The 226,800-nt window shown below is 64.8% G+C and carries 226 protein-coding genes, 2 tRNA genes, 1 other RNA gene, 1 pseudogene and 1 riboswitch (2 of these 231 only partly in view); of the genes and pseudogenes, 93 read left to right on the top strand and 137 right to left on the bottom strand.

Going from position 1 to position 226,800, the window contains the following annotated elements:
* Window positions 1-406: the 3' portion of a peptidylprolyl isomerase gene (locus M0209_RS15695; protein ID WP_258889212.1), read on the top strand. Its footprint begins 302 nt before the window's first position; the window shows 406 of its 708 coding nt (coding positions 303-708); its start codon lies beyond the left edge, outside the window; it ends in the stop codon at window positions 404-406.
* 60 nt (window positions 407-466) lie between these two features.
* Here M0209_RS15695 and M0209_RS15690 read toward each other — a convergent pair whose 3' ends face one another.
* Complete coding sequence (locus M0209_RS15690; protein WP_258889211.1) at window positions 467-730, bottom strand: hypothetical protein; 264 nt, start codon at window positions 728-730, stop codon at window positions 467-469.
* Window positions 731-871: 141 nt separating this feature from the next.
* Window positions 872-1,253, bottom strand: a transfer-messenger RNA (tmRNA) gene (gene ssrA, locus M0209_RS15685).
* A gap of 108 nt (window positions 1,254-1,361) precedes the next feature.
* Here ssrA and M0209_RS15680 point away from each other — a divergent pair.
* Window positions 1,362-1,793, top strand: coding sequence for an Rrf2 family transcriptional regulator (locus tag M0209_RS15680; protein WP_258889210.1), 432 nt, complete (start codon window positions 1,362-1,364; stop codon window positions 1,791-1,793).
* Between the two features lie 149 nt (window positions 1,794-1,942).
* Here the strand turns inward: M0209_RS15680 and mscL are convergent, their stop codons facing one another.
* Window positions 1,943-2,350 (bottom strand): large conductance mechanosensitive channel protein MscL, encoded by a 408-nt coding sequence (gene mscL / locus M0209_RS15675; protein ID WP_258889673.1) that lies wholly within the window; start codon window positions 2,348-2,350, stop codon window positions 1,943-1,945.
* A gap of 141 nt (window positions 2,351-2,491) precedes the next feature.
* Here mscL and M0209_RS15670 point away from each other — a divergent pair, with 141 nt between their 5' ends.
* The 4 genes from M0209_RS15670 (at window position 2,492) to M0209_RS15655 (ending at window position 5,190) form a co-directional block, all read left to right on the top strand.
* Window positions 2,492-3,076, top strand: a complete 585-nt coding sequence (locus M0209_RS15670; protein WP_258889209.1) for a LemA family protein — start codon at window positions 2,492-2,494, stop codon at window positions 3,074-3,076.
* Window positions 3,077-3,146: 70 nt separating this feature from the next.
* The gene (locus tag M0209_RS15665) at window positions 3,147-4,007 is read left to right on the top strand and encodes a TPM domain-containing protein (protein WP_309547073.1); all 861 of its coding nucleotides are present in this window, start codon (window positions 3,147-3,149) and stop codon (window positions 4,005-4,007) included.
* A complete protein-coding gene (locus M0209_RS15660) occupies window positions 4,007-4,678 on the top strand; it encodes a TPM domain-containing protein (RefSeq protein WP_258889208.1) in 672 nt (223 codons plus the stop codon). The genes M0209_RS15665 and M0209_RS15660 overlap by 1 nt, the downstream gene beginning before the upstream one ends.
* Window positions 4,675-5,190 carry an NUDIX hydrolase gene (locus M0209_RS15655; protein ID WP_258889207.1) on the top strand — a complete coding sequence of 172 codons (516 nt, stop codon included), beginning with the start codon at window positions 4,675-4,677 and terminating at the stop codon, window positions 5,188-5,190. Before M0209_RS15660 ends, M0209_RS15655 begins: the two co-directional genes overlap by 4 nt.
* A 62-nt stretch (window positions 5,191-5,252) precedes the next feature.
* Here the strand turns inward: M0209_RS15655 and M0209_RS15650 are convergent, their stop codons facing one another.
* A complete protein-coding gene (locus tag M0209_RS15650) occupies window positions 5,253-5,723 on the bottom strand; it encodes an ester cyclase (protein ID WP_258889206.1) in 471 nt (156 codons plus the stop codon).
* Between the two features lie 90 nt (window positions 5,724-5,813).
* Between M0209_RS15650 and M0209_RS15645 the strand changes: the two genes are divergently transcribed.
* Window positions 5,814-6,443, top strand: coding sequence for a TetR/AcrR family transcriptional regulator (locus tag M0209_RS15645; RefSeq protein WP_258889205.1), 630 nt, complete (start codon window positions 5,814-5,816; stop codon window positions 6,441-6,443).
* 131 nt (window positions 6,444-6,574) lie between these two features.
* Here M0209_RS15645 and M0209_RS15640 read toward each other — a convergent pair whose 3' ends face one another.
* Both M0209_RS15640 and M0209_RS15635 read right to left on the bottom strand, forming a co-directional pair.
* Entirely contained in the window at window positions 6,575-6,856 is a 282-nt protein-coding gene (locus tag M0209_RS15640) for an ETC complex I subunit (RefSeq protein WP_258889204.1), read from the bottom strand.
* 7 nt (window positions 6,857-6,863) lie between these two features.
* On the bottom strand, window positions 6,864-7,883 hold the full coding sequence (locus M0209_RS15635; protein ID WP_258889203.1) for a polyprenyl synthetase family protein: 1,020 nt from the start codon (window positions 7,881-7,883) through the stop codon (window positions 6,864-6,866).
* Window positions 7,884-7,942: 59 nt separating this feature from the next.
* On the opposite strand from M0209_RS15635, the gene M0209_RS15630 reads away from it, so the two are divergent.
* The gene (locus tag M0209_RS15630) at window positions 7,943-8,221 is read left to right on the top strand and encodes a chorismate mutase (protein ID WP_258889202.1); all 279 of its coding nucleotides are present in this window, start codon (window positions 7,943-7,945) and stop codon (window positions 8,219-8,221) included.
* Here M0209_RS15630 and M0209_RS15625 read toward each other — a convergent pair.
* From M0209_RS15625 to M0209_RS15600, 6 genes are all read right to left on the bottom strand, one after another.
* Complete coding sequence (locus M0209_RS15625) at window positions 8,218-8,607, bottom strand: type II toxin-antitoxin system VapC family toxin (protein ID WP_258889201.1); 390 nt, start codon at window positions 8,605-8,607, stop codon at window positions 8,218-8,220. The genes M0209_RS15630 and M0209_RS15625 overlap by 4 nt on opposite strands.
* Window positions 8,604-8,888, bottom strand: coding sequence for an AbrB/MazE/SpoVT family DNA-binding domain-containing protein (locus M0209_RS15620; protein WP_258889200.1), 285 nt, complete (start codon window positions 8,886-8,888; stop codon window positions 8,604-8,606). Before M0209_RS15620 ends, M0209_RS15625 begins: the two co-directional genes overlap by 4 nt.
* Window positions 8,889-8,925: 37 nt before the next feature.
* Window positions 8,926-10,992 carry a M13 family metallopeptidase gene (locus M0209_RS15615; protein ID WP_258889199.1) on the bottom strand — a complete coding sequence of 689 codons (2,067 nt, stop codon included), beginning with the start codon at window positions 10,990-10,992 and terminating at the stop codon, window positions 8,926-8,928.
* Between the two features lie 70 nt (window positions 10,993-11,062).
* A complete protein-coding gene (locus M0209_RS15610) occupies window positions 11,063-12,370 on the bottom strand; it encodes a sensor histidine kinase (RefSeq protein WP_258889671.1) in 1,308 nt (435 codons plus the stop codon).
* Between the two features lie 205 nt (window positions 12,371-12,575).
* The gene (locus M0209_RS15605) at window positions 12,576-13,253 is read right to left on the bottom strand and encodes a response regulator transcription factor (RefSeq protein ID WP_258889198.1); all 678 of its coding nucleotides are present in this window, start codon (window positions 13,251-13,253) and stop codon (window positions 12,576-12,578) included.
* Window positions 13,254-13,320: 67 nt separating this feature from the next.
* Window positions 13,321-13,644 (bottom strand): hypothetical protein, encoded by a 324-nt coding sequence (locus tag M0209_RS15600; protein WP_258889197.1) that lies wholly within the window; start codon window positions 13,642-13,644, stop codon window positions 13,321-13,323.
* 79 nt (window positions 13,645-13,723) lie between these two features.
* Between M0209_RS15600 and M0209_RS15595 the strand changes: the two genes are divergently transcribed.
* The gene (locus M0209_RS15595) at window positions 13,724-15,505 is read left to right on the top strand and encodes an ABC-F family ATP-binding cassette domain-containing protein (protein ID WP_258889196.1); all 1,782 of its coding nucleotides are present in this window, start codon (window positions 13,724-13,726) and stop codon (window positions 15,503-15,505) included.
* A gap of 54 nt (window positions 15,506-15,559) precedes the next feature.
* Window positions 15,560-16,159 carry a DUF1287 domain-containing protein gene (locus M0209_RS15590; RefSeq protein ID WP_258889195.1) on the top strand — a complete coding sequence of 200 codons (600 nt, stop codon included), beginning with the start codon at window positions 15,560-15,562 and terminating at the stop codon, window positions 16,157-16,159.
* Here the strand turns inward: M0209_RS15590 and M0209_RS15585 are convergent.
* From M0209_RS15585 to M0209_RS15555, 7 genes are all read right to left on the bottom strand, one after another.
* On the bottom strand, window positions 16,156-17,961 hold the full coding sequence (locus M0209_RS15585) for a DUF885 family protein (RefSeq protein ID WP_258889194.1): 1,806 nt from the start codon (window positions 17,959-17,961) through the stop codon (window positions 16,156-16,158). The genes M0209_RS15590 and M0209_RS15585 overlap by 4 nt on opposite strands.
* Window positions 17,962-17,994: 33 nt before the next feature.
* A complete protein-coding gene (locus M0209_RS15580) occupies window positions 17,995-18,858 on the bottom strand; it encodes an ATP-binding protein (protein ID WP_258889193.1) in 864 nt (287 codons plus the stop codon).
* 10 nt (window positions 18,859-18,868) lie between these two features.
* Complete coding sequence (locus M0209_RS15575; protein WP_258889192.1) at window positions 18,869-20,602, bottom strand: tetratricopeptide repeat protein; 1,734 nt, start codon at window positions 20,600-20,602, stop codon at window positions 18,869-18,871.
* A 159-nt stretch (window positions 20,603-20,761) separates the two neighbouring features.
* Window positions 20,762-22,120, bottom strand: a complete 1,359-nt coding sequence (gene prsR, locus M0209_RS15570) for a PEP-CTERM-box response regulator transcription factor (RefSeq protein WP_258889191.1) — start codon at window positions 22,118-22,120, stop codon at window positions 20,762-20,764.
* The gene (locus M0209_RS15565; RefSeq protein ID WP_258889190.1) at window positions 22,117-22,806 is read right to left on the bottom strand and encodes a hypothetical protein; all 690 of its coding nucleotides are present in this window, start codon (window positions 22,804-22,806) and stop codon (window positions 22,117-22,119) included. Before M0209_RS15565 ends, prsR begins: the two co-directional genes overlap by 4 nt.
* A 14-nt stretch (window positions 22,807-22,820) precedes the next feature.
* Complete coding sequence (gene prsK / locus M0209_RS15560; RefSeq protein WP_258889189.1) at window positions 22,821-24,875, bottom strand: XrtA/PEP-CTERM system histidine kinase PrsK; 2,055 nt, start codon at window positions 24,873-24,875, stop codon at window positions 22,821-22,823.
* Window positions 24,872-26,260 (bottom strand): TIGR03013 family XrtA/PEP-CTERM system glycosyltransferase, encoded by a 1,389-nt coding sequence (locus M0209_RS15555; protein WP_258889188.1) that lies wholly within the window; start codon window positions 26,258-26,260, stop codon window positions 24,872-24,874. The genes prsK and M0209_RS15555 overlap by 4 nt, the downstream gene beginning before the upstream one ends.
* A gap of 157 nt (window positions 26,261-26,417) precedes the next feature.
* On the opposite strand from M0209_RS15555, the gene M0209_RS15550 reads away from it, so the two are divergent.
* Window positions 26,418-27,485 carry a mannose-1-phosphate guanylyltransferase/mannose-6-phosphate isomerase gene (locus M0209_RS15550; protein WP_258889187.1) on the top strand — a complete coding sequence of 356 codons (1,068 nt, stop codon included), beginning with the start codon at window positions 26,418-26,420 and terminating at the stop codon, window positions 27,483-27,485.
* Window positions 27,482-28,222 (top strand): histidine phosphatase family protein, encoded by a 741-nt coding sequence (locus M0209_RS15545; RefSeq protein WP_258889186.1) that lies wholly within the window; start codon window positions 27,482-27,484, stop codon window positions 28,220-28,222. Before M0209_RS15550 ends, M0209_RS15545 begins: the two co-directional genes overlap by 4 nt.
* A 41-nt stretch (window positions 28,223-28,263) precedes the next feature.
* Here M0209_RS15545 and yghU read toward each other — a convergent pair whose 3' ends face one another.
* Window positions 28,264-29,139 (bottom strand): glutathione-dependent disulfide-bond oxidoreductase, encoded by an 876-nt coding sequence (yghU, locus tag M0209_RS15540; RefSeq protein ID WP_258889185.1) that lies wholly within the window; start codon window positions 29,137-29,139, stop codon window positions 28,264-28,266.
* A 128-nt stretch (window positions 29,140-29,267) separates the two neighbouring features.
* Between yghU and M0209_RS15535 the strand changes: the two genes are divergently transcribed.
* The 5 genes from M0209_RS15535 to M0209_RS15515 all read left to right on the top strand — a co-directional run bounded on the left by M0209_RS15535 (window position 29,268) and on the right by M0209_RS15515 (window position 33,325).
* Window positions 29,268-30,794, top strand: a complete 1,527-nt coding sequence (locus M0209_RS15535; RefSeq protein WP_258889184.1) for a hypothetical protein — start codon at window positions 29,268-29,270, stop codon at window positions 30,792-30,794.
* Between the two features lie 149 nt (window positions 30,795-30,943).
* On the top strand, window positions 30,944-31,237 hold the full coding sequence (locus tag M0209_RS15530; protein ID WP_258889183.1) for a hypothetical protein: 294 nt from the start codon (window positions 30,944-30,946) through the stop codon (window positions 31,235-31,237).
* 56 nt (window positions 31,238-31,293) lie between these two features.
* Window positions 31,294-31,551: a type II toxin-antitoxin system VapB family antitoxin gene (locus M0209_RS15525; RefSeq protein WP_258889182.1), complete on the top strand. Its 258-nt coding sequence runs from the start codon at window positions 31,294-31,296 to the stop codon at window positions 31,549-31,551.
* Entirely contained in the window at window positions 31,548-31,943 is a 396-nt protein-coding gene (locus tag M0209_RS15520) for a type II toxin-antitoxin system VapC family toxin (RefSeq protein ID WP_258889181.1), read from the top strand. Before M0209_RS15525 ends, M0209_RS15520 begins: the two co-directional genes overlap by 4 nt.
* A 38-nt stretch (window positions 31,944-31,981) precedes the next feature.
* Window positions 31,982-33,325: a phospholipase D family protein gene (locus tag M0209_RS15515; protein WP_258889180.1), complete on the top strand. Its 1,344-nt coding sequence runs from the start codon at window positions 31,982-31,984 to the stop codon at window positions 33,323-33,325.
* A gap of 20 nt (window positions 33,326-33,345) precedes the next feature.
* Here M0209_RS15515 and M0209_RS15510 read toward each other — a convergent pair whose 3' ends face one another.
* Complete coding sequence (locus M0209_RS15510; RefSeq protein WP_258889179.1) at window positions 33,346-34,737, bottom strand: short-chain fatty acyl-CoA regulator family protein; 1,392 nt, start codon at window positions 34,735-34,737, stop codon at window positions 33,346-33,348.
* 157 nt (window positions 34,738-34,894) lie between these two features.
* On the opposite strand from M0209_RS15510, the gene M0209_RS15505 reads away from it, so the two are divergent.
* The 3 genes from M0209_RS15505 (at window position 34,895) to M0209_RS15495 (ending at window position 39,163) form a co-directional block, all read left to right on the top strand.
* Window positions 34,895-36,472: an isocitrate lyase gene (locus M0209_RS15505; RefSeq protein WP_258889178.1), complete on the top strand. Its 1,578-nt coding sequence runs from the start codon at window positions 34,895-34,897 to the stop codon at window positions 36,470-36,472.
* Between the two features lie 349 nt (window positions 36,473-36,821).
* Window positions 36,822-38,759: a PAS domain-containing sensor histidine kinase gene (locus M0209_RS15500; RefSeq protein WP_258889177.1), complete on the top strand. Its 1,938-nt coding sequence runs from the start codon at window positions 36,822-36,824 to the stop codon at window positions 38,757-38,759.
* Window positions 38,756-39,163 (top strand): response regulator, encoded by a 408-nt coding sequence (locus M0209_RS15495; protein ID WP_258889176.1) that lies wholly within the window; start codon window positions 38,756-38,758, stop codon window positions 39,161-39,163. The genes M0209_RS15500 and M0209_RS15495 overlap by 4 nt, the downstream gene beginning before the upstream one ends.
* Here the strand turns inward: M0209_RS15495 and M0209_RS15490 are convergent.
* Genes M0209_RS15490 through M0209_RS15480 form a run of 3 tightly spaced genes read right to left on the bottom strand, consistent with a single transcriptional unit; the run spans window position 39,109 to window position 41,673 of the window.
* Complete coding sequence (locus M0209_RS15490) at window positions 39,109-39,732, bottom strand: DUF4893 domain-containing protein (RefSeq protein WP_258889175.1); 624 nt, start codon at window positions 39,730-39,732, stop codon at window positions 39,109-39,111. The genes M0209_RS15495 and M0209_RS15490 overlap by 55 nt on opposite strands.
* Entirely contained in the window at window positions 39,729-40,514 is a 786-nt protein-coding gene (locus M0209_RS15485) for a 3-hydroxybutyrate dehydrogenase (RefSeq protein ID WP_258889174.1), read from the bottom strand. The genes M0209_RS15490 and M0209_RS15485 overlap by 4 nt, the downstream gene beginning before the upstream one ends.
* Before the next feature lie 16 nt (window positions 40,515-40,530).
* Complete coding sequence (locus M0209_RS15480) at window positions 40,531-41,673, bottom strand: patatin-like phospholipase family protein (RefSeq protein ID WP_258889173.1); 1,143 nt, start codon at window positions 41,671-41,673, stop codon at window positions 40,531-40,533.
* 83 nt (window positions 41,674-41,756) lie between these two features.
* Here M0209_RS15480 and M0209_RS15475 point away from each other — a divergent pair, with 83 nt between their 5' ends.
* Entirely contained in the window at window positions 41,757-42,659 is a 903-nt protein-coding gene (locus M0209_RS15475) for a neutral zinc metallopeptidase (protein WP_258889172.1), read from the top strand.
* Window positions 42,660-42,830: 171 nt separating this feature from the next.
* On the opposite strand, the gene M0209_RS15470 is transcribed toward M0209_RS15475, so the two are convergent.
* Both M0209_RS15470 and M0209_RS15465 read right to left on the bottom strand, forming a co-directional pair.
* On the bottom strand, window positions 42,831-43,244 hold the full coding sequence (locus M0209_RS15470; protein WP_258889171.1) for a VOC family protein: 414 nt from the start codon (window positions 43,242-43,244) through the stop codon (window positions 42,831-42,833).
* Window positions 43,241-43,831, bottom strand: a complete 591-nt coding sequence (locus M0209_RS15465; protein ID WP_258889170.1) for a hypothetical protein — start codon at window positions 43,829-43,831, stop codon at window positions 43,241-43,243. The genes M0209_RS15470 and M0209_RS15465 overlap by 4 nt, the downstream gene beginning before the upstream one ends.
* A gap of 67 nt (window positions 43,832-43,898) precedes the next feature.
* Between M0209_RS15465 and clpB the strand changes: the two genes are divergently transcribed.
* Window positions 43,899-46,475, top strand: coding sequence for an ATP-dependent chaperone ClpB (gene clpB, locus M0209_RS15460; protein WP_258889169.1), 2,577 nt, complete (start codon window positions 43,899-43,901; stop codon window positions 46,473-46,475).
* Window positions 46,476-46,647: 172 nt separating this feature from the next.
* On the opposite strand, the gene M0209_RS15455 is transcribed toward clpB, so the two are convergent.
* The 6 genes from M0209_RS15455 to M0209_RS15430 form a co-directional block, all read right to left on the bottom strand.
* A complete protein-coding gene (locus tag M0209_RS15455) occupies window positions 46,648-47,271 on the bottom strand; it encodes a LolA family protein (protein WP_408988211.1) in 624 nt (207 codons plus the stop codon).
* Between the two features lie 63 nt (window positions 47,272-47,334).
* On the bottom strand, window positions 47,335-49,629 hold the full coding sequence (locus tag M0209_RS15450) for a DNA translocase FtsK 4TM domain-containing protein (protein ID WP_258889669.1): 2,295 nt from the start codon (window positions 49,627-49,629) through the stop codon (window positions 47,335-47,337).
* Between the two features lie 113 nt (window positions 49,630-49,742).
* Window positions 49,743-50,330: a hypothetical protein gene (locus M0209_RS15445; RefSeq protein WP_258889168.1), complete on the bottom strand. Its 588-nt coding sequence runs from the start codon at window positions 50,328-50,330 to the stop codon at window positions 49,743-49,745.
* A 120-nt stretch (window positions 50,331-50,450) separates the two neighbouring features.
* Complete coding sequence (locus M0209_RS15440) at window positions 50,451-51,047, bottom strand: SOS response-associated peptidase (RefSeq protein WP_258889167.1); 597 nt, start codon at window positions 51,045-51,047, stop codon at window positions 50,451-50,453.
* Between the two features lie 3 nt (window positions 51,048-51,050).
* Window positions 51,051-51,731, bottom strand: a complete 681-nt coding sequence (locus tag M0209_RS15435) for a phytanoyl-CoA dioxygenase family protein (RefSeq protein ID WP_258889166.1) — start codon at window positions 51,729-51,731, stop codon at window positions 51,051-51,053.
* A gap of 91 nt (window positions 51,732-51,822) precedes the next feature.
* Window positions 51,823-52,626, bottom strand: coding sequence for a hypothetical protein (locus M0209_RS15430; RefSeq protein WP_258889165.1), 804 nt, complete (start codon window positions 52,624-52,626; stop codon window positions 51,823-51,825).
* A gap of 139 nt (window positions 52,627-52,765) precedes the next feature.
* Here M0209_RS15430 and M0209_RS15425 point away from each other — a divergent pair, with 139 nt between their 5' ends.
* Window positions 52,766-53,020, top strand: a complete 255-nt coding sequence (locus M0209_RS15425) for a hypothetical protein (RefSeq protein WP_258889164.1) — start codon at window positions 52,766-52,768, stop codon at window positions 53,018-53,020.
* 41 nt (window positions 53,021-53,061) lie between these two features.
* Here M0209_RS15425 and M0209_RS15420 read toward each other — a convergent pair whose 3' ends face one another.
* The 10 genes from M0209_RS15420 to M0209_RS15375 all read right to left on the bottom strand — a co-directional run bounded on the left by M0209_RS15420 (window position 53,062) and on the right by M0209_RS15375 (window position 61,280).
* Window positions 53,062-53,592, bottom strand: a complete 531-nt coding sequence (locus M0209_RS15420) for a Swt1 family HEPN domain-containing protein (RefSeq protein ID WP_258889163.1) — start codon at window positions 53,590-53,592, stop codon at window positions 53,062-53,064.
* A gap of 43 nt (window positions 53,593-53,635) precedes the next feature.
* A complete protein-coding gene (locus M0209_RS15415) occupies window positions 53,636-54,277 on the bottom strand; it encodes a DUF5343 domain-containing protein (RefSeq protein WP_258889162.1) in 642 nt (213 codons plus the stop codon).
* A gap of 117 nt (window positions 54,278-54,394) precedes the next feature.
* A complete protein-coding gene (locus M0209_RS15410; RefSeq protein WP_258889161.1) occupies window positions 54,395-54,769 on the bottom strand; it encodes a DUF1801 domain-containing protein in 375 nt (124 codons plus the stop codon).
* A gap of 13 nt (window positions 54,770-54,782) precedes the next feature.
* Window positions 54,783-55,196, bottom strand: coding sequence for an NAD(+)--rifampin ADP-ribosyltransferase (gene arr, locus M0209_RS15405; protein ID WP_258889160.1), 414 nt, complete (start codon window positions 55,194-55,196; stop codon window positions 54,783-54,785).
* A gap of 22 nt (window positions 55,197-55,218) precedes the next feature.
* Window positions 55,219-55,767, bottom strand: coding sequence for a mannan-binding lectin (locus M0209_RS15400; RefSeq protein ID WP_258889159.1), 549 nt, complete (start codon window positions 55,765-55,767; stop codon window positions 55,219-55,221).
* A gap of 120 nt (window positions 55,768-55,887) precedes the next feature.
* On the bottom strand, window positions 55,888-56,484 hold the full coding sequence (locus tag M0209_RS15395; protein WP_258889158.1) for a hypothetical protein: 597 nt from the start codon (window positions 56,482-56,484) through the stop codon (window positions 55,888-55,890).
* On the bottom strand, window positions 56,481-57,416 hold the full coding sequence (locus M0209_RS15390; RefSeq protein ID WP_258889157.1) for a sterol desaturase family protein: 936 nt from the start codon (window positions 57,414-57,416) through the stop codon (window positions 56,481-56,483). Before M0209_RS15390 ends, M0209_RS15395 begins: the two co-directional genes overlap by 4 nt.
* 7 nt (window positions 57,417-57,423) lie before the next feature.
* Window positions 57,424-57,789 (bottom strand): hypothetical protein, encoded by a 366-nt coding sequence (locus M0209_RS15385; RefSeq protein ID WP_258889156.1) that lies wholly within the window; start codon window positions 57,787-57,789, stop codon window positions 57,424-57,426.
* Between the two features lie 322 nt (window positions 57,790-58,111).
* Window positions 58,112-59,968, bottom strand: a complete 1,857-nt coding sequence (gene thiC, locus M0209_RS15380) for a phosphomethylpyrimidine synthase ThiC (RefSeq protein WP_258889155.1) — start codon at window positions 59,966-59,968, stop codon at window positions 58,112-58,114.
* A 35-nt stretch (window positions 59,969-60,003) separates the two neighbouring features.
* A riboswitch (TPP riboswitch) is annotated at window positions 60,004-60,110 on the bottom strand.
* A gap of 51 nt (window positions 60,111-60,161) precedes the next feature.
* Window positions 60,162-61,280, bottom strand: a complete 1,119-nt coding sequence (locus M0209_RS15375) for a helix-turn-helix transcriptional regulator (RefSeq protein WP_258889154.1) — start codon at window positions 61,278-61,280, stop codon at window positions 60,162-60,164.
* 65 nt (window positions 61,281-61,345) lie between these two features.
* Here M0209_RS15375 and M0209_RS15370 point away from each other — a divergent pair, with 65 nt between their 5' ends.
* Entirely contained in the window at window positions 61,346-63,406 is a 2,061-nt protein-coding gene (locus M0209_RS15370; RefSeq protein ID WP_258889153.1) for a hypothetical protein, read from the top strand.
* Between the two features lie 62 nt (window positions 63,407-63,468).
* On the opposite strand, the gene M0209_RS15365 is transcribed toward M0209_RS15370, so the two are convergent.
* The 3 genes from M0209_RS15365 to M0209_RS15355 are packed head-to-tail and all read right to left on the bottom strand — an operon-like array spanning window position 63,469 to window position 65,573.
* On the bottom strand, window positions 63,469-63,888 hold the full coding sequence (locus M0209_RS15365) for a DUF2141 domain-containing protein (protein ID WP_258889152.1): 420 nt from the start codon (window positions 63,886-63,888) through the stop codon (window positions 63,469-63,471).
* Window positions 63,833-64,597 (bottom strand): sterol desaturase family protein, encoded by a 765-nt coding sequence (locus M0209_RS15360; RefSeq protein ID WP_258889151.1) that lies wholly within the window; start codon window positions 64,595-64,597, stop codon window positions 63,833-63,835. Before M0209_RS15360 ends, M0209_RS15365 begins: the two co-directional genes overlap by 56 nt.
* A 16-nt stretch (window positions 64,598-64,613) precedes the next feature.
* Complete coding sequence (locus tag M0209_RS15355; RefSeq protein WP_258889150.1) at window positions 64,614-65,573, bottom strand: LysR family transcriptional regulator; 960 nt, start codon at window positions 65,571-65,573, stop codon at window positions 64,614-64,616.
* 283 nt (window positions 65,574-65,856) lie between these two features.
* On the opposite strand from M0209_RS15355, the gene M0209_RS15350 reads away from it, so the two are divergent.
* On the top strand, window positions 65,857-67,005 hold the full coding sequence (locus M0209_RS15350; protein WP_258889149.1) for a GNAT family N-acetyltransferase: 1,149 nt from the start codon (window positions 65,857-65,859) through the stop codon (window positions 67,003-67,005).
* A gap of 91 nt (window positions 67,006-67,096) precedes the next feature.
* Here M0209_RS15350 and pgmG read toward each other — a convergent pair whose 3' ends face one another.
* Genes pgmG through M0209_RS15335 form a run of 3 tightly spaced genes read right to left on the bottom strand, consistent with a single transcriptional unit; the run spans window position 67,097 to window position 69,586 of the window.
* Window positions 67,097-68,488, bottom strand: a complete 1,392-nt coding sequence (pgmG, locus tag M0209_RS15345; RefSeq protein WP_258889148.1) for a phosphoglucomutase/phosphomannomutase PgmG — start codon at window positions 68,486-68,488, stop codon at window positions 67,097-67,099.
* 58 nt (window positions 68,489-68,546) lie between these two features.
* On the bottom strand, window positions 68,547-68,795 hold the full coding sequence (locus M0209_RS15340) for a J domain-containing protein (RefSeq protein ID WP_258889147.1): 249 nt from the start codon (window positions 68,793-68,795) through the stop codon (window positions 68,547-68,549).
* Window positions 68,792-69,586: a division plane positioning ATPase MipZ gene (locus tag M0209_RS15335; RefSeq protein WP_258889668.1), complete on the bottom strand. Its 795-nt coding sequence runs from the start codon at window positions 69,584-69,586 to the stop codon at window positions 68,792-68,794. Before M0209_RS15335 ends, M0209_RS15340 begins: the two co-directional genes overlap by 4 nt.
* A gap of 106 nt (window positions 69,587-69,692) precedes the next feature.
* Between M0209_RS15335 and panC the strand changes: the two genes are divergently transcribed.
* A complete protein-coding gene (gene panC / locus M0209_RS15330; RefSeq protein ID WP_258889146.1) occupies window positions 69,693-70,514 on the top strand; it encodes a pantoate--beta-alanine ligase in 822 nt (273 codons plus the stop codon).
* Between the two features lie 113 nt (window positions 70,515-70,627).
* Complete coding sequence (locus M0209_RS15325; protein WP_258889145.1) at window positions 70,628-70,924, top strand: hypothetical protein; 297 nt, start codon at window positions 70,628-70,630, stop codon at window positions 70,922-70,924.
* A 161-nt stretch (window positions 70,925-71,085) separates the two neighbouring features.
* On the opposite strand, the gene M0209_RS15320 is transcribed toward M0209_RS15325, so the two are convergent.
* Genes M0209_RS15320 through M0209_RS15305 form a run of 4 tightly spaced genes read right to left on the bottom strand, consistent with a single transcriptional unit; the run spans window position 71,086 to window position 73,675 of the window.
* A complete protein-coding gene (locus M0209_RS15320) occupies window positions 71,086-72,234 on the bottom strand; it encodes a GNAT family N-acetyltransferase (protein WP_258889144.1) in 1,149 nt (382 codons plus the stop codon).
* Between the two features lie 16 nt (window positions 72,235-72,250).
* Window positions 72,251-72,715: a RidA family protein gene (locus M0209_RS15315; protein ID WP_258889143.1), complete on the bottom strand. Its 465-nt coding sequence runs from the start codon at window positions 72,713-72,715 to the stop codon at window positions 72,251-72,253.
* A gap of 52 nt (window positions 72,716-72,767) precedes the next feature.
* Window positions 72,768-73,388, bottom strand: a complete 621-nt coding sequence (locus M0209_RS15310; protein WP_258889142.1) for an HAD family hydrolase — start codon at window positions 73,386-73,388, stop codon at window positions 72,768-72,770.
* Entirely contained in the window at window positions 73,385-73,675 is a 291-nt protein-coding gene (locus tag M0209_RS15305) for a DUF3572 domain-containing protein (protein WP_258889141.1), read from the bottom strand. The genes M0209_RS15310 and M0209_RS15305 overlap by 4 nt, the downstream gene beginning before the upstream one ends.
* 41 nt (window positions 73,676-73,716) lie before the next feature.
* Here M0209_RS15305 and M0209_RS15300 point away from each other — a divergent pair, with 41 nt between their 5' ends.
* The gene (locus M0209_RS15300) at window positions 73,717-74,115 is read left to right on the top strand and encodes a response regulator (RefSeq protein WP_258889140.1); all 399 of its coding nucleotides are present in this window, start codon (window positions 73,717-73,719) and stop codon (window positions 74,113-74,115) included.
* 89 nt (window positions 74,116-74,204) lie between these two features.
* On the opposite strand, the gene rpmG is transcribed toward M0209_RS15300, so the two are convergent.
* The gene (rpmG, locus tag M0209_RS15295) at window positions 74,205-74,372 is read right to left on the bottom strand and encodes a 50S ribosomal protein L33 (RefSeq protein ID WP_258889139.1); all 168 of its coding nucleotides are present in this window, start codon (window positions 74,370-74,372) and stop codon (window positions 74,205-74,207) included.
* Window positions 74,373-74,515: 143 nt separating this feature from the next.
* Here rpmG and M0209_RS15290 point away from each other — a divergent pair, with 143 nt between their 5' ends.
* The 4 genes from M0209_RS15290 (at window position 74,516) to M0209_RS15275 (ending at window position 76,092) form a co-directional block, all read left to right on the top strand.
* Complete coding sequence (locus M0209_RS15290; RefSeq protein WP_258889138.1) at window positions 74,516-74,839, top strand: hypothetical protein; 324 nt, start codon at window positions 74,516-74,518, stop codon at window positions 74,837-74,839.
* 19 nt (window positions 74,840-74,858) lie between these two features.
* Window positions 74,859-75,350 carry a hypothetical protein gene (locus M0209_RS15285; RefSeq protein ID WP_258889137.1) on the top strand — a complete coding sequence of 164 codons (492 nt, stop codon included), beginning with the start codon at window positions 74,859-74,861 and terminating at the stop codon, window positions 75,348-75,350.
* Between the two features lie 90 nt (window positions 75,351-75,440).
* The gene (locus tag M0209_RS15280) at window positions 75,441-75,941 is read left to right on the top strand and encodes a Dps family protein (protein WP_258889136.1); all 501 of its coding nucleotides are present in this window, start codon (window positions 75,441-75,443) and stop codon (window positions 75,939-75,941) included.
* A gap of 74 nt (window positions 75,942-76,015) precedes the next feature.
* Window positions 76,016-76,092: transfer RNA gene (locus M0209_RS15275), tRNA-Pro, on the top strand.
* 235 nt (window positions 76,093-76,327) lie between these two features.
* Here M0209_RS15275 and M0209_RS15270 read toward each other — a convergent pair.
* Both M0209_RS15270 and M0209_RS15265 read right to left on the bottom strand, forming a co-directional pair.
* Entirely contained in the window at window positions 76,328-77,884 is a 1,557-nt protein-coding gene (locus M0209_RS15270) for a lysine--tRNA ligase (protein WP_258889667.1), read from the bottom strand.
* Between the two features lie 50 nt (window positions 77,885-77,934).
* The gene (locus M0209_RS15265; RefSeq protein WP_258889135.1) at window positions 77,935-78,495 is read right to left on the bottom strand and encodes a TM2 domain-containing protein; all 561 of its coding nucleotides are present in this window, start codon (window positions 78,493-78,495) and stop codon (window positions 77,935-77,937) included.
* Between the two features lie 116 nt (window positions 78,496-78,611).
* On the opposite strand from M0209_RS15265, the gene M0209_RS15260 reads away from it, so the two are divergent.
* From M0209_RS15260 to M0209_RS15250, 3 genes are read left to right on the top strand one after another with little or no spacing between them, the layout of a single operon-like run.
* Window positions 78,612-81,311 carry an ATP-dependent DNA helicase gene (locus M0209_RS15260; protein WP_258889134.1) on the top strand — a complete coding sequence of 900 codons (2,700 nt, stop codon included), beginning with the start codon at window positions 78,612-78,614 and terminating at the stop codon, window positions 81,309-81,311.
* Complete coding sequence (locus tag M0209_RS15255) at window positions 81,308-81,847, top strand: histidine phosphatase family protein (protein WP_258889133.1); 540 nt, start codon at window positions 81,308-81,310, stop codon at window positions 81,845-81,847. Before M0209_RS15260 ends, M0209_RS15255 begins: the two co-directional genes overlap by 4 nt.
* Entirely contained in the window at window positions 81,847-82,353 is a 507-nt protein-coding gene (locus M0209_RS15250) for an N-acetyltransferase (protein WP_258889132.1), read from the top strand. Before M0209_RS15255 ends, M0209_RS15250 begins: the two co-directional genes overlap by 1 nt.
* On the opposite strand, the gene M0209_RS15245 is transcribed toward M0209_RS15250, so the two are convergent.
* From M0209_RS15245 to rpmF, 5 genes are all read right to left on the bottom strand, one after another.
* Entirely contained in the window at window positions 82,350-82,709 is a 360-nt protein-coding gene (locus M0209_RS15245; protein WP_258889131.1) for a MerR family transcriptional regulator, read from the bottom strand. The genes M0209_RS15250 and M0209_RS15245 overlap by 4 nt on opposite strands.
* A gap of 6 nt (window positions 82,710-82,715) precedes the next feature.
* Window positions 82,716-83,015 (bottom strand): integration host factor subunit alpha, encoded by a 300-nt coding sequence (locus M0209_RS15240; protein ID WP_408988240.1) that lies wholly within the window; start codon window positions 83,013-83,015, stop codon window positions 82,716-82,718.
* 67 nt (window positions 83,016-83,082) lie between these two features.
* The gene (locus M0209_RS15235) at window positions 83,083-84,039 is read right to left on the bottom strand and encodes a beta-ketoacyl-ACP synthase III (protein WP_258889129.1); all 957 of its coding nucleotides are present in this window, start codon (window positions 84,037-84,039) and stop codon (window positions 83,083-83,085) included.
* Window positions 84,036-85,109 carry a phosphate acyltransferase PlsX gene (gene plsX / locus M0209_RS15230; RefSeq protein ID WP_258889128.1) on the bottom strand — a complete coding sequence of 358 codons (1,074 nt, stop codon included), beginning with the start codon at window positions 85,107-85,109 and terminating at the stop codon, window positions 84,036-84,038. Before plsX ends, M0209_RS15235 begins: the two co-directional genes overlap by 4 nt.
* Before the next feature lie 22 nt (window positions 85,110-85,131).
* Window positions 85,132-85,311 (bottom strand): 50S ribosomal protein L32, encoded by a 180-nt coding sequence (gene rpmF / locus M0209_RS15225; RefSeq protein ID WP_258889127.1) that lies wholly within the window; start codon window positions 85,309-85,311, stop codon window positions 85,132-85,134.
* Window positions 85,312-85,485: 174 nt separating this feature from the next.
* Here rpmF and M0209_RS15220 point away from each other — a divergent pair, with 174 nt between their 5' ends.
* Window positions 85,486-85,911, top strand: coding sequence for an MAPEG family protein (locus M0209_RS15220; RefSeq protein WP_258889126.1), 426 nt, complete (start codon window positions 85,486-85,488; stop codon window positions 85,909-85,911).
* A gap of 19 nt (window positions 85,912-85,930) precedes the next feature.
* Here the strand turns inward: M0209_RS15220 and pepN are convergent, their stop codons facing one another.
* Window positions 85,931-88,528: an aminopeptidase N gene (gene pepN / locus M0209_RS15215; protein WP_258889125.1), complete on the bottom strand. Its 2,598-nt coding sequence runs from the start codon at window positions 88,526-88,528 to the stop codon at window positions 85,931-85,933.
* A 99-nt stretch (window positions 88,529-88,627) separates the two neighbouring features.
* On the opposite strand from pepN, the gene M0209_RS15210 reads away from it, so the two are divergent.
* From M0209_RS15210 to M0209_RS15190, 5 genes are read left to right on the top strand one after another with little or no spacing between them, the layout of a single operon-like run.
* A complete protein-coding gene (locus tag M0209_RS15210; protein WP_258889124.1) occupies window positions 88,628-90,259 on the top strand; it encodes a M28 family metallopeptidase in 1,632 nt (543 codons plus the stop codon).
* A gap of 57 nt (window positions 90,260-90,316) precedes the next feature.
* Complete coding sequence (locus M0209_RS15205) at window positions 90,317-91,552, top strand: M48 family metallopeptidase (protein WP_258889123.1); 1,236 nt, start codon at window positions 90,317-90,319, stop codon at window positions 91,550-91,552.
* Between the two features lie 56 nt (window positions 91,553-91,608).
* Entirely contained in the window at window positions 91,609-91,836 is a 228-nt protein-coding gene (locus M0209_RS15200; protein ID WP_258889122.1) for a DUF433 domain-containing protein, read from the top strand.
* On the top strand, window positions 91,833-92,204 hold the full coding sequence (locus M0209_RS15195; protein WP_258889121.1) for a DUF5615 family PIN-like protein: 372 nt from the start codon (window positions 91,833-91,835) through the stop codon (window positions 92,202-92,204). Before M0209_RS15200 ends, M0209_RS15195 begins: the two co-directional genes overlap by 4 nt.
* Before the next feature lie 4 nt (window positions 92,205-92,208).
* Window positions 92,209-93,021: an NAD(P)-dependent oxidoreductase gene (locus tag M0209_RS15190; protein ID WP_258889120.1), complete on the top strand. Its 813-nt coding sequence runs from the start codon at window positions 92,209-92,211 to the stop codon at window positions 93,019-93,021.
* Here M0209_RS15190 and M0209_RS15185 read toward each other — a convergent pair.
* The 5 genes from M0209_RS15185 to aqpZ are packed head-to-tail and all read right to left on the bottom strand — an operon-like array spanning window position 92,922 to window position 96,184.
* Window positions 92,922-93,872 (bottom strand): EamA family transporter, encoded by a 951-nt coding sequence (locus tag M0209_RS15185; RefSeq protein WP_309547072.1) that lies wholly within the window; start codon window positions 93,870-93,872, stop codon window positions 92,922-92,924. The genes M0209_RS15190 and M0209_RS15185 overlap by 100 nt on opposite strands.
* Window positions 93,845-94,156 (bottom strand): type II toxin-antitoxin system RelE/ParE family toxin, encoded by a 312-nt coding sequence (locus tag M0209_RS17420; RefSeq protein WP_408988210.1) that lies wholly within the window; start codon window positions 94,154-94,156, stop codon window positions 93,845-93,847. The genes M0209_RS15185 and M0209_RS17420 overlap by 28 nt, the downstream gene beginning before the upstream one ends.
* A gap of 9 nt (window positions 94,157-94,165) precedes the next feature.
* Window positions 94,166-94,387 carry an addiction module protein gene (locus M0209_RS15180; protein WP_258889119.1) on the bottom strand — a complete coding sequence of 74 codons (222 nt, stop codon included), beginning with the start codon at window positions 94,385-94,387 and terminating at the stop codon, window positions 94,166-94,168.
* Window positions 94,388-94,425: 38 nt separating this feature from the next.
* A complete protein-coding gene (locus tag M0209_RS15175; protein WP_258889118.1) occupies window positions 94,426-95,427 on the bottom strand; it encodes a low specificity L-threonine aldolase in 1,002 nt (333 codons plus the stop codon).
* A 46-nt stretch (window positions 95,428-95,473) separates the two neighbouring features.
* Window positions 95,474-96,184, bottom strand: a complete 711-nt coding sequence (gene aqpZ / locus M0209_RS15170) for an aquaporin Z (RefSeq protein WP_258889117.1) — start codon at window positions 96,182-96,184, stop codon at window positions 95,474-95,476.
* Between the two features lie 727 nt (window positions 96,185-96,911).
* Here aqpZ and M0209_RS15165 point away from each other — a divergent pair.
* Window positions 96,912-97,220, top strand: a complete 309-nt coding sequence (locus M0209_RS15165) for a glycine zipper 2TM domain-containing protein (protein WP_258889116.1) — start codon at window positions 96,912-96,914, stop codon at window positions 97,218-97,220.
* 3 nt (window positions 97,221-97,223) lie between these two features.
* Here M0209_RS15165 and M0209_RS15160 read toward each other — a convergent pair whose 3' ends face one another.
* The 6 genes from M0209_RS15160 to M0209_RS15130 form a co-directional block, all read right to left on the bottom strand.
* Window positions 97,224-97,628 carry a polymer-forming cytoskeletal protein gene (locus M0209_RS15160; RefSeq protein WP_258889115.1) on the bottom strand — a complete coding sequence of 135 codons (405 nt, stop codon included), beginning with the start codon at window positions 97,626-97,628 and terminating at the stop codon, window positions 97,224-97,226.
* Between the two features lie 30 nt (window positions 97,629-97,658).
* Window positions 97,659-99,758 (bottom strand): ROK family protein, encoded by a 2,100-nt coding sequence (locus tag M0209_RS17390; RefSeq protein ID WP_309547071.1) that lies wholly within the window; start codon window positions 99,756-99,758, stop codon window positions 97,659-97,661.
* 9 nt (window positions 99,759-99,767) lie between these two features.
* Window positions 99,768-100,307 carry a DUF2141 domain-containing protein gene (locus M0209_RS15145; RefSeq protein ID WP_258889114.1) on the bottom strand — a complete coding sequence of 180 codons (540 nt, stop codon included), beginning with the start codon at window positions 100,305-100,307 and terminating at the stop codon, window positions 99,768-99,770.
* Complete coding sequence (locus M0209_RS15140) at window positions 100,304-101,248, bottom strand: hypothetical protein (RefSeq protein WP_258889113.1); 945 nt, start codon at window positions 101,246-101,248, stop codon at window positions 100,304-100,306. Before M0209_RS15140 ends, M0209_RS15145 begins: the two co-directional genes overlap by 4 nt.
* A gap of 75 nt (window positions 101,249-101,323) precedes the next feature.
* Window positions 101,324-102,427, bottom strand: a complete 1,104-nt coding sequence (locus M0209_RS15135; RefSeq protein WP_258889112.1) for a glycosyltransferase — start codon at window positions 102,425-102,427, stop codon at window positions 101,324-101,326.
* 8 nt (window positions 102,428-102,435) lie between these two features.
* Window positions 102,436-103,194 carry a polysaccharide deacetylase family protein gene (locus M0209_RS15130; protein WP_258889111.1) on the bottom strand — a complete coding sequence of 253 codons (759 nt, stop codon included), beginning with the start codon at window positions 103,192-103,194 and terminating at the stop codon, window positions 102,436-102,438.
* A gap of 21 nt (window positions 103,195-103,215) precedes the next feature.
* Here M0209_RS15130 and M0209_RS15125 point away from each other — a divergent pair, with 21 nt between their 5' ends.
* Both M0209_RS15125 and M0209_RS15120 read left to right on the top strand, forming a co-directional pair.
* A complete protein-coding gene (locus M0209_RS15125; protein WP_258889110.1) occupies window positions 103,216-104,460 on the top strand; it encodes a molybdopterin-dependent oxidoreductase in 1,245 nt (414 codons plus the stop codon).
* Window positions 104,457-104,774: a cytochrome c gene (locus M0209_RS15120; RefSeq protein WP_258889109.1), complete on the top strand. Its 318-nt coding sequence runs from the start codon at window positions 104,457-104,459 to the stop codon at window positions 104,772-104,774. The genes M0209_RS15125 and M0209_RS15120 overlap by 4 nt, the downstream gene beginning before the upstream one ends.
* A 123-nt stretch (window positions 104,775-104,897) precedes the next feature.
* Here the strand turns inward: M0209_RS15120 and M0209_RS15115 are convergent, their stop codons facing one another.
* From M0209_RS15115 to M0209_RS15105, 3 genes are read right to left on the bottom strand one after another with little or no spacing between them, the layout of a single operon-like run.
* Window positions 104,898-105,284 carry a thioesterase family protein gene (locus M0209_RS15115; RefSeq protein WP_258889108.1) on the bottom strand — a complete coding sequence of 129 codons (387 nt, stop codon included), beginning with the start codon at window positions 105,282-105,284 and terminating at the stop codon, window positions 104,898-104,900.
* Window positions 105,281-107,329 carry a S9 family peptidase gene (locus M0209_RS15110; RefSeq protein WP_258889107.1) on the bottom strand — a complete coding sequence of 683 codons (2,049 nt, stop codon included), beginning with the start codon at window positions 107,327-107,329 and terminating at the stop codon, window positions 105,281-105,283. The genes M0209_RS15115 and M0209_RS15110 overlap by 4 nt, the downstream gene beginning before the upstream one ends.
* Window positions 107,330-107,355: 26 nt before the next feature.
* Complete coding sequence (locus M0209_RS15105; protein WP_258889106.1) at window positions 107,356-108,351, bottom strand: DUF2332 domain-containing protein; 996 nt, start codon at window positions 108,349-108,351, stop codon at window positions 107,356-107,358.
* A 37-nt stretch (window positions 108,352-108,388) separates the two neighbouring features.
* Between M0209_RS15105 and M0209_RS15100 the strand changes: the two genes are divergently transcribed.
* From M0209_RS15100 to nusB, 4 genes are read left to right on the top strand one after another with little or no spacing between them, the layout of a single operon-like run.
* Window positions 108,389-109,636, top strand: coding sequence for a low temperature requirement protein A (locus M0209_RS15100; protein ID WP_258889105.1), 1,248 nt, complete (start codon window positions 108,389-108,391; stop codon window positions 109,634-109,636).
* Window positions 109,637-109,649: 13 nt separating this feature from the next.
* A complete protein-coding gene (gene hisG / locus M0209_RS15095) occupies window positions 109,650-110,297 on the top strand; it encodes an ATP phosphoribosyltransferase (protein WP_258889104.1) in 648 nt (215 codons plus the stop codon).
* Window positions 110,294-111,577: a histidinol dehydrogenase gene (hisD, locus tag M0209_RS15090; protein ID WP_258889103.1), complete on the top strand. Its 1,284-nt coding sequence runs from the start codon at window positions 110,294-110,296 to the stop codon at window positions 111,575-111,577. The genes hisG and hisD overlap by 4 nt, the downstream gene beginning before the upstream one ends.
* A gap of 12 nt (window positions 111,578-111,589) precedes the next feature.
* Window positions 111,590-112,033, top strand: coding sequence for a transcription antitermination factor NusB (gene nusB, locus M0209_RS15085; RefSeq protein ID WP_258889102.1), 444 nt, complete (start codon window positions 111,590-111,592; stop codon window positions 112,031-112,033).
* On the opposite strand, the gene galU is transcribed toward nusB, so the two are convergent.
* Both galU and M0209_RS15075 read right to left on the bottom strand, forming a co-directional pair.
* Window positions 112,030-112,893: a UTP--glucose-1-phosphate uridylyltransferase GalU gene (gene galU, locus M0209_RS15080; protein ID WP_258889101.1), complete on the bottom strand. Its 864-nt coding sequence runs from the start codon at window positions 112,891-112,893 to the stop codon at window positions 112,030-112,032. The genes nusB and galU overlap by 4 nt on opposite strands.
* Window positions 112,890-113,093, bottom strand: a complete 204-nt coding sequence (locus M0209_RS15075) for a hypothetical protein (protein ID WP_258889100.1) — start codon at window positions 113,091-113,093, stop codon at window positions 112,890-112,892. Before M0209_RS15075 ends, galU begins: the two co-directional genes overlap by 4 nt.
* A gap of 73 nt (window positions 113,094-113,166) precedes the next feature.
* On the opposite strand from M0209_RS15075, the gene M0209_RS15070 reads away from it, so the two are divergent.
* Window positions 113,167-114,312 carry an aminotransferase gene (locus M0209_RS15070; RefSeq protein WP_258889099.1) on the top strand — a complete coding sequence of 382 codons (1,146 nt, stop codon included), beginning with the start codon at window positions 113,167-113,169 and terminating at the stop codon, window positions 114,310-114,312.
* A gap of 174 nt (window positions 114,313-114,486) precedes the next feature.
* On the opposite strand, the gene mtnA is transcribed toward M0209_RS15070, so the two are convergent.
* From mtnA to M0209_RS15040, 6 genes are read right to left on the bottom strand one after another with little or no spacing between them, the layout of a single operon-like run.
* Window positions 114,487-115,521, bottom strand: a complete 1,035-nt coding sequence (mtnA, locus tag M0209_RS15065; RefSeq protein WP_258889098.1) for an S-methyl-5-thioribose-1-phosphate isomerase — start codon at window positions 115,519-115,521, stop codon at window positions 114,487-114,489.
* Window positions 115,518-116,105 carry an acireductone synthase gene (mtnC, locus tag M0209_RS15060; RefSeq protein ID WP_258889097.1) on the bottom strand — a complete coding sequence of 196 codons (588 nt, stop codon included), beginning with the start codon at window positions 116,103-116,105 and terminating at the stop codon, window positions 115,518-115,520. Before mtnC ends, mtnA begins: the two co-directional genes overlap by 4 nt.
* A 7-nt stretch (window positions 116,106-116,112) precedes the next feature.
* Window positions 116,113-116,385 carry a hypothetical protein gene (locus M0209_RS15055; protein WP_258889096.1) on the bottom strand — a complete coding sequence of 91 codons (273 nt, stop codon included), beginning with the start codon at window positions 116,383-116,385 and terminating at the stop codon, window positions 116,113-116,115.
* Window positions 116,385-116,924, bottom strand: coding sequence for an acireductone dioxygenase (locus tag M0209_RS15050; protein WP_258889095.1), 540 nt, complete (start codon window positions 116,922-116,924; stop codon window positions 116,385-116,387). The genes M0209_RS15055 and M0209_RS15050 overlap by 1 nt, the downstream gene beginning before the upstream one ends.
* Window positions 116,921-117,538 (bottom strand): methylthioribulose 1-phosphate dehydratase, encoded by a 618-nt coding sequence (locus M0209_RS15045; protein ID WP_258889094.1) that lies wholly within the window; start codon window positions 117,536-117,538, stop codon window positions 116,921-116,923. Before M0209_RS15045 ends, M0209_RS15050 begins: the two co-directional genes overlap by 4 nt.
* Before the next feature lie 11 nt (window positions 117,539-117,549).
* Entirely contained in the window at window positions 117,550-118,143 is a 594-nt protein-coding gene (locus M0209_RS15040) for a DUF4126 domain-containing protein (protein WP_258889093.1), read from the bottom strand.
* A 58-nt stretch (window positions 118,144-118,201) separates the two neighbouring features.
* Between M0209_RS15040 and M0209_RS15035 the strand changes: the two genes are divergently transcribed.
* The 5 genes from M0209_RS15035 to M0209_RS15015 all read left to right on the top strand — a co-directional run bounded on the left by M0209_RS15035 (window position 118,202) and on the right by M0209_RS15015 (window position 123,261).
* On the top strand, window positions 118,202-118,936 hold the full coding sequence (locus tag M0209_RS15035; RefSeq protein ID WP_258889092.1) for an NUDIX domain-containing protein: 735 nt from the start codon (window positions 118,202-118,204) through the stop codon (window positions 118,934-118,936).
* Window positions 118,933-120,753 carry a cobaltochelatase subunit CobT gene (gene cobT / locus M0209_RS15030; RefSeq protein ID WP_258889091.1) on the top strand — a complete coding sequence of 607 codons (1,821 nt, stop codon included), beginning with the start codon at window positions 118,933-118,935 and terminating at the stop codon, window positions 120,751-120,753. The genes M0209_RS15035 and cobT overlap by 4 nt, the downstream gene beginning before the upstream one ends.
* Window positions 120,754-120,791: 38 nt before the next feature.
* A complete protein-coding gene (locus tag M0209_RS15025) occupies window positions 120,792-121,451 on the top strand; it encodes a hypothetical protein (RefSeq protein WP_258889090.1) in 660 nt (219 codons plus the stop codon).
* Window positions 121,452-121,561: 110 nt separating this feature from the next.
* Window positions 121,562-122,512: a hypothetical protein gene (locus M0209_RS15020; protein ID WP_258889702.1), complete on the top strand. Its 951-nt coding sequence runs from the start codon at window positions 121,562-121,564 to the stop codon at window positions 122,510-122,512.
* Complete coding sequence (locus M0209_RS15015; RefSeq protein WP_258889089.1) at window positions 122,509-123,261, top strand: hypothetical protein; 753 nt, start codon at window positions 122,509-122,511, stop codon at window positions 123,259-123,261. The genes M0209_RS15020 and M0209_RS15015 overlap by 4 nt, the downstream gene beginning before the upstream one ends.
* 112 nt (window positions 123,262-123,373) lie before the next feature.
* On the opposite strand, the gene M0209_RS15010 is transcribed toward M0209_RS15015, so the two are convergent.
* Window positions 123,374-123,805 (bottom strand): hypothetical protein, encoded by a 432-nt coding sequence (locus tag M0209_RS15010; RefSeq protein ID WP_258889088.1) that lies wholly within the window; start codon window positions 123,803-123,805, stop codon window positions 123,374-123,376.
* 133 nt (window positions 123,806-123,938) lie between these two features.
* On the opposite strand from M0209_RS15010, the gene M0209_RS15005 reads away from it, so the two are divergent.
* Window positions 123,939-124,928 (top strand): esterase-like activity of phytase family protein, encoded by a 990-nt coding sequence (locus M0209_RS15005; RefSeq protein WP_258889087.1) that lies wholly within the window; start codon window positions 123,939-123,941, stop codon window positions 124,926-124,928.
* Here M0209_RS15005 and rpmB read toward each other — a convergent pair.
* Window positions 124,925-125,218, bottom strand: a complete 294-nt coding sequence (gene rpmB, locus M0209_RS15000) for a 50S ribosomal protein L28 (protein ID WP_258889086.1) — start codon at window positions 125,216-125,218, stop codon at window positions 124,925-124,927. The two genes, M0209_RS15005 and rpmB, sit on opposite strands and share 4 nt — an antisense overlap.
* Window positions 125,219-125,307: 89 nt before the next feature.
* On the opposite strand from rpmB, the gene M0209_RS14995 reads away from it, so the two are divergent.
* Together M0209_RS14995 and M0209_RS14990 are read left to right on the top strand one after the other, a co-directional pair.
* Window positions 125,308-125,766, top strand: coding sequence for a nucleoside deaminase (locus M0209_RS14995; RefSeq protein ID WP_258889085.1), 459 nt, complete (start codon window positions 125,308-125,310; stop codon window positions 125,764-125,766).
* Window positions 125,767-125,809: 43 nt separating this feature from the next.
* Window positions 125,810-127,120: a hemolysin family protein gene (locus tag M0209_RS14990; protein WP_258889084.1), complete on the top strand. Its 1,311-nt coding sequence runs from the start codon at window positions 125,810-125,812 to the stop codon at window positions 127,118-127,120.
* On the opposite strand, the gene M0209_RS14985 is transcribed toward M0209_RS14990, so the two are convergent.
* The 3 genes from M0209_RS14985 to M0209_RS14975 all read right to left on the bottom strand — a co-directional run bounded on the left by M0209_RS14985 (window position 127,117) and on the right by M0209_RS14975 (window position 129,668).
* Complete coding sequence (locus M0209_RS14985; RefSeq protein WP_258889083.1) at window positions 127,117-127,440, bottom strand: JAB domain-containing protein; 324 nt, start codon at window positions 127,438-127,440, stop codon at window positions 127,117-127,119. The genes M0209_RS14990 and M0209_RS14985 overlap by 4 nt on opposite strands.
* Window positions 127,441-127,520: 80 nt before the next feature.
* Window positions 127,521-128,543: an inorganic phosphate transporter gene (locus tag M0209_RS14980; protein WP_258889082.1), complete on the bottom strand. Its 1,023-nt coding sequence runs from the start codon at window positions 128,541-128,543 to the stop codon at window positions 127,521-127,523.
* A 9-nt stretch (window positions 128,544-128,552) separates the two neighbouring features.
* Window positions 128,553-129,668 carry a DUF47 family protein gene (locus M0209_RS14975; protein WP_258889664.1) on the bottom strand — a complete coding sequence of 372 codons (1,116 nt, stop codon included), beginning with the start codon at window positions 129,666-129,668 and terminating at the stop codon, window positions 128,553-128,555.
* A 115-nt stretch (window positions 129,669-129,783) separates the two neighbouring features.
* Here M0209_RS14975 and M0209_RS14970 point away from each other — a divergent pair, with 115 nt between their 5' ends.
* Genes M0209_RS14970 through M0209_RS14950 form a run of 5 tightly spaced genes read left to right on the top strand, consistent with a single transcriptional unit; the run spans window position 129,784 to window position 137,711 of the window.
* Window positions 129,784-130,578, top strand: a complete 795-nt coding sequence (locus tag M0209_RS14970; RefSeq protein WP_258889081.1) for a thymidylate synthase — start codon at window positions 129,784-129,786, stop codon at window positions 130,576-130,578.
* Window positions 130,575-131,045 carry a dihydrofolate reductase gene (locus M0209_RS14965; RefSeq protein WP_258889080.1) on the top strand — a complete coding sequence of 157 codons (471 nt, stop codon included), beginning with the start codon at window positions 130,575-130,577 and terminating at the stop codon, window positions 131,043-131,045. Before M0209_RS14970 ends, M0209_RS14965 begins: the two co-directional genes overlap by 4 nt.
* Window positions 131,046-131,048: 3 nt before the next feature.
* A complete protein-coding gene (locus M0209_RS14960; RefSeq protein ID WP_258889079.1) occupies window positions 131,049-132,212 on the top strand; it encodes a dipeptidase in 1,164 nt (387 codons plus the stop codon).
* 56 nt (window positions 132,213-132,268) lie between these two features.
* A complete protein-coding gene (locus tag M0209_RS14955) occupies window positions 132,269-135,580 on the top strand; it encodes a polysaccharide deacetylase family protein (protein WP_258889078.1) in 3,312 nt (1,103 codons plus the stop codon).
* Between the two features lie 43 nt (window positions 135,581-135,623).
* Window positions 135,624-137,711 (top strand): bifunctional (p)ppGpp synthetase/guanosine-3',5'-bis(diphosphate) 3'-pyrophosphohydrolase, encoded by a 2,088-nt coding sequence (locus M0209_RS14950; RefSeq protein WP_258889663.1) that lies wholly within the window; start codon window positions 135,624-135,626, stop codon window positions 137,709-137,711.
* Window positions 137,712-137,756: 45 nt separating this feature from the next.
* Here the strand turns inward: M0209_RS14950 and M0209_RS14945 are convergent, their stop codons facing one another.
* From M0209_RS14945 to M0209_RS14925, 5 genes are all read right to left on the bottom strand, one after another.
* Window positions 137,757-139,004, bottom strand: coding sequence for a threonine synthase (locus M0209_RS14945; protein ID WP_258889077.1), 1,248 nt, complete (start codon window positions 139,002-139,004; stop codon window positions 137,757-137,759).
* A gap of 1 nt (window position 139,005) precedes the next feature.
* Complete coding sequence (locus M0209_RS14940) at window positions 139,006-139,428, bottom strand: 23S rRNA (pseudouridine(1915)-N(3))-methyltransferase RlmH (RefSeq protein WP_258889076.1); 423 nt, start codon at window positions 139,426-139,428, stop codon at window positions 139,006-139,008.
* A gap of 9 nt (window positions 139,429-139,437) precedes the next feature.
* The gene (rsfS, locus tag M0209_RS14935; RefSeq protein ID WP_258889662.1) at window positions 139,438-139,773 is read right to left on the bottom strand and encodes a ribosome silencing factor; all 336 of its coding nucleotides are present in this window, start codon (window positions 139,771-139,773) and stop codon (window positions 139,438-139,440) included.
* 61 nt (window positions 139,774-139,834) lie between these two features.
* Window positions 139,835-140,404, bottom strand: a complete 570-nt coding sequence (locus tag M0209_RS14930; RefSeq protein ID WP_408988239.1) for a nicotinic acid mononucleotide adenylyltransferase — start codon at window positions 140,402-140,404, stop codon at window positions 139,835-139,837.
* 73 nt (window positions 140,405-140,477) lie between these two features.
* Window positions 140,478-141,740, bottom strand: a complete 1,263-nt coding sequence (locus tag M0209_RS14925) for a glutamate-5-semialdehyde dehydrogenase (protein WP_258889075.1) — start codon at window positions 141,738-141,740, stop codon at window positions 140,478-140,480.
* A gap of 88 nt (window positions 141,741-141,828) precedes the next feature.
* Here M0209_RS14925 and M0209_RS14920 point away from each other — a divergent pair, with 88 nt between their 5' ends.
* Window positions 141,829-142,926, top strand: a complete 1,098-nt coding sequence (locus M0209_RS14920) for a DUF3667 domain-containing protein (RefSeq protein ID WP_258889074.1) — start codon at window positions 141,829-141,831, stop codon at window positions 142,924-142,926.
* 1 nt (window position 142,927) lies between these two features.
* On the opposite strand, the gene M0209_RS14915 is transcribed toward M0209_RS14920, so the two are convergent.
* The 9 genes from M0209_RS14915 to M0209_RS14875 all read right to left on the bottom strand — a co-directional run bounded on the left by M0209_RS14915 (window position 142,928) and on the right by M0209_RS14875 (window position 153,179).
* Window positions 142,928-143,296, bottom strand: coding sequence for a hypothetical protein (locus M0209_RS14915; protein WP_258889073.1), 369 nt, complete (start codon window positions 143,294-143,296; stop codon window positions 142,928-142,930).
* A 2-nt stretch (window positions 143,297-143,298) separates the two neighbouring features.
* Window positions 143,299-145,254: an ATP-dependent zinc metalloprotease FtsH gene (ftsH, locus tag M0209_RS14910; protein ID WP_258889072.1), complete on the bottom strand. Its 1,956-nt coding sequence runs from the start codon at window positions 145,252-145,254 to the stop codon at window positions 143,299-143,301.
* A gap of 61 nt (window positions 145,255-145,315) precedes the next feature.
* Window positions 145,316-146,284 (bottom strand): tRNA lysidine(34) synthetase TilS, encoded by a 969-nt coding sequence (gene tilS / locus M0209_RS14905; RefSeq protein ID WP_258889071.1) that lies wholly within the window; start codon window positions 146,282-146,284, stop codon window positions 145,316-145,318.
* Complete coding sequence (locus M0209_RS14900; RefSeq protein ID WP_258889070.1) at window positions 146,259-147,242, bottom strand: hypothetical protein; 984 nt, start codon at window positions 147,240-147,242, stop codon at window positions 146,259-146,261. Before M0209_RS14900 ends, tilS begins: the two co-directional genes overlap by 26 nt.
* Before the next feature lie 17 nt (window positions 147,243-147,259).
* Complete coding sequence (locus M0209_RS14895; protein WP_258889069.1) at window positions 147,260-148,105, bottom strand: helix-turn-helix domain-containing protein; 846 nt, start codon at window positions 148,103-148,105, stop codon at window positions 147,260-147,262.
* A gap of 112 nt (window positions 148,106-148,217) precedes the next feature.
* Window positions 148,218-150,491: a phosphoenolpyruvate--protein phosphotransferase gene (gene ptsP, locus M0209_RS14890; RefSeq protein ID WP_258889068.1), complete on the bottom strand. Its 2,274-nt coding sequence runs from the start codon at window positions 150,489-150,491 to the stop codon at window positions 148,218-148,220.
* A 41-nt stretch (window positions 150,492-150,532) separates the two neighbouring features.
* Window positions 150,533-151,540: an NAD(P)H-dependent flavin oxidoreductase gene (locus tag M0209_RS14885; protein ID WP_408988209.1), complete on the bottom strand. Its 1,008-nt coding sequence runs from the start codon at window positions 151,538-151,540 to the stop codon at window positions 150,533-150,535.
* Complete coding sequence (locus M0209_RS14880) at window positions 151,537-151,917, bottom strand: hypothetical protein (protein ID WP_258889066.1); 381 nt, start codon at window positions 151,915-151,917, stop codon at window positions 151,537-151,539. The genes M0209_RS14885 and M0209_RS14880 overlap by 4 nt, the downstream gene beginning before the upstream one ends.
* Window positions 151,914-153,179, bottom strand: a complete 1,266-nt coding sequence (locus M0209_RS14875) for an aspartate kinase (protein ID WP_258889065.1) — start codon at window positions 153,177-153,179, stop codon at window positions 151,914-151,916. Before M0209_RS14875 ends, M0209_RS14880 begins: the two co-directional genes overlap by 4 nt.
* A 55-nt stretch (window positions 153,180-153,234) precedes the next feature.
* On the opposite strand from M0209_RS14875, the gene ubiG reads away from it, so the two are divergent.
* A complete protein-coding gene (gene ubiG, locus M0209_RS14870; protein ID WP_258889064.1) occupies window positions 153,235-153,972 on the top strand; it encodes a bifunctional 2-polyprenyl-6-hydroxyphenol methylase/3-demethylubiquinol 3-O-methyltransferase UbiG in 738 nt (245 codons plus the stop codon).
* On the opposite strand, the gene M0209_RS14865 is transcribed toward ubiG, so the two are convergent.
* The 6 genes from M0209_RS14865 to M0209_RS14840 form a co-directional block, all read right to left on the bottom strand.
* Window positions 153,969-154,640, bottom strand: a complete 672-nt coding sequence (locus M0209_RS14865; protein ID WP_258889063.1) for a glutathione S-transferase family protein — start codon at window positions 154,638-154,640, stop codon at window positions 153,969-153,971. The genes ubiG and M0209_RS14865 overlap by 4 nt on opposite strands.
* Window positions 154,641-154,674: 34 nt before the next feature.
* Window positions 154,675-159,186: a glutamate synthase large subunit gene (gene gltB / locus M0209_RS14860; protein WP_258889062.1), complete on the bottom strand. Its 4,512-nt coding sequence runs from the start codon at window positions 159,184-159,186 to the stop codon at window positions 154,675-154,677.
* Complete coding sequence (locus M0209_RS14855; RefSeq protein WP_258889061.1) at window positions 159,183-159,896, bottom strand: DUF2059 domain-containing protein; 714 nt, start codon at window positions 159,894-159,896, stop codon at window positions 159,183-159,185. The genes gltB and M0209_RS14855 overlap by 4 nt, the downstream gene beginning before the upstream one ends.
* Window positions 159,893-161,335 carry an NAD(P)-dependent oxidoreductase gene (locus M0209_RS14850; protein ID WP_258889060.1) on the bottom strand — a complete coding sequence of 481 codons (1,443 nt, stop codon included), beginning with the start codon at window positions 161,333-161,335 and terminating at the stop codon, window positions 159,893-159,895. Before M0209_RS14850 ends, M0209_RS14855 begins: the two co-directional genes overlap by 4 nt.
* Window positions 161,336-161,477: 142 nt before the next feature.
* The gene (locus tag M0209_RS14845) at window positions 161,478-162,275 is read right to left on the bottom strand and encodes an undecaprenyl-diphosphate phosphatase (RefSeq protein WP_258889059.1); all 798 of its coding nucleotides are present in this window, start codon (window positions 162,273-162,275) and stop codon (window positions 161,478-161,480) included.
* Between the two features lie 4 nt (window positions 162,276-162,279).
* Window positions 162,280-163,224, bottom strand: a complete 945-nt coding sequence (locus M0209_RS14840; RefSeq protein ID WP_258889058.1) for a complex I NDUFA9 subunit family protein — start codon at window positions 163,222-163,224, stop codon at window positions 162,280-162,282.
* Between the two features lie 101 nt (window positions 163,225-163,325).
* Between M0209_RS14840 and M0209_RS14835 the strand changes: the two genes are divergently transcribed.
* A tRNA-Leu gene (locus tag M0209_RS14835) sits at window positions 163,326-163,412 on the top strand.
* Window positions 163,413-163,518: 106 nt separating this feature from the next.
* Here the strand turns inward: M0209_RS14835 and M0209_RS14830 are convergent.
* Window positions 163,519-163,986 (bottom strand): hypothetical protein, encoded by a 468-nt coding sequence (locus tag M0209_RS14830; RefSeq protein WP_258889057.1) that lies wholly within the window; start codon window positions 163,984-163,986, stop codon window positions 163,519-163,521.
* 219 nt (window positions 163,987-164,205) lie between these two features.
* Between M0209_RS14830 and M0209_RS14825 the strand changes: the two are divergent.
* Window positions 164,206-164,601 (top strand): annotated as a pseudogene (locus M0209_RS14825) (tyrosine-type recombinase/integrase); the annotation flags it as partial.
* Window positions 164,602-164,617: 16 nt separating this feature from the next.
* Here M0209_RS14825 and M0209_RS14820 read toward each other — a convergent pair.
* Genes M0209_RS14820 through M0209_RS14805 form a run of 4 tightly spaced genes read right to left on the bottom strand, consistent with a single transcriptional unit; the run spans window position 164,618 to window position 166,823 of the window.
* On the bottom strand, window positions 164,618-164,764 hold the full coding sequence (locus M0209_RS14820; protein WP_258889056.1) for a hypothetical protein: 147 nt from the start codon (window positions 164,762-164,764) through the stop codon (window positions 164,618-164,620).
* Window positions 164,765-164,766: 2 nt separating this feature from the next.
* The gene (locus M0209_RS14815; RefSeq protein ID WP_258889055.1) at window positions 164,767-165,603 is read right to left on the bottom strand and encodes a hypothetical protein; all 837 of its coding nucleotides are present in this window, start codon (window positions 165,601-165,603) and stop codon (window positions 164,767-164,769) included.
* 12 nt (window positions 165,604-165,615) lie between these two features.
* Window positions 165,616-166,302 (bottom strand): hypothetical protein, encoded by a 687-nt coding sequence (locus M0209_RS14810; protein WP_258889054.1) that lies wholly within the window; start codon window positions 166,300-166,302, stop codon window positions 165,616-165,618.
* Window positions 166,299-166,823 (bottom strand): DoxX family protein, encoded by a 525-nt coding sequence (locus tag M0209_RS14805; protein WP_258889053.1) that lies wholly within the window; start codon window positions 166,821-166,823, stop codon window positions 166,299-166,301. Before M0209_RS14805 ends, M0209_RS14810 begins: the two co-directional genes overlap by 4 nt.
* 10 nt (window positions 166,824-166,833) lie before the next feature.
* On the opposite strand from M0209_RS14805, the gene M0209_RS14800 reads away from it, so the two are divergent.
* Together M0209_RS14800 and M0209_RS14795 are read left to right on the top strand one after the other, a co-directional pair.
* Complete coding sequence (locus M0209_RS14800; RefSeq protein ID WP_258889052.1) at window positions 166,834-167,901, top strand: sensor histidine kinase; 1,068 nt, start codon at window positions 166,834-166,836, stop codon at window positions 167,899-167,901.
* Complete coding sequence (locus M0209_RS14795; protein ID WP_258889051.1) at window positions 167,898-168,602, top strand: LytTR family DNA-binding domain-containing protein; 705 nt, start codon at window positions 167,898-167,900, stop codon at window positions 168,600-168,602. The genes M0209_RS14800 and M0209_RS14795 overlap by 4 nt, the downstream gene beginning before the upstream one ends.
* An 80-nt stretch (window positions 168,603-168,682) precedes the next feature.
* On the opposite strand, the gene M0209_RS14790 is transcribed toward M0209_RS14795, so the two are convergent.
* Window positions 168,683-168,823, bottom strand: coding sequence for a hypothetical protein (locus M0209_RS14790; protein ID WP_258889050.1), 141 nt, complete (start codon window positions 168,821-168,823; stop codon window positions 168,683-168,685).
* A 289-nt stretch (window positions 168,824-169,112) separates the two neighbouring features.
* Between M0209_RS14790 and M0209_RS14785 the strand changes: the two genes are divergently transcribed.
* Window positions 169,113-169,769, top strand: a complete 657-nt coding sequence (locus M0209_RS14785) for a hypothetical protein (protein ID WP_258889049.1) — start codon at window positions 169,113-169,115, stop codon at window positions 169,767-169,769.
* Here the strand turns inward: M0209_RS14785 and M0209_RS14780 are convergent.
* Window positions 169,667-170,650: a hypothetical protein gene (locus M0209_RS14780; protein ID WP_258889048.1), complete on the bottom strand. Its 984-nt coding sequence runs from the start codon at window positions 170,648-170,650 to the stop codon at window positions 169,667-169,669. The two genes, M0209_RS14785 and M0209_RS14780, sit on opposite strands and share 103 nt — an antisense overlap.
* A gap of 514 nt (window positions 170,651-171,164) precedes the next feature.
* On the bottom strand, window positions 171,165-172,439 hold the full coding sequence (locus M0209_RS14775; RefSeq protein ID WP_258889047.1) for a hypothetical protein: 1,275 nt from the start codon (window positions 172,437-172,439) through the stop codon (window positions 171,165-171,167).
* Between M0209_RS14775 and M0209_RS14770 the strand changes: the two genes are divergently transcribed.
* From M0209_RS14770 to M0209_RS14760, 3 genes are read left to right on the top strand one after another with little or no spacing between them, the layout of a single operon-like run.
* On the top strand, window positions 172,399-174,843 hold the full coding sequence (locus M0209_RS14770) for a S8 family peptidase (protein ID WP_258889046.1): 2,445 nt from the start codon (window positions 172,399-172,401) through the stop codon (window positions 174,841-174,843). The two genes, M0209_RS14775 and M0209_RS14770, sit on opposite strands and share 41 nt — an antisense overlap.
* A gap of 1 nt (window position 174,844) precedes the next feature.
* Window positions 174,845-175,228 (top strand): hypothetical protein, encoded by a 384-nt coding sequence (locus M0209_RS14765; protein WP_258889045.1) that lies wholly within the window; start codon window positions 174,845-174,847, stop codon window positions 175,226-175,228.
* A gap of 6 nt (window positions 175,229-175,234) precedes the next feature.
* Window positions 175,235-176,866: a cupin-like domain-containing protein gene (locus M0209_RS14760; RefSeq protein ID WP_258889044.1), complete on the top strand. Its 1,632-nt coding sequence runs from the start codon at window positions 175,235-175,237 to the stop codon at window positions 176,864-176,866.
* Between the two features lie 399 nt (window positions 176,867-177,265).
* Here M0209_RS14760 and M0209_RS14755 read toward each other — a convergent pair whose 3' ends face one another.
* From M0209_RS14755 to M0209_RS14720, 8 genes are all read right to left on the bottom strand, one after another.
* Window positions 177,266-177,631 carry a hypothetical protein gene (locus M0209_RS14755; protein ID WP_258889043.1) on the bottom strand — a complete coding sequence of 122 codons (366 nt, stop codon included), beginning with the start codon at window positions 177,629-177,631 and terminating at the stop codon, window positions 177,266-177,268.
* A gap of 36 nt (window positions 177,632-177,667) precedes the next feature.
* A complete protein-coding gene (locus M0209_RS14750; RefSeq protein WP_258889042.1) occupies window positions 177,668-183,103 on the bottom strand; it encodes a cadherin domain-containing protein in 5,436 nt (1,811 codons plus the stop codon).
* A 671-nt stretch (window positions 183,104-183,774) separates the two neighbouring features.
* On the bottom strand, window positions 183,775-184,104 hold the full coding sequence (locus M0209_RS14745; protein WP_258889040.1) for a DUF2834 domain-containing protein: 330 nt from the start codon (window positions 184,102-184,104) through the stop codon (window positions 183,775-183,777).
* 45 nt (window positions 184,105-184,149) lie between these two features.
* Window positions 184,150-184,629, bottom strand: coding sequence for a DoxX family protein (locus tag M0209_RS14740; RefSeq protein ID WP_258889038.1), 480 nt, complete (start codon window positions 184,627-184,629; stop codon window positions 184,150-184,152).
* On the bottom strand, window positions 184,629-185,366 hold the full coding sequence (locus M0209_RS14735; protein ID WP_258889036.1) for a DNA-binding domain-containing protein: 738 nt from the start codon (window positions 185,364-185,366) through the stop codon (window positions 184,629-184,631). Before M0209_RS14735 ends, M0209_RS14740 begins: the two co-directional genes overlap by 1 nt.
* Window positions 185,359-186,192, bottom strand: a complete 834-nt coding sequence (locus tag M0209_RS14730; RefSeq protein WP_258889035.1) for a DUF692 domain-containing protein — start codon at window positions 186,190-186,192, stop codon at window positions 185,359-185,361. Before M0209_RS14730 ends, M0209_RS14735 begins: the two co-directional genes overlap by 8 nt.
* Window positions 186,193-186,196: 4 nt before the next feature.
* Complete coding sequence (locus tag M0209_RS14725; protein ID WP_258889034.1) at window positions 186,197-186,481, bottom strand: DUF2282 domain-containing protein; 285 nt, start codon at window positions 186,479-186,481, stop codon at window positions 186,197-186,199.
* A gap of 94 nt (window positions 186,482-186,575) precedes the next feature.
* Window positions 186,576-187,025, bottom strand: coding sequence for a cupin domain-containing protein (locus M0209_RS14720; RefSeq protein ID WP_258889033.1), 450 nt, complete (start codon window positions 187,023-187,025; stop codon window positions 186,576-186,578).
* A 203-nt stretch (window positions 187,026-187,228) separates the two neighbouring features.
* Between M0209_RS14720 and M0209_RS14715 the strand changes: the two genes are divergently transcribed.
* The 4 genes from M0209_RS14715 (at window position 187,229) to M0209_RS14700 (ending at window position 191,252) form a co-directional block, all read left to right on the top strand.
* On the top strand, window positions 187,229-188,041 hold the full coding sequence (locus tag M0209_RS14715; protein WP_258889660.1) for a 3-hydroxybutyrate dehydrogenase: 813 nt from the start codon (window positions 187,229-187,231) through the stop codon (window positions 188,039-188,041).
* On the top strand, window positions 188,038-189,327 hold the full coding sequence (locus M0209_RS14710; protein ID WP_258889032.1) for an NAD(P)/FAD-dependent oxidoreductase: 1,290 nt from the start codon (window positions 188,038-188,040) through the stop codon (window positions 189,325-189,327). The genes M0209_RS14715 and M0209_RS14710 overlap by 4 nt, the downstream gene beginning before the upstream one ends.
* Before the next feature lie 9 nt (window positions 189,328-189,336).
* Complete coding sequence (locus tag M0209_RS14705) at window positions 189,337-190,479, top strand: patatin-like phospholipase family protein (RefSeq protein WP_258889031.1); 1,143 nt, start codon at window positions 189,337-189,339, stop codon at window positions 190,477-190,479.
* A 62-nt stretch (window positions 190,480-190,541) separates the two neighbouring features.
* Window positions 190,542-191,252 (top strand): peroxiredoxin-like family protein, encoded by a 711-nt coding sequence (locus M0209_RS14700; RefSeq protein WP_258889029.1) that lies wholly within the window; start codon window positions 190,542-190,544, stop codon window positions 191,250-191,252.
* Here the strand turns inward: M0209_RS14700 and M0209_RS14695 are convergent.
* The 3 genes from M0209_RS14695 to M0209_RS14685 are packed head-to-tail and all read right to left on the bottom strand — an operon-like array spanning window position 191,214 to window position 193,637.
* A complete protein-coding gene (locus tag M0209_RS14695; RefSeq protein ID WP_258889028.1) occupies window positions 191,214-192,128 on the bottom strand; it encodes a LysR family transcriptional regulator in 915 nt (304 codons plus the stop codon). The genes M0209_RS14700 and M0209_RS14695 overlap by 39 nt on opposite strands.
* 59 nt (window positions 192,129-192,187) lie before the next feature.
* Window positions 192,188-193,138 carry a YeeE/YedE family protein gene (locus M0209_RS14690; RefSeq protein ID WP_258889027.1) on the bottom strand — a complete coding sequence of 317 codons (951 nt, stop codon included), beginning with the start codon at window positions 193,136-193,138 and terminating at the stop codon, window positions 192,188-192,190.
* Between the two features lie 7 nt (window positions 193,139-193,145).
* The gene (locus M0209_RS14685; protein WP_258889026.1) at window positions 193,146-193,637 is read right to left on the bottom strand and encodes a DUF302 domain-containing protein; all 492 of its coding nucleotides are present in this window, start codon (window positions 193,635-193,637) and stop codon (window positions 193,146-193,148) included.
* 257 nt (window positions 193,638-193,894) lie between these two features.
* On the opposite strand from M0209_RS14685, the gene M0209_RS14680 reads away from it, so the two are divergent.
* Complete coding sequence (locus tag M0209_RS14680) at window positions 193,895-194,653, top strand: SDR family NAD(P)-dependent oxidoreductase (RefSeq protein WP_258889025.1); 759 nt, start codon at window positions 193,895-193,897, stop codon at window positions 194,651-194,653.
* A 12-nt stretch (window positions 194,654-194,665) separates the two neighbouring features.
* Here M0209_RS14680 and M0209_RS14675 read toward each other — a convergent pair whose 3' ends face one another.
* Window positions 194,666-195,955: a dienelactone hydrolase gene (locus M0209_RS14675; RefSeq protein WP_258889024.1), complete on the bottom strand. Its 1,290-nt coding sequence runs from the start codon at window positions 195,953-195,955 to the stop codon at window positions 194,666-194,668.
* A gap of 284 nt (window positions 195,956-196,239) precedes the next feature.
* Here M0209_RS14675 and M0209_RS14670 point away from each other — a divergent pair, with 284 nt between their 5' ends.
* On the top strand, window positions 196,240-196,878 hold the full coding sequence (locus tag M0209_RS14670; RefSeq protein ID WP_258889023.1) for a TetR/AcrR family transcriptional regulator: 639 nt from the start codon (window positions 196,240-196,242) through the stop codon (window positions 196,876-196,878).
* A gap of 27 nt (window positions 196,879-196,905) precedes the next feature.
* On the opposite strand, the gene M0209_RS14665 is transcribed toward M0209_RS14670, so the two are convergent.
* The gene (locus M0209_RS14665) at window positions 196,906-197,685 is read right to left on the bottom strand and encodes an SDR family NAD(P)-dependent oxidoreductase (protein ID WP_258889022.1); all 780 of its coding nucleotides are present in this window, start codon (window positions 197,683-197,685) and stop codon (window positions 196,906-196,908) included.
* Window positions 197,686-197,916: 231 nt separating this feature from the next.
* Here M0209_RS14665 and M0209_RS14660 point away from each other — a divergent pair, with 231 nt between their 5' ends.
* The 7 genes from M0209_RS14660 (at window position 197,917) to M0209_RS14630 (ending at window position 206,724) form a co-directional block, all read left to right on the top strand.
* The gene (locus tag M0209_RS14660) at window positions 197,917-200,196 is read left to right on the top strand and encodes a TonB-dependent receptor (protein WP_258889021.1); all 2,280 of its coding nucleotides are present in this window, start codon (window positions 197,917-197,919) and stop codon (window positions 200,194-200,196) included.
* An 85-nt stretch (window positions 200,197-200,281) separates the two neighbouring features.
* On the top strand, window positions 200,282-201,217 hold the full coding sequence (locus tag M0209_RS14655) for a VOC family protein (protein WP_258889020.1): 936 nt from the start codon (window positions 200,282-200,284) through the stop codon (window positions 201,215-201,217).
* Window positions 201,218-201,362: 145 nt separating this feature from the next.
* Window positions 201,363-202,529 (top strand): amidohydrolase family protein, encoded by a 1,167-nt coding sequence (locus tag M0209_RS14650; protein ID WP_258889019.1) that lies wholly within the window; start codon window positions 201,363-201,365, stop codon window positions 202,527-202,529.
* Window positions 202,530-202,556: 27 nt separating this feature from the next.
* A complete protein-coding gene (locus tag M0209_RS14645; protein ID WP_258889018.1) occupies window positions 202,557-203,486 on the top strand; it encodes a phytanoyl-CoA dioxygenase family protein in 930 nt (309 codons plus the stop codon).
* Window positions 203,464-204,453, top strand: coding sequence for an aldo/keto reductase (locus M0209_RS14640; protein ID WP_258889017.1), 990 nt, complete (start codon window positions 203,464-203,466; stop codon window positions 204,451-204,453). Before M0209_RS14645 ends, M0209_RS14640 begins: the two co-directional genes overlap by 23 nt.
* Window positions 204,450-205,259 carry an alpha/beta fold hydrolase gene (locus M0209_RS14635; RefSeq protein ID WP_258889016.1) on the top strand — a complete coding sequence of 270 codons (810 nt, stop codon included), beginning with the start codon at window positions 204,450-204,452 and terminating at the stop codon, window positions 205,257-205,259. Before M0209_RS14640 ends, M0209_RS14635 begins: the two co-directional genes overlap by 4 nt.
* Window positions 205,260-205,290: 31 nt before the next feature.
* Entirely contained in the window at window positions 205,291-206,724 is a 1,434-nt protein-coding gene (locus M0209_RS14630) for an MFS transporter (protein ID WP_258889014.1), read from the top strand.
* A 298-nt stretch (window positions 206,725-207,022) separates the two neighbouring features.
* Here M0209_RS14630 and M0209_RS14625 read toward each other — a convergent pair whose 3' ends face one another.
* The 6 genes from M0209_RS14625 to M0209_RS14600 all read right to left on the bottom strand — a co-directional run bounded on the left by M0209_RS14625 (window position 207,023) and on the right by M0209_RS14600 (window position 216,125).
* A complete protein-coding gene (locus tag M0209_RS14625; protein WP_258889012.1) occupies window positions 207,023-210,199 on the bottom strand; it encodes a type ISP restriction/modification enzyme in 3,177 nt (1,058 codons plus the stop codon).
* A gap of 143 nt (window positions 210,200-210,342) precedes the next feature.
* On the bottom strand, window positions 210,343-210,981 hold the full coding sequence (locus M0209_RS14620) for a hypothetical protein (protein ID WP_258889010.1): 639 nt from the start codon (window positions 210,979-210,981) through the stop codon (window positions 210,343-210,345).
* Window positions 210,982-210,985: 4 nt separating this feature from the next.
* The gene (locus M0209_RS14615) at window positions 210,986-211,345 is read right to left on the bottom strand and encodes a GFA family protein (RefSeq protein ID WP_258889009.1); all 360 of its coding nucleotides are present in this window, start codon (window positions 211,343-211,345) and stop codon (window positions 210,986-210,988) included.
* Complete coding sequence (gene acnA, locus M0209_RS14610) at window positions 211,342-214,017, bottom strand: aconitate hydratase AcnA (RefSeq protein ID WP_258889007.1); 2,676 nt, start codon at window positions 214,015-214,017, stop codon at window positions 211,342-211,344. Before acnA ends, M0209_RS14615 begins: the two co-directional genes overlap by 4 nt.
* A gap of 561 nt (window positions 214,018-214,578) precedes the next feature.
* Window positions 214,579-215,112, bottom strand: coding sequence for a hypothetical protein (locus M0209_RS14605; protein WP_258889006.1), 534 nt, complete (start codon window positions 215,110-215,112; stop codon window positions 214,579-214,581).
* A gap of 11 nt (window positions 215,113-215,123) precedes the next feature.
* Complete coding sequence (locus M0209_RS14600; protein WP_258889005.1) at window positions 215,124-216,125, bottom strand: ligase-associated DNA damage response exonuclease; 1,002 nt, start codon at window positions 216,123-216,125, stop codon at window positions 215,124-215,126.
* Between the two features lie 105 nt (window positions 216,126-216,230).
* On the opposite strand from M0209_RS14600, the gene M0209_RS14595 reads away from it, so the two are divergent.
* Both M0209_RS14595 and M0209_RS14590 read left to right on the top strand, forming a co-directional pair.
* The gene (locus M0209_RS14595) at window positions 216,231-217,727 is read left to right on the top strand and encodes a hypothetical protein (protein ID WP_258889004.1); all 1,497 of its coding nucleotides are present in this window, start codon (window positions 216,231-216,233) and stop codon (window positions 217,725-217,727) included.
* 21 nt (window positions 217,728-217,748) lie between these two features.
* Complete coding sequence (locus M0209_RS14590) at window positions 217,749-220,169, top strand: ligase-associated DNA damage response DEXH box helicase (protein ID WP_408988208.1); 2,421 nt, start codon at window positions 217,749-217,751, stop codon at window positions 220,167-220,169.
* A 37-nt stretch (window positions 220,170-220,206) separates the two neighbouring features.
* Here the strand turns inward: M0209_RS14590 and M0209_RS17385 are convergent, their stop codons facing one another.
* Entirely contained in the window at window positions 220,207-221,016 is an 810-nt protein-coding gene (locus M0209_RS17385) for a cold-shock protein (RefSeq protein WP_309547070.1), read from the bottom strand.
* Between the two features lie 164 nt (window positions 221,017-221,180).
* Window positions 221,181-221,531, bottom strand: coding sequence for a hypothetical protein (locus M0209_RS14575; RefSeq protein WP_258889003.1), 351 nt, complete (start codon window positions 221,529-221,531; stop codon window positions 221,181-221,183).
* A gap of 92 nt (window positions 221,532-221,623) precedes the next feature.
* On the opposite strand from M0209_RS14575, the gene M0209_RS14570 reads away from it, so the two are divergent.
* The 6 genes from M0209_RS14570 to M0209_RS14545 all read left to right on the top strand — a co-directional run.
* Window positions 221,624-222,241, top strand: a complete 618-nt coding sequence (locus tag M0209_RS14570; RefSeq protein WP_258889002.1) for a ribonuclease D — start codon at window positions 221,624-221,626, stop codon at window positions 222,239-222,241.
* Window positions 222,234-222,878, top strand: coding sequence for an LPS export ABC transporter periplasmic protein LptC (locus M0209_RS14565; RefSeq protein ID WP_258889001.1), 645 nt, complete (start codon window positions 222,234-222,236; stop codon window positions 222,876-222,878). Before M0209_RS14570 ends, M0209_RS14565 begins: the two co-directional genes overlap by 8 nt.
* A gap of 2 nt (window positions 222,879-222,880) precedes the next feature.
* Window positions 222,881-223,405, top strand: coding sequence for an LptA/OstA family protein (locus M0209_RS14560; RefSeq protein ID WP_258889657.1), 525 nt, complete (start codon window positions 222,881-222,883; stop codon window positions 223,403-223,405).
* A 101-nt stretch (window positions 223,406-223,506) separates the two neighbouring features.
* A complete protein-coding gene (gene lptB / locus M0209_RS14555; RefSeq protein WP_258889000.1) occupies window positions 223,507-224,286 on the top strand; it encodes an LPS export ABC transporter ATP-binding protein in 780 nt (259 codons plus the stop codon).
* A 4-nt stretch (window positions 224,287-224,290) separates the two neighbouring features.
* Window positions 224,291-225,757: an RNA polymerase factor sigma-54 gene (rpoN, locus tag M0209_RS14550; RefSeq protein WP_258888999.1), complete on the top strand. Its 1,467-nt coding sequence runs from the start codon at window positions 224,291-224,293 to the stop codon at window positions 225,755-225,757.
* A 296-nt stretch (window positions 225,758-226,053) separates the two neighbouring features.
* A protein-coding gene (locus M0209_RS14545; protein WP_258888998.1) for an alkaline phosphatase crosses the window boundary here: on the top strand, window positions 226,054-226,800 show its start. It continues 891 nt past the right edge of the window; the window shows 747 of its 1,638 coding nt (coding positions 1-747); its start codon is at window positions 226,054-226,056; its stop codon lies off the right edge, out of view.

Raw genomic sequence — 226,800 nt, 5'->3', positions numbered from 1 at the left:
GGTCCAGGCCGGGCTGCGCGGCGATCCAACGCGGGTGCTGCCGCCGATCCCGCACGAGAGCACGGCGACGACCGGATTGAAGCATGTTGCAGGGGCGATCTCGATGGCGCGGCTCGGCGTGGGCACCGCCACCGCCGATTTCTCGATCCTGATATCGGATATCCCCGGGCTGGACGCGGGCCAGAACCCCAATGATCCGGAAGGCTATGCGGTGTTCGGGCGCGTGGTCGAGGGCCTCGACGTGGCGCGTAAAATCTATGACGTGCCGCTGTCGCCGACGGCGGGATCGGGCGTGCTGAAAGGGCAGATGATCGAGAAGCCGGTCAAGGTATTGACCGTGCGGCGGGTGAAAGTGCCGGTACCTCCGACGGTCGTCGCGCCGCAGCCGCCCTCGGCGACATTCTAACAAAAAAAGGGCCGCGCCCGAAGGCGCGACCCTGCCAGTTTCCTTGGGAAAAATTCGCGCTTATTTCATCGCGTTCATGGCCTGGGCGTTGGCGGTCGCGAGATTGCCGTCGGCGGCGTTGTCGGCGGCCTCTTCCATCGCATCGGCCTTGTTTTCCATCTTCTCGGCGGCGTTGCCGGTCATGTTGTCGGCCATCGCGTCCATATTGTCGGCGGTCGCCTCCATGTTGTTCGACGCGGCTTCCTGCGTGTTGTTCATGTTGCTGCACGCGCCGAGGGTGGCGAGGGTAAGGATGGCGGTCGCCGCCAGAATGCGATTCTTCATGTGAATGTCTCCCGTCGAGGCCCCCTTTTGGTGCACCCGTACGGACGCGTTAATCCGCGAGACAGGTTTCGGTTCCCGATTGGGGCGAGAAAAGGGCAAATAGGGAGCTTCTGTTGCTCGGTGCCCCGCCACTTTTTGAAAAGTGAGGGGTTTCTGTTGCCCGGCACCCCTCGGCCGCTGGTTTCCACTTCTGTTGCCCGGTGTGGTCCCTACCGCGCTAAAGCCGAACTAACTTCATCCACGAAGGATTCAGTTAGGCAGCAATCGCGAGCGCCTCGTTATCGTTGGCACTTGTCGTTTTGAACGGTTTTACGACTCATTCAGGTCGGGCGACGACAACCGATTTTAACACACGTCGATCCTAGTTCGGCCCCGTCAGTTACCCTGCCGGAGCAGGGCATTTGGTGGAGCCGCCGGGTACCGCCCCCGGGTCCGCTGCGCTTATTGCGCGGCCTCGTTTATCGCCATAGCCGGGCGAACCCGGCACGACCGATATAGGGGTTTGTCGCTGAATGAAAAGTGACTGCGGTTTTCGGCGTTCCAACTCCTCCCCTGCGCTTCGCTGGGGAGGAACACTGACCTGTCCGGATAACTTGCCGTTCAGGCTGAAGGCGTTATGGGCTGGTGTGTCATGCTTACACAACGCTCCCGCTATGCCTTGCGCGCCATGCTGGTGCTGGCGAACGAAGCGCTCGGCCAGCCGCCGGTGCCGATGAGCCGCATCGCGACCGACGCGCAAATTCCGCGCAAATTCCTCGAGATCATCCTCGGCGAATTGCGCCAGGCCGGGTTCGTCACCTCGACGCGCGGCAAATCGGGCGGGTTCCACCTTGCGCGGCCCGCCCACCTCATCTCGTTCGGCGACATCATCCGCACGATCGAGGGGCCGCTGGCGCTGGTCCCCTGCGTCAGCCGCACCGCGTACCGGCGCTGCAAGGACTGCCGCAGCGAGGCGCAATGCGAAATCCGCCACGCGATGATGCGCGTGCGAGACGAGACCGCGCGGATCCTGGACGGGACTAGCCTCGCGAGCGCGACTGCCGAGGATCTGGCCGCAGCTTAGCGCCGCAGGCGGGGTCGGTGCCTGCCGAAAGAGAAATGGTTCACACGAAGCCCACGAAGGCACAAAGAAGAGAGCACTTCCCTTGTGCCTTCGTGGGCTTCGTGTGAAACCGACCACGCCATTACAGCGCGATCGGTTTCCTGCGGCGCTTACTTCTTCACACTGGCCGCGATCTCGCGGAGCAGCAGGATATCTTCAGGCGTCGCCGCGTCGTCGCTGCGCTTCATTGCCTTGTTCGCGGTCCGCACGATCATGAAGATCACGAACGCCAGGATCACGAAGTTGATCACTTCGGTGATGAAATGGCCGTAGGCGAATACGGGAATGCCCGCCGCCTTCATCGCGTCGAGCGTCATCGGCGTCCCGTCGGGAACGCTGCCGAGCGGCGCGAACATATTGGCGAAATCGATGCCGCCGGTCAGAATCCCGAGGATCGGGTTGATGAAATCATCGGTGAACGCGGTGACGATCTTGCCGAACGCCGCGCCGATGATGACGCCGACCGCAAGGTCGAGGACGTTGCCCCGATTCACGAATGCCTTGAACTCTGAAACCATGCTCACGATGTTACTCCCCGGATTATCGTTACGCGGACAGCATGACGGACGCGCAACCGATTGCAAGTGACAAAAGGTAACATTGCATTCAGCGCCTGCGTTCGTGTATTAGCCGCGCATAACACTGGAGGGACTATCCGCATGACACCGATCCGCCGCCTGGCCCTGCTCGCACCGCTCGCCGCCGTTTCGCTGTCGGGTTGCGGCATCAACTCGATCCCGACCGCCGAGGAAGCCGCCAAGGCGAAATGGGCGAATGTGCAGGCCGATTACCAGCGCCGCGCCGACCTGATCCCCAATCTCGTCGCGACGGTGAAGGGCTTTGCCAAGCAGGAAAAGGACGTGCTGACCACGGTGACGCAGGCGCGCGCCTCGGCCAATTCGGTGACGCTCAGCCCCGGCGACCTGACCGACCCGGCCAAGGTGGCGGCGTTCCAGAACGCGCAGAACAACCTGACCTTCGCCACGCGCCAGTTGCAGGAAGCCTATCCCGAGCTGAAATCGAACGCGAATTTCATGGCGCTCCAGTCGCAGCTCGAGGGCACCGAAAACCGCGTCAATATCTCGATCAAGGATTACAACGAGGCGGTGCAGAAATATAATACGACGATCCGCACCTTCCCCGACGCGATCGGCGCGAAGATTTTCTACGGGTCGAAGCCGATGGTGACCTACACCGCCACCGCGCCGAACGCCGAAAACGCGCCCAAGGTGGATTTCAACTGACGGTCCCTTCACGGGGTCGTCACCCCGGACTTGATCCGGGGTCCACCCCTCAGTCGAGAGGCATGTTCCGGTGACCGGGTGGATGCTGACCCGCAGGGCTGACGGCATGTGGAGAGCGTTGCTCGCCCTCCTGCTGCTGCTCTGCGCCTTTCCCGCTTTCGCCCAGACCTTCCCGCCTTTGACCGGGCGGGTCGTCGATGCGGCGAATATCCTGCAGCCCGACGCGAAGGCGGCACTCGAGGCCAAACTCGAAGGCGTCGAGAAGGCGACCGGCCATCAAGTCGTCATCGCGACGATCCCTGACATGCAGGGCTATCCGCTCGAGGATTACGGCTACCGCCTCGGTCGTACCTGGGCACTGGGCGACAAGGAGAAGGACGACGGGCTGATCATCCTGCTCGCGCCCAATAATCCCACCGGACAGCGAGGGCCGCGCATCGAAGTCGGCTACGGCCTCGAACCGCTGGTCACCGATGCGTTTTCGAGCGTCGTCGCCAACGGCATCATGACCCCGATGCTGAAAGCGGGCGACATCCCCGGCGCGCTCAACGCCGGTGTCGATGCCATTGCCGAACAGATCAAGCTGACGCCCGAGGAAGCTGCCAAGCGCACCGCAGAACTGGCCGCTTCGGAAAAATCGGACCGGCGCAGCGTAAACCCGGGCGCATTCCTGTTCTGGATCGCCATTTTCTTCTTCGTGCTGCTTCCGATGATCGGCGCGCTGTCGCGCGGCGGACGGCGGCGGACGCACAGCTCGGGGCTGGGCGAAGCGATCCTGTGGACGGCGATCAATGCGGCGGTGAACAGCCGGGGCAGCGACGACGACCATTGGGGCGGCGGCGGTGGCGGCGGATGGGGCGGCGGCGGCGGAGGCGGCTTCTCCGGTGGCGGCGGCTCGTTCGGCGGCGGCGGGGCGTCGGGGGGATGGTAATGAGACGTCCGACACTCGAAGAGCGCCAGCGCGTTAGCGATGCGGTCCATGCCGCAGAGGGCGGCACGTCGGGCGAGATCGTCACGATCATTGCCGACCGCTCGGACGCCTATGAAGACATTGCGCTGATCTACACCGGCCTCGCGGCGCTGTTCGTGCCGATACTGTTCGCGGCATGGCCCGCGCTGCCGCTGGGCATTGTCGGCTGGTTCACCGGCGGCTGGGGCGAGGCGCAGGTCCGTGAGCTGATGGTCCTGACGTTCCTCGCCATGGCGCTGGTCTCAGCAGGAAAGTTTGCCGGACTTCAGATCGAGCCGGTGCGGCTGTTCTTCACGCCGCGCGCGGTGCGACGGCGGCGGGTGCGGCGACGGGCGATCGAGCTGTTCAAGGTCGGGGCCGAAGCCCGCACGACCGGGCGCACCGGCATATTGATCTATCTGTCGCTGGGCGAGCACATGGCCGAGATCGTCGCCGACGAGGCCATCCATGCCAAGGTGCCCGAAACCGAATGGGGCGACGCGATGATCGCGATGACGGCGCAGGTGCGCGAGGGCCGTATCGCCGACGGCATGATCGCGGCGGTGACACGCGTCGGGGCGATCCTGTCGGCGCATCTGCCGCGCGCGGCGGACGATGCCAACGAACTGCCCGACCGGCTTATCGAGCTGTGAGTTCGGACGCCGAAGAGATCGTCTGGTCCGGCAAGTACATTACCGCCAAGCGTCGCGGCCCTTGGGAATATGTGGCGCGCGCACGCGGCATCGGCGCTGCCGTGATCCTCGCGATCGACGACGGCCATGTCCTGCTGGTCGAGCAATGGCGGGTGCCGTTGCAACGTCGCTGCCTCGAACTCCCCGCCGGGCTTGTCGGCGATGAGACCGAGGGCGAGGACGTCGCGACGTCTGCCGCGCGCGAGCTGGAAGAAGAAACAGGCTGGCGCGCCGACACGATCGAGATCGTCGGCGAATTCGCTTCGTCGCCCGGCATGGTCAGCGAGACCTTCACCCTGGTGACCGCGCATGGCCTGACCAAGGTCGGCGACGGCGGCGGGGTGCCGGGGGAAGATATCACGGTCCACCGGGTAGCGCTGCCCGACGTCACGGCATTTGTGGCGTCGAAACGGGCCGAGGGCGTGACCATCGATGTAAAGCTGTTGATCCTGATTAGCGCTTGGATTCCGTGACGTCTATTTGTGACAAGTTTTCGGTTATTCAACTCCAAATCCCTGCACCCCAAAACGAGAACTCAGCGAGACATTCCCAACTGGCGCATCAGCATGAGCATGTCGGTCACACTCCATTCCTCGACGATCTTGCCCTTTGCGAATCTGAAAAAGGTCATGCCTTGAACCGATCCGACCTTTCCGAGGCCGGGCAGGCCAGCCGCTGCGACGGTGTTGGTGCCCGTTGCCGACCAGTGCACGGCAACGAGATTCCCTTGGCCAATGATGTTCTCGACCTTCACTTTGATGTCGGGAACAGCTTCGCGCAACGCCTTGGTCGATGCGTTGTCATAGTCCAGGGAATAGGATTGCCCACCACTATGCGCCATGAAGTCCGGCCCATAGATGTCGCCGATCCTGCTAAAATCTCCCTGCCCCATCTTCTCCACGAACACGCGGGCTGCGGTCCGCTTGTCGGCGCTGATGTCAGCGCGCGACGGACAAGGGTGCACTAGAGCAAGTGCCGCTAGGGCAAGGATCGTAAGGTCGCGCATGGTGTTCCTCCTATCAGTTTTCGGAATCGAATTTACCTTACATCGTAAGGATTGGATTGACGCCTAAACCTTATAGTGTAAGGTGTCAACATGGCAGACGAAAAGAAAGTGCGAACGCGTCGGGCAAAGCTGGGCCTGACCCGGGAGATGATTGTCCGGGCGGCGCTGTCGATCGTCGAGGCGCAGGGTCTTTCGGCGCTGAGCGCCCGAAGGCTAGCCAACATGTTGGGCTGCGAGGCGATGTCGCTCTATTATCATTTCCCGAACATGGACGCTTTGCTCGACGCCATCGTTGATGATCTGCTCACAGACCAGCGCGTTGAGACAACCAGTGTACAATCAATTGCGACTGATCTCACCGATGCGGCCCTAGTATATCTCGGTATCGCGGATCGGCATCCCCACGCATTCCAGCTCATTGCAACCCGGCGCTGGCGCACACCCAACGCCTTGGCGGCGGTCAAATCGATGGTCGATGCCTTCGTCAACGCAGGATTTACGATGGAACAAGCGCTCGGAAAGGCGCGGATCCTAGCGGCCTATCTCAACGGTGCGGGACTAGCGCTTTCGGCGTGGCGAAAGGCGGGCGATGTCAGCATTGGTGAAGTTGCGGATGCGTTGCCCGGAATGGAATCTGCGACTCTCCAATCGGCGACGATCCGCTCCAACCTTGTGGCTGGGCTCGAAATTCTTGTCCGAGACTTGGTCATGGAAAGATAGCGTGTCCGTTCCACTGCGATCGGCATGGATCGTCCGTGGCGGCTACCTCCAGAAATGCCCGCTTCGGGAGAATTGAAAATATAAGCGGACTGTCCGCCCCCCCCGACAAACCTGCCGCAACAAAACTAAGCTTACCGAAAATTATCCGCGTAAGCTTGCAACTTCAGCACGCGCACCGGTGCGGGAATCACCCGTGCGTCCACACCCTCGCGCGCCGCGTAGGCTTGCGCCGCCGCCACATCGGGGAACACCAGCCGCAGCTGCTGCCGCGTGTCGCCGCTGCCTGCCCAGCCGGTCAGCGGATCTGGCTGCTTCGCCTCGGCAGGCGCATATTCAAGCACCCAGCGCGAGGTCCGCGCACGGCCCGACTGCATGGCGTTCTTGGGCTCCTGATAAATGCGCGCGTCTGTCATGGTTTTCCTAATACGCCCGCGAGATCGCGAACTCCACTGCCTCGACCAGCGCCGATTTGGCGGTCCCGCGCGTAAACGGTCCCAGTGCGTCGATGGCGCGCTGGCCGAAATGGCGCGCGCGTTCGATGGTGTCGTCGATGGCGTTGGCGTCGCGCAACAGGCGCGTTGCGTGCGCCAGATCTTCGTCGGACACGCGCCGCCCCTCGACCGCGTCCTTCCAGAATGCGCGGTCGGCATCGCTGCCGCGCGCATAGGCGAGGATCACCGGCAGGGTCATCTTGCCGTCGCGGAAATCGTCGCCGACGCCCTTGCCCATCGTTTCGGCATCCGATGCATAGTCGATGGCATCATCGACAAGCTGGAACGCGATGCCGAGATTGCGGCCATAGGCGTCGAGGGCTTCCTCGGTCGCCTGATCGCGCTCGGCCACCACAGCAGCAATACGGCAGGCGGCCGCAAACAGCGCCGCCGTTTTCGAGCTGATGATGTTGAGGTAGCGCTCCTCGCCGAGACCCACCTGGCGCTGCGCGGTCAACTGGTTGACTTCGCCCTCGGCAATTACCGCACTCGCATGGCTCAAAATCTTGAGCACTTTGAGCGACCCGTCCTCGACCATCAGTTCGAAGCTGCGGCTGAACAGGAAGTCGCCGACGAGGACGCTGGCCGGATTGCCCCAGATGATGTTGGCGGTGCGTTTGCCTCGCCGCAGGTCCGACCCGTCGACGACATCATCGTGGAGCAGGGTCGCGGTGTGGATGAATTCGACCGAGGCGGCGAGCTTGTGATGGCGCGTCCCCGGATAGTCCAGCAGCCGCGCGCACGCCAAGGTGAGCATCGGCCGCATCCGCTTACCGCCGCCCGCGATCAGATGGCCGGCAAGCATCGGGATCAGCGGAATTTCGGACTGCATCCGGTCGAGAATGACCTGGTTGACCTGCGCCATATCGGCGGCGACCAGCGCCATGATCGGGTCGAGCGAGGGGTCTCGCCCCGCGCTGTTGGCAATGCTCGTCACGGTCGCGGTCATCGGTGGTTCCTCTGGACGGCGCGCGCCGCTAAGGCAAGCCTGTCAGGGGAGATACGCAGATGACGACCGACCGGTTGCAGCATTACCGCCAGAGCATCGACAATATCGACGCCGCACTGGTCTATATGCTCGCCGAGCGGTTCAAGGTGACGCAGGCGGTGGGCACCTACAAGGCCGAGCATGGCCTGCCCCCCGCCGATCCCGGCCGCGAAGAGCGACAGGTGGCGCGGCTGCGCGCGCTGGCGGCAGAGGCGAACCTCGACCCCGATTTCACCGAGAAATTCCTGCGCTTCATCATCGACGAAGTGATCCGCCACCACGAGGCGGCGCAGGGTTAAGGGCGGAGCGTTTCGACGGGAATTTGCGACGCGTCCGAGAACCGCGCGACGCCCTGGTCGAACGTTGCAAAACAATCGCTGCCACCGGACAGCGCCAAGTGCAGCATGTCCGCAAAATCGGCACCTGCTGCATAGCGATCTACAGCCCACCGGACATTGTCGCGCTGTGCGATGACGACGTTCGGCATGGCCAGAATGTCGCTCAAATTGCTTGCGATCTGATCTCGTGCGAGCTTTGCAACGCTTCCCAGCACCCACGCCGTCTCGAGCAAAACCGTTGGTGTGAGATACGCCGGGCCAGACATCGCCGCGAGTGCGGTCGCCGCCTGTTCATCGTCATCAACGATCAACGCGCGCAAAACGACGTTCGTATCCAGCGATTTCATTTAAGACGATCAGCCCATTTTACCCGGATCGCGTCTTCAATTCCCTGCCGAATCCGTTCATCGGAGATTGGCGGCCCCCTGTAGGTGTTCCTTGCCCGGATTCGGGCAAGGATCGTCTCTGCCGACTCTTTGGCCGTTTCCACAGGTTTTGCGCGCAACGTCACGCTGTCGGCGTTGCGAACGACTTCCAGAACACGACCGTCCGACCAGGCCAGCGCATCGCGCACCTCCTTCGGAAGAACCAGCTGACCTTTCGTCGACAATCGCGCTTCATAACCCATGTGGTAAGCGTGTCTTACCACATGGGAAAAGTCAACCTCACCACACTTTGATGCGCGCCTCGGGCGGCAAATAGAATTTGCTGCCCGGCTTCACCCCGAACGCCTTGTACCAGGCGTCGTGGTTGCGGACGACATAGGGCCGCCACGCGCCCGGCGTATGCGGGTCGGTCAGGATTTGCTGGCGGATGGCAGCTTCGCGCGACTTGTTCTGCCAGACTTGGCCGAAACCGAGGAAGAAGCGCTGGTCGCCGGTATAGCCGTCGATCACCGGTGCGGGTTTGCCCTTCAGCGAAATCCGGTAGGCGTCATACGCGATGGCCAGCCCGGCAAGGTCGGCCATGTTCTCGCCAAGGGTCAGCTCGCCGTTGACCTTCAGCCCCGCGACCGGTTCGTACGCGCCGTACTGCGCGACAACCTTGTCGGTATAGGCCTTGAAGCGGGTGACATCCTCCTTGGTCCACCACTCCGCAAAATTGCCCTTCATGTCGAACTTGCGGCCCTGGTCGTCGAAATGATGGCTGATTTCATGGCCGATCACTGCACCGATGCCGCCATAGTTGACCGCCGGGTCGGCATTCGGGTCGAAGAACGGCGGCTGGAGGATCGCGGCGGGGAACACCACCTCGTTCATCAGCGGATTGGCGTACGCATTGACCGTCTGCGGGGTCATGAACCATTCGCTGCGGTCGACCGGCTTGCCGATCTTGTCGACCTGGCGCTGGTAGTTGAAATCGGCGACGCGCGCGGCATTGCCCAGCACATCGCCGGGAACCACGACCAGTTTCGAATAATCGCGCCATTTGTCGGGATAGCCGATCTTGGGCGTGAAGGCGGCAAGCTTGGCCCGCGCCTTGACCTTGGTTTCGGGCGCCATCCAGGTCAGGTTCGACAGGCGAATGTCCATCGCCGCGATCAGATTGCGGACCAGCTCGTCGGCCTTGGCCTTGGCAGCCGGCGGGAAATAGCGCGCGACATAAGCCTGCCCCACCGCTTCGCCCAAGCTGCCGTTGACCAGATCGACGCCGCGTTTCCAGCGGTCCTTCAACTGCGGCGTCCCCTGCAAGACGGTGCCGTTGAACGCAAAGCTCTCATCGACGAACGCCTTGGTCAGCATCGGCGCGGCGCTCTTGATCGCCTGGAACGAGAGGTATTCGCGGATCACCGGCATCGGCGTGGCGGCAAGGATCTTCGCCGTCCCCGCCATTGCCGAGGGCTGGGCAACGATCACGATCGGTTGAGCCGACAGCCCCGCCGCGTCCATCATCGCCGCCCAGTCGAAACCGGCAAATTTGGTCCCGAGCGCCGTTGCCGGAAACGGATTGAACGTCTTTTCGACAACGCGCAGTTCGGCGCGGGTCCAGTGCACCTCTGCAAGCGACTTTTCGAAGGCGAAGATGCGGCCGGCCGCGCCCTCGGGATCGGGCTGTCCGGCGAGCTTCATCAGCACGGCGATGTGCGCCAGATACTTCGCGCGGACTTCGACCGACTTGGCGTCGTCTTTCAGATAATAGTCACGGTCGGGCATGCCGAGGCCGCCCTGCCCGGCATAGACCGTATATTTGCTATTGTCTGTGCGGTCCTGCCCGACGCCCATGCCGATGGGGGTGGACACGCCGCGCCGGATCGATTTCGCGAAATAGCGCGCAAGGTCGGTCGGCGTCGAAAGCGCGGCGATCTCGTCGAGATAGGGTTTGAGCGGGGCGGCGCCCTTGGCCTCGATGGCGGCGGCGTCCATGAAGCTCGAATAGGTCACGCCGATCTTCTCGCCGATGCTGCCCGGCGCATTCTGCGCCCCGGCGGCGTCCTCGATGATGATGCGGGTGCGCTGGTCCGACAGGTCGCGCAGGATCGCGAACCCGCCCCAGCTGGCGCGGTCGGCGGGAATTTCGGTGCGGTCCTGCCACTTGCCGTTGACGTAGCGGTAGAAATCGTCGCCCGGCGCCACGGTCTTGTCCATCGCGGTCAGGTCGACGCCGAAATCGCCGAGCTTCGGCTTGGCGACGGGTTTGGCGCTAGCAGCCTTGGCGGTGGGCTTGGCCGCGAGCGGCGCGGCAACAACGGTTGAAAGCGCGAGCGCAGCGCCCGCGAGCAGGATCGATTTCATCGGTGGCGAATCCTCTTCAAAGAGTTCTGCCGGCTGTGTGGCGCGCCTAACACGGACGCGCAAGATAATTTCAAAGGACGGCAGGCAGTCTCAACCGCACCAGCAGCCCGCCCAAGTCCTCGCTCTCGTCGAGCGCGACCGAGCCGCCATAGATTTCCGCGACATCGCGGACGATGGCGAGGCCGAGGCCGGTGCCGGGCTTGCCGGTATCGAGCCGCGCGCCACGGTCGAACAGATGGTCGCGCGCCGCTTCGGGAATGCCCATCCCGTCGTCCTCGATCTGGAACTCGACGAAACCACCGGCCTTCACCACGGTCGCGAACACGCTGCCGCCACCGTATTTCGCGGCGTTTTCGATCAGATTGCCGAGCATTTCGTCCAGATCCTGCCGCTCGACATGGACGCTCGCGGTCTTGTCGCCGTCCATGTCGATGCGGACCTGCGAATAGAGCCGCCCCACCGCGCGCTCGACCGCCTGAAGCGAGGGCCACACTTCGGCGCGGCTATGGGCGTGGCCGCGCCGCCCGACCGCGCGGGCGCGCGCCAGATGATGGTCGACCTGCCGCCGCATCGTCGAGGCCTCGCGGATGACGGTGTCGGCCAGGTCCTCGCTGCGCGCGGTCGCCGCATTCATCACCACCGTTAGCGGGGTTTTCAGCGCATGGGCGAGATTGCCCGCGTGCCGCCGTGCTTCCTCGGCCTGTTTCTCGTTATGCTCGATCAGGCCGTTCAACTCGTCGACCAGCGGCGCGACCTCGTTGGGCAGGCGGTCCTGCGCGATGCGTTGCGAACGACCGGCCCGCATGTCGGCAATCGCGGTGCGGAGCTTGCGCAGCGGCCACAGGCCATAGAGCGTCTGCAAAGCCGACAGCACGATGAGCGCGAGGCCGAGCAGCGCAAAGCTGCGGACCAACGTCTTGCGGAGCGTCCCGATCTGTTCGTCGAGGCCGACGCGGCTTTGAGCGACCTGGAACCGCCACACCGTTTTCGACAGCGGCAAGGTGATGTCGCGCTCGACGATCCGCAGCTTTTCGCCCAGCTGTTCGCTGTCGTAAAAATGCGCGATGCGGTCGCGGTGCGGCGCCCCGACGGCGAGCGCATGATCCCAGAGCGAGCGCGAGCGGAATGGCTCCTGCTTCGCGCCGGTAATCTGCCAATAGAGGCCCGAATTGGGTTCGAGGAAACGCTGGTCGCCGAGCGGGCGGTTGAGCCGCACCTCGCCATAGGGATCGGTCTCCGCGCTCGCGATCATGGCGGTCTGGACGTAGTCGAGCTGGTCGTCGAAATTCTGGGTCACCGCGCTGACCAGCACCCGGTCGAGCGCAATGCCGCCGCCGACCAGCAGCAGCAGGACCCAGGCGGCGGCAATCCCGATCATCCGGCGCGAGAGCGAGCCCGAGCGTTTGGCACCGGACGCAACAGGGGACAGTCCCTGATCGTTCTGCGACACTCGCAGGGGACTGTCCCCGGTGTGTCTGCCCGTCACGAGTAGCTGTCTGGGGACAGTCCCCGGTCCCTGTTGCGCGTGGTGTTCGGGGGACTGTCCCCGGACGCCGATGCCCGCCGCGCCAGAGGCGTCGCTGTCAGCCACCCGAACCTGCCGCCGGATCGTCCAGCGAATAGCCGAGACCCCGGATCGTCGTGATGACATCGGCACCCAGTTTCTTGCGGATGCGCGTCACGAAGACCTCGATCGTGTTCGAATCGCGGTCGAAATCCTGGTCGTAGATATGCTCGATCAGCTCGGTGCGGCTGACGACCTTGCCTTTGTGGTGGAGCAGGTAGCTGAGCAGCTTGTACTCCTGTGCGGTCAGCTTGACCGGTTCGCCTGCCAGCGTGACGCGGCCCGACCGTGTATCGAGGCGGACGTCGCCGGCGGTCATTTCGGCCGATGCATTGCCCGCCGCGCGGCGGATGAGCGCGCGCAGCCGCGCGATCAGTTCTTCGGTCTGGAAGGGTTTGGCGAGGTAATCGTCGGCCCCCGAATCGAGACCCGCCACCTTGTCCGACCAGCTGTCGCGTGCGGTCAGCACCAGCACCGGAAAAGTCTTTCCTTCCTTGCGCCATTTGTCGAGCACGGTCAGCCCGTCCATGACCGGCAGGCCGAGATCGAGGATCACCGCATCGTAATTCTCGGTCTGCCCCAGATAATGCCCGTCCTCGCCATCGGTGGCGAGATCGACGGCATAGCCCGCGCCCTCGAGCGTGTTCTTGAGCTGGTTCCCTAGTGTGGGTTCGTCCTCGACGATCAACAGGCGCATATGAGTGTCCTTGATAACGGCAGCGGGTGTTTCCTGAACGGGGTTGGCCCCGAACTCAAGTACGTCCTCAATCCCCCGCCCGCGCCACGATATTACCCGAGCGCCCATCGACATCGACCCAGATCACCGCGCCGTTGCGGACGAACTTCAACCGGTAGCGGCCGGTCGGCTGATCGTATTCGGCGCCGATATAGTCGGCCCCGCGCGCTTTCATGCGCGGCACGATGCCGTTCTCGATCGCGCGCAGCGACATCAGTGCGCCGTCGCGGCGATCCTTGTACACATCGTCCTGATCGCCGCGATGCCATTGCGCCGCTGCGGGCTGGACCCCGGTTACGGTCAGGAGGGCGAGGGCAATGGCCGCTTTCCCAGAGGAACCTTTCATACTCATGCCGCATCGCATAGGAGGCCCGCATTGAACAGGCTGTGAATGCGCTGTTCGGTTTCGTTCATCTTTTCCGCCGGACCCCATGGCCGCTCCCATTCTCGCTTTCGAAGACCTTGGCCTCGTGCAGGGCAGCGGCTGGCTGTTCCGTCACCTCGACCTGTTCGTAGCTCCCCGCGACCGGCTGGCGCTGATCGGGCGCAACGGCGCGGGCAAGACGACCTTGTTCAAGCTGCTGGCCGGTGCGATCGAGGCCGACGAAGGGCGACGCACGATCGTGCCGGGGTCGCGCGTCATCATGCTCGAACAGGAACCGGTGCTGACCGGCTTTGCGACCTTGCGCGACTATGCGACCTCGGGCGCGGTGACAGCGCATGAAGTCGAAGCGCTTGCCGACCAGATCGGCGTCGATCTCGACCGCGAGGCCGCAACCGCTTCGGGCGGCGAACGTCGCCGTGCGGCGATTGCCCGCGCGCTGGCGATGGATCCGCAAGTGCTGTTGCTCGACGAACCCACCAACCATCTCGATCTGGCTGCCATCGAATGGCTCGAGGACTGGCTGTCGCGCTATTCGGGCGCGTTCATCGCGATCAGCCATGACCGCACGTTCCTGACACGGCTGACCAAATCGACGATCTGGCTCGACCGGGGCGGCATCCGGCGGAAAGACATCGGTTTCGGCGGGTTCGATGCCTGGACCGACGAAGTCTATGCGCAGGAAGCGCGCAACGCCGAGCGGCTCGACGCAAAGCTGAAGCTCGAGGAGCATTGGCTGCTGCGCGGTGTCACCGCCCGGCGCGCGCGCAACGAAGGGCGCAAGGCCAAGCTGATCGAGATGCGCGCGACGCGGGCGGCGATGATGGGGCCGCCGGGGACGTCGAAACTGTCGATTTCCACCGACGATGTTCGCACAAAATCGGTGATCCGGGCGGAGCAGGTGACCAAGTCGTTCGGCGCCGGAGAGACTAGGCGCACGATTATCAAGGATTTCACGCTTCGCATCCAGCGCGGCGACCGCATCGGCGTGGTCGGCAGCAACGGCGCAGGCAAGTCCACCTTGCTCAAGCTGCTGACTGGCGAGCTGGCCCCCGATTCGGGCAAGGTGACGCTCGCCAAGACGCTCGATGCCGTCGTCATCGATCAACAGCGCAGCCTGATGGCACCCGACAAGTCGGTGCGCGACATCCTGACGCAGGGGGGCGACTGGATCGAGGTGCAGGGCGTCAAGAAGCACCTGATCGGCTATCTGAAGGATTTCCTGTTCGACCCCGGCGTCGCCGATGCACCGGTCGGGAGCCTGTCGGGCGGCGAGCGGTCGCGGCTGTTGCTCGCGCGCGAATTCGCCCGCCCCTCGAACCTGCTGGTGCTCGACGAGCCGACCAACGACCTCGATCTGGAAACGCTCGACCTGTTGCAGGATGTGATCGCCGATTACGACGGCACCGTCCTGATCGTCAGCCACGACCGCGACTTCCTCGACCGGACGGTGACGGTGACGCTGGGGCTCGACGGATCGGGCAAGGTCGATATCGTCGCAGGCGGCTATGCCGATTGGGAGCGGCAGCGGCAGGTGCGAACGGTGGCGCGCAAGGTCGCTGTCAAACCGGCAGTGATCGAAGCGCCGAAAGCGCGCGTGAAGCTGACCTACAAGGACCAGCGCGATTACGACCAGCTGCCCAAGCGTGTCGAGGAACTCGAAGCGGCGATTGCGCGTGACGAGACGGCGCTGATGGACGGTAGCCTCTACACCGGCGACCCGAAGCGCTTTGCCGCGCTGACGGCGGCCGTCGCGGCGGCGCGGGCGGAAAAGGACGCGGCGGAGGAGCGCTGGCTCGAAGTGGCGGAAATGGTCGAGGGGCTGGGGTAAGCACCTGCGGGAACGGCAATCGCTTCCGGCCAACGCCCGTGTTACGTATCGCCCATGTTCGATCGCCGGACCTTCCTTGCCGGATGCGCTGCGCTTGCCGGATGCGGCGCGACCGGGGCGGCTCTCCCGGCATCGCCGCGCGGCCTCGCCCTTGTCGCCGCCGCGCGTCGCCAGATCGGGATCACGCTATCCTACGACCCGGCTTACACCCGGATCGCCTTTCCGGGCGGCGATGTCGCGCGCAGCAAGGGCGTGTGCACCGATGTCGTCATCCGCGCCTATCGCGACGCCTTTGCCATCGACCTGCAGGCGCGCGTTAACGCCGACATGCGTCGCGCCTTCGGTGCCTATCCGAAGAAATGGGGCCTGCGCGCGCCCGATGCCAATATCGACCACCGGCGCGTGCCCAACCTCGAAACCTTTCTGCGCCGCCAGCGCGCCGCGCGTCCGCTGGACAATCCGGCGGACTTCCTGCCCGGCGACATCGTCACCATGCGCGTAAACCGCAACCTGCCGCACATCGGCATCGTGTCCGACCGGCTATCGCTGCTCGGCCGCCCGCTGGTCATCCACAACATCGGCAGCGGTACACGCGAGGAAGACGCGATCTCCGCCTATCCCCCGACGTACCACTTCCGCTGGCTGCCCGCCTAACCGCGCATCGCCGTCCTCGTCCGCTCGGCAATCCGCTTTTCAAGGATCGTCAGCGGCATCGCCCCTTCCTTCAGCACTTCGTGGAACGCCTTCACGTCGAACTTGTCGCCCAGCGCTACCTTGGCCGCGTCGCGCGCCCGCATCCAGGCGATATGGCCGATCTTGTAGCTGCACGCCTGACCGATCTGGGTGCAGTAGCGTTCGACCTCGCGCTGGCAGCGGGGCCGGGCAAAGCCGGTGGTTGCGACCATGTAATCGGTCGCCTTTTCGCGGCTCCAGCGTTTGGTGTGCAGCCCCGTGTCGATGACGAGCCGCGCCGCGCGGAACAGGAACGACTGGAGATAGCCCGCCTTTTCGATCCCCTCGTAACTGCCGAGTTCGTCGGCGAGCTGTTCGGAATAGAGTGCCCAGCCCTCGCTATAGGCCGAAAAGCCGCCGATTTTGCGGATGGTCGGAATATCCTTCGATTCCTGCGCGAGGCTGATCTGGAGATGATGGCCCGGCACCCCTTCGTGGAAGGTCAGCGAGGGCAGCGAATATTTCGGCCAGTCGCCAGTGTCCTTCAGGTTGATGAAGTAGATCGCGGGCCGCGACCCGTCGAGCGCGGCGCTGCGGTAATAGCCGTTCGACGCGCCGTCCTGAATATCCTTGGGCACCGCACGGATTTCGAGCGGTTGGGTCGGCAGGGTCGCGAACGCCTGGGGCAGCCGCGCGTACATCGCCTTGACCCCGGCGTTCAGGCTTTCGATCAGCTCGGCGCGCGCCGGATCGGTGTTGGCGTAGAGCTGTTCGGGGCGGACGTTGAGCGCGGCCAGCCGCTCTCCCACCGTTCCGCGCGTCATGCCCGCCGCCTTCAGGATGACGTCGAGTTTCGCGGTCAGGTCGGCGACTTGCTCAAGGCCGATCTTGTGCACTTCCTCCGGCGTGAACTTCGTCGTCGTCGCCTGTTCGAGCGCGGCGGCATAGATTTCAGCCCCGCGTTTCAGCCGCCAGGCACCGTCGCCCGCTGCTGTCTTCGGGCGCAGCGCCTTCATCAGGGCGATCTGGCGGTCGAGCGCGGGATAGACGCGGTCGGCGACGATCTTCGTCGCGCGCGCCGCCCAGTCGCCGGGGATGTTCTTTGCTGCCGCACGGGTAGCAAGCGACGTCACCAACCCGCTCGCCGCCGCCTCGGGGGCGCGCAGCTTGGCCATCTGCCCCAGGGTCAAGTCGAGCGACCAGCCGGGTGCAAGATAGCCGCGCGCGGCTTCCGCCTTCTGCTCGGCGGTCTCCTCGTCGAGCACGCGCGCGAAGGCGTTCAGCCGCGACAAATACGCCTCACAATCTGCCGAAGTGTTGATCGTATGCGCAGTGTTGAGGAAATCGGGCGTGCTGAAATAGGCCCCGCCCTGCTGGAAGATGCGATAGGGCCGCTGGACCCCTTCGATATCGAAGCGCTGCGCCGCGACCGATTGTGCTTCGAGCTGGTAGATCACGACATCGCGGTTGACCGTCGCGGCAGGCGACAGGGCAGCGGGATCGACGCGGCGCAGCGCGGCAATTGCGCGCTGGTTGCGCGCGAGGTCGGCCCGGCGCTCGGCAGCAGTAGCGGACGAGAGCTGCGCCTTCAGCGCCGCATTCGCGCCCTTGTCGAGGCCCAGCGAGCTGGCCCGCTCGGGCGAATTCCGCACCGCTTCCTGAAAGATTTTCTCGAACAGCGCGTTGATTGCGGCATCGCTGCCGGTTTGCGCGGACGCCCCGGCGGGCAGGAGCGAAAAAGCGGCGGCAGCGCCTGAGGCGGCGACGAACTGGCGGCGGTCCATAGGGGCAAGTCCTTTAACTATAGGCGGTTAGCCTCAGCCTAGACCTCGCCCTGCCCGCCCGGCAAGCTCGACGACATAATGCCATGCAACGCGGCCCGACCGGCTGCCGCGCTGCGTCGCGAACTGCACCGCATCCGCAGGGTCGAAGGGCAAGCCATAGGCGCTCGCATAGCCGCCGACCATCGCGAGATAAGTCGGCTGGTCGGCGACATGGAAGCCCAGCGACAGCCCGAACCGGTCGGCGAGCGCCAGCGCGTCATCGGCGGCATCGCGCGGATTGATTGCCCACGGCTCGCTTCGCGAGCCGGCTCCGTGGCCGTGCCCCGCCCCCGGCGGGTCACGAGTCCACACTACGCCCTGTTCCGCCATGTCGCGCTTGACGATATGGCGGCGGTTCGAGGTGACATAGAGGCGCACATTGTCGGGTCGCGCCGACGCGCCGCCATCGAGCACCGACCGCAGCACGCGCGCCGCCTGCACATCGTCGAAGCCGAGGTCGTCGATAAACACCACGACACGCCGGTCGGAGGCAGCCGCGAGCACGTCGAACAGCACGGGCAAGGTCGCCAGATCGGTCGCGGCAAGCTCGACCAGGGTCAGCCCTGCCGTCGCCCCGACCGCGCTTTTTGCCAGCGCCGATTTCCCCGACCCGCGCGCGCCCCACAACAGCGCGTCATGTGCGGCATGTCCGGCGGCGTGGCGACGGCAGTTCTCGACCAGCACCGACTTTGCCTCGTCGATGCCGGTCAGCAGGTCGAGCGGCAGCGGCCGGAACGCGGCGGGCGTCAGCGTCGACCCGTCCCAGCGACACGCACGGGCATCGGGCAGCGGGGCCACACGGCCAAGCGGTGCGATCCGGTCGAGCGCAGCAGCAATGCGGCGGAGAGTGTCATCCATCGACGCGTGACTAACGCGCCGCGCGCGCCTTCGCCAGCCGCGCGCGATAGGCGGGGATTTCAGGCGCAATCGCGACCGCCTTCTCAAGCAACGCCACGCCGCTCGCCCGGTCGCCCGCCGCATTTGCGAACCAGCCATAGTTCGCCGCGACCGGCGCGCTGTTCGGGGCAAGCGCATAGGCGGTCCGCGCGAGCGCCACCGCTTCCCCGCCGCGCTTCTGGTTCAGCCGCACCCAGGCGAGGTTGTTGAGCAAAGTCGCATCGCGGTCACCGATTTGCGCGCGCAGCCCGCCGAGCAATGCCTCCGCCCGGTCCCAATCCTTGCCCGCAAGCGCCGCGTCCGACGCGAGCAGCCGCGCCGCGACGCTCTGCGGATATTGCGTCACGAACACATCGACGACCGCCAGCGCCGCCGCACTGTCGCCCGAACGGCGCAACGCATCGATCAGGCGCAATGCTGCTTCCTCCGAAAACTGCAAATTCGACGCGCGGCGATAGGCATCGGCCGCCTCGCGCCACCGCCCGCCTGCGCCGAGCGCATCGCCGGTTAGCATGATCGCCCCGGGCGACCCCGGATGGGCGCGTTCGATCCCCTGCGCGATGCCCAATGCCTCGCCCGCGCGCCCCGCCGCCACGAGCTGGCGCATCGCCGCAATCGGCCCGCGTCCATTGGCGAAAAACGGCGTCGGCGCGGGGCGCAATGGCTGCGCGGCGCGGTCGAGATAGCCGCCCGCCGCCGCCCGGTCGCCCAGATGTTCGCACGCGCGGCCCATGACGGTCAGCGTATAGGTATCGGCATCGGGTCGATCGGCAATCGGGCGCAGCGTGTCGATGGCGCCGCGGTCGTCGCCGCTCGACCACAAGGTCCGCCCCAGCAACCGGCGCGCAACGATATTGTCCGGCTGCATGTCGACCGCAGCGCGCAGATGGATCAGCGCCTGTTCCTCATTGCCCTGCGCGAGTTCGACGGAGCCTGCGAGCACCCGGTACCCGGCGGAATCGTTCAAACGCGGGCCGATGCGGTAAATCAGGCTGCGCGCCAGCCCCCAGTCGCCCGCCCGTGCCGCCATGACGGCTTGCAGATAAAAGGCGCGCGGATGGTTGGGCATGATCGCCTGCACGTCGCGGGTCTGCGCCAGCATTTCGCGATACCGGCCAAGCTCCCCCAGCGTTGCCGCGCGTTCGAGCATCGCCACGACATTGCGCGACTGGAGCGCCAGCACCCGGTCGTACCACGACAGCGCGGCGGCATAGCCATAGCGGTCGCGCAACAGATTGCCCGACATGATCAGCGCGTCGACATTGTTGTTGTTGATCGACAATGCCCGTTCGGACCCCTCAATCGCCCCCGCGACATCGCCGGTCATCAGCCGCGCGCGCGCCATGTCGGACCACATCAGCGTCTCTTCCGGCGCAAGCTGGAGCGCGAGCGTCATTTCGCGCAACGCCGTCGCCCCGTCGAGCGCAACGGCGGCCCGCATCCGCGCAGCATAGGCGCGGAAGGGCGGCGCGACCTTCGCATCGTCGGCCATTTCACGGACGCGCTGGACATTGCCCTGCATCAAATAGGCGTTCGCCAGCAGATGCCGGACCTCGGCCAGCGGCACCCCGCCGCGCACTGCCGCCTCCAGCCGCGTCTGCGCGGTCAGCGCATCGCCCCGCTGGAGCGCGTCACGCCCCTGCGCGACGAGCGCGGCGGCGGCGGGGGGGACGTCGGCGCGGGAGGGCGTGGCAGGATTTGCCATTGTCACGAGGAGGGCGAGAAGGACCCCTCCTCTTCGAGCGCCAGCGAGAAGCCCCGCCGAGCGCCAGCGAGGTGTCGCGCCGGAAGCGCACAATTCTCGCTTCGCTCGAAGGGGCTTCTCGCTAACGCTCGAAGAAGAGGGGGCTGAATAGCTCACGCGCTAAACCGCAATGTCATAATTCTTCAGCAGATCGTACAAGGTCGGCCGGCTGATCCCCAGCAGTTTCGCCGCCCCGGATATATTCCCCTCGGTCCGCGCAATCGCCCGCGCAATTGCGTGCCGGTCCGCCGCTTCGCGCACCGATTTCAGATTGATCGGGTCGTCCGCATTCTCCGCCTCGGCAAGATCGAGGTCCGCCGCCGTCACCAGCTTGCCGTCGGCCATGATGACCGCGCGTTTCACCCGGTTTTCGAGTTCGCGCACGTTGCCCGGCCAGCTGTGCGCGTCGAGCGCTGTGAGCGCATCGGGTGTCAGCCCGGTCACGTCCGAGCGCAGCGACGCCGCGAAACGCTGGACGAAAGCACGGCCCAACAGGCTGGCGTCGCCCGGCCGTTCGGCGAGCGAGGGGATGTGCACGACGATTTCGGCGATCCGGTAGTAGAGGTCCTCACGGAACGCGCCGCTCGCGACCATACCATCGACGTCGCGGTGGGTGGCGGTGACGACGCGGGTGTCGACCGGAATGCCCTTGCGCCCGCCGACGCGCTCGATGGTGCGTTCCTGCAAAAACCGCAGCAGCTTGACCTGCAACGCCAGCGGCACATCGCCGATCTCGTCGAGGAACAGCGTACCGCCATGCGCCTGTTCGATCTTGCCCTCGGTCGTCTTCACTGCGCCGGTGAACGCGCCCTTTTCATGGCCGAACAGCTCGCTTTCGAGCAGATTTTCGGGGATCGCCGCACAGTTGATCGCGACGAACGCGCCGTCGCGGCGGCCGCTGGTTTCGTGCAGGCCCCGCGCCAGCAATTCCTTGCCGGTGCCACTCGCGCCGAGCAGCATCACCGATACATCGGCGCTGGCGACGCGCTCGACCGTCCGCACGGTTTTCAACATTTCGGGCGACGCGGTGATGATCCCGCCCAGCAAAGTCGTCCCGCCCGACACGCTCGCCAGCCGGATGTTCTCCGCCTCCAGCGCATGGACGTGGAACGCGCGCGCGACGATCAGGCCGAGCTCGTCGATCTCGACCGGCTTGGCGTAGAAATCATAGGCCCCCGACCCGATGGCGCGCAGTGCGCTCTCGCGCGCGCCGTGGCCCGACGCCACGATCACCTTGGTATCGGGCTTCAGCCGCAGGATATCGCCCAGCGTCGCAAACCCCTCCTCGACGCCGTCGGGATCGGGCGGCAGGCCCAGATCGAGCGTCACCACATCGGGTTCGTGCAGCCGCACCATGTCGATGGCGGTCGCGCGATCGCCCGCGACGATGACTTCATAATCGTCATAGGCCCAGCGCAACTGCCGCTGCAGCCCCTCGTCATCCTCGACGATCAGGAGTTTGCGGGGAGTGTCGCTCATCCACCTAACTCCGTCGAAAACAGCCGTTTGAATTCCCCGACAGGTATTCCCTTTGGCTTGAACTGCGATCCGCGCAGTGTTTCGTAAACCGACGGCAGCCACCTCAAACGCTTGTCGATCCCCGTCGTCACCGGATCGTCGGTGACCGCGACCGTGATCCGCCGCAGCGTCACCCCCGCCCCGAAGCTCTTGTCGAGCGCCGCCGGAACGACCCGCTCCACTGACTTCGGGTTGAGGATGTCGCCAAAAGTGACAAGCGTCGGCCAGAAATCAGGATCACAGTAGTCGCGGGTCCATGCGGCATTCGTCGCGGCAGCGGGAGATTTGGGGTAGAGTAATACCGTCCCGTCCGCCTGCGCGGCGATGTTCTTGCCCGCAGGGAAACTGAGCCCCGTCATCATCGCAATGGCGCCACCGTAATCCGGGCCGACCCTATCGTTGCGCAGCAAGGCGAACAGTGTGCGACCTCCCGGCAGATCGACCGCCACCGCTTCGCCTCTGACATTGGCATAGCCGGTTTGACCGTCAGCACCCGAGTGCTTGCCAAACTTAACTTCGCGAACTGCCGATCCGACACGCAAACCTGCCGGGGTTTCGACCTCGACCGTCATCCGGTAGCGCAATGACTTCGGCGGCGCATCGCACGCGGCCAGCATCAACGCCGAGCCGCCGACCAGCAGCCCCATCACCCCCCGCCGCGTCATGCCGCCACCCTCGTCGGCACCGGTTCCGCCCCCGGCAGCCAGATCGTCATCCGTGTCCCTTCGCCCGGCGATGTCACGATGCCGATGCGGCCGCCCATGGCGCTGACCAGCGCGCGCGCCTCGTAGGCGCCGACGCCGAAACCGCCTGCCTTGGTCGAGGTGAACGGCCGGAACAGCGACCCACGCACAAAATCGGCGGTCATGCCGGGGCCCTTGTCGGCAACCTCGATCCCCGCCTCCGCCCCGCGCCGCACGAGCGTCACCGTGACCGGCTCGTTGGACGGGCTGGCGTCGATGGCATTGGCGACGAGGTGCGACAGCGCTTGCTCCAGCCGTGCGGGCTCTGCCAGCGCGAGCGCGCCGCGCCCGCCCGCGACGACGACCGGATGACGCGCGCGGAACCCCTGCCCCACGGTCCCCGCCACGAGTGCGAGATCGACGACGCGTGGCTCCTCGGTCTTCCCCGTATTGTGCTGCGACAGGCGCGCGAGCAGGTCGTTCATCCGCGCGGTCGACGATTGCAGCGTCGCGATCATGTCCGCGCGGAACTCGGGCTTGTCGGCATGGCGCTCGGCATTGCGCGTAACGAGCGTCAGCTGACTCACCAGATTCTTGATGTCGTGCATGATGAAGGCGAAGCGCCGGTTGAACTCGTCGAAGCGCGCGGCGTCCGACAGCGCCTCCTGCGCGTTCGCCTCGGCCAGATAGCTCGCGACCTGTCGCCCGGCGAGGCGCAGCAGGTCGAAATCCTCCCAGTCGAGCGCGCGCGCGACCAAGGGCCGTTCGAGCAGCACCGCGCCCGCCAGCCGGTCGAAATGGACGAGCGGCACGATCGCCCAGGCGCTGGTGTCGGACAAAATCCATTCGGGGATGACGGCGGCTTCATCGGCATCGCCACGCTCGCCGCGCAGCGGGTCGAGTTCGATAATGCGTCCCGTTGCCAATCGCAGCGCGAGGTCTGCGCCGCCCGCCTCGAGCGGCGGCGTCAATGCGCCCCAGCCCCAGCGCGCCCCGGTGGTGAAGCCGTCGCTCGCCGGGAACAGCAACAGCCCGCCCGGCGACTGGACGATATCGGCGACCGCTTTCACCACGCGCAGCTCGAGCGCCGCCGCGCCCGCGCCGGGAATGCCGAGCGTGTCAGTAAAGCGCAGCCATTCGGCGCGGTAATCGTACCGGTGCGCGAACAAATGCTTGGTCAGCATCACATGCGCCCAGGCCCGCGTTTCGGGCGAGAGCATGACGATACCGACGACCAGCGCCGCCGCCAGCAGCACCAGCGGCGGGATCGCGCGCGACCAGCTGCCGCCCAGCGACTGCAGCGCATAGGCCGACAAGATCACCGCGCTGAGATAGCCGAGCGCCGTCACCAGACCGATCGAGCGGAACGCCACCGTGCGCGACAGCCGGATCGTCCAGCCGGTATTGCGCGCCGCCGCCAGCGCCATCAGCGGGGCCAGCCCCGCCGCAACCACGCCACGCGCGACCGCGAACTCGCCGACCCACGACCCTTGTGTCCAGCAGAGCGCGTAGAAAGTCAGATCGATCCCCCACAGCACACCGAGCGCGGCCAGCGGCAGGCCGACACCCGCCCGCGCGCCTGCTGCCGTTGCCGTGTAGAGGTTGTGCACCGCGACCAGCACCCCGACCGCGAACACCATCCTGAGCGCAAACGCCGACACCAATGGCCATGTCGTCGGCAGGTCGCGCGTCGGATCGACCGCTGCGAGCAGATCGATCACTGCGGTCGCGCCCGCCGCAAAGAACAGCACCGAATACAGCGCGCGCAAGCTGCGATATTCGGTCCCGCCGCGCCGCAACAGGGCGTAAAGGAAGGTCAGCCAGGCGAAATTGCGGACGCTTTCGGCGAACTGGCTCGCGGGCGCATCGACGCCCGCCGATGCCGTTACCGCCGCCCACACCCCCGTCAGCGCGCACGCAACGATGACGGCGCGCGCCGCGCGGTCGCGCCAGTGCTTGGCCTGCCAGACCGCGACGCCCATGAACAACACCGCGGCGAGCGCATGGCTCCAGGCGAGCGCCAGCGCGGTCATCGCGCCCCATCCGGAAACAGCACGACGCGGATCGTCTGGAGGATGATCACGACGTCGAGAAACGGCGTGTAGTTCTTCGCGTAGTACAGGTCGTATTCGAGCTTGTGCCGCGCATCGTCGAGGCTCGCGCCATAGGGATAGTTGATCTGCGCCCAGCCGGTGATGCCCGGTTTCACGACATGGCGTTCGGCGTAGAACGGGATTTTCTTGCCGAGTTCGGCGACGAATTCGGGCCGTTCGGGGCGCGGGCCGACGAAGCTCATCTCGCCCTTCAGCACCGTCCAGACCTGCGGCAGCTCGTCGATGCGGACCTTGCGGATAAAGCGCCCGACGCGGGTGATGCGCGGATCGTCCTTTTCCGCCCACACGGCCTTGCCGCCCGCTTCGGCATCCTGACGCATCGAGCGCAGCTTCAGGATATCGAACGGCGCGCCGTAGAGGCCCGCGCGGGTCTGGCGGTAGAAAGCAGGCCCCTTGGATTCGAGCTTCACCAGCACGGCTGCGAAAAGGACGAACGGCAGGGTCAGCGTCAGCAGGAGCGCGGCGACCACGATGTCGAACAGCCGCTTGGCCAATGACGACAGCCGCCGCCCGCTCGAAAAGCCGTCGGAAAAGATCAGCCAGCTCGGGTTGATGCTGCGAAGATCGACGCGACCGGTCTCGCGTTCGAGGAACGTCGAAATCTCGTTGACGTGCATCCCCAGCGTGCGGATGTGCAACAAGTCGGCGACAGGCATGGCCTTGCGCCGTTCCTCCAGCGCCAGCACGACTTCGTTCGCGCCCAAGGTGGCGGCATAGCTGGCGAGGCTGTCGATCGCGGCGCGCGGCACCGCAGTCGCAACGACGGGTTCGCAATCGCCCATGTCGATATGGCCGACGACCGAAAAACTCGTCGCGCGTTCTGCCCCCAGCCGCCCGAGCCGTGCAGCGCGCTGTCCCGCGCCCAGCACCAGCACGCGCCGCTTGAACGCCTCGGTCCCGAACATCCGCCCGAGCACCATCCGCACCGAGACCAGCAAGACGAAGGCGAAGAACATCGCGTACAGCGAATTCGACCGCCACAAGGTGTAGCCCGGCAGCGCGAAATAGACGACCGACAGGAAAATCACGCCGAGGCAGATCGCGACGACGAGCCGCGCAGCAGCGAACCGCAGCGAGTGGAACGCGTCCGACCCGTACACCCCGACCGCAATCATCGCGAGCTGGAGCGTCACCGCAAAGTTGACCAGCGGCCAGTAGCGCACGGCGATCGGATCGACGCCCATACCGATCTGCCGCGCGCGCACGACCCATGCCGCCTCGGCCGCGCCGAACAGCAGCGCGAAATCGATCAGCGCGAGGAACAGCACCGCATAGGGCACATAATGTTTGAACAGCCTGAACACGCTCGTCCGTCGCTCGCCAATCCTGTCAAAGCGTCAAATTTTCCGACACCTGTGCTCCCTGTCGCCCAAATTGACAAAGATATGGTGAAGGCGGGAGCCAGACGCGCGCTGTGGCGTTGCGCTGGCGGGATGCGGTTGTCGCGTCTAGGGAGCTTACATGACTGCACAGGTCCGCATCACGCCCGTCATCCTGTCCGGCGGCTCCGGCACGCGGCTGTGGCCGATGTCGCGGCCCGACCGGCCCAAGCAGTTCCTGCCGCTGGCGTCCGATGCGACCATGTTCGAGGCGACGGTGGCGCGCTGTGCCGACCGCAGCCGTTTTGCTGCGCCGATGGTCGTTGCCAATGCCCGTCACGCCGACCTGATCGAGGCGCAATTGGGCGGGGCCGAAGCGACATTGGTGCTCGAACCGCTCGCCCGCAACACCGCCCCCGCGATTGCGCTTGCGGCACTGCTCGCCGATCCGGCATCGCCGCTGCTGGTCATGCCCAGCGACCATGTCATCGCCGACGAGGCCGCGTTCATGGCTGCCGTCGATGCCGCGCTGCCGCTGGTTGCGGATGGCTGGCTGACAACGTTCGGGATCGCGCCCGACGGGCCGGAGACCGGCTATGGCTATATCCAGACCGGCGAGGTGCTCAGCGCCGGCGTCCACAAAGTCGCGCGCTTCGTCGAAAAGCCCGACCGCGCGCGTGCCGAAGCGATGATCGCGGGCGGCGATCACGTGTGGAACGGCGGCATCTTCCTGTTCCGCGCCGATGCGTTTCTCGGCGCGCTTGCTGTTTATGAACCCGATATGCTTGCCGCCGCCCAGCGCGCGGTCGCCACCGCGAAACGTGAGGGCAGCCGTATCCTGCCCGACGAGGCCGCCTTTGCCGCCAGCCCGTCCGAATCGATCGACTATGCCGTCATGGAAAAGGCCGCCAAAGAAAATGGGGGGCGAGTCGCCGTCGTCCCCGTCGCGATGGGCTGGTCCGATGTCGGGTCATGGGATGCCCTCCACACCCTCGGCAGCGACGCCGACGGGAACGCACATCATGGCGAAGTCATTGCGCTCGACACCAGCAACTGCCTGATCCGCAGCGACGGCATCCGCATTGCGGCGGTCGGCGTCCATGACCTGATTGTGGTTGCCAGCGGGAACGACGTGCTGATCCTCCCACGCGGGCAGAGCCAGGACGTCAAGCGCATCGTCGAAGCCATGAAAGCAAAACAGGACGCATGAGCCGCTGGCCGTCGGTCCTGTGGATCGTCCGCCACGGCGAGAGTGCGGCGATGCTGGCGAACCATGCCGCAACGAGCGCGGGCCACCACCGCGTCGCATTGAACGCCCGCGACATGGACACCGGGCTGTCGGTCGCGGGCGCGGCGCAGGCACATGCACTGGGGCAATGGTTCGCCGCGCAGCCGGACAGCGCCCGCCCCGACATCGTCCTGACCTCGCCCTATCAGCGCGCAACCGACACCGTGGCTTCGCTCCAGAGCGCGGGCGGCACCGCGCCCGGTGTCCGCATCCTGACCGACGAGCGCCTGCGCGAGCGCGAACTCGGTATCCTTGACGGGCTGACCTGGGAGGGGGTGAAGGCGCTCCATCCCGACCAGGCCGAACAGCGCACCCTGCTCGGCAAATTCTACCACCGCCCGCCCGGCGGCGAAAACTGGTGCGACGTCATCCTGCGGCTGCGCGGGGTGATCGACCGGATCTCGCTGCACCACGCCGGCGCGCGGGTGATGATCGTCGCGCATGAATGCGTAATCTTTTGCCTGCGCTATGTGCTCGAGGAGCTCGACGAGGCGGGCGTGCTGGCCATCGACGCGGCAGGCGACATCGCCAATTGCGCGCTGACCGAATACCGCAGCGGCACGGGCGGACTGGTGCTGTCCCGCTTCAACGACACGATGCCGCTGGAAGGCGCACCCGTCACCCGCGCCCGCGAACCGATTGCCGCCGCGCGGGGGTAGGCGCGCTGCTACTCCTCCCCAGCGCTTCGCTGGGGAGTAATTCAGGCCGTCTCCAGCTTGTCCTGCGTCCGCAGCTCGAAATCGCTCGCGTCATGGCGTTCGCGCAGCTGGCTCGACGGATCGCCCATCGCGCGATTGACCATGCGCCCGCGTTTGACGGCGGGTCGCGCCGCGATCTGGTCGGTCCAGCGGATGACGTTCTTATACTCATGCGCCGACAGGAACTCGGCGGCATCGCCGTAAGCTTGCCCCTTGGCGACTGCCCCGTACCACGGCCACACCGCCATATCGGCAATCGTATAGTCTGCGCCGCCGAGATATTCGTTATCCGCCAGCCGCCGGTCGAGCACGTCGAGCTGACGCTTCACCTCCATCGCAAAGCGGTCGATGGCATATTCGATCTTGACCGGTGCATAGGTGTAGAAATGGCCGAAGCCGCCGCCCAGAAACGGTCCGGCGCCCATTTGCCAGAACAGCCAGTTGAGCGCCTCGGTCCGCCCCGCCGGGTCGGTCGGCAGGAACGCCCCGAACTTGTCGGCGAGGTAGAGCAGGATCGAGCCCGATTCGAACACACGCACCGGCGCGGGGCCGCTGCGGTCCATCAGCGCCGGGATTTTCGAATTCGGATTGATATCGACAAAACCGCTGCCGAACTGGTCGCCCTCGTTGATACGGATCAGCCACGCGTCGTACTCCGCGCCGCTGTGTCCGGCGGCCAGCAGCTCCTCGAGCATGACCGTCACTTTCACCCCATTGGGCGTCGCCAGCGAATAGAGCTGCAGCGGATGTTTGCCGACCGGCAGTTCCTTGTCGTGCGTCGGCCCAGCGGTCGGGCGGTTGATGCTGGCGAATTGCCCGCCGTTTTCCTTGTTCCATGTCCACACCTTGGGCGGGACGTATTCGGGGGTGTCGGTCATGATGGAACTCCTGAAGCTGTCGGGTGCCAAGCTAGGGTGGGGTGCCGCGAAAGTCAGGTGATATAAAAATTGGACAGCCCTCGCGATTTCGCGTAACATTGCGTCACAATTTTCGGGGGAGATGCGACATGACGCTTTCGTTCCGTCCGGCCTGGCGTTTGCCGGTCATTGCCGCGCTGGTTCTGGTTGCCGCACTCGGCACCACTCTTGGCTGGCGTGCCACCGCACAGAAAATGGCTGCCAACCCCGCCGCCTGCCCCGCCCCGCGCGGCATCCCGACCGGCTTCGACTATCCGCAATCGGCGGCGACGGTGCAGGGCTGGGTCGCGAGCGGCAATGTCGCGCGCACCCGCACGCACGGCTGGAATTTGTGGGCCGCGCTCAATACCGTGCAGAACGGCCAGCCGGTCTGGCAAAGCTGGTGCACCGAGACGCAGGCCTTCGCGTCTGCCACCACGCTCGCCGCCGCCAACGTCCACGGCGGCAAGCCGATGCGCGCATTCAAGCTGAACAACGGCCTGACCACCGGTGCCGACCCGATCAACTTCCCGGTGTCACCGGTCTATGCCGTCCCGCCGCCGGTGATGGCGCGCTATGCGGGGTCGAAATGCCTCATCCCGGCAACGCCGACCAGCATCGCCTCGCTCGCCAACGGGCCGACCTTGCAGAACAACGGCGACGTGATGGTCGCGGGCGTCATCTATAACCAGCCCGCCTACAACTGGATCCGCAACAACAAGCTCTACCAGCAGTCGACGCTCAACGGCATGATCCCGCCGCCGAACCAGACGAAACAAATGGCCGCGATGCCCGCCGGTTCGATTGCGCTGAAACCGATGATGTGGCCGGTGAAGGGCAGCGGCTTTACCGCGCTCCCCGTGTGGGACGACCTGAAAAACGACAATGGCGTCTACTCCGGCTTCGAAATCCAGAGCCAATGGCCGCGCGCGGTTGCGGTCACCCCGACGCCGCAGGCGACCGTCGCCCCGGCGAGTGTCCAGTATCTCTATGGCGTGACGATGAACGGCAAGCCGCTGGGGCCGAACACCTATGCCTCCCCGCGCGTCGCGGGCGTCCAGCAATTCTACAACTACCGCCCCAATCTGGCGACGATGGCGCAGTGCGACCGCGCGATCCTCGATGCCTCGGCGTACTATGCCTATGGCCGCATGTTCCAGCAGGGCGACTATCTCGTGCTGGTCGCCATGCATGTGATGAGCAAGGAACAACCGGCCTGGACGTTCCAGTCGGTGTGGTGGAGCGACCGGCCGAACGCCGGCCCCTATGCCGCGAACCGCCCGAACCTGCCCGTGACGCAAGCCCCGGGGCCGTGGCGCAATTATCTGATGACCGCGACCTATGGCATCCCCGCGACCCCGGGCGGCGCGCAATGGCCGGTCGCGTACAACCCGTACATCGAACTGGCCGCCGACCATCCGATCGCAACCAACTGCATGAATTGCCACCACCGCGCCGCCTGGCCCGCCAAGAGCGACGAATATCAGGCGGCGGGCGGCCCTGGCGCGCTCGATATCTATGCCCAGAGCAACCCGATCTTCAACGGGCTGATCGGCGTCGACTCGCTCTGGTCGATCAGCGACCGCGCGGTCGCGCCGGGTGCGGTTGGCGCGGCAAAGGCGAAAGGGACGCGGTAGAAACAGCTGCTCTTCGCCGAGCGCCAGCGAGGTGCTCCTTCGAGCGTCAGCGAGAAGCGCAACGGGCACCTCGCTCACGCTCGGCGGGGCTTCTCGCTGACGCTCGAAGAAGAGGTCGATCTTTCGTCATCATGCTATAATCGATTGGCATGACCCCTTTCGACCAAGCCAAGGCGCGCGCCGACGAGATCGCCCCGCCCCCGCCCGACAAGCCCCCGACGGCCGCCACCACTGCATTCGGCTTCGGCCTCGGCGTGATCGGCCTGTTCGCCATGCTGCAATGGCTGGGCGTGCCGCTGTGGCTGGCGTGGCTCGCCTCGGCGCTGGCTTATGGCGGCATTGCCTGGGCCGATTGCCAGCTCGGCTGGACCCGCAACCGCGACGCGTACCGCGAGGCGCTGGACGAGTTGAAGGGGCGGGGCGGGGGGCCGTCGATGCACTAGGGACGGGATAGATCGAGCCACTTGCTTGTGGTAGAACGCTGCCGTCGGAGGGTAGAATGGGCGTCCAGATGAACATCAAAAACGCGGAAGCCGTCGAGCTTGCGCGCGAACTGGCCGAAATCGACGGCATTTCGCTGACCGATGCCGTCACCCGCGCCCTGCGCGATGCCAAACGCGCGCGCGTTGTCGACCGCAGCGCCAATTTGCGCGCGCTGTTCGATATCATCGAAGACACGCATTGGCGGCTTCTTCCGCAAATCGGGTCGGCGGACATGGACGCTGCTTTTTACGACGAAGGCGGATTGCCCAAATGATCGTCGATTCCTCGGTGATCGTGGCGGTGCTGAAAAAGGAAGACGACTACCGGCTGTGGACCGAACGCCTGTACGACGCCGTGCCACCGTTGAAGATTTCGGCGGCGACTTACCTCGAAACCAGCATCGTGATCGACGCAGCGGGCGATGCGGACGCCAGCGCCAACCTCGACCGGTTCCTCGACCGGCTGCTGGTCGAGATCGTCCCCGTCACCCCCCGCCAAGCACGCCTCGGCCGCTCGGCCTATGCCCGTTTCGGCAAAGGCAGCGGCCATGCGGCCAGACTGAATTACGGCGACTGTTTCAGCTATGCGCTGGCGATGGATACGGACGAGGCGCTGGCGTTTAAGGGCGAGGATTTCGGGCACACGGATGTGAAGAAGGCGTTTTAGGTTTATTGCGCCGGGTTGGCGACTGCTCGGAGACACGAATGCATCTGGTTTTGAATGCGATCAACGGTGAGTACCTACGTAACATCACCCTGAATAGCGCCAGCGCGACTGAACGCGTCGATGCCGCAGTAGCATATGTCACTAAGGAAGATTTGCTGTTCGACTGGTGCTGGCAGAACAAAATTCCGCTCAGATTCTGGGGCAGATTCGACGACAGCGTTCCGGTCGCACCCGCTATCCTGCGACGATTCCTGTCCAGACGATCGGCCAGCTACACCTGCAAGCTTGTCAGAAAATTCCATGCCAAGGTAATTTGGTGGCATGGCGTAGGTGCCTATGTCGGGTCGGCGAACCTTTCGGATAGCGCCTGGTACACCAATGTCGAGGCAGGTACATTTTATACCGAAGCGGAACTCGAATCTCTTGGCTTGGATTTACAACTGAAAGATTTTTTCGCGACCCTGAATCAGAATGGCTCGCCCTTAACCGAGGAAATTTGCGCGGCTCTCGAAGCGCGGCAAAAACAGCTCGGGAAGCTGAGGGATGCAGATGCTGCCAACGCGAAATCATTGCTCGAAAGTCCGCATGTCAGGCCTTGGGCCGGTCTCGTCCAAGTACCCGAAAAAGCCGCCAATGAGCGCCGTAGAACAGCGTTTCTGAATGAATGGAACAGCACTCTTACACTGCTCCGAAATCTGTCGGCGAAGGTCGAAAACTACCGACCAGTCTGGGTCGAACCGGGGGTGCCGCTCGGCGCTCATGTCGATCAGTTTCTCCATGCTCATTACTACAACCGGGTTATGTCGGGTGGTCGCTCCTATTTCGAAGAGTGGCACGAACGGAATGCGGCAAACCCTGATAGGGCCGAAATCGAAGCGCTTGAGTGGTGGCGCGACCAGATAACGCCGCCTTCGAGCGAGGACAGGATGCTCAACGAATGGGCACCGTACCTGCGTGACCACCTTTCCCAAGGTGAGTTGCTCACGCAAACCGACGACAAACTCTATGAGATTTTTCGTCGGGTGCATGCGATAGCGGACCATGCCCGCCGAATACCAAACCAGCTTGTTGGCCTGCCCGGAACTCGCCAATATTCGATGGACGAAAAGAGCCGAGCGTTAGCAGGACGGATTGTCGGCGAACGCTCCAATGGAGGGCATGATGCCTTCGAATTGCTGAGTCACGTTTTCTATGGGGGAAGCCCCTCGGATGTTCCGATCAGGTTGTGGGAGGGAATAAGCGACCAGAATTGGAAGATCGACCATATTGGTAGAAGCGCCCTTGGGGAACTCGTTGGCTGGGCATTGCCTGACATCTATCCACCTAGAAATGCGCGAACGAGCAAGGCACTTCGGTCGCTTGGACACGACGTGACAGTATAGCTTCGGAAGCAGCCGCCCCCTCAATCCCCCGCAAACACGAACGGGCTCACGCCGCGCTCGCGTTCGTTGAACACCAGCACGCGCGATGCGGGCGGCGCGGCGCGTTGGGGGCAGTCGGCGCGGGTGCAGGCGCGGCAGCCGAGGCCGATGGGGGTCGCCTGCCCCAGCTTCAGGTCGAAGCCGCGCGCCGCCGCGAGCGGGGCGGCGAGCGTCGCGTCGAGGCCGAGGCCGACGGCGAATTGCGCGCGGACTTGCCCCACGCGCCCTCCCTGCGGGCTGACGGTGCGGGCCTGGGTGAACCAGCGGCTACCGTCTTCGAGTTCCACGGTCTGGCGCACCAGCGCGCCGGGGCGGTCGAAGGCGCTATGGACGTCCCACAGCGGACAGCGCCCGTCGGCCTCGACCAAAGGCGAGGCGCTGGCGCCGGCATAGCGTTTCGACGCCTGCCCCGCGCGGTCGATGCGGAGCATGAAGAAGGGCAGGCCGCGTGCGCCGGTGCGGCTGAGCGTGGTCAGCCGGTGTGCGACCTGTTCGAAGCCCGCACCGAACCGCCGCTGGAGGAGTTCGACGTCATAGCCGGTCGCCTCGCACGCGCGCAGGAACCGGTCGTAGGGCATCATCAGGGCGGCGGCGAAACCGCTGGTCAGATGGCGGCGGTACAGGCGTTCGGACACGCGGTCGGTGAAATTCGCGCCCTTGATCAGCGCCTCGATCTCGGCCTTCGCCTCGATCTGGCCGAGCTGGAAGGCGGCGGCAAAAGTGCGGCTGGCGGGGTCGAGCAGTTCGCTCAATTGCAACTGGCGCGCGTGCAGATCGAGGCGGCGCAGCGTTCCCGGCATGACGTCGACGGGCAGGATGCGGATGCCGAGCTGGTGCGTCACCCGCAGCCGTTCGGCCATCGCGCCGTACAGGTCGCCCGAGCCGAGGCGGAGCTCGTCGGACAGCGCCTCGGCCTGCGCCTCCAGATCGGGGAAATGGTTGCGCCAGCGCTCGATCTCGCGGCGGACGGGGCCGACGGGGTCGGTCGCCACCGGCGCGCCGGAGCCGCCGCCGCCCGCGCCGCTATCGAACAGCCGCGCGAAGGCTTCGACCCCGCCGGGGGCCGCTGCCAGCCATTCCTCGACCTCGCTGCGGTCGATTTCCAGATCGGCGAACATCGGGTCGGCCAGCCGCCGCCGCACCGCCTCCACCCCGCCGCCGGGCGTCGCGCCGCCCAGCCGCCGCGGATCGAAATCGTAGCGCTCGGCCATGCGGAGCAGAATCGGCGCGGTCAGCGGGCGCTGGTTGCGTTCGATCAGGTTGAGGTACGACGGCGACACCGCCAGCGCCTCGGCCATCGCCGCCTGCGTCAGGCCGCCCGCGCGCCGCAACCGCTTTACGGCATGTCCAGCAAAAAGTTTGGCTTCGGCCATAGCTGCAGCTTGTCATATTATTTACAACAATACAAGTTCGCCCACCATTGCTGCGACGCAATAACAACAAAACTCACAGATTTCTGTCGCTTTTTGGGGTCGATATGGGTGAGGTTGATGACATCGACCTGTCAATGAAGTGAAAGCTCTCCCCCGGATGACCTACTCCACCGAAACCGCCGCACTCCGCCAGCTGATCGACACCCAGGGGTCGTGGAACGGCATCGATGCCGAATCCGCCGCCCGGATGCGCCTCCAGAACCGCTTCCGCTCGGGCCTCGACATTGCCCGCTACACCGCCAAGATCATGCGCGCCGACATGGCCGCCTATGACGCGGACTCGTCGCAATACACCCAGTCGCTCGGCTGCTGGCACGGCTTCATCGCCCAGCAGAAGATGATCGCGATCAAGAAGCATTTCGGTACGACCAAGCGCAAATACCTCTATCTGTCGGGCTGGATGGTCGCGGCGCTGCGGTCGCAGTTCGGCCCGCTGCCCGACCAGTCGATGCACGAAAAGACCAGCGTCCCCGCGCTGATCGAGGAACTCTACACCTTCCTCCGTCAGGCCGACTCGCGCGAGCTCAACCTGTTGTTCAAGCAACTCGACGCGGCGCAAGGGGCCGAGCGCGACGCGGTGTTGGCGAAGATCGACGGTTTCCAGACGCATGTCGTCCCCGTCATCGCCGACATCGACGCGGGCTTCGGCAATGCCGAGGCGACCTATTTGCTCGCCAAGAAGATGATTGAGGCCGGGGCCTGCGCGCTGCAGATCGAGAACCAGGTCAGCGACGAAAAGCAGTGCGGGCATCAGGACGGCAAGGTCACCGTGCCGCACGAGGACTTCCTCGCGAAGGTCCGCGCCTGCCGCTATGCCTTCCTAGAACTGGGCGTCGACGAGGGCATCATCGTGACGCGGACGGACTCGCTCGGCGCGGGTCTCACCAAGCAGATTGCGGTCAGCAACGAGCCGGGCGACCTTGGCGACCAGTACAACAGCTTCCTCGACTGCGAGGAAATCGATCCGGCGACCGCGCAGAATGGCGATGTCATCCTCAACCGCGACGGCAAGATGATGCGGCCCAAGCGACTGCCGTCCAACCTGTTCCAGTTCCGGCCCGGGACCGGCGAGGACCGCTGCGTGCTCGACTCGATCACCAGCCTCCAGAACGGTGCGGACCTGATCTGGATCGAGACCGAAAAGCCCCATGTCGAACAGATTGCGGGCATGATGGACCGCATCCGCGCGGTCATTCCGAACGCGAAGCTCGTCTATAACAACTCGCCCAGCTTCAACTGGACGCTGAATTTCCGTCAGCAGGTCTATGACGCGATGGTCCAGCAGGGCCTCGATGTTTCGGCCTATGACCGCGCAGGCCTGATGGACGCGAAGTACGATGATACCGAACTCGGCATTGCCGCCGACAAGCGCATCCGCACGTTCCAGGCCGACGGCGCGAAGCGGGCGGGGATTTTCCACCACCTGATCACCCTGCCGACCTATCATACTGCCGCGCTGTCGACCGACAATCTGGCGAAGGAGTATTTCGGCGAGGCGGGCATGCTCGGCTATGTCGCGGGCGTGCAGCGCAAGGAAATCCGCGAAGGGATTGCCTGCGTCAAGCATCAGAACATGTCGGGGTCCGACATCGGCGACGACCACAAGGAGTATTTCGCGGGTGAAGCGGCGCTGAAAGCCGGCGGCGCGCATAACACGATGAACCAGTTCGGCTAGGCTGCGGACGCGGATTAGCGGCAGCCAATCCGATCTCGCGGCCAGCCCGGCCGGCGGCGCTCGCGCCGACCGACGACGGCGGCTTTGCCGACGGCGGGGCCTTAGAGTTTGGACCGGACAGCGGCAAAGCCGCTGTCTCGTCGGTCGGTCCTGACGGACCGCCGTCCGGTCTTTCGGCGAGTGCGGATTAGCTTCGCTAATCCGTGCCGCCTCCAGACTTCCTGGGGAGGAAGGCGCCCGTCCGGGGAACCGGGCGGGCGTTTCGGCGTTTGGACTTCCGCGTCGGGGGAATTGCCAAGCCATTCCCGCGCGATAGAGCGGCGGGGTGGCTATAGCGGACACATCAACCTTGGCTGGGGTTCCCGCTGCCGGTCGTATCGACCGCGCAGGGGCAGCCCCGCGCCTGTCCGAGCCGTACGACTGGAGCGCAACGTCGTTCGGCAGCCGCGAGCACTGGCCCCTGCAACTGGCGACGATGGTCGATTTCCTGCTCGCGTCCGACATGCCGATGACTTTGTACTGGGGACCCGACTGGCGCATCGTCTATAACCAGGCGGCGATCGGCGGCTTCGAGGGACGGCCGGCGCAGATCGGGATGCCGGGCGCAGAGGCCTGGGGCGACTGGTGGGAGGCGATCCATTCGCGCTTCGCCGAAGTCGCGCGGACGCGGCACAGCCTGACCCTGCTAGACGAACCCTTTGCCCTTGCCGACGGCGAGCGCGTTCGCGAAGTCTATTGGAATCTCACCTTCTGGCCGGTTGCGGGCGACGACGGGCAGATCGCGGGCGTGCTGTGCGGGGCGCGCAACACGACCAGGGAAGTGTTCCGCAAGAAGCTCGACCGGCTGCTGGTCCGGCTCGATGAGGCCCTGCTCGACGCACCGTCGCTGCAGGCGATCATGGCGGTCGCTCTGAACCTGATCGGCGACGACCTGAATGCCGACCGCGTGGGTTTCGCCGAAGTCGAAAGCGCGAACGCGTCAGTGGCGATCCGCGAAGTCTGGGCGCGGGACACCATGCCCGACATCCGTGGCAGCTACCCCGTCGGCGCGTTCGGCGACATCGGTCCCGAACTCGCGCGCGGCGAAACCGTCATCATCGACAACAGCGCGTTCGACACCCGCACGGCCGATCCGTTGATTCTCGGCAGACACGAACGCATGCACATGGCGGCGGGGCTGGTCGTGCCGATCCGCGAGCGCGACCAGTATCGCGGCGGCATTTTTATCCAGAGCAAAGTGCCGCGCGTCTGGACGCCGTTCGAGATTGCCATGGCGGAGGCCGCGACCGCACGGCTATGGGGTGCGCTGCAACGCCTGCGGACCGATTTCGCGTTGCGCGCCAGCGAGCAGCGCTATCGCCTGATCTTCGAACAGGCCGAGGACATCATCTTCACGGCCGACATCGACCAGCGCATCACCGATGCCAATGAAGCCGGGGCGCGGGCCATCGGCCTGACCCGCGACGCGCTGATCGGGCGGTCGATTGCCGATTTCGTCGATCCGCAAGGGTTCGCGCAGACGACATCGATGCTCCGCCACAAGCTCGATCACGGCGGCAACACTCGGCACGAGGTTGCGGTCACGTCGCCCGACGGCCGCCGGATGCGCTGGGAGAACAATTCGACCCTGATCGTCGATCCCGACAAGCGTCCGATCGGGCTGCTGTCGATCTCGCGCGACGTCAGCGAGCGGCGCGCGTTCGAGGAGCGACAGGCGCTGCTGATCAACGAGCTCAACCACCGGGTGAAGAACACGCTCGCGCTAGTCCAGGCCATCGCGCATCAGAGTTTCGGCAAGTCCACGGACAGCGCCGCCGCACAGGCCAATTTCATCGCCCGCATCGGCACGCTTGCCGCCGCCCATGACCTGCTGACCCGCGAGCAATGGGAGGGCGTGACTCTGGGCGAACTCGTCCGCGCCGCCACCGCCCCGCTCGACGCGACCCGCATCGACGCTGCGGGCGATACGCTGGAAGTCACGCCCAAGGCCGCGGTGGCGCTGGCAATGGCCCTGCATGAACTGGGGACCAACGCCGTCAAATACGGAGCGTTGAGTACGGCCGAGGGCCGGGTCGGCATTACGTGGGAAATCAGGGGCGACCGGCTCCATCTCGACTGGCGCGAATGGGGGGGACCGGCTGTCGTTGTGCCCCGGCAAAGGGGTTTCGGAGTCAAGATGATCGAACGCGCGCTGGCCAGCGACCTCGGCGGTCGCGTAAAGGTCGAATTCGCACCCACTGGCGTCCATTGCGCCATCGACGCGCCGCGAAAGGGCAATGTGACGTGACTGCTGCTTCCCTTCGCCTGATGCTCGTCGAGGATGAGGCGCTCATTGCGATGATGGCCGAGGATCTGATCGACGCGCTGGGTCATACGGTCGTCGTGACCGCCGCAACGCTCGACGATGCCCTGTCCGCCTGTACCGGCGGGGCGTTCGATGCGGCCCTGCTCGACGTCAACCTGAACGGCGACAGCAGTATGGCACTGGCAACCCGGCTGAAGGCGCTGGGATGCCCGTTCGCCTTCACCACCGGCTATGGCGCGGGCGGCATAGAGCCTGCGCACGCCGATATGCCGGTGCTGACCAAGCCCTATTCGCTCGCCGAACTGGAAACGGTGCTTGCCGGGTTCGCGGCTCAGCTGGCGGGGACGAGCTCGATGACGTCGAGCGTCGATTCGAACCGCGGATAGGGAAAGACCAGCCGCCAGCGCTGCGGCCCGATGCGTTCGACCGCGCCCGCCATGTCGCGGGTCGCATCGCGTCCATAGCCGAGCGCCCGGATTTCATCGCCGAGCACCAGCGTCCCGAGGAACACCTGCCGCTGCGCGCCGCCGGGGTAGAGGCGTCCGGTCGGACGCTGCGATCCGCCCAGTTTTTCGAACACCGTCGCCGCGCCCTGCACTGAAACCCGGCAATCGAACCCCGGATAGGCGACAAAGCCCAGCCCTTTGGCGCCCGCCGATCCGAGCTTGATCGTCCGGCAGCGGTATCGACCGGCCGGGATCGCCGCACCATCGAGGGCCGCATCGGGATCGAGCAAATTCCCTTCGGCGGCCACCCTTGCGGTGTCGCCGCTCGCGGCCGCCTCGGCCAGCGCCTCGACAAAGGCATCGCGCCATGTCCGGATGCGCCGGAGATCGTCGCGACTGGCAAGGGCGCGCCAGTCGGGAGCGGTTACGACCGCGGTCTTGGGCGTTTTCGCGACGCCTGCCATCGGCACCAGCGCCGCCGCCCCCAGAAACGCGAGCGCGCGCTTCATGCCGCCGTCCAGCCGCCGTCGATCGACAGATTCGCCCCCGTGATCGCCGCCGCCGCGTCGCCGCACAGGAACATCGCCAGCGCCACGACCTGCTCGACGGTCACGAATTCCTTGGTCGGTTGCGCGGCGAGCAGGACGTCGTTCATCACTTGCTCCTTGGTCATGCCCCGCGCCTTCATCGTGTCGGGAATCTGCTTTTCGACGAGCGGCGTCCAGACATAGCCGGGCGAAATGCAATTCGCCGTCACCCCGAACGTCGCTGCTTCGAGCGCGACCGTCTTGGTCAGCCCTACCAGCCCGTGCTTCGCCGTCACATAGGCCGATTTATCGGGGCTCGCGACCAGCGAATGTGCCGAGGCGGTATTGATAATCCGGCCCCACTTCTTCGCCTTCATCCCCGGCAGCGCGGCCTTGATGACATGGAACGCCGACGACAGGTTGATGGCGATGATCGCGTCCCATTTCTCGTCGGGGAAATCCTCGATGGGCGAAACGAACTGGATACCGGCGTTGTTGATGACGATGTCCGGCCCCCCGAGCCGCTCGGCACAGGTCGCGACCATCGCCGCGATGCTGGCGGGCTTGGTCATGTCGGCGTCCGAATACAGCGCCTTGCCGCCCGACAGCGCCTCCAGCCCCAAACGCTCCTTCTCGATCTCGGCGGTATCGCCGAAACCGTTGATCATGACGTTCGCGCCTTCGCCCGCCAGCGCCTTGGCATAGCCGAGACCGATGCCCGAGGTGGAGCCGGTGACGAGTGCGGTTTTGCGTTTGAGAAACATGTGTGAACTCCAGATACTAGCGGGGCATGAGGTCGAACGCGGCGGTTTTGCCGTCGAGGATGTTCTGCGCGACGAGCTCGGAATGGCCGATCGTTTCGGCAACCGCCGCCTCGCCTGCCGCCCAGTGCTCCTGCATCGTCCGCGCCGAGAATTCATAGTCGCGCGCGCCGCCCTCCCACGCATTGGCGCGGTAGATGAGCTGGACGATGTTGACCGGAAATTCCCGCGCCATTTCGGTCAAACGCGCGACATCGGGATCGTTGTGCATCGCTTCGGGCAGTTTTTTCAGCACGCGCCGGATGGCCTCGCGCTCGGTACGCAGCTTGACGAGCTGGTCGCTGATCTGGCGGGTACGGCTGGAAAAGCGGATTTCCTTTTCGCGCGCGATCACATCCATGATCGTCCGGGGCCGCGCCGCGCTCGCCGAGAATAGATCGACCTGAAACACCAGCAGTTCGGCGTCCTGCGTATCGAGGACATGGCTCAGCGGGGTGTTCGAAACCAGCCCGCCGTCCCACCAGAGTTTGCCGTCGATCTCGATCGGAGGGAGCCCCGGCGGCAGCGCGCCCGAGGCCATGATGTGCCGCGCGTCGAGCCGTTCCTTGCGGTTGTCGAAATAATGGAAATTGCCGCTCTCGATCTCGACCGCCCCGACCGCGCAGCCGACCGGCCCGTCGTTGAGCAAATCCCAGTCGACCAGATCGTCGAGCGTTTTCGCCAGCTGTCCCGAATCATAGAGGCTCAACGCCTGCATGCTGCCGGGCCACGCCATTGCGGGCGGTAGCATATTGGGTTTGAAGAACCCCGGCACCCCGAACGCGGCAACAAACATCGCCGAGGCCTCGTGCAGCCATTCGCGCCCAAGATCGCCGCCCCAGATGGGAAAGGTCGGCAGCGCCGCCGACATGCGGTCCCAGAACGTCCTGAGCGCCTTCACCCGCAACTCGGGCGGGTTGCCCGCGATCAACGCGGCATTGACCGCACCGATCGAAATGCCCGCGACCTGATCGACCGCGATGTTGGCGGCATCGAGCGCTTGATACACGCCCGCCTGATACGAGCCGAGCGCCCCGCCGCCCTGAAGCACCAGCGCGACCTTGTCAGGAAGCGGCATCGACGCCTTGCGACGGCGGAGAGCGGGTGAGTCGATGTCGGCCATGTCAATTCCTGTGCGGCGGGCGTCCGCGCATTGCAACGCCGATGCGTCCGGTGCATTTCACCCGCAGGACAGGGGAGACGGCCATGCGCCTCGACGATTCAGACAACCTCAATGTCGAAGACCAGCGCGGCGGCAATTACAGCAGCGCCGGATTCGGCGGTGGCGGTGGCGGGGGCGGACTCGGCCTCATCGGCATGCTGGTGCCGTTCGTGTTCAGCCGCTTTGGCTGCGGCGGGCTGGTCGTGCTGGGAATTTTGTTCTTCCTGTTCGGCGGGCTGGGCAGCTTTGGATCAATGGTCAGCCCCTCGACTCCCTCGACCGCACCGCACCAGCAAAGCGCCGGATCAAATACAGCGCAAAGCTGCGCGATCGATGCCGCGAGCCGGTTCTCGTGCAACGCGCTCGTCAACGTCAACCAGACTTGGGCGAAGCTACTTCCCGGCTACACCCAACCCAAATTGGTCTTCTATGCAGGCAAGGGCCAGTCGGGCTGTGGTGCCGCGCAATCGGCGATGGGGCCCTTCTACTGCCCTGCCGATGAAGGTGTGTATCTCGATACTGAATTCTATGACGAGCTGAAACAGCGGTTCGGCGCACCCGGCGATTTCGCCCAAGCCTATGTCATCGCGCACGAAGTCGGCCATCACGTTCAGAAACTGACCGGCATCGCCGACAAGGTGCAGGCCGCACAGCAGCGCGCGTCGCGGACGCAGGGCAATGCCCTTCAAGTGGCCATGGAGCTGCAGGCCGATTGCTATGCCGGGGTTTGGGCGGCGAACAACAAGGACCGGATGGAGACGGGGGACGTTGAGGAGGGGCTGCGGGCCGCCCAGGCCATCGGTGACGACACGCTGCAAAAGGCAGCAGGGCAACGCCCCGTGCCCGACAGCTTCACCCACGGATCGTCGGCGCAGCGCCAGCAATGGCTGACGCGCGGGTTGCAGAGCGGCGATCCGAACCAGTGCGATACGTTCGGGGGTCGGTGAGCGAAGCCTTAATTCCTCCACGCAGGGGAGGGGGACCATGCGAAGCATGGTGGAGGGGCGGACGCGCTTCCAACACTAGATCGGCTTCGTTTGGCAAATGCGTCCGCCCTTCCACCACGCCGTCTGCGCGGCGCGGTCCCCCTCCCCTAAGACTTCGCTTAGGGGAGGATTTTAATGTGCAAACAACCCCGCATCGTCCGCGAACCCTTTGAACTCCAGCGCATTGCCGCTGGGATCGCGGAAGAACATCGTCGCCTGTTCGCCGACTTGTCCCTCGAAACGCACATAAGGCGCGATGCCGAATTTCGTGCCTGCGGCCTCCAGCCGCGCAGCGAGTGCCTTCCAGTCGGTCATCGCCAGCACGACGCCGAAATGCGGAATCGGCACGGGCTTCCCGTCGACATCGCTGGTAACGACATCGACGGCGGGCTTGCCCGACAGATGCACCGTGATCTGGTAGCCGTAGAGATCGAAATCGATCCAGGTGTCGCTGCTGCGGCCTTCGCCGCAGCCGAGCACACCGACATAGAATTCGCGCGCGGCAGCCAGCTCATGGACTGCAAAGGCGAGGTGAAACGGCCTCATTCCGCCGCCGCCAGTTCGGCGCAACCTTGCATTTCCTCTTCATCCGCACCGCCTGCCTTGCTCGCCGCTGCGCGGTCGGCGGCGATGGCCTCGGCCACCTGTGCCTCGGTCTTGCCTGCGGCGACCCCCTCAACCTTGGCACGATAGGTGAGCACCGAGGCGAGCGTCGCCAGATCCTTTGCGCCTGACGATAGCCCCTCGCGCGCTTTCACTGCCTCAGCAGCGAGCGTCATAACGGCGGCGCAGCGCGGCAAATTGGGCGGGGGCGGAGGTGGGGCGACGACCGCCATGCGCTTGACGCAGGACTCGACCTCGGGGCGGGCAATGGTTTTCGCTTTCTGGACAGCGGCGACTTCGGCGAGGATCAGGTCTTTCACCGCCTCGCGCGTCCGCCCGCTTTCCTTCATCGTCCGTTCGCCGACGATGCCCGCAAAGCGCTCGCCATCCTTGGCGACCGGCGGGATATCGGCCCATTCGGTCGTGTCGCGGCGCTGGTCATAGGCGACGATGCCGAGCACCGCGACGCAGCGGATGTCCTGCGTGGATTGAGGGGTAAGGGCGGCGGCAAGGGCGGCGAGAGCAATCATCGCGTGAGCCTAGCGCGGGACGGCGAAGTCTCTTGTGTTGTAAATACGCCACACCATATGCTGCCCCATGAACCTCGAACTCTTCACCGACCGCGCCAAGGGTTTCCTGCAAAGCGCGCAAACCGTCGCCATCCGGATGTCGCATCAGCGCATCGCCCCCGAGCATTTGCTGAAAGCCCTGCTCGAAGACAGCGAGGGCATGGCATCGGGCCTGATCCGCAAGGCCGGCGGCGATCCTACAGTGGCCCTGCGCGAAACCGATGCGGCGCTTGCCAAGCATCCGGCAGTCTCGGGCGGCGGCGCGCAGCAGACGCCGGGGCTCGACAACGACCTCGTGCGCCTGCTCGACCAGGCCGAACAGATCGCCAAAAAGGCCGATGACAGCTTCGTCACCGTCGAGCGGCTTTTGCTCGCCATGACCGTGTCAACTTCGACCGCTGCGGGCAAGGCGCTGGCGGCGTCGGGCGTCAAAGCCGATGCGCTCAATGCGGCGATCGACGAGCTTCGCAAGGGCAAGACCGCCGATACTGCGGGCGCCGAAAACGGCTATGACGCGATGAAGAAATACGCGCGCGACCTCACGCAGGCGGCGCGCGACGGCAAGCTCGACCCGGTCATCGGCCGCGACGAGGAAATTCGCCGCACGATCCAGATTCTGGCGCGGCGCACCAAGAACAATCCCGTGCTGATCGGTGAGCCCGGTGTCGGCAAGACCGCGATTGCCGAAGGGTTGGCACTCCGGATCGCCAACGGCGACGTTCCCGATGGGATCAAGGATCGCGACCTGATGGCGCTCGACATGGGCGCGCTGATCGCGGGCGCCAAATATCGTGGCGAATTCGAGGAGCGGTTGAAGGCCGTGCTCGACGAAGTGCGCGCGGCGGAAGGTCAGATCATCCTGTTCATCGACGAAATGCACACGTTGATCGGGGCGGGCAAAACCGATGGCGCGATGGACGCGTCGAACATGATCAAGCCTGCGCTCGCACGCGGCGAACTCCACTGCATCGGGGCGACGACGCTCGACGAATACCGCAAGTACGTGGAAAAAGACGCGGCGCTTCAGCGGCGCTTCCAGCCGGTATTCGTGGGCGAGCCGACCGTCGAGGACACAGTGTCGATCCTGCGCGGACTGAAGGAGAAATACGAGCTCCACCACGGCGTGCGGATCACCGATGCGGCCATCGTCGCAGCGGCTGCGCTGTCGCATCGCTACATCACCGACCGCTTCCTGCCCGACAAAGCCATCGACCTGATGGACGAAGCCGCTTCACGCCTCCGCATGGAAGTCGAAAGCAAGCCCGAGGAGATCGAGGCGCTCGACCGGCGGATCGTCCAGATCAAGATCGAGGCGATGGCGCTGGAGAAGGAAAGCGACGCCGCCTCGAAAGACCGGCTGGCGACTTTGCGGACCGACCTCGCCAATCTCGAGGAGCAATCCGCGTCGCTGACCACCCGCTGGCAGGGCGAGAAGGAGAAAATTCAGGCCGAGGCGAAGCTGAAGGAACAGCTCGACGCCGCACGCATCGCGCTCGATCAGGCGCAGCGTTCAGGCGATCTGGGTCGCGCGGGCGAGCTGCAATATGGCACCATCCCCGCCATCGAAAAGCAGCTGGCCGAGGCCCAGAGCGCGGCGGCGGGCGCGATGTTGCGTGAGGAAGTCACCGCCAACGACATTGCGGGCATCGTGTCGCGCTGGACCGGCATCCCGGTCGACAAGATGCTGGAAGGCGAGCGCGAGAAGCTGCTGCAGATGGAGGCCATGCTGTCCCGGCAGGTGATCGGACAGGACGCGGCCGTCGCGGCCGTCTCATCCGCCGTGCGCCGGGCCCGCGCGGGACTGCAAGACCCCAATCGCCCGCTCGGCAGCTTCCTGTTCCTCGGGCCCACGGGCGTCGGCAAGACCGAGCTGACCAAGTCGCTCGCCAATTTCCTGTTCGACGACCCCGCCGCCCTGGTCCGCATCGACATGAGCGAGTTCATGGAAAAGCACTCGGTCGCGCGGCTGATCGGGGCACCGCCGGGCTATGTCGGTTACGAGGAGGGCGGCGTCCTCACCGAAGCCGTCCGGCGCCGTCCCTATCAGGTCATCCTGTTCGACGAGGTCGAGAAAGCACACGGCGACGTGTTCAACGTGCTGTTGCAGGTGCTCGACGACGGGCGGCTGACCGACGGGCAGGGCCGCACGGTCGATTTCACCAACACGCTGATCATTCTGACGTCGAACCTTGGCAGCCAGTTCATCGCCAACCTGCCCGACGAGCAGTCGGTCGAAAGCGTCGAACCGCAGGTCATGGAAATCGTGCGCGGGCATTTCCGCCCCGAATTCCTCAACCGGCTCGACGAGATCGTGCTGTTCAACCGGCTGTCGGCGGCGAACATGGCACCGATCGTCGATATCCAGGTCGCTCGGGTGCAGAAACTGCTCGCCGACCGCAAGGTGACGCTCGACCTGAGCGATGCCGCGCGGGGCTGGCTCGGCCGTGTCGGCTACGATCCGGTCTATGGCGCGCGGCCCTTGAAGCGCGCCGTGCAGAAATACCTGCAAGACCCGCTCGCTGATGCCATCCTGCGCGGCGAAGTGCCCGATGGATCGACGGTCAAGGTCGACGAAGGCGACGGCAGGCTGGTGATCGGCGGCTGATACGCAAAGGCCCCCGCTCCGGGGGCGTGGAGCGAGGGCCGACCTGCGTTCGTCACGCGGGCTGCACACCGGAGACTTGGGGGCAGGCAACAGGGGGAAATCCCGCCAACCGCTCCGGGGCTGCGACTTGCGAATTACCCGCCGCAAGCTGTCGCGCAGATGAACAGGCCGGCTATTTCGGCCCGCGCATCGGGCGCGGGTCGCGCCAGCGAAACGCTTCGTCGCCGACACCGACGTTGAAGCGCTGGTTGCTGAGGCGGACGCTCGTCCGGTTGTTCTGACCGTCGAGCGCAATCCACCCCTGCAGGCGCAGTCCGGCCGGCGCGCCCGACTCGCGGGCAAAGGCCAATGTCAGCGTCCCGTATTCAGGATGGCGCGGGTCACGCGCCTCGACGAACAGGACGCGGGCGTCGGGGACGGGCACGACGCGCGCAAAGCGGGTAATGTCCTTTGCCGGGTCGAGGAGGGCCGCCAGCGGGCTGTTGCCGATCGGCCAGCGCTGCACCTGACGCACCTGATAATCGATGAACCACAAAGAACTGCCGTCGGCGACGATCAGGATGGGAACGCCCTCCTGATACTGGAACCGGACCTTGCCCGGCCGTTTCATCGTCATGCGCCCGGTCAGCGTCTTTCCCGAACGGTCGGTCTGCGCGAAATCGGCCGTCATCGTCGTCACCGCACGCAGATGCGTCTGCACGGCAGCAAGGTCCGTCAGCTGCGGCGACACCGGCTGCGCGAAGGTCGGCGATGCGAGAAGCGACAGGGCAATGGGCACGATCGAGGGACGGAACAACGTGTTTCTCCGGAAAAGCGATTGAATTCAGCTAGCTGACGTGCGTTGAACCGCCGCTGAACTTCAAATCGCGTGCCCCTCGGTATCCATCAGCACTTCGCGCCGCCCGACATGGTCCGGCCTGCCGACCATGCCGTCCTTTTCCATCCGCTCGATGTGACGCGCGGCACGATTGTAGCCGATGCGGAGCTGGCGCTGGAGCCAACTGACCGAGGCTTTCTGGCTTTCGGCGACGATCTGCATCGCCTTGCGGTATTCCTGATCCTCGGGGCTGTCGTCACCCAAAGGAGCACCGTCGAGCGCGAAGCCGCCATCCTCCGGCTCTTCGGTGACGGCCTGGATATAGTCGGGCACGCCCTGCGCGCGCCAGTGGTCGGCAATCGCGATCACTTCGTCGTCGGACACGAACGGCCCGTGGACGCGGACGATCTGCCGCCCGCCCATCATGTAGAGCATGTCGCCCTTGCCAAGCAGTTGCTCCGCACCCTGTTCGCCCAGAATCGTGCGCGAATCGATCTTGCTGGTCACATGGAAACTGATCCGCGTCGGCAGGTTCGCCTTGATGACACCGGTGATGACATCGACCGAGGGGCGCTGCGTCGCCATGATCAGGTGGATGCCCGCCGCGCGCGCCTTTTGCGCGAGGCGCTGGATCAGGAATTCGACTTCCTTGCCCGCCGTCATCATCAGGTCGGCGAGTTCGTCTACCACCACGACGATCTGGGGCATCGCGTCGAAATCGAGGATTTCCTCCTCATATTTGGGCAGTCCGCTTTCGGCGTCATAACCGACCTGCACGCGGCGGGTCAGCTTCTGCGTCTTGGCCTTGGCGCCGCGCACCTTGTCGTTGAACCCGGCCAGGCTGCGGACGCCGATACTCGCCATCTTGCGGTAGCGGTCCTCCATTTCCTCGACCGCCCATTTCAGCGCGCGGATCGCCTTGGCCGGTTCGGTGACCACGGGCGCGAGCAGATGCGGGATGTCTTCGTAAGGGCGCAGTTCCAGCAGCTTCGGATCGATCATGATCATCCGGCATTGGTCGGGCGTCAGCCGGTACAGCAGCGAACAGATCATCGAGTTCAAGCCAACCGATTTGCCCGATCCGGTCGTACCAGCGATCAGCAGATGCGGCATCGGCGCGAGATCGGCGATGACAGGGTCGCCTGCGATATTCTTGCCGAGTACGATGGGAAGCGCGCCGGCACCGTCCTCGAACGCCTGGCTGGCGATCATCTCGTGGAGATAGACCGACTCGCGGTTGGCGTTTGGAAGTTCGATGCCGATGACGTTGCGCCCGGGAATGGTCGCAATGCGTGCCGACAGCGCCGACATGTTGCGCGCGACATCCTCGGCCAGCTGGATGACGCGGCTCGCCTTGATACCCGCTGCCGGTTGCAGCTCGTACATGGTGACGACCGGTCCCGGGCGGACTTCGGTAATCGACCCCTTCACATGGAAATCGTCGAGCACGGTTTCGAGCAACCGCGCATTGCGTTCGAGCGCCGCCTTGTCGAGCGCCTGCCCCGTCGGCGGCGGCGCGGGTTTGAGCAGCTTCAGGTCGGGAAGCACATATTTATCGCGCAGGGCGAGCGATTCCTGCCGCGCTTTTTTGGGCAAGGCAGGGGCAGCGGCGCGGTCGGCGATGACCGGGCGGCTGCGGTTTTCGGGCTGCGGTGCCACCTCGGCACGCGGCGGCGCAGGTTCGCGGCGCGTGTCGGCATTCCCCCCGGCGGCAGCAAGGCGGGGGAGCGCAGGCCGTTCGAGCTGCGGCAACCGCAACGTCAGGCCGAGCGTTCGCGCCCAGAGCAGGAATCCGCCGATACCGAGCACCCCTGCGGCCACATAGCGCGCGATCGCCGGCCAGGTGTCGCCGGGAATGAAGGCGATGGCCCAGCCGAGGATCGCCTCGCCGCCCAGACCGACGATCCCGCCCAGCCCCGCCGGCAGCCCGGCAACCGCCGTCGGCCGCAGCAGGGTCAGCGCAATCCCGATCAGCGCGACCGCCACCAGGGCGACGATACTGCGCCGCTGCCATCCGGCGACGCTGTTGCCGCGCCACAAGAGGCCCGCCAGCGCCAGCGGCAGCGCGAGCATCAGCGCGACCGCCGGACCGAGCACGCTGAGCAGCAAGTCGGACGCCCACGCGCCGACCAGCCCCAGCCAGTTGCCGATCCCGTCATGGCTCGCCGCCGTGCTGAGCGACGGATCGCCGCCGCGGTGCGTCGCGAGCGCGACGATCAGCAGCAGCGCGACAAGCGCCAGCGCCGCAGCAGTGAGCATCGCACCGCTGCGGACGACGCCCGCCTTCACGGTGGCGCGCCATGCAGGCGGACGGTCAGGTTGCGCGCGGCTGGCCATGATGTGCGTATCCCCGGGGTCGGCGCGCGAACCGGCGCGGTGCCCTTCCTGTGGATAAGAATCGCTCACACCGGACTCGCCGTCAAGAGTCCGCGTCGGCAGCCGCCCTGTCGTCAGCCAGCAGCAGGCGCGGGTCGGCGGACGAACCCTTCCATCTGCTTGATGATCGACATCGGCCATTGCAGGCCGCTGTTGCTTTTGGTCAGGTCGCCGCGCCCGGCCGCGCTGCCCGTCCAGACGCCGGTCGCGCCCGCAAAGCGCCCGGTGCCGCCGACGACATAGTTGACCAGCGCGTCGCGGCGTTCGGGCTTCGCGCCGGGTACGCGCTCGATCGTCCCGACCAGAATGTCATAGGCATAGATGTCGCCGACGGCGGTGCGATAGACGCAGAACAGCGGATGCGCGTCGTCGGCATTGGTCAGCGTCCAGGGGGTGACCACCTGTCCCATCGGATAGGCCGCCGCCTCGGCATAGCCGCTGCCGCACCAGTAATCGACCGCGCCATAGGGCTGGATATAGCCCGTCCCGGCGTGGATCGTCTTGCCGCTGGGCCAGGCGCTGTAGAACGCCGCTCCCGCTTCGAGTGCCACCCGGACCTGCTCGTGCACATGCGGCGGCTTGGGCGCATCCGCCGCGCCCGAGGGCGCGGTAGCAAGCGCGGTGGCGAGCACAGCCAAAAGGGCGCGAAAGCGGTGTTTCATGCGATATCCCCTGCCGGACGAACCCGGTCGGCCCCTGTCATGCGCGGTTGCGGCGGCGCCGTCCAAGCCAATGCATCGATGCCTGCGTTCGACGAAGCCGATGCGTGCGCGAACCCGACGTCAAGAACGGCGCACCGGCGCAGTCGCCCCGGCCATCAGCTGCGAGGGGAAGGGTTCGACCAGCCCGCGTGCCTCGGCCCAGTCGGCGGTCAGCCAGCGGCCATAGTCCCAGGGGTTGAGGATGACCGGCATCGATTTGTCGTGCACCGCCGCGACCATCGGGTTGGGATCGCAGGTGAGGAAAGCAAAACTCGGCACTTCGCTGTCGCGCCAGATGCCCGCAAAGGCGAACACCGGTTCGGACGGGACGGTGAACCAATGCTGCGTCCGCGCACCCCTGACCCCGCCCCATTCCATGAAGCTGGTGACGGGGACGAGGCAGCGGAACTCGGTGTGACGAAGGGTGCCGGTCCAGAAGGGGCTGTCGAGATTGCGGACATTGTGCACGGGCCGCCCGCCCTCTGCCGCAACCTTGGGCGGCGGCGGCACGCCCCAGACGCGCGGTGTCAGGTAGCGGCCCTCCTTGCCCTGCACCACGACCGGCGCGAATTTGCCGGGAGCGACATAATCCGGTACCCAAGGATCCGGCCCAGAATCGGCGTCGAAAAGCGCGGCAATATCGCGCGCCGCGCTGTCGAGGCGGTAGAGCAGGCACATCGCCTATACCGTCGCCCCGAAGGTTTTTGTCGTATCCATCCGCACATGGCGGAGTGCTTCGGTCTGGCGATGGCTGGCACGCAAGGTCGTGACCGCATAGCTCAGCAGCAGCGACCGGCGGCGGCGCGCGCCGCTGAGATTGGTCGTCGCGCCGTGCAGCACTTCGGGATCGAAGACCAATATGTCGCCCGCCGCGCCCGACAGCACCAGCGGAGCGCCCCCCTGCCGATCGTCCAGATGCGAGCCCGCCACGATCTGCGTTGCACCATTCGCCGCGTCATAGGGGTCGAGCCACACCATCGCCGACATTATCTGCCCGCCACAGCCCGCGCCGTCGCGGTGGAGCGGTTGCAGTGCGTTACCCGCCAGCGGCTCGCGCCCCTCGACCTGCGACAGGAAAAACGGCCCGCCCAGCCGGTGCCGCACTGTGCTCAGCAGCGCGGGCAAGCAGCACACCCGCTGCACATGGGGGTCGAGATCGACCGCCGCATGCACCCAGTCACGCCCGCGCGGCACCGGCCAGCGGTCCCATGGCAGCACCCCGGCATCGAAGGCGGCGCACAACGGGGCGATCCAGCCGGCGGGAACGGCGTTCGGCAGCACCAGATAGCCCTGCGCGTCGAAGCGGTCGAAATCCCCGGCATCGTGGGACAGCGCAAGGTCCGGTGAAAGCGGGGGTGACATCGGGCAAGGCTAGCGCGGCGGCAGGGGCGGCGCAATTCGGATGCCATAACCGATCCCGAAAACGGCTGATTTCCGCCAAAGGTCACAAAGGTCACACCTGAAACATGTCGTCGTAAGCGTTGCCATCGTCCGGCGGCGGTGGCGCGGGCTGGCGTTTCAAATGGTCGAGCCGCTCTTCGAAGCAACGGCGCTCGCGCGGGGCCATGTGGTCGCGGCCTTCCGGTTCGACACGCTGTTCCTGCAGCCACTGCGGCAGCACGCCGCCCGCAAGATCGGCAATTTCCAGTTCATGCGGCAGTTCGTCGCCCAGCAGTTCTTCGGGCGGGGCGGGCAGCGCGGGTTCGAGCGCGCGCAGGCTGAGCGCGAGCGGCGGCGGCGCGCGGTCGGCGGCACCCGGCGGCGGACCCCCGCGCGGGTCGCCGCCATAACGGTCGGCGCGCAGGCGGCGCAGCAGAAAGACGAGCAGCCGGTTGTCGTAGCGGGTGCGCGACGCGATCGCCTCGCCGTGTTCGTTGAGCACCGGCACCGCCACCCCCTCGATCGCGCGTTCGAAGGCGATGTCCTCGATCAGCCCACCGGCATGATGGCGCGCCGCATCCCAGGCATCGGCAAACGCCTCCGCCCCCGCAGCCCGCCGTAACCGATACGCACTCTCGCGCGTCAGCCCGACCGCTTTAGCAGCAGTGCCGACCAGTCCGGTGTCGGCCAGCACCTCGATAAAGCGGCGCTGCTTCTCCTCGGTCCACCCGTCATACCGCGCCTGCCGCCGGACGGGCACCCAACGGTAATCGTCGGGGCTATAGGTGGTGGTGTCGCCGAGCGTGTCGAGCTCGTTGCGGGGCGGGGCCTCGGCGGCGGTGAGGGAATTGGCGGAGTGGGGCGAGTCGTTTGGCATGAATCATGTTGGAACATAATGCGAACGTGTAGGACAGAGGTTTTTTGTTTTGTGTTGCAGGCCGGTCCGGGCAGGCGTGCAGATTGACGGCATTGCCAGATCATGATTCTATCGGCGTCACCGGAGAAGCAGACCGATTATGACTCATCAGCAGCAGCGTCTCGAAGTCGATCGCAACTACGACGCCTTCGCTCGCGCGCTCGGTGGCATCGTGCACGATCATCGCGACCAGTTCGCGCTGATGCGCGATGGCGCGATCATCGCCTATTTCGACAAGCCCGGCGACGCCTATCGTGAGGGCGTCTCGCGCTACGGCGACATGATCTTTTCGATTCAGGAAGTGACCGACGAGCCGATCGATCTCGGATTCTGGTCGCATGTCGCGCACGATTGAATGGCGGCACGACGGGAGTCGGCTGGTCGTCCCGGTAGCCGCTAACTCATCGCTCTAAACCAGTCCTTTACAGTCAATTCGAGCCGATCAACCTCATCATCGGCTAACGGGCTACAATGCGCGATCGGACCTCTCAACAAATTTAAACTAGAAATAATTCTTTCGACTGCACGTTTGCTAGTAAATATTGCCCCAAACACGTCCCAATTCGACGTAATAATAACTGATAACTCTCCAAAATTCGTATAATCTATCTCGCGGTCTGAGCGCTGGCTAAATCCACTATCCCGTTCACGTTCCTGCCTGCCTCTTACGTCATCCACGATTTTTGTAGGGACTGTTTCAATCCACCAATTTCCAGCCGATTTTTCAGAAAGTGTTGAGATAATGAGCTCTCGCATGGACTGTTCTAAGCAATAAAATAGCTCATAGTGAGCCGCCATTCCTGCCGCTTGTGAACGGATGGCTTGATCAAATTGTTGATAGTAATCTGCTGCCTCAGAAGGTTGCGGGCGCACATGTCCTAGCTCGATCGCAAATCGGCGCTCGATACCTTGAAGCTCGTCGGTCACTAGGAAACCCGACATACCGAACGAGCGGAGATGATCGCTTAGCTTAGCCATCGCCTGGTGGGAGCAAATTCTCTTTTAAGCTTTTGAAGATGGCATTGAATACCGAGATGTCGGTCGTTGCGGGAAGGTTTAAATGGATATTGTAGCCGACGCTCAGACCTACCGTCCCCTGATGTGAAGGGTGGCTGGGAATTAGCTCAGATGCCGATGGAAGTTGAGGAGCTGTCGTAGGGCCAGTGTCATGAAGCTCATTTTCAGTTTCATCGAAGGTGGCGAAGCCCCGGATGGCCTTAATGCTAGCTAGGACCATAGCTGGCACATTTGCGTCGGATGCTGCGCCCGTTTCCTCAACAATTAACCCTTTTAGATCTTTGTCATTGAGTTCGTGTAGAAATTCATTCCGTTTATAAAGAGGCGCATAGCCGAAGCGTAAGCTTGCCGCAGCAGCCGCACCCCTTGTTGCTGGATTTCGAAACCGCCGATAAATCTCAGTTGGCTTCCCGTCGGTCGCTGCAAATCCAATCTTTTTTAAGAAGGACGTCATTTGATCGCCAGAACCCCCCGGCACCTTGAGAATGGTTTTGACAAAATTGCCGCTCACTGCGTCGGGCGTAGCTGCGGTAGCAATCGCATTTAGGGCGCGTCCGATGTTGCCAGTGGCAGTGACGTAAGGCAAATTGGCCATGTGCTCCCCCAAACGGTCTTGCGATCCGAGTGTAAATGTTAGATCAGCTATCGCAACTCAATAAATTCTATTTCACGTCAACTTTCCCGAAAACAGCATGATTGTGCGGGAAAATACTTACTTAGTTGAATTCCGTGCCACTTTAACAAACGTCCCAGCGTCCACCATCTCCCCCTCGCGCAGATCGATGGCCCGCCGCGTGCCGCCGTCGAGGCTCGCGTTGAACACGCCCGTCGGGTCGGGCAGTTTCGCGCCGTCCATGAAGGTCAGCTTGACCTTATCCCTATAGACTTCGCCCGTGCACAGGATGCGGCCCGCGACCGACCACACCGGCACGCCCGCCGGGTTGGACGGTTTGCGCCATTTGACCGATTCCTCGACGTCCGGGATCGCCTGCCGGATCAGCGCGCGTAGCTGTGCCAGCGTCGCGCCCCGCCAGTCGGCGAGGCCTGCGATCTTCGCGTCGATTTCGGCAGCGGCATCTTCGGCCATGGTACCTTCCGTCTCAGTCGAGGATGACATCCTTGCCCGTAGCGCGGAGCGCGGCAAGGCCGTCCTTCATCGCCAGCAACACCTCGGGCGGGTGCGGTTCCCAGGTCGCGACTTCGCCGGTGATGCGTAGGGGGGCGCGGCTGCGATAGCTCATCGTCGGGTTGCCGGGGAATTTCTTGTCGGTGAGGTTGGGGTCGTCCTCATAAGCGCCGGTCGGCTCGACGATGTAGATGCGCTCCCTGCCTTCACCCGCCGCCAGCTCGCACCCCCACACCGCCGTTTCGAGCCGCGATGTGAAATAGACCCAGGACAGCGCAGTGCCGTCGCGAAAGTTCGACCGGAACCCCGCGCCCAGCATATCGCCCACTGCCAGATCGGCGCGGGTGCCGTGGTAGAAGGGCGGCGCGGCGTCCTTCGCGTAAGTCATCGCGCCGCGCCGCCCCGAGCCCCTATTGCTCGATCTCGCAGACCGACATCTGGCCCGCCTGCACCGTGCGCCACTGGCCGGTCCAGCGCCCGTTGACGGCATAGGCGACCACCGGGCATTTCATCGCGGCGTCCTGCTGGTTCCAGATCGGCCCGGCATTCACCATGCGCGTCGGCCGCGGCGGCGGCGTGTATTGCTGCGCGGTCTGCGGCCGCGAGGCGCCGATGATGTCGTACAGGTCGCTGCGCGGCGCGCCGCCGGTGCCATAGCTAATCTTGCGGCGGAACAGGTCGAGCTGAATCTGCACGTTGCGCGAGGGATCGTTGAGATAGACCGACCATTCGTCGCGCTGCATTTCGGCAAAGCGGAACGTCAGTTGCCCGTTGCTGTCGAATTCGCCCCAACTGCCGTCGGATTGCCGCGCGAAGCTGCCCCCCGCATGCCGCACAAAAGTGACGTTCCTGCCGTTGACGTCGGTCCCCGGCTGCGCCGCCACCGGCGCGATCGCCAGCGTGCCCGAGAGCGTCAGCCCTGCCACCGCGAGCGCCAGCGCGCTCCGAAATGCCTTCATCGCCCTTCCCCTGCTGCGCCGACGTTGCGGCTCCCGCGCCCTAGGGTGGCAGCCTAGGCTGTGTCCGCGCTTTGGCAAGCGCGTGCCGCAATCCGTGGTGTCAGTCGTGTTCGCGGCGGGTCAGCCGATGGGCGTTGAAGAGGCGGGCGCAGTCGGGGATTGTGCCTGTAGGATCGGGACAACGAAAGCCGCAACGAGCACGAACCAGACCGCGACAAGTGTGTGAAACAGATGCCATGCCAGTGCCGGTTGTGTGCTGCGAAAGGGCATACTCGCGAGAATGGCGATCAACAATCCGGCGAAGCTGACGGCGCTGAGCAGCGCGCGATCGGTGGCGGCGCGATAAGCAAGCACCGCCCCAGCAGCTGTCAGTCCGATAAATAGCAGCGGTGTCGCCGCCGGGGCGAAAACGGCTATGGCCATTGCAACAATGCCCAAGACCGGCGGCAGCCACCACTGCCGTCGCAGCAAGACCGCGACGAGACACGCCAGACCGAACAGCGCGGCCGGGCGGGACAGAAAACCGTGAAGATCGACAATGAAGCCCGTCATCCCGGCGGCGATACGGATAGCCCCGACAAGCCCCGCAAGCGCGACGGGTGCCAGTCCAATGGCAAACCATGTGCTGATCCGTCCCGCCCGAACAATGGCAAAGCCGCCAGCCACGGCGAGAAGCAGTTCGCTCAGGGCATAGTGCGTTGGCAGCAGGGCGCTCATTCGGCTGCTACGAGCGGGTCATTGTCGCGCGCCCATTTTTCCTGCGCCCATTTCGCTCTCATTGTGCGTGACGTCTCTCGCGAGCCGTCAGGGCTCCATCCCGGCGCACCGAATACATACCAGAACGCATCACGCAGCGACCCCGACTTGCGGACATCCTGCCCCATCGCGACCCATTCATGAAGTGCGATACGGGCAAGGTTGAACGTGCCCAAGTTGGACGTAATGCCGTATTGGCATGGGTCGTTTTCATCCTCTGCCACAAATGTCCCGAACATCCGGTCCCAGATGATAAGAAAGCCACCGTGGTTGGAATCGATATATTGCGGGTTGGTGGCATGATGGACGCGGTGGTGCGATGCCGTATTCAAAATCCATTCAAGCGGACCGATTGACTTGACCTGCTCGGTATGCGCCCAGAGTTGATACACGGCTGTGATCCCTCTGAACAGGATCACCATCGCTATCGGAAATCCAATGAAATACAGCGGTAGGGTGATCCATATGCCAATTCCTAAAAAGTCCGTCCAAGACTGACGCAGCGCGGTCGATCCATTGAAATGTTGCGATGAATGGTGGGCAACATGGCTTGCCCACCACAATCGGTGCTCGTGCGCGAGGCGGTGGCTGACGTAATAGGTAAGATCGGTCACGAAGAAGCAGACGATCAGCGCCTCCCACGTCCAACCGATGTTGAACAGGCGGAACTCGTAAACGCCGAGAGCGATCATCAAATGAAAACTAGCATAGACTGCCCCCGCGATCAGGCTGCCAAAGCCCATCAGCAGCGATGCCGCCGTATCGCGATATTCATAGGCACCCGGGTTGCGCCGCCGTGTCCTGAGCATTTCGGCGATTATCAGAAATATGAAGGCAAAAATGGCAATGCCAAGGATGGGGACCTTGGCCCAGTCGGGCGTTTCGGGGATCATTTCGACCTCACTTCCGTGTCAAATCCTCAAGCCATTGCGGCAAAACGTCATGCGGTACCTCCAACGCCAAAGTTGGAAATCCAAGATCTTGAGATTGAAACGAGACCCGGCGCACATCGCCCCGATCCGGGCCAAAATCTTTAACCGACACAATCTCATCCCTTGAAAATACGCGGGTGACAATCTTGTTTCCAAAGACCTTGCAAAGCAAAAGTCGGCCATCGTGCAGCAACGCGATTGCGCTTGCTCCGTTGGCATCCATGACAAATTCCCGCGCGCCACCATAAGGCTGACTTAACGCCACCAGCTCAGATTCATCCGAAAGCGTCCGCCTGCCCCTAAATCCCAGCGCGTAAGACAGCCCGACCAGCATGGCGATGCTGGAGAGCGAACCCAGCGGGAGCCATAGGGACGCATTCATCGTTTCAAACTCTCAGACTAACTATACTGACACTCATGTAAGTAGACGTAATACTCGCGCCCGGTGTCGTCAAAGCCTTTCTAATGTCCGCCGTGTCGGGGGCGAGCGACAGGTAGAACCGGTCGCGCCGGCGGAATTCGCACCTTGCGCGGGAAGGCGCTTCCTCGTGCAGTTTCGCTGCCGGTTCCCCCGCCCGTTCGACGGGCGGGGAGCGGAATACCTCTAGTCTGGTTCGATGGCCGGTTTGGCTGGCAGATGAATCTCGCGCCCTGAGCTAGTCGTGTTCGCGGTCGCCCGCGCCCATGTAGAGTTCGCGGCCGGTGTCCTCATAGACCTGGCTCATTTCGGCCATGCCCGCCTCTGCCACGTCGGCGGCGATGAAGGCGGCGCTGTCCTGATTCTGGAGCTTGGCGAATTCGCGCACCTCCTGGCTGATTTTCATCGAGCAGAATTTCGGGCCGCACATGCTGCAGAAATGTGCGGTCTTCGCGCCCTCGGCAGGGAGCGTCTGGTCGTGATATTGTTCCGCCGTGTCGGGGTCGAGCGACAGGTTGAACTGGTCGCGCCAGCGGAACTCGAAGCGCGCGCGGGACAGGGCGTCGTCGCGCAGCTTTGCCGCCGGATGCCCCTTGGCCAGATCGGCGGCGTGCGCGGCAAGCTTGTAGGTGACGACGCCGACTTTCACATCGTCGCGGTCGGGCAGGCCGAGGTGCTCCTTGGGCGTGACGTAGCAGAGCATCGCGCAGCCGAACCACCCGATCATCGCCGCGCCGATGCCGCTGGTGATATGGTCGTAACCGGGCGCGATGTCGGTGGTGAGCGGCCCGAGCGTGTAGAACGGCGCCTCGCCGCAGCTTTCGAGCTGCTTTTCCATGTTGACCTTGATCTTGTGCATCGGGACATGGCCCGGTCCCTCGATCATGACCTGCACGTCCTGCGCCCAGGCGCGCTTGGTGAGTTCGCCGAGCGTATAGAGTTCGGCGAACTGCGCCTCGTCGTTCGCATCGGCGATGCTGCCGGGGCGCAGGCCGTCGCCGAGGCTGTAGGCGACGTCGTAGGCCTTCATGATCTCGGTGATCTCGTCGAAGCGTTCGTAGAGGAAGCTTTCCTTGTGATGCGCGAGGCACCATTTCGCCATGATGCTGCCGCCGCGCGAGACGATGCCGGTGACGCGCTTGGCGGCGAGCGGGACGTAAGGGAGCCGGACGCCCGCGTGGATCGTGAAGTAATCGACGCCCTGCTCAGCCTGTTCGATGAGCGTGTCGCGGAAGATGTCCCAGGTCAGATCCTCGGCGACGCCACCGACCTTTTCGAGCGCCTGATAGATCGGGACGGTGCCGATGGGGACGGGGCTGTTACGGACGATCCATTCGCGGGTGTCGTGAATGTTGCGGCCCGTCGATAAGTCCATCACCGTGTCCGCGCCCCAGCGGATCGACCAGACCATTTTGTCGACTTCCTGCGCGACGTCGGATGCGACCGCGCTGTTGCCGATATTCGCGTTGATCTTGACCAGGAAATTGCGGCCGATGGCCATCGGTTCGGATTCGGGGTGGTTGATGTTCGACGGGATGATCGCGCGGCCGCGGGCGACTTCGCTGCGGACGAATTCGGGGGTCACATGGTCGGGGATTTCCGCGCCGAAATCTTCGCCGTCGCGGATGTGGCCCGCAATGGCGTCGCGCCCGATGTTCTCGCGGATGGCGACATATTCCATCTCAGGCGTGATGATGCCGCGCCGGGCGTAGTGCATCTGACTGACGTTCATGCCGGGCTTGGCGCGCAGCACCTGCTTGCGGACATTGGGGAAGGGATCGACCCCGCCGCTGCGGTCGGGACCGAGCTGCCCGTTATCCTCGGGGCGGACCTCGCGCTGGGCGACTTCCTCGACATCGCCGCGCCCGCGAATCCAGCTGGCGCGGAGTTCGGCGAGTCCTTTCGATATGTCGATCTGCACGGCGGGGTCGGTGTACGGGCCGCTGGTGTCATAGACGTTGAGCGGCGGCTCGCCCGACGACGGCTCGAGGTGGATAGCGCGCATCGCAACGCCGAGGGGGCCGACATGGATTTTGCGGCTGCCGCGAATGGGGCCGGTGGTGACTTTGGGGGATGGTGCGGTGTAATCGGCCATTGACGCTCTCCTCTGGACGGAAAGAGCGCGGTGGCTTGCCTGCACCGCTCCCTTCCTCCGCCCGTGCTAACGGGATCAGGTTCGCGGGTCAGGGCATCGGCCCAATCTCAGCCGTCCAAGCACGGCCCCCCGGGGAATGGCAACAGTCTAGGCGCGTCGCGGCATCGGGTCCAGCTAAACCACCTTGCGCCGGTTAAACGCTCCGCATCGCCGCGCCGACCGTTCGCACCAGTGCCGCCTGTCCGCTCGTGTCGGTCTTTTCGTAGAGCCGCCGCAGATGGGTGCGCACGGTTGCCAGCGACACGCCCTGGCTGGCGGCGATCGCGCCCGGCGTCTTGCCCTCGAACAGCGCAAGCGCGACGCGCAGCTCCGACGGGGTCAGGCCATAGCGTTCGACGACCGACCCGGCGGGGGCGAGCGTCGGCGCCTCGGGATCGGTGACGAACAGCGCGGCCACCGCACGGTCCGCGACTGCGCGCGTCGGCCTGGGGACCGGGACGACATGGACGGCAAGCATGCGCCCGCCGGCACCCTCGACCGATAGCGATACCCCGGTCTGTTCCGCCGATCCCGATGCACAGGCGGCAACGGCGGGGGCCAGGTCTCGCGCGCGCAGGCCCGCAAGCGTGCGCGATCCATCGGCGGGCCATTCGCCATCATGGCCGCCAGACAGGAGATATTCAGCCGCGCGGTTGATGCCGCGCACGCCCATCCGCGCATCGACCAGCACCACGCCGGTCGACATGGCATCGAGTGCCGAGGTCGCGTCGCCCAACGCGCGCTCGCGTGCTTGCAGCAGGTCGAGAATACGCAATGCCCGGTCGAGATGCGGCGCGAAATAGCCCGCGATCCGCTTGTTCTCCGGCGTGGCACGGGCGGACAGGCAGACGCCCAGAAAGCTGAACCGGTCGGCCTCGCGCGACAGGACAGCGAAGATCAGGTCGGGCCAGCCCTGCGGCGATGCCCATTCGCGGTAAAAGCGCCCTGCCGTGAACTCGTCGTAATCGACGACATCGCCGACCGACAGCACCTCGCCTTGGCGGACGTAATGCGCCATGCCGATGAACGGCGACGATCCGACATAGTCGTCGCGCAGCCGTTGTTGCCAGTCCGGATCGGTGCCGGTTTCGATCTGATAGGTCGAACTCACCCGGTTGGGGGCATGCACCGCGACCCAGCCCGCATTGCCGCCGATGGCCTCGCAGACCTTCGCGAGCGTGGCGGGCCAGCGCGTCGCGTCGATCACGCATTCGTAAATGTCGCCGATCAGCGCGTCGAAAGCGTTTGGCGCAAATATTTCGGTTCGCGTCATCCATGCGGATGACGCCAGCCCTCGCCCCTGGATGTCAAGTCACATCGACCAACAGGAGATGTGTCATGACGACCAAATTTGCCGCGATCCGCACTGCCATGCTCGCCGGGGCGGCTGTAGCCGCGTTCGCAATCGCTACCCCCGTCCACGCGGAGACCTGCGATGTGAACGGGACGGACAATGGCAGTAACGGCGCCGATGCCAATCGTGGCGCGACCGACACGGGGGGCAGTACGCTGGCGTGCGGCAACAGTGCCACCGCGAGCGATCAGCGGACGACGGCATTGGGTGCGGCGGCGCGGGCGACGGCGGACTCGGCGACCGCCGTCGGGCAATCGGCTGAAGCGACCGGACTGAATGCTACGGCTGTGGGTCGTTCGTCGACGGCAAGCGCCGCCTCCGCAACTGCCCTCGGGGCGAGCAGTGCCGCGGCCGATTCGGCCGTGGCGACCGGCTTTGCCAGTACAGCGGCGTTTCGCGGTGTCGCGGTGGGCGCGACGAGCGTCGCGGGCGGCCAGGGGGCGGTCGCGGTCGGCTTCGATGCCCAGGCCGCCAACGGTGGCGCGATCGCCATCGGCAATGCGACTCGCGCTTCGGGACTCGAGGGAATCGCGGTCGGCTTGCAGGCCAACGCCAGCGGTTTCCAAAGCGCTGTCTTCGGTTCGCGCAGCACGGCGAGCGGATCGTCGAGCGTCGCGGTTGGGCTGGCAACGACGGCGAGCGGCGCCGAAAGTACGGCTATGGGACTTGGCGCGGTGGCTGCAGGCACCGAAGGCGCAGCGTTCGGAGCAAGAGCGGTTGCCGTCGGTCTCAATGCCACCGCAACGGGCGCACGAGCGCAAGCGATCGGTGTCGGCAGCACGGCCATCGGCACGAGCGCCAACGCCCAGGGCAACGGCGACATCATGATCGGCGCAGGCGCGCAGTCGCTGAGCGTCAACGCCCAGACGCACGGCAACATCGCCATCGGGAGTTCGTCCGACACGGTCGGCGGCGGTTCGCCGAATGCATCGACCTCGACCTTCGCCAGCGGCGGCAACAGCATCGCCATCGGCACGGCGGTGCGCTCGACCGGCCTGTCGTCGATCGGGATCGGTGCCGCGTCCAACGCAGGTGCCAACGGCGCGACCGCCATCGGGGCGTCGAGCAGTGCGGCCTTCAATGGCGTCGCGCTGGGCATCAATTCGGGTGCCGCGAATAATTCGGTCGCAATCGGCTCCAGCACTGCCGCTTCGTCCAACCGCTCTACGGCGGTGGGCAACGGCGCGGCGGCGAGCGCCATCGACGGTGTCGCACTGGGATCGGTCGCCCGCGTGACGGCGACCAACAGCGTCGCACTAGGTGCGGCATCGCTGGCCGATCAGGCGAATACCGTGTCGGTCGGGGCTGCGGGTACGGAACGCCGCATCGTCAATGTGGCGACCGGAACCGCCGGGACCGATGCGGTGAACGTCAGCCAGCTGAACGCGGCCATCGCGGGCGTAGGCGGCGGCGGGGGCAATGCGGCGGCAGCGCAGGCGACAGCGAACACGGCGCTCGCCAATGCCGCGACCGCACAGACGACCGCGAATACCGCCGTCACGAATGCGGCGGCAGCGCAGACGACCGCCAATACCGCCGTTACCAACGCGGCAGCGGCACAAACCACGGCAAACACCGCCGTGACTAACGCGGCGGCGGCGCAGACCACAGCGAATACGGCGCTGGTCAACGCCAATTCGGCCGTGACCACGTCGAACACCGCCAGCACCAATGCCGCAACCGCGCTGACCGCCGCCAATGCCGCCGTCGCCGCCAATGCCGCGCAGGATACGCGCCTCAACGGCATCGACGTGCTCAACACCGCGCAAAGCGCGCGGCTGACCTCGCTCGAAAGCCTGGTCGGCGGGATCGGCACGACCATCGACAACAACCGCCGCGAGGCCGAGGGCGGCATTGCCGCCGCCATGGCAATGAGCGGTGCGGTGATCGTTCCCGACAGCAAGGTGTCGATCAATTTCAACCTGGCGACCTATCGCGGCCAGCAGGGCTTCTCGCTGTCGGTCGCGGGGCAGATCGGCGAGAAAACCTATGTGACGGGGGTGTCGCGGGCTCGACCGTCAAGGGATCGGCCGGCGGACGCATAGGCATAGCGTTCGGGCTGTGACGCCGACGGGGCGGACCACGCGTTCGCCCCGTTCCGACACCACTACATGTATTTCACTTTAATGGCGGTTTCTGCCCTCCCCGCACCTACGACAAAGCTCGCACCCGAAAACCTCGGCGGTCCCATGATGATCGCGGGATTACGCGAGAAACCAAAGCCCTCTTTGGGCAGTCCCATGAAGCCGGTGTCCATCTTGTTGTTCGCATTCTCGTCATGGACCAGCGCAATTGCATAGGTGCCGGGGACGACGTCGGTGAACACGATCGACCCGGCTTGCGCGGCGGGCACCGCGCGGCGCTTCGATGCGGGGTCCTTGTCGCATTTGGTGAACAGTTCGGGCTTCGCGGTCATGCAGACCAGCACATTGCCCTTCATCGAGCGCAGGCCGGTAACAGCCAGTACGACGCTACCCGATGCGGCGGCGCTCGCCGGAGCCGCCGCCAGCAGCAACGCCGCCGCCAAAGCTGCCCAGCCCCTTGTCGGTGCCGCAAAGCCGGTCCCAAAATCTGAAATATAGCCCATAATTCCCCCGGTATTCAGCATGGTGCCGCTGGTGATGCGTCGCGGTTATCAGCCAGTTTCCTAATGGTCCGTTAACCAAAGCACGGGGGAATACTTCCCAGCCCATGTGATTGGTTACACCCATGACGGTCATGACCGACAACACCACCCCCAGCGCGCCGGCATGGATCGGAATCATAAACACCAGCGCGGGAATGACAACGGCACCGGTCAAGGCCTCCCACGGGTGAAAGCTCATCGCGGCCCAGGCGGTCGGCGGGCGGCTGGCGTGGTGGACGGCGTGGGCGACCTTAAACAGGCGCGGCGTGTGCATCCAGCGGTGCGTCCAGTAAAACCATGTGTCGTGCGCGAACAGATAGAGCAGCACGCTGACCGGCAGATACCAAAGCGGGTAGGCACCGGCGGCGTCGTAGATTTGCGTCCACCCCCGGTTCTGCCACCCCCAGGCGACGATCCCCGCGGGAATGCCATAGATCGCCGCACTCGCCAGCGACCAGCGGATTTCCATCGCGATTTGCTTGTCGAGGCCGGTGTAGAGCTGCGGGTGGCGGCGTTTCGTCGCCCAAGCAAAGGCACCGCTCGCAATGAGATAGCGGACGCCCACGATGAGCGTCATCGCAAGCGCGGACAGGGTGATCGCGACAGTCACGCCGACGCCCTAGCGGTTATTGCGGCGAAATGAACCCCTCGAACAAATTGACGACAACGCTGTCGCTGAACCTTTGTTCGAATTCGTCGGGGTGGATGAATTCGTCGGCGAACCAGGGGAATTTGGTCTTGTCGAACGATGCGGTCAGCCAGTCGAGCGCTTCGCGCACTTCGGGGAAGCGCACCGCATCCGGATGGTGCACGACATAGATGTCGCGGCGCAGCTGTACGCCGATGTCGAGCGGGCGGGTCGAGCGGCTGAGCGCGCGGGCATAGGTCGGCAGGAACCCGATCCCCGCGCCCTTGGCCACTGCCCAGTAATGCGCCGAGCTGGTGTTGGTCTGGACCGCGATCATGCTTTCGGCGAGTCCGGAATCGACGAACAGCGGCAGCGCGTCGGTCGCGACTTGGTCGGCCTGTTGCCAGACGAGCTGGTGTTCGGCGGCATCGGCCACCGATGTGGGCGTCCCATGTTCGCGCAAATAGCTGTCGGCGGCAAAGGGCATCAGGTGCATCGTCCCGATCCGCTTGACGATCAGGTCGGGACTCGTCGGCTTGGTCAGCTGCACCGCGATATCGACATCGCGGAACAGCACATCGGGCGTCGCCATGTCGCAATTGATCTCGACCTTGACCCCGGGATGCGCGGCGCGGAACTCGACCAGCCGCGGCACCAGCCAGAATGTCCCCAGCCCTTCGGTCACGGTGATCTTTACCGTGCTGTGCGGTCGCTCGGCGCCCGCGCGCTGGACGCGGCTGGCGGTATTGCCGAGCGCCGCCATCTGGCGCGCGATCGCGACCAGTTCGTGCCCCTCCTGTGTCAGCCGCGCGCCCTCGACGCTACGCCGGAGCAGGGCGGTGCCGAACTGGCGTTCGAGGCGATCGATCTTCGACCGGATGGTGTTGAGCGAGACGCCCGCGACGACGGCCGCCGAACGGAAGCTGCCGGCATCGGCCAGCGCCAGCAACAGCCGCATATTGTCCCAGGAAAGGCGATCAAGCGACGCTGGACGCTTGGTCCTCGGCGGCGCCGGCGTGGCGGGCCGCTGTGCAAAATTGTGAACGCGGGACGTCACATTTTGGTTAATACGGGGACCGCCTCTCACCATTAGTAATTCCCCCGGACAGAGTAATATTCCCGTACATGCAGGTGACAACATGCAATCGACGGACAGTGTAACCGCAACACCCGCAAGCTACAAGACTGTGGCCTTTACCGACCGGTTCGAGAAACTGGTCCGAATCCGAGGAAACCGCAGCATGACCCGTTCGCGGGCGGTATCGGTCGAAGAAGCGCGTTTCCTGGCGCGCAAATTGCGCCACGCGGTCGGCGCAACCGCCGACGACAGCGCGCTGATGCGTGTGCTGGCCCATAACCCCGAGATCATACGTCTTGCCGAGCGGCCCGACGGCGGCGAGCCTGGCTTCGTCGCCTATCTGCCGCTCCGTCCCGAAGGACTTGCAGCCTTGACCGAAGGACGCCTCAACCGGCGCGACCCCGATACTTCGTTGCTATGCCGCGCAGGTGAAGTCCCCGAGGCGCTGTACATGTGGTGCGTGTATTCGCCGGGCAATTTCATCCCCGCGATTGCCGCGATTGCCGCGCATTTCGAGGAGATCGCCCCCGGCGGCGTGCCGCTGTTTACCAGTGCCGCCACCGCACCCGCCGCCCGGCTGTTTGCTTCGCTCGGGTTCGAGCGGGCCATCGATTACTTTCCGCAAGCCGATGACGATGTGCTCGTCGTCTTTCGCAACGACCGGGGGCCGGATGGCGAAGGAGGGCCTGATGGCGGTCCCGGCGATGGTCCTGACGGCGGCACTAGGGCGAAAGCGCCGGAGACCACCACCCGCGTGTCACGAACGATCGAGGATGTGATGAAGGTCTTCGCGATCCGGGCGGCGACGTACATGCACGAACAATCCTGCCCCTATGAGGAGGAATTCGACGGCAATGATTTCTGCGCGGCGCACATTATCGGCGAGATCGGCGGCGAGCCCGTCGGGTGCATCCGTATCCGCTTTTTCGGCAGCTTCGCCAAGCTGGAACGGCTGGCGGTGCGCCATGAATTCCGCAAATCGAGCATGGCATTCCGGCTGGTTCGCGCCGCCATCGATTACGTCCGGCAAAAGGGGTTCACTCATATCTATGGCCATGCCCGCGCCGATCTGGTGCCGTTCTGGTCGCGCTTCGGCTTTCGTCCCATATCGGGACGCCCGACCTTCAGTTTTTCAGATGTCGATTATGTCGAGATGGAAGGGCCGATTGCGCCTGCCGAAAACCCCATCGGCCTCGGCCACTCGCCCTATGAGCTGATCCGGCCCGAAGGGGCCTGGGACCGGCCGGGACCGCTCGACCGCAGCGCGGCACGCCCGGTGACGGTCGAAGCGGGGAGGCGGGCAGCTGCCTGAAGTTCTGTACTCCTGCGAAAGCAGGAGCCCTGACGACGAGCATTGAAGCTGGTTGCCAAGGCTCCTGCTTTCGCAGGAGCACAGCTCTCGCTCAATGCCCCGCCTGCGGCCCCCGCTCCAGCCCTGACGCTGCCAGCTGCGCGTCGATCATCGCAAGCAACCGGTCGAGTCCGGCCTGATCGGTGGATTCAGCGCGCGCGACCAGCACGTCCTGCGTGTTCGACGCGCGCAGCAACCACCAGCCGTCGGGCGTGTTAACGCGCGCGCCATCGGTGCGGTCGACCGTCGCGCCTTCTGCCTCCAACCGGTCGAGCACTTCGTCGACAACCGCAAACTTGCGGCTCTCGTCGACCTGAAAGCGCATCTCGGGGGTGTTGACCAGCGCGGGCATCGCGTCCTTGAGCGCGGTCAACGATCCGCCCTGCGACGCGATTGCGCGGATCAGCTGGATTGCCGCGAACTGCGCGTCGTCGAAGCCGTAGAATCCGTAATAGTCCTTGGCGAAAAAGATGTGCCCCGACATTTCGCCCGCGAGCGGTGCACCGGTTTCCTTCATCTTGGTTTTCACAAGGCTATGGCCGGTCTTCCACATCACGGGATTGCCCCCCAGTTCGGCGACCCGGTCGTAGAGCATCTGCGATGCCTTAACGTCCGCGATCACCGTTGCGCCGGGCAGCGCCGCCAGCAGCGGCTGCGCGAGGATGCTCAAAATCTGGTCTCCCCACACGACGCGGCCTTTGCCATCGACAGCACCGATGCGGTCGCCATCGCCATCGAAAGCCAGTCCGAAGTCGAGCTTGTTGTCGATGACGAGGCGTTTGAGATCGGCGAGGTTCTTTTCCTCGGTAGGATCGGGATGATGATTGGGAAACGCGCCGTCGATATCGGTAAAGATCGTCAGGTGCTCGCCGGGCAGCAGCTTGACGAGCTTGTCGATGACTTCGCCAGCCGCGCCATTGCCGGCGTCCCAGCCGATCCGAAAGGGTCCGGCGTCATAGCCCTCGACCAGCCGCGCGACATAATCGTCGATGATGCTGTAGTTGCTGACCGTCCCCGCGCCGTCTTCCCAGTCCGCCCCTTCGGCGAGCCGCGCGAGGTCCTGAATGTCACTCCCAAAAAACGGCGCATGGGCCAATACCATCTTGAAGCCATTATACTCGGCGGGATTATGGCTGCCGGTTATCTGCACGCCGCCGTCGACCTCGAGCGTCGCTTCGGCATAGTACAGCATTGGCGTGGGCCCCAGACCCACGCGGACCACATCGATACCGGTCTCGGTCAGGCCGCGCACCAGCGCTGATTCCAGCTCGACCGACGACACCCGCCCGTCATAGCCGACCGCCACGCGCGTCCCGCCGTTGCGCCGCACCCGCGTCCCGAACCCGCGCCCGATCGCCCAGGCATCGTCGGGGCCGAGCGTCTGGCCGACAATTCCGCGAATGTCGTATTCGCGCAGCGCGGTCGGATCGAAGCGATGGGTCATGGATATCCTCGGGGCTTGGAAGGTGGCGGGTGAACAGCCGGAACGCGGGCCTGTTCCCTCAGGGTTTCAACATGATGTCGCGCGCCTGGTTGATCCGCGCGGCGAGCTCGGCGCTGCCCCCGGCATCGGGGTGGACCTTGGCGATCAGGCGGCGGTGTGCGTCGAGGACCGCGTCGGTTCCGGCGGATGCGTCGAGGCCGAGCAGCTTGGCGGCTTCGTCGCGCGGCATCGCGGCGGGCTGCATCGCGCGCACGGCGAGCCAGCCGACGACGGCGATCAAAGCGACAAAGAACAGCAGCTTGATCAAATCGCCATCCGGACCTGTGCCGAATGGTCGGGAAGCGCGAGACCGGCGACCATTTCGCGCAACTCCTGCCGCGCCGCGATCAGGCTCAGGCCCACCCGATCGATCGCGTCGATATCGAGGAGTGTCAGCCCCTGCGGGAAGAGTTCGCGGTAGATCACGCGTTCGCCGAGGCCCGGGATCACGCGAAAGCCCACGCGCTTCGACAGTTCGTTAAGCGCTGCCCCGACCCGCCGCATATTGTGCGCGTCGAGATGCTGGAGGCGGTTGCGGAGCACGACCCAGTCGACGGTGCCGCCATCGGCCTTGGCGCGGACTTTCCGCAAGTCCCAGATCAGCTCAGCGTAAAAGCTCGGTTTTTTGACCTTGAAGGTCTCGGCATCGACCTGTCCGATCAGGTCGAGATCGACGAAACTGTCGTTCATCGGCGTCACCAACGTGTCGGCGAGCGCAATCGCGGCGCGCGCGAGCGGATCGTCGCGACCGGGGGTGTCGACAATGACGAAGTCCGCGCCGTGTCCCAGCCGCGCGACTTCCTGGTCGAGGCCAGCGGGCGTCAGCAGCGACAGCACGCCATGGTTCGCGGTCGGCAAGTCGAGGCTGCGCCGCCTCCCGGTCGCGGCGCGATTGTCGAGATAGCGTGCCATCGTCTTTTGCCGGGTATCGAGGTCGAGCGCGGCGACCCGGTGCCCCACCGCCGCCAGCGCGACCGCGACATGGACCGCCGTGGTCGATTTGCCGGTGCCGCCCTTTTCATTGGCGAAAACGATACGGTGCGCGCGGGTCGAATTCATCACTTCGGTCAGCGGCCCCCATGCCCCGCGCGGATTGCGACACTTGATCTTGCGCGCCCCTGTCTGCCAAAGGCCGCGCCCGCGCCATAGTAGAGGCCAAGTAGCTGTGCAAACGATCCGCGAACTTTCCGACCTGCGCGCGTGGCGTGCCGAAACGGCGGGCACGGTCGCGCTGGTCCCGACGATGGGCGCGCTGCACGCGGGGCATATGGCGCTGGTCGCCGAAGCGAAAGGGCGCGCCGACCATGTCGTCGCCTCGATCTTCGTCAACCCGACGCAGTTCGGCCCGAACGAGGATTTGTCGCGCTATCCCCGGCGCGAGGCCGCCGATGCCGCGATGCTCAAGGACGCGGGCGTGGCCGTGCTCTGGGCACCCGAAGTGGCCACCATGTATCCCGACGGTTTTGCGACCAAAGTGCAGGTTGCGGGCCTGGGCGAGGGGCTCTGCGGGGCGTCGCGACCGGGACATTTCGACGGGGTTTCTACGGTGGTCGCGAAATTGTTCGGCCAGGTGCGCCCCGATGTCGCGGTCTTCGGCGAGAAGGACTGGCAGCAACTGGCAGTCGTGCGGCGGATGGCGGCGGACCTCGACCTGGGCGTCGAGGTGGTCGGGTTGCCGACCCAGCGCGACGCCGACGGTCTCGCGCTCTCGTCGCGCAATATCTATCTGACCGACGAGGAGCGGCTGGCGGCGCGGATGCTGCCGCGCGCGCTGGGCGAAGCATCGACGGCGATCGGTGGTGGTGGCGATGTCGCCGAGGCGTTGGCGCGGGGCGTTGCCGCCCTCGACAAGGCCGGATTCACCGTCGATTATTTCGAGCTGGTCGACGACGCGCTGGAGGCAAACCCGGCGGGCACACGGCTGGTCGCCGCCGCGCGGATCGGGGCCACGCGGTTGATCGACAATCTCGCAGTCGAGGCGCGCTGACGCAAACACAGTTAAAAAAGTTACATTTCGCGTTAACCATTTGTTCGGACCCTTGCGGCGACAACTGCGCCGGACGCCTCGCTCGACGGGGCGGGGCAAAGGGGTTCGAAACGATGGCAAGCAGCCTGAAGAGCGCGATGTTCCTGATTGAAAGCCGCATGCAGGATGCAGCGGCGGGCGATGCGGATGCCTATTACGATCTGGGGATCGCCTTTTCGACCGGCACCGAGGGGATCGAGGTCGATCTGGTGCAGGCGCATAAATGGTTCAATCTTGCGGCACTGGCGGGGGACGAACGGGGCCATGGCAGCCGCGCCGAAATCGCCTGGGACATGACCGCCCGCGAAATCGCCGAAGCGCAACGCGCAGCGCGCGCATGGCTGGGTGCCACGATGCGGCGGGCGGCCTGAATCTTTTCGCCGCAGGCGCTTTAGCACCTGTTGCCACAGATGAATGGGTTCACACGAAGCTCACGAAGGCACCAAGGAAGCGTGCCCTCCTTTGTGCCTTCGTGAGCTTCGTGTGAACCAACACTTTGCCTGCGGCGCCGCGAACCAGCGCGTTGGGAGGCCTACCCCTTCCTGAACGGCGTCATCTCGCCCAGAAACGCCATATTCTGTTCGACCGCGCGGCGTTCGCGCGCGACAAAATCGGCAATGGCCGACCGGAACCCGGCATCGGGAATATAATGCGCCGACCAGGTCGGCACCGGCACATAGCCGCGCGCGAGCTTGTGTTCGCCCTGCGCGCCCGCCTCGACCCGCGACAGGCCCCGCGCAATCGCCGCGTCGATCGCCTGATAATAGCACAGCTCGAAATGCAGGAACGGCACGTCCTCGCGGCAACCCCAGTAACGGCCGTAGAGCGTATCCGCGCCGATCAGGTTGAGCGCCCCCGCAATCGGATTGCCATCGCGCAGCGCCAGCATCAGCAGCACCTTGTCCGCCATGCGTTCGCCGAGCATCGAGAAAAAGCGGCGCGTGAGGTAGGGCTGGCCCCATTTGCGGCTGCCGGTGTCCTGATAGAAGTACCAGAAGGCGTCCCAATGCGTCTCGGTCAGGTCGCCGCCCGACAAATGGACGATCTCCAGTCCTGCGACGGCGGCGGCGCGTTCCTTGCGGATCGCCTTGCGCTTGCGTGAGGCAAGGTCGCCGAGGAAATCGTCGAAGGTCGCATAGCCGCGATTGGCCCAATGGAATTGGGTCCCCTCGCGGATCAGCCAGCCCGCGTCGCGGAACAGGTCGAGCTGGTCACCGGCCACGAAATTGGCATGCGCGCCTGACATCGAATGGCGGTCGACCAGTGCCTCGGCCCCCGCGATCAAGGCGCGTGCGGCTTCGGGCGAGCGCGCCAGCAAACGCGGTCCCGGAACCGGCGAAAACGGCGACGCGATCACGAGTTTCGGGTAATAGCGTCCCCCGGCGCGCTCCCAGGCATCGGCCCAGCTATGGTCGAAGACATATTCGCCCTGGCTGTGGCTCTTGGCATAGGCAGGCGCGACTCCGGCGAGGCTTCCGTCGGCCTCGTCGAAGGCGATCGGGAGCGGCTGCCAGCCGGTGCGCGCCGTTGCGCTGTGCGAGTCCTCGAGCGCCGACAGGAACGCGTGACTGACAAAGGGATTGGCATCGCCCGCACATGCGTCCCAGGCGGCCGCGTCGAACGAGGACACGCCGTCGCCGACGCGAAGGGTGACGCGGCCTTCGGGATCGCCCTCGCTCACGGGCGGTTACCTTTCGTCAGGCGGGACGTACCTGCACGACCGCGTCTACTTCGACCATGGCCCCGCGCGGGAGCACCGGCACACCGACGGCAGCACGGGCATGGCGGCCCTTGTCGCCGAACAGCGCAACCATCAGCGAGGAAGCACCATCGGCAACCTGCGGCTGGTCGGTGAAGCGCGGATCGCTCGACACGAACACGCCCAGACGCACGATCCGCTCGATCCGGTCGAGGTCGCCGAGCGCGGCCTTGAGCTGGGCGACAATCATCAGCCCGCACGCCTGTGCGGCCTGCTGGCCCATCGCGATATCGGTGTCCTCGCCGAGACGCCCGCGCATGACTTCGCCGTTAAGGAACGGCAATTGCCCCGAGACGAACGCCATGCCGCCGCTTTCGACGACCGGCACATAATCGGCGACCGGGGCGGCGGCCTTGGGGAGTTTCAGGTTCAGCGCGGCAAGCGCGGTTTCGATGCTGCTCATGCCGACCGACAAAGCGCGCCCGCCCCGTCCGGTCAAGCGCCGAATGCGCCCATCAGAGCGGAATCCCGGCGAACCGCGCTTCGATCCACGGCACCGCCGCTCCCCAATCGTCGATGCGCGCGTGCGCGTCGGCGGCGGGCGGGGAGATCACCGCGACCATCGGTTCGGCGATCATGTGCAGGCGGAACACGTCGGGCGCATGTTTCGCGACCGAACTATGGTGGTGGGCGAGATCGTCGATGAACACGGTCACCGACGGGGCAAACTCCGCCACCAGCCGGGCGACCGGATCGCCCTTGCCCCCCTGATTCGTGACGACGCGGTGCGCGATCCCGTGACCGAGCAGCTGGGTTGCCCGCACTTCGTTGAATTGATGGCCGAGATTGGTCAGCACGACGATGTCGGCGCGCTCGCCCAGCGTCGCCAAGGCTTCGGCAGCCCCCGGCACGAGCGTCTGGCGATGCATTTCGGTCTGGAAAAAGCCGTCGAGCAGCGGCCAGACTTCTTCGCGCTTGAGCGCCTCCCCTGAAGGTCGCCGCTTGAGCGCGCCCGAGAAATCGCCGCCGACCAGATCGAAATCGGTGTCGTGCGCGTCGCTCACCCAGTCGCGGAAATGGCTGACCATGTGGAGCAGCACTTCGTCGCAATCGGTAATCAGCAGGGGCTTGCTCATCGGGCGAGCCGTTGTCGCGCCGCGATCAGTTCGATGGGCGCGACGCCGATATCTTTCGCGCAGGCGAACAGGTCGGGTTCATGCCCCTCGAGGAATCCCAGCACTGCATCGAGCACCGCCGGGTCTCCGGCGCGCGCGCGCAGGTCGTCGGGCGAAATGCCGGTGAGCGCGACGAACCGGTCGGCGCGGCCGGCATCGGACAGCACCCAGGCCAGTGCCTGCAACGCCCAGGTTTCCGCCGGATCGTCGGCCGAATCCCACGGGCCATTTGTCTCGCGTATCGCCATCGCCTAGGTCGGATCCATCTGTAGGAAAGGGTCGTAAGCGCGTGGCAAGGAAAGTGCTCGTTGTCGAGGACAACGAACTCAATCTCCGGCTGTTCTGCGACCTGTTGCGCGCGCACAACTATGCGGTCGAGGGCGTGCGCGACGGCCGCGAGGCGCTGGATGCCGCCCGCGCCTTCATGCCCGACCTGATCGTGATGGACATCCAGATGCCGCATGTGACCGGCATCGAACTGATGGAAGCGATTCGCGCCGATGCGGAACTGGCGGCGACACCGATCATGGCGGTGACCGCCTATGCAGGCAAAGCCGATGAGGAACGCGCGCGGGCGGCGGGGGCCGATGCCTATGTGTCGAAACCGATTTCGCTGATGCGGTTCGTGGAGGCGGTGGAAAGTCTTTTGACAGTTGGAAGGACGGACAGCGTCCCGGCAAAGCCGTGACGTCGGTCGGCTAAAGCCGCCGTCCGGTAGCGTTTTGCGCGCTTGTGCGCGCCGCGCGGACCCAGATTTCCTCGGGCCGCGCTAAAACGCTACTTGATCTTCGTCTCTTTGAACTCGACGTGCTTGCGCACCACCGGATCGTATTTCCGGAACGACAGCTTCTCGGTCTTGGTGCGCGGGTTCTTCTTCGTGACGTAGAAGAAGCCGGTGTCCGCCGTGCTGGCGAGCTTGATCTTGACGGTGGTTGGCTTGGCCATGACCGGAGTGCCTTTTTGAACTGTACGTTGATCTGGAAAGCGCGGGCCAATGGCGGCGACGCCCGCGAAAGTCAAGCACGGAACCGGCGTTAACGCCCTCTTCACCATCGCGGGCGCAGGGTCGCACGTCGAGGGGGTGCGCGATGAGTCTCAACGCCGATACCAAAGCCGTCGTCCGGGCCCAGCTGGCGGCGCGCATCGACCTGCTCGGCCGCGAGCTGTCGCATATGACGTCCAGCCGGATTGCCTTTGCCGTCGACGACATCCGCCGCGAGGCACGCGGTGCCCGGATGGAAGCGCTGGCGACGCTGGCGAGCGGCCTCGAACGCGCCATGGCGACATCGGGCGGCAATATGGTGGTGATGCCCTATCTCGAGGCGATGGGCGACGCGCTGGAGTGCGAGTCGTTGCCCGCTGCGGCCCAAGCCTCGTTGCTCGCCTCGGTCGGCTTGCGCCTGCACGGGTGAGCCCGGCCGCCACCCTGTCATGAACGGATTCGTACCCGCCATCGTCGCGGTGATGCTCGCCGAAATGGGGCCGCGTGCCCTGCTCTATGCCGAGGCGCGGCGACAGGAAATCGCCTTGTGGCTGATTGCTGCTGCGGTGTTCTTTGCCGGCGCGGCAGGAGTGTTTGCCGGGCGCACGATGAACGCCTGGGCTACCGCGCTGATGATCGCGATCGCACTGCTGTTCGCCGCGATCGGCCAGTTGCAGCGCGTGGCCCCGGCCACGGGCGCGATCCGCACCCTTGGAGCGTTCTGGCGGGGCGGTGTCCTGATCCTTGTTTTTGCGCTGTCCACGCGCTTCGGCCCGTTCGCCGCCTCGTTCGGCGGGCTGGCCGGCATGGCGGCCGCAGCGATCCTGACCCGCGTGCTGCTGAACAATGGCGTGCCGATGCAGCCGATTCGCTGGGGCGCGGCGGCAGTGATGATCGTGACCGCAGGATTTCTCGCTGTCGGTGCCTTGCGCCTCGTTTGACGCTTTCGCAGATTATGTGCCGGTCGATGCAGCCTTTCGGCGCGTCGATAGTTTTGGCTACGCAACGAAATCCGGCAAAGGAAATCCTCCATGGCGAAAACGCCCAAGACCAAGCTGAAGACCCCGACCGACCTGCCGACCAACGCCGTCGCCAGCGTCGCCGACGCGCTGAACGGCATCCTCGCCGACAGCTTTGCGCTGTATTTCAAGACCAAGAATTTTCACTGGCATGTCAGCGGCCCGCATTTCCGTGATTACCATCTGTTGTTCGACGAACAGGCGACGCAGATTTTTGCGACGACCGACCTGATCGCCGAGCGCGTCCGCAAGACCGGCAACACGACCCTGCGTTCGATCGGCGATGTGTCGCGGCACCAGACGCTGAAGGACAATAACGCCGAGATGGTAACGCCTGCCGCGATGCTCGCCGAGCTGCGCGACGACAATCTGAAGCTGGTCGAATCGCTGCGCGCGGCCAAGGATCTGGCCGACACGGCGAAGGACAATGCGACATCGGCGGTGATCGACAACTGGACCGACGATGCCGAACAGCGGGCGTGGTTCCTGTTTGAAGCCGCTCAAACGGCCTAGGGTTGCACCCGCCAAGTCGCGGCGCTAAGGGCCGCGCTCGCTTGGCGGGGTCACCCGTCTGGCACCGCGCCGGTCGGGGAATAGCTCAGCCTGGTAGAGCACTGTCTTCGGGAGGCAGGGGCCGGAGGTTCGAATCCTCTTTCCCCGACCAGCGCGCAGCGCAGGCACGATTTAGCGAAAGCTAAATCGACCTTGCGCCAGCGCGGCCGGCGGCTGCAAGCCGACCGACGACTTGGGCTTTGCCCAAGTCGGCCTGTCCTGAGCACCTGCCTTGGCAGGCAGTCGAAGGGCGGCTTTGCCGCGGCGGCCACTCAAATCGAGAGCGCCTAACCCCTCACCCCGCCGCGCTTCGCGCGTGTCGCCCTCTCCCTTTGGGAGAGAGAGAATTACGCCAACGCCTCGGCAATCAGTGCCCGCGTCGGCTTCACGCCATAAAGCGCAATAAAGCTCCCCATACGCGGCCCCGCGCTCGACCCCAGCAGCGTCTCGTACAGCGCCTTGAACCAGTCGCGCAGCTGATCGAACCCGCCCTCATTGCCGATCGCATAAACGATGTTCTGGATCGCGGTCGCGTCGGCATCGGCAGGCAATTCGGCCAGTTCCCGGTCGAGCCGTTCGAGCGCCGCAACCTCTTGCGCCTGTGGCTTCCGCCGCTTCAGCGTCGGCGCAACATAGTCACGGTTGTAGACCAGCGCATGGCCGATCAGCGCATCGAGTTCGGGCGTGATTTCGCCCTGCACATAATTCGCCAGATACCCCCGCACCTGTTTCGCCGTCGCGCCTGCGCCCAGCACCCCTGCGAGATTCAGCAGCAACCCGAACGTCACCGGCGGCACCGCGTCTGGCACGTTGCCGTTGTGGATATGGTGCACAGGATTGCCGAGCTGCTGCTCGACCGGCTGTCCGGCGTAATTCCCCCGGAACTGGAAATATTCGTCGACCGCGCGCGGGATCACGCCGATGTGCAGCGACTTGGCCTTTTTCGGTTCGCGATAGGCGAAGAACGACAGGCTCTCCTGCGTCCCGTAATCGAGCCATTGTTCGAGCGTCAGGCCATTGCCCTTCGACTTCGAAATCTTCTCGCCTGCCTCGTCGAGGAACATCTCGTAGACGAACCCTTCGGGCGGTCGCCCGCCCAAGATGCGCGCGATCTTGCCCGACTGGATGCCGCTGTCGATCAGGTCCTTGCCGTACATCTCGTAATCGACGCCCAAGGCGACCCAGCGCATCGCCCAGTCGACTTTCCACTGGAGCTTGGCCTTGCCGCCGAGCGCGGATTGGGTGACGGTGTCGCCACCGTCATCGAAGCGGATCAGGCCCGCCTCTGCATCGACGACTTCGACCGGCACTTGCAGCACCATGCCGGACTTCTCGCTGATCGGCAGGACGGGCGAATAGCTGGCGGCGCGTTCCTTGCGGAGCGTAGGCAGCATCACGCCCATGATCGCGTCGTAGTTCCGCAATATGCCGCGCAGCGCATCGTCGAACGCGCCGCTTTCGTACTGCGACGATGACGAAAGGAACTCATAGTCGAAGCCGAAGCGGTCGAGGAAATCGCGCAGCATCGCGTTGTTGTGATGCGCGAAGCTCTCGAACTTGCCGAACGGGTCGGGGATGCGGCTGAGCGGCTTCCCCAGATGTTCGGTCAGCATCGCCTGGTTCGGGACATTGTCGGGCACCTTGCGAAGCCCGTCCATATCGTCCGAAAACTCGATCAGCCGTGTCGGCGCGGCGCTGAGCGTCTGGAACGCATGGCGGACCATCGTGGTGCGGAGCACTTCGTTGAAGGTGCCGATATGCGGCAGGCCGGAGGGGCCGTAGCCGCACTCGAACACCAAGGGCGCGGGCTTGCCGTCCGGATAGCGCTTGAGCAGCTTGCGCGCCTCCTCATAGGGCCAGGCCTTGGAGACGAGCGCGGCAGCGCGGAGTGCAGGATCGATCATGATGCCATGCGCCTTGGCGCGTGGCTCCATGCCACGCAACCCTTGGGTCGTCAGGCGAAGACGTGCGTCAGGTCGTCGCGCTGCTGCGAGGCGCGGTAGCGCCGCATCAGGCCGGGAATCAGGAAGACGTCGAGAAGCACCCAGATCATGCAGATGAGGATCATCATGATCCCCGGCGGCGGCACCGCAAAGCCGCCGATCCAGAGCGTGCTGTGCTTCGACATCAGCCCGCCGATGAGGAGACCGCCCCAGAACAGGCCGAGTTGCGCCACGGCCGACCGGTGCGCGCCCAGATAGAAACGGTGCGCGGCAAGGAAGGCGCCGAACCACCACAGGACATAGGCGACCGCCATGCTGCGGTCGGATTTTGGCTTGGTCGGCGCGAGGCGCGTCGCCGATTCGGCAGCGGACATTGTCGGCCTGTCCGAGTGCCGTCCGTCGTCGGCGCCGCGGCTGCGCTCCGCTGCGATGAAGGCCCTGGCCTCGGGCGATAACCCGGCGTCGGGACCCGATAGCGGCGATGACGGTCGCGGATTGCCCATTGCGCTGCCCATCGTGCGGGGCGTCGGCGCTCCGGCCGCGACGCCCTTTCGCCCGAACCCGCCCGACATGGTGTTCTCCCGCTTTCGCGCTTTGTGCGCTCGGCGTAACGGCTTAACCGCCAAAATTTAACGGGCGGTGTAGCGCGCACGTTTACTTTCTGTTCCCCGCTCCCCATAGCCAAGAGATGACCCCGCTCCGCCATCCGGCGCTTTATGCCAGCCATGGCGGCATCTGGATCGCCGACGAGAGCGGCACGCAGCGGATCGGGCGCGGCGACGCAATTGCGCGTGCGGGGGAGACTCCGGTCATATTGCTCAATGCGCCGCTGGTGGCGCAGCGGCTGGGCTATCCCGAATTGTCGGGACTCGACCTGCTCGAACTGTTTGCCTTCGTGCATCCGGCGCGGTTCATGGTGCCGACGGTGAAGGGGCTGGCCGAGGCTTGCGCGCTGGCGCTGCCGACCGACGAGGCGGGTGCGGCGGGCATGTTGCGCGAGGCCGCCGCCGTGCTGGTCGCGCGGCTGGGCGATGCCGGTTGGGCCGAGCGCGACGGGGCGTGGAATGTCGCGGCAACGCTGCAACGATTGCGCTGGCCATGGGCGGGGATCGTACTGGGCAGTCTCGCCAAGCCCGCCGAAGCCGAACGCGGGTTGTTCGCCAAGCTCCCCGAATGGGAGGAGAAAGCCCCACGTCCCGCGCCGCGCACGGCGACCGTGGCGGGCGACGACGCCCTGGCACGGCTCGACGATCTGACCGGGCACGGCGCCGAGATTCGCGAGGGACAACAGGCCTATGCTGTGGCGGCGAGCGAGGCGTTCGCGCCCAAGATGCGCCGCGATACGCCCAATATGGTGCTGGCCGAGGCGGGGACGGGGATCGGCAAGACATTGGGGTATCTCGCGCCCGCCTCGCTCTGGGCCGAGCGCGCGGGCGGCGCGGTGTGGGTGTCGACCTATACCAAGGCGTTGCAGCGCCAGCTCGATGCCGAAACGGCGCGGCTGTACCCCGACCCCGCCGAGCGCGCAAAGCGGGTGACGGTGCGCAAAGGCCGCGAAAATTATCTTTGCCTGCTCAATCTCGAGGACGCCTTGCAGGGCGGGTTTTCGGGGCGCGCGGCGGTGCTCGCGCAACTGGTCGCGCGCTGGGCCGCGTACAGCCGCGACGGCGATATGGTCGGGGGCGACCTGCCCGGCTGGTTGCCGACCCTGTTCCGGCGGAACGGCAGTACGGCGCTGACCGACCGGCGCGGCGAGTGCATCTATGCCGGTTGCCCGCATTACCGGCGTTGCTTCATCGAGCGCAGCGCGCGCGCCAGTGTCGATGCCGATATCGTCATCGCCAATCACGCATTGGTGATGATCAACGCTGCACGCGGACGTGAGGCCGCCAATCGCCCGACGCGGATCGTGTTCGACGAGGGGCATCATGTCTTCGACGCTGCCGATTCGACGTTCGCAGCGGCGCTGACCGGACAGGAAGCGATCGAGTTGCGCCGCTGGGTGATCGGGCCGGAGGGGACGTCGCGCGGGCGGCGGCGCGGGCTGTCGGCGCGGCTGGCCGATGTCGCGAGCTATGACGAGGCAGGCGCGGCGGCGATTGCGGCGGCAACGGTGGCGGCGCAGGCTTTGCCGTCCGACGGGTGGCTGGCACGCATTGCCGAAGGGTCGCCGTACGGGCCGGTCGAGACGTTGCTGTCGGCGGTGCGCGGCCTCGTCTATGCGCGCTCGACCGCCGAGGACGCGGGATACGGACTGGAGACCGAAGCGGCCGAGCTCGATGGCCCGACCATCGAAGCCGCTGCAGCCGCTGCCGCTGCACTCGACGGTCTGCTGCGTCCGCTCGTCGCGCTCGGGCGGCGGCTGGAGGCCGTGCTCGATGACCCGCCCGACTGGCTCGACAGCGCGGCGCGGGCGCGGATCGAGGGCGCCATCGCCTCGCTCGGCTGGCGGCGCGATACGGTGGCGGCGTGGCTGGCGATGCTGGCGCGCGTGGGCGGCCCGACCGATCCCGATTTCGTCGACTGGCTCGCGGTGAGCCGGATCGAGGGGCGCGACCTCGACATCGGGCTGCACCGCCACTGGCTCGATCCGACGCGGCCCTTTGCCGATGCGGTACTCAAACCCGCGCACGGCGTGCTGATGACCTCGGCGACACTGACCGGCGGCGGCGACCGCTCGCAGGCCGAAGCACTGAGCGGGGCAACCCATCTCGACACGCCCCCCGCGCTGTTCACGGTGAAAAGCCCGTTCGACTACGCGACGCAATCCGAAGTGCTGATCGTTACCGACGTCACGCGCGGCGACATGGGCGCGCTGGCGAACGCCTATGCGCGGCTGATCGCGGCGTCGGGGGGCGGGACATTGGGGCTGTTCACCGCGATCCGGCGGCTGCGGACGGTGCATGCGCGCATCGCCGACCGGCTGGCGCGCGACGGTCTGCCGCTGTACGCGCAGCACGTCGATCCGATCGATACCGGGACTTTAGTCGATATCTTTCGCGACGACCCGCGCGCGAGCCTGATCGGTACCGATGCCCTGCGCGACGGGGTCGATGTGCCGGGCAACTCGCTCCGTACTGTCGTCATGGAGGGTATCCCATGGCCGCGCCCGACCGTGCTCCATGCCGCGCGCCGTGCGGCCAACGGGGGCAGCGCACATGACGACAGGATCGTGCGGGCGCGGCTGGCGCAGGCGTTCGGGCGGCTGATCCGGCGCGCCGACGACCATGGGACGTTCGTGATCCTGTCGGCGGCGGTCCCCTCGCGCCTGCTAACCGCTTTTCCGGACGGTACGCCGGTTTCGCGGGTCACGCTCGACGAAGCGGTGGCGCGGGTCGCATCGCGGCTTCCAACGCCCGCGCAATCGGTGCATCAGGGGGCGCAATGAAGACCCTCACCTTGCTCCGCCACGCCAAATCGGGCTGGGACGATCCCGTCGCCCGCGATTTCGACCGCGCGCTCAACGATCGCGGCAAGCGGGGGGCCGCCGTGGTCGGCGCACACATGAAGGACATCGGCCTCGCGTTCGATGCCGTTGTGTCGTCGCCCGCCGTCCGCTGCGTCGATACGCTCGACGGGGTGTGGGAAGGCTATGGGCGGACGCTCCATCCCAAATGGGACCGGCGCATCTATCTCGCCTCGTGTGTCACCCTGCTCGACGTGGTCCACGACCAGCCCGACGAGATCGACCGGCTGCTAATGTGCGGCCACAACCCGGGGCTCGAAGACCTGATCCTGATGCTGGTTCCCGACAACTCGGAAGAGGCATTGCGCGACGATGTCGAGGAGAAATTCCCGACCGCGAGCATTGCCGAAATAACCTTCGACGTCGACCGCTGGGCCGATGTCGCGAGCGGCAAGGGGCATTTGACCCGCTTCGTGCGGCCCCGCGATCTCGATGCAGCGCTGGGGCCGGACGACTGATGCAGCTGCGCCGTGCGGGCGTTGCCGATGCTGCGAAACTGAGTCTCATCGGCTGCGCGACCTTTATCGAGAGCTTTGCCAACGATCACGACGGCGACGAGGTCGTGCGTTATTTGGCGTCCGACCAGTCGCCCGACTGGTATGCGACGCAGCTCGCCGATCCTGCCAAGGCAGCATGGCTCGTCGAGGAAGCGGTCGGCTGTCCGGTCGGCTATGCGATGGCGATTCCCGCCGCGTTACCCGGCACCGATGCGGCGACCGATTTCGAGCTGAAGCGCATTTATATACTGTCGAAATGGCATGGCGGCGGCTGGGGTGCGAAACTGTTTGCCGCCGCCGAGGACGAAGCGCGAGCGCGCGGGGCAAAGCGGCTGGTGCTGAGCGTCTATGTCGAGAATTTCCCGGCGCAGAAATTCTACGCGGCGCGCGGGTTCGAAACCATCGGGCGCTGGGTGTTCGAGGGGTTCGATTCGAGCGAAGATTTCATCCTCGCCAAGACGCTCTAACCGTCGAGTGCGGCGGCGAGCGCACGGCGGATACGGGTCAGTTCGGCAAGCAATGATCCGGTCCCGACCGATGCTGCAGCCGACACGGGAAGCGGGTCTGTCGCCACATCCTTGCCCGACAACAGCTTTTGCACACCCTTGATCGTATAGCCGTCGCGACCGAGCGCGGTCGAGATGCGGCGGACGAGCGCGACATCCTCGGGTCGATAGTAACGCCGGTTGCCCGCGCGCGTCAGCGGACGCAGCTGCGGAAACCGCGTCTCCCAATAGCGCAGGATATGCTGCGGCACGCCCAGCTCGGTGGACAATTCGCCGATGGTGCGAAAGGCGCTGTCGCTTTTCCCGGAATCGGCCAATCCGAGCTACCCTGCTTCGACGATGCGGTCGCGCATGATCTGGCTGGCGCGGAAGGTCAGGACGCGGCGCGGCGCAATCGGCACTTCGATGCCGGTCTTGGGATTGCGGCCGATACGCTGCGCCTTGTCACGCAGGATGAAGGTACCGAATCCCGAAATCTTGACGTTGTCGCCCTTCGACAGCGACTCGCACACGTGGCGCAATATGCCCTCGACGAGTCCCGACGAATCGGCGCGCGAAAGCCCGATCTTGCGATGGATCGATTCCGCGATATCCGCGCGGGTCAGATTGCCGGTCTTCGCCATATTTCCCCCGAGTTTCTGGCCAATTACCCGCATCTTAACCAGCGGGGCGCGCGCGTCAAATCGCAGCCTACCAGCACAGGACCGCCGCCCCCCAGGTAAAGCCGCCGCCCATCGCCTCAAGGACGACGATGTCGCCCGCCTTTATGCGCCCGTCGCGCACCGCCGTGTCGAGCGCGAGCGGCACCGACGCAGCGGAGGTGTTGGCATGATCGGCCACTGTCACGACGACCTTCTCGGGTGGCAGGCCGAGCTTCCGTGCCGTCGCGTCGAGGATGCGGGCGTTCGCCTGGTGCGGCACGACCCAGTCGACGTCGGCGGACGTCAGGTCGGCCATCGCGAGCGCCTCGCCCATCACGCTTGCCAGATTGGTGACGGCGTGACGGAACACCTCGCGCCCCTTCATCCGGACCTTGCCGACGGTGCCCGTGGTCGAGGGGCCGCCATCGACATAAAGCAGCTGGTTGTGCCGCCCGTCGGCATGGAGTTTCGCCGATAATACGCCGCGTCCATCCTCGCAGGCCCCGAGCACGATCGCCCCCGCGCCATCGCCGAACAGCACGCACGTCGCGCGGTCTTCCCAATCGAGAATGCGACTGAAGGTTTCCGCGCCGATCACCAGCGCGTTGGTCGCCGACCCGGCGCGAATCATGCTTTCGGCGACCGACACGGCGTAAAGAAACCCCGAGCATACCGCGGCGACATCGAAGGCGACGCAGTCGTCGATACCGAGTGCGGTCTGCACCAGTGTCGCGCTCGCCGGAAAGGTCTGATCCGGCGTCGCGGTCGCCAGCACGATCAGGTCGATGTCGGTCGCGGCCATCCCGGCGGCGGCAAGCGCGCGTCGCGCCGCATCGGTTGCCAGGGTCGAGGTCGTCTCGCCCTCGCCTGCGATGTGGCGAAAACGGATGCCGCTGCGCTCGACGATCCATTCGTCGCTGGTATCGACGGTCTCGGCGAGCTCGGCGTTCGAGACGCGTCGCACCGGCAGTGCCGATCCGGTTCCGAAGACGGCAGCGCGTCTCACTTGAGCGGAATCGCCGAAGCCGTCGCCGAACCCGTCGAGGTCAGGGCACGATGACCCGCGAAATGGTCGAGATCCTCGGTGATGCGGCGGGTAATATCATTAGCAACCAGCTTGGCGGCGACGCCGATGGCATTGGCGACGCCCTTCACATTCGCACTGCCATGGCTTTTCACGACAATGCCGTTGAGCCCCAGAAACACCGCGCCATTATGGTTGTTCGGGTCGAGCCGGTGGCGGAGCAATTCGGTGGCGGGCTTCGACACCAGAAATCCGAATTTCGAACGGATCGAACTGGTAAAGGCGATCCGCAACAAGTCGGTGACGAAGCGCGCCGTGCCCTCCATCGTTTTCAGCGAGATGTTGCCCGAGAACCCGTCGCAGACGACCACATCGGTTTCGCCGCGCGAAATCTTGTCGCCCTCGATGAACCCGCCGAACCGCATCGGCAGGTCAGTCGCCTCTCGCAACAGTGCCGCTGCCTCGCGGATTTCCTCGGTCCCTTTCAGTTCCTCGGTGCCGATATTGAGCAAATTGACCCGCGGATTGTCGAGGCCGAGCGCACAGCGGGCATAGGCGGCACCCATCACCGCGAATTCGACGAGGTTACGGGTATCGCATTCGGTGTTGGCGCCGAGATCGAGCATGACATGATCGGTTTCGCCGAGCGACGGCAGCAGGGCGGCAAGCGCGGGCCGGTCGATCCCCGGCATCGTGCGGAGCGCGATTTTGGCAATCGCCATCAGCGCACCTGTATTGCCTGCGGAAACGGCGGCAGCGGCTGTGCCGGTCTTTACGGCGTTGACCGCCAGACCCATCGAGGTCGTTTTGGCGCGGCGGATTGCCTGCGAGGGCTTTTCGTCCCCTGCAATGACGTCGGAGGCGTGGACGATCTCGGAAGCGGCAATCGACGGATGCGCGTCGAGTTCGGTACGGATCGCCGATTCGTCGCCGACCAGCGCGAATTCGAGCGCGGGCCATTGCGCCTTGGCCTGAGCGGCACCGGCGATCATCACGCCGGGTCCGACGTCACCGCCCATCGCATCGATGGCGATTCGCCGGACGTCTGACACCTTTGCCGCTGTCCTTTCGCGCTTACGCGTCGACCGAAACGATCTCGCGCCCGTTATAATGGCCGCAGGCGCTGCACAGATTGTGCGGGCGCTTCAGTTCGCCGCAGTTCGGGCATTCCTGATACGACGCCGGCATCAGCGAATCGTGACTGCGGCGCATGTTGCGCTTCGACGGCGTGGTTTTTCTCTTGGGAACGGCCATATCTGTATCCTGAAATCCGAAATCGCAGCTCTTGGCGCAAGCGGCACGACAGCCGATGCGCCTGGGACAAAGCGGCCCGCGAGCGAAGGCGTGCGCCTATACCGATTTGCCGCCGCGTTGCAAGCGCGTGCCGCGCGTGCCAGATGCGCGAGCCAGAAAACGGGGAGCCCAATCATGATCATTCTGCCGATTACGCTGACTGCCGCTGCTGGTGCCGCGCTCATCAATCTGTGGCTGGCCATCCGCTGCGGGCAGGTTCGCACCAAACAAAAGATCAACATGGGCGACGGCGGCAACGAGATGATGATCGCGGCTATGCGCGCGCAGGCAAACCATGTCGAATTCACGCCCTTTGTGCTGATCCTGCTCGCGGTCATCGAGCTCGCCTGGGGCAGCCCGACGTGGCTGTGGATCGTGTCGGGTGCCTATCTGCTGGCGCGCGTCCTGCACGGCCTTGGCATGTCGGGTACGTTCAAACCGGGGCGCGGCATCGGCATTTTGGTGACGATGCTGGTGACGCTGGGGCTGGCCGGCCTCGCCATCGCGATTCCCTATCTGACCCCGCAAGCCGCCCAGACGCACCAGATTCGCCTTGGCTGAGGCATAGGCCGGGAATGGCCTAAACCAGCGATTTCGACGCCTGTTCGTACACGTCCTTTGAAACGCCGGGCTGGGCCACGATCCGTTCGAGCGCGGCGCGTATCATGTTCGCGCGGGCTTCGTCGAAGCGCCGCCAGCGCCCGAGCGGCGGCACCATCTTGGCCGCCGTCTGCGGATTGACCGGGTCGAGCGCCAAGATCTGGTCGGCAAGAAACGCGTAGCCGCGCCCGCCGATGGCGTGGAACGCGCGCTGGTTGACCGAAAACGCGCCGACCAGCGCTCGGAACCGGTTGGGGTTCGAATAGGCGAAATCGGGATGGCGCAGCAGTTCCTCGACGGCGGCGAGCGTATCGGTCCGCGTCGACAGCGCCTGGGTCGAAAACCATTTGTCGATGACCAGCGCATTGCCACGGTAGCGGTTGTAGAAGATGTCGAGCGCCGCGACGCGTTCGGGCGCATCGCCGTTCGCAAGCGTCATCAGCGCCCCCATCCGGTCGGTCATGTTGTCCGCCGCGCCGAACTGGGCAAACGCCAGCTTCGCTCCCTCCACCGGGTCCGCCGCCGCGATCGAACCGAGCGCGACATTGCGGATGCGCCGTGCGCCCTTTGCTTGCGGAGAATATTCGAATGCGCGCGCCCCGTTCGCTTCGTACAGCGCCCGCCAGCGCGGCAAATGCGCCTTTGCCACCGCAATTCGCAGCTTCTCGCGCGCCGCCGATATCGCCTCGGGATCGACGACCAGCATCTGGTCGCCGATGAACGCTTCGCTCGGCAACAGCACCGCTTCGCCGATGAACGCCGGGTCGAGGTCCGGATCACCGAGCGTCGCGCCCACTGCATCGATCACTGCCGTCGGGTCGGCCGGATTGCCCGAGATATCGGCCACCAGCGTATCGAGCATCAGCTGTTGCATCGCTTCGTACCGCGCGAACGGATCGTCGTCGTGCGCCGACAGAAACGCGAGATCGGCAGGTGTCCGGTCGGTCTCGACCACGACCGGCGCAGAAAAATCGCGATTGATCGACAGCACCGGTCGCGAGGCCCAGCCGTCGAAGCGCAATTCTTCTTGCGCGGCCTCGAGCACATGCAGGGTCTCGCCGCGATGCTCGCCCGTCGCACGGTCGAACAACGCGAGCCTGAGGGGCAAAGGCATGGGAGCCTTGACCGGCTGGCCGGGTGTCGCGGGAACGGATTGTTCGAGGCTTAAGACAGCCGTCTCCCCGTCCATCCGCACGCTGGTCGTGAGCTTGGGTGTCCCGGCCTGTTCGTACCAGCGGCGGAAGCCGGTCAGATCGATCCCGCCGCCGTCCTCCATCGCGCGGACAAAATCCTCGCAGGTCGCGGCTTGTCCGTCGTGGCGGTCGAAATACAGGTCGGTTCCGCGCCGGAAGCGCTCGGCCCCCAGCATGGTGTGCATCATGCGGATGACTTCGGCACCCTTGTTGTACACGGTCGCAGTGTAGAAATTGCCGATTTCCATATAGGATTCAGGGCGGATCGGGTGGGCCAGCGGCCCTGAATCCTCGGGGAACTGGCTGGCGCGCAGCCCGCGCACGTCCTCGATCCGCTTGACTGCTGCCGAGCCCTGATCGGCCGAAAACGACTGATCGCGGAACACGGTGAAGCCTTCTTTGAGGCTCAGCTGGAACCAGTCGCGGCAGGTAACGCGGTTGCCCGACCAATTGTGGAAATATTCGTGCGCGACGACGCCCGTGACCCCGTCATAGTCGAGGTCGGTCGCGGTGTCGGGGTCGGCGAGGATGTAGCGGCTGTTGAAGATGTTCAGCCCCTTGTTCTCCATCGCCCCGAAGTTGAAATCGTCGACCGCGACGATGTTGAAGATGTCGAGGTCGTATTCGCGTCCGTAGACCGCCTCGTCCCACGCCATCGACGCCTTCAATGCGGCCATGGCATGTGCGGTCTTGGGCACGTCGGCGGCACGCACCCATATGCCGAGAGATACCGTGCGCCCGCTTATGGTCGTGAAGCTGTCGGCGTTGACGCTCAGATCGCCCGCCACCATCGCGAACAGATAACAGGGTTTGGGATGCGGGTCGCGCCATTCGGCCCAATGCTTGCCGTCCTCTGCATCGCCATTCGCGACATTATCGCCATTGGCGAGCAGCACCGGATAGGCCGCCTTGTCGGCGACCATCCGCACGGCATAGCGGCTGAGCACATCGGGTCGGTCGGGGAAGAAGGTGATGCGGCGAAACCCCTCCGCCTCGCACTGGGTGCAAAGCAGCCCGCCCGAGGCATAAAGCCCCATCAGCTGGGTGTTGGCCTCGGGCGCGATCTCGACCTCGGTCTCGACCGTCGCGGCGTTTCCGGCGAGCGGGACGACCAGTCTGCCGCCGTCCATTCGCCAGTCGTTGACCGCCTGCCCATCGACCCTGACCGACAGCGGCACCAGCCCGTCGCCGTCGAGCACCAGCGGACGGTCGTGATTGCCATTGCGCGTGACGGTCAGCGTTGCGGCAACGTGCGTCTTTGCCGCGCCCAAGTCGAAATCGAGCGCGATATCGGGGACCAGCCAGTCGGGCGGGCGATAGTCCTCGCGGCGGACGATATGGGGGGTGTCGGCAGCGACAAGCGACGCGGTCTGTACATCGAGCATCCGCCTACTTTAGCAGCCCCGCCGCCGGTTGCGAGAGGGCATTGCGCGGGCGGGTGCGGCCGGATACCCACGGACACAAAGTTTCACGGGAGAGTATGAATGTTCCGCACCGCCGCTGCCGTTGCGCTCTTCGCCCTGGCCACGCCGCTCGCCGCGCAGGAATGGCAGCCCGAGGTCGGGGCGGTACGTGCGCATGTCGGTTTCCTCGCCAGCGACGAGATGAAGGGACGCGAGGCCGGGGCGCCCGAGTACGACATCGCCGCCCGCTATGTTGCCGCACAGTTCGAGGCGTTGGGGCTGAAGCCCGTCGGGGCACCAAACGCTCAAACGCCCAGCTATATCCAGCCGGTTCCGCTGGTCACCTTCCGTGCCGCAAGCGAAGGCAGTGTCGAGCTGGTGCGCGGTGGCACGACGATGAAATTGCAGTTCGGCGTCGATTACCTGCCGGGCGCCAACCCGTTGTCGCCCGAAACCGTCAAGGACGCGCCGCTGGTTTTCGTGGGGTTCGGCGTGGTTGCGCCGGGGTTCAAGCGGGACGATTATTCGGGGCTCGACGTGAAGGGCAAGATCGTCGTCATGCTGGCGGGAGCGCCCGCGACGCTGCCGACCGAGGAACGTGCGCATTATGGCAATATCGCGGGCAAGCGACTGGTCGCCGCGCAGCACGGCGCGGTGGGCACGATCGTCGTCGACACACCGACGCGCGAGAAGGTCTCGACCTTTGCCCGGCGCGCCCGCAACTGGCGCTATCTGGGGGCGACATGGGCGCATGGCGACGGGATGCCGGAATATCCCGGCGGCAGCGCGCCGGGGCTGGCGACGGTCAGCATGGCAGGCGCCGAAAAGCTGTTCGCGGACATGCCGGGCGGCGCCAAGGCCGTGTTTGCCGCTTCGGAGGGCAAGGGGGCGAACCCCAAACGCGGACCGATGCCGCTAAGCGCACGGGTGACGCTCAAGTCGGACATCGCGCGCGTGGCGAGCAGCAATGTCGCGGGCCTGCTCGAGGGGTCGGACCCGGCGTTCAAGGATCAGGTCGTCGTCCTGTCGGCGCACCTCGACCATGTCGGCATTTGCCCCGAGGTGAAGGGCGACACGATCTGCAACGGCGCGATGGACAATGCGATGGGCATCGCGTCGATGATCGAGGTCGCGCACGGCTTCAAGCATCTGAAGGTCCGCCCCAAACGCTCGATCCTGTTCCTCGCGGTCACCGCCGAGGAAAAGGGGCTGGTCGGTGCCGATTATTTCGCCAACAACCCGACCTTGCCCAAGGGCAATCTGGTTGCCGACGTCAATCTCGACATGCCGATCGTCACCTATGACTTCAAGGACGTGGTAGCGTTCGGCGCGGAGCGGTCGAGCATCGGCCCTGCCGTGGCACGTGCAGGCGCGACAATGGGGATTGCGCTGGTTCCCGATCCCGAACCCGAACAGGGCATCTTCACGCGCTCCGACCATTACCGCTTCGTCCAGCAAGGCATTCCCTCGGTATTCCTCGTCACCGGTCCGGGCGGCGACGGGGCGGTCGCGGGCAAGGCGTTCGAGAAAAACCATTACCACCAGCCCTCGGACGACATGAAGCTGCCGTTCGTCTGGGGCGCGGCGACCAAATTCGTCGCCCTGAACCTCGCCATCGCGCGCGATCTGGCCGACAGCCCCGACCGCCCGCGCTGGAACAAGGGCGATTTCTTCGGGACGCTGTACAAGGGCTATGGCGCCGACGGGAAATAGGGCGATTGCGTCGCCGTCGCCGCTGTGTATTATGCTTATAATACACAGGGGACTGCCATGACGCTTCTGAACCTTGCCGTAGCGGCGGCCGCTTTCGATCCGGAAGCGGCGACACAGGCCTATCTCGCAACCTTGAAGGGGGCAGCGCGGGCGAAGTCCGACGCCTATTTCGAGGGTGGCTATTGGCTGATCCTGTGGGGGGCGCTGGTCGCCATCGCGAGCGAGCTGGTCCAGCTGCATTTCGGCCTCGCACGCCGCTGGCGCGACTGGGCCGAACGGATCGCGCCGCGCTGGCTGGCTCCGGCGCTGTTCACTCTCCCCTATGTGATCGCAGGAACGCTGATCGCGCTGCCCTGGACGATCTACACCGGATATTTTCGCGAGAAGCAGTACGACCTGATGAATCAGTCGTTCGCCAACTGGGCGCTCGAGCAGGGTAAGGGGTTGGGAATTGACATCCTAGCCAGCGCAATCCTCTTCACCATCGTCATGGCCGTCATCCGCAACAGCCCCAAGCGCTGGTGGCTGTGGGGAGCCCTGACCGTGACGGCGTTCAGCGCATTCGGCACGATGGTCGTACCCGTGTTCGTGAAGCCGCTGTTCAACACCTACACCGAAATGAAGGCGGGGCCGGTGCGCGACCGCATCGTCGCCATGGCACGGGCGAACAACGTCCCTGCCGAGCATATCTATGTCTTCGACGCGTCGAAGCAGACGAAGCGGATTTCGGCGAATGTCTCGGGGCTGGGGCCGACGATCCGCATCTCGCTCAACGACAATCTGCTCAACCGCACGACCCCGGCCGAAACGGCGGCGGTGATGGGGCATGAGCTGGGGCACTATGTCCTCGGTCATGTCTGGAAACTCATTCTCGCCTTCACGCTGATCTTTTTTCTGGTTTTCTACATCGCCTATCGCGCGGTCCCCGCGATCATCCGGCGCTACGGGGCGAAATGGGGGGTACGCGACGTCGCAGATCCGGCGGCCATCCCGGTATTCTTCATCGTTACAACGATCATCGGCCTGTGCCTGACCCCGGTAACCAACACGCTGATCCGCATCAACGAGAGCCAAGCCGATGCCTTCGGCCTCAACGCCGCGCGCGAACCCGACGGCTTTGCCAAGACCGCGCTGGCACTCAGCGAGTATCGCAAGATCGAACCCGGTCCCGTCGAGGAATTCCTGTTCTTCGACCACCCTTCGGGCAAGACCCGCATCCGCATGGCGATGGACTGGAAGGCCGCGCACCTCGTAGAGGTTGAGGGTCGAAAGGTCGAGGCTGGGTCCAAATAGCGACAGGCTTGCGTCACGGCGGCACTAGGGCCATTTTGCGGGCAAGGAGACAGTGCATGTCGATCGACCGCATCACGCAGGAACCCGGCAAGATGGGCGGCAAGCCCTGTATCCGGGGCCTACGGGTTACCGTCGGCATGATTGTCGGCCAGATCGCCGCAGGCACGACGACCGAAAAGCTGATCGCCGATTATCCCTATCTCGAGCACGAGGATGTGGTGCAGGCACTGCGCTACGCCGCATGGCGCTCGGAAGAACGTGAGGTACGGCTCGCGGCGGCGTGAGGATCGTCATCGACATGAATCTGTCGCCGCGATGGGCGGCAGTCCTTGAAGATTCGGGCATCGCCGCAGATCATTGGACAGGGCTTGGCGCGCCTACCGCGAGCGACGGCGAGATCATGACCTATGCGGCGGCGCATGGGGCAATCGTGCTGACCAACGATCTCGATTTCGGTGCCATCCTTGCCGCAAGCGGGGAGTCCACACCCAGCGTCGTGCAAATCCGAGCCGACGATGTCAGCCCAGAAGCAATCGGCGTTCATCTGGTGCGTGCGTTGCGACAGATGGCCGATGAATTGGCGGCAGGCGCGCTGGTCACGGTCGAGCCTGCGCGTGCGAGAATTAGCCTGCTCCCACTTTCTACAGGTTGAGCCCTTGGCACACGCGTTCATCTTCGGACTTGGCTACACCGGCAAGCGGGTGGCGGACCGGCTGCGCGCGCTGGGCTGGGACGTCGCAGGGACGGGCGGCGATAGTCCTTTGCGCTTCGACGATACGCCTGCGGTGACCGGCGCACTCGCCAGGGCAACGCATATCGTCTGCACCATTCCGCCGGAATCGGGTCTGCTCGACCATTATGGCGCGCTGCTCCACGACAAATGGCTCGGTTACCTGTCCTCGACGGGTGTGTACGGCGATGCGGGCGGGGGATGGGTGGACGAGAGTACCCCGCTGAACGGGCGGCGCGGCGGGCGGATCGACGAGGATGCGGCATGGCTGGCCCGGGGCGCGCGCGTGTTTCGTCTGCCCGGTATCTACGGCCCCGGCCGCTCGGCACTCGAACGGGTCGCGAGCGGGACCGGCCACCGGATCGAGCTGCCGGGTCAGGTATTCAGCCGCGTCCATGTCGACGACATCGTCGCGGGCGTCATCGCGGGGTTCGAGGCACCGCAGGGGGCGTACAACCTGTCCGACGACCGGCCGTGCGACCAGAATGCGGTGATGGAGGAAGCAGCGCGCTTGCTCGGCGTCGATCCCCCGCCGTTCGTCGCGCTCGAAACCTTGTCGCCGCAGGCCCGTGCCTTTTACGCCGAGAACCGCCGCGTCGCGAACGGCAAGGCGAAGCGGGTGCTCGGCTGGACCCCCGCTTACCCCGATTTCGTGGCGGGCTTGCGCGCGCTAAGCGCGATCAGCAATCCTGCCATCGCGACAACCCCGCCTGCGGCTGCCAGCGTCGTCCAGCGATAATCCTCGAACAAGGTCGAAATGAGCATGGCAAGGATCGGTGTCAGCACCCCCGAATAAGCCGCCCGCGCCGGGCCGATCGCGCGGATCACCCCGAAATAGCAGGTAAACGCCACCGCGCTCGCCGCGACCCCCAGATAGACGACCCCGAGCCAATAGGAGAGACGCGGCTCGAACACCGGAGCGCCCACCGTCGGCAGCGCGAGGGCCACATTCATCAGCCCGCCCCATAGCATCCCCCAGGCCAGCACCGACGCCATCGGCAGCGCACGGGCGCGTTCGGTGCCCTGCATGATATTGGCGACCGAGGCCGAGAAAAGCCCGAGCAAGGTCAGCGTCACACCGATCAACGTCGCCTGGGCGCTTGCCCCGTCACGGCGAAGCTCCTGCACGATCAGCAGTGCCACGCCGACCAGCGCGACCGCCGACCCGGTCAGGAAACGCCCGGACAGTGGCGACTTGAGGAATATCCGCCCAAGGATCGCATTGGGCACGATCAGCAGCGCGAAAACCACCGCGACCAGCCCCGAGGCGATATGATCCTCTGCGCGGTAGATGAAATTGAAATTGAGCACGAACTGCGCGAGGCCGAACAGTGCTGCGAACACCTGTCCCTCGCGCCCGATGCGGAGCGGGGCGCGCGTCATCAGCGCCCAGGCAAACATCGCCGCGCTGCCGGTCAGAAAGCGATAGGCGACGCTCCATGTCGGCGGCACCACGCCGAGCTGGTCGCGGATGACGAACCACGTCGATCCCCAGATCACCGTGGCAATGGTGAAGGGGATGAGGACGCGAGGAGATAGGATCGATGAGGGGGCGGTGCTGTTCAACGTGGTCGCAACCTTGATCGCCACACGCGCGGATGACGCCGCGCATGGAAAACTGAAACCACCAGAATTGCGGCTCCGAACACCTCGAAGATGACGAAATACGGGAACCTGCGGAGAGCCGCTTTTCGAACGTCGCGCCGCTTTCGAATGCGCGGAAAGTGCGCCGGATGTTCGGCGGCACGTTGAACGACATTCTGGAGATCGTCCCGAAACGCATCGCCAAGACCGGGGCGCTCTCCGTCGTACCACAGCACAATCGTGGCGGCATCGCGCCGCGCCGCCCGCGCGAAAAGAGCGTCGCGAGCCACGCAATCAGCTCACTTCTGCGTAAGCGCCGTCAGTTCGTCCTTCACCACCTGCCACGGCACGGCATGGGCGCGCTCCTGGTCCACCGTCGCCAACCGGCGATCCAGTTCGGCATCCTGTTCAGGGGTCAGCGAAAAATCGCTACCGTCGAGGGTTTCCCAGATTTCACCGATGAGATCGAGCCGCTCGTCGGGCGACAGACGCGCGATTTCGCTGCTGATGAGGCCGTTCATGCCGATACCCTAGAACATTGCGCTCCAACAGCAAGCCGTCACAGACGGGCGAGGGCCGCCGCCAGGGCTTCGACCTCGGGCGGCGGCTGGTCCCATGACACCACGAAACGGATTTCGCCGTCGGCCCAGTCGTAGAATTCGAAACCCCGCGCGCGAAGTCCCGCCGCTTCGTCCGGGGCAGCGCGCAGGAACACTTCGTTCGCCTCGACCGGATGGAGCAGCCGTGCCCCCGCCGCCGCCGCGAGCGTTGCCGCACCTTCATTCGCTGCGCGCGCATTGGCGAGCCAGCGATCCTCCGCGAGCAGCGCGAGAACCTGTGCCGCGAGATAGCGCCCCTTCGACGCAAGATGCCCCGCGCGCTTGCGGCGGATGCGGATTTCGTCGGCAATGCTGGTGTCGAAGCACACCAGAACCTCCGCCGACATCCCGCCGTTCTTGATGAAGCCGAAGCTCAGCGCCTCGACCCCGGCACGCCAAGTGAGATCGGCGGGCGAGGCACCGCTGTAGACTACCGCATTGGCGAACCGCGCCCCGTCCATGTGGAAGCGCAAGCCCCGTGCCTTGGCCAGATCGCCGATAGCGGCAACATCGGCGGGACCGTAGACGCGCCCGTATTCGGTAGCATTGGTGATCGAGATCGCGGCCGGCTGGACGCGGTGGACATCGATGGCAATCGCGTCGATCCGCTCGGCAATGCTCGTCGGCGACAATTTCGCGCCCGCGCCGTCGGCAAGGATCAGCTTTGCCCCGCCCGTGTAGAATTCGGGAGCACCGGCCTCGTCATTCTCGATATGCGAATCGCGGTGGCAGACGATGCCGCGATAGGGCGGGCATAAGGCGGCAAGTGCCAGCGCATTTGCCGCGGTGCCGCTCGATACCCAGATCGCCGCCACCTCCGTCTCGAACAGATCGGAAAACGCCCCGTCGAGCGACCTACTCAGCGCGTCGCCGTCATAGGCGGTATCGACCCGATTGGCGCGCGTCAGCGCCTCGAGCACAGCGGGATGGACCGAGGCGGCGTTATCCGAAAAGAAGCGCATGGCCCGCCCTTGCGGACCATGGCTCCCGACGTCAATCGGCCCGAGGTCAATCGGTGGCGTCGATCCGCCGACCCGCGACCCAGCGATAGACCACCGCGCCCAGCACGGCACCGGCGATGGGCGCGACCCAGAACAGCCAGAGCTGCTGCAAGGCGATGCCGCCTTCGATCAGCGCGGGGCCGGTCGACCGCGCGGGATTGACCGAGGTATTGGTCACCGGAATCGAGATCAGGTGGATCAAGGTCAGGCACAGGCCGATGGCGAGCGGGGCCAACCCTGCCGGGGCGCGCGCATCGGTCGCGCCCATGATGACGAACAGGAAGACGGCCGTCAGAACGAGTTCAATAACGAACGCTGCCGTCGCATTATAGCCGCCCGGTGAGTGGGTGCCGTAGCCGTTCGAGGCAAGGCCGCTGGCGATGTTCCAGTCGGCCTTGCCGCTGGCCACGACGAACAGCAGCGCCGCCCCCATGACCGCCCCGAACAATTGCGCGAAGACATAGCCGGGTACCGTGCGGCCCTCGACGCGCCCGCCTGCCCACAGGCCGATCGTCACGGCGGGGTTGAGGTGGCAGCCCGAGATATGGCCGATGGCATAGGCCATCGTCACCACCGTCAGGCCGAAGGCAAGGCTGACTCCGAGCAGGCCGATCCCGACCTGCGGGAATGCGGCGGCGATCACGGCACCGCCGCAGCCGCCGAAGACGAGCCAGAATGTGCCGATGGCCTCGGCAATGAGCGGATTGATCGATTTCATGCAAACAGGCCCTCCCCGGCAGTTTCCGTTTCGCGTGCAGAACATGCGGGATGGCGGGCGGATCGGCCAAGTCAACAAATGTGGCGGAGGGCGGGGCGGAGCTGAACTGTCCCAAAACGGTCAATGGGGGCCGGTGTTGCCACCGACCCCCACTGCGCCGGATCTTTTCCGGTGCTCTATCGTCTCGATGAGACCCGTCCGAAGACTTGCCTCCCTCCACGACCGAGCCTCCTTCAAAGGCTCCTGGCGTGCTGCGATCCCTTCGCTTTCCGGCTCCGGCTTGCGCCTTCGCCCTCAAGACAGCGGCATCGCCCGGTTGTCGCGGCATTCAAAGGGTTGCGTGACGATGGCTTTCGCCGTCATTCCGCTGCGCCTCGCGCCTTTCGTCAACCCCTGATCCCGGTCTGGAACGCTTTGCTTTCGACTTGCGTCTCGGCGCCGCGACCGTTACCGGCCCAGGCATCCGGTGTTTCTTGCGGGCTTTGACCCCCGCCGTCCACTCCGGCTGTGAGATGAAAGCTGTCATGCTTTTCTGAGTCGCTCCAGCCCCAAATCGCCTGTTTTGCCTGTGGATAACGAGGATATCGGGGACGAAGTGCGTCATCTGTTTCCGTCGCGCGCCCGAACCGTCCTGCCGCAACCGCACGACTCGTTGTTCGGGGTTCATGCAACCAACGTCATCACCGAGTCGTTCCACCTCCGAATTCAACAACACGGGAAACGACTCATGCGAAATCTTGTTCTGGCGCTGGCCGCCACTGCCATCGTGGCACCGGCCTTTGTGGCCCCCGCCCCCGCCGAAGCGAAGCGCGTCTATAAGGAATGGCGCGGGCGTGACGGGCGGATGTATTGCCGCCGCACCGACGGCACCACCGGCCTGATCGTCGGCGGCATCGGCGGCGCGCTGCTGGGGCGCACCATCGATACGCAGGGCGACCGCACGCTCGGCACCTTGGGCGGTGCGGCAGCGGGTGCATTGCTGGGCCGCGAGATCGACCGCGAAGGGTCGAAGCGTCGCTGCGTCGTGCGTCGCTGACGCTTATTCGGACGCGATCAGTTTGAGCGCCGGTTCGGCGTCGCGGGTCAGGCGCTTCACACGCCCCTCGACCTGCGCGCCGGACGCGACGCTGACCGCGTCGTAGCTCAGATCGCCGTTGATCCGCGCAGTCGCTTCGATAACCAGCGACTTCGCGGCAACGGTGCCATCGACCGTCCCCGAAATCTGCGCCGCGTCCGCGACGATATTGCCGCGCACGTGTCCCTCGGGACCCAGGATCAGGCTCGCCGCCGCGACATCGCCCTCGACCGTTCCATCGATATGGAGGTTGCCCGATCCGCCGATGTTGCCGGTGATGGTGACTTCACGGCCGATGAAACTGAGGTTCCCCCCGCCGCCGCTCCGCGTCACGCCTGCGCCGTTCTCCGTCTTCCCGAACATGGCCATGCCTACCCCTTACCGTAACCGCGACTCGCGTCAGCCTCGTGCCGAACCCTGCCGTTCGAGCAAATCCTGTGCAAGCGCGATCCCGCCCGCGACGCCCGCCCGGTCGCCCAAAGCCGGCGGCACGACGTATCCGCTGCCATCGAGCACGTCGTTCGCGACATAGCCGCCCAGCCAGTGCCGCATCCGCGCAGCGACATCGGCGTGGAAGCTTGGCGATTTGGCGACCCCGCCGCCGATGACGATACGGGTCGGCGAGAGTGTGACGACGAAACTCGCCAGCCCCTGCCCCAGATCGTCGAGCACGCGGGCGCGGTCCGGATCGTCGGCGGCGACATCGCTCAACGTCTTGCCCATCCGCGCCAGCACGGCCGGACCCGCCACCAGCCCCTCAAGGCAATCGCCGTGGAAGGGACAGACACCCCTGAAGGCATCATCGGCGGGACGGGTCAGCCGGATATGGCCCATTTCGGGGTGGACCAGGCCGTGCAGCGGCTTCCCGTCGATAACGATACCGCCGCCGACGCCGGTGCCGACGGTCAGATAAACGCCGACCGATGCACCGGCCAGCGCCCCCCAGCGATATTCGCCGAGTGCCGCGCCATTGACGTCGGTATCGAACGCGACCGGCACGCCGAATGCCTTCGCGAGGCGCGGCGCGACACTGGTATCGGTCCACCCCGGCTTGGTCGTGCGGGTGATATGGCCCCAATCGGGGCGCGCTTCGTCGAGGCCGACCGGGCCGAACGACGCGATACCGATTGCGGTGAAGCTGCCCCGGTGCAGATCGAGAAATGCCTCGACCGCACGCAGGGTTTCGGCAGGAGTCGTCGTCGGCACGACCGTTTCGGCAAGCAGCCGGTCGGGGTGCGACCCGATGGCAATATTGATCTTGGTCCCGCCCAGCTCGACAGCGGCCACGACCGGCGCGGTATCGCGCGCCGCCGCCGGGACCGGCGCAATCGTGCGCGGATGTCCGACGAGCGTCTCGTAGTAAGCGAACAGATCGGTGAAATGTTCGTCGATGGTGCGGACGTGTTGCGCGTGGAACAGCGCGCGCGTCCTGACCGCGTCGCGCGGGGCCGCAACGAAATCGAGAATGGTGTCGGCCAGCGATGCCTTGTCGGCGGATTTATAGACCCAGCCGTCCGACAGCCGCGCATGGTCGGCGCCGCCGCCGAGATCGGGCATGATGAGCGGCAAGCCCGACGCGCGCGCCTCGGCCCCGACGGTGCAGAACACCTCGGCCTCGCAGCCGTGCACCAGCGCGTCGCAGCTTGCCATCAGCCGCGCGAACTCCTGCCGGTCGGTAACGGGGGAGAGCAAATGGATATGCGGGTTGCGCGCTGCCGCCCGCGCGACTTTCGCGCGGTCGCGCCCGTCGCCTGCCAGCACAAAGCCGACCGGCGCGCCCGCGCCTGCCGCAGTCACGGCCTCGATCACCATCGGCCAGCGCTTCTCCGGCCCATGACGCCCCGCGCCCAGCAGCAAGGTCGCCTCGGGCGGCAGGTCGCAGCGTTCGAGCAGCCGCGCGCGGAATGCCTCGTCGCGCAAGCTGGGCGAGAACAGCCCCGGCTCGACCCCCATCGGAATGGGTTTCAGCCGGACGAGTCCCGCGTCGTCCAACGCTTGTCGCTGATGGTCGCCCGCAATCGTGACGGTCGCCTCGAACAGGCTGTTGAGGTGCAGCAAATGCTGCCAGAACATGCTGCCCGCCCGGTCGATCGTCTCGCGCGAAGCGATGCTGCCGAACCAGCGATAGCCATAGGCCGACGGGATGTCCGAATGCATGATGAGCGTGCGGGGTGCCGCGCCCGGCCATTCGCCGACCAGCCGCGCGCTGCGCCACGGCGACGAGGCCTCGACGATGTCGGGCTTCAATTCGTCAAGCGTCGCATAAAGCGCCTCCACATCGCGGAAATAATGGTATTTCCGGTCGAGCGGAAACGCCGGATCCTTGAGATAGATGATACGGGCGTTGGGGCCGCGCTCCTCGACCCGGTTCTCGGGGCCGGGCGCGACACAGACGATCTCGTGCCCCGCAGCGGGGCCCGCGATCATCTTGCGGTCGATATAGGTCTTAACGCCGCCGCCGTGCGGGGTGTAGAAGGCGGCGACATCGACGATCCGCATGGGTCTGGTTCAGTTCGCCTTGAGGCGGCCGAGCGAGAGCCAACCCGTCCGGTAGAGCATGATGACGTTGACCGGCGTAGGTCCGTTACCGACCGTGGCACGTGCAATCGCGATTTTCGGCTTGAACGGCCCCTGGCTGGTCGGATTGCCGCCGAAACCGATACCGTCGCCGGTCGTGCGCGACAGGTTGAACTTGCGGTCCTTGTCGCGGTCATGGAGCACCGTCAGGCCATAAGTCCCCGCAGCGGGCGCGCGGATGCAGATCTGCACCGGACCCGATTGCGGCACATCGACGACGACGCGGCGAAACGTCTTGCCGGCGTTCAGCAGGACATTGTCGTCGGCCAGAAAATCAGTGTCGTTGGCGGGGTAGAGTTCGGCCTTCAGATTTCCGGCGCGATCCTTCAGCCCGACCAAAGTGACGATGAACGACGGCCCGCTTTCGCCCGGGCGGCAGCGCCCCTCGGCCATGCCGAGATTCGGCGACGACGGCACCTGCGCGAACGCGGCAACCGGCAGCAATGCGGACAGGATCAGCAACTTCTTCAACGCTCTTCCTCCTTCGCGGCCTTGCGGGCCGGGATCAGGTCGCCGACCGCAAGCACGGCGGCCGCGACCAGATAAATCACCAGGATCAGGATCGTGACGACCCCGACGACCTGTTCGATGACGCTGTCCTTACCGAGAAACCAGATGACGATATTGGCAAAGATCACCTCGGAATTGACGAACAGCGGCAGGCGCGACGCCATCAGCTTGGCGGTCGCAAGCAACGCCCACATGCCGAACGCAACCTTCGGCTCGAACAGCGCCCATGCCACCGCGATCAGGCCCGTCGTCGCCAGCACGCGCAGCAAATGGACGCCGGCCACCCACCACAGCTCGCCTTTCGACAGGCTGAACAACCGGTTCCCGAACACGACGACGAGGATCGAGACCAGGACGATAAGCCCGATCGATCCGGCGACGGCGGTCCCCGCAACACCCAGATCGAGCGCGCCGAGATACGGCCAGGCGATCGCCATCAGGACGAGCGTGACCGCATTGCCGACCATCGCCGACAGGATCGTCACGTCCTTGACCGCTCCGAACGGCGACGTCGCCATATCGAGCTTGCGCCGCGCCCAGCCATAGAAATAGGCCTCGCCGATCAGGTCGACGAGCAACGCATTGCCGACCTGTTTGCGGCTGAGCGCAATCATCCCCTCGAACGGGATACCCCACAGCCGCCGGTAGATGATGAAATCGGCCACGATGGGTGCCGCCCAATAGGCCAGCAGCGCGATCCACAGCAGCGGATTGGCGGCTTTCTGGGTGACGACATTCAGGTCGATCTTGTGCTGGAAAAACAGCTGCCAGACGATGGCACCAAGCAGCGCGACCGACAGCGCGGGCGTCGCCCAGCGCCACAACGGCGACTGGCGCACTGCCAGCGGCAAGGGGTCGCCCGCGTCGATATCGCTGTCGGTCGGCGGAATGGAAGTCTGCAAAGCCTTGAACGTCTTTCCGTCATACCCTGTGGCCTACGCCGGATAGCAACATTCGATTGCGCGTAAAAGCGGCGATCAGCGCGAGACCCGGTCGAACAGATCGAGCCAGCTGCCGATATTGGCTTCGACCGTGAATTGCTGGGCACGCGCACGCATCGCGCCGGCATCGACCGGATCCTCGACGATCGCCGCCATCGCGGTTGCAAGCGCCGCCGTATCGCGCGGCGGGACCAGCCGACCCACGCCCTCGAGCAGCAACGCCATATTCGGTCCGCAATCGGTCGCAACCACGGGCAGCCCCGCCGCCAGCGCCTCGATCACCACGATGCCCAGCCCCTCATAGTCCGACGACAGCACCAGGGCATCGGCATCTGCAAGCCAGGGGCCGACCGTGTTCTGGTGCCCCGGCATCGCAACCTGTGCGGCGATGCCGAGCGACGCGGCGCGGGATTCGAGCGCGGCGCGAAGCGGCCCTTCGCCGACGATAGTGAGCCGGTCGTCGGGCCGGGCCATCGCCGCAAAGGAGGTCAGCAGCAGGTCGAAATTCTTTTGCGCGGCAAGTCGCCCGACGGCCAGATAATGGCGGCCCGCCCGGTCGCGCGGCGCCGCGCTCCGGGTCCGGGCCAGCCCGTCTATGTCTGCCTGCGTCAACGAGGCATTGTTGATGGCGACGACGCGGCGCGGGTCCGCCCCCATATATTCGATGATTTCGGCGCGCGCGGGCTCGGCCATGCCGACGACCATCGCAAAGACCGGTGCCTGCAGATGCTGCCAGACGCGATTTGCCCATCGCAAGGGTGCCGCCAAGTCGCGGCGGACGAGATCGTTGCTGACGCGGTGAATGATCGGCGGACATTTCCGCCCGAGCGCCAGCCGCAACCCCACCGCGACGATCGAATAGCTGTTGCCCGCACAGACCACGATATCGGGACGCATGGCGCGGACGATGCGCGGGAGATGCCAGATCATCCACAACGATTCGATGGGCGCGGTCGAAACCCGTCCGGTCTGGAGCACGGTATATGGCAGATCGGGTGCGTCGTCGGCCAGCGCGCCCTCGTTCCGCCCGAGCACGATCCGGACATCCACGCCGCGTTCCTGCCACGCCCGGTTGAAGCGGAGCACATCGCGCTCGAGACCGCCGGGCTCGAAGCTGTGGAGGTAGGTGAGAACCCGCAACGTCGACGTCAGGCGAGCAAATCGGCGTAGCGCGAGGGCGCATGAGTGCGGACGAATTTGCCATAGGTCGCGTCGATGCTGTCGAGCAGCGCGGGGACCGTCGTATCGCCGGGGTGCACGGCAATTCGCGCCTGCGGGAGCGCCCAAGGCGCGGCGCGGGCGGCAGCGGCAACCGCGAGCGAACTCAGCACACGGCCCCGCGTGCGGCTCGCCCAGGTAATTACCGGTCGCGAAGCGAGTCGCTTGCCGGTCACCGGCGACCACACGCTCATATGGTCCTCTGCCAGCGCGAATTTCTGGTCGGCGAGCGCCTGTTTCGCGGCGTCCGAATACAGCCAGGCGGGCGCGATGAACCCGGCCACTTCCTGCCCGATGGCATCCTCGACAACCTTGCGCCCCTCGGTCAGGCGGCGGTTGGCCTCTTCACGGGTCAGCTGCGCGAATTCGCCTGCGCCTGCAGTCATATGTTTCTGCATGAACCCGCGCACCTTCGCGTCGTCGCGGTGGCACCAGCCGTGGAGGAACATCTCGACGCCCGCCGCCGCCCAGCCGCGCAGCTTGGCGGCATAGGCCGGGTTGGCGGAAAGGGGGGCGTCGTCCTCGAAATCGGGGACGACCAGCATCGCCAGCTTCGGACCGCCGAGCAGCCCCGACAGCCGGTCGTACAGCGCGTCGACCTGTGGCTCGAAGCGCGGCGAGACGTCATGGATCGAGGCGAACAGGCGGTTCATCACCGGCGCATATAGCGACGATTGCGTCGCTGTCATGTCCGGTGCATCGTGCGCGCCATGGAGTTGGACCGCCGCACGCTGATCGCCGGGGCCGGCCTCGGGCTTGCAGGCGGTGCGCTTGCGGCAGGCAACGGCCTTGTCGACCTGCATTTGCCCGGTGGCCCGAGCGAACGCCCGCTGACGCCGCGCTTCCCGCAAAAGGGCGACATGATCGTCCAGCGGGTCCGCCCGCCGCTGCTCGAGACGCCGTTCGAGGTGTTCGACCAAGGGACGATCACCCCCAACGACCGCCATTTCGTGCGATGGCATTATAGCGACATTCCGACCAGCATCGACGTCGCGAGCTACCGGATCGCGGTGCACGGCGCGGTCAAGGCGCCGCAGTCGCTGTCGCTCGGCGAGTTGCTCAAGGTCGGCGAACACATCGAATTCGCCGCCGTCAACCAGTGCGCGGGCAACGGGCGCGGCCTGTTCGAGCCGCGCGTCGCGGGCGCGCAATGGGCGAACGGCGCGATGTCGAACGCGAAGTGGCGCGGGGTGCGCTTACGCGATGTGCTCGACAAGGCAGGCGTGGGGGCGGACGCGAAGTTCGTCCGTTTCAAGGGCCTCGACAAGCCGCTGGTCGCGGACGCACCGCATTTCATCAAATCGTTGCCGCTCGACAAGGCCCGCGCCGACGACACGATACTGGCGTTCGCGATGAACGGCGAGGCGCTTCCTGTCCTCAACGGCTTCCCGCTGCGGCTGGTCGTGCCGGGTTGGTTCTCGACCTATTGGGTCAAGATGCTGTCCGACATCGAGGTGCTGACGGCGGAGGACGATAATTTCTGGATGGCGAAGGCATACCGGATGCCGACCGTGCCGGTGAAGCCGGGGGACAAGGACTTCCCGACCGTGCCGGTGACAGCAATGGGGCCGAGGAGTTTCGTGACGAGCCATGCGGATGGCGCAGTCGTACGAGCGGGCGAGCAATTGCGCGTAAGCGGGATCGCGTTTGGCGGTGACTGCGGCGTGAAAGAGGTCTCACTTTGGGTCGAGGCTGGGAAGTTCCTCGCTGAAGGACCGATCCCCAGCGACGCGCCAATACCCTATCCTGTTTCGCTGCAAGCAGATGACGGTAAATTCGGGTTTCGAAAGTGGGTCTGCGACACGCCCATCCCAGTCTCGAACGTGCTTGAGGGCATGACGCTGAGGACGCGCTGTACCAATACCGATGGCGTCGCTCAACCGAGCGTCCAAGCGTGGAATCCCAGTGGGTATGCGCGCAACCTCGTCGAACCCATCACCCTGAGGGTCGCATGAAGCGCGCGCTCCCCCTCCTCCTCGCCCTCGGCGGGTGCCAGCAGGCGGACTCGTTCGCTTTTCGGAACACCAGCATCGCCCTGCCCGAGGATACCGTCGCCCTCCCCGCCGGACCGGGCGCGGAGGCGGTTGCGACCAACTGCCTCGCCTGCCACAGCCCTGAGATGATCCTGACGCAACCGCGCCTGACGCGGAAAGTCTGGGAGGCCGAGGTCGAGAAGATGGCGAAGGTCTACAAGGCTCCGATCGATCAGGCGGCGGTACCGCAGATCGTCGATTACCTGGTGGCGGCGAACGAGCGGCTGACCAAGTAATCCTCCCCGGAACGGGGAGGTGGCACGCGAAGCGTGACGGAGGGGGTTGTCCGCCCGATATCAACCACGTGCGGAGAACCCCCTCCACCACTTCGTGGTCCCCCTCCCCGTTCCGGGGAGGAATTACGGAAGGAACCTCTCGGTTACATCCTTCGGCACGCGCAAAATCCGCTGCGTCGCCTTGTCCACGATCGCCCAGGTCGTCTTCGCCCGCACCAGTTCGCGACCGTCCTTCACGAACGCCACATGGCGGTCGAACTTCGCTCCCGTCGGCGGCTCCTCGATCCAGGTCCGCCCCTCGACGCTCTCCCCGACTTTCAGATTGCCGCGATAATCGATCTCGTGGCGCACCACGACCCAGATGTATTTCTCGATATGTTCGGGCAGCGCCTGCGCCGCCCAATGGTCGGTCGCGAGCGTCTGGATCCAGCGCACCCAGACGGCATTGTTGACGTGCCCCAGCTCGTCGATGTCGCCGGGCGCGGCGGTAAAGGGCCGGGCGAAGCTCACGCCCGTTCCATCTGCTCGATGAAGAACGCGAACTCCTCCGCCGTCTCGCGCAAGCTCTCGAATCGCCCCGACTTGCCGCCATGCCCCGCGCCCATGTTGGTCTTGAGCAGCAGCGGCGCGTCGTTCGTACGGGTGGCGCGCAATTTCGCGACCCACTTCGCCGGTTCCCAATAGGTCACACGCGGGTCGGTCAGCCCCGCCGTCACCAGCAGCGGCGGATAGCTGTGTGCGCCGACATTCTGGTACGGGCAATAGCTGCGGATCAGGTCGAACGCCGCCTTGTCGGTAATCGGGTTCCCCCATTCGGGCCATTCGCCCGGGGTCAGCGGCAGGCTCTCGTCGAGCATCGTGTTGAGCACATCGACGAACGGCACATGCGCCGCGACCGCGCCCCACAGGTCGGGGTCGGTATTGATGACGACGCCCATCAGCTCGCCGCCCGCCGACCCGCCCGCCGCGCACAGCTTGCCCGGCGACGAAAAGCCCGCGTCGCACAGCCCGCGCGCCACATCGACGAAATCGGTGAACGCGTTCCAGCGCTTGTCGAGCTTGCCGTCCAACTGCCATTGCTGCCCCAGATCGTCGCCGCCGCGGATATGCGCGATGGCAAAGGCGAAGCCCCGGTCGAGCAGGCTCAATCGTCCGGTCGAGAACCCTGGCGGGATGGCGATGCCATAGGCACCGTAACCGTAGAGATAGAGTGGGCGGCTGCCGTCTTTCGGGAAATCCGCCGGATAGACCACCGATACCGGAATCATCGTCCCGTCGCGCGCGGGCAGGTCGAGGCGTTCCGTGGCATATTTCGCCTTGTCATAGCCGCTCGGGATTTGCTGGACCTTCAAGGTCGTCCGCGCACCCGTCGCCACGTCGTATTCCTCGGTTAGCGACGGCGTGACCATCGATTCGTACGACAGGCGCAAGCTGGTCACATCCCATTCGGGATTTTCGTCGAGCCCCGCCGAATAGCTCGCCTCGGGGAACGGAATGCGCGTGACGCCCGACCCGTCGTACCGGTGGATTTCGACCTGATCCAAACCGTTCTCGCGCCCCTCGACGACGAAGAAACCGGCGAAGGTGCTGACATCGTTGAGGTAGAAATCGGGCTTCGGTGCAAGTCGTTCGGTCCAGTCCCAGGGTGCCGAGAGCGGCGCGGTGACCAGCCGGAACATCGGGTCGATGTCGTTGGTGACGATGAACAGCGTCTGCCCATGCGTCTCGACGTCATATTCGACCCCCGCCTGACGCCCGCGGACGAGCAGCGGATCGGCCAGCGGATTGTCGGCGGGCAGCAGGCGCACTTCGGACGTGGTATTGTCGCCGGTCGCCACCGCGATCCACTGCCGGTCGTGCGTCATCCCTGCGCCGCACTGATAGCCGATATCGGCCTCATGATAGAGCGTCACGTCATCGGCGACCGGGGTGCCGAGGCGGTGCAGCTTGACCGTATCCACCCGCCACTGGTCGTTGACTTGCCCGTAGACCAGCGCGGTCGCATCGGCATTCCACACCAGCGCGCCCATGGTTTCGGGGATGGCATCGGGCAGGTGCTCGCCGCTCACCAGATCGCGGATGTGCACGGTAAAACGCTCCGACCCGTCATCGTCGGTCGCGTACGCCAGCCAGTGCCCGTCCTCGCTGAGTGTCAGCGCACCGAGGCGGAAATAATCCTTGCCCGCCGCCAGCGACGGCTCATCGAGGATCAGTTCGTCGGGGCCGCCGGAAACCGGACGCCGCCACCATTTGCGGTATTGCCCGCCGGTCTCGAACGCGCGCCAGTAATACCAGTCGCCGTCCTTCGACGGGACGCTGGCATCGTCCTCCTTGATGCGGCCCTTCATCTCCTGAAAGATCGTTTCGACGAGTGGCGCGAGCGGTTCGAAATGCGTCTCGAAATGCGCGTTTTCGGCCTTCAGATGATCGAGAATCGCCGCATCGGTCACCTCCGGATAGCCAGGATCGCGCAGCCAGGCGTAGTCGTCGGTCAGTTTGGCACCGTGGACGGTGGTTTCGGTCGGGATTTTCAGTGCGGTGGGGGCAGTGTTCATGTCGCCCTGTGCGGCGACACAGGCATTCACGCAAGCCATTCGAGCCATGCCCCGTGCGGGTGAACCGCTGCGCGGTGTTCGACCTGTCCGCCCGGCCACGCTGTCATGTGGAGCTGGATTGTCTTGCGCTCGGTATCTGCTTCCATGCGGACCCAGGCGAGCGGACGGTCGCGCGTCGCCGCCGCGCCTGCGGCTTCCATCGCCGCCGTAATCCGCGCCTGCCCCCCGGGCGACAGATATTGCCAGACGATGCTGTGCATCAGAACGCGGGCACTGCCCGTCGCTTGCGGTTCGGTCAGCCGCGCCTCGACCCAGTCGGCGGCGTCGCCCTGCACCATATCGACCGGTCGCTCGCGGATCATCCTGATCGCGGCCTCGACACGGGCGATCCTTTCGGGCGCATCGATCCAGACATAGCCCATCAGCCGCTCGGCCGCCGCCGGGTCGGTCACGTCGATCGGGGCAATGTCGACGCCGCGCACCGACGCGATCCGCACATCCGCTTGCGGCGGCGGACTTCCGCGCCATGCCGGCTCGATCAGAACCGGCGAGCGCTCCGGTCCCGCCACGCTGCCACCGAGATCGTACCGATAGCGGTCGATCAGCAGGTTGAGGCCCGCGCTCGAACCGATTTCGAGCAATTCGAACGGCAGGCCGAAGCGGTCGGCCAGCACCAGCAGCGCCGCCATGAACGACGCGGACCGCGCCGGTTCGTTGGTTTGCGGCGGCCCGTCGAGCCAGCCGCAAATCCAGTCGTCGTGCGCGGCGGTTGCGGCGCGGATCGCCTCGACCGTGTCGAACGCGGGGATTGCCCCTTTGCGGAACAGCGCATGATAGGGGGCGACCAGCCGCAGCGGCATCGCATCGGCAATGCGGTTACCCGGCCAGTCGTGCACCCGCCGCCCGGTTGCCGTCGTCCGGTCCAGCCCCGCCGCGAGCGCGCGGCACACCCGCGCCGTGACGGGCGCGCCGCCCTGCTCGCAGAACTCGGCCTGAAACGTCATGGCTTCGTCGAACGTCATCGCTTGCCCTCCCGCAACGCGTCCGTAGAACAAGTCCATGTCTGTCGAAACCCGCCGCACCCTGTTCCGCATCCGCGACGCGGAGAACAGTTCCCGCGTCACCGAAATCGAACTCTTTTTCGACCTCGTCTTCGTCTTTGCGATCACGCAATTGTCGCACGGACTGGTCGATCATCTCAACATGCGCGGCGCGCTCGAAACTTTGGTGCTGTTCCTCGCGGTCTGGTGGTTGTGGATCTATACCAGCTGGGCGACCAATTGGCTCGATCCCGAACGCACGGCGGTGCGCGGGTTGCTGATGGCGATGATGCTCGGCGGGCTGGTGCTGGCCTCGGCCCTCCCCAAGGCGTTCGGGGCAAGCGGCCTCGTCTTCGCGCTCGCTTATGTGACGATGCAGCTTGCCCGTACGCTGTGGATCGCGTGGCTGTCGCGCGGGCATAACCGGGCCCGCGTCCGTAACTTCCTCAGGATAGCCTTTTACTTCCTGTTGGCGGCGCCGCTGTGGATCGCGGGCGCGCTGGCGGAGGCGAACATAAGGCTGCTGTTCTGGGCCGGCGCGCTGGCAATCGAATATGCCGGGCCGTGGCTGTTCTTTCGTACCCCGCTGCTCGGGCGGTCGGGAATCGACGACTGGGACATTTCAGGCAGCCATATGGCCGAGCGCTGTGCGCTGTTCATCATTATCGCGCTCGGCGAGGCGATCCTCGTGACGGGCGCGACCTTTGCCGACCTGACGCCGGACGCACCCACAGTCACGGCCTTTCTCGTCAGCTTTGTCGGCAGCGCGGCAATGTGGTGGATCTATTTCGACACCGGCGCGAAACGCGGCGGCGAAGCGATCGAACATGAGGCAGAGGCAGGGCGGCTCGCGCGCAATGCCTACACCTATCTACACATGCCCATCGTCGCAGGGATCGTCGTGACCGCGGTTGCCGACGAAATGATGCTGGCGCACCCGGTCGGCCATCATGCCGAGATTGCCTTCATCCTCGTCGCCTGCGGCGGCCCGTTGCTGTTCCTGTTCGGCAACCAGGCCTTCAAATATGTGACTGCCGACCGGCCGATTCCGCCATTGTCGCACTTCATCGGCCAGGCATTGCTGATCGGCAGCGGGATCAGCGCGTGGCAGGGTCACTGGACACCGCTGACGACAGGTGTTGCCGCCATGGCGGCGCTGATTGCCACCGCAGCATGGGAGTGGTTCTCGCTGAACGGCGGTTGGCAACGCTGGGCACCATGGCTCGACCGCCGCACCAAGATTGCCCTTGAGGACAGCGAACGCTAGGCGCGGGCGCGCCATGACTGCCATGCTGACAATCGCCGTGCCCAAGGGGCGCATCCTTGCCGAAGTGCTGCCGCTGATGGCGGCTGCCGGACTGGTGCCCGAGGCGGGTTTCGGCGACGAGGACGACCGGCGGCTGCGCTTTGCCACCAACCGCCCCGATGTGGACCTGATCCGCGTGCGCGCCTTCGACGTGGCGACCTTCGTCGCGCACGGGGCGGCGCAGATCGGCGTGGTGGGGTCCGATGTGATCGACGAGTTCGACTATGCCGAACTTTATGCGCCGGTCGATCTCGGCATCGGGCGCTGCCGCATTTCTGTCGCGGAACCGGCCGGAATGGCCGCAACCGACGATCCGCGCCGCTGGAGCCATGTCCGTGTCGCGACCAAATACCCCAATCTGACCCGCAAGCATTTTGCGCGGCGCGGGGTGCAGGCGGAGATCGTCAAATTGAACGGCGCAATGGAACTCGCGCCGACGCTGGGCCTGTCGAGCCGGATTGTCGATCTGGTGTCGTCGGGGCGGACCTTGAAGGACAACGGTCTCGTAGAGGTCGAGGTGATCGCCGAAGTTTCCGCCCGCGTCATCGTCAATCGTGCCGCGATGAAGACGCGCGACGATGTCGCCCCGCTGGTCGAGGCGTTCCGGCAGGCGGTTTCGTGATTCGGCTCGACACGAGCGATCCGGGGTTCGAGGCGGCGTTTGCGGCGCTGGTCGATTCGCGGCGTGACGTCGATGAAGATGTCGCCGCCGATGTCGCCGCGATTCTCAAGCGCGTGCGCGCCGAGGGCGATGCGGCGGTGCGCGAACTAACAAACAAGTTCGACGGCTTCGACCTCGATACCGAAGGCTGGTCGATTTCGCGCGACGAGTGTGCCGCCGCTTATGAGGCCCTCACCCCTGAGCTTCGCGACGCGCTCGATCTCGCGGCGGACCGCATCCGCGCCTATCACGAACGGCAACGCCCCGCCGACAGCGACTGGACCGACGCCACCGGCACCCGCATGGGCGCGCGCTGGGGCGCGGTCGAGGCGGCGGGACTCTATGTCCCCGGCGGGCGGGCGGCCTATCCGTCGTCGGTCCTGATGAACGCGATCCCCGCAAAGGTGGCGGGCGTCGAGCGGCTGGCGATGGTCACGCCGACCCCGAACGGCGCGCTCAATCAGGCAGTGCTTGCCGCCGCGCATATCGCAGGCGTGGACGAAATCTGGCGGATCGGCGGCGCGCAGGCGGTCGGAGCGCTCGCTTATGGCACCGCGCTGATCGCCCCGGTCGATGTCATCGTGGGGCCGGGCAATGCCTGGGTCGCCGAGGCAAAGCGCCAGCTTTACGGGCGTGTCGGGATCGACATGGTCGCCGGGCCGTCCGAAATTCTGGTGGTCGCCGATGCCGACAACGATCCCGCCTGGATCGCCGCCGACTTGCTCAGCCAGGCCGAACACGATCCGACCAGCCAGTCGATCCTGATAACCGATAGCGCGGCGTTCGCCGACACGGTGTTTGTCGCTGTCGAGGCGCTGCTCCCGACGCTCTCGACCGAATCATCGGCACGCACGAGTTGGGACCGGCACGGCGCGGTCATCCTGTTGGGCAGCCTGAACGACGCGCCGCCGCTGATCGACCGGCTTGCGCCCGAACATCTCGAACTGGCGGTCGCCGACCCGCAAGCCCTGTTCGCCCGCGTCCGCCATGCCGGTTCGGTCTTCCTCGGTCGCCATACGCCCGAAGCCATCGGCGATTATCTAGGCGGCCCAAACCATGTCCTGCCGACCGGACGGCGCGCGCGGTTTGCCAGCGGCCTGTCGGTGACCGATTTCATGAAACGGACAAGCTTTCTGGCGCTCGACGGGCAAGCCATGGCGCGCCTTGGCCCCGCTGCCGCGACGCTCGCCGATGCCGAGGGCTTGCCCGCGCACGCCGCATCGGTCAGGGCGCGGCTTTAGTCAGGACTTGGTATGAGCCGCTCGAAAACCCGTTCCGCTGCGCGGCTTGCCGCCGTCCAGGCGCTTTACCAGCGCGCGATGGAAGCGACGCCGACCGCGCAATTGCTCCATGAGTTCCACCAGCACCGGCTCGGCGCGACCATCGAGGATGCCGAATATAACGAGGCCGAGGTTGAATTTTTCGACGACCTCGTCACCGGCAGCATCGCCCGCGAAGCCGAACTCGACGCCGCAATTGCCGCGCGCCTGTCGAGCGGCTGGAGCCTCGAGCGCCTCGACAGGCCGATGCATGCCTTGCTCCGTGCTGCCACCTATGAATTGCTCGCCCGTGCCGATGTGCCGGTGAAAACGGTCATCAACGAATATGTCGATGTCGCCGATGCCTTTTACGACAAGCGCGAAAAGGGCTTCGTCAATGGGCTGCTCGACGCGGTCGCAAAGGATGTTCGGGGCTAGAGCTCGGCAATAAACGCCCGCACGGTCGCGCCGATATCCTCGCGGTCGAGCGCGAGCGCGATGTTCGCCGTGATGAACCCCGCCTTGTCGCCGCAGTCGAAGCGCCGCCCGCCGAATTTATAGGCATGAAACGGCTGGGTGCCGATCATCTGCGCCATCGCGTCGGTCAGCTGGATCTCGTTGCCCGCGCCGCGCGCCTGCCCTTCGAGCACGCGCATGACTTCGGGTTGCAGGATATAACGCCCCGGAATCATCAGGTTCGACGGCGCGGTACCGCGCGGGGGCTTTTCGACGAGCCCCGTCACCTCGACCAGCGGCCCATCGACCTTGCCCGGTGTGATGATGCCGTATTTGTCGGTCTGGTCGGCGGGCACTTCATAGCCGCAGACGATGTTGCCGCCGACACGCGCGTACGCCTCGACCATCTGCTTCATGCAGCCGGGTGAATCGACCATCAATTCGTCGGGCAGGAAGATCGCGAACGGCTCGTCGCCGACGATGTGCCGCGCGCACCAGATTGCGTGGCCGAGACCGATGGCCTCCTGTTGCCGGACATAGACGACATCGCCGGGCGCGAAGCGGGTCGATTCGATCGCATCCAGCGATTTGCCCCGATCCGACATCGTCGTTTCGAGCTCGTAGCTGATGTCGAAATGGTCCTCGATGGCGGACTTGCCGCGCCCGGTGACGAAGATCATCTGCTCGATCCCCGCCTCGCGCGCCTCGTCGACCGCGTACTGGATCAGCGGCTTGTCGACGACGGGCAGCATTTCCTTTGGCATCGCTTTGGTCGCGGGCAGGAAACGGGTACCGAGGCCGCCGACGGGGAACACGGCTTTGCGGATGGGCTTTTGCGTCATTCGGGGTCGGGCTTCTTCTTGCGGCTGCGGTTGGCGTAGAGGAGTGCGGCGAGCAGCGCGGCGGAACCGATACCGGTCGCTGCCGCCGTCACCACGGCCGGGGACATGCCGCGCTTGGGCAATTTAGGTTTGTCGGCCAGCTTGTCGCTGACATCGGCGACTTGGGCGGCGGGGGGGGTGTTGTCGGTCGGTTCGGTCATCTCGCGTCCCTTTTACTGCCCCGCACATAATTTTCCGTTGCCCCAGTGCGCGCCGCATCGCAAGCCAAACGCCATGAACCCGCTTTACGCCGCATTGCCGCCGACGATTTTCGCCACCATGTCGGCGCGTGCCCGGGCAACGGGGGCGATTAATCTCGGACAGGGCTTTCCCGATGACGGCGCGCCGCAGGATGTGATCGATGCAGCAGCAGCGGCCCTCACCGGCGGCAGGAACCAATATCCGCCGATGTGGGGCATCCCCGAACTGCGGAGTGCCATTGCCGCGCATTACGCCGCGCATCAGGCGCTCGACTTGACAGCCGACGAGGTGATCGTGACTTCGGGTGCGACCGAAGCGCTGGCGGCAGCAGTGCTCGCTGTGGTGTCGCCCGGCGACGAGGTCGTCATGTTCCAGCCGCTTTACGACGCCTACAAACCGCTGGTCGAGCGCGCGGGCGGGGTGGCGCGGCTGGTGCGGCTGGAACCGCCGCACTGGACGATCACTGCTGAAGCGCTCGAAGCTGCGGGCAGCGCGCGGACGCGGGCGATCATCGTCAATTCCCCGCTCAACCCGTCGGGCGCGATGCTGTCGGCAGACGAGCGCAAATTGTTGGCCGATTTCTGCATCGCGCATGATGCCATCGCGATCTGCGACGAGGTTTGGGAGCATCTGACCTTCGACGGCGCGACCCATGTGCCGCTGATGACCGAGCCGGGGATGCGCGAGCGCACGATCAAGATCGGCTCGGCGGGCAAGATTTTTGCCCTGACAGGGTGGAAAGTCGGCTGGATGTGCGCGGCCCCGCCGATTGCCGATGTGCTGGCAAAGGCGCACCAGTTCCTGACCTTCACGACGCCGCCGAACCTGCAGACGGGCGTCGCCTATGGCCTCGCCAAGGACCGCAGCTATTTCGACGATATGCGCGCGCGGAACCAGCGGTCGCGCGACCGGCTGATCGCCGGGCTCACGGGGCACGGTTACGCGGTGCTGCCGTGCCCGGCGACGTGGTTCGTGACGGTCGATCTGGCCGCGTCGGGCATTGCGATGACGGACACTGAGTGGTGCGAATGGGCTATCGACGCCGTGGGTGTCGCGGGCATCCCAGTGTCGGCCTTTTACGACGAGAACCCGGTGACCAATGTCATCCGCCTCTGCCACGCCAAGACCGACGCGACGCTCGACGCGGCGCTGGCTAGATTGGGCGGGCGGCCCAAATAGGAAAATGGGGACTGTCCCCCTGCGGACTGATTTGGGCGAGGGCCACTGCGCGGGGGACTGTCCCCAATTTCCGGTCGGTGTCGCTTGAGGATCGGAAATTAGGGACAGTCCCCCAAAGCAGTCGGTGCCATCGCAACTATCCGCAGGGGGACAGTCCCTATTTTCCTGCGTTGCTCACGTCAGCGAGGTCAGCACGCCCCGCTCGGTGACGTATCCCGTCACCAGCCGCGCGGGCGTCACGTCGAAGGCGGGATTGGCGGCGGGCGAAGGGGTGACGCGGATGCGGCCGCCTTCGCCCTCGACCCATGCGACCTCGTCGCCGTGGCGCTGTTCGATGGGAATGAGGTCGCCCGACGGCGTGTCTGCGTCGAACGTGGTATAGGGCAACGCCACATAGAACGGCACGCCATTGTCGTGAGCGGCGAGCGCCTTCAGATAGGTGCCGATCTTGTTGCAGACATCGCCGTTCGCGGTGACGCGGTCGGTGCCGACGATGACCGCATCGACCTGTCCGCGCTGCATCAAATGCCCGCCGGCATTGTCGGCGATGACAGTGTGGGCGATGCCGTGCTGACCCAGCTCGAAGGCGGTCAGCAGCGCGCCTTGGTTGCGCGGGCGGGTCTCGTCGACCCAGATATGCAGCGGCAAACCCGCGTCATGCGCCATGTACATCGGCGCGGTCGCGGTGCCGTAGTCTGCCGTCGCCAGCCAGCCCGCGTTGCAGTGCGTCAGGATATTGAGCGGGCGGTCGGGGTGTTGCGCGTGCAGGTTGCGGAACAGCCCCAGCCCATGTTCGCCGATGGCGCGCGACAGGCCGACATCCTCCTCGACGATGGCATCGGCGCGCGCGAAGGCGGCTTCGGCGCGGGCGGTGGGCGGTAGAGAGCGGACAGCGCTGGCAATCTCGTCGAGCGCCCAACGCAAATTGACCGCCGTCGGGCGCGCCGCGTTCAACATCGCATGCGTTGCATCGAGATTGGCGTCCGAAGGGTCGGCGGCAAGGCCAAGCGCCAGCCCATAGGCACCGACATGGCCGATCAGCGGCGCGCCGCGCGTCCACATTTCGCGGATGGCGCGAAAGGCATCGTCAGGCGTCCGCAACTCGACCCACCGGACTTCCCACGGCAGTTTGCGTTGATCCAGAATCCGCGCGCCGCGCCCGTCGGCGGTCCGCATGATCGAGCGCGTGTGGGTGCCGTTGAGCTTCACAGCACGATATCCGCAAAGCTGGCGATATCGCCCGCGCCGCCCTCACGGTCGATCAGCATCGCGCGCATCCCCGCTGCCTTGGCCGCATCGTTTTCGGCGGCGATATCGGACAGGAACAGCATATCGGCGGGAGAGACGCCCAACGCATCCGCAATCATCAGATACGACAGCGCCTCGCGTTTCGGCCCCGTCGTCGTGTCGAACCAGCCCGAGAACAGCGGCGACAAATCGCCTTGGTCGCTGTGCCCGAAAATCAGCTTCTGCGCCGCGACCGACCCGCTCGAAAACACCGCCAGCTTGATGCCGTCGCCGTGCCAGCGCCGCAGCGCCTCCGCCGCATCGGGATAGACATGGCCGGTCAGTTCGCCCGCCGCATAGCCCGCCGCCCAGATGCGTCCCTGAACGTCCTTGAGCTCGGTGACCTTCGCATCGGCATCCATCCACGCGAGCAACTGCGCCAGATCGCCGCCATGCTCAGCCACCCAGGCGGGCAGGCGCGCCCGGGCGTAGGGGAACAGCGTGTCGTGCACGAACGACAGCGACGAAGTCGTTCCCTCGATGTCGGTCAGGATGGCTTTAGTCACAGGTGCATCAACGATTTGCTCGGTAGTGTGCGATCGCGCCGACGACAAACGAAACGTAAAACACAACTTCAACGATGAAGTATGCAATTATTGGTATCGGAAGTTGAGAAATCTGTGGAAGCCGAGCAATATTGTTCGAAATGACAGCCGCCGATAACTCGTGGTGAAAGTTGACGATATAGCCCTTAAGACCAAAGAGCGTCGCAAGAGACAGCATAAAAACAGCAAATGCGCCCTTGGAAACCGGCGTGACTTTCGCAGGAGGCGGCCGGAAGCGCATCAAGCAGCTCCATGCCTCGGAAACCGCTCGGCAATGTCGCTGCCGGTAAATTGCGCCACCCAGCCGTCGGGATTCAGAAACATCCGGATTGCGGTGAAATTCGGCGCGGCCCCCATGTCGAACCAGTGCGTCATGCCGGCGGGCACCGACATCAAATCGCCTTCGCAGCACAGTATGTTCCACACCCGGTCGGCGGCGTGGAGCGTGAACAGTCCCTCGCCGCGCACGAAAAAGCGCACTTCGTCCTCGGCATGGGTGTGCTCGGACAGGAATTTGGTCCGCATCGCGGCGCGGTTGGGATGGTCGGGAACCACGCTGACGACGTCGATGCTTTGGTAGCCGCCCATCGCCTTCAGCCGTTCGACTTCAGGCGCATAGGCCGCGAGAATGGTGTCGCCATCGGCGTCCGCAGGAAGCCCGCGCGTCGGCCAGCGTTCGAAGGTCACGCCGATCCCGGCGAGCCACAGCGCAATTTCCTCGCCGTCGCCGGTTTCGGACAGCTTGGCACCATCCTCGGCAAAGATTTCGAGATTGCTCATCCCCTGAACCTCATTTCGGCGAGTTCGGCGGCGATCATCCACTCGATCCCTTCGATCACGCGCTCCGCCGCCGCCATGTCGCGGCCCCAGCCGTAGAGGCCGTGTCCCCGGATCAGATAGGCCGGGATGCTCTCCGGTGCCAGCAGCGCGGGTGCGACGGCAGCGATAATATCGGCCATGTCCTGGCTATTATAGACGATGGGCAGCGCGACAGAAGTGTCGTGCGTCGCGATTCCCGGCAGCACTTTCAGCATCTCGTGCCCCGCCAGCGTATAGGCGTCGGCCTCGGCCAACGCGCGGCTGAGGCCGACCGCTTCGGGCGAATGGCTGTGCAGCACCGCGCCGCACTCGGGAAACCGCGCGTAGAGATCGAGGTGCAATTCGGTCTCCGCCGAGGGCTTCTTGCCGTCGAGCGATGTGCCGCGCGCATCGACGCGCATCACGTCCTCGGGAGTCAGTCGCCCCTTGTGCTTGCCCGACACGGTGAGCGCAAAGCTGCCGTCGCCCAGCCGCATCGAATAATTGCCTGCCGTGGCCGGTGCCCAACCCTTGCTGTCGAGCCAGCGTCCCACCGCTACGATCGACGCCTGCGCTTTTGCAAAATCGACTGCCATGCGTTGCGCCTCTAGCTCTGCGGCGCGGTCCCGACCAGTCGCTTCAACAGCCCGCGCACCTTGACCAGCGCGAACAGCGATCCGCCCGCGACCGCGACCGCCACAAAAATCGCGGCGACCGGATTGGCGAGCGTCAGCGCGAGCAACCCCGTGGTTGCAACATCCTCGCCCGTCGAGACGACGATGTTGCTGACCGGTTCGGGGCTGGCATTGACCACCGCGCGCGTCCCCGCTTTTGCCGCATGGGTCGCCAGCGCCGCGCTGCCGCCGAGCAAGAGCGCCACCGCCTGCCACTTGGGATCGCTCGGGTCGATGATCGCCAGCGCCAGCAACGCCCCGCCAACCGGGCGCACGGCGGTGTGCACCGCGTCCCACATCGTGTCGAACCACATCACCTTGTCGGCGAGGAATTCGGCGACCAGGCCGATGCCCGCCGCGCCGATGACCCAGGGGTTTGCCAGCACATCCAGACCGTGGAGGTGCACCGGCAATTCCAGCCAGTGGAACCGCATCGCGAGGCCGACCGCGAACACGCACAGATACATGCGCCACCCGGCCAGCAAGCTGACGCTCGATGCCACCCCCAGCAGTTCGACCAGTCCCATGCCGCCAAAGGTTGCACGCGGGCTTGCGCCGCGCAACCGTCCCGCTAGGCGAACAATTGTGACCGCCCCGATCCCCGCAGCTACCCTTGTCCTGTTCCGTGACGGCCCTGATGGGCCCGAGCACCTGTTCGTCGAGCGCGCGGCGACAATGGTGTTTGCGGGCGGAGCCGTCGTCTTTCCGGGCGGGCGGGTCGATCCGGGCGATCATGAACTGGCAGCACGCTTTCCGCATCTCGATCCCGACGATGCCGCCGCGCGCATCGCTGCGGTACGCGAAACCATCGAGGAAACCGGGATTGCCGTCGGCCTGGAAACAGATGTCGACGTGTTGCGCGACGCCCTTGCCGAGGGAATCACGATGAGTAGGTTGCTCGATACGCACGGCCTGACCGTCGATCCCAATGCCCTCGTCCCGTTCGCGCGCTGGTGCCCCAATTTCAAGGAAACGCGCACCTTCGACACCCGCTTCTACCTTGCGCGGGTAGAAACGGGGCATGCCGAGGCCCGGGTGGACGCGACCGAGAACGTCCACCTGTTCTGGGCGACCGCCGCCGACGTATTGCGCCGCGCCGATGCGGGCGAGGTCAAGATCATCTTTCCGACGCGCCGCAATCTCGAACGGCTGGCGACGCTCGCCAGCTTCGAAGCGGCGCAGGCGCATGCCGCCGCCCATCCTGTCGAAACAATTACCCCCTGGATGGAGGATCGCGACGGGGCGCGGTACCTGTGCATCCCCGGGGGACTGGGGTATCCGGTGACGTCCGAAAACCTAGATCAAGCGATGCGCGGATGACCGAACAAACCCCTCTCGAAGCGTTTCGCGCGGTCCTCACCGGCACCGCGCGCGCCATCGCGCACGAGCCCGAGGTCGAGCTCGCCTATACTGCCGACGCGCCGGTAGCCGCGGGTAAGAATCTGAAAGTCCCGATGCCGGGCCGCAATCTGCCCGCCGAGCAAGTCGCCGAAGCGCGCGGTTTTGCCGATTCGATGGCGCTGAAGCTGCGCCACCATGACACCGGCATCCACGCGCGCGGTGCCCCGCCCGAACCGGCGGCGCGAGCGTGCTATGACGCGGTCGAGACGGTTCGCTACGAGACATTGGGGTCGAAGGGGTGGGAGGGCGTTTGCGCCAACCTCGACGCCGCGCTGGGCGCGCGGATGCGGAGCGATCCGATTGCGCGCGCGACGGCCGAAGACGAAGTGCCGGTTCAGGGCGCGCTGGCGCTGTTGCTGCGCGAACGGCTGACCGGCCAGCCCGTGCCGCAAGTCGCCGAGAACGGCGTTGCGATGCTGCGTGACTGGATCGAGGACAAGGGTGCCGCCGATTTCGAGGCGCTGGCCCTGTCGCTCGACGATCAGGCCGCATTCCAGAAGATCAGCCTGCAACTGCTCGAACATCTCGAACTCACCGGCACGCCCGACGAATTCGACCCGACCGACGAGAATGAGGATGACGGCGACGACGACGCCACGGGCGACGATGCCGCCACCGACGAGGACGACGGCGGCGAAGGCCAGGTGGACCAGCGCGGCGAACAGCAGTCCGGAGAGGATAGCGAGGGGGAAGGCGAAGCCGAGGGCGAGGAACTGTCCGACGAGGACAGCCAGGAAGGCGGCGAGGGCGAACAGGAAGGGATGCTGCCCGTCCGCCCCAACCGTCCGCCTGCCGAGCTGACGCCGGGGTTCGACTACAAGGCGTGGACGACCGAGTTCGACGAAGTGATCGCCGCCGACGAACTCTGCGACCCCGATGAACTCGTCCGCCTGCGCGCCTATCTCGACCAGCAGTTGCTGACGCTTCAGGGCGCGGTGACCAAGCTCGCCAACCGCCTCCAGCGCCGGTTGATGGCACAGCAGTCGCGGTCGTGGGATTTCGACCAGGAAGAAGGGATGCTCGACGCCGCGCGGCTCGCCCGTGTCGTTGTCTCGCCCGGGCAATCGCTGAGCTACAAGGTCGAGCGCGAGACCGAGTTCAAGGACACCGTCGTCACCCTGCTGATCGACAATTCGGGGTCGATGCGCGGGCGGCCGATCAGCATCGCCGCGATCAGCGCCGACATCATGGCGCGCACGCTCGAACGGTGCGGCGTCAAGACCGAGATTCTGGGCTTCACGACGCGCGCGTGGAAGGGCGGGCAGGCGCGCGAGAACTGGCTGGCGGCGGGTCGTCCCGCGCTCCCCGGTCGCCTCAACGACCTGCGCCATATCGTCTATAAATCGGCAGACGCGCCGTGGCGGCGGGCGCGGACTTCGCTCGGGCTGATGATGCGCGAGGGGCTGCTCAAGGAGAATATCGACGGCGAGGCGCTGCTCTGGGCGCACGCGCGGCTCATCGCGCGGCCCGAGGACCGCAAGATCCTGATGGTCATCAGCGACGGCGCGCCGGTCGATGATTCGACGCTCAGCGTGAACAGCGGCTCATATCTTGAAAAGCACCTGCGCCAGGTGATCGGCTGGATCGAGGGCAAGTCGCCGGTCCAGCTCGTCGCCATCGGCATCGGCCATGATGTAACCCGCTACTACCAGCGCGCCGTAACGATCATGGACGCGGACCAGCTCGGCGGGACGATGGTCGAGCAGCTGGCGGGACTGTTCGACATCGAGAAATGATACGAAAAGACATAGCATCTGCCTTTTCGGCCCTCGCGTTGCTCATCATCGGCTACGTTTTGCCCGTCGCTTTTCCCAAGGTAAGCGCCGCCACCAGTCATACTCTTTTTGGAACTGCGATCCTCTTATTTGCTCTGGCTGGCTGGCTCTATTTTTCCGCCATTGTGACCAGAAAGTTCCGCCATGAGCAGACAATGGGCTTGCATGAAGTTTTGGATCGCTTGGCCTTCGAAAGTCGGTGGAGTCGCTCTGCGGTGCCCGCAGACCAAGACTGGAAGGTCAACGCGAACGACCGCGCTTCGCCGCTTGAACGGCTGCTTCGCCGCGAGGTTTGCGCTGCGGCGGCTCAAGGTCAAATCGCAGCAACTGGCCATCGCTCGATTGGCACGCGAGAGACCGACTGGACTGAATATCCCGAAGACATTCCAGCTGACCTTTGGCGCAGGCTATGGTTTCAACCCTATGGCGAAATCATGATGAAGGGGACTGATCGCGACGCCGTGATCTCGCCGTGGTGGGTGAAGGAGGCGGGTGACGGTGACGCCTCTTATCGGGCGGTTTCCTTTAACAAGGCGGCGGTGGCAAAACGCTGGCCTCACGTCCTTTTTGCCCGATGGAGAAGAAAGCGCTTACATTTTGCAGCGGACATTCTGGATCATCAGATTAAGCAGTATAAAAAGGTAAGTTACACGCCCTGATCCCGTGGACTACTGGCATCCGGTGTCACACACAACGGAGCCGGGAGGTCGCTCTTCCGGCCCCGAACCCTCGTGACGCAACTGGAGGGTAAGCGAACTTAACGGCGACCGTGGCAGTTGCCGCTCTTTTCGATGGCGCGGCCCGCCAGCGCACCGGCACCGGCACCCAGAATCAGGCCGGTCGTGCTCGGCTGGTTGCGATAACCGCCACGGCCGATTTCGCGGCCAGCAAACCTCCAGCGATAGCACCGAGGATCGTGCCGGCCGTTCTTGCCCATGCCGGTCTCGATCTCACCCTGCTGATCGACAAGGACGTCAACGCACAACAGGGCGAGCAGTTTGCCCAAGCCATCGGTGCCGAAACGGCAGCGATGGGCTGGCGACCGGACCGGGTAACGATTCGTGACACGTCTTCGCCAAGTTTTATGCTCAGCGTCCTGCGCGACCTGAAACGCGGCAGAAGCGTTCTTGTCTATATCGACGCGAACAAGGGGTTGCGCCCATCGTCGGAACGCAATGAGGAAAACCTCGCTGCCATTCCCTTTCTCGGCCACGAGCTCCTCTCGCAGCGCGGCATTGTCGCCCTCAGTGCCCGATCGGGCGCGCCGCTGCGTTCGATTTTGGCGACACGCGATGACCTCGACTGCGGACCTTATCGTTTCTCGATCGCGCCGATCGACGTTGCCGACGACAGCGAGGCTTCGGCATGTGCAAAACTCTGGCAGCCGCTCGAGGCGGCGATAAGGATCGATGTCCAGCCGTGGGAAGCTCTGAGATATGCCAACCAGTATATCAACTTCGCCCCCAGGTCGGTCGCAAAATCCCGGACCGGCGCAAGCGAAGCCAACGCGTTCAACCATTTTCGATTCAGGGTGATCGAGTTCGAGGATGACGATACCTATCTTTACGACCGCTTTGCCCGTCGGTTACGCAAGGTGAGCGGGCGTTTGGCAGCGTTGCTCAGACACGTCTCGGTTGCGGAAACCGGGCGGGGGTCGGACGAGATAGCGGCCACCCCCGAGGAGCATGCAGAGATGATTTCCATGGATTTGTTGACTTGAAGACGGTGTTCGAGCGCACCTTGGGGCGGGCACTGTTCGCGGTCGCCGTCGCGACGGCGTCGCTTTCCGGCGGCGAAGCGGGGGCCCAGGCTCCCGCGCCGGTGACGACCGATGCGGCGACCGATCCGCAGTACAGCCAGGAAATCGTCGTCCTCGGGCTTACGCCGCTCACTTTGCTGAACCCGCGGGATCTGGCCGATCTCCGGACGGCCTTTGCCAGGCTCGGCCCGGTGCTGGCACCGCGAGCGACGATACGGATGAGGATAACGTCTCCCGTGGTCGACGGTCGAAGGGCCTATACCATCGCCGAAGGCAGTGACGAGACGACCGAGTTCGAAGTGGCCGCCGACGGCAGTTTTGCGTTTCCGCCGCTTGGCGAAGACGGCAAGCACAGTTTGATCCTGTCCTCGGGGCCGCCCGCAACGGGATTGCGGATCGGCGTGATGTCGCCGGGATCGCGAACGGACGCCCGGAGAATCGGCGATCTACGTCTCGAGTGCCAGCTCTGGTGGACCCTCACGCGCCCTCGGGTCTCGCTCCTTGTCCGGGCAGCGGCGGGCAAGGTCGGACCCTGCGCCTCGAAGAAGTTCGGCTATTCTGTCGGCATCGGCAGACCGATGGGCGAGGCGGTGGTCAACGTGCCGGACGGGTCGTCGCGCAAGATGTGGTTGTCCAAAAGCCGAAGGTCGGCCTGGGCACCGCTGTGGGACCGTACGGTTCCTGACGATGCCGTCGTCATCATGCGGTAAGGGGCGCGCGTATGGCGTTCGTGCCTGTCGGTCGCAAAGCAGGACCGGGAAGCTTGCGCTCCCCGGTCCCTGACCCTCGATACGCGACCCGAGGGATTTACGTGCGCAGCGTTTAGCGGCGGTAGCCGTTGTTGCAGTTCGAGCTTTTTTCGATGGCGCGGCCTGCCAGCGCACCGGCACCGGCACCCAGGATCAGGCCGGTCGTGCTCGGCTGGTTCCGGTACCCGCCGCGTCCGATCTCACGGCCGAGCAGACCGCCGGCGATCGCGCCGAGAATCGTGCCGGTCGTGCCCGAATTGCTGCGGCAGCGCTGATAGTCGCGGCTGTAGCTTCGGTTGTCGTAACGCCGATCGTCGTAGCGGCTGTCATAACCGCGATTGTCGTAACTCCGGTTGTCGTAGCCGTTGCCGCGGTAATAGTCGCCGGGACGATAGGTATCGTTGCGGGCACCGTAATCGTAACCGCGTTGCGCCATCGCGGGGGTGGCAGCGAAGCCGACGGCGGCGACGCTGGCCAGCACGGCAGTGTGGATCATCTTTTTCATCGTCGGTCTCCTCTGACTGTGAAACCGGTCTAGGCGAGTCGCCGTGGCGCAAGGCTGAACGGGCGTGTTAGGCGTCGTTCAGCTTTGCGCGCCCCCCTTTCGTGTCGGCTTTGAGACACTATGAGGTGGTGCGATGCGGCGCTTCCGGACCTCGATCGTGTTCCTGCCGCTGCTCGTCATCGGCGGCGCACGCAGTTCGTCGCTGTCGCCGGTGGTGCACGAAGACGTCACCATCGTCTCGACGCCGGTTACGCTGCAGCCCGACGACCCGGCGCGAACGCGGGCGGGACAGCTGACACTGCTCGCCGGGTGGAAGCTGACCAGCCGGTCGCACCAGTTCGGGAGCTGGTCGGCGCTGTCCATCGATGGCGACCGCATTACCGCCATCGGCGACTATGGCTCGGTGCTCCGCTTTCGGCTGACGTCGTTCGGGCGTGCGGTTGAGGCGCGCATCGATCCGTTGCCCGGCGGCTGCGGACGGCAGGACGACAAGCGGCAGCGCGACAGCGAATCGCTTTCCCGCGACCGCAGCGGCTGGTGGATCGGCTATGAAGTCGATAACCGGCTGTGCAAGGTCACGCCCGATTTCACGCGGACGCTCAGTTTGGTCCGGCCCCCGGCGATGGCCAAATGGAATCGCGTGAACGGAGCCGAGGCAATGGTCCGGCTGAACGACGGTCGCTTGCTGGTGTTTGCGGAGGATGCTCCCAAAGGTATGGCGCTGCGTCCGTTACTCGTGTTCAGCGGCGACCCCGACAGTCCGGCAACGCCGGTTGTCGCGCGATCCTATATCCCGCCGGCGGGCTATAGCCCGACCGATGCCGCACAACTGCCCGACGGGCGTGTGCTGGTGCTCAACCGGCGTTTCGGGATTGCCGAACGGTTCACGTCGGTCCTGACGGTGTTCGATCCGGCGGTGCTCGACAGCGCCGCGCCGGTGGCAAGTACGCCGGTCGCGGTACTGGCCCCGCCGACGCTACACGACAATTTCGAAGGGCTGGCGGTCACCGTCGAAGACGGTCGCCCCATTGTCTGGATGATTTCGGACGACAATTTCATGAGCTGGCAGGGAACCTACCTGCTCAAATTTGCCCTCGATCCGCCGCGCGCCGTAACGCCTTAAGCGGCGACCGGCACGCTCGCCTTGGCGATCTTGCGCTTCAGGCGCTGGACCTTGAGGCTCAGCTTGTCGTCGCTCGTCTTGGCCAGCCAGTTATCGAGGCCGCCGACATGCTCGACGCTGCGCAGGCCGCTCGTCGAGACGCGCAGCTTGACGCCTTCGCCCAGCGTATCCGACAGCAGCGTGACGTTCTGCAAATTGGGCAGGAAGGTCCGCTTGGTCTTGTTGTTGGCGTGGCTCACATTGTGTCCCACCTGGCGACCCTTGCCGGTCAGTTCGCAAACGCGTGCCATCGCTCGTAATCCTGAAATTCGTGGTTGCTCTGAAAGGCGGCGCGCATATCGGCAAAGGGTTGCCGCGTCAACCGCGCACCCTCTAAGCGATGGCAATGACCTTCCCGCTTCCCGACCCGATGCGCCGTGCATTGGACCTGGCCGCCGAGGCGGCGCGCGACGGCGAAGTACCGGTGGGGGCCGTCGTGACGTGCGGCGGCAAGATTATCGGCGAAGGCGTCAACCGCACCCGTCGCGACCTCGACCCGAGCGCCCATGCCGAAATCGTGGCGATTCGCCGCGCCTGTGCGGCGCTGGAAACCGACCGGCTGACGGGGTGCGAGCTGTGGGTCACGCTCGAACCCTGCGCGATGTGTGCCGGGGCCATTGCCCATGCCCGGATGGACCGGCTGGTCTATGCCGCGCCCGATCCCAAGGGCGGCGGCGTCGATCATGGCGCGCGGGTATTCGCGCAGCCGACCTGCCACCACCGCCCGCAAGTACTGGGCGGGGTCGGCGAATCGGCGGCGGCAGCATTGCTCAGAGATTTCTTCGCCGCGCGTCGATAAGGTTGCCCCCTGCCCGCAAAACCGGCATTGCTGGGTGCACATCATGTCAGCGCCCGCGCTCTCGCCCTATCCCTGGACCGATGTTGCCATCATCGTTGCGCTGATCGCGCTCAACGGCGTGTTCGCGATGTCCGAACTCGCCGTGGTCTCGGCGCGCAAGCCGCGGCTCGAGGCTATGGCGCGCAGGGGTGCCGGTGGAGCCCGTGTCGCGCTCGATCTGGCGGCAGACCCCGGCAAGCTGCTGTCGACCGCACAGATCGGGATTACCCTGATCGGCATATTGGCGGGCGCCTATTCGGGCGCGAGTCTCGGTGGGCCGACCGGCGAGCGGCTCGAACGATTCGGGATCGCCCATGAAACCGCCGCGACGCTGGGCTTCGGTCTTGTCATCGTCATCACGACATTCGTTTCGCTGATCGTCGGTGAGCTTGTGCCCAAGCAATTCGCACTGCGGTCGCCCGAGCCGATTGCCGCGTTCGTCGCGCGGCCGATGTTGTGGCTGTCGAAAGCGACCGCGCCGCTCGTCTGGCTGCTCGATTCGACCAGCGCGCTCGTCTTCCGCCTGCTCGGCCTAAACCGCGAATCCGAGGATCATGTCACGGCCGAGGAACTGCACCTGATCGTTGCCGAGGCGTCGAAATCGGGCGTGATCGAGGAAAGCGAGCGCGCGATCATTTCTGGTGTCGTCCGCCTTGCCGACCGGCCGGTGCGCGAAGTGATGACGCCACGCACCGAAATCGACTGGATCGATGTCGATGCCGACCGCGCCGCACTGATGGCGATCCTTGCCGAACTGCCGCACAGCCGCGTGCCCGTGGCCGAAGGGTCGGTCGACAAGGTCGTCGGCATCGTCCAGGCGCGCGACATCGTCCGCGCGTTGATCGCCGGACACGATATCGACTTGCGTGCGCTGATGCGCCAGGCTCCCATTGTTCCCGATCAGGTCGACGCCATGGACACGCTGGAGGCGCTGCGCCGCGCCGATGTGCCGATGGCGCTGGTCCATGACGAATACGGGCATCTCGAGGGGATCGTGACGCCCGCCGACCTGTTGTCGTCGATCGCGGGCGATTTCGTGTCGGATCAGGACGAGGGCGACGATCCCCCGGTCGTCGAGCGCGAGGACGGCAGTCTGCTCGTCTCGGGCTGGTGGGCGGCCGACTTGCTTGCCGAACGCATCGGACTGACCCTGCCCGAGGACCGCGATTATGCGACGGTGGCGGGGCTGGCGCTGGCCGAACTCAAACGTCTGCCCGGTACCGGCGATCATTTCGAATTCGACGGGCACCGCTTCGAAATCGTCGATATGGACGGGCGCAAGATCGACAAACTGCTGGTTGCCGAACTTGGCTAGATCAGTCCTGCCGCGCGGAAACTGAAGTATTTGCCCGCGCCGGTGACGATATGGTCGTGGACTCTGATATCCAGTGCCGATGTCACGCGGATCAAAAGGTTCGTTGCGGCAATATCCGCCCGACTCGGCTGCGGATCGCCGCCGGGATGATTGTGCGACAGCACCAGCGCAGACGTATCGAAGGCAAGCGCATCGCGGATGATGCGGCGGATCGGTAGCGAGACCCGTCCGGGATCGTCGTCGCTATGCTCGGTAACGCCGACGACATCGCCTGCGGCATCGAAGTGAAGGACACGAAGAATTTCAGCGGCAAGGGTCATTGTATAAAAATTGATTCGCCATGACATACTTTGGCAAGACGAATTCGAACCGAATTAGTTTCGATTTGGATGTATCGTGGCTAAAAAAGACGTGTAAGCATGTAGAACGCCGCTCCGACCAGCGCCGACGCAGGGACGGTCAGCACCCACGCAACCAGCAAATTGCCCGCGATGCCCCAGCGCACCGCCGACGCCCGCCGTGCCGCGCCGACGCCGATCACACAACCGGTGATCGTGTGCGTCGTCGAGACGGGAATGCCGAGCGCCGAGGCCGCGAACAGCATGATCGAGCCGCCGAGCGACGCGCTGAATCCCTGATGATGCGACAATTTGGTAATGCGCGTGCCCATCGTCTGGATGATCTTCCATCCGCCCGACAGCGTGCCGAGGCCGATGGCGACATAGCAGCTGATCGCCACCCAGTGCGGCACATGGAATTCGCCGTTCAGATAGCCGGTCGAATAAAGCAGGACCGTAATGATCCCCATCGTCTTCTGCGCGTCGTTCAGGCCGTGACCGATCGAGTAGGTCGCCGACGAGATCAGGTGCAACGCCTTGAAACTGCGCTCGGCGGGCCGCGCGCCCGCACCGGTGCCTTTTGCCATCCACGACGTGACCAGCATGATGAGCATCGACAGGATCATGCCGATGGTCGGCGACAGGAAGATCGCGATGGCGGTCTTATTCAGTCCGCCCCAGACGATCCCTTCCATGCCCGCATGGGCGACACCTGCACCGACGAGACCGCCGACCAGCGCATGGCTCGACGAGGACGGAATGCCCTTCAGCCAGGTCACGACGTTCCAGAACATCGCCCCGACCAGCGCACCGAACACCACCGAGGGCGTCACGACATCCTTGTCGATGATTCCCTTGCCGATCGTCTCCGCCACCTTATGCAGCGCCGGAAAGGCGACCGACAGGAAATAGGCGGCGAAATTGAAAAAGGCGGCAAAGATCACCGCGTTGAGCGGCGACAGCAGCCGCGTCGAAACCACCGTGGCAATCGAATTGGCCGCATCGTGCAGCCCGTTGAGGAAATCGAACGCGAGCGCGAGCGCGATCAGCGCGACCAGCAGCGGCAAGGCGAGAGTGGGTTCCACGCGCCGGTCTCAGCTGTGGTCGATGACGAGACCGTCGATCTCGTTGGCGACATCCTCGAACCTGTCGACCACGCGCTCGAGGTTGCTGTAGATTTCGCGAAAAACGATGAAGCGCAACGTATTGGTTTCGCCATGCGCCTTGAACAGCGCGCGCAGGCCGGCGTCGTGGATATGGTCGGCCTGTCCCTCCAGCTTGACCAGCCGCTCGGTCAATTCATGCAGGCGCACCGCATTGCCGGTGATGTTACGGAGCAGCGGCAGGGCCTCGGCCAATATGCGCGCCGCATCGACAATGATCGCGGCGACGTCCTTCATCTCCTGGTCGAATTCGGTGACCTCGTAGAGCGAGATTGTCGCCGCCGTCTTGTTCATCTGGTCGATGGCATCGTCCATCGATCCGATCAGGTCGGTAATCGCACCACGGTCGAACGGGGTCAGGAACGTCCGGCGGACGGTCTGGAGTACTTCGCGGATGATGTCGTCGGCGTCGTGTTCGCGCTCCTCGATCTCCTTGATGTGCTCGGCCATGTTCGGCCCGCCCTGCAACAGCCGCGACAGCGCGTCGGCGCCCGCGACCAAGGTCAGCGCATGCGCTTCGAACAGGTCGAAGAAATTGCCCTGCTGCGGCAACAGCCGCTGAAACCACCCGAACATGCCCCCTGCCCCCTTCAAGATTTTAACTGCCGGCCCGCGCCGCAATGCCGCTTCTGCCTCGCTTGCGCGGAACAGCCGGATGAGCGCGCCGAGATCGGCTTCATCCACCGCTTCGGCCGCTTCGGCCAACGTGAACCAGCGGCGTTCGCGTTGCCCCTGCTCCTCCCATTCGTCCATCTCGTGCGTGACGAGAATGGGGAACACATCGACGTCGATCATCAGCGACGCGCCCGACTTGCGGGTCTTGCGATAGCGGTACGCCCCCAGCGGCGTCGGGCAGGCGAGACCCTGCACCCCGGCTTCTTCCTCCGCTTCATGGGCGGCGGCGGCGTGCGGGGACAGGCCGGGGATCAAATTGCCTTTCGGCAGCACCCAGCGTTTGGTCTCGCGCGATGTGACAAGCATGATGCCGACCGGCGCATCGATGGCAGTGCCTTGGGTCCGGTAGGGAAGGGCAGCAATCTGGCGGATGGCGACGGTCCGGTTTATGACATTAATGTGACAAGTCTGTGGCCGAGCGGGACGGCCAATGCAACACGGCAATGCGGCCCTTGGCGGCGCGCGGAGGGCAGGGCATAGCGTTGCCATGCACGCCTATCACGACCTTCTCCGCCGCATCCTCGACACCGGCGTTCGCCAGGACGACCGCACCGGCGTGGGCACGCTGAGCGTGTTCGGGCACCAGATGCGATTCGACCTGAGCGCCGGATTTCCGCTGGTCACGACCAAGAAGCTGCACGTCCGGTCGATCTTTATCGAGCTGCTGTGGTTCCTGCGCGGCGAGACCAACAACAACTGGCTCAAGGACCGCAAGGTCGGCATTTGGGACGAATGGGCGCGCGAGGACGGCGAGCTCGGCCCGATCTACGGCAAGCAATGGCGCGACTGGGAAAGCGCCGACGGGCGGCATATCGACCAGATCAAGCTGCTGATCGACCAGATCCGGGGCACGCCCGCCAGCCGCCGTCAGATCGTCAGCGCGTGGAACCCAGGCGAGCTCGACCGCATGGCGCTCGCGCCGTGCCACTGTCTGTTCCAGACCCATGTCGCGAACGGCAAATTGTCGCTGCAACTCTACCAGCGCTCGGCGGACGTATTTCTGGGCGTCCCGTTCAACATCGCCAGCTACGCGCTGCTGACGCATCTGCTCGCCGATCAATGCGGGCTGGCGGTCGGCGAGTTCGTCTGGACCGGCGGCGATTGCCACCTGTATTCGAACCATCTGGACCAGGCGCGGTTGCAACTGACCCGCGAACCCTATCCGTTGCCGAAACTGGTGCTGAAACGCCGCGCCGACAGCATCGACGGCTACGAGTATGAGGATTTTGCCGTCGAGGGCTATGAGGCGCACCCGCATATCAAGGGCGAGGTGGCGGTTTGATTACCCTCATCGTCGCGCGCGCCGAAAACGGCGTGATCGGGCGCGACGGGAAACTGCCGTGGCATCTGCCGGCCGATCTGAAGCGGTTCAAGGCGCTGACGATGGGCAAGCCGATGATCATGGGCCGCAAAACCTTCGAGAGCCTGCCGGGCCTGCTTCCGGGGCGGCGACATATCGTGCTGACGCGGGGGGGCTGGTCGGCGCACGGCGCGGAGGTTGCTCATGATGTCGAATATGCGCTCGAACTGGCTGGACCGGATGCATCCGTCATTGGAGGGGCCGAAATATTTGAACTATTTGCAGATCGAGCGGACAGGCTGGAATGCACTGTAATCTGGCAAAAATTCGAGGGCGATGCGTTCTTTTCTCCAGATCAGGCCGATTGGGTCGAGGTCGCAAAAGAGTTTCATCCAGCGTCGGCCGGTAGCCCCGCCTTCACGTTTTTCACTATGGCCAAGCGGAGCTAAGAAATGCAGCGCCTACTCAGCTGGTTGACCCTTGTACTGGGCCTTGCCGCCTTCGTCTTTTTCGGCCTCCTCCCGCCGCTCGCCGAAAGCCGTATGAACCGCGTCACGGGACCGCAGCCACCGCAGGTTTCCGCCCGCGCAGCCGCGCTCCACCAGACGCTCCAGATCGCCGACATGCATGCCGACACCTTGATGTGGCGGCGCGATTTGCTCGCGCGCGGAAACCGCGGGCAGGTCGATTTGCCGCGCCTGACTCAGGGCCATGTCGCGCTGCAAATCCTGTCATCGGTGTCGAAAACGCCCAAGGGACAGAATTACGACGCGAACGGTGCCGATACCGACAATATCACGTTGCTCGCCATCGCGCAGGGGCAGCCGGTGCGGACATGGACCTCGCTGGTCGAACGATCGCTGTGGCATGCGACCAAGCTCGACCGGTTTGCCGCGCGGTCGGACGGGAGCCTCCGCGCAGTTCGTACGAAAAGTGACCTCGCCACTCTGCTTGCCGACCGTGCCGCCGGGGTGTCGGTGACGGGAGCGATGCTCTCGGTCGAAGGGTTGCAGGACATCGAAGGCAAGCGCGCCAATCTCGACCGGCTCTATGACGCGGGGTTCCGCATGGCGGGGCTGACGCATTTCTTCGACAATGAGGTCGCGGGATCGATGCACGGGCTGAAGAAGGGCGGCCTCACCCCGTTCGGCATCGAAATTGTCCGCGCCATGGAGGCCAAGGGGATGGTCGTCGACATCGCGCATTGCAGCCATATCTGCGTGGCCGAAGTGCTGAAGATGGCGAAACGTCCCGTCGTCTCCTCGCACGGCGGGGTGCAGGCGACCTGCAAGGTCAACCGCAACCTGACCGACGACGAAATCCGCGGCGTGGCGCGGACCGGCGGGGTGGTCGGCATCGGTTACTGGGACGCGGCCGTGTGCGACACCTCGCCTGCCGGGATCGTCCGCGCCATCGCGCATGTCCGCGACCTCGTCGGCATCGATCATGTCGGCCTCGGCAGCGATTACGACGGGGCGATTGCCGCGCGGTTCGACACCTCGCGGCTCGATGCGATCACGCAAGGCCTGATCGACGCCGGGTTCAGCGACGCCGACATTGCCAAGGTCATGGGCGGCAATGTGCTGCGCGTGCTGGGCCAGGTGCTGCCCGATTGATCTGCACCCGTTCCATTCATCGGGCGTAAATCTGCTCCGGCGCTTGGGCGCAGGTCATGGACCGGCCGATCTTCTTCGATGCGAGCGGCAAGCGTAGCCGCTGGTCGAAGCGCGTTGTCGCCACGTTGCTCGTCCTGATCGTTTCGGCGACCCTCGGTTTCGCCTGGACGGTCGCGTCGGTCCCTGCCGACCGGGCGATCTACCCGGTCGGCGAGCGCATCCAGGCACGGCCGCTGACCGAGCAGGTCGCGCATTTGCGCCACCGCATCGGCAGCTGGCTGCCGCCGACCCGCACCGGTGTCGCCAAGCCCGTTTCTGCCGGGTTCTACGTGCCCTGGGATCCCGACAGCCGCGTATCGCTGGCGCGCAATATCGATGCGCTCGACTGGGTCGTTCCGTCGGTGGCGAGCTATACCGACGGCGGGCAAACGCGCGCCTACACCCCCGACGCCGCCTTTCACCGCATTATCGACCGCACCGCGCGCAAGCCGCGCGTGCTGCCGATGATCCAGAACGCTGCAGGCGACAAATGGGATGGCGCGGGGATCGAGGCAGTCATGCGCGATCCCGCACGGCGCAAGGCGCTGCTCGACTGGAGCGAGCGGGTCGTGACCCTCGAAAAGGGCAGTGGCGCGGTGTTCGATTTCGAGGAGCTGCCGCACGGCGCGCTCGCCCCCTATCGCCAGTTCCTGCGCGAGGCGAAGGCGCGTTTTGCACCCAAGGGCTGGCTGGTCACGCTGGCGGTGCCGCTCGACGACGATGACTGGGATTTGCGCACGTTCGCCGAGGTGTCCGACCGGCTGTTCCTGATGGATTACGACGAACATTCGTCGACCGGCGATGCCGGACCCATCGCGTCGCAGGACTGGTTCGTTGCCAATCTGAAACGGGCGCTCGCCCAAGTGCCGCAGGACAAAGCCATCGTCGCGGTCGGCAGCTATGCCTATGACTGGGCGCACGGCGGCGCATCGGACCTGACGGCAGAAGAAGCATGGCTCGCCGCGCATGACAGCGGCGCGACGGTGCGTTTCGATCCCGCGAGCGGCAATTCGGGTTTTTCCTACGAAAATGCGGGACAGGTCCACACTGTCTGGATGCTCGATGCCGCCAGTGCGTGGAACCAGCTGCGCGCCGCCAAGGCGCAAGGGGTGGCGGGCTATGCGCTGTGGCGGCTGGGCAGCGAGGATCCCGGCTATTGGGCGGCGATCCGCGCGCTCCCGACCGGCGGCAAACCCGACCTGTCGCGGATTACTCCGATCGGCAATGTCGATGTCGAGGGCAGCGGCGAGTTGCTGCGGATCGAAGACACGCCGGTCGAGGGGACGCGGACGGTTGCCTTCGATGCGGCGGGGCTGATCCGCGATCAGCAGTTCGCGCGCCTCCCCACCCCCTATGCGGTGCGGCGCGGCGGCGACCGTCCGGGCATGGTCGCGCTGACCTTCGACGACGGACCCGATCCGACTTGGACACCGCAAATCCTGAACGTCCTCGAAGCGAAAAAGGCGCCCGCGACCTTTTTCGTCATCGGCGAGAATGCACTGTCGCAACCCGGGCTGCTCAACCGCATCGTCGCGGGCGGCAGCGAGATCGGCAACCACAGCTATACCCACCCGAACATGGCCGAAGTCTCCGACCGGGGCATCGAACTCGAACTCAACGCGACCCAGCGGCTGGTCGAGGCGTACACAGGCAAGTCTATGCGGCTGTTCCGCGCGCCCTATTTCGGCGACGCCGAACCCACCACAAGCGACGAGCTGCGCCCCGCATGGGTCGCGCAGCAACGCGGCTATCTGAATGTCGGGCTCCACGCCGACCCCAATGACTGGCAGCGCCCCGGCGTACTGGCAATTGTCGAGCAGTCGCTGAAGCAGGTCGAGAACAGTACGCCCGACGGATCGGCGCGGATTGTGTTGCTCCACGATGGCGGTGGCGACCGGTCGCAGACGGTGGCGGCGCTCCCGCAGATCATCGATGGCCTGCGCGCCAAGGGCTACACGCTGGTGCCGATCTCGACGCTTGCGGGCCTGCCCCCGGCTGCAGTGATGCCGCCGGTGACCGGCTGGCAATTGACGCAGGTGCGCGCCGATATCGGCGTGTTCCTGGTCGTCGCGGGCCTATTGTGGACGATCAAATGGCTGTTCTTCGTGGCAATCGCGCTCGGCATCGCGCGTGCGGTGCTGATGGCGGCCTTGGCGGTACGGGCGTGGTACCGGGGCGACCGTGCGGACGCGCCACCCATCGACCCGGCCCGCTTCGTGTCGGTCCTGATCCCCGCGTTCAACGAGGAACGCGTGATTGTCGATTCGGTGCGCCGTGTGCTGGCGAGCGAGCAGGTCGCGCTCGAAATCCTGGTTATCGACGATGGGTCGAGCGATGCAACCAGCGCGGTGGTGCGCGAGGCGTTTGCCGGTGAACCGCGCGTCCGCCTGCTCACGCTCGAAAACGGCGGCAAGGCCAAGGCGCTGAATCGCGGGCTGACGCTCATCACCGGCGATATCGTCATTGCGCTCGACGCCGATACGCGGTTCGAGCCGCTGACGGTGGCGCATCTCGCACGCTGGTTCGCCGATCCGGCAATCGGTGCCGTCGCGGGCAATGCCAAGGTCGGCAACCGGTTCAACCTCGTCACTCGCTGGCAGTCGGTGGAATATGTGACCGCGCAGAATCTTGAACGCCGCGCGCTGACGCAGTTCGACGCGATCACCGTGGTTCCGGGCGCGGTCGGCGCGTGGCGGCGCGCGGCGCTCGATGCGGTCGGCGGCTATCCGGTCGACACCCTTGCCGAGGACCAGGACCTGACCATCGCGATCCAGCGGCAGGGCTGGCGGATCGGGTACGATGTCGAAGCGGTGGCATGGACCGAAGCGCCCGAAAGCTTCCGCGCGCTCGCCAAGCAGCGCTTCCGCTGGTCGTACGGCACCTTGCAATGCCTGTGGAAGCATCGCAGCATCCTGAAAAGCCGCAAGCCGATGGGCCTTGCGCTCGTCGGCATTCCGCAAGCGTGGCTGTTCCAGATCGTCTTTGCCGTTATTTCGCCGATCATCGATTTCGCCCTGCTGGTCAGCATCGTCGGCACGGTGTTGCGCGTCGAACAGCATGGCTGGGCCCAGACGCAAAGCGATGTGCTGATTATGGCGCTGTACTGGATCATGTTCACCGGCATCGACATCGCCTGCGGCGCGGTCGCCTATTGGCTCGACCCGCGCGAGCGCCGTTACCCCGCGCATCTGCTCGTCGCACAGCGATTTATCTATCGCCAGCTCATGTACGGCGTGGTGCTGAAGGCCGTCGGCGCGGCGCTGCGGGGCCCGAGCGTCGGCTGGGGAAAACTCGAACGCAGCGGACGTGTGGCCAATACGGCACAGTGAAGGGTTGCCAACTGCAACACCCGCCCCCCATCATGCCCCCGCGATGCTGCGCCAGTACGAACTCGTAGAGCGGGTCAAAAGCTATGACCCCGACGCCGACGAGGCGCTGCTCGACCGCGCGTACGTGTTTTCGATGGCAGCGCACGGCAGCCAGAAACGCGCGTCGGGCGATCCCTATTATTCGCACCCCATCGAAGTCGCGGGCATATTGACCGACCTGCACCTCGACGACGAGACGATTGCGACCGCGATCCTGCACGATACCATCGAGGATACGGTCGCTACGCACGAGGAGATCGAGCGCAGGTTCGGCCCTGCCATCGCGCGCATGGTCGATGGCGTGACCAAGCTCAGCAAGATCGAGGCGCAATCGGAAAACGAGCGCGCGGCGGAAAACTTGCGGAAATTCCTGCTCGCCATGTCCGACGACATCCGCGTGCTGCTCGTCAAGCTCGCCGACCGGCTGCACAATATGCGGACGCTGCATTTCATCAAGGACGAGTCGAAGCGGCGGCGCATCGCCAAAGAGACGATGGATATCTACGCCCCGCTTGCCGAGCGGATCGGCATGTACGAGTTCATGAACGAGATGCAGGGGTTGGCGTTCCGCGAGCTCGAACCCGATGCCTATGCCTCGATCAGCAAGCGGCTCGAACAGCTCCACGCAGGCGGGGGCGACCAGATTGCGCGGATCGGATCGGGGCTCAAGCTGCTGCTCAGCCGCGCCGGGATCGAGGCCGATGTTTCAGGGCGCGAGAAGCACCCCTACTCGATCTGGAAAAAAATGGCCGAGCGCCACATCAGTTTCGAGCAGCTGAGCGACGTGATGGCGTTCCGCGCGATCGTTCCCGACGAAGATGCCTGCTACCGCGCGCTGGGCGTCATCCACCGCCGCTGGCCGACGGTACCGGGACGGTTCAAGGACTATATCTCGACGCCCAAGCGCAACGGCTACCGCTCGCTGCACACGTCGGTCATTCATTCGGAAAAAATGCGGATCGAAATCCAGATCCGCTCGTCCGAAATGCACGCGCAGGCCGAATACGGCTACGCCGCGCACTGGACCTACAAACAGGGGCAGAAGCGCCCTGACGTGCCGGGGCGGTGGATCAGCGATCTCGTCGAAATCCTCGACAATGCGGAGACGCCCGAGGAGCTGCTCGAACACACCCGCATGGCGATGTATCAGGATCGCATCTTCGCCTTCACACCGAAGGGCGAGTTGTTCCAGCTGCCCAAGGGCGCAACACCGGTCGATTTCGCCTATGCGGTGCACACCAAGCTCGGCAACGAAGCAGTCGGCGCGAAGATTAACGGCCGCGTCGTGCCGTTACGCACCCCCATCGAGAACGGCGACCAGGTCGCGATCCTGAAATCGAAGGCACAGGAGCCGCAGCCGGCGTGGCTCAACTTCGTCGTGACCGGCAAGGCGCGCGCGGCGATCCGCCGCTATGTCCGCAACAAGGAACGCGGCGAGAGCGTCGCACTGGGGCGCAAGATTTACGACGAGATCGTTGCCCGCCTGCCCGCGCAGCTCGGCAAGGAAGCACAGGCGGCGGCGCTCAAACGCCTGAAACTTGCCGACGAGGGCGCGCTGATGGAAGCCATTGCGCGCCGCACCGTCACCGACGCGCAAGTCATGGACGCGCTGATGCCGGGGTCGGCGGGCGAGGACGTGGCGACGGCCCCCGCGCAACGCGAACCGATCTCGATCAAGGGGCTGACGCCGGGCGTCGCCTTCGTCCTGTCGCCGTGCTGTCATCCGGTCCCCGGCGACCGCATCGTGGGGCTACGTCGCCCCGACGAACCGATTGCGGTCCACGCCATCGACTGCCCGGTGCTGGCCAGCGGGATCGATGCCGACTGGGTCGACCTCGCCTGGGGCGACGGCAGCGAAGGCGCCACCGCCGAACTGGTCGCGATCCTGAAAAACGAACCCGGCGCGCTGGGCGTGATGGCCGGGATTTTCGGCACGCACAAAGCCAACATCCTCAACCTGAAACTCGAAAACCGCGATGAAAGCTTTCACAGCTATCGGGTGTCGCTGGAGGTCAGCGATCTGCATCACCTGACGCGGATATTGGCGGCGTTGCGTGCGGCGGATGCGGTGAGTTCGGCGGAACGGGTGTAGGCGCAAATTCCCCCCAGCGCAGCGCGGGGGAGGAATTGGTTTGCGCTATTCTGAGAGTGCACCCCAATCGACCGGCGCAAACCGATCCAACGTCACGTTCGCCTCCGGCATCGGGTATTTCAGCCCCGTCGCGCAGTTGAACAGCACGCAGCGGTCGGTGTCTTCGATCAGGCCGGTGTCGACCGCGACTTCCCACGCCGCCGCGGTCGCCGCGCCTTCGGGACAGAGCAGCAAGCCGTCCTCGCGCGCGATGCGGTCGCGGGCCGCCATGATCGCGGGGTCGCCGACCGCGATGGCGAAGCCGTCCGATTCGCGGACCGCGTCGAGGATCAGGAAATCGCCGATGGCACCCGGCACGCGGATGCCCGCCGCCACCGTCGCGGCATCCTCCCATTTCTCGGCATGGCGTGCGCCCGCTTCATACGCCCGCACGATGGGCGCGCAGCCCGAGGCCTGCACCGCGACCATGCGCGGGCGTTCGGGGCCGATCAGCCCGATGGCCTCCAGCTCGGCAAAGGCTTTCCACATGCCGATCAGGCCGGTGCCGCCGCCGGTCGGATAGAAAATGACATCGGGCACCTCCCAATCGAGCTGTTCGACCAGTTCGAGGCCCATCGTCTTCTTGCCCTCGATCCGGTACGGTTCCTTGAGCGTCGAGAAGTCGAACCAGCCCATCGGCTCCTTGCCCGCGCCGACAATCGCGCCGCAATCGCCGATCAGGCCGTTGACCCGCCAGACCTTTGCACCCTGCAACGCAATCTCGCGCAGGTTGATTTCGGGAGTGTCGTCGGGCGCAAACACGAACGCCTCGATCCCGGCGTGCGCGCAATAGGCGGCCATGGCGGCACCCGCGTTGCCGTTGGTCGGCATCGCAATGCGCTTGATACCGAAAGCTTTCGCCATCGATACCGCCATCACGAGCCCGCGTGCCTTGAACGAGCCCGTCGGCAGGCGGCCTTCGTCCTTCACAATCGGTGCCCGCGCCCCGTGGCGTTTGCCTAGTTTCGGCAAGTCGACCAGCGGTGTTTCGCATTCGCCGAGCGAGACGATATCGGAAGTCTCGCGGACAGGCAGCAACTCGCGCCAGCGCCACATGTCGCGCGGGCGCTCGGCGAGTGCCGTTTTGGTGAGCGCACCGGCGACACCAGACAGGTCGTAGCGGACGAGCAACGGCTTGCCCGCGCGCGACAGGCCGTGGACGATGTCTGCTTCGTAGCGCTGACCGGTCTCCGAGCATTCGAGATGCGTGACGAAGGTCGCGCGGTCGGTCGTCAGATTGGCATCGGTACGCATGTCAGCCCTCGCGGTGGTACGGGTGTCCGGCGATGATCGTCGTCGCGCGGTAGAGTTGTTCGCACAGCATCGCGCGGACCAGCAGATGCGGCCAAGTGGCGGTGCCGAAGCTCAGGACTTTGTCGGCGCTTGCACGCTCGGCGGCGGTCAGCCCGTCGGCCGCGCCGATCAGGAAGCGCGCCTCGCGGACCCCGCTGTCACGCCACCCTTCGAGAAGTTTCGCAAACTGGACCGAGGTCATCGCCTCGCCGCCCTCGTCGAGCGCAACCGTTTTGCACGGGTTTAGCGGCTCCGCGACACGCCCGCCGGTTTCGGGCAACTCCGTCACCGCAAATGGCCAAACGATGCGCTTTTCATAGCGCGCCACCAGTTCGGCCTCGGAACCGCGCCCGATGCGGCCGCGCGCGACGATGTGGAGCTTCAAAGGCCCGGATCAGTGCGTCGTCGGCACGGTCGGCGCATCGCCGAACGCCCACATGCGCTCCAGATTATAGAAGCTGCGAACTTCCGGGCGGAACAGATGGACGATCACATCGCCTGCATCGATCAATACCCAGTCGGCCGTCGGCAGCCCTTCGATCCGCGCCTGACGCCCGAATTCCAGCTTGATCCGCTCGGCGATCTTGGCTGCCATCGATGCGACCTGCCGGGTCGAACGACCGCTGGCGATGACCATATGATCGGCAATCGATGATTTACCCGCCAAGGGGATCGAGATCGCCTCGACCGCCTGGTCTGCGTCGAGCTGCGCGAGGATCATCGCGTGCATCGCATCGACGGTATCGACTTTCTCTACGGAGCGGAGTGCGGTCGCGGGCAAGGAACATCCTTCATGGCAAGCGTCGCTTCAGCGCGGCGCGGGTGGCAGCTTGGTTGGAGAATTGGCGATACCAGTCGGGCGAGGCCCGGCGGATCGCCGTGGCGGACGTCGGATCGGGACGGACATGCAGGAGCACGAGCGCCGGCGGTCTCCACCTCGTCCAGTCATTCGGCTCGCCCAGGTGCCGGACGAAACGCCTGAGCCACGCCGACGCAGGACTTGCGCCGACCAGCCCCGTATAGCCCGGACGGACCACAACCGCAATCGGCACCAGGCTGCTGAGCCTCCGCCAGTCGCGCCAGCGGTGGAATTCGCCGATAATGTCGGCCCCCATGATCCAGACGAAGCGTCGTTTGGGAAAGCGGCGGACGAGCTTGCGGACAGTATCGATGGTATGGCGGGTGCGGAGCTGCGCCTCGATCGCGGTCGGACGAATGCGGCTGCGGCGAGCCATCGCGCGCGCTGCGCCGAGCCGCGCGTCGAGGGGGCCCATACCCTTGGCGGGCTTGAGCGGATTGCCGGGCGACACCAGCCACCAGACCTCGTCGAGACCCAGCGCGTCCAAAGCCGCGAGACTGATCCGCCGGTGTCCGCGATGCGCCGGATTGAACGATCCGCCGAGGAGGCCGGTGAGGGTCAGGCCGAAAACCTTTTCAAGGACGCACCTGCCCCGTCCCGCGCACCTGCCACTTGTACGTCGTCAGCCCCTCGAGCGCGACGGGGCCGCGCGCGTGCAACCGGCCCGTCGCAATACCGATTTCGGCACCCAGCCCGAACTCGCCACCGTCGGCGAACTGGGTCGAGGCGTTCCACATGACGATGGCGCTGTCGACGTCGGCCAGAAAGCGTTCAGCGGTTGCCGCGTCCTCGGTGACGATGGCATCGGTGTGGTCGGAGCTGTGGCGGGCGATATGGGCAATGGCGCCTTCGACACCGTCGACCAGCCCAACCGAGACGATGCTGTCGAGATATTCAGTGTCCCAATCCCGGGAATCGACCGGGCGAACGCGCGGGTCGAGCGCAGCGACCTCGGGCGTGCCGCGCACTTCGCAGCCCGCCTCGATCAGCGCCACGACGACCGACCCAGCGGCAGGGAACGCGCGGTCGATCAGCAGTGTCTCGGTCGAGCCGCACACGCCGGTGCGTCGCATCTTGGCATTAACCGCAATGTCGCGCGCCTTGGCGGGATCGGCGGCACCGTCGATATAGCTGTGGTTCAACCCTTCGAGATGCGCGAGCACGGGAACACGTGCCTCGTTCTGGACGCGTGCCACCAAAGTCTTGCCGCCACGCGGAATGATGATGTCGATCAGGCCCTGCGCCGCCAGCATGGCGCCGACATGTGCGCGCTCGGTCGAGGGCACGAGCTGGACCGCGTCGGCGGGCAGTCCTTCGGTCACGATCCCCTCGACCATGGCCGCGTGGATCGCGCGGTTGGTACGGATCGCTTCCGATCCGCCGCGCAATATCGCGGCATTCCCCGACTTCAGGCAGAGCGCGCCTGCATCTGCCGTGACATTAGGGCGGCTTTCGAAGATAATGCCGATCACGCCCAGCGGCACGCGGACGCGGGTGAACTTCAGGCCGTTGGGCCGGACGCTTTCGTCGATGATCTGCCCGACCGGATCGCGGAGGGCTGCAACCGCTTCGACCGCCGACGCAACGCCTTCGAGACGCCCGGCATCGAGTGCCAGCCTGTCGAGCATCGCCGCCGAAAGGCCGTTGGCCCGCGCCGCCGCCACATCGTCGCGATTGGCATTGAGGATGACGTCTGCCCCGGCCCGGATTGATGCTGCGGCAGCGATCAGCGCGCTTGCCTTGGCGGCGCTCGACGTGCGCGCCAAGACCCGCGCGGCGACGCGGGCACGGGCCGCCATATCGGCGATCAGGTCGGGAACGGGTTCGGCGTCGGCCATGGCGCGCGCCTAGCACAAGTCGGGCGCGCGCGAAAATACACGGGCGTCGGCGCTTGCGCGGCCATCCGCCTGTGATAGCACCGCGCGCATGAGCGGGGGACTTGAAGCAGCGGGAGACGCCTTGACCGGCGGCGTCATCGCGCGTGCCGTCGAGCCGCGCCACGGCGAGGATGCGGTCGGGGCCGACGGGCTGACGCACGAACAGGGCTGCCTGAATTGCGCCACGGTGCTGGTCGGCAGCTACTGCCATGCCTGCGGCCAGCACGCCCATATCCACCGGACGCTGTTCGCCATCGGACACGACATCCTGCACGGCGTGTTCCATTTCGAGGGCAAATTGTGGCGCACGCTGCCGATGCTGGCGTGGAAACCCGGCGACCTGACGCGCCGCTATATCCACGGCCAGCGCGCGCGCTTCGTCTCGCCGCTGGCACTCTTCCTGTTCACCGTGTTCCTGATGTTCGCGGCGTTCGAAAGCGTCGGGGGTCCGATCCGCCTGAAGGTCGATCGCGCGACGATGACGAATGGCGTCAAGATCGATGTGACCGACTTCGACGCCGAACTTGCCAAAACCCGCGCGCTCGTTGCCGATCTCGAACGCCAGCGGCGCGACGCGGTTGCCAAAAATGGGCCGGTCGCCGCCATCGACGAGAAGCTTGGAGACGCGCGTGACGATGTCAACGGTCTCACAGCGGCGTCGGCAATGGTGAACGGCGTGTCGCCCGAGGCATTGTCGCTGCCCGACAATCTGAAGGTAGATACCGGCTCGAAGGCGTTCGATAACAAGGTCAGGGATGCGCTCAAAAACCCCAAGCTGCTGCTCTACAAGTTGCAATCGTCCGCTTATAAATTCGCCTGGGCGCTGATCCCGTTGTCGCTGCCCTTCATGTGGCTGATCTTCGCCTGGAAACGGCAGTACAAGCTCTACGACCACGCGGTGTTCGTCACCTATTCGCTATCGTTCGTGATGGTTCTGCTCGTTGCGATGGCCCTGCTGGCCGCAACAGGGATGCCGACGGCTTGGGCATTTTTCCTGGTGCCGATCCACATGTTCCGGCAGTTGAAACAGGCCTATCTGCTCGGGTGGCTCGGCGCGATGTGGCGGACGGTAACCTTGGTGGTCTTGTCGTCGGTGGTGCTGACGCTGTTCGGTACAGCCCTGCTCGCCATGGGGCTGCTCGGCTGAGCTATTTGCAGGGGTAGCGTTTCCGCATCAGATCGTAGAGCGCGGCCTTGACGGTCGTGCGCGCCTGTACCGCTTTCGGAAGGGCGGCAAGATCGGCCATGACGATATCCGAACTCAGCTTCGCCTGCCCCTTGGGCGGCGGGCAGCCGAGATCCTTGCGGCCCTTGGCGCGCGCGGCGTCGACGTCGGCACGATAGGCGGTCGTCGCGGCCTGCATTTCGCCCCGGATGACGGGCAAGTCGGATGACATCATCGCCATCATGCCTTTGGCTTTGAGCGCCTCGGCACGGGTGAGGAACTCGGCAACCGTCATCGCATTTGCGGCGACGGGCAGCACTGTCAGCAGCGCCGCCACAGCAATCCGCCGCACGCTCACGCCCCCTGCGCTGCCGGTCCGCCAATCGCACCGGGCCGTTTCGATTTGGGCACCGACGATCCGCCCGCTGTCGGCTTGGGCTTGCCCGCATCGCGATCGGTACGGTCGGGCTGGGTGCCGTCCTTGAGCAGCGCGTCGATCTCCTCACCGGTCAGCGTCTCATATTCGAGTAGCGCATTTGCGAGCGTTTCGAGCTGGCTCCGGTTATCGGTCAGCAGCGACGTCGCCCGCGTGTTGGCCTCGTCGACCAGCCGCTTGATTTCCTTGTCGATCAGTAGTGCCGTCTCGTTCGAGATATTGTGCCGCTGCGTCTGCGAATAGCCCAGGAACGTCTCGCCCTGCTGCTCCTCGTACTGGAGCGGCCCCAACGCGTCCGACATGCCCCATTGAGTGACCATCGAGCGGGCGAGCTTGGTCGCTTGCTGGATGTCGCCCGATGCGCCCGACGACACCTTGTCATAGCCGAAGATCAGTTCCTCGGCGACACGCCCGCCCATCGAGACCGACAGGTTCGCATACATCTTGTCGCGGTGATACGAATAGCTGTCACGCTCCGGCAGCCGCACGACCATGCCCAGCGCACGACCACGCGGGATGATCGTCGCCTTGTGGATCGGGTCCGATGCGGGTTCGTGATACGAAACCAGCGCGTGTCCCGCCTCGTGGAAAGCCGTCATTTTCTTTTCGTCGTCGGTCATGACAAGCGATTTCCACTCGGTGCCCATCATCACCTTGTCCTTGGCGGATTCGAACTGGGCCATGGCTACAAGGCGCTTGCCGAGGCGCGCCGCAAGCAATGCTGCCTCGTTGGCGAGGTTGGCGAGGTCGGCACCCGAGAACCCGGGTGTCCCGCGCGCGATCCGGCGGATATCGACGTCGGGCGCGAGCGGCAGTTTCTTGACGTGGACGCCCAGAATCTTCTCGCGGCCTTCGATATCGGGCAGCGGCACCGTCACCTGACGGTCGAACCGGCCCGGGCGCAGCAGCGCGGGGTCGAGCACATCGGGGCGGTTGGTCGCCGCAACGATGATGATGCCCTCGTTGGCCTCGAACCCGTCCATCTCGACGAGCAGCTGGTTGAGCGTCTGCTCGCGCTCGTCATTGCCATTGCCGAGGCCGGCGCCGCGGTGACGACCGACGGCGTCGATTTCATCGATGAAGACGATGCACGGTGCCGCTTTTTTGGCTTCGGTGAACATGTCGCGGACACGGCTTGCGCCGACGCCAACGAACATTTCGACGAAATCCGAACCCGAAATGGTGAAGAACGGCACGCCCGCCTCGCCCGCAATGGCGCGCGCGAGCAGTGTCTTGCCGGTGCCGGGCGAGCCGACGAGCAGCGCGCCCTTGGGGATTTTGCCACCCAGTCGCGCGAACTTCGACGGGTCTTTCAGGAAATCGACGATCTCTTGCAGCTCTTCGCGCGCCTCGTCGATGCCGGCAACGTCCTCGAACGTCACGCGGCCCTCGCGGGCAGTCAGCATCTTGGCGCGGCTCTTGCCGAAACCCATCGCGCCGCCACCCGAATTCTTCTGCATCTGGCGCATGACGAAGACGGCGAGGCCGATCATCAGCACGAACGGCAGCGCCTGATAGAGCAGGATCAGCCAGATCGACGCGCCCTCCTCGGGCTGGCCCTGGAACACGACATTCGCTTTGGTCAGCCGGTCGGTCAGCGTCGGATCGTTCACCGCATAGGTCTTGAACGTCTCGCCGTTCGACAGCGTACCCGAAATCACCGTGCCCGAAATCTTGACGTCCTTGACCGACCCCTCCTCGACCTTTTGCAGGAAGGTGGAATAGGCGATGCCCGTCGATGGCGTCGCGCGTGAGCGCGTGTCGAACACCATCACGAACGCGGCAAGCGCGATCAGGATGGCGGCCCAGATCGCCAGGCTCTTCATCCAGGGATTGGGTCCATTGCTGCCGGTCGGCTGCTTGTCGTCGTTCATGGTCGGGTCGGCCTTTCGACAGCCAAGATAGGCATTCGCAGGTTAATGGCAATGGAACGGCTCAGCCGGTGCGTCCGGTTGCGCGCTCGGGAGCCAGCCTGAATACCCAGCCGGTCCCGCGCGCATCGCACGCCACGCCGTCGAGTGTCGACTTTCCGGCACCGCGCAAGGTATTCAACAGGCGTGTGACTTTGGGGCCATCGAGCTTTGCCTTGGCATTCAATAGCCGGATGCACCCTGCCACAACCCGCCGCTCGATCTCCGGCGGCAAATCGCGGGCGTCGAAAATTAGCTCATCGCCCTCGCGCACGACCCGCTCATTGCCGACCCGGCGGCTCGCCCACGCCAAGGCTTCGTCGGCTTCGTCGAGCGCTGCCGCCATCGTGACCGCTGCCAGCGGGTCGAGCCAGTCAGCGGTTGCGAGCGCCTTGCGAAGCCGCGCACGATCGTACCGGTCGTCCCGATTGCTGGGATCGTCGATCGCACCGAGTCCCGAGGCACGGACAATCCCGACGAGTTCGTTATGTCGCCAGCCGAGCAGGGGGCGCACGACATTGCCATTACGTGCGCGGATACCCGACATGCCCCCAACGCCCGATCCGCGGTTGAGCCGCATGACGACGGTTTCGAGCTGATCGTCGGCATGATGTGCCGTCATCAGCCAGGCCAGCTTTTGCCCGCTCGCCCATTCGCGGAGCTGGGCGTAACGCAGTTCCCGCGCCCATTGCCCCAAATTTCCGCGACGCCGCCCGGGCAGCGTCAGAACCGTATGGCGAATGCCGAGATCATGGCAGATCGCCGCGACAAATTCGGCCTCCTCGGTCGACTCGGGGCGCAAGCGATGATCGACCGTCGCCGCCTCGACCGACGCCCCGAAAGTGGCATGGGCGAGCAGCAGCAGCGCAAGGCTATCGGGCCCTCCCGAGACCCCAAGCCCGATGCGTTCGTCGCGCGCGACCGGCGCGACGCGGCGGCAATCGCTCAAAAATCGGTCGAGAAGCGCCTCAGGCGGCGCATTTGGCGTCGGCACGGCCCTTGGCGGCGCGCGCCTTTTGATCGGCGGTGAGCTTCGCGGCGTAGACATCGTTCAGTTCGTCGAAAACCTTGCAGGCGTCGGCAGGCTTTTTGAGCTTGACGAGCGCCTGTCCCAACCAGGCGAGGCTGTCGGCGGCACGGTCGCCGCGCGGTGCCTTTTGGTAATTGTCGTAGAATGCCACACTGGCGAGCGCCGGCTTGCCCTCGTCGAGATAGGCACGACCGAGCAGGTTCTGGGCGTAGCTCCAGCGCTTGGCAGTCACCGGGTATTTGGCGGTAAATTCCTTCAGCTTGGCTTGCGCCTCCGGATAGAATTTCGCCGTGTAGAGGCGAAAGCCATAGCTATAGGCGTCCTCCTCGGCATCGCCGGTCGCGGGGACTTCGACGGCTGCAACGGCGGCCTTACGCGCCGGATCGGCCTTGGCAGGCGCGGGGGTCACGGCGGGTTTAGTCGCGGGAGCGACAGGCTTCGGTGTCACCGGCTTGGGTGTCGTGGAAGCAGCGGCGAGCACCGGCGTCACACTGCTGGCGGGGCCGCCGGTTGCGGGTACGCCAGAGGTCGAAGATGTCCCGGACGTTGCGCCGCTGCCCTCCAGCGTTGCCAGTCGCGCCTGCACCTTGGCCAGCGCATCTTCGAGCTGCTTGATCCGGTACCCGTTCTGCTCGCTGGTCCCGGTCAGCGCCGACAGCGACTTCTCCAGTGTATCGACGCGGGTGGTGAGGTCCGACAGCGGCGCACTGGCGGGATTGCCTGCGGACGTCGTGGACGTCGGCGCGGCAGAAAGATCGGGCTGCACCGGCGCACCCTGCGGGAACACGGTCCGTTGAACCGCTTTCATTTCCTTTTCGAGCTTCCCGACGCGCAGGTCGAGCTGGCCGGTCGCCGTCTGGGCAATACCGGCGGTGGCGACACCGGTCAGCAGCAGGGCGATAACAGCGGCAGCTCTGGTCATCTTCACGTCCGATCGTGTCAATTCGGTTGCGCGGCAGCCGCATTCAGCGGTGTCGGGGTGGTCGGAACTGCGGTATCGACCACCGGCGGGCGCGCGGCAAGGGCCGCAGCGGTCAGAACCACGTCACGGATCGTTTTTTCAGGAGGCCCGAGCGGCGCGACCGCGCTGCCGCCGACCGCGACCTTCAGCGCATCCGGGCGTCCGGTGCGGATCATCGGCGTATCGGCATCGCCCGGAACCGGCCAGGTTTCACCCGCCGCCATCTCCTTTTCGAACAGCACCTTGTCGTTCTTGTCATAGATGCGCAGCCACACCGGCGCAGTCGCGGTCAGGACGACCTGGCCGGTCGACGGGGCAGCCACCTGTGGCTGCGGCGTGGCAGGCGCGGTGGCAACCACCGGCGGCGGGGCCGGTTCGGGGCCGGGCGCGCTGGCATCGCCGAACGCCATGCTCTTCCACACGAAATAGCCGATCAGCAGCACCACGGCGATGCCGGCCGCCGTCCATGCCAGCAAGCGCGACGGGACGCGGGTCGGATCGACCGGCTCGTAAGGTGCAGATTCATTGGCCTCGAGGGGCGCGCGACCGAGTTCCGCGCGCAGATCGCGCGCGACATCGATTTCGTTCAGCCCGACCGCGCGCGCATATTGGCGCGCAAAGCCGAGCGCATAGGTGATCGAGGGCAGACTGGCATAATCCGACCGCTCGATGGCCTCGAGATGGCGCATCGGCACGCGGGTCTTGGTGGCGATATCGCCCAGATCGAGCCCGCCGGCGAGCCGGGCCGCGTGAAGACGTTCGCCGACGCTGTGGGGAAACAGCCCGGCGGCCTCGGCCCCGCTCTCGGTCACGCCGTCGACCATTGAATTCTCTCCAGGTCGCCGCCTGCGTCCCGTGACGTCCGACCGAAAAGCTGTGTCACAATTGATTGCACCCGTGTCAACCGGACCGGCGCGCAGTCACAATCGGCAACAATTACGACAGTTCGACACCCGCCGCCTGTGCCCATGCGGTCAGGTGCGCGCGCATATCGGCAGGGGGTGCCGCAAGCACGGCAGGCAGAGCGGCCCGCAGCGCCGCGACGTCGAGCGAGCAGATCATCGCCTTCACCGGGCCGATCGCGGCAGGCGTGATCGACAGCCGGTCGATGCCGAGGCCGATCAGCGCCATCGCCTCCAGCGTCCGTCCGCCCATTTCGCCGCAGACGCCAACCTGTACCTTATGGGCGTCCCCCTCGCGCACGATGCGCGCGAGGAAGCGCAGGATAGCGGGACTTAGCCAGTCATAGCGTTCGGCGAGTTTCGGGTTGGCGCGGTCGGCGGCAAACAGGAACTGGGTCAGGTCGTTGGTGCCGATCGACAGGAAATCGAGCTTCGGACAAAGAATATCGAGCACTTCCGCCAAGGCCGGGACTTCGAGCATTGCGCCGTAACGGATCGACGTCGGCAGGCGTTTGCCGCGCTCGTGCAACCAGTTCCGCTGCGCTTCGAAAATCGCCTTGGCCTCGTCGAACTCCCAAGGCTCGCTGACCATCGGGAACATGACGTTGAGCGTCTTACCCGCGCTCGCCTCCAGCAGCGCGCGCGCCTGCGCCTTCATCAGGCCACCGCGTTCGAGCGCGACGCGTAACGCGCGCCAGCCCATTGCGGGATTCTCTTCCTCGTCGGCGCCTTCGGCGTGAAGATAGGGCAGCGCCTTGTCGCCGCCGATATCGACCGTGCGGAAAATGACCGGACGTTCGCCCGCCGCGTCCAGCACATCCTTGTAGAGCCGCTGCTGGCGTTCGCGCTGCGGCATGGTCGCCGACACGAGAAACTGGAATTCGGTGCGGAAAAGCCCGATGCCGTCGGCCCCGGTCGGATCGAGCGCCGCGACATCGTCGCGCAGCCCCGCGTTCATCATCAGCGTAACCCGGTGACCGTCCTTCGACACCGGCGGCACATCGCGGAGCGCCTGGAACTGGGCACGGCGCTTCTGGCCGATGGCGAGGCGCGTCTCGAACGCATCCTCGATAGCGGTCGTCGGACGGCACACCACGCTCGCCTGGCCAACGTCGAGCAGCAACAGATCGCCGTCGACGACATGCTGACGCACATCCTTGACGCGCCCCAGCACCGGCACGCCCATCGCCCGCGCCACGATGGTGACGTGCGCGGTCAGCGAGCCTTCCTCGAGCAGCACGCCCTTCAACCGCCGCCGGTCGTATTCGAGCAATTCGGCGGGGCCCAGATTGCGCGCGATCAGGATCGTGTCCTGCTTCAGCCCCTGCGACGCCGCCGTCCCCAATTGCCCCGAAACGATCCGCAGCAGCCGGTTCGCCAGATCTTCCAGATCGTGCATCCGGTCGGCGAGCAGGGGATCGTCGATCTGGCGCATCCGCATGCGGGTGCGCTGCTGGACGCGCTCGATGGCAGCCTCGGCGGTCAGCCCGCTGTCGATCGCCTCGTTGATCCGGCGACCCCAGCCCTCGTCGTACGCGAACATCCGATAGGTATCGAGCACTTCGCGGTGTTCGCCGTCGCCGCCGAATTCGGCCTGGCTCGCCATATTGTCGATCTGCTCGCGCATCTTGGCAAAGGCGGAATAGACGCGCGCGCGCTCGGCCTCGGTGTCTTCGGCCACGGTATGCTCGATGACGATGCGCGGGTTGTGATAGACGGCAAATCCGCGCCCCATCCCCTCGACGAGTTTCAGACCCGAGAGCCGCTGTCCCTGCGTCTGCGGTGCCCGCGTGGCATTGGCACGGCTGTCATCGACCAGACCCGCATTGGCGATCAGTTCGGACAACACCATCGCGACGGTCTGCAACGCCTCGATCTCGACTTCGTCATAGGGGCGCGGATCGGCATGCTGGACGCACAGCACCCCGACGGCGGCCTGACGGCGCACAATGGGCACGCCCGCGAAGGAGTGGAACAGATCCTCGCCGGTCTCGGGCTTATAGGCGAAGTCGGGGTGGCTGGTCGCTTCGTCGAGGTTGAGCGTCGCGACGTCCTGCGCGATGGTGCCGACCAGCCCCTCGCCGAGCGCCATACGGGTGACGTGCACCGCCTCCTGCTTCAGGCCGCGCGTCGCAAACAGTTCGAGCAGGCCGTCGCGCAGCAGATAGATCGAGCAGACCTCGCTCTGCATCGCTTCGCCGATGATGTTGACGACCTGGTTGAGCTTGGCCTGCGCCCCCGTCCGCGCCGCCATGACTTCGTGCAGGCGGGTCAGGATTTCGCGGGCAGAGGCGACGGCAGCGGGCATGGAGCAGGGCTAGCAGAACCGCCCCCGCTGTCCAGCCAACACTATCTTGTGCCGAGCGCGGCTTCGGCCTGCTCCACCAGTTCGGCGAGGATGTCGGCGACGGGCTCTTCCTTCGTCAGCATCCCGACCGATTGCCCCGCCATCAGCGAACCGCCCTCGACATCGCCGTCGATCACCGCACGGCGCAGTGCCCCGGCCCAGAAATATTCGATCTGGAGCTGTGCCTCGTTCATATCCACCTTGCCCTCGTCGAGCAGGCGGGCGACTTCGATCTGCTTGGCGGTGAACGCCTCGGTCCCCGCGTTCTTCAGCGCGCGCACCGGGATGACCGGCAGGCGCGGGTCGATCTGGACGCTGGGCATGGCGTCGCGGGCATTGGCGCGGAAAAACGCTTTCTTGAACGCCGGATGCGCAATGCTTTCGGTCGCACAGGCAAAACGCGTGCCGAGTTGAACCCCGGCGGCCCCCATTTCGAGATAGCCGGCAATCGCCTCGCCCCGCCCGATGCCGCCCGCGACGAACACGGGGACTTGCGTCGCGATCTCGGGCAGGATTTCCTGGGCCAGTACCGAGGTCGCGACCGGGCCGATATGCCCGCCCGCTTCATGCCCCTCGATCACCAGCGCATCGACACCCGAGCGGATCAGCTTCTTGGCCATGACGAGCGCAGGCGCGAACGCGATGACCTTTGCCCCCGTTGCCTTGATCGCATCGAGCGCGCCCGCCGGAGGAATGCCGCCCGCGAGCACGATATGGCCGATGCCATGCCGCCCGCACAGCGCGATAAGCTCGTTGAGATGCGGGTGCATGGTGATGAGGTTGACGCCGAACGGCTTGGTCGTCCGCTTCCTGGTCTCGGCGATTTCGGTGTCGAGCAGATCGACCGTCATCGCCCCGCACGCGATCAGCCCGAACCCGCCCGCGTTGGAGACGGCAGACACCAGATGCCGCTCGCTCACCCACGACATCGCGCCGCACATGATCGCAGTTTCGCTGCCGAGGAAATCGGTGCCGCGCTGCATGAGGGATTGTAGGGCACCCGACATCATTTTGACTTCTTTCCGCCCAACTGGCTCAACCTAAGAATGGTGTAATCAAGCTCGCACCAGATATTATCTGACTGGTCGGACGGCGGGACGCACCGTTCCTGCATCGTGAGCTTCCAGCGCTTTTGCGCTTGCTGCAGCTTAAGTCGTTCTTTCGCAGACGCCGTCCGCAACAGCCAAGTGTATCGTGTAGCGAGACGTTTGGCTTGAATCCCAAGTTCTACGGTCGTGCAGTCGACGTCGGGGCGTCCGGTTGGGGCGGGATCTTTCAGGCACTCACGATACGCAGCGGTGTAGTAGGGGCGAAGGCCATCGATGGTTGGCTCGGCATGGCCAGACGTTGCGGCTGCTAACGCGAAAATAGCCGCTGCTGCGATCAACCCGCTTCCTCCGCATCCAGCCCGTACGCCGTGTGCAGCACCCGAACCGCCAGCTCGGTTTCATCCTCGTGGATCAGCACGCTGACCTTGATCTCCGACGTCGTGATCGCCTGAATGTTGATGCCGCGTTGGGCGAGCGCGGTGAACATCGCCGACGCAACGCCTGCATGGCTCCGCATCCCGACGCCGACGACCGAAATCTTGGCGACGCGGGTGTCGTGGACAATCTCGCCATAGCCGATGTCGCCCTTGGCCTTGTCGAGCAGATCGAGCGAGCGGGCAAGGTCCGACGCCGGGACCGTGAACGTCACGTCCGTCGAGCCCGTGCCGTGCGAAATGTTCTGGATGATCATGTCGACGTTGATCGAGCCGTCGGCGAGCGGCGTGAAGATATTGGCGACCGCACCGGGTTTGTCCGGCACATTGGTCAGCGTGATCTTCGCCTCGTTCTTGTCATGCGCGATGCCGGTGATGAGCTGGCGTTCCATGTCGTCTCCTAATTCTGCATCGCCGACGATCATCGTGCCGGGCAAAGTGTCTGCGGCGGGAGCGTCGGCGGGATCGTCGAACGACGACAGCACCTGCACCCGCACGCCCTCTTTCATCGCGAGGCCGACCGAGCGGGTCTGCAGCACTTTCGCGCCGACGCTCGCGAGTTCGAGCATTTCCTCGTACGTGACACGCTTCAGCTTGCGCGCGCGCGGCACGATGCGCGGGTCGGTGGTATAGACCCCGTCGACATCGGTGTAGATGTCGCAGCGGTCGGCCTTGACGGCGGCTGCCACTGCAACTGCGGAGGTGTCGGAGCCACCGCGACCGAGCGTCGAAATCCGGTTGCCCGGTCCCATGCCCTGAAAACCGGGGATCACCGCAACTTCGCCGCCCGCCATCGCTTCACGCAAGGCTGCTGTATCGATGTCCTCGATCCGTGCCTTGGCATGGGCGTCGTCGGTGCGGATCGGCATTTGCCAGCCGAGCCAGCTGCGCGCCTTTACGCCCAGCGCCTGAAGCGCAATCGCCAGCAGTCCCGAAGTCACCTGCTCGCCCGCCGCGACCACCACGTCATATTCGCGCGGGTCGTGCAGCGGCGATGCCTCGCGGCAGAAATTCACCAGCCGGTCGGTCTCGCCCGCCATCGCCGAGACGACCACCGCGACTTCGTTGCCCGCATCGACCTCGCGCTTCACGCGCTGCGCCACGCTGCGGATACGCTCGGTCCCCGCCATCGACGTGCCGCCGAATTTCATTACGATCCGCGCCATAGTCCGCGCAACTTCCCCCTTTGGTCTTGAAGCGCGGCCCTGCTAGCTAGGGGGCATGACCGACGCAAGCGTGGCCCCGACAACGATATCTTCGCACGAGGCAAGCCATTTCGGGGCGCTCGCCGCCGACTGGTGGGATCCCAAGGGCTCATCGGCAATGCTCCACCGGCTCAATCCGGTTCGGCTGGGCTATATCCGCAGTGCCATCGACCGCCATTTCGGCAGCGACGAAACGGCGCGGCACCCGCTGGCGGGCAAGCGCGCGCTCGACATGGGCTGCGGGGCAGGGCTGCTGTGCGAACCGCTGGCGCGGCTGGGGGCCGACGTGACCGGCGTCGATGCGGCCCCCGAGAATATCGCGGCGGCGCAGCTTCACGCCGCCCACGTCGGTCTGTCGATCGATTACCGCAGCGGCGACACCGGCGCGGTAGCGGGGGAGCGGTTCGATCTGGTCACGTCGCTCGAAGTGATCGAACATGTCAGCGACCCCGCCGCATTCGTGGCGGGGCTGGCGGGCGCGCTGGCGGAAGGGGGGCTGATGGTCCTGTCGACGCCCAATCGCACGCCGCTATCGCGCCTGACGATGATTACCGTCGGCGAGGGGCTCGGCCGAATTCCGCGCGGCACCCACGACTGGGACAAGTTCATTGCGCCAGACGAATTGACGGCGTTGCTGGCCGACGCGGGATTGAAAGTGATCGATACGACCGGCTTCGCCTTTGATCCGGTGCGCGGGGCGCGGCTGACCGACAATCTGTCGCTCGATTACTTCGTAACGGTGGTCGCGGCCTAGAAATCCACCTTGTCGTAGTCCGCAGGCGGCGCGATCCCCGCCATCCGCTCGGCGAGCAGCGGCCGGAAGCTGGGGCGCGATTTCAAGCCCATATACCAGACCCGCGTATTCTCGTGCGCGCGCCAGTCGATGCCGCCGAGATAGTCGGCGACCGAGATATGCGCTGCCGCGGCCAAATCGGCGAGGCTGAGCGCGCTGCCCGCAATCCAGTTATGCCGGTGGAGCAGCCAGTCGACATAGTCGAGCATCTCGTTGGCGGCCTTCATCGCCTCGCGCAGCGCCGCCGTGTCGGGCGACATGCGGTGGACGATACGCTTGTACATCCGCTCGCCCAGCAAGGGGCCGGTGACGGCAGCATGGAATTGCTCGTCGAACCATGCGGTCAGGCGGCGGATTTCGGCGCGGTCGGTCGCGGTTCCCGAAATCATCTTCGACTTTTCGACCGTCTCCTCGAAATATTCGCAGATGGCGACCGAGTGGATTAATTTGGTCCCGCGTTCCTGATCGACCATGACCGGGGTCTGGCCGGCGGGATTGAGATCGATGAACTCGTCGCGCCGCTCCCACGGCTTTTCGAGCTTGAGTTCGTAACCCACACCCTTTTCGCCGAGCAAAAGCCGGACCTTGCGCGAAAACGGACACAGCGGGAATTGGTGAATCAGCCACATATCGGGGGTGCTTTAGCGCAAGCGACCCCGAATTCTACTCCGCCGCTACCAAATGTTCGCGGTCGTCGAGCGGATGGGCCAGCCGCGACAACATTTCCTTCGGCACGACCTGCCAGAACTGGTCCCGCCAGCGGTCCCAGTCGTCGAGGATCGCGTTCGACCATTTGCTGTCGGTCGCCAGCGCATGTTCGGCGATCAGCGCGCGGCATTTGGTTTCCCAGTGCAGCGACGACAGCCGGTTCCAGGTAATCGTCTCGGCATTGGCGCGCGCGGCGAAATTGCCCTCCGTATCGAGAACGAACGCCATCCCGCCCGACATGCCCGCGCCGAAATTCTCGCCGACTTCGCCCAGAATCACGGCGGTGCCGCCGGTCATATATTCGCAGCCATTCGCGCCGCAGCCCTCCACGACGACTTCGGCTCCCGAGTTCCGCACGGCGAAACGCTCGCCCGCCTGCCCTGCAGCGAACAGCTTCCCGCTGGTTGCGCCGTACAGCACGGTGTTGCCGATGATCGTGTTGTGCTGGGTTTCCAGCGGCGACGATACCATCGGGCGCAGCGTGATGATGCCGCCCGACAGCCCCTTGCCGACATAGTCGTTGGCGTCGCCGAACACTTCGAGCGTGATCCCCTTGCACAGGAACGCGCCGAGCGATTGCCCCGCCGACCCGCGCAGCCGGACCTGGACATGATGGTCGTTGAGCGCCGACATCCCATAGAGCGAGGTGATTTCCGCCGACAACCGCGTCCCGACCGCGCGATGGGTATTCCGCACCGTATAGGTCAGCTGCATCTTCTCGCGCCGTTCGAATACCGGTTTGGCGTCGTGCAGGATTTGCGCGTCGAGGCTGTCGGGCACCGGGTTGCGGCCACCGGGTACGTTGAACCGGCGCTGGTCGTCGTCGGCATCGACCTTGGCGAGGATCGGGTTGAGGTCGAGGTCGTCGAGATGCTCCGCGCCGCGGCTGACCTGGCGCAGTAATTCGGTGCGGCCGATCACTTCGTCCAATGACTTCACGCCCAGCCGCGCGAGGATTTCACGGACCTCCTCGGCGATGAAGGTCATCAGGTTGATGACCTTTTCGGGCGTGCCGGTGAATTTCTTCCGCAGCCGCTCATCCTGAACGCAGACGCCGACCGGGCAGGTGTTCGAATGGCATTGCCGCACCATGATGCAGCCCATCGCCACCAAGGACAAAGTGCCGATGCCGAACTCCTCCGCCCCCAATATCGCGGCAATCACGATATCACGCCCGGTTTTCAGTCCGCCGTCAGTGCGAAGTTTGACGCGGTGGCGCAGACCGTTGAGCGTCAGCACCTGATTGACCTCGCTGAGGCCCATTTCCCACGGCGTGCCGGCGTATTTGATGCTGGTTTGCGGCGACGCGCCGGTGCCGCCGACATGGCCCGCGATCAGGATGCAGTCGGCGTGTGCCTTGGCCACGCCCGCCGCGACGGTGCCGATGCCTGCCGACGACACCAGCTTCACGCACACCCGCGCGCGGGTGTTGATCTGCTTGAGGTCGTAGATGAGCTGCGCCAGATCCTCGATCGAATAAATGTCGTGATGCGGCGGCGGCGAAATGAGCGTCACCCCCGGGGTCGAGTGGCGGAGCTTGGCGATCAGCTCGGTCACCTTGAAGCCGGGCAACTGCCCCCCCTCGCCGGGCTTGGCCCCCTGCGCGACCTTGATCTCAATTTCCTCGGCCGAGCCCAGATATTCCGCCGTTACGCCGAAGCGCCCGCTCGCGATCTGCTTGATCGACGAATTGGCGTTGTCGCCGTTGGGATAGGGTTTGAAGCGTGCCGAATCCTCGCCGCCTTCGCCCGAAACGGCCTTGGCACCGATGCGGTTCATCGCGATGGCGAGCGTCTCGTGCGCCTCGGGGCTGAGCGCGCCCAGCGACATGCCTGGCGTCACGAACCGCTTGCGGATTTCGGTGATTGCCTCGACCTGATCGACCGGCACCGGCTCCTTGGCGTAATTGAATTCAAGCAGGTCGCGCAGATAGACCGGCGGTAAATCGCGGACGCCGCGCGCGAATTGCAGATAGGTCGAATAACTGTCGGTGCCGACGGCGGTCTGCAACAGGTGCATCAGCTGCGCCGAATAGGCATGCGCCTCGCCCCCTGCGCGCTGACGATAGAAGCCGCCGATGGGCAGCGTCGCGACGCCGCTGTCGTACGCCGCCTCATGCCGCTCGTGCGCGTTGATGTAGAGCGAGGCATAGCCCTCGCCCGAAATCTTGGCGGGCATGCCCGGGAACAGATCGTCGACCAGCGCACGACTGAGGCCGACCGCTTCGAAATTATAGCCGCCGCGATAGCTGGAGATCACCGCGATCCCCATTTTCGACATGATCTTGAGCAACCCCTCGCCAATGGCCGAGACATAGCGCGCCACGCAGGTCGCAAGCGTCAGATCGCCGAACAGCCCGCGCGTGTGGCGGTCGGCAATCGACGCCTCGGCCAGATGCGCGTTTACCGTCGTGGCACCCACGCCGATCAGCACCGCGAAATAATGCGTGTCGAGACATTCCGCCGAGCGCACGTTGACGCTGGCGTAGGAGCGCAGCCCTTTTCGCACGAGATGCGTATGGACCGCAGCGGCGGCGAGCACCATCTGGATGCCGACGCGGGTTTCGGACACCGCCTCGTCGGTCAGGAACAGCTCACTGCGCCCCTCGCGGATCGCCTGTTCCGCCTCCGACCGCACCCGCGCAATCGCGGCGCGCAGGCCGTCCGCGCCTGAATCTGCATCGAACGTGCAGTCGATCTCGGCGGCGACCGGACCGAAATGCCCCTTCAGCCGCGCCCAGTCCGCGTTCGACAGCACCGGGGTGTCGAGCACGAGCACCCGGTCGCGCCCCGAATCCTGATCGAGGATGTTGGCGAGGTTGCCGAAGCGTGTCTTGAGCGACATCACCTGCCGCTCGCGCAGACTGTCGATCGGCGGGTTGGTGACCTGCGAGAAGTTCTGGCGGAAGAACTGGTGGATCAGGCGCGGCTTGTCCGAAATCACGGCGAGCGGCGTATCGTCGCCCATGCTGCCGACCGCTTCCTTGGCGTCCTCGACCATCGGCGACAGGATCAGCTCCATGTCCTCGAGCGTCATCCCCGCCGCCACCTGTCGCCGCGTCAGTTCGGCCCGCGACAGCGGCACGTCTGCCGCGGCGACCTCCGACAGGTCCGTGAGCTTCAGGAAATCGCCGACCATCTCGCCATAGGGCGCTTCGCCCGCCAGCTGGTCCTTCAGCTCGCGGTCGTGGAAGAGTTTGCCCTCTTGCAGGTCGACCCCGATCATCTGGCCCGGGCCGAGTCTGCCTTTGGCTATGACCGTCGCCTCGGGCACCACGACCATGCCGGTCTCGCTGCCGACGATCAGCAGGTCGTCGTTGGTCAGCGTATAGCGCAGCGGACGCAGCGCGTTGCGGTCCATCCCCGCGACCGCCCAGCGACCGTCGGTCATGGCGAGCGCGGCAGGGCCGTCCCACGGCTCCATCACGCTCGCCAGATAGGCGTACATATCCTTGTGCGCCTGCGGCATGTCGGCCTTGGCCTGCCACGCTTCGGGGACGAGCATGGTCTTTGCGGTCGGCGCGTCTCTCCCCGAGCGGCAGATCACCTCGAACACCGCATCGAGCGCAGCGGTGTCGCTCGCGCCCGCCGGAATCACCGGTTTGATGTCGTCCGATGAATCGCCGAAGGCGAGGCTCGCCATCCGGATTTCATGCGCCTTCATCCAGTTCTTGTTACCACGGATGGTGTTGATCTCGCCGTTATGCGCCAGCGCGCGGAACGGTTGCGCCAGCCACCATTGCGGGAAGGTGTTGGTCGAATAGCGCTGGTGGAAAATCGCGACGCGCGAGGTGAACCGTTCGTCGGTCAGGTCGGGGTAGAACACCGACAGGCTCTCGGCGAGGAACAGCCCCTTGTAGACAATCGAGCGGCACGAAAGCGAGCAGACGTAGAAGCCCTGGATCTGCGCGGCGATGATCCGCCGTTCGATCCGGCGGCGCACAAGGTACAGGTTCTTTTCGAACTCCTCGATACTGACCGCATCGGGCGCGGGGCCGGCGATCATGATCTGCTCGATCTCGGGACGCAGCGATTGCGCCTTGCGCCCGATCACCGAGATGTCGACCGGCACCTGCCGCCATCCGTAGATGGTGTAGCCCGCGTCGATGATTTCGCTTTCGACAATGGTGCGGCAGCTCTCCTGCGCGCCGAGATCGGTGCGGGGGAGGAAGATCATGCCGACCGCGAGCCGCCGGTTCGGGATCGGCTTGTGCCCGCTGCCGACAATCGCGTCGTCGAAGAACGCGAGCGGCAAATCGACATGGAGTCCCGCGCCGTCGCCGGTCTTACCATCGGCATCGACCGCGCCGCGGTGCCACACGGCCTTCAGCGCCTCGATGGCCGATGCCACGACGCGGCGGCTCGCGCGCCCATCGGTCGCGGCGACGAGGCCGACGCCGCAGGCATCGGATTCCATGTCGGGGCGGTACATGCCCTCGGCGGCGAGACGTTCGCGCTGGTCGGTCATTTCTTCATCTTCTTCGGGTCGATGCCGAGCAGGGCGGCGAGCTCGGCACGCTCGGCCTCGGTCAGGTCGGCATATTTCTTCGCTTTCGGCAACGATGCCGCAGCCTTGGCTGCGGCACCGACCAGCGTCGGCATCGCTTCCATAATCTTGGGCATCTGTGCCTGCATCCGCCCCATCACCGCCGGGTCCATGAACAGCAGCATCTGCTGTCCGGCAAAGCTGTTGCCGGTCGGGGTTGCAAAGAACGTCTTGAGTTCGCCCAGTTCGGCAGGCGTGAACCGGTGCGCGAGCGATTCGGCGAGCCCCGCGCGCAAGTCCGGCTCCATCTTTTCGAACAGCGGGATCATCCCCTTGAACATGCCGTCCATCACCAGCCGCATGCGTTCCTTGAACGCCGGATCGAGGATGGCCATGACCTTGTTCACGGTGGCCTTGTCGAGCTTTGCCGCTGCGTCGGTATCCAGCCCATAGGCCTTCACCAGATCGCCCAGCGGCATGTTGCCCATCTGGTCGATCATGCCCGACATCATCTTGGAGAAGGTGTCGCCGAGCATTTTCCGGTACGTGCCGTCGGGAAACAGCTTTGCCGCGATGTCGGTCGCGACCGGCGAGGGTGCGGCGGCCGGCGGCGCGTCATGGGTTGCCACCACGGTCTGGGCCGACAGCGGCGTGGCGAGTGCAAGCGTGGCCAGAGCGATCATCGTCTTCATGCAGCCAGCCTTTCCTGCTTCGCCTTTGCCTTCAAATACCCGTGCATGCGCTCGGCCACATCGCGCCCGTCGCGCACGGCCCAGACGACAAGGCTCGCGCCGCGCACGATGTCGCCGCCCGCGAACACGCCGTCGAGGCTGGTCATCATCGTCTTGTGGTCGATCCGCACGGTGCCCCAGCGCGTGACGCCAAGGTCGGCGCTGCCGAACAGCTTGGGCAAATCTTCGGCGTCGAACCCCAGCGCTTTGATGACGAGGTCTGCGTCGAGGCGGAACTCGCTGCCGGGATCGGGTTCGGGCGCACGGCGGCCGCTGGCATCGGGGCGTCCGAGACGCATCTTGGTGGCGCGGACGCCGCTGACGCCCTCCGTCCCGTCGAACGCTTCGGGCGCGGACAGCCAGACGAATTCGACGCCTTCTTCCTCGGCGTTCGCCACTTCGCGTTGCGACCCCGGCATGTTGGCGCGGTCGCGGCGGTAGAGGCACTTCACCGACGCCGCGCCCTGCCGCACCGCCGTCCGCACGCAGTCCATCGCGGTGTCGCCGCCGCCGATGACGACGATATCCTTGCCGCGGGCATCGAGCGACCCGTCATCGAACGCGGGCACGGCATCGCCAAACCCCTTGCGGTTCGAGGCGGTCAGATAATCGAGCGCATCGACCACCCCCGGCGCGCCGACGCCCGGTGCCTTGATCGCACGCGGTTTGTAGACGCCGGTGCCGATAAAGACCGCGTCGTGTTTCTGGCGGAGTTCGTCGAGCGTCGCGTCGCGGCCGACTTCGAATCCGTGATGGAAGACGATGCCGCCCTCGCGCAGCCGTTCGACGCGGCGCATGACGACGGGCTTTTCGAGTTTGAACCCCGGAATGCCATAGGTCAGCAGCCCGCCTGCGCGGTCGTAACGGTCGTAGATGTGCACCTCATAGCCGCGCACGCGCAGCAGCTCGGCAACCGTCATCCCCGCCGGTCCCGCGCCGATGACGCCGACCGACTGGCCCTTCGACGGACCCGGCACAATGGGTTCGACCCAGCCTTCTTCCCACGCCGTGTCGGTGATGAACTTTTCGACCGAGCCGATGGTCACTGCGCCATGGCCCGAAAACTCGATGACGCAATTGCCTTCGCAGAGACGATCCTGCGGGCAGATACGGCCGCAGATTTCGGGCATCGTCGAGGTCGCGTTCGACAGCTCATATGCCTCGCGCAGCCGCCCCTCTGCCGTCAGGCGCAGCCAGTCGGGGATGTGGTTGTGCAGCGGGCAATGCACCGAGCAATAGGGGACGCCGCATTGCGAGCAGCGCGCCGACTGGTCCTCGGCGCTCTCCACGGCATAACGGTCCGCAATTTCTCGAAAGTCATCCATACGCGCGGTCGCGGCCCGCTTGGCGGGATAGGCCTGGTCGCGGTCGACGAACTTCAGCATCGGGTTATCGGCCATCATGCCCTCCGACGGGCGCGGATAGAGCGATTCCCGATAGAGTCAAGATTATAGGTCAGATATACTGACTTAACTAATCGGGGCCGCTTCGGCTCAACCCGAAACCGGCCCATATCGCCGACTCGATAGTCCTGAAACGGCCCTATCGGTTCATCAGCCAGATCAGCGCCGCGCTGCCCGCGACAATCCGGTACCAGGCGAACGGCGCAAAGCCGTAGCGCGTCACCACCGCCAGAAACGCCTTGATCACAAGATAGGCGACCACGAACGACACGACGAAGCCGACCCCGATCAGCTCGAGCGCCTGCGGGGTGATCGCGTCGCGGTGCTTCCAGAGTTGCAGCACGGTCGCCCCGGTCAGGGTCGGCACCGCGAGGAAGAAACTGAACTCCGCCGCGGTCTTGCGGTCGACCCCGAACCCCATCGCGCCCAAAATCGTCGCACCCGAACGGCTGACCCCCGGCACCATCGCGAGGCACTGGACCAGCCCGACGATCACCGATTGGCGCAAGGTGACATTGGCGACGCCGCCGGTCTCCACCGGCCGCGCAAAGCGTTCGACCAGCAGGATCGCGACCCCGCCGATGATCAGCGCCCACGCCACGACCACCGCGTTTTCGAGCAACGCGTCGATATTGTCGGCGAACGCCAGCCCGACCACCACCGCGGGAAAGAACGCGACCAGCAAATTGCGCGTAAACGCCACGGCTTGCGGCTCCCACCGCATCAGCCCGCGCAACACGTCCATGAAGGTGCGCCAGTAGAGCACGACAATCGCGAGGATCGCGCCCGGCTGAATCGCGATGTTGAACAACGCCCATTTCGCCGCGTCATAGCCGAGCAACTCGGTCGCGAGGATGAGGTGACCGGTCGAGGAGACGGGCAGAAATTCGGTCAGCCCCTCGACGATGCCGAGGAGGATGGCAGTCACAAAATCCAAGGTTTCAGCCTTTCGCTTCGGCAAAGCGCCCGTGGCGGCGATAGCGGACGAGCCAGCCGTCGGCGACCGCCTCGAGCGGCGTCGGCACCACCCCCAGCGCGCGCAAACCGTCCGCGCCGGTCACCACCGCGTCGGATTGCAGCATGATCCACTGGTCGCGCGTCATCGGCGCGCCGGGCAGCCAGCCGGTCAGCGACGCCATTGCGCCCGCCACCGGATCGGGCATCGCCACGAACCGCTTCGTCCGGCCGGTCGCGTCGGCGATCCAGCGGTTGAGCGCCGCCATGGTGAACACCTCCGGCCCGCCGACCTCATAGGTCTTGCCAGCGTAAGCGTTTTTGGGACCCGCCGGATCGCCAAGCGCCGCGACCACGGCGTCGGCCACATCGGCGACATAGATCGGCTGGAACTTCGCCCCGCCCCGGATCACCGGCACCACCGGCAAGGTCGCGATCAGATCGGCGAAGCGGTTGATGAACTGGTCCTCGCGCCCGAAGATGGTCGAGGGGCGCAGGATCGTCGCGCCCGGAAACGCCGCCGCAACCGCCGCTTCGCCCGCGCCCTTGGTCGATCCGTAACGCGAGGCCGACGCCGGATCGGCCCCGATGGCGGAGACATGGACGACAGCCGCACACCCCGCCGCTGCTGCCGCGGCACCGATATGGCGCGCGCCCTCGACATGGACCGCGTTCAGGTCGCCGCCGAACGTCCCGACCAGATTGACCGCCGCCGTCGCGCCGTGCAGCGCCCGCGCGACACTGTCGGCGCGGGTGATGTCGGCGGCAATGAACTGCGTCTGGCCCAGCCCGCCTTGCGTCTTCAGATACCAGCCCTCGCCCGGATGCCGCGCCGCGATCCGCACCCGCGCGCCCGTCGCCAGCAGCGCGCGCACGACATAGCGCCCGACAAAGCCGCTGCCGCCGAATACTGTTACCAACCGATCCGTCATGCACGCGCTCCGCTCATCCTGCGCCGCCCCCTAACGCCATTGACACCGCGCGGGAAGCACCGCTAGGGGCCGCCGCCTACCTGAACACTTACGTTCTCTGTGCCCAGATGGCGGAATTGGTAGACGCACCAGCTTCAGGTGCTGGCGATCGCAAGGTCGTGGAGGTTCGAGTCCTCTTCTGGGCACCACCGCGCAGCGCGGGCACGATTTAACTGCGTTAAATCGCCCACGCGCCAGCGCGGCCGGCCTCGCCGACGGCGAGGACCGACGGGACGGGCTTTGCCCGGCCCCGCATCATTCTGCGGCTGCGCGCGCCTCATATCCAAAATCTCGGTCGATCAGAGCAGGTGAATCCCCCGACCACTCCAGCCGACGTGTCATGCTCGCCAAGTCCGGCGCGCTCGTGACGAACCGCTCATCGTAACGAAGATACAGCGTCGAGAAAAACTTCTCGATCCGAAGCGAGCTTTCGTTTTCGGGGTAGTCAGCAAGCAAAGCACCCTTTGCACCCGATGCCATCTCAACCAGTCCCATGCCGATAGCTTCGTATCGACTGACATCATTCCGGATACCCCGTCGACCCGCAAGTTCTCTCAGTGCATTGTGAAATCGCATAATTCCGGCAGCCAGTTCACCCCCGCGCGCGAAGGCGAGGTCGTTAGCAGCCAGTTCCGCAGACGGATCACCCACTGCGTCTGCGGCTAGTTCGAGCGAGGCGTCGATGGCACGGTTTGCACGAAGCAGCACCAGATAGCCGAGCACTAGTGCGGGATACGTAATGTGAAGATTGGTGCACTCGCCAATCGTTTCCTCCATGCGATTGGTCAGATTCCGGAAAGCCCCCGTCACACCCTTGCAGGAAACGGCGATCACCGGACCAATGCCGTCACGAACAACCACAACATCGACATTCTTGGTTTTCAATCTACCGAGAACCGTCCGCTCGCCGCCGCCGCTCAAGCTTTCGTCGATGTGCAATTTCAGGCGCTGGCGCTATTGAAAGAACTCCACCCCCTGACCGGCAATGGAAGGTATCTCTTCCCGTCATTCCGGCCGCCTCGCCAGTGCATGTCGGAAAACACCATCAACGCGGCATTGCGCCGACTGGGCTACAGCCGGGAAGAAATGACGGCACACGGCTTCCGGGCCATGGCCGCGACCCTGCTCAACGAGATGGGCATCTGGAACCCGGACGCCATCGAGAAGCAGCGCGCCCACCTCGACACCTCGATGGTGCGCCGTGCATACACCCGCGGTGAATACTGGGATGAACGCGTCCGCATGATGCAACACTGGTCCGACTATCTCGACCAGTTGCGGGATGGCGCGAAAATCCTGCGGCCGGACTTCGGCAAAGGCAAGGTCACGCCAGGCTAGACGCCGGTCAGCGCTTTCACGTGCCATCCTTCAGCACCGCTTCGACCTCGCGCCGATACTTGCCGCCGTCAAGGACAGGCAAGGCCGCCGCGACGCGATCGAGAAACTCCGCAGTGAGCATCGTCTTTGCGGTACCGAAGACGTCTGGAAGGACATCGCGCAACGTCAATTCGCCGGGCGGCAGTTATCGAGCCACATCATGTTCTTGTATTCATCGAACAGGGCGAAAGTGCCGGTCAACTTGACGCTGTTTCCCTTGCGCAATGACAGGCCATAGGCCTTTTGCCCCTTGGCCATCATGCAGCCGATGTCTGTCTTGAACCGGGGTTCGCCGTGAAGCGGCCGCAAGATCAGTTCGTGCTGTTCGGGAATATCGAACTGGACGCGGTAGGTCCCTGAATCTGCCGAGACATAGGCAACGCGTCCGGACACGGTGAAGGACTTGCCCTTGTAGCGGAGCGGGATTGAATCGGCGCTGACTTGTGTCTCGCGCGACAGGCGCTGCGACAGAACGAACGCGTCCATGACAATCGGCCCTGCGCTCGATACGGCGGTCCGTGCGCGTGCGGCTGCGACGAGTCCGGCCTTGCCGCCCTTCAGCTGTGCCAGCATCTTGCACAGCTCCGCGCGGGCACCTGCGGCACCGGCGACCATGCCACCCGGCAGTTTCGCGAGCAGCTCTACCTGACCGTTATTGCCCGCCTGCGTCGCGGTCACGATGATCGGAAAGGCGCGTGTCGCCCCGCCGCTGGCGGGTTGCTCGATCAGCATGCTTCCCGAATCCGCTTCTTCCTCAAGCACGTCATAGCCGCCGGTCACCGCGATGCCGCGCATCTGGCCGATCGCGCTTTGCGGCGACAGGTCGGGCACCTGCACCGACGCGCGAAACTGGATCCCCGACAAGATGCCGTCGCCCTTTTTTGCGAAGCTGTCCTCGCACGTGGTCGCAGATGCGCCCGTGGCGATCACCGACAATGCGGCAAAGACGATGACTCGGGACATATCAGGTCTCATTTAAGATGAAGCGGGTGGGGAAACGCGCGCCCGACGCGGGCGCGCATGTTGCAAGCGAAAGATCATAGCTGCGATCAGCAAGGTGACAGGAAGGACATACCAACTGCTGCCGGGGATGCGCTTTGCATTGGTGAAGACGAAAAACAGCCAGACGAACCACAGGCCGAAGCGATGAAGCTGCTTCCAGCGGCGGGCGCCCAGCCAGCGGACGACCGGATCGAACGAGGTGGAGGCGAGAAGACCGATGACCACATAGGCAATGCTGCCCGCAACGATCGCACCGGTACTCGACAGCGACCAGAACGTCGCCCAGTCGGTCCGGGCGAAGACAACGATGGCACTCAGGTGAACGGCATGCGACATGGCGAAGGCAAGGCCGAAAGCGCGCCGGTTCCGCACCAGCCAGCGAGCGAACGCGCCCGGCCAGTGGTTGAGCACGGCTGACGCGACGAAGGCCACAAGAAACAGCCCGAGCGATGTGCGCGCGGTGGCGCGGATGATCAGCCGATACCCCTGTGTATCGAAACCGACCGCAGTCAGGAAGGCCAGCGCCATGACCAACAGCAGCGCGCTGAGCAGCCAGAACAGCGGCCATCCGTTGAGGAGCCGCAGCACGATGCCGCCGCCCCTTTCGCACGGCGCAATGACCACGGCCGAAGGAAAGTCGTTCGCCAATGCAGCGGTCAATACAGACGATGGGTGCGGTTGGCCCAGGCGGTGACCAAAAGGCAGGTCATCAACAGCGCGCTGTATTCCCAGCCTCCGGTCCCCGGGCCGACGACAAAGAACCCGGCGCGCGCGTGGAACAGTGCAACACCGGTGGCATAGATGAAGGCGAGGATGAAGCACACCGGCCACACGCCGATCCGCAAGACCAAGAGCAGTGCACCGCCGACCTCGGCAAGGTTCACGAGATTTGCCAGGACAAACCCGGCCGGAAAGCCATGGGCGGACAAGATCTCGCCCAGCTTGGGCAGACTTCCCTCCGCCCAGCGATAGATGCCATGCGTGAAGATGATTGCGGCAAGCACGAACCGCAGCGCCTCTGTTCCAGCGCTGTCAGCCGACCACAAGCGTCGAGGGGCGAGTACGATGTCCACGACGAATGCTGTTGCCGCGCGGTCGGGCAACGACAACATCGGCGGGACCAGCGACACGAATCTGCGGGCGAACGACACCGGACGTTGCAGACCATGGCGATGCGTCATAGCGAACCCCATGCGTCGGCTGGCCAGACTCACATTGCTTCTCACCCTGTGGTGGTCCGCCGTCGCCGCCATCTATTCCGAAATGCTGCTCCCCATGGCGCGCGTCGCACGGCCGGACCTCGACTTGGGCCGGGCGCTCTTCGCCAACTGGATGGGGTGGCTGGTTTGGGTGCCGGTCTCGCTCGTCACTATTGCCGCAGTGGGCCGAAACCCCTTCGAGCGGGAAAAACTCGTCCCGGCGCTGGCAACGGCGGGCGGCTGTATCCTGATTGCCATCTTCGCGCGGGCGGTCTTCGTTTACCGGGTCAACGACATTGTGCCGCTCTGGTATCTTGCCAAGCCCGCATTCCTGGCAGTGCTGCTCGACAGTGCCCGCAACAACCTGATCCTTGCAAGCCTCGTCGTCGGCACGGCTCATGCCCTTCACTACAGCCGGGCCAATACGGAGAGCCGTTTTCAGATCGCCGTGCTGGAAACAGGGTTGGCGCGCGCGCGGCTGGATGCGCTGTCGGCGCAGCTCAATCCGCACTTTCTGTTCAATGCCCTCAACACCATTGCGGAGACGCTTCACGACGACCCGCAAACCGCAGACGCCATGATCGTCAGCCTGGCATCGCTGTTGCGGCAGAGCCTCGACCGCCACGGCGAGCATCTCATCCCCTTGTCGGATGAGGTTGCGTTGATGAGCCATTATTTATCGCTCCAGAAAATGCGGCTCGGTCGCCGTCTGTCCGTCGATATCGATATCGCCGACGGCTGCAGCACGGCGCACGTCCCGCCGCTGATCCTTCAGCCGCTCGCCGAGAACGCTATCGTCCATGGCATCGGCAGACAGCTGGACGGCGGACGCGTCCGGCTCGAAGCCGACGTCCAGGCCGAACGCTTGCGCCTTCGGCTGACCAGCGACGGCGCTCTGATGTTCGACAGCGCGGGAGCCGTCGGCATAGGCCTGAGCAATGTCCGCGAGCGCCTGACGGCATTATTCGGCGACCGCGCCGAACTCACGATCGGTACCATTGCAGGCGGGCAGACGCAGGTCGTTATCATTCAGCCGCTTACGGCTGCGGCATTGCCATGAAGCTTTGGAACATCGCCATTGTCGACGATGAACCGGTGGCGCGCCAGCGGCTGCGTCGGTTGATCGGCATTCGGGACGACTGCCGCATTATCGGCGAATATGGCGATGGCGCAGCGATGTCGGCGGCGCTCCGTGCCGTTGACGTCGATCTTGTCATGCTCGACATCGACATGCCCGGCGCCGATGGTTTTGCTAGTCTCGCAACCCTGCCCGATCCGAAGCCGCTCGTTATTTTCGTAACGGCGTTCTCGGACTTTGCTGCTCGTGCCTATGATATCGATGCCGTCGACTATTTGTTAAAGCCCGTGTCCGGCGAACGTTTGGGCGAGGCGATCGGACGAGCGGAACGACGACGGCGTGCAAGTCGGTCGGGGGAGGCAATCCTGCCGACTTCGACCGCTATCGTCCGCTTCGCTGTCCAAGGCCGCGTTTACCTCATCGAGCAGGCTAGAATTTCGACCGTCCGGGCTCTGGGCAACTTCGTCGAAATTACGACTGATATCCGACGCTATGAATTGCGCATGACGCTTAGGTCGGCATTTGCGAAACTCGATCGTGACGCGTTCGTTCAAGTGCACCGATCATGGGTCGTGGCACGTCATGCGGTCGTGCAGACTACTTCGCTTCCGGGCTCAAGGGCGGATATCCTGCTGAAGGATGGTCGCCGCATTCCGCAAGGGCGAGCATTCTGCAATTGGTAGGAATTTCGTCAAAGCCTTCGCCGGCGTTCCTGGCACTCGATCCGCGCAGTTTGTCGCAAAACGCTGCCGTGTGGCGGCATTCATTCACCCCAGCTCCACTGGCGGCACAATGCAAATTTTGATGCTTGAATGGGAGAAAATCCCATTCTTGCATAGGCATCGTCTTCGGTGTCGAGCCAGCCCAGATTTTCCTGGTCGGGCTCCCCGCCGATGCCGATCATTCTGCGGCGATAGTCCCTGAGCGCCTCAACGCTTCCCGCCGGCGCGCCGCCATAGTCCCGAACATCGATCTTCCCGATCCAGTGTTAAATGGAATCCTGATAGAGCGCTGGTCTCACTGTTGCCCAAGCCTGAACGCCAACGTCTATCACCTTCGCATAGCTTGATCGGGATGATGACGCGGATGCGCCTCGGCTTATACGACGCGTGACGGCCGACAGCGCTCTTTTGCTGCGCCGAAACGGGGCTATGCTTCGCGCCTACATCGGTTGAGCACGGAGCATGGGTCCAGTGGCAGAATACAGGATCGGGGTCAGGATCGGCCACGGCGCACAGCTCATTGTCGGGATCATCGTTCGGTCGGCCGATTATTACTATATAGACCACAGGTCGGCGGAAGGACTGGTGGGCATTGCCGACAGGTTCGGCAAGGGCTCGGTCGAATGGTTCGATGTGCTGAGCGGCCTCAACCGCCTGATCGAAAGCGGTGCCGACCTGACACCGCTCGGCGACGTTTACATGGAATCGCCGTGGCAGGCGGTGACCGATACGAGTTCCGGACATGCCGTCGGCGCCTATTTCGAGCGCGCCGGCGTCCGGCTGAGAGTCAGTCTGGAAAGCGTCGGCAACAGCGCCGACTATGTGATCGTCGCGAACGCTTTCGTGGCGCGCGGTACCGTCGCCCGCGACGAGGTCGCACAGATGATCGCGCATGTCCGGCGCCGGTCCACCCGATCCGTATCGGGGGGCGATGCTGCGGCAACCGGCGATCGGCCGGTCCCGATGATCGAGGCGATCGACGAGGCGTTGACGACCATCCGGGCGTCCGGCGATCCCGACGGCGTTCAGCCGGTCGCGTTTCTCGACACAGCGCTCTCTTCGTTGTTGGGATACGAAGGCTGGGCGACGCCGCCGGTCGCCAGCGCCGCCGTCGCGCTCTCGCAGTAGCTTGCCAGATAGGAGGCGAGCCACGTCACGAACGCGCAGGCAAGCTTTGGCGACGGGCAGATGTTCGACCCGTTTTGCGGCGGGGCAAGGAGCAGCCCTGCCGCATGGGCACTTTCCAATATGCGTCTGAGCTGGGTCCGCGAAGTCCCGAACTCCTTGCCGAAAGCGATCAGATCGATAGTCACCGGGGTGCCATCGTCCTGTCGTAGCGCCAAGGCCATGGCGCGCGCGAGCAACATCCAGCCCCCGTCGCGCGCGGCGAAGTGCTCGACTTCGGGAAATGCGCCAAGCGGTTGCCACCCGGCGAGCAGCTTTTCGGCACCCCCCTGTCGCATCATGCGCCCCAGCCCGGGAACCTGCGCGCGGGCAGCCACGAGACCGGCAGTCGGCATGGCAGTGTCGATCAGCTCGAAGATGCCGTCATTCCATTGCTCGACCGTTTCGACAAAATGCGGCGTGGGTTCGAGCCGGACGATTCGCCGGTCGGCGTCCGCCAGGTCGCGCGCCAGATAGCCGCCGACGCGCATGATGTTGAGAAAGGCAAAGGCGCGCCCCGCACTGGCCAGCCCCAGCGTGGCACACACTCGCTGGAAATTGGCCAGCGTCAGGCCGCCGCGCGGATCGGCCGGGTCGCGCGTGTCGTGCAGGTGGAGCAGGAACACGATCATCTGGAACCGCCACGCCTCGGGCACCACCTTGTTCAGGATGAAATGGTTGCCATAGAACGGGCCGCTGATCGCATCGTAGCGCAGGACCACATCGAGAAAGGTCGGCGCGTTCCGGAACGCGAGAATTTCAGGCCATTCGATTCCAACAGGACGCGATCCAACCCGGGCTGCGAATAGCGCGTCGAATTCGTCGAGTTGCCAGCGCGTCGGCATCCTCTGCGTCCCCCTACATCGACGTGCACAACGCCCCGATGCACCGCCCCCTGCGGCAATGCACACAGCGAGATACAGCGCAGCCGACAATTTTCAAACGATTGCAATCTGTGTCGCTTCCGACGCCAGAAAAACCACTCCAGAAATGGACCGTTGCTTCTGTCGATTCAGTGATAATGTTAATTAAGTTGGATTCGTGCGGATTCGTGTGCATGAGTGTTACGAATGCGGACAGGGACGGCACTTGCAGCGTGCAGTCCATAAATGCGTGATCGAGTAAAAGTTGTTTAGGGGGACGTATGGCTGACAGGGTGACGACAACGGGCAACCGCGCGCGCAATGAACAGGCCGGCACGGTCCGGCTCCGGAAGAGCCGCTTCCTCGTTGGCGTCGCGTCGATCGGTCTGACCGTGATGCCCGGCCTGCTTCAGGCTTCGGCAACTGTGTCGGGCGTCGCTATCGCACCTGTCGCCGCGATCCCTAACACCCTCGGCGATCTGGCCGACCAGATCGTTCAGAATCCGCAACATATCGGCGAACTGGTTCGCGTCCATGCTCGGCGTCTCGACCTGGCCCGGAGCAATCCGCAGCAGCTCGACGAGCTGGTCGCCCGACTGACTACAGCTGTCGGCCAGTCGCGTGGACGCGGGCCGATCATGGCGATCCTGCTCGATGCGGCTAATACATCGGCACCGGTACCCCGCCTCGCCCGGGCAGCCGCAGTGCCGTCGCGGGGCTCCGCGAGTGCAGTAAGCGCAGTGTCGCCAGGGATCGTTGTTGCGGGGATTGCCGTGATCGCAGGCGGCGTGCTCGTCGGACGCGAAATCGGTCGAAGCCGGACGGTGACCACACCGACGCCCACGCCGACCGTAGTCACGCCAACGCCAACGCCAACACCGACACCCACGCCCACACCCACACCCACGCCGACACCCACGCCCACACCCACACCCACACCCACACCCACACCGACGCCCACGCCCACACCCACGCCGACGCCCACACCCACGCCGACGCCCACGCCGACGCCGACGCCCACACCGACGCCGACGCCCACACCCACACCCACGCCGACGCCGACGCCGACGCCGACGCCCACGCCGACGCCGACGCCCACACCGACGCCGACGCCCACACCGACGCCGACGCCCACACCCACACCCACGCCGACGCCGACGCCGACGCCCACGCCGACGCCCACGCCGACGCCCACACCCACGCCGACGCCCACGCCGACGCCGACACCGACGCCCACACCCACGCCCACGCCCACGCCGACGCCCACGCCGACGCCCACGCCCACACCCACGCCGACACCGACGCCCACGCCCACGCCGACGCCGACGCCGACGCCCACACCCACGCCGACGCCCACACCCACGCCGACGCCGACGCCGACGCCGACGCCCACGCCGACGCCGACGCCGACGCCCACGCCAACGCCAACGCCGACGCCGACGCCCACGCCGACACCGACGCCCACACCCACGCCGACGCCGACGCCGACGCCCACACCCACGCCGACGCCGACGCCGACGCCCACACCCACGCCGACGCCGACGCCCACGCCAACGCCGACGCCGACGCCGACGCCCACACCCACACCCACACCCACACCAACGCCCACACCGACGCCCACACCGACGCCGACGCCGACGCCGACGCCGACAGCAGTTTTTGTCCCGACGACGCGCACGCTGAACGCGGCCACGGCTGAGACATTCCGGACGGACGCCGAGTTCAAGGGCGTGACGTTGTCGCCGGACCGGGTCGCGATTGCCGCGAACACCGGTGACGCGACCGGCGCGATGAACCCCTATGAGCGGGCCAAGGTCCACATCGCCTATGGCTATGGCCTGAGCGGTGCGGGTGTGAAAATCGGCATCGTCGATTCAGGCTTTAATATCGTCGGCGGACAACCCGTGCACAACGAGTTCGATGGCACCGGAAAGTTGGTAAAGCTTGTATCCGCGCCACCGATCGCCAGCGACGCGCACGGAACCCATGTGTCTGGTCTCGCCGCCGCCCAGCGCGACGGTCGGGTTATGCAGGGCGTTGCCTATGGAGCGACGCTCTATCTCGGCGACACCGATACGTCGCCCACCGGCTTCAAGGGCATTTTCGACGAGTTCAGGACACAGGGTGTCCGTGTGTCGAGCAACTCCTATGGCGTGCCCATCGTTGCGGGTTCGACTGTGGCGTCGCCTTTCAACCCGGTTCAGACGACGGCGACCGGACTGGAGGTCACTGCCAAGAATGTGATCGCCTATCGTACAGCCCAAGGTATTACGACCGAACAGGCGCTGGCCAACATCCACGGCGGCACTGCTGCTGAATGGACGGCCGCAATCGCCAGTTTCAAGGCATTCCAGGATGCCGGGGGCGTAATCGTTTTTGCCAATTCGAACTATGGTGCCAACGACATTGCCAATGGCCGCAAGGGTCTCGACGATGTCGACGACATCACGGGTCTTCCGCTGCTGGCGCCTACATTGCAAGGCGGCTGGATTGCTGTTGCCAACGGAACGTCGCTCGGTCTCGCCACACAGGCAAACGGGGCCGGCGACGTTGCGGCCAGCACTGCCAAGGAGAACAATATCGTTCTTAATTCGGCGCAGTGCGGGCTTGGTGCCAATTTCTGTTTGACGATGGACGGGACAGCCGCGTGGTCAGGGTCGAACACCGGCATTGCGAGCTATACTTCGCAGACCGGCACATCGCAGGCGACGCCGATGGTCGCGGGGATGCTCGCGCTGTTGCGCGAGGCTTTCCCGACCGCCAGCTCCGCCGATCTTGCAGCGCGCTTGCTGTTTACAGCAGACAACAAGTTCTTCGTGAACAACAACACCGTCTCGACGATCACAACCGCCAGCTACACCAACGCCAATGGCACGATCACGCACCGCGTCAGCAATATCTGGGGTCATGGTTTCCCGGATATGCAGGTCGCGCTCAATCCGGTCGGCGCGACGGCGACCGTCACCGCGTCCGGAGTCGCGATCGCCCGATCGAAGGTGTCCGGGACCGTTCAATTGGGCAGCGCATTCGGCAGTGGCGGGTCGACACTCGCCAGCGCACAGTATCTCTACAACGACCAGCTGAACGGCGTGTTTGCTGCCAGCCTTGCCGGAAACGTGGCGTCGACGCCCGAGAACATGCTGGCCACGACGATGGGCGAGCGGATGCTCGAGCAAAGCGTCGTGTCGGGGTCGAACGAAAAAGGGTTGTCGTTCTCTTTCGGGCAGGCAGTCGTTCCCGACAGCAGCGGAACCCGCGCGCGGATCGGCAATGTCTTCTCGCTGACCCAGCAAGTCGGTGTCGATGGCCGTGTCGCCTTTGGCAGCGGGTTGAACGTCGACAATAGTCTGGGCTTTGCCTCGCGACATTCCACGTTACGCTCCGCGACGGTCAGCGACCGCGCGATGGGCATTCCCCTGCTGTCGCTCGGCAACCGGCCCCAGAACTGGGCAGCGACGGGGATCGATACGGGCAAGTTCCGCACGAACTTTGCCGTATTCTCGACGGCAGGGTCGCTCACCAAACGTGAGGCGGCGTTGCTGACCAGCGGTGGCCGCAACGACGGTTTTGTCGCCGACGTAGTCGTTGGTGCACCCGGGCGGTTCCAGCTCAACGTCAGCGCAGGCCAGATGCGAGAGCGCGATGCGTTCCTTGGCTCGCGGGCGAGCACGGCGTTTGTCGGCGGGAGCGCGATGAGTCAGTTCGCGCGGGTCGGCTTCCTCGCGCCGCTCAGCAGCAAGTTCGCCTTACAGGCCAACTATGTGACGGCCTTCACGAGCGTTCGCGCCGCCACCGACGGCCTGTTCGCCGGCTTCTCTAAACAGCGGACGGAAGCAATGGCGCTGAGCCTGATCGCGGACGATGTTGTGACGCGGGGCAGCCGCCTGACGCTCGGCGTGTCGCAACCGCTGCGCCTTGCAAGCGGCACCGCCAGCCTCAACCTGCCGCAAAAGGTGCTGATCCGCGCGCCGGGCGATTACAGCTACGGGTACGACACGAACGGCGTAAATCTGTCGCCGTCGGGGCGTGAAGTCCGCTATACGATGGACTATAGCCAGCGCCTGTCCGACACTGCGCGCTTCTCGCTGTCGGGCATGGCGATCAGCCAGCCCGGGCATAACGCGAATGCGCGTACTGGCTTTGCCGGAATGGCCAGCCTTAAGCTAAAGTTCTGAGGTGTTCGCGCTGGCGCTGCTCGCGGCGGCGGTCGGGCTGGCGGTCGGTCCCGAAGGTGCCGATCCACGCAGGGTTGCCGACCAGGGACTCGGTCCCGGCATCGTCGGACGGATGGCGGTCGTCTTTCCCGATCCGGCGCGCCGAACGCCACGCGATCGGGCGACCATCTATCTGAAACTGGGCGGATCTTGGTGCCGGGTCGGCTCCGGCAACTATGTGCGCGGCTCGAATTTCGTAGATCGCGGCGGGTACAATCCCAGCATCCGGCTGATCGACCGCCATGAGCGCGCGACCGACCTGTCATGGCGCGACGGTCGGCTGGTCCTGATGCGTCGCGGCCAGCACGTGCAAACACTCGACGTGCCCGCCAACGGGTGCAAATAAGCCAGTATGGACTTGATCTGCTATCTTTACGACGGCTGGAAACCGCGCATCCGCCCCGCATCTTCACGTCGGGACTGGATGGATGCGACGCCTGAGTCCTTCGCTTACCGGTGCCTTCCCCTCAACATAGCTAACGCGCACGGGTGGGAAATTCTCAGCCCGTGTGGATTCGAGGCGGCTTGGAACGGCGGCGCGGATGCGTCCGACGTGACCCTTCGTGCGGATAGCGGCACCGCCGACCATGATGCGCCGGTGGCGCTGTTCGGACAGGGCACGCTGACCTTTCACATCGCCGGGCTGTTCCGCACGCCGCCGGGCTGGAATCTGTGGGTCGGCGGGCCGCCCAACAGCGTCAAGGACGGGATCGCGCCGCTGGGCGGGATCGTCGAGACCGACTGGTCGCCCTATACCTTCACAATGAACTGGCGCTTCACGCGTCCGAACCACTGGGTGCGGTTCGAAGCGGACGAGGTTATCTGTCACCTGTTCCCGGTCGAACGCCGGGTCGTCGAGGCCGTCGTCCCGCGCCTCGTGCCGATCGACGACAACCCAGCACTGAAGGCCGATTTCGAAGCGTGGAGCGCCAGCCGCGACGCTTTCCACGTCGAAGTGCGCGACAACCCGCCGTCGCGACCCACCGACAAATGGCAGAAACTCTATTACCGGGGGTCGTGTCCTTCGGGCAAAATCGGGACCGACGACCACCAGAGCAAATTGTCGCTCCGCCCGTTCGTGCCGCCTGACGGTGCAGCCCCGGTCGGGGAAGCTTCACCCGAAGTTTCACATGCCGAACCTCTCCCGTCGGCGAGCGCTCAGGATGTCGCGCTGGCCAAGCGCAACTGGCTGATGGAAACGCGCACACGGCTCCGCGCCCTGTCGCCGTCGGCCTCGGCGCTGTGCCACTATCGCGAGATCGACCGCCAAACCTTCCTCGACCGGCATTATGCGACCAACCGGCCGGCGCTGCTGAAAGGGGTCGTCGCGCACTGGCCCGCCGTTCCGCGCTGGTCGCCGGACTATCTGCGCCGCACGATCGGCGACCGGCCCGTCGAGTTTCAGGGCGACCGTCGCGACGACCCGCGTTTCGAGCTCGACAAGGACGCGCATCGCCGGACAGCGCCTTTTACCGCCTATCTCGATATGGTCGAGGCCGAAGAGGCGGGAAACAATGCCTATATCACGGCGTATAACTCCGGACCGAATGCCGAGGCACTGGCCCCGTTGATGCCCGACATCGGGACGCTGGAGGCGTTTCTCAATCCGGCGGACCCGGGATCCAAGGGGATGTTGTGGATCGGCCCGGCTGGCACGTTCACGCCGCTGCATCACGATTTGACGAACAACCTGTTGATCCAGATCACGGGGCGCAAGCGCGTCGTGCTCGTCTCGCCCGAAGACACGCCGAAGCTCTACAACGAACACCATGTGTTCAGCCGCGTCGGCGACCTTGAGGGGAATCTGGACGCTTTTCCCTACACGGCTGCCGTTACGCCGCTGGTCGCCGACCTCGAACCCGGCGATGCCTTGTTCATCCCGATCGGCTGGTGGCATCAGGTCCGAGCGCTCGATTTCAGCGTATCGATCACCAATACCAATTTTGTTTGGCCCAACAGTTTCTACCAGTCTTATCCCGCCTGAATTTCAAATAGTCGAAACTGGCAGAACCGCACGATTCAAGGTTGCTCTCGGCCTAGGCCTGTCGGTACCTTTCGATCTCCCTCCCAATTTCAGGGAGTTGGCGCTCCAAACAAATGCGGCGGCCGTTTAGCATTGCTGACCGCGACTGCGTCGGTCCAGTTTTTGGCGTCTATCCCCTTCGCGCACGTCGGTATGGATATCGTCGGTCAGGTCATGCCGCAAACCGCCCCGTTCGATCGCCACAGCACATCTCCGGGCAAGGGCACCGCTCCAAGTTGAGGCGATTTTTTCCGATCCATTGTCTCATACAAGCTCGGCAGAATGTTGGTTTCGCTGTTGGTCATTCGTCGAGTGTTCATAAGGAAATATCATTATAATCAATATTTTATCGCCAAACATCTAATACTGCCGCCACGGCCAGTCTTCAGCTGAGTCGAAAAACGTGAACGTCATTTCGCGATTGCTTTTGGGCCGCTTGCTGCCATTCAGCTTATCGGCGGTGTGGCACGGTAAGCGGAAATGGCAGAGAGCGATTTCAAACACAACCGATCGCCGCCATTGCATTCGTTCCGTTAGGCCAAGTAGCCGTCCGATAGCTGCCATCCATTCAAAGCGACAATCGGCCATCACCAAGACGGGAATCGGGCCGTTGCAGACCCGCAGCTTTTGGCAGCAGCTGATGGCATTGCCGCTCTTACTCGCCCTGCCGTTACGGCTGGCGTCGCCATTCCGGTCCAGTTGGGCGTGTGGAAATGCCAAACGCATCCTCACATTCTGCTACAGCCTGCCTGCCGCTTCGCCCTACAGCACGAAATCCGTGTCCGCGAAGACGTAACCCGCCCCCGCTGTCACGAGCAGCGCGAAGTCGGCAATGCCGTCGCCGTTCACGTCGCCTTCGACGTTGAAGACGCCGCCGCCGATATCTGTTGCCCGCAATTGTCCGGCGACGTTGCCGAAGGCCGCATTGCCGATGAAGCTGAACGCGTCGTCGGCACCGCCCGTGATCGCGTCGATTCCCGACAAGTCGATTTTATCGCCTGCCGTAAAGTCGAGGATGCGGTCCCGCGTCGCGGTCGTCGCGCCGAAGGAGTCGGTCAGCCTGTCATACAAGAAGGTATCCGCGCCCGCACCGCCGGTCAGCACATCGCCGCCACCGCCGCCGTAAACCCTGTCCGCACCGGCACCGCCGGTCAGCGTATCGCTGCCCAGCCCGCCGAACATGACCAGCTTGCCATCCGTTTCGGCCGATCCGTTGATCGTAATGCCCGTCGTGACGTTCAGGCCCCACACGGTCTTGGTCGCGCCCGCCGCCGTCCATACATCGGTCAGCGTGATGTTGAATGTATTGGTCAAGCCTGTGGGGCTGGGCAGCAGGACCAGTGTCTCGACATCGGCATTCGCACCAATCGACACCGTGTAATTACCGTCGAGCGCGAGCTGATCGTTCGTGCCGGCACCGCCGGTCACCGCATCGCCCGCGCCCCATTTGCCCGGGCCGAAGTAAAAGCCGTCGTCCCCCGCACCACCGGTAAAACTGTCGGTGCCGAGGCCGCCATAGACCCGGAAGCTGCCGTTGGTCTCCGCCGATCCGTTGAAGGTGAAGCTCTCCCCCGCGCCCAGATTGCCACCGAAAACCGACAGCACCTGACCCGCCGCGACATTGGCGTCGTCGGTCGTGATGTCATAGCCGAACCCCGGCAGCGCGGCGACAATCTCGACCCCGGTCAGTGTTGTCGCGCCCAGCACCAGCTTGTTCGCACCGGTATAATTGCCCTGCAATCCGATCTGGTCGTTCGTCCCCGCGCCGCCATCGACGATATCCGCTGCCGAAAAGGTCGCGCCGAAGAAGAACGCATCGTTGCCGTCGCCACCGCCGGCGTTGATCGGGCTTGCGCCCCGCTGGCTGAAATCGAAGCTGTCGTCGCGCGCGCTGCCGGTCACACTTTGCAACGCGCCGCCCGCCGCACCCAGCAGCGTGACCTTTTCGACATGTGCCGGAATGGCATAGCTGGTCAGCGTGGTGCGGACTTCGTCAATACCCTCGCCCGCCAGCTCGGTGATCACATCGCCGATATTATCGACATTATAGATGTCGTTGCCCTTGCCGCCGATCATCGTGTCGGCCCCGGCACCGCCATCGATGCTGTCATTGCCGATGCCGCCGGTGATGGTGTTGGCTCCGCCATTGCCTACCAAAGTTGCGTTGCCGATGCCGGTATAGACGATGTTCTCAACATCGTCGGGGATAATCGCCAGATCGCGTTCGATCATCAGCGTGTCCACGCCCGTGCCGCCGACGATACCCACCGCAAAACTGCCCGCACGCAGGATCAGCGTGTCGTCGCCGTCGCCGCCAATCAGCGTGACCAGCGCCGTCGCTGTCGTGCCGCTGTCGAGGATATCGTTACCGGTGCCGCCGTCCAATGTCCCGCCGCCGGTGCCGGTCAGGCTCAGCCGGTCATTCCCGCCGCCGCCGGTCAACATATCCATGCCGCCGCCGCCGATCAGCTCGTCATTGCCCGCACCACCGGTAATACTGTTGTCGAACCGGTTGCCGACCAAAGTCGCGTTGCCCGTGCCGATATAAATGATGTTTTCGATATCGTCGGGGATGATCGCCAGATCGCGTTCGATTGCCAGCGTATCAATGCCCGCGCCGCCGACGATGCCGACGCCGAAACTGCCCGCGCGCACCACCAGCACATCATCGCCATCACCGCCGATCAGCGTGACGAGGCCGGTGGCGATGGTGCCGGTGTCGAGGATGTTGTTGCTGTCGTTGCCGATCAGCGTTGCCGCGCCGGTGCCGGTGTAGATCAGGTTTTCGACATTGGCGGGCAGGGTATAGCCGCCGCCGACATAAACGCTGTCGGTGCCGCCGCCCGCATTTTCGATCAGCGTGTCGTTACCCGCATCGTCGTAGTAAATGTCGTCGCCCGCCCCGCCGAATACGGTGAAGGCCCCGCCGCCGAGCCGCGCGACATCGTTGCCGCTGCCCAGGATGAAGCTCTCCACATTGACGACGCGTTCGGTGCCGTCAATGGTCTGGATCGTTGCGGTGTCGGTATTGAGCGTGATCGGCGTGGTGAACGCCGCCATGTCGAGCCTGTCGACCCCTGTCAGCCCGTCGATCGTCACGTCATTGCCCGCCGGATTGACGCGCACGTCATTGCCGGGGGTGAAGCCCAGCGGATCGGTGACGGTGAAATGCAGCGTCTGGCGCAGCGGCGCGGTGACGCCGTCGGTAACGGTCAGCCGGACGGTAACGCTGCCCAGATCGGTGCCGCCTGGCGTGCCCGAAAAGCGGCGGGTCGCGGCGTCGAAGCTGAGCCAGGCGGGCAGGCCGGTGACGCTGTAGGACAGCACGTCGCCCGCATCGGGATCGACAAAGCTGCCCGCCGGAATGGCATAGGCAAAGGCGCGGTTGAGCAGTGCCGTCTGGCCGCCAAGCGGGGCGGTGAGATCTGGCTGGCGGTTGGCCGACGCGGTGCGTGAATGGCCGAAAATGATCGAGCTATACACCCCCCCGCCGGTGCCCGCCTGGATAACGAAATCGCCAAAACCGTCGTGATTGATATCGCCGATCGAGTCGACATGACTACCGCCGCCGCCACCGGCAAAGCCGTTAAAGAAATCGACACCGGGCCGACTGCGAATATTGGACATCTCATCCCGCGCGCCAGGTCCGCCATAAATGATATAGGCAGTCCCACTCTGCGGCGCACCGACGATCAGATCGGCATAGCCGTCGTCGTTGATATCCGCGATGGCAATACTGGAACCCAGCGATTCTGGGACATGACTGCTTATCCGCAGATGCGGGGGCCCTCCCCGCAGATCAAAATCGCTGAAGCGCGCAGCGCTACCATAGACCAACTGGACGCTAGGCCCGACGGAAAACGAATTTGTGAGAGCGAAATCAACCGAACTGGTGATGACGAAATCACTAACGCCATCGCCGTTGAAATCGCTGCCACCCGCCAAGTCCGTGCCAAGCTGATTATACGCGTACCCGCCGGTCAGAATAACCCTATTCAGTACGCCGTCGGCGCGACCATAAGCGATATAGGCAACCCCGGTTTCATCGCCATTAAAAAAGACACTTCTCAACGGATTGCCGATCAATACATCGTCAAATCCATCCGCATCAATATCGCCGATTCCGGCAATGTTAAGGGCATTATCGGCGTTGATAGTGATACGGGCAACGCCCACTGGCTGCCCCGCAAGACTGATAGTGCCGCCCATGTTGCGCCCGAAAAGGACAAAGGTAGGCACAGGCCAGATGGCAACGCCAGATCCGCTGTGAGTGTTCGCGGTTCCGATCAGCACATCGCCCCGTCCGTCGCCGTTGATGTCGCCGCCGCGTGCGACCGACACCCCGATGGGATATTCGCCGGTTTCTCCAAACATGCGGATGCCCGCCGCCGGCGCGAGTGTGGCAAGATTGATCGTCCCACCCGCGCTCCCGCTCCCGAAAACGACATAGGCAGTGCCCGCACTGCCCTCACCGGGCACGCCGACCACGATATCGGCAATTCCGTCACCATTGAAATCGCCCGCGCCGCTGACGCTGGCAATCGCGCCGGGCGCGTTAATGCGGATGCCGTCGGCGGCGGACAAGTTAGCCAGATTGATTGTCCCCGCCGGCCCGCCGTTCCGCCCGAAAATCACATAGGCCGGACTGCCCGGCTGATTGGGCGCACGCACGATGAAATCGTCGAACCCGTCGCCATTGAAGTCGCCCACGCCGACGGCATCGGTCGCGCCGCCGATCGTCAGGATGCGCGTATCGATGATGGCGAGATTGGGCGTGGGGTCGGTGTCCAGCGCGCCATTGGCGGTGCCGCCGCTGTCGCGCACCTGAAAGCCGAAACTGGCATAGCCATCCAGCGTCGGTTGTCCGGGGGCGATAAGAAAGCGGAAATTCCCCGATGCCAGATCGGCAGCGCTGATCGCGTCGCCCACAGCAACTGCCCTGACGTTGGCGATGGTTGTGCCGCCGAACACCACCGATTGCCCCGGCGCGGCGATCACCAGCAGCCCGCGCGTCGGCAGCGACGAAATGATCACCGAGTTCAGCGTGTCGCCGGTATCGCCCAGGTTGAATTGCGGCGTCGTGATGGCAACCGATGTTTGCCCCGCCGGATCGATCGCATAATGGGTGTCGATGCCCGCAGGCGTGCGATTGGCGTTCAACAGGCGCAAATTGACCACTGTTTCGGCATAATCGCCGGATGCGGTGGTGCCGCTGTCCTGCGGCGTGATCGTCGTCGCGCGCACTACCACCGCATAGGCGGCGGATTCTTCGAAATTGATCCGCGCCGGATCGGCAATGGTGACGAGGCCGGTGAACGGATCGATCGCGAACCGACCGTTATTGGCAACAGTCGCGCCCTGATCGTTGGACAGGGCGGTGATCGAATAGATGAACGCGTTGGTCGGCGTGTTGAAATCGGTTGCGTTGGCGTCACCCACGAACGTGCCGGCCGGGGCGGTTTCCAACAGCGTCACACCGGGAAAGCCGGGCTGCGAATTGATCAGGATCGTCGCTTCGTTGACGTTGGTGACGTTGACCCGGAAATTCAGCGTGCGCGACAGGCCGGTCTGATCGAAAACAGCGGCGCTCAGGTCGTAGAATCGCGTTGTTTCGAAATCGAGCGGGGCCGCGACGGTCAGCGCGCCGGTCACGGCATTGATGCTGAACGGTGTGTTGGCGTTGAGCAGTTGATAGCTCAGCGTGTCGCCGGGATCGGGATCGGTGCCGGTCAGCTGTGCGACGACCGTGCCGATGGCGGCGCTCTCAGCAATCGTGCCGCCGCTCACCGTCAGCGAATCGGGCGCATCGGGCAGCGGGGCGATATCGACGTCGTAGCTGTCGTTGACGATGCCGGCCCCGAAGGGCGGCGGGAACTGGGCGGCGGGGCCCGTCACCGTCTGGGTCACCAGATCGGCATGATTGCCGCTGGCATTGGCGAGCGGGGTATACAGCGGCCCCAGCGCCTCGAGCGCCTGCCCGACATTGCCCCACAGCCCGGTGATGGTCAGCGTATGAGTGCCGGATCCGCTGACCGTGACCCCCGGTATAGGCGCGACATAGGACAAAAACCCGTCGCGCGCGGTAATCACGACGGTGATCGCCGCACTCAGGATGAACGATGGCGACGTGCGATAGCTGTTGGCACCCGGAACGGTAAAGCGGCCCGGTGCGTCCTCGGTAATCGTGATCGTGCCCATCGTCGCGTCTGGCCCGTGTGTCCTGGGTGGGGCGCTGGGCCCGTGATTCGTTTCGGTCTAACAAAACGAAAAGGCTTGTGGGCAATCCACCCAAATTTGGACAGAAAGCCTTTCGGCGCAGGGGAACGAGAGTGACGGCTTTGTGCGTCGCGGCGGACAGGCAGGACTGGGAGGCGATCCGCGGATAGTCTATTACTTTGAATCTGACGCGCGGCTTTCGCCAACATTGCGGACGTACGGCTGTTCTAGATCGACGCCTGAAAGCTGCAGTACGTTCATGCGCCTAGGACAGCGGCCCGTAGTCTGCTCCCCGCTTTTAGGGCGCTGACAAACCCCTCCCGTTGTTTGTGCGTCTTGGCCAAGGCGGTTCGTAAACTCGGCAGATGCTAACTCGTGCCTTCTCGCTAGACCGATGTCCGCGCGACAATACGACAGTCTGGATTGCGGTAAATCGACTTCGCCGCGTCACTTGCCTTCATCCGACGGGCGAACTTGTCGATGGCACAAGCGTTGGGTTGCGGGTCACGGATTACAACACTCTCCGGTTGATCGAGTGAATTCGAGTGGGAATTGGTCGCCCGCAATCCATTCGCAAACACCTGCTTCGATGTCTTCGGCGGGCTGAAAAGAAAGCGCATATCTGTTTGCACCGGCTCAAGCCTCCGCCACCCTTAACGGTAAGAACCCAATTGCCGCGTCCGGAGCAACAAATAAGCGGCAAAGCCGACCGCCACTCCCGGGAATAAGCCAAGCAGCGCGCATATCCATCCGTGCCGGGCGCTATGTGTCCGGGCTTCGAACATGATCCATGCGGTCAGTATCACCCAGCAAGCAAGCACGTCTGCGGAGTAGCCGCTGGAATAGGGATTGACGAACCCGGCGGCAAACGCGCCGAAGACATCGGGGTTGGCAATCAATGGCGGAACAACCAGCCAGCCGAAAATGGTGAGGAATATCGTTGCTGCAAGGATGATGGTCGCCTTGAAAATCTGCTCGCTCATTGCGGCCTATTCCCGGCTATCGTCACTTTTACTATGTGGGTTCCCCTAGTTTTGGGCGGCGGCGCTCGCAACCCTATGGCCGGAGGGATCGATGCCAAGCAGCCTGTCCAGCGACCAAGCACCTCCGCCCCAAGCGATTAGCGGCAGTAGCAGGCCTGCCCAGCTCAAGTGGGTCGGCCAAGCGTCGGGATAGACGAAAACTTCAATGACCAGGGTCATGCCGAGAAGCGCCGTCGCCGATAGCCTTGTGAACAGGCCGAGCACGAGCAGGATCGAGAAGACGTGCTCCGAAATCGTGGCGGCATAGGCTGCGATGTCGGGGGGGATGAGGGGCAGGGCGTAATCGGTGCGGAACAGTTCGAACGTGCTGTCGCTGAGCGTGAACCAGCCATCGACCTTGGTGCGACCCGACAGGAAGAAGATCGATGCAATACCGAGGCGCTGGACGAGCAGTAAAAGCGATTGCGGCAAAAAGGCTTCAGCAAAGCGGGCGTAGCGGTCGAAAAGCGAGCGGATCAGGGTCATCATAACAGTCCTTGGGTTTCGGGCGCGGCAAAAACGCCGCTGGCGACAAAAAACGCGAACAGGCCGCCGATGTCTGCGTGCGGATACAGCGACGCTGTGGCGATAGCGGCAGTGCCGACCATCTCGCCGAGCCGGATGCCGAACAGGAAGCGATGCGCCGCCGGTTCGATGACATGCGCCGCGACTTGCCCGAACGGGCGGACGAACAGCCCGCCTTCCGAATGCCAGTCGAGCTCGAGACCGGTCGGTGCGCCGTTCTGGTGCGCCCGCCAGACGTGCATTGCAGGCGTTGTCGCCCAGCCGAAGCGTGTGGCGGGATGGAGGCGCAGGGTCACATCGGCCCAGCCATCGGGAGCGAGGGCCGCAGCCATGTCGCTGGTCAGGGGTTCGGCGTCTGCCGCAAACAGCGATTCGATGTGCAGTCGTTCGAAGCGGGCCACGTCGGACAAATAGGGGGCGTCGCCTGCCCATGGCTGATGTTCGATCCAGTCGGCGAAGCCCGCGCCATAGCTGGCGAGAACCGGTGAGCGCGGCGGCGCGGCTTCGGCATATTCAGCGGCGATCGCGTCGAACATGGTCTGCCCGATTATGGCTTCGGCAACCGGATAGTTCGCGCGCAGTGCCTCGACTGCGCCATACAAGGCGGTGTTGCGATAGACGGCCAGCCCACCGATGCAGGCCTGATCGTCCGCCAGAGTCTCCGCGAAGCCATGCTGGAAGGTGGCGAGATCAGGCATGTTCCAGCTCGCGTACGGCTTGCGTCAAGAGATCGGCTGCGCGGTTGCGCTCGTCGAGTAGCTCCGAAAAGGGCGGCAGGTCGGCGTCGCGTTCAATCAAGGTCGGGCGCTGCCCGTTCCGCGCGATAAACCGAGCATAGAGTGCCCAAACATCGTCGGCGACGGGTGCATTGTGCCCGTCGATCAGCAGGTCGGTTGCGCCATCGGGCGTATACCCCGCGAGGTGGATTTCGCCGACAGCCGCAGCGGGAAAATCGGCGAGATAAGCGTCGGCGTCAAAGCCGAGGTTGTGCGCGCTGACCGCGACATTGTTGATGTCGAGCAACAGTCCGCACCCAGTGCGACGGACGATTTCGCGCAGGAAATCGGGCTCGCTCCAGACATGGCCGTCGAGCCCCAGATAGTGCGTGGGATTTTCGATCAGGATCGTGCGGCCGAGCGCCGATTGCGCGATGTCGACATTGCGGACGACTCGTGCAAGCGCCTCACCTGTGCGGGGGAAAGGCAGCAGGTCGGGAAAACAGCGGTCGCCGATCCGTGACCAAGCGAGATGTTCGGAAACCCGAAACGGTTCGAACCGATCGACGAGGCGCTTGAGTGCCGCGAGATGCGTGCGGTCGGGGTCGGCTGCTCCCGCGAGCGACATGCCGACGCCGTGCAGCGACAGCGGGCGTGCCGCGCGCGCCGCTTCGAGCATGGCGAGGCGCGGTCCGCCCGCAACCATGTAATTCTCTGGGTGTACTTCGAACCATAGCCCCGCCGTCGGCGACGCAATGGCGTCCCCGAAGTGATCGGCTTTCAGGCCGATGCCGACGGTCGGGTGCATGGCGTCAGGCCTTGCGCGGGGTCAGCGACCCGTTGCCCTTGGGCGTCTTGATCGCGACGCAGGTGCCCTTGGGCACATATTTCCACGAATCGCCTTGGTAATTCACGCGGCTCGAACCGGCGCAGCTGGTGCCCGCACCTGCCTTGCAGTCGTTCTTGCCGGCGAGCGAAATGCCATAGCATTTGTCCATGCCGGGTTGGGCCTTGACCGGGCCGGTCTGGGCGTTGGCCACCGACGCCGTCAGCGCGGCGAGGACGGCTGCGGTGGTGAGAGCAGTAACGGTTTTCATCTTCAATCTCCTTGGGGCTTGGGGCGGGGTGGCACGCCGCACGATCAGGGGTGTCGGCGGCGTGCCGGGAGTACCGGTCCGGGGTCGGACCGGATCACATGCCGTGATGGACGTCCGACGAAAGCAGGACGACGGCGGTTTTTCCGTGGTTGATCCAATAGTGCGAGATGCCGTCCGCCTCGCGCGCGATGTCGCCCGCCTTGTGAACGATGGGCACGGCGCAGCTGCTGCGATATTCGGTGATCTGGCCGCTGACCGTGTAGATCAGCGCGGGGCGGTCCATATGGCTGTGGAACGGCACGACGCCACCCGGCTGGACGACAAGGCGGCGGGTGCGGAGCTGGCGGTCGGCCACGCCGATTTCGGTACCCAGATCGACCGAGCCGATAACGGTGTCGGTCACGCCCTTGGGCATCGTCGGGTGGTTGGCCAGTTCGTTCATGCCGCTTTTGCCGGCAGGGCACTCGCCCGCAAAGGCGGGGCTGGCGAACGCGGCAGTGGCGAGAAGCGCGAAGGTCGCTTTGCTTAGGGTCGGATGGATCATGGTCTGTCTTCCTGTCGTTGCGAGTTGGGAGCCGGAAATGCCGGATGGACCGGCTTCCTGACGCATCGCCGGAATAAGCGGCCGCGCGGCCCCCGCCCAATCGCTTCTGCGTATCGAGTTCATGCCCAAACGGCATTTCAAACCCTCCAAGACGTGCGGCATTTCGACGGCATCACTTCTTCATAGGGACGCCGATTGTGACCATGCCTGCTACCTCGACCGATTCCGCTGCAAAGCCGCTTTCAGGGCGTGTCGCCGTTGTTACCGGATCGACCAGCGGGATCGGTCTCGGGATCGCCCATGCCCTTGCCGGGGCGGGTGCCGATCTCGTCGTCAACGGGCTGGGCGATACGGACGCCATCGACCTTACATGTGCGGCGCTGATGGCGCATGGCGGGCGCGTCATTTACGATGGCGGGAATCTGCTCGATCCTGCGGGCGCGGCGGGTCTCGTGGAGAACAGCATCGCCTCGCTCGGTCGGGTCGATATCCTCGTCAACAACGCGGGCATCCAGCATGTCTGCCCGATCGAGGATTTCCCCGTCGACAAATGGAACGCGATCATCGCGCTCAACCTGTCTGCGGCATTCCACACGATCCGCACAGCTTTCGCGCCGATGAAGGCCGCCGGATACGGACGCATCATCAACGTCGCGTCGGCACATGCGCTCGTCGCCTCGCCCTACAAGAGCGCCTATGTCGCCGCCAAGCACGGCGTTCTTGGCCTGACCAAAACGGTTGCACTCGAAGGCGCGCAGTTCGGCGTCACCTGTAACGCGATCTGCCCCGGCTACGTATGGACGCCGTTGGTCGAAAATCAGATCTCGGACACCGCCGCCGCGCGCGGGATCGACCGCGAGGCCGTTATCCGCGACGTGCTGCTCGCTGCACAGCCGACCAAGCGTTTTGCCACCATCGAGGAACTCGGCGCGCTTGCGGTGTTCCTATGCGGTCCCGGGGGTGCCTCGATCACTGGCGCCGCGCTCCCCGTCGATGGCGGCTGGACAGCGCAGTGACGGCCCCGCGCCCGCACGTCGTCATCCTCGGCGCCGGTTTCGGCGGCATGGCGGCGGCGCGCGAGCTGTCACGGGCGCATGTCGAGGTCACGCTGATCGACCAGCGCAACCATCACCTGTTCCAGCCGCTGCTCTATCAGGTTGCGACCGCTGCGCTGTCACCCGCCGATATTGCGGGTCCGATCCGCTCGATCGTCAGTGACATGCCCAATGTGCGTGTGTTGCTGGAACGCGTCACCGGCGTGGACAAGGCCGCCTGGGAGGTGAACCTCGAAAGCGGGCGGACGGTGCCCTATGACTGGCTGATCGTCGCCACCGGCGCGCGCCACAGTTATTTCGGCAATGACGCCTGGGCCGAACATGCGCCGGGTATCAAGACTATCGACGATGCGACCGCCGTGCGCTGCAAAGTGCTGCTCGCGCTCGAACGCGCCGAGACCGAGACCGATCCGGAGCGACGCAAGGCGCTGCTTACCTTTGTCATTATCGGCGGCGGGCCGACCGGCGTCGAGATGGCGGGCGCGATAGCGGAACTCGCCCACCGCTCGACGAGCCGCGACTTTCGCAGCATCACGCCGCATTGCTCGCGCGTCGTGCTCGTCGATGGCGGTCCGCGTCTGCTGGCCGCATTCCCCGAAGACCTGTCGGCGGCAGCACAGCGTGCCATCGAGCATCTTGGCGTCGAAGTGCACCTCAACGGGCGTGTCACCCATGTCGCGCACGATCATGTCGAAATCGGCGGCGAGGCGATTGCGACTTTCACCGCAATCTGGGCGGCGGGCGTGCGCGCCTCGCCTGCTGCCAAATGGCTGGGTCTGGCGAGCGACGCGGCTGGTCGCGTCGTCATCAATCCCGATCTGTCGGTGCCGAATTGCCCGAATATCTTCGTGATCGGCGACACTGCTGCGTGCGACGGTCCAGACGGACGCGCCCTTCCGGGCATTGCGCCCGTTGCCAAGCAACAAGGCAAGCACGTCGCGCAACAGATCGTGGCGACGCTACGTGGCGTCGCGTGCAAGCCGTTCCGCTATCGCCATTACGGCAATCTCGCGACGATCGGCCGCAAGCGTGCCGTCATCGATTTCGGGCGGCTCCATGTCACCGGTTTCACCGCCTGGGTGCTGTGGTCGGTCGCGCACGTCTATTTCCTTGTCGGTTACCGCAACCGCCTCGCGGTCGGGTGGAACCTGTTGTGGAACTACCTGACCTTTGCCCGCCACGCACGCCTCATCACCGGCGAGGTTCCGGCGGTCCACGCCGTCCCCTCGCTTCAGCCTGCCGAATAGGAGAGAGACATGAAAACGCTACACGACGAGATTTCGAGTTACGGCCAGACCGTCCTGGTCCTGCAAGGCGGCGGTGCGCTGGGGGCGTATCAGGTCGGCGTGTATCAGGCGCTCGCCGAAGCCGGGATTGCCCCTGACTGGGTGGTCGGCACATCTATCGGTGCGATCAACGCCGCCCTGATCGCCGGCGGCCCCGCGAACGGCGGCATCGACCGGCTCCGCGCATTCTGGAAGCGGGTCGAGAACGACCGGTTCATGGGGATGCCGCTGCCCAGCTGGTTCGCCGCTGCGGCGCGCAACATGATGGCGGTGACGACCGGCGTCCCCTCGTTCTTCCGCCCCAATCCGGCGGCGTTCGTCAGCTCGCATGCGCCTTTGGGTGCCGAAAGCGCGGGCTATTATTCGGTCGCGCCGCTTGCCGATACGCTGACCGAACTCGTCGATTTCGAACAGATCAACAAGGGGCCGATCCGGCTCACCGTCGGCGCGTCGAATGTGCAGACCAGCGAAATGACCTATTTCGACAGTCGCGATCAGGCCATCGACCTGCGCCACATCATGGCGTCGGGGGCGCTGCCCCCCGCCTTTCCTGCGGTGCGGATCGACGACCAGCTCTACTGGGACGGCGGCATCCTGTCGAACACGCCGGTTGAGGTCGTGTTCGACGACAACCCGCGCAAGAACGCGATGGTGTTCGCGGTTCACCTGTGGAACCCGCACGGCCCCGAGCCCGAAACGATCTGGGAAGTGATGAACCGGCAGAAGGACGTGCAATATTCAAGCCGCGCCGCCTCGCACATCAAACGGCAGCGCCAGCTCCACAAGCTGCGCCACATCATCGCTGAAATGGCGGCACTGGTCCCCGAGGACGCGCTGAAAAGCCTCAAGCAGCGCGGCCTGACCGGTTATGGCTGCACGACGCGGATGCACGTCATCCGCCTGCTCGCGCCCTCGCTGGACTATGAGGACCACGCCAAGGATATCGACTTCAGCGCCGACGGCATCCGCCAGCGCTGGGAAGCGGGTTACCGCCATACCTGTGAAACGCTCGAAAAAACGCCGTGGCGTGCCGAAGTCGATCCGAGCGAGGGCTTTGTGTTGCACGAGGTCTGTGCCGGAGAAATGGTCGAAACGGTTGCAGCCAAAATGTAGGCGTGCTGGCAATGCACGGCTCGGCGAGCCGTGCTAGCTGGGGAACAAGGGGGAGCAACCAGATGTCCAACCCGCTCATCGCAGCGCTCGACGATGCTGTCGTCGAGGCGCGCAGCCGGGATATTCCGCTCGGCGCGCGCCTGAGGTTTGTCGCCGATCGGGTGCGCGATCTGAGTCCGGTCTATGCCGACGCCGTCGATGTGTTCGTGGGCCGGCTGGAAAGTGTCGATGCGGGGACGAGCGCACCCCAGGTTGGCGACGTCATGCCCAGTTTCATGCTGCCCGACCAGGACGGGCGGATGGTCACGCTTGACGGGCTGTTGCGGAACGGGCCCGCCGTGCTGGTCTTTCATCGCGGCCATTGGTGCCCCTATTGCCGGTTGAACATGGCGGGCGTGGCCGAGATCGAGGCGCGGGTCGCGCCACGCGCGCTGGTGGCGATTTCGCCCGAACGCCAGCAATATACCCGCATGATGCGGTCCGATGCGGGTGCCGGTTTCCCCTTCCTGAGCGATGTCGGCAGCGGCTATGCGCTATCGCTCAACCTCGCGATCTGGGTCGACGATGCGATGGCGCAGCTGATCGCGGGCGCGGGTAAGGACATTCCCGAATATCAGGGCACCAAAGGCTGGATCATGCCGATCCCGGCGGTTTTCGTCGTCGGCACAGATAGTCGCATCATCGCGCGCCACGTCGACCCCGATTATCGCCGCCGTATGGAACTCGCCGATATCCTAAGCGTCCTCGAGCGCCTCGACAGCAAGGCGGCGTGACCAGTCGGCGGAACGCACCAGATTGAGGAGCGCTGAGGCCTCGCGCGAACGCGCGCGGCCCGCGACCGAATAAATTGCCACGGTGCGTTTGAGATCGAGCGCCGAGCAGGTCAGGTGACGGACCCTTGCGGAATTCATCGCGCTCGCCGGCATGATCGCGACCCCGAATTCGGCGACAACGAGTGCTTCCAAATCGCGATCCGAGTCGACCTCATGGGCATGGTCGAGGCAGATTCCTGTCGCATCGAGGCAGCCGGCTTCGAACTCGGCCATATCGGTGTCGGCATGGACCAGAAAACGCACGTCGCGGATCAGTTCGACATCGAGGTCGAGGTCGTTGTGCATTGCCAAGGGGTGATCGGCACCCACCACAAGATCGAATGCTTCGCTGAACATCGGCCAGCTTTCCAGCCGATCCCAGCTTTCACCCATCGGCCCGCCGATGGCGAGGTCGACCTCTCCGTTTTTGAGCATCGCGGCAATCTGCGCGCCGGTACCGCGTCGCAGTTTGAGCTGAAGCCCGGCGAAGCTGCGGTGCATTTCGGTCAACGGACGCATCAAGTGTTCGAGATCGAGCGTGCGCGACACGGCAAGCGAGAGCGACGGCACTTCGCCTTTCTTGACCTTGGCGGCGATCAACTTCGCGGCAAGCGCGGCGTCAAAGCATTGCATGAGCAACGGCTGCATCCGGTTGCCGAGATCGGTCAGGTGCGACAAGCGCCCTTCGCGGCGGATGAGTTCGCCGCCGAGTTCGTCCTCAAGCTGCTTGATCGCGCGGGTCAACGCGGGCTGCGTCACATTGCACTCCTCCGCCGCGCGCGTGAAATTCAGCGTGCGCGCGACCGACAGGAAGTAACGGACCTGTTGCATTTCCATGACGTTGCGGCCCCCTCCCGCAAAGGCCAGTTCGTCGTAACGGCATGGAAGGTTACTGGCTAGCGGTTCGCCAATTGCCGCTCGATCACCATGCCGCCGACAATGGCAAGCGTCATGCTCGCCAGCGCAACAAGCGCATAGAGATTGAGCAGTGGCAGGCCCAACAGGATGAGGCCGTCATTGCTGCCAGGAATCAGCACGCTCCCCATGCCCATCAACGCGCCGCCGGTCAGGCAGCGCGCAACCTCGGCGACCGTCGGCGCAACGGAGCGCAATCGCCCTGCTGTCCAGCCGCCTAGCAACGCCCCGACGAGCAGGGCGGCGAACAACAGCAATTTGGCTTCCGTGTTGCTTGCCATGCCGCGCGCCAGCGACGCCAGTGCTTCGGTGTAGGCCCAGCTGCCAACCGTTAGCAGCATGATGACAAAGGCGAGGCCGATAACCATCGTCGCGCGGTGCGGCGTCCAGATATGTGCTGCGAATTCACGCCGCCGAACAGCTCCGAACGCTTCGACACCGCGCCACCCAGCAAAGAGAGCAAACGGCACAACGAGCACCGATGCCGCTGCAAACAACGGCGAGGGTGCCGTGATGGGCGGCGTCGCGGTCATCCACTGGCTTGCGCCCAGACAGCCGAGAAAAAAACCGACCGGCGTCAGCACATAGGCCCATTCGCCCGACCCGAGCCGTGCAATCGCGCCGAAAACACACGCCCGGTTGATCAGCGCGCCTGCCCCGAGGAGCGCGCCGCCTGCCACCGTCGCTACGCCGACGCTGTGGCCGACAGGTGACATCCGAAGGCTGCCGAGCAAATGGGCAACTAAGAGCCCGCCCGCGACCCAAATGCCCGCCTCGACCAGCGCCACCAAACGTGTTGCGCGCCGCTGGCTTACGAGTTCGTCAATGGCCGCGACCATGCACGTTGCGCCGCGCTGGATGGCATAGCCCATCAACGCGGCGCAGACGGCGGCAATCGCAAAGGCGATGCTGGCAAGGGCAATATTATTCATGTGGGCGCTATCGGGCCGCGTCCGTTGCAATGGAAGCCGCGACTTCGCTCGCCATCTTGAACTGCGCGTTCTGGGTGGTGATGCCGTAACGCTTCGCCATGAACTTGAAGTCCGTCCAGGCGAGCCAGGTGCTGCCATCGGCTTCTTCGACGACCAGCATCCGTACCGGCCAGTCGAGCCCGGCATAGCGATTGGCCTGAAGGAACTGCACGCCGAGCGGCGGATTGCCGAAACGCACGATCACCGACTTGCCGATCGGCAGGTTCGCCTCGGCGCCCAGCGCCTGCTGATCGATGGCATCGAAATAGCGAACGCCCTTCGCTGCAATCGCGGCCTTGAGCCGGACCAGCGTCTCATCGAAGCCGTGCGTGCTGCGAACGCGGACGACGCCCTCGGCCTTGGCCGTTTGCGCGCGTGCCGCAGGGGCAGCCTGGGCCGCACCGGTGGCGGCGAGACCGCACGTCAGGGCGAGCGCGAGAAGCAGGGGGCGAGCGATCATGGGTGAATCTCCGATAGGGCCGATTATCGGCCGACGATGGAACTTTCGACTATCAGCGGCTTCAAATAAAATCCCATTGCAGCATGATCTCCATGCCGGAACGCTATGGGTTTCGATTTCGCCAGCATCGTACACCTGCATCGGCACTTCGCTATTGACTTTATGTATAATAGAATGAACGATTGAAGTGTGTGCAGTCTGGTCGAAGGGTCGAACCGGCACGTCATGAAATGTTTCGGTCTGGAGGATGTAGGCCAATGTTCGATCTATCAGGGCACGTTGCATTGATCACCGGTGGCAACGGCGGCCTGGGCCTGGCGATGGGCAAGGGGCTGGTCAAGGCCGGAGCGAGTGTCGCCATCTGGGGCCGCAATCCCGCAAAAAACGCTGAAGCGGTCGAAGCGTTGCGCGCGCTGGGCGGCGATGCCGAGGCGTTTGTCTGCGAGGTCACCGATGCGGCGCAGATCAAGTCTGCGTTCGAGGCGACCTTGGCGCGCTTCGGCAAGGTCGATAGCTGCTTTGCCAATGCCGGCGGATCGGGGCCGACGTCGATGCTGCACCAGCTTGCCGACGACAAGTGGCTGGAATTCATGGACCTCAATCTCAACAGCGTCGTGATGACCTACAAGGCCGTCATCGCGCATCTGCTCGAACGGCGGCAGGGCGGCAAGCTGATCGTCACATCGTCGGCCGCCGCCATTCTGGGCACACCGCTCCACGCCGGATATTCGACGACCAAGGCCGCCGTGGTCGGCCTGACCCGCGCGCTGGCAATCGAACTGGGGCGCGCCAATATTCAGGTCAACGCGATCCTGCCGGGCTATATCGAAACCGACATGTCGCTCGATACCTCACAAGCGTTCCGCGATGCGTGCAAGCGGCGCTCGGCGTCGGGAGAAGTGGGCAAGCTCGAGGATATGGAAGGGATCGCTGTCTTCCTCGCCGCGCCCGAAAGCCGGTTCATGACCGGGCAGACTTTGGTCCTCGACGGCGGGCAGACGATCCACCCGGGCTGAGAGCGCCGGCGGTTAGTTGCCCGGCCGCCCCGCGACTGCCCGGTGCATTTCGAGGCCCGCTGCCCAGCGACGCTGGAACCCGCGCCAGTATTTCGGTTGCTCGGCCCCGGCCATCGTCCCGTTGAGCTGTTCGGCGAACGACAGCGGCCATTCGCCCGCGTTGGCATCGACGGTCGGCACATCGAGATAGGCGCGCTTTGACGCGTCACCCTTCAGCGTCAGGTCGAGGAACGCGGTCACGAAATGCTGGTTGATCGCGTTCAGCCGCTCACTGCGCCACACCGGCTCGGTCAGGAATTCATAGGCGTTCCACTGCGTGTCCGGGTTCAGCCGGAATTCGTTCCCGATGATGTTGTGCCGCGCTTCGCGATAGACCAGCATGTGGCGCTCGGTGCCAGTCAGGTTGCGGAACAGCCATGACACGCCGTCCTTGAAATTGACGACATCGTCCTGATTGCCGACCAGCATCAGGACAGGCATTTTGATCTTCGACAGCCCATCTGCGTTCCACGCGCGGCTGTCAGGCTGGCCGCCCCAGGGCGAAACCGTGACAAGCGCCTTGATCGGTGCCGGTTGGCTGGTGGCTTCGCGCAACTGGCTCTTCGCCGCCCCGGGGATTTTCGCCATCGGGTCGCCGTCGAAGCTATAGGACGCACCTGCGGTCGCCAGCGCGCCATAGCCCCCCATCGAATACCCGATGAGCCCGATATTCTGCGGATCGACCAGATCGAGCCATGGCGATTTCCGGTCGCGCGCATTGGCCAACATCTGGGCGAGTATCTGGCGCTGGTCGAGCGTGCGGTCGACCAGCACATTGCCGAACGAGAGCAGGAAAGAGCTGACGCCTTCGACGGGCATGTCCTCATGGTCGATCGACGCGACGACATAGCCGTGCGACGCAATGTGTTCGGCGAGATTGCTGAATTGCGTGCTCCATCCGCCATAGCCGTGCGACATGATCACAAGCGGAAATTTCTTGCCCTTCAGCGGCGCGGCACCGGCAATGGCAATGCCCTGGCTGACCAGCGACAGCGGCGGCTTGCCCGGAAATTTCATGACATGGTCATAATGGACCGGTGCCCCGCCCGTAGCGGCGTCGGCCGGATACCAGATGCGGACAGGCAGGGTGCGGTCGGCGACTTGCAGATTGCCGGTCACTGCCCCCCAGCTAGTGATGCGGCTGCGGCCCGGCATCGTATAGTGCGCCACCGCCGTGCCGATGCGGAACGCTCCCGTCCGGCCGAGTTCGGGGGCTTCGCCGACCTGGCCCGCATGGACCGTCGGTGTCGTGACATAGGCCAAGGTTGTGCCTCCGATGAGCACGATCGCAAGGGTCGCGAAGAAAAATCGCCTCTTTCGCATATGCTTCCCCCTTAAATCTCGATCCGGCTTTCTGCCGATACGCGGGAAACGTAGATTAATTATAACTAGAGTCAATTATATTGGGACGAGGCACGTATTGCTGTGGCCCGTTACGCTTGCGGGGGACCATAACGTCCGATGCTGTGCTATGATGCGATGACAACGGCGGCACGGCTTGGTATCGCGGCAGTCCGCACGCCGTTTCGCTGGAACAAAGTTCGCCCATGTCGATAACCGAGGTTGCCAAGAAAACGACGCGCCGTCTCGATCCGGCAGTCCGCAAACACATGATTCTCGATAAGGCGGCCATTCTCGTCGCCGCCGAAGGCATTTCGGCGGTGACCATGGAGCGGGTCGGGCGTGAGGCGGGGGTCAGCAAGCCGCTGGTATATGCCTATTTCCAGAACGTCACTACGCTGCTCCAGGAGTTGCTGGTGCGCGACCAGCGACGCCTGTGGGAGTTGCAGGCGATTGCGGTCAGCGAGGCCAAGACATTCGACGAACTGATCCGCTTCACCACGCGTACCTACCTCAAACATGCCGAGAAGAACGGCATGCATATTCAACGGCTAATGGGCGAACCTTCGATAACCGCCGCGTTTCAGGCACTCGAACGCGAAAGCCGTCAGCGCGTCGTCGACCGGCTGGCGACAGAAATGGTGCACAATTTCAATGTGCCGCGCGACGTGGCGATCCTGACGACCGAGGTATCGATGGGCCTGACGGGCGCAGCGGGGGAACTGGTAAGCCAGGGCGTCGTCGGTCGCCGCAAGATCGAGGAGATCGTATTCTGCCTGTTCAAGGGCAGTCTCGTCGCGCTGGAGGAGAAATACGGGAAAGCGGACCTGTCCTCCGCGGCCTGATACCACCGCTGCCCATAGTGCACGTGCCTATTGCGCCTTGAGCCCACCATCGACCGGAATTGCCGCGCCGTTGACGAACGACGCCGCATCGCTCGCCAAAAACGAAACGACCGACGCGATTTCCGCAGGAGCAGCGTAACGCCCTAGAGGAATCATCGCGTTGAAATGTCCCCGCAACGCGGCAATCTCGTCGGTGTTCTTGCCGATTTCGAGATCGAGCATCATCGCGGTTTCGGTCATCGCCGGACAGATGGCGTTCACCCGGATGCCGTGTTCGGCCAGTTCGACCGCGCCGACCTTGGTCATCCCGATCACCGCGTGCTTGCTGGCGTTATAGGCAAACAGCGAGCGCCCGCCGCCGATGCCCGACACCGATGACATATTGATGATCGAGCCGCTGCCACCGCGCATGGCTTCGGCACCGAATTTCATGCCGAGAAACACGCCCCGGCAGTTGACTCGCATGACCCGATCGAATTCGTCCAGAGGATAGTCCTGCAGCGGGCACGCCGGGCCGGAAATGCCCGCATTGTTGAACAGGATGTCGATCCGTCCGAACTGAGCGCGGACCCGCGCCATGGTTTCTTCCCATGTCACTTCGTCCGCGACATCGCCTTCGCACGCAAGGAGGTTGCGACCGGCCTGCGCCACTTCGTCGTGCAGCTCGTTCCAGGGCGATCCTGCCAGATCGAGCGCAACGATATCGGCACCGTCGCGGGCGAGACGGATCGCTGCGGCCATGCCGATCCCGCGCGCAGCGCCGGTGATCAGTGCCACCTTGCCCTTGAGTCCGTCAGCGTTCGTCATATCCCCACCTCGTCTTGCCGAATATCTACCTATAATTATTACACCATAGGTCAATCAAATCGTACGTTTTGTATCTAAATTGATTGATATTTATACGTTTTTACGCCACGTGCGGCTTTGAATCAAATTCTTGCTAAATGACTAAATACATAATAAGAATCGGGAATGCCGAACGATCCGGAGCCACAGGCCCGGACGGCGGCTTGTCAGGGAATCGGAGAGGGCCTGAATATGAAATCGCTCAAAAAAAGCATCTGGTTGTCGTCGGTCATGGCAGTCGCCTTGCCGTTCGCACCCGCCCACGCGCAGGCTGCACCTGCAGCCGAGGGGGCCGCGCCGAACGACATCATCGTCACCGCGCGCAAAACCCGCGAAACGCTGCAGGATGCGCCGCTTGCCGTGTCGGTCGTCACCGGCGAATTCATCGAGCGCACCGGCATCGTGCAGCTTGCCGATGCCGTCCGCTTCGTGCCCGGTATCAGCATTTCGCCGCTCAACACATCGCGTGCGACCGGCACCAAGGTGCGCGGCATTTCCACCTTCAGCTTCAGCGATGGTTTCGAATCGAGTGTATCGACCGTGGTCGACGGGGTCGTCCTCGGCCGCGAGGCACAAGGGTTTACCGACTTTCTCGACATCAAATCGATCGAACTGATCAAGGGGCCGCAGGGCACGTTGTTCGGCAAGAACGCATCGGCAGGCGTCATCAACATCCAGACCAACAATCCCGAATTCGATTTCGGCGGCAGCGTCGAAGCGAGCTATGGCAGCTTCAACGAAACCAAGCTGCGTGGGACAGTGACCGGTCCGGTGGCAGGCGACAAGGTCGCGTTCCGCCTAACGGGTACCTATAACCGTCGCGACGGCGTGCTGACCAACGCGATTGCCGGCCAGCCCGACCTCAATAATCGTGACACTTACGCCCTGCGCGGCAAGCTGCTGTTCCAGCCGACCGATGCGCTCACCGTCGTCCTGACCGGCGATATCGGGCGCGGGCAGAACCGTTGCTGCCAGCCGACCTACCGGGTTGCGGGCCCCGCCTCGGGTGCTATCCCCTTCGCGACCAACACCGGTGTGCTGCAACTGCGCGACGCGCTTACGGCGCTCAACATCGTTCCCGGACCGGAGAATCGACGAGTGGGCGTCCGGGGCGACCGGATTTTCGAAGGCACGAAGTTCGGCGGGGTCGCGCTCAACCTGGACTATGATTTCGGCCCGGCATCGCTGACCTCGATCACCGCATGGCGCAAATGGAGCATCGACGAGTTCAACGAGGCTGATGGCGTTTCCAACTCGAACCTCAACAGCCGTAACGGCACCACGGTTGCGACCGAGCAATTCACGCAGGAATTGCGCCTGAACGGCAAGATCGGCTCGTCGATCGATTATGTCGCTGGCCTGTTCTATTTCCATCAGGATCTGGAAGCGAAAGGCCGCGTCGATATTGAATTCGGCTTGCCCTTCGCCCCATTCTTCAACGTCCGGACGCTTGCCGACCGTACGGTGGCGACGAACAGCTATGCGGTGTTCGGCGAGGCGACGTTCAACCTGTCGCCCAAAGCCTCGATCGTGATCGGCGGGCGCTACACGCATGACTCGCTGCTCGCGACCTACAATCGCCGGTCGATCGCGATCAATCCGGCGGCCCCGTTTGCGGCGTTCTTCGGCACCGACCTGGTCGGTATCCAGCCCTTCAAAAACGATAATTTCTCGGGCCGCATTATCGGGCGCTATTTCTGGACCGACGATGTGATGACCTATGTGTCGTGGTCGCGCGGCTACAAGGGGCCGGGCATCGATGTGGCTGAAAGCGTCAACGCAGCCGCTGTGCTGACGCCGGGCGGTCTGCCGGTGCTCAAGCCCGAAATCCCGACCTTGTGGGAAGCCGGGATCAGAACGCAGTTGTTCGACAAGGCGCTGACGACCAACATCACGCTGTACAGCCAGGATCTGGAGAATCTCCAGACGATCACGCAGACGGCGGTCGGCGCGGCGCTCAACATCGGTATCGACCTGTTGAAGTCGAAGGGGATCGAGGCCGAGGTTATCCTGCGGCCAAAGGCGTTGCCAGGCCTGACGCTCAGCGGTTCCTATACGCTGAACGACGTGACCATCGCGAAGTTCACCGCGAACCCGGCACTCAACGGCAAGCGCTTCCGCGACAACGCGCATGACTTCTATTCGATCGTCGGCGACTATCGCACCAAGTTCGGCAGCTCCGATTTCGAGGGCTTCCTGCGTGCCGAGTGGAGCTGGCAATCGGGCAAGAACACCGACCTGAACGGTGCGCCCTACGCCGATGTCGCGGCCTATGGCTTGCTCAACCTGCGCGCCGGACTCAATGGCCCGGGCAACCGGTACGGCATCACCTTCTCGGTCGAGAATGCGACCGATCAGGTTTACGCCCATTACATCCTCGGCAGCTCGTATCGCCAGCTCGACGGGACGTCGGCGACGCAGTTCATCGGCGATCCGCGGACGTGGAAGGTCACGTTGCGCGGCAAGTTCTGAACGGCAGCATTTTCGACCGGAGGCTGTGCCCGGACAACTCCCGGGCATGGCCTCCTGTGCCCCTTGAGCGCATAGAGGAGCAGCGATGATCAAGGGCATCCACCATGTGACGCTCGTCGTCTGCGACCTAGACGCGGCGCAGCGCTATTATGGGGCAATCGCGGGCATGAAGCCGCTGCCCGGAGCCGGTGCGGCAGCGCTGGCAGTCGTCGATCGCCAAATCGGCGGGATGGGCTTCGATCATTGCCTGCTGGCGGGGCGCAATGGCTATCTCTTGCTGGTCGCGCCGCACTGGACGGCCGGCGCGCCTGCACCCGTCGCCAACCCGATCAACCGCCCGGGCATCCGCCATTTCTGCGTGCAGAACCACGATGTCGCGCCGCTCGCCACCGCCGTTGCCGCGCAGGGCGGCAGCCTGATCGCTGCTCCCCTCGATCTCGGCACCGGCAACCAATATGCCTATGCACGCGATCCCGAAGACAACATCATGGAGATCGAGGGGCTGCCCTATGCCCCGGTCGGTGAGCCGACATGGCTGGCGCATGTGGCGCTGGTGACGCGCGATATGGACGCGGCAGTCACATTTTACAGCGCCCTGTTTGCAACAGAACCCAACAGCCGGGGCCGGTTCGGGCCGGGGCCGCAGCTCGACCGGATGGGCGGGCTGGTCGATGCGCAGCTCGAGGGTGCATGGTTGCCGGCGGGCAATCTGCAGCTCGAACTCTGGCAGTTTCATACACCGACGAGTCCGACGGAACCGGCGCGCCATCCTTTCGACTCCGGCTACGGTCGCCTATGTCTCGAAAGCGACGATCTCGACGCGGACGCGGCGCGGCTGGTCGCGCTTGGCGGAGCGCTGTTGACCGAGAGTCTGGAAAGCGACCGGCTCCGTGCGATTCTCGGCAGCGATCCCGAGGGTAACCTCATCGAGATCGTCGAGCTGCGGACGGCGGGTGCGGCGTTGGCAATCGCAGCATTGGCGGACCCCGACATCTGCGCCCGGGTCGAAGCCGGCCGGTGACTGGGCGGCCTTGTCGGCAATCAAGGTTTGACCGCCGAAGCGAGCTGATATATTGACCTTTTATATAATAAAGCCTGAGTCGTGGTTGACCGAAGCAGTTACATCCTAGCCCGACGCAAGATCGGCACACCGAGAGGAGATGGACATGACCTATGCAGGCACGCGGCGCATTATCGACGTCGACAGCCATCTGATCGAACTCGAAAACTTCCTGCTCGACACGGCGAGCGCCGACGAGAAGGCCAAAATTCCGTCTATGCTCGACCAGAAGCCGGTCATCCAGAAGCGCGAGCGGCTGGAACTGGGCCGCGAACAATTCCTTGCCCGCCAGGGAGATGCCGCGCTGACGGCGGAATACGAAGCGCAGATTCTCGATAATACCAAGGTCGGCTGGGGGCGACTGGGTGCCTTCGATCCCGTCGAGCGCGCACGCGCCATCGACCTTTTCGGCTATGAAGTGCAGCTGGTGCTGGCGACCTTCACCTTCCACCAGTTCTACCACGATCCCGATGCAGCCGTGCGTGAAGCAGGGGCACGCGCGCTCAATCGCGCGATGGGCAATTTCTGCAAGGACGACCGCCGGATGCGCGCGGTCGGCTATGTCCCGCTAGGCTTCGGCCCTGACAAGGCCATCGAGATGATCGAACAGGGGCTGGCCGACGGGTGCTATACGTTCGCGGTCGACACCAACGAGGGCAATGATGCGGGGCGGTCGTTCACTCATCCCGATTTCGATCCGGTCTGGGCAAAATTCGTCGAGCACCGCATTCCCGTCGTCACCCATGTCGCGATCAACGGCCATTACGATCCGGTTTCTCCCAGCTTCAAAAACAATGGCCGCGTGTTTCACGAGATCGGCGACGATGCCCCGGCGGGTGAAATCGGCGTGATGACCATTGCCAATTCCGTACAACTGTTTCTCGGCGCGATGATCTATGATGGCGTGTTCGAGCGCCACCCTGCGCTGCGCGTCATCTCGATGGAGCACGGCTGCCTCTGGCTGCCCGGCTGGCTCAAGATGATCGATTTCACCGCCAATGTGTTCAAGCGCCTGCGCCCGTTTGCGGAACTGCCTTCGGTCACGGCCAAGCGCCACATCAAGGTCGCACCGTTCGCGGGCGAGCCCGTCGGTTGGGTGATCGAACAGGTCGGCCCGGGCATGCTGGTCTATGCCTCCGACTATCCGCATCCCGAAGGATCGGGCGATCCGATCGGCAAGTTCGAGGAAACGATGACCGATTGCGACCAGGCAACGCTGGACGCATTTTACTTCGACAACATGGCCGAAGTCATGAATCTCGCCCGCGCGTAACCGACACGCTCACGAAGGACACCATAGATGCTAGCCGAAGCGGCACCCGAAATCGCCGCACAGCGCGCTTACCTACAAGCCGAAAACGGCATCAAGGGGCTTGAAATCCTCGGGGCCAACGATGTCGAGCGCGCGGTCGATCTGTTCCGCCGCGACGGCTTCGTCGTCATCGCCGATGTGCTGACGGCCGACCAGACCGCGTTCCTCGCCGCCGGGTGCAACGAGGTCGCATCCGAAGTGCTCGCGCTCGACGCGACGCGGAACGGCAATCGCGGATCGCACCGCTATTCGTTCGGCGGATCGAGCCTGACGCGTAGCCAGCTTCATCGACCCGAATGGCAGATGATGCTGGACATTCCGCTGGTCGATACCCTGGTGACGGCGATTTTCGGATCGCCGCATTTTGCCCTGCGCGCGGCAAGCGGCGATTTCTGCCTGCCCGGCGCGACTGGTTACCAACCGCTGCATTCGGACGTCAGCGACTGGCGCGGCCCGGGCGTGTCGCCGTTCAGTTCGTTCCACGACCCGCGCGGGCAGCTGACCATCCGCGATCTGCCCTGCCCCTATGTCTGCGTGAATTTCCTGCCGCAGGACGTGACACGGCTCAACGGGCCGACCCGGCAAATTCCGGGGACGCAGCATTCGCGTATCCCCATCCCCAGCCTCGAAGACGAACCCGAGTGGATGCGGCTGAGCACGGTCTGTCCGGCCCCCGCCGGTGCGATCATGGTCCGCGACGTCCGCGCCTGGCATGGCGGCACGCCCAATGTTTCGGACGCGATGCGGGCGATCCCCAATCTCGAATTCTACGCACCCTGGTTCCACGAGCCGATGGTGCCGGGCATCGCGTACGCCGATTACCAGCGACTGTCCGAACGCGCGCGGTATCTGACCCGATTTTGCGTAGCGGATTCGGGTGCCGAACTGCGGACCGGTGCGACGCTTTGGGCACCGTGACGTGAAATACCGGCGGCTTGGTCGCACAGCCCTTCAGGTCAGCGAACTGTGTCTCGGCACAATGAATTTCGGTCCGCGCACCGACGCGCAGGAAAGTCACGCCATCCTCGACGCAGCGGTCCACCTCGGGATCAACTTCGTCGACACCGCCAATCAATACGGCGGCGAACTCGGCATCGGGACGACTGAGACGATCCTCGGCCAATGGCTCATACAGGACCGTGCGCGCCGCGACCGGATCGTGCTCGCGACCAAAGTCCATGAGCCGATGTCCGACGATATCAACGACCGCGGCCTGTCGGCGCGACACATCGTCATGGCCTGCGAGGCGAGCCTGACGCGGTTGCAGGTCGATCATATCGACCTGTATCAGCTCCACCACATCGATCGCAGCGCGCACCCTGAGGAAATCTGGCAGGCCGCCGACCGGCTGATCGCGCAAGGCAAGATCGGCTATCTGGGGTCGAGCAATTTTCCCGGGTGGAAAATTGCCCAGACCAATGAAAAGGCCATCGCGCGGGGGCGGCTCGGACTGGTGTCCGAGCAGAGCCTGTACAATCTGGTCGAGCGCCGCGCCGAACTCGAGGTCATTCCCGCCGCGCGCGACTATGGCATCGGGGTGATCGCCTGGAGCCCGCTCGCAGGCGGGCTGCTCGCGGGACCAGCGACCGACGCCGGGGGCCGGCGCCAGTCGGATGCGGTCCGGCAGGCGCAGGTCGCGCGGGGTGACCAGTTGGCGCGCTATGCCAGCCTGTGCGCCGACCTCGGCGAGACGATGAGCGCTGTCGCGCTGGCTTGGACACTGCATCAGGACGGGATTGCGGCGGTCATCGTCGGACCGCGCAATCGCGCGCAACTGGCCTCGGTCGCGAATGTGCCGGACTTATGCCTGAGCGCCGAGGTGCTCTCCGCCCTCGACGCGATCTTCCCGCCGTGCGGCCCTGCACCCGAGGCCTATGCGTGGTGAGAACCACGCATCGCTGGCAGACCGGCACTGTGCCGGTCACGGGCGGACATCTCGCCTGGCACCGCATCGGCGGCAACGGCCCTGCGCTGGTGTTGTCGCACGGGCTGACCGACAACGGCCTGTGCTGGACCCGCTTTGCCGAGGCGCTGGAGAACGAGTTCGACATTGTGATGCTCGATGCGCGCGGGCACGGGGCAAGTTCGCGGATGCCGCAGTGCGACACGCCCAATCCCGGGCAGGATATCGCCGAAGCTATCGACGCGCTCGGCCTCGTCGCACCCCTTGTCATGGGCCATTCGGTCGGGGCGCGTGCCGCTGCCGCCTTTGCCGCTGCCAACCCTGGACGCGCGGCGCGTATCGTTCTCGAAGACCCACCGCTGTTGCCGCCCGCCAGTTCCTCAGAGATGCGCCAGCGCCGCGCGCGTTTCCGCCAGCAGGTCGCCGAACTCCAGTCGATGTCTGCACAGGAAATCGCGGCCTATGGCCACGAGCAATCGCCCGACTGGGACATCGACGAATTTCCCGCTTGGGTGGAGGGAAAGCAGCAGGTCGATCCGCAAGCCTTGCCCGAATTTGCGACACCTTGGCAGCAGGACTTCGCCGCAATCACCGCGCCGACGCTGTTGATCTGCGGCGAGCCAGATCGCGGCGGCATGGTCACGCCTGCGCTCGCGTCAGAAGCCGAAGCGCTCAATGCCAATATCCGCACGGTGCGGATCGAGCGCGCGGGGCACAATATCCGGCGTGAAAACTTTGCCGATTATGTGACTGCCGTGCGCGCGTTTCTGCGCGACGGCGGCGTATAACCATATGACAACGACAATGGGGAGAGATGCCGTGGCGACAACCGAAGCGCCGGAGGAATCCGGACTCGCCATGCGACCGTCGCTCCCGGTCAAGCTGGCCTATAGCCTGGGACAGGCGGCACAGAACGGCGGGTTCGATGCCGCCATTGCCTTTATCTTCTTCTATTATTCGGCGGTGCTGGGCCTGTCGGGCTCGCTGGTCGGCGCGGCGCTTGCGGTCAGCCTAGCGTTCGACGCGGTGGTCGATCCTGTGGTCGGCTCATGGTCTGACAACATAAAATCCCGGCTCGGCCGTCGCCTGCCGCTGATGATCGCGGCGATTCCTCTGATATCGTTGTCGGTCGGCCTGCTGTTTTCGCCGCCACACGGGCTGGGTCAGACCGGACTGTTCCTGTGGCTTGCTGTGATGTCGGTTGCGGTCCGCAGCTTCATTTCGCTGTTCAACGTGCCCTATATCGCGCTCGGCGCCGAAATGGCGACCGGCTACGCGGAGCGCACCAGCATCGTGGTCTATCGCGCGCTGGCGGGTCTGTTCGCGAGCGTGGCGGTGACCGCGATCGGTTTTTCAGTTTATTTCGCGCACGGCGGCCTGCAAAGGCCGGAGGGCTATCCCGGGTTCGGCTGGTCGGTGGCGGCGCTTCTGTTCGCCTGCACGACAGTGTGTTGCCTGGGCATCCGGCGCTATGCTGCCGCCTTGCCGCAACCCGATCAGGCTCCCGGCTCGATGCTGCGTCGCCTGCCTTCCGAGTTGAAAGAGATTTTCGCCAACCGCTCGTTCCGTCTGCTGTTCATTTCCGCTGTCGTGATCTTTGCCGCGATGGGGGCCAACGCCAGCCTCAACAACCACGCCTTTGTCTTTGTGTGGAAAATGCGAAGCGAGACGATCCAGTTCATCAGCTACGCCTATCTGGTCGGTATTCTGCTCGGCGTGCTGGGCGCGCCCCTGATGCAAAAGCTGATGGAGAAGAAATATGTGGTCATCGTCGGCTTCCTGCTGCTGATCGCCAACTGGGTGGCGCTGCAAGGAGCGATGCTCGCGGGGCTTTATCATCCGCTGGGCGATGCGGCGGTACTGCCGATGCAGATCAATTCTTGGGTGGCGGGCATCGGCACGGGGTTCGTCCTCGTTGCCTACCCCTCGATGATGGCCGACGCCGCCGACGAGCACGAATATCTGTTCGGCCGCCGTCGCGAGGGGCTATATTTTGCGGGGCTTGGCTTTGCCGGCAAGGCGGCCACCGGGCTGGGCGTCATGGTCGCGGGCGTTGCGCTGGACATGATCCATTTTCCCCGCAGCATGGGCCATAGTGTCGGCGCCTCCCTGCCCGAAGCGATGCAATTCCGGCTCGTCGCGATCTGGGGACCGGTGCCAGCGATCATCGCCATCGTGTCGCTCGTCATTCTGGCATCGTACGGCATTACCCGCGCGCGGCACGACAAAATTGCTGCCGCACTAGGTCGCTGAGCGTCCACGATTGCGAGACGATGGATTGCATTTTGGGACCCGAACCACCCAGCGGAATCAAATGAGGGTATTTTTGGGGGCATCTGACCCAAAACGAAAAATAGCTAAGTTCATGTTATCAAAACGATAATCGAATTTTGCGAGTCCTCTTCTGCACCACACGCTGCGCCAGGATTTAGCGGAGCTAAATCCAGCATTACGCAGCGTGTGCGGCCGGCGTCGCCAAAGCGACGACCGACGGGACGGGCTTTGCCCGGCCCCGCCTTCTTTCCCGCCGCCGCGCCTCAGCGACGCCGCCTCACGCAGCTTCCCCCTCGTCGAGCGGCAACACGATTTCCTTCATGATGCGGTCGGTCTCGATCAGGATTTTCACGATGCGCTGATAATGGCCGATGTCGTCCCATGACAGCGTCCGCCCGCGCCGGTCCTTCAGCCATTTCTGGGCAGGGGTGTAGCCGCCGATGGGAAACGCCCATGATACCGGCGGCACGGCATCGAAATGCTGGTCCTTGTTGATCCAGACCTTCCCGTCCTCGAACTTCGGATACCCCGCCGCCACCACGTCATCGCCGTCCCCGACATAGGGATAGGGCGTGTCGTCGATGGCTGCGGCTTCCATCAGGTGCAGCCGCCGCAGCGCTTCGCCCTTTTCGCTGATATGCGCGAATACGTGCGCGCTCGGCGGATAGGGGATGCGCGGGAAGTCGATTTTCAGGAACTCGGCATAGGCGCGCCGGTAATCGGGCGCATGCAGCACGCCATAGATATAATCGAACACCCTGACCTCGGACGGCCGCGCATCGCCGGATGCGGCGCGGAAGTCGTCGTCGGGTCCGGCCTGTTCGGCAGGGTCGATCCCAGCGGCGGCGCAGATGGCAGCGTAAAGTTTGGGGTCGAGGTTTAGGGTGCGGTTTTTGGGGGCGAAGGCGTCGGCCTGAGCCGACGCCTCGTCTGGAATGAGATACAAAGGCAAAAAGTAGGACTGATCGTAGCGATTGCCGGTCTTGTTTGAAATCATGTCGACCGAGACGAACGCGCTAAAGTCATCAGCCGTCATTCGCGGGCAAAGGAGGCTGATGTTCCGCCCGCCAAGAACATGCCTTACCGTTTCCAGCCTATGCCGGTCGATCAGCGATGTGTCGTAGTAGATGCTTTGATAGTCGAACGGCCTGTATTGGATTGGCTGCACCAAACGGTCGTCGAACCGACCAGATCTCGCATTGGTCATATTCCAACTTGGGCTTGATGATATGTCGTAGGTTGTCGCAACCTCGCTGTCGGTGAGCTTCTTATCGAAAAATGCTGATATGCGCTGCTTCAATGTCGGAGCATCTAGATCGATTACGAACTGATCCCGATGTGTTTTTACGCCAGTGTTCTTTTCAACGAAGAGGTCGGTCAGTTTGAAGCCGCTGTTATAGGTTTCCAAGCTGGCCCCATCGAGGTTAGACAGCAGGAAATAAGGTGCACTCGGCGTAATTTCAGTCAGGTGTGGGTCGGCCACGTTAAGCGCGTGGAGAGCAGCATTCTTGGAGCTTCGACTTCCCCAGAGGTCTGCGTGCCGGACCGACGCCGGTTTGCGGTCAGAACTGGTTCGAACCCATCCCACCAAAACGCAAACACCTTGACGAATGTCGAACACGTTTTGATCAGGACCGCCGTCGGGCGACCGTTCCTCCTTGTTGGCGTTTCCGTGCAGGTCCAGCACGCGAATGCCGACAAATGTCTGCAGCAAATGACGGCGCATTTCCCGAAAGGTCGGATTTGTCAGGTAACCGTGATTGGTGATCATGGCGACCACGCCTTGCCCATTCTTGCTAACTAGATACTCAGCCATCCGTAGGAATTTGACGTAGTCATCATTGATGGGCTGCAGATTGCGCTCGCTAAGCTGCTTGTAAGGTCCAATCAGACCAGTGATCCAAGCGCCTTGGTTGGAAGAACTTATCGAATAAGGCGGGTTCCCCATCACGCACATGATCGGCGTCTGGCGCTTCACTGCACTTGCGCCGCGCGCTTCCTCGGCGAGAGGCTGAAAAAACAAGTCGCGCACTTCGCGCTCGGCGGGTTCCAATGCGTTTGTCAGCCACACCGACAGGCGCGGCGGACTGGCGCTTGGTTTGTAGCCGCTCTGCGTAAGCTGCATGTCGAGCTTCATGTGGCACATGGCATAGCTCGCCATCAGCAGTTCGAAGCCGTGCAGGCGCGGCAGCAAGTCCGCCTCGACATAGCCCGACCATTTGCCCGGTGCGCGCGCCTTTACCCGGTCGGAAATCAGCTGCACCGCCTTGGCCAGAAAAGTGCCGGTGCCGGTTGCCGGGTCGAGAATCTGGACCTTGTGAACCTCGCGCTTTGTCGTGACCGCCTTGCCGGTCTTGGGGTCGTTGGTGCCGGTGTCCCAATCGACCGTCACCTTGCTGGTATCGGCGAGGCCATCGACCAGTCCGAATTCGGTTTTCAGCACGTCGTCGACAGCGCGGACAATGAAATCGACGACGGGTTCGGGCGTGTACCAGACGCCCCGGCTCTTGCGCTTTTTGGGGTTATAGGCGGCAAGGAAGTCTTCGTAGAAATGCACGAAGGGGTCGTTGCGCGCGGTGAACTTGCCATAGCCTTCGAACAACGAGTGCGGGTCGCTGGCGCGCATGACCTGAACCAGATCGTCGACGATGTATTTCAGGCGGTTCGGCAGGCTGGGTCCGGCGATATATTCGAACAGCCCTTTCAGAAACGGGTTCGACGCGGGGAGCTTTTCGAGCGCCTCTGCGCGGCTGAACGTGTCGAGGCTGTCGTCGTGAAAGCGCGCGGCGAACATGCCGTAGGTGATGGTTTCGGCGTAGATGTCGGCGAACTCGTCCGGCTCCAGCGCGGGCAACAGGTTCGCTTTGAAGCTCTTGAACTGGCCGCCGAGGCCGGACCGGAATTCAGGATCGTCCTTCAGCGCGATGCCGACCTCGTCCTTGATGATCGCGGCCTTGGCGGCCATCATTTCGGCGAGCTTTTTGGCCGAACGGATGCTGATCGGTTTGGCTTCGGCGAACAGCTTGAGCTGGCGCGCCAGTTCGTCGAAGCAATCGGGCTTCGGCTGCAGCCCGCCCAGCTGGCCCATGAAGTCGGCAATCGAGACGAAGTGGACCTGCACCCCTTCGCGAATGAATTCGAAATCGACGCCGTTGGTGTAGATGAGATTGGGATAGGCGCGCTCGTAACGTTTGCGCTGTTCGACCGAATATCCCTTCAGCCGAATGACGTCCTTGTCGATGTCCTTCGCCTCGGCCCAGCCGACGGGAACGCCGCCCCGGTCGAACAGGAAATCGGGCATGCCGGCTTCGGACTTCTTGGGTTCGTTGATGACCGACAGTGCCGGGTCGATGGCGGCGAACAGCGCCTGTAGCGCGGGGCGATAGCTGTGCTCGGTGGCCGAACCGCTGGCATAGGTTTTGCGGACGCTTTCGAGATAGGCTTCGACCTGCACGCAGTTACTCCCCTTTTGCACAGCCTAGCGGACAGGGGGCGGGGGGCAAGGTGGAGAAGGCCAGGCCCGCGCCGAAGTGAAAAGGTGTTCGGGGCCGAGGGTTTCGATTGCCGGGCGCAGGCCTCGGCTTAACCGAAGCCCCCCTACCGCAGGCCGCCCTCCGTAATCCCGCGCCATTCGGCTTCGTGGCTGCCGTCGTGGTTCGCCATGCCGGGCTTGGTCAGGCAACCGCGCGGAGCCACGAAGCTGTCGATCCGCCGCTCGGGCACTTCGCGCCAGCGGATGTTGAAGGCGAAATTGACCGGAAAGAAGCACAAAGACGAATAGGGCAGATGGTCGTGGATCCACCACGCCAGTTTCGTCCAGTCGTGGGCGTGCGGATAGCGGTCGATGAAGCCGGGCACGGTGATGCACGCCGTCGCGCCCATCAGGCCGCGGTTGTCGAGCTTGTCCCAGATATGTCCCGCCCAGCTGCTTTCGTTGGTCGAGCAATTATAGGCGGGCTTGCCGCCGCGCATCAGGCGGTTGCCGAGCGCGTTGACCTCGCCGGACCGATACGACCCGCGCACCGCGATCCGCCCGAACGCGTCCTGCAACGGCTCGAGCAGTTCCTCGCACAGCCGCGTACCCGCCGCGATGGCGAGATCGGGATCGTCGGGGATGTTCGGCAAGCCGTGGATCGCTGCGATCTCCGAAAACAGGAAATCGCGCATGAAGAAGGATTTCGACAGGCGGACGCGCCCGAATTTGGTGAGCGCCTGGACGCTCGACGGCGGCCTCATGCGCTCAAACCGGCCATGACCGCCCGTCGATGGCGCGGATTTCGATCCCGGCGAGCGCCTCCGGGTCGAACAGCCGGGCATTGACGCCCATCCGGTCGAGATCCGCGAGCAGCGGCGTCCAGTGCGTCGTGCAGCCGCAGGCGGTGCACCAGTGCGTCGCCAGACAGGGCGTGGGGGTATCGCCGCGCACATAGGCGTGCGTGGTGCCCTCGACCTGCACTTCGCCGGGACGGAAATAGGCCCAGATCGCGCCACGCTTGGTACACAGGCTGCAATTGCAGTCGTTGATATAGTCGGGGCGGCGCGGGATGGTGAGCCGCACCGCGCCGCAGTGGCAAGCGCCCGCGAGCGCGCCCCCGCTCAAGCCGCCAGCTTCCTCAGCACATAATGCAGGATGCCGCCGTTGTTGAAATACTCGACTTCATTGGCGGTATCGATGCGGCAGAGCGCGGTGAAGGCGAAGGTCGAGCCGTCGGCGCGGGTGACGTTGACCGTCACGTCCTGACGCGGCGACAGGCTGGCGACGCCGGTGATGGTGAAGCTGTCGTCGCCGGTCAGGCCGAGCGTCAGGCGCGTGTCGCCATCCTTGAACTGCAGCGGCAGGACGCCCATCCCGACGAGGTTGCTGCGGTGGATGCGCTCGAAGCTCTCAACGATGACCGCGCGGACGCCGAGCAGGTTGGTGCCCTTTGCCGCCCAGTCGCGCGACGATCCGGTGCCATATTCCTTGCCGCCGATGACGACGAGCGGGGTCTGGTCGGCCTTGTGACGCATCGCGGCGTCATAGATCGGCATGACTTCGCCGTTGTAGCGCGACATGCCGCCCTCGATACCGGGGACCATTTCGTTCTTGATGCGGATGTTGGCGAAGGTGCCGCGCATCATGACTTCGTGATGGCCGCGCCGTGCGCCGTATGAGTTGAAGTCGGCTTTGCTGACCTGATGCTCCATCAGCCATTTGCCGGCGGGGCTGTCCGCCTTGATCGAGCCGGCCGGCGAGATGTGGTCGGTGGTGATCGAATCGCCGAGGATCGCGAGCGGCTTTGCGCCGAGGATGTCGCTCACCGGGGCAGGGGTCATCGACATGCCGTCGAAATACGGCGGGTTGGCGACATAGGTGGACCCTGCGCGCCACTGATAGGTGTCGCTGCCGGTCACGTCGATCGCCTGCCAGTGGACATCGCCCTTATACACATCGGCATAGCGCGCGCGGAACATGCTGCGGTCCATGCACGACGCCATCGTCTCGGCGACCTCGGCGTTGGTCGGCCAGATGTCCTTCAGATACACATTCGCGCCGTCGCTGCCGGTGCCGATGGGGGTGGTGATGAAGTCCTCGGTCACCGTGCCCTTCAGCGCATACGCCACCACCAGCGGCGGGGAGGCGAGGAAGTTGGCGCGCACGTCGGGCGACACGCGGCCCTCGAAATTGCGGTTGCCCGACAGCACCGAGGCGGCGACGATGTCATTGCCGTTGATTGCGTCTGAGATCGGCTGCGCGAGCGGGCCGCTGTTCCCGATGCAGGTGGTGCAGCCATAGCCGACGAGGTTGAAGCCGACCGCGTCGAGATGTTCCTGCAGGCCCGCCTTCACGAAATAGTCGGTCACGACCTGCGATCCGGGCGCGAGCGACGTCTTGACCCAGGGTTTGGGCTTCAGGCCGCGCTCGTTCGCCTTTTTGGCGACCAGACCGGCGGCGATCATCACGCCGGGGTTCGATGTGTTGGTGCAGCTGGTGATCGCGGCGATGACGACGTCGCCGTCGCCGATGTCGTGGTCCTTGCCCTCGACCGCGACGCGTTTGAAGCCATCATGCTTGTAGACCGATGACAGTTCGCCGTTGAACACATCGTCGATCTCGCTCAGCGCCACCTTGTCCTGCGGGCGCTTCGGCCCGGCGAGGCTCGGCACCACGCTCGACATGTCGAGTTCCAATGTCGAGGTGAACACCGGATCGGGCATGTCGGGCAGGCGCCACAGGCCCTGCGCCTTGGCATAGGCCTCGGTCAGCGCGATCTGGCTCTCTTCGCGGCCCGTCAGGCGCATGTAATCGAGCGTCTTGTCGTCGATGCCGAAGAACCCGCAGGTCGCGCCGTACTCGGGAGCCATATTGGCGAGCGTCGCGCGGTCGGCGAGCGTCAACGAATCCAGCCCCGGCCCGTAATATTCGACGAAGCGCCCGACGACGCCGTGCTTGCGGAGCATCTGCGTGCAGGTCAGCACCAGATCGGTTGCGGTGATCCCCTCCTGCATTTCGCCGGTCAGCTTGAAGCCAACCACTTCGGGGATGAGCATCGACACCGGCTGGCCGAGCATCGCGGCCTCCGCCTCGATCCCGCCGACGCCCCAGCCGAGCACGCCGAGGCCATTGATCATCGTCGTGTGGCTGTCGGTGCCGACGCAGGTGTCGGGATAGGCGACCGTTGCGCCCGAGGGATCGACCGAGGTCCATACGGCCTGCGCGATGTTTTCGAGATTCACCTGATGGCAGATGCCGGTGCCGGGGGGGACTGCCTTGAAATTGTCGAGGCTCTTCGACCCCCATTTCAAGAAGTCGTAGCGCTCTGCATTGCGGTGATATTCGATTTCGACATTCTGTTCGAACGCCTTGGGGTGGCCGAATTCATCGACCATGACGCTGTGGTCGATGACGAGATGGACGGGGACCAGCGGATTGATCTTGGTCGTGTCGCCGCCGAGTTTCGCGATCGCGTCGCGCATCGCCGCCAGATCGACGACGCAGGGGACGCCGGTGAAATCCTGCAACAGCACGCGCGCCGGGCGATACTGGATTTCGGCGTCCGATGTCGGGTTCTTCTGCCAGTCGATCAGCGCCTGGATGTCGGCGGTCGATACGGTGAAGCCGCCATCCTCGAAGCGGAGCAAATTCTCCAGCAGCACTTTCATGCTGAACGGCAGCCGCGAGATGTCGCCGAGCTTCGCCGCGGCCTTTTCCAGGCTGTAGTAGGACACCGTCTGCCCCCCGGCGTCCAATGTGCTGCGGGTGGCGAGTGTATCTTGGCCGACGGCGGTCATGGCGGTTTCCCCTGCTCGATGATGAATGAGTCGGGGTGGCCCTTAGCAAGCGGGGGCGGGGAGGCAAAGGAAAGGGGGTGTGCTGGGGCGAAAGGTTCTTAAAGGTTAGCCCAAGGAACGTGTTTTTCGACACTGTCCAAAACTCACGAAAGCCCCACGACGTGGGCGGAAAACCCCGTTCAAGCGTTCTTTAGGCGCGGTGAACCGTTGGGCTCGGATGTGGAATCTACAGTTTGAAAGAGCCGCAGCCTCGCGTCGTGACGGAACTCATGCTGACCGCATATGGGCAGCCCGGTGCAAGTCGGAAAGGGGTTTGGCAAACCACATCCCGTCATTCCCGCGAAAGCGGGAATCCAGCTTCTTCCTTCCTCATTCTTTGCGCCTTATTCTTCCTTTGCGCCATTGCGTGAAACATCGGCACGCTGTCGCCGCACGAGTTCTGCTTGGAATGAGCGCAAGGGTTTCACGCAAAGGCGCAAAGGAAGAATAAGGCGCAAAGGGAGAAGACGCTGGATTCCCGCTTTCGCGGGAATCACGGACATCAACCTTCGTCGGAAAGGATCAGATGTCCGACCACCCGTCGGCCTCACAATTGGAGCGGTGATAAAGAATGATCGTCAAAATATCGGCGAGCATCATCCTGTGGCCGGTTTCCATCATATCATAGTGAGTCTGATCGCGCTTTAAAGCTGCTGCCACTCGGCCGATAGCCGAAGTCAGTAACTCACCTTGATCGATGTCGTAAAAACCTCCCTGTTCTAATGTCCAGCCGTATTCCTCACCAACCCATCTGCCGCCCACTTTAGCAATTTTTGAACCGGGTTGAGACGCGAGATAACGTGCTACTACATCTTCGTTGTCGTGGTAACGCGGTGAAATCGCCGTGTCAGCGATATCATCGATCATCAAGTTTAAGGATTTGGCGAAGCTGCCTTCCTCGCTCTCATAACGGCGGGTAGTGTGATCCCAAGTTGCTTCCCAATTTCCTTTGATGTGAGCCAGTGGGTGCAGTACATCGTGGTCGAGCAGGTCGCTCCACGCGAAAAAATCCCTTACCGTATCGCGGGGTGGATTTTGCGGTTGCACGTTTCTCATTTTGTCACCCCCTAATCATCCTCATCCTCATACCCGACCAGATCTAGCGCGCGGGCCTTGATCTGGTGGAGCTGGCACCAGTGGAGCAGCGCGTCTTCGCGACCGTGGGTGACCCAAACTTCCTTTGGTGCGATTTCGCGGATCGTGCTGGTCAGTTCGTCCCAGTCGGCGTGGTCGGACAGGACGAGCGGGAGTTCGACGCCGCGCTGCACCGCGCGCTGGCGGACGCGCATCCAGCCGCTGGCCATGGCCGTGATCGGGTCGGGCAGGCGGCGCGACCAGCGGTCGCCGAGCGCCGAGGGCGGCGCGACGACAATGGCCCCGCGCATCTCTTCCTTCGAGGCGACCAGCGCGGGGCGGAGTTCGCCCAGATCGACGCCCCAGTCGCGGTAGAGGTCGCACAGTTTCTGCATCGCGCCGTGGATATAGATCGGCGCGTCGTGGCCCATGGCGCGCAGTTCGGCTATGACGCGCTGCGCCTTGCCCAGCGCATAGGCGCCGACGAGGACGCAGCGGTCGGGCTCGGCGGCGAGCGCGGCGAGCAGCTTTTGCATTTCGCTTTGGGTGGCTGGATGGCGGAACACCGGCAGACCGAAGGTCGCCTCGGTAATGAAGATGTCGCACGGCGTTACCTGAAACGGCGCGCAGGTCGGGTCCGCGCGGCGCTTATAATCGCCCGACACGATGACGCGCTCGCCGGCATATTCGAGCAATATCTGTGCCGAGCCGAGGACGTGACCCGCAGGCAGGAACGTCGCGCGCACGCCGTTCAGATCGACGCTGTCGCCATAGGGTACGGCGATGCCGCTGGTCTGCTCGCCATAGCGCGCAGACATGATCGCCAGCGTCTCCGGCGTCGCCCAGACCGCAGCGTGCCCGCCACGCGCGTGATCGGCATGGCCGTGGGTGACCAGCGCGCGTTCGACCGCGCGCGAGGGGTCGATCCACACATCGGCAGCGGGAATTTGGATGCCGTGCGGATGCGGTTCGATCCAGGAGCCGGGGCGTGCCATCGCGCCGATGTGGGGGCTGTACGCACGCTGCGCCAGCTTTACCCGGTGCAAAGTCTTTGGCACCATTGGGTGTGACAGGCCGCAAAGGCCGAACGAAGGGGAAATATGGGTCGCACCATCATGTTGAGCGCTGCCGTTTGCGCGCTCGCTATCGCATCGACACCGGCACGCGCCGCATCGGACTATGTCCAGTGCGACGGCCAGGCCAAGGGCATGGATTTCGCCGAAGGGCTGGCGCGCTTTACCGTTATCCTGGGGTCGCTGGGGCTGTTCGGTTCGCCCGAACAGGACAATGCCGCCGAACGGCGGTTCGGGCAGGAGGGCGTCGACGCCTGCACCCGTGCGGTCGACGACGGGCGCGGCAAGGGCAATGATCTGCGCCGCTCGCGGCTGTTGCTCGCGCGCGCCATCCACCATGTCGAGGCGAAGAACCTCGACGCGGCGCTTGCCGATGTGCGGCAGTTTCCGGCGATCGGCGGCGAAAAGGCGGCCGACCCGCTGTTCCTCCGCAGCTTTGCGCTGTCGGCGCTCGAGCTCGAAGCCGCCGTGCTGTTGCGTCAGGGCAAGACGGCCGAGGCCGAAGCGGTCGCGCTGAAGATGGCGGCGGCCTCTCCCTATGACCTTGCCAATCTGGTCCGCGTGACCGGCTATCTCGACAAGTCGCTGCCGGTGAGCGCGGCCAAGCGCGCCTATTTCGCCAATGTCATCCGCCTGATGCCCGAATTGCGGCTGAGCTGGGCCGATGCATTGCGCTGGCAGGGCGATTACGGCGCCGCCGGGGATGAGGCGGGCGCGGTCGTGGCGATGCTCGCCGACAAAGATGCCTCGGCGCAATTGATCGCGGGACAGGCGCTCGACCTGTACATGGCCGGACGCGCAGGTGAAGCGGACGCGCTGGCCGCCAGAGCGCGCAGCGACAACGATACCCGCGCCGCCTCCGAAACGACCGATGCGGCCAAGGCGGTGATCACCCGCACCGACGATTTGCTGGCATTCGCCAGGATCGTCGTGGCCATGAAGGCAGGGCAAACGGCCGAGGCGCGGCGGATGTTTGCGGCGCGCGAACGCTGGCTGTCGGTGCCCGTGCCGACGGTCGCCGATGTCGCGGCGCGACTGCGCGTCGGCGCGGCTCCGGCCGAACTGACCGGTGCGCTCGCCCGCGATCCGGCGGCGCTCCGCAGCGAGGCGCTGTCGGGCGAACTGACACGGCGCACCAATGAGGCGGCGCTGAAGGCGATGTACCGCACCATTCGCCCGTATCTGTCGCCGGGCAATTACAGCGCGCTGTCGAAGAATGTGAACGAGACGGCCAAATCGAAATACATGCCGGTGAAGCAGGACACGCTGCCCGGCGAAACCGTGACGGTGACCGGCGGGATCGGGGTGGCGGGCGGCGAGGCGGTGTTGCTGCACAGCGCGCTGATCGCCCGGGCGCGCGGCAAGACCGCGTTCGCGATCGTGCCGTTCCGCAGCAGCCTGTCGACCGCACGCGTGCTCTTCGAAAATCCGGGGACGTCGAAACTGCCGAGCTCAGCCTATTTTGCGGCGGATGCGGTGGTCGCGGCGCTCGGTCCGCGCTTCGTCCCGCCGCCAAGCAAGTAGCGCCGACGGACAAGGCGGGGCATGACGGCGGCGATGTCCGCTGATTTGCCTGCAATTCTGGAAGACTGGTTCGCGGCCAAGGGCTGGGCCCCGCGGCGGCACCAGTTCGACATGCTGGCGGCGGCGCGCGCCGGGCGACATGCGCTGCTGGTCGCGCCGACGGGATCGGGCAAGACGCTGTCGGGGTTTTTGCCGACTTTGGTCGAGTTGGTGGAAGCGCCGCGCGAAGGCCTCCACACGCTCTACATCTCGCCGCTCAAGGCGCTGGCGGTCGATATCCGGCGCAACCTGCTGACCCCGATCGAGGAGATGGGCCTCGATATCACGGTCGAGACGCGCACCGGCGATACGCCGTCCGACCGCAAGAAGAGGCAGCGGGAGCGCCCGCCGCATATCCTGCTGACGACACCCGAATCGCTCAGCCTGTTGCTGAGCTATCCCGATTCGCTGCTGATGTTCCGCGAACTCAAGACCGTCGTGATCGACGAGGTGCACGCGTTCGCGACCGGCAAGCGCGGCGACCTGCTCAGCCTGTGCATGGCGCGGCTGTCCGCAATCAATCCCTCACTGCGCCGTGTCGCTTTGTCGGCGACGGTGGCCGATCCGGACTTGTACCGCGCCTGGCTGTCGCCGGGGGGCGATATCGATGCGGTCACGCTGGTGCGTGGCGAAGCGGGGGCGGAGCCGAAGATCGGCATCTTGTTGCCACAGGGCCGCGTCCCCTGGGCCGGGCATTCAGGCCGCTATGCCGCGCCACAGGTCATGGAGCAGATCGCGGCGCACCAGACCACGCTGATCTTCTGCAACACGCGCGCGCTTGCCGAACTGATCTTTCAGGATTTGTGGAAGGCGAACGAGAAACAGCTGCCCATTGGTATCCACCACGGGTCATTGGACATCGAGGCGCGGCGGCGGGTGGAGGCGGCGATGGGTGACGGGCGGTTGCGCGCTTTGGTGTGCACGTCGAGTCTGGACTTGGGTGTCGATTGGGGCAGCGTCGATTGCGTGATCCAGATGGGCGCGCCCAAGGGATCGTCGCGGCTGCTCCAGCGCATCGGGCGGGCGAACCACCGGCTGGATGAGCCGTCGGAAGCGATGATCGTGCCGGGTAACCGCTTCGAATATCTGGAGGCGCGGGCGGCACTCGATGCGGTCGAGGCGGGCGAACTGGACGCGGATGTTTTCCGCAGCGGGGCGCTCGATGTGCTGGCACAGCATCTGATGGCCTGTGCCTGCGCCGCGCCGTTCGACGAGGGCGCGATGCTGGCCGAGGTGCAGGCGGCGCTGCCGTATAGCGCGCTCGCCCCCGAGCTTTTTGCCAGCGTGCTCGATTTCATTGCGACCGGCGGCTATTCGCTGCGGGCCTATGACCGGTTCCGGCGGCTGGTAAAGGGGCCGGATGGCATGTGGCGGATCACCCACCCGCGCGTGATGCAGCAGCACCGGATGAATGCGGGGATCATTGTCGAGGCGGCGATGCTGACCGTGCGGTTCAAGAACGGGCGCAAGCTGGGGCGGGTCGAGGAGGGGTTCGCGGCGAGCCTGTCGGTCAAGGATACGTTCTTTTTCTCGGGGCTAAGCCTGGAGGTCGAACGGATCGATACCGAGGATGTCATCGTCCGCGCGACCAGCCGTCCTGCACGCATCCCGAGCTATGGCGGCGCGCGGATGCCGCTGTCGACGCGGCTGGCCGAACGTGTGCGGCAATTGTTGCACGACTCAGGGGAATGGGGCCGGTTTCCGCCCGATGTCCGCGAATGGCTCGAGATGCAGGCGCTGCGCTCGCGGCTGCCGACACCCGGCGAGTTGCTGGTCGAGACGTTTCCGCGCGACGGCAAGCATTATATGGTCGCCTATCCGTTCGAGGGGTGGAACGCGCACCAGTCGCTGGGGATGCTGCTGACCAGCCGGATGGAGCGGCGCGGACTGAAGCCGCTGGGGTTTGTGGCGAATGACTATGCGCTGGCGACCTATGCGCTGGAACCTGTCACCGATCCGCGCCCGTTGTTTTCTGCTGACATCCTGCGCGACGAATTCGACGACTGGGTGCAGGGATCGCATCTGCTGAAGCGGGCGTTTCGCGAGGTAGCGGTGATCGGCGGGCTGGTCGAGCGGCAGCATCCGGGCAAGCGCAAGACCGGCAAGCAGGTGACGTTTTCGACCGACCTGATCTACGACGTGCTGCGCCGCTACGAGCCCGACCATTTGCTGTTGAAGGCAGCGTGGGAAGATGCGCGGGCGAAGATGACCGATGTCGGGCGGCTGACCGCGCTACTCGACCGGGCCGAGGGGACGATCCTGCACGTTGACGTGCCGCGCGTCACGCCGCTGGCGGTGCCGGTGCTGGTAATGATCGGGCGCGAAAGCGTGCCGCAGGGGACAGCCGACGATGCGCTGCTGGTCGAGGCGGATGCGCTCGCGAGAGAAGCTATGTCGAAGTGAACCGCCGCCCCGGCCAGGCCGGGACGGCGTATTCAAATCATTCGCCCGGGTTTAGATTCACTGCGGCATGCTTGCCGCGGCGATCGACTTCGAGTTCGAACGACAATTTGTCGCCTTCGTTGAGCGTGCTCATCCCCGCGCGCTCGACCGCCGATATATGGACGAAGGCATCGGGCTGTCCGTCGTCGCGCTGGATGAAGCCGAAGCCTTTCATCGCGTTGAAGAACTTGACCGTGCCGGTCGCCTTTTCGCCGGTCAGTTCGCGCTGCGGACCACCGCCGCCGCCACCGCCGCCATAGCCGCCGCCCGCCGGACGCGGACCCGCATCGCGGTCGCGCGGCGGGCCACGGTCGGTGACCGGCATCGGTTCGCCGTCGATCTTGAGCTCGGTCGCCGAAATGCGCCCGCCCCGATCGACGAGCGTGAAGCCGAGCGGCTGACCCTCGGCCAGCCCGGCAAGGCCCGCCTGTTCGACAGCGGAGATGTGGACGAACACGTCCTCGGCCCCATCGTCACGCACGACAAAGCCGAAGCCCTTTTGCGCGTTGAAGAATTTGACGACTCCGGTGCCTTCGCCGACGACCTGGGCAGGCATCCCGCCGCGCGGTGCGCCGCCGCCGCCACTGAACCCGCCGCCACCGCCGCCGCTGCGGAACCCGCCACCGCCGCCGCCGCCGCCGCCGTAACCGCCGCCACTGTTATAGCCGCCACCGCCGCCACCGCCGAAACGATCACCGCCGCCTGCCCCGCCGCCGTAGCTGCTGCCACCGCCGCCGAAATTATCATCACCGAACTTATCGCGTCCGCGCCCGCCGCGATCGCCGCGGCGTCCCTTGTCGAAACTCATGCCTGAATCCGTATTCCTGTAACTCGCCCGCCATCGTTCAACGAAAAATCCATGCCCAGGACGACGGACACAGGCCTCTCGGGCGCGAATCGCTTTACGCCAGTTCCGTGGCGTAATGTAAAACGGGGCAATCTGCGAGCGGTTTTAGCCGCAATAACGGTCGCCTAGATCAGGAAGGTCGCCGGATCGGGCATCGCGATGCGTTTCTGGGCGTTGAGCAATGCGACGATCGACCTGACCACGACCCAGACGGTGACTGCAATCAGCAGCAAAATGCCGATCCCGATGATCGAGGTAATGACGCCGACGACCGACGCGGCGAGCGCAATCCAGAAGGTGCGGATGAGATAGGTGTAGTGCGTCGCTTCCCATGGCTCATGGGCCTCGTTCCGCCAGACATAGGCGAGCACCACGCCGACCAGCCCGGTAATGCCTGTGACCAGTCCGGCGAGATAGAGCAGCGCAATGATGGTCGGCCGGTTGAAGTCGAAACCGCCGGGCGGGTTGCTGGCCATGGTCTTTTCCCCCTGAAAGTCGAAGCACGGAGCTTGCAGCGAGGGACCGGGCAATGCAAATGCCATCCGCAACCCGTAACGGAGCGCCGCGCTTGACCGTCCATTGCCATGAAGAAGACCTGCCCGCCGGTGTGCTCGCACCGGGGCCCGTGGCGGTCGATACCGAGACAATGGGCCTGCACCCGGGCCGCGACCGGCTGTGCGTCGTCCAGATTTCGGACGGGCAGGGCGACGAGCATCTCGTGCGCTTCGGTGCGGGCAGCGATTTCGCCGCACCCAATCTGCGCGCTGTCCTGGCCGACCCGGCGCGGCTCAAGCTCTATCATTTCGGGCGCTTCGATCTGGCGTCGATCGAGGCCTATCTCGGCATCGTGGCCGCGCCCGCCTATTGCACCAAGATCGCCTCGCGGCTGGTGCGGACCTATACCGACCGGCACGGCCTGAAAGAGATCGTCCGCGAATTGCTGGGCATGGAATTGTCGAAGGCGCAGCAGTCGTCCGACTGGGGATCGCCGGTGCTGACCGACGCACAAAAGGAATATGCCGCGTCCGATGTGCGCTATCTCCACCGGCTGCGCGACGAACTCGACGTGCGACTGGCGCGCGAAGGGCGCGCCGAAATCGCGCAGGCCTGTTTCGATTTTCTCCCCCACCGCGCCCGGCTCGACCTGATCGGCTGGCCCGAAATCGACATTTTCGCCCATGTCTGAAGCCGCCAGCCTCGAACGCGACCAGCGAATGCGCTGGGCACGTCCCGGCAGCAGCCACGACCGCAATGTGCGCGTCGCCCGCGTGGCGCTGCCCGCCTTTGTCGGGGCACTTGCCGCGATCCTTGCGATTGCGCCATTGACCCAGCGGGCCGAAGTGAGCTTCGTCCTGTCGAAAGACCGCGTCGCGATGGCCAAGGAACGGCTGCGGGTGACACAGGCGCAATATCGCGGGCAGGACGACAAGGGGCAGGGCTTTACCCTGAATGCCGGATCGGCAGTGCAGGCGACGTCGAAAGTGCCCGTCGTCCAGCTCGGCAATCTGTCGGCCGAACTGGCGAGCGCGACCGGACCCTCGACCATCGTCGCCCCGCAGGCGCGCTACAATCTCGATTCGGAAAAGCTCGATGTAAACGGGCCGCTGACCTATTCCTCCGCAGACGGATATAAATTGTCGACCAGCAACGTCGGGGCGGACCTCAACACCCGCCAGCTGTCGAGCGCGTCGCCGGTCACGGGCCAGATGCCGCTCGGCAATTTCAGCGCCGGCAATATCCGCGCCGATCTGGGATCGCGGACAGTGACGCTGGGCGGTCGTGCGCGCTTGCATATTGTGCAAGGCGCGATCAGAGCGCGGTGATGATGTCGAAAGCCTTGCTCGCGCTTGCCCTGCTGGTCGCAACTCCTGCCTCGGCGCAGGGGATCAAGAACCATAATTCGAACGCGCCGGTCGATTTCGAGGCCGACCGCATCGAAGTGCAGGACCGCGCCGACCGCGCGGTGCTCGCCGGGAATGTGAAGGTGCGCCAGGGCGGTCTCGCGCTCGACGCCGCGCGGCTGACAGTCGCCTATACCGGCGCGATCACCTCGGGGAACCCGACCGTGCAGCGTCTCGATGCCTCGGGCGGCGTCGTCGTGCGGAGCGCGAGCGAAACCGCGAGCGGCGAATTCGCGAGCTACGACCTCAACCGCCGCCTGATTACGATGATCGGCGGGGTGACGCTCAACCAGGGATCGAACGTCCTGCGCGGCGGACGGCTGGTCATCGATCTGGCCAGCGGTCGCTCGATCGTCGACGGGCGGTCGTCGGGCGGCACCCCGGGCGTGACCGGTGGCACCGGCGGGCGGGTCACCGGTCGCTTCAGCGTTCCCCAGCGCAACAACTGACCGCTTCGGCGCAATCCGCCGTCCCCGTTATGCAATTATCCTGCCAATTGCGGCAATCGTAACCTTCCTTTAACCACGGGCTGCGACCTGACGGAGCTGTAATGTCCGACGCTGACACTCTTGAGCGGCCCACAGACGGCCTGAACCACGGTACCGGCGGCGCGGGGCTCGAAGTCGTGTCGATTGCCAAATCCTACGACCGCCGCGTCGTCCTGTCGGACGTGTCGCTGTCGGTCGGCCCCGGCGAGGTGCTGGGTCTGCTCGGCCCCAATGGCGCGGGCAAGACGACGTGTTTCTATTCGATCATGGGGCTGGTGAAGCCCGATTCGGGTCGCGTCACGCTCGACGGGACGGAGATCACCGGCCTGCCGATGTATCGCCGCGCGGTGATGGGCCTCGGCTATTTGCCGCAGGAAACCTCGATCTTTCGCGGCATGACGGTCGCGCAGAACATCATGTCGGTGCTTGAACTTGCCGAGCCCGACAAGGCGGTGCGTGCGGCGAGGCTCGACAAATTGCTCGGCGAATTCCACCTCGACGGTTTGCGCGATTCGATGGCGACGGCGCTTTCCGGGGGCGAGCGGCGGCGCTGCGAGATTGCCCGGGCGCTGGCGGCGGACCCCTCGATCATGCTGCTCGACGAACCGTTCGCGGGAATCGACCCGATCTCGATTGCCGACATCCGCGCATTGATCGTCGATCTGAAATCGCGCGGCATCGGGGTGCTGATCACCGATCACAATGTCCGCGAGACGCTCGATATCTGCGACCGCGCCTGCATCATCTATGACGGTCGCGTCCTGTTTGCGGGTACGCCACAAGCGCTGGTCGCCGACGAGAACGTGCGTCGCCTGTATCTGGGCGAGAGTTTCTCGCTCTAGCGCCATGGGCATGGGTCCGCGCCTCGAACTGCGGCAAAGCCAATCGCTGGTGATGACGCCGCAGTTGCAGCAGGCAATCCGTCTGCTCGCGCTGTCGAACCTCGAACTCGAAAGCGTCGTTGCCGAGGAAGTCGAGAAAAACCCGCTGCTCGAAGTCGGCGAGCAGGACGTGCGCGTGACCGCGGACCGCGAAACCGGCGACGAACCCGCGCCCGATCCCGCCACAGCCGACGAGCTGATGCTGGCGGGCAAAAGCGACACCGACGCGCCGCTCGACGCCGATTTCGCCGCCGACACCTTTCACCACGACAGCGCCGCCGACAGCGGCATTGGCGGCAGCGCTTCGGGCGAAGACGTGGATTTCGACAGTTTTGCAGGGGCAGAGGAAACGCTGTCGGACCATCTGATGGCCCAGCTCGGCATGACGCTCGATGGCGCAGCGTTGGCGATTGCGCGGGTCATCGTCGATGCGCTCGACGATGCGGGCTATCTCACCGAAACTCTCCGCGACCTGTCCGACCGTTTGGGCGTGCCGCTGGCACAGGTCGAAGCGGTGTTGGGCGCCGTACAGAACTGCGACCCCACCGGGGTCGGGGCGCGCTCCTTGTCCGAGTGCCTCGCGCTGCAGGCAAAGGAGGCCGACCGCTACGACCCGTGCATGGCCGTGCTCATCGACAATCTCGAACTGCTCGCGGCGGGCCGCATCGCGCAATTGCAGCGCATGTGCGGCGTCGACGACGAGGACATGGCCGACATGATCCGCGAGCTGCGCGGCTATGACCCGAAGCCCGGCTGCCGCTTCGGATCGTCGCGCATCGAATCGGTGACACCCGATGTCTATGTCTCGCAAGGCAAAAAGGGCTGGCAGGTCGAGATCAATTCGGGGTCGCTCCCGCGCGTGCTCGTCGACCGGCGCTATCACGCCGAGCTGGCGGCGGGCGCCAAGGACAAGGCCTCCAAGGCCTGGGTCGCCGACATGCACGCCAACGCGAGCTGGTTGGTCAAGGCGCTCGACCAGCGCCAGCGCACCATCGTCAGCGTGACCGCCGAAATCGTGAAGCAGCAGGAAGCGTTCTTCCTTCACGGCGTCGCGCATCTGCGCCCGCTGGTGCTGCGGACGGTGGCCGATGCCGTCGGCCTGCACGAGTCGACCGTCAGCCGCGTGACCAGCAACAAATATCTGAGCTGCGCGCGCGGCGTGTTCGAGCTGAAATATTTCTTCACCAGCGGCATTGCGAGCGCGGACGGCGGCGAAAATGCCTCGGCATTGGCGGTGAAGGCAGCTATCAAGACGCTGATTGCGCAAGAGGCCGCCGACGCGATCCTGTCGGACGACACTTTGGTCGATCTGCTCAAGGAACAGGGGTTCGACCTGGCGCGGCGGACGGTCGCGAAATACCGCGAAGCCATCGGTCTGGGGTCATCGGTGCAAAGGCGGCGCGCGCGGGCGATTGACGCGAAGGCGGCTTGAGCGCGCTACGAATTTGCAGTCGCGGTGAAGCAGCGGACCGGTTTCACGCAAAGGCGCAAAGGAGAAGGGAAGGCGCCAAGTAGAGCGCATATCTCTCGTCATTCCCGCGAAGGCGGGAACCCAACTCCTGAACGGGCAGCAGGAGTTGGGTTCCCGCCTTCGCGGGAATGACGAGGATGGGTCCAATCCCTTCGCGCCTTTTCCTTCTTCTTTGCGCCTTTGCGTGAAACTCTTCCCGGGTTAGCGTCATGTGCCGGACACATTCGACGCACAGCGGCGCAGCAGGGGAGATTGCCATGATCCGCATTGCCGACCAGCTTATCGACCGCCGCCAGTTGTTCGCTACCGCCGGCTTCGGCATTGCGGGCCTTATCCTGCCCGGCGGTGCGGCGATGGCGCAGGCGTTGCTGGGGCTGACCGGTTTCACCCACAATGTCGCAAGCGGCGAACCCGGACCCGATTCGGTGCTGCTGTGGACGCGCTACGTGCCCGCAGCCGGTGGCCCGGCCAAGGTGCGTGTCGAGATTTCGGAGAGCCGCGACTTCGCGCGTGTCGTCGGTGGCGGGCAGATGGTGACCGGGCCGTGGCGCGACCATACGGTCAAGATCACGGTCGATGGCCTCGCCCCCGGCAAATGGCACTGGTACCGCTTCATCGGCCCCGACGGGGCGATCTCGCCGGTCGGGCGCACAAAGACCTTGCCGGTCGGCAAGACGGCGAAGTTCGATATCGCGATCTTTTCGTGCGCCAACCTCGGCTATGGCGAATTCAACGCTTATGGCCATGCGGCCGCGCGCGACGACATCGACCTTGTCCTCCACATGGGCGATTATTTCTACGAATATGCGCGCGGTGGTTATGACAGCGGCACCAAATTCGCGCAGCGGATTTTTCCGGCAGGCGAAATCCTGAACCTCGCCGATTACCGGTTGCGCTACGCCAGCTATCGCAGCGATCCGCAATTGCAGGCGCTGCACGCCGCCTATCCGATGATCCCCAACACCGACGACCATGAAGGCGCCAACGATAGCTGGGAAGGCGGT

It is taken from the genome of Sphingomonas sp. SUN039 (genome assembly GCF_024758725.1).
Taxonomy (GTDB): Bacteria; Pseudomonadota; Alphaproteobacteria; order Sphingomonadales; family Sphingomonadaceae; genus Sphingomonas_O.
This window is presented reverse-complemented; position numbering and strand designations above follow the sequence as displayed.

Bases quoted from the DNA above. Each gene is read 5' to 3' on its own strand.
- M0209_RS15440 (WP_258889167.1), bottom strand. From the start codon at position 51,047: ATGTGCCTGCTCTACCGCCTCGACAGCGCGGCGCGCGATATTGCCGCG.
- M0209_RS14900 (WP_258889070.1), bottom strand. From the start codon at position 147,242: ATGACCAGAGCTGCCGCTGTTATCGCCCTGCTGCTGACCGGTGTCGCC.
- M0209_RS14600 (WP_258889005.1), bottom strand. From the start codon at position 216,125: ATGGCACGCCCCGGCTCCTGGATCGAACCGCATCCGCACGGCATCCAA.
- M0209_RS15620 (WP_258889200.1), bottom strand. From the start codon at position 8,888: ATGGGTTATGAAGCGCGATTGTCGACGAAAGGTCAGCTGGTTCTTCCG.
- M0209_RS15425 (WP_258889164.1), top strand. From the start codon at position 52,766: ATGACTCATCAGCAGCAGCGTCTCGAAGTCGATCGCAACTACGACGCC.
- M0209_RS14950 (WP_258889663.1), top strand. From the start codon at position 135,624: ATGCTGCGCCAGTACGAACTCGTAGAGCGGGTCAAAAGCTATGACCCC.
- M0209_RS14920 (WP_258889074.1), top strand. From the start codon at position 141,829: ATGAGCGGGGGACTTGAAGCAGCGGGAGACGCCTTGACCGGCGGCGTC.
- M0209_RS15250 (WP_258889132.1), top strand. From the start codon at position 81,847: ATGCAGCTGCGCCGTGCGGGCGTTGCCGATGCTGCGAAACTGAGTCTC.
- M0209_RS14705 (WP_258889031.1), top strand. From the start codon at position 189,337: ATGAAAACGCTACACGACGAGATTTCGAGTTACGGCCAGACCGTCCTG.
- M0209_RS15375 (WP_258889154.1), bottom strand. From the start codon at position 61,280: ATGACGCGAACCGAAATATTTGCGCCAAACGCTTTCGACGCGCTGATC.
- M0209_RS15125 (WP_258889110.1), top strand. From the start codon at position 103,216: ATGGAGTTGGACCGCCGCACGCTGATCGCCGGGGCCGGCCTCGGGCTT.
- M0209_RS15670 (WP_258889209.1), top strand. From the start codon at position 2,492: ATGACACCGATCCGCCGCCTGGCCCTGCTCGCACCGCTCGCCGCCGTT.
- M0209_RS14885 (WP_408988209.1), bottom strand. From the start codon at position 151,540: ATGATGTCGGGTGCCCTACAATCCCTCATGCAGCGCGGCACCGATTTC.
- M0209_RS14800 (WP_258889052.1), top strand. From the start codon at position 166,834: ATGCGTCGGCTGGCCAGACTCACATTGCTTCTCACCCTGTGGTGGTCC.
- pepN (WP_258889125.1), bottom strand. From the start codon at position 88,528: ATGCTCGATGTACAGACCGCGTCGCTTGTCGCTGCCGACACCCCCCAT.
- M0209_RS15280 (WP_258889136.1), top strand. From the start codon at position 75,441: ATGGCGAAAACGCCCAAGACCAAGCTGAAGACCCCGACCGACCTGCCG.
- rpmB (WP_258889086.1), bottom strand. From the start codon at position 125,218: ATGGCACGCGTTTGCGAACTGACCGGCAAGGGTCGCCAGGTGGGACAC.
- M0209_RS15530 (WP_258889183.1), top strand. From the start codon at position 30,944: ATGACCCCTTTCGACCAAGCCAAGGCGCGCGCCGACGAGATCGCCCCG.
- M0209_RS14985 (WP_258889083.1), bottom strand. From the start codon at position 127,440: ATGACCCTTGCCGCTGAAATTCTTCGTGTCCTTCACTTCGATGCCGCA.
- M0209_RS14850 (WP_258889060.1), bottom strand. From the start codon at position 161,335: ATGGCCGATAACCCGATGCTGAAGTTCGTCGACCGCGACCAGGCCTAT.
- M0209_RS15635 (WP_258889203.1), bottom strand. From the start codon at position 7,883: ATGACCGCGACCGTGACGAGCATTGCCAACAGCGCGGGGCGAGACCCC.
- M0209_RS15445 (WP_258889168.1), bottom strand. From the start codon at position 50,330: ATGAAACACCGCTTTCGCGCCCTTTTGGCTGTGCTCGCCACCGCGCTT.
- M0209_RS15435 (WP_258889166.1), bottom strand. From the start codon at position 51,731: ATGTCACCCCCGCTTTCACCGGACCTTGCGCTGTCCCACGATGCCGGG.
- M0209_RS15260 (WP_258889134.1), top strand. From the start codon at position 78,612: ATGACCCCGCTCCGCCATCCGGCGCTTTATGCCAGCCATGGCGGCATC.
- M0209_RS14700 (WP_258889029.1), top strand. From the start codon at position 190,542: ATGTCCAACCCGCTCATCGCAGCGCTCGACGATGCTGTCGTCGAGGCG.
- cobT (WP_258889091.1), top strand. From the start codon at position 118,933: ATGACCGAACAAACCCCTCTCGAAGCGTTTCGCGCGGTCCTCACCGGC.
- M0209_RS15120 (WP_258889109.1), top strand. From the start codon at position 104,457: ATGAAGCGCGCGCTCCCCCTCCTCCTCGCCCTCGGCGGGTGCCAGCAG.
- M0209_RS15590 (WP_258889195.1), top strand. From the start codon at position 15,560: ATGTTCGATCGCCGGACCTTCCTTGCCGGATGCGCTGCGCTTGCCGGA.
- M0209_RS15165 (WP_258889116.1), top strand. From the start codon at position 96,912: ATGCGAAATCTTGTTCTGGCGCTGGCCGCCACTGCCATCGTGGCACCG.
- M0209_RS14660 (WP_258889021.1), top strand. From the start codon at position 197,917: ATGAAATCGCTCAAAAAAAGCATCTGGTTGTCGTCGGTCATGGCAGTC.
- M0209_RS15690 (WP_258889211.1), bottom strand. From the start codon at position 730: ATGAAGAATCGCATTCTGGCGGCGACCGCCATCCTTACCCTCGCCACC.
- M0209_RS15110 (WP_258889107.1), bottom strand. From the start codon at position 107,329: ATGAACACTGCCCCCACCGCACTGAAAATCCCGACCGAAACCACCGTC.
- M0209_RS15475 (WP_258889172.1), top strand. From the start codon at position 41,757: ATGCGCCTCGACGATTCAGACAACCTCAATGTCGAAGACCAGCGCGGC.
- M0209_RS15075 (WP_258889100.1), bottom strand. From the start codon at position 113,093: ATGACCGAACCGACCGACAACACCCCCCCCGCCGCCCAAGTCGCCGAT.
- M0209_RS15610 (WP_258889671.1), bottom strand. From the start codon at position 12,370: ATGATCGGGATTGCCGCCGCCTGGGTCCTGCTGCTGCTGGTCGGCGGC.
- M0209_RS14750 (WP_258889042.1), bottom strand. From the start codon at position 183,103: ATGGGCACGATCACGATTACCGAGGACGCACCGGGCCGCTTTACCGTT.
- M0209_RS14650 (WP_258889019.1), top strand. From the start codon at position 201,363: ATGACCTATGCAGGCACGCGGCGCATTATCGACGTCGACAGCCATCTG.
- M0209_RS14760 (WP_258889044.1), top strand. From the start codon at position 175,235: ATGGACTTGATCTGCTATCTTTACGACGGCTGGAAACCGCGCATCCGC.
- M0209_RS15255 (WP_258889133.1), top strand. From the start codon at position 81,308: ATGAAGACCCTCACCTTGCTCCGCCACGCCAAATCGGGCTGGGACGAT.
- M0209_RS15265 (WP_258889135.1), bottom strand. From the start codon at position 78,495: ATGTCGGGCGGGTTCGGGCGAAAGGGCGTCGCGGCCGGAGCGCCGACG.
- M0209_RS15180 (WP_258889119.1), bottom strand. From the start codon at position 94,387: ATGAACGGCCTCATCAGCAGCGAAATCGCGCGTCTGTCGCCCGACGAG.
- M0209_RS15400 (WP_258889159.1), bottom strand. From the start codon at position 55,767: ATGAAGGCATTTCGGAGCGCGCTGGCGCTCGCGGTGGCAGGGCTGACG.
- M0209_RS15410 (WP_258889161.1), bottom strand. From the start codon at position 54,769: ATGGCCGAAGATGCCGCTGCCGAAATCGACGCGAAGATCGCAGGCCTC.
- M0209_RS15490 (WP_258889175.1), bottom strand. From the start codon at position 39,732: ATGAAGCGCGCGCTCGCGTTTCTGGGGGCGGCGGCGCTGGTGCCGATG.
- M0209_RS14995 (WP_258889085.1), top strand. From the start codon at position 125,308: ATGGCAATGACCTTCCCGCTTCCCGACCCGATGCGCCGTGCATTGGAC.
- hisG (WP_258889104.1), top strand. From the start codon at position 109,650: ATGACTGCCATGCTGACAATCGCCGTGCCCAAGGGGCGCATCCTTGCC.
- M0209_RS15510 (WP_258889179.1), bottom strand. From the start codon at position 34,737: ATGGCCGAAGCCAAACTTTTTGCTGGACATGCCGTAAAGCGGTTGCGG.
- M0209_RS15645 (WP_258889205.1), top strand. From the start codon at position 5,814: ATGGCAGACGAAAAGAAAGTGCGAACGCGTCGGGCAAAGCTGGGCCTG.
- M0209_RS15585 (WP_258889194.1), bottom strand. From the start codon at position 17,961: ATGGACCGCCGCCAGTTCGTCGCCGCCTCAGGCGCTGCCGCCGCTTTT.
- M0209_RS15465 (WP_258889170.1), bottom strand. From the start codon at position 43,831: ATGATTGCTCTCGCCGCCCTTGCCGCCGCCCTTACCCCTCAATCCACG.
- M0209_RS15305 (WP_258889141.1), bottom strand. From the start codon at position 73,675: ATGGCGATACGCGAGACAAATGGCCCGTGGGATTCGGCCGACGATCCG.
- M0209_RS17390 (WP_309547071.1), bottom strand. From the start codon at position 99,758: ATGCGGATCGTCGATGTCGCCGCCTTCTACACCCCGCACGGCGGCGGC.
- M0209_RS14725 (WP_258889034.1), bottom strand. From the start codon at position 186,481: ATGAAAACCGTTACTGCTCTCACCACCGCAGCCGTCCTCGCCGCGCTG.
- acnA (WP_258889007.1), bottom strand. From the start codon at position 214,017: ATGACCGCCGTCGGCCAAGATACACTCGCCACCCGCAGCACATTGGAC.
- M0209_RS15315 (WP_258889143.1), bottom strand. From the start codon at position 72,715: ATGAGCAGCATCGAAACCGCGCTTGCCGCGCTGAACCTGAAACTCCCC.
- rpoN (WP_258888999.1), top strand. From the start codon at position 224,291: ATGGGCATGGGTCCGCGCCTCGAACTGCGGCAAAGCCAATCGCTGGTG.
- ptsP (WP_258889068.1), bottom strand. From the start codon at position 150,491: ATGCCCGCTGCCGTCGCCTCTGCCCGCGAAATCCTGACCCGCCTGCAC.
- M0209_RS14960 (WP_258889079.1), top strand. From the start codon at position 131,049: ATGCAGCGCCTACTCAGCTGGTTGACCCTTGTACTGGGCCTTGCCGCC.
- rpmG (WP_258889139.1), bottom strand. From the start codon at position 74,372: ATGGCCAAGCCAACCACCGTCAAGATCAAGCTCGCCAGCACGGCGGAC.
- M0209_RS14560 (WP_258889657.1), top strand. From the start codon at position 222,881: ATGTCGAAAGCCTTGCTCGCGCTTGCCCTGCTGGTCGCAACTCCTGCC.
- M0209_RS15515 (WP_258889180.1), top strand. From the start codon at position 31,982: ATGCATCTGGTTTTGAATGCGATCAACGGTGAGTACCTACGTAACATC.
- M0209_RS15175 (WP_258889118.1), bottom strand. From the start codon at position 95,427: ATGCGCTTCTTTTCGGATAACGCCGCCTCGGTCCATCCCGCTGTGCTC.
- prsK (WP_258889189.1), bottom strand. From the start codon at position 24,875: ATGACCGCGCTGGCGCTCGCCTGGAGCCATGCGCTCGCCGCGGTGTTG.
- M0209_RS14715 (WP_258889660.1), top strand. From the start codon at position 187,229: ATGCCTGCTACCTCGACCGATTCCGCTGCAAAGCCGCTTTCAGGGCGT.
- M0209_RS14970 (WP_258889081.1), top strand. From the start codon at position 129,784: ATGCACGCCTATCACGACCTTCTCCGCCGCATCCTCGACACCGGCGTT.
- M0209_RS15220 (WP_258889126.1), top strand. From the start codon at position 85,486: ATGATCATTCTGCCGATTACGCTGACTGCCGCTGCTGGTGCCGCGCTC.
- M0209_RS15325 (WP_258889145.1), top strand. From the start codon at position 70,628: ATGGCAAGCAGCCTGAAGAGCGCGATGTTCCTGATTGAAAGCCGCATG.
- thiC (WP_258889155.1), bottom strand. From the start codon at position 59,968: ATGGCCGATTACACCGCACCATCCCCCAAAGTCACCACCGGCCCCATT.
- M0209_RS14780 (WP_258889048.1), bottom strand. From the start codon at position 170,650: ATGCCGACGCGCTGGCAACTCGACGAATTCGACGCGCTATTCGCAGCC.
- M0209_RS14745 (WP_258889040.1), bottom strand. From the start codon at position 184,104: ATGAGCGAGCAGATTTTCAAGGCGACCATCATCCTTGCAGCAACGATA.
- M0209_RS14670 (WP_258889023.1), top strand. From the start codon at position 196,240: ATGTCGATAACCGAGGTTGCCAAGAAAACGACGCGCCGTCTCGATCCG.
- M0209_RS14690 (WP_258889027.1), bottom strand. From the start codon at position 193,138: ATGAATAATATTGCCCTTGCCAGCATCGCCTTTGCGATTGCCGCCGTC.
- M0209_RS15010 (WP_258889088.1), bottom strand. From the start codon at position 123,805: ATGAAAAAGATGATCCACACTGCCGTGCTGGCCAGCGTCGCCGCCGTC.
- M0209_RS15160 (WP_258889115.1), bottom strand. From the start codon at position 97,628: ATGGCCATGTTCGGGAAGACGGAGAACGGCGCAGGCGTGACGCGGAGC.
- yghU (WP_258889185.1), bottom strand. From the start codon at position 29,139: ATGACCGACACCCCCGAATACGTCCCGCCCAAGGTGTGGACATGGAAC.
- M0209_RS14645 (WP_258889018.1), top strand. From the start codon at position 202,557: ATGCTAGCCGAAGCGGCACCCGAAATCGCCGCACAGCGCGCTTACCTA.
- ubiG (WP_258889064.1), top strand. From the start codon at position 153,235: ATGACCGACGCAAGCGTGGCCCCGACAACGATATCTTCGCACGAGGCA.
- M0209_RS14565 (WP_258889001.1), top strand. From the start codon at position 222,234: ATGTCTGAAGCCGCCAGCCTCGAACGCGACCAGCGAATGCGCTGGGCA.
- M0209_RS14590 (WP_408988208.1), top strand. From the start codon at position 217,749: ATGACGGCGGCGATGTCCGCTGATTTGCCTGCAATTCTGGAAGACTGG.
- gltB (WP_258889062.1), bottom strand. From the start codon at position 159,186: ATGACCGACCAGCGCGAACGTCTCGCCGCCGAGGGCATGTACCGCCCC.
- M0209_RS15550 (WP_258889187.1), top strand. From the start codon at position 26,418: ATGACTGCACAGGTCCGCATCACGCCCGTCATCCTGTCCGGCGGCTCC.
- M0209_RS14865 (WP_258889063.1), bottom strand. From the start codon at position 154,640: ATGTGGCTGATTCACCAATTCCCGCTGTGTCCGTTTTCGCGCAAGGTC.
- M0209_RS15395 (WP_258889158.1), bottom strand. From the start codon at position 56,484: ATGAGCGCCCTGCTGCCAACGCACTATGCCCTGAGCGAACTGCTTCTC.
- M0209_RS15615 (WP_258889199.1), bottom strand. From the start codon at position 10,992: ATGAAATCGATCCTGCTCGCGGGCGCTGCGCTCGCGCTTTCAACCGTT.
- M0209_RS15005 (WP_258889087.1), top strand. From the start codon at position 123,939: ATGCGGCGCTTCCGGACCTCGATCGTGTTCCTGCCGCTGCTCGTCATC.
- M0209_RS15355 (WP_258889150.1), bottom strand. From the start codon at position 65,573: ATGCGGCTGTTGCTGGCGCTGGCCGATGCCGGCAGCTTCCGTTCGGCG.
- M0209_RS15565 (WP_258889190.1), bottom strand. From the start codon at position 22,806: ATGGGGCTGCTGGTCGGCGGCTCGGCGTTGATGCTGGCCGCGTGCGAT.
- galU (WP_258889101.1), bottom strand. From the start codon at position 112,893: ATGACGCAAAAGCCCATCCGCAAAGCCGTGTTCCCCGTCGGCGGCCTC.
- M0209_RS15580 (WP_258889193.1), bottom strand. From the start codon at position 18,858: ATGGATGACACTCTCCGCCGCATTGCTGCTGCGCTCGACCGGATCGCA.
- M0209_RS15205 (WP_258889123.1), top strand. From the start codon at position 90,317: ATGACGCTTCTGAACCTTGCCGTAGCGGCGGCCGCTTTCGATCCGGAA.
- M0209_RS14735 (WP_258889036.1), bottom strand. From the start codon at position 185,366: ATGCCTGATCTCGCCACCTTCCAGCATGGCTTCGCGGAGACTCTGGCG.
- M0209_RS15505 (WP_258889178.1), top strand. From the start codon at position 34,895: ATGACCTACTCCACCGAAACCGCCGCACTCCGCCAGCTGATCGACACC.
- M0209_RS15525 (WP_258889182.1), top strand. From the start codon at position 31,294: ATGGGCGTCCAGATGAACATCAAAAACGCGGAAGCCGTCGAGCTTGCG.
- M0209_RS14730 (WP_258889035.1), bottom strand. From the start codon at position 186,192: ATGCACCCGACCGTCGGCATCGGCCTGAAAGCCGATCACTTCGGGGAC.
- M0209_RS14875 (WP_258889065.1), bottom strand. From the start codon at position 153,179: ATGGCGCGGATCGTAATGAAATTCGGCGGCACGTCGATGGCGGGGACC.
- M0209_RS15630 (WP_258889202.1), top strand. From the start codon at position 7,943: ATGACGACCGACCGGTTGCAGCATTACCGCCAGAGCATCGACAATATC.
- M0209_RS15485 (WP_258889174.1), bottom strand. From the start codon at position 40,514: ATGTTTCTCAAACGCAAAACCGCACTCGTCACCGGCTCCACCTCGGGC.
- nusB (WP_258889102.1), top strand. From the start codon at position 111,590: ATGAGCCGCTCGAAAACCCGTTCCGCTGCGCGGCTTGCCGCCGTCCAG.
- M0209_RS14855 (WP_258889061.1), bottom strand. From the start codon at position 159,896: ATGAAGACGATGATCGCTCTGGCCACGCTTGCACTCGCCACGCCGCTG.
- M0209_RS15335 (WP_258889668.1), bottom strand. From the start codon at position 69,586: ATGAATTCGACCCGCGCGCACCGTATCGTTTTCGCCAATGAAAAGGGC.
- M0209_RS15045 (WP_258889094.1), bottom strand. From the start codon at position 117,538: ATGGCAGTCGATTTTGCAAAAGCGCAGGCGTCGATCGTAGCGGTGGGA.
- M0209_RS15650 (WP_258889206.1), bottom strand. From the start codon at position 5,723: ATGCGCGACCTTACGATCCTTGCCCTAGCGGCACTTGCTCTAGTGCAC.
- M0209_RS14685 (WP_258889026.1), bottom strand. From the start codon at position 193,637: ATGATCGCTCGCCCCCTGCTTCTCGCGCTCGCCCTGACGTGCGGTCTC.
- M0209_RS15105 (WP_258889106.1), bottom strand. From the start codon at position 108,351: ATGACGTTCGACGAAGCCATGACGTTTCAGGCCGAGTTCTGCGAGCAG.
- M0209_RS14990 (WP_258889084.1), top strand. From the start codon at position 125,810: ATGTCAGCGCCCGCGCTCTCGCCCTATCCCTGGACCGATGTTGCCATC.
- M0209_RS15385 (WP_258889156.1), bottom strand. From the start codon at position 57,789: ATGCTGGTCGGGCTGTCTTACGCGCTGGGATTTAGGGGCAGGCGGACG.
- mscL (WP_258889673.1), bottom strand. From the start codon at position 2,350: ATGGTTTCAGAGTTCAAGGCATTCGTGAATCGGGGCAACGTCCTCGAC.
- M0209_RS14740 (WP_258889038.1), bottom strand. From the start codon at position 184,629: ATGACCCTGATCCGCTCGCTTTTCGACCGCTACGCCCGCTTTGCTGAA.
- M0209_RS17385 (WP_309547070.1), bottom strand. From the start codon at position 221,016: ATGAGTTTCGACAAGGGACGCCGCGGCGATCGCGGCGGGCGCGGACGC.
- M0209_RS15370 (WP_258889153.1), top strand. From the start codon at position 61,346: ATGACGACCAAATTTGCCGCGATCCGCACTGCCATGCTCGCCGGGGCG.
- M0209_RS15100 (WP_258889105.1), top strand. From the start codon at position 108,389: ATGTCTGTCGAAACCCGCCGCACCCTGTTCCGCATCCGCGACGCGGAG.
- M0209_RS14755 (WP_258889043.1), bottom strand. From the start codon at position 177,631: ATGCGTTTGGCATTTCCACACGCCCAACTGGACCGGAATGGCGACGCC.
- ftsH (WP_258889072.1), bottom strand. From the start codon at position 145,254: ATGAACGACGACAAGCAGCCGACCGGCAGCAATGGACCCAATCCCTGG.
- M0209_RS14815 (WP_258889055.1), bottom strand. From the start codon at position 165,603: ATGTCCCGAGTCATCGTCTTTGCCGCATTGTCGGTGATCGCCACGGGC.
- M0209_RS14720 (WP_258889033.1), bottom strand. From the start codon at position 187,025: ATGATCCATCCGACCCTAAGCAAAGCGACCTTCGCGCTTCTCGCCACT.
- M0209_RS15680 (WP_258889210.1), top strand. From the start codon at position 1,362: ATGCTTACACAACGCTCCCGCTATGCCTTGCGCGCCATGCTGGTGCTG.
- M0209_RS15070 (WP_258889099.1), top strand. From the start codon at position 113,167: ATGAACCCGCTTTACGCCGCATTGCCGCCGACGATTTTCGCCACCATG.
- arr (WP_258889160.1), bottom strand. From the start codon at position 55,196: ATGACTTACGCGAAGGACGCCGCGCCGCCCTTCTACCACGGCACCCGC.
- clpB (WP_258889169.1), top strand. From the start codon at position 43,899: ATGAACCTCGAACTCTTCACCGACCGCGCCAAGGGTTTCCTGCAAAGC.
- M0209_RS14695 (WP_258889028.1), bottom strand. From the start codon at position 192,128: ATGGAAATGCAACAGGTCCGTTACTTCCTGTCGGTCGCGCGCACGCTG.
- M0209_RS15470 (WP_258889171.1), bottom strand. From the start codon at position 43,244: ATGAGGCCGTTTCACCTCGCCTTTGCAGTCCATGAGCTGGCTGCCGCG.
- rpmF (WP_258889127.1), bottom strand. From the start codon at position 85,311: ATGGCCGTTCCCAAGAGAAAAACCACGCCGTCGAAGCGCAACATGCGC.
- M0209_RS15285 (WP_258889137.1), top strand. From the start codon at position 74,859: ATGAACGGATTCGTACCCGCCATCGTCGCGGTGATGCTCGCCGAAATG.
- M0209_RS15430 (WP_258889165.1), bottom strand. From the start codon at position 52,626: ATGCCAAACGACTCGCCCCACTCCGCCAATTCCCTCACCGCCGCCGAG.
- M0209_RS14575 (WP_258889003.1), bottom strand. From the start codon at position 221,531: ATGGCCAGCAACCCGCCCGGCGGTTTCGACTTCAACCGGCCGACCATC.
- M0209_RS15520 (WP_258889181.1), top strand. From the start codon at position 31,548: ATGATCGTCGATTCCTCGGTGATCGTGGCGGTGCTGAAAAAGGAAGAC.
- M0209_RS14895 (WP_258889069.1), bottom strand. From the start codon at position 148,105: ATGGTCGACGGCGTGACCGAGAGCGGGGCCGAGGCCGCCGGGCTGTTT.
- M0209_RS15130 (WP_258889111.1), bottom strand. From the start codon at position 103,194: ATGACAGCGACGCAATCGTCGCTATATGCGCCGGTGATGAACCGCCTG.
- M0209_RS15600 (WP_258889197.1), bottom strand. From the start codon at position 13,644: ATGAGTATGAAAGGTTCCTCTGGGAAAGCGGCCATTGCCCTCGCCCTC.
- M0209_RS14605 (WP_258889006.1), bottom strand. From the start codon at position 215,112: ATGAGAAACGTGCAACCGCAAAATCCACCCCGCGATACGGTAAGGGAT.
- M0209_RS14665 (WP_258889022.1), bottom strand. From the start codon at position 197,685: ATGACGAACGCTGACGGACTCAAGGGCAAGGTGGCACTGATCACCGGC.
- lptB (WP_258889000.1), top strand. From the start codon at position 223,507: ATGTCCGACGCTGACACTCTTGAGCGGCCCACAGACGGCCTGAACCAC.
- M0209_RS15390 (WP_258889157.1), bottom strand. From the start codon at position 57,416: ATGATCCCCGAAACGCCCGACTGGGCCAAGGTCCCCATCCTTGGCATT.
- M0209_RS15290 (WP_258889138.1), top strand. From the start codon at position 74,516: ATGAGTCTCAACGCCGATACCAAAGCCGTCGTCCGGGCCCAGCTGGCG.
- M0209_RS15660 (WP_258889208.1), top strand. From the start codon at position 4,007: ATGAGACGTCCGACACTCGAAGAGCGCCAGCGCGTTAGCGATGCGGTC.
- M0209_RS15575 (WP_258889192.1), bottom strand. From the start codon at position 20,602: ATGGCAAATCCTGCCACGCCCTCCCGCGCCGACGTCCCCCCCGCCGCC.
- M0209_RS14680 (WP_258889025.1), top strand. From the start codon at position 193,895: ATGTTCGATCTATCAGGGCACGTTGCATTGATCACCGGTGGCAACGGC.
- M0209_RS15450 (WP_258889669.1), bottom strand. From the start codon at position 49,629: ATGGCCAGCCGCGCGCAACCTGACCGTCCGCCTGCATGGCGCGCCACC.
- M0209_RS14925 (WP_258889075.1), bottom strand. From the start codon at position 141,740: ATGGCCGACGCCGAACCCGTTCCCGACCTGATCGCCGATATGGCGGCC.
- M0209_RS15545 (WP_258889186.1), top strand. From the start codon at position 27,482: ATGAGCCGCTGGCCGTCGGTCCTGTGGATCGTCCGCCACGGCGAGAGT.
- M0209_RS14805 (WP_258889053.1), bottom strand. From the start codon at position 166,823: ATGACGCATCGCCATGGTCTGCAACGTCCGGTGTCGTTCGCCCGCAGA.
- pgmG (WP_258889148.1), bottom strand. From the start codon at position 68,488: ATGACCCATCGCTTCGATCCGACCGCGCTGCGCGAATACGACATTCGC.
- M0209_RS15640 (WP_258889204.1), bottom strand. From the start codon at position 6,856: ATGACAGACGCGCGCATTTATCAGGAGCCCAAGAACGCCATGCAGTCG.
- M0209_RS14955 (WP_258889078.1), top strand. From the start codon at position 132,269: ATGGACCGGCCGATCTTCTTCGATGCGAGCGGCAAGCGTAGCCGCTGG.
- M0209_RS15040 (WP_258889093.1), bottom strand. From the start codon at position 118,143: ATGGGACTGGTCGAACTGCTGGGGGTGGCATCGAGCGTCAGCTTGCTG.
- M0209_RS15055 (WP_258889096.1), bottom strand. From the start codon at position 116,385: ATGCGCTTCCGGCCGCCTCCTGCGAAAGTCACGCCGGTTTCCAAGGGC.
- rsfS (WP_258889662.1), bottom strand. From the start codon at position 139,773: ATGCACGCGATGATCCTCGCGCAGCTCGACGCAGACCAGGCGGTCGAG.
- aqpZ (WP_258889117.1), bottom strand. From the start codon at position 96,184: ATGAAATCGATCAATCCGCTCATTGCCGAGGCCATCGGCACATTCTGG.
- prsR (WP_258889191.1), bottom strand. From the start codon at position 22,120: ATGAGCGACACTCCCCGCAAACTCCTGATCGTCGAGGATGACGAGGGG.
- M0209_RS14620 (WP_258889010.1), bottom strand. From the start codon at position 210,981: ATGAGGCCGCCGTCGAGCGTCCAGGCGCTCACCAAATTCGGGCGCGTC.
- M0209_RS14945 (WP_258889077.1), bottom strand. From the start codon at position 139,004: ATGCGTACCGATGCCAATCTGACGACCGACCGCGCGACCTTCGTCACG.
- M0209_RS14790 (WP_258889050.1), bottom strand. From the start codon at position 168,823: ATGATCGGCATCGGCGGGGAGCCCGACCAGGAAAATCTGGGCTGGCTC.
- M0209_RS15350 (WP_258889149.1), top strand. From the start codon at position 65,857: ATGACCCGTTCGCGGGCGGTATCGGTCGAAGAAGCGCGTTTCCTGGCG.
- M0209_RS15200 (WP_258889122.1), top strand. From the start codon at position 91,609: ATGTCGATCGACCGCATCACGCAGGAACCCGGCAAGATGGGCGGCAAG.
- M0209_RS15535 (WP_258889184.1), top strand. From the start codon at position 29,268: ATGACGCTTTCGTTCCGTCCGGCCTGGCGTTTGCCGGTCATTGCCGCG.
- M0209_RS15605 (WP_258889198.1), bottom strand. From the start codon at position 13,253: ATGCGCCTGTTGATCGTCGAGGACGAACCCACACTAGGGAACCAGCTC.
- M0209_RS14655 (WP_258889020.1), top strand. From the start codon at position 200,282: ATGATCAAGGGCATCCACCATGTGACGCTCGTCGTCTGCGACCTAGAC.
- M0209_RS14595 (WP_258889004.1), top strand. From the start codon at position 216,231: ATGGGTCGCACCATCATGTTGAGCGCTGCCGTTTGCGCGCTCGCTATC.
- M0209_RS15210 (WP_258889124.1), top strand. From the start codon at position 88,628: ATGTTCCGCACCGCCGCTGCCGTTGCGCTCTTCGCCCTGGCCACGCCG.
- M0209_RS15270 (WP_258889667.1), bottom strand. From the start codon at position 77,884: ATGATCGATCCTGCACTCCGCGCTGCCGCGCTCGTCTCCAAGGCCTGG.
- M0209_RS15480 (WP_258889173.1), bottom strand. From the start codon at position 41,673: ATGGCCGACATCGACTCACCCGCTCTCCGCCGTCGCAAGGCGTCGATG.
- M0209_RS15625 (WP_258889201.1), bottom strand. From the start codon at position 8,607: ATGAAATCGCTGGATACGAACGTCGTTTTGCGCGCGTTGATCGTTGAT.
- M0209_RS15595 (WP_258889196.1), top strand. From the start codon at position 13,724: ATGGCCGCTCCCATTCTCGCTTTCGAAGACCTTGGCCTCGTGCAGGGC.
- M0209_RS14795 (WP_258889051.1), top strand. From the start codon at position 167,898: ATGAAGCTTTGGAACATCGCCATTGTCGACGATGAACCGGTGGCGCGC.
- M0209_RS15310 (WP_258889142.1), bottom strand. From the start codon at position 73,388: ATGAGCAAGCCCCTGCTGATTACCGATTGCGACGAAGTGCTGCTCCAC.
- M0209_RS15050 (WP_258889095.1), bottom strand. From the start codon at position 116,924: ATGAGCAATCTCGAAATCTTTGCCGAGGATGGTGCCAAGCTGTCCGAA.
- M0209_RS14840 (WP_258889058.1), bottom strand. From the start codon at position 163,224: ATGACGGATCGGTTGGTAACAGTATTCGGCGGCAGCGGCTTTGTCGGG.
- M0209_RS15415 (WP_258889162.1), bottom strand. From the start codon at position 54,277: ATGGCCAATTTGCCTTACGTCACTGCCACTGGCAACATCGGACGCGCC.
- M0209_RS15240 (WP_408988240.1), bottom strand. From the start codon at position 83,015: ATGGCGAAGACCGGCAATCTGACCCGCGCGGATATCGCGGAATCGATC.